The 230,686-nt window shown below is 35.1% G+C and carries 220 protein-coding genes, 9 tRNA genes, 3 rRNA genes, 2 riboswitches and 5 other annotated features (1 of these 239 running past the window's edge); of the genes, 208 read left to right on the forward strand and 24 right to left on the reverse strand.

Annotated elements, in window-relative coordinates; genetic code table 11:
- The 34 genes from P3F81_RS05005 to nusB all read left to right on the forward strand — a co-directional run.
- Positions 1 to 134, forward strand: partial view of a polysaccharide deacetylase family protein gene (locus P3F81_RS05005; protein ID WP_147670784.1) — the final stretch only. 679 nt of this gene lie to the left of the window's left edge; the window shows 134 of its 813 coding nt (coding positions 680–813); the start codon falls outside the window, past its left edge; it ends in the stop codon at positions 132 to 134.
- A 168-nt stretch (positions 135 to 302) separates the two neighbouring features.
- Complete coding sequence (mraZ, locus tag P3F81_RS05010; RefSeq protein WP_147670781.1) at positions 303 to 734, forward strand: division/cell wall cluster transcriptional repressor MraZ; 432 nt, start codon at positions 303 to 305, stop codon at positions 732 to 734.
- A 13-nt stretch (positions 735 to 747) separates the two neighbouring features.
- On the forward strand, positions 748 to 1,680 hold the full coding sequence (rsmH, locus tag P3F81_RS05015) for a 16S rRNA (cytosine(1402)-N(4))-methyltransferase RsmH (protein ID WP_147670780.1): 933 nt from the start codon (positions 748 to 750) through the stop codon (positions 1,678 to 1,680).
- 33 nt (positions 1,681 to 1,713) lie between these two features.
- Complete coding sequence (locus tag P3F81_RS05020; protein WP_147670778.1) at positions 1,714 to 2,073, forward strand: cell division protein FtsL; 360 nt, start codon at positions 1,714 to 1,716, stop codon at positions 2,071 to 2,073.
- A 46-nt stretch (positions 2,074 to 2,119) separates the two neighbouring features.
- Entirely contained in the window at positions 2,120 to 3,829 is a 1,710-nt protein-coding gene (locus P3F81_RS05025; protein WP_147670776.1) for a peptidoglycan D,D-transpeptidase FtsI family protein, read from the forward strand.
- Positions 3,830 to 3,903: 74 nt separating this feature from the next.
- A complete protein-coding gene (locus P3F81_RS05030; protein ID WP_147670774.1) occupies positions 3,904 to 5,391 on the forward strand; it encodes a UDP-N-acetylmuramoyl-L-alanyl-D-glutamate--2,6-diaminopimelate ligase in 1,488 nt (495 codons plus the stop codon).
- Complete coding sequence (locus tag P3F81_RS05035; protein ID WP_147670772.1) at positions 5,391 to 6,752, forward strand: UDP-N-acetylmuramoyl-tripeptide--D-alanyl-D-alanine ligase; 1,362 nt, start codon at positions 5,391 to 5,393, stop codon at positions 6,750 to 6,752. Before P3F81_RS05030 ends, P3F81_RS05035 begins: the two co-directional genes overlap by 1 nt.
- Positions 6,753 to 6,766: 14 nt before the next feature.
- Positions 6,767 to 7,768, forward strand: coding sequence for a phospho-N-acetylmuramoyl-pentapeptide-transferase (mraY, locus tag P3F81_RS05040; protein WP_147670770.1), 1,002 nt, complete (start codon positions 6,767 to 6,769; stop codon positions 7,766 to 7,768).
- A gap of 91 nt (positions 7,769 to 7,859) precedes the next feature.
- Positions 7,860 to 9,221, forward strand: a complete 1,362-nt coding sequence (murD, locus tag P3F81_RS05045; protein ID WP_147670768.1) for a UDP-N-acetylmuramoyl-L-alanine--D-glutamate ligase — start codon at positions 7,860 to 7,862, stop codon at positions 9,219 to 9,221.
- A gap of 12 nt (positions 9,222 to 9,233) precedes the next feature.
- Complete coding sequence (gene spoVE, locus P3F81_RS05050; RefSeq protein WP_147670766.1) at positions 9,234 to 10,337, forward strand: stage V sporulation protein E; 1,104 nt, start codon at positions 9,234 to 9,236, stop codon at positions 10,335 to 10,337.
- A 36-nt stretch (positions 10,338 to 10,373) separates the two neighbouring features.
- On the forward strand, positions 10,374 to 11,486 hold the full coding sequence (gene murG, locus P3F81_RS05055; protein WP_147670764.1) for an undecaprenyldiphospho-muramoylpentapeptide beta-N-acetylglucosaminyltransferase: 1,113 nt from the start codon (positions 10,374 to 10,376) through the stop codon (positions 11,484 to 11,486).
- A 78-nt stretch (positions 11,487 to 11,564) separates the two neighbouring features.
- Positions 11,565 to 12,944, forward strand: coding sequence for a UDP-N-acetylmuramate--L-alanine ligase (gene murC / locus P3F81_RS05060; RefSeq protein ID WP_147670762.1), 1,380 nt, complete (start codon positions 11,565 to 11,567; stop codon positions 12,942 to 12,944).
- 168 nt (positions 12,945 to 13,112) lie between these two features.
- Positions 13,113 to 14,366 (forward strand): UDP-N-acetylglucosamine 1-carboxyvinyltransferase, encoded by a 1,254-nt coding sequence (murA, locus tag P3F81_RS05065; RefSeq protein ID WP_147670760.1) that lies wholly within the window; start codon positions 13,113 to 13,115, stop codon positions 14,364 to 14,366.
- A 16-nt stretch (positions 14,367 to 14,382) separates the two neighbouring features.
- A complete protein-coding gene (locus tag P3F81_RS05070) occupies positions 14,383 to 15,312 on the forward strand; it encodes a D-alanine--D-alanine ligase family protein (RefSeq protein WP_147670758.1) in 930 nt (309 codons plus the stop codon).
- 309 nt (positions 15,313 to 15,621) lie between these two features.
- Positions 15,622 to 16,359 (forward strand): cell division protein FtsQ/DivIB, encoded by a 738-nt coding sequence (locus tag P3F81_RS05075; protein ID WP_309320718.1) that lies wholly within the window; start codon positions 15,622 to 15,624, stop codon positions 16,357 to 16,359.
- Positions 16,360 to 16,374: 15 nt separating this feature from the next.
- Positions 16,375 to 17,064 carry a DUF881 domain-containing protein gene (locus P3F81_RS05080; protein WP_147670754.1) on the forward strand — a complete coding sequence of 230 codons (690 nt, stop codon included), beginning with the start codon at positions 16,375 to 16,377 and terminating at the stop codon, positions 17,062 to 17,064.
- Position 17,065: 1 nt separating this feature from the next.
- Positions 17,066 to 17,395, forward strand: coding sequence for a small basic family protein (locus P3F81_RS05085; RefSeq protein WP_147670752.1), 330 nt, complete (start codon positions 17,066 to 17,068; stop codon positions 17,393 to 17,395).
- Between the two features lie 271 nt (positions 17,396 to 17,666).
- Positions 17,667 to 18,728 (forward strand): cell division protein FtsZ, encoded by a 1,062-nt coding sequence (ftsZ, locus tag P3F81_RS05090; RefSeq protein ID WP_147670750.1) that lies wholly within the window; start codon positions 17,667 to 17,669, stop codon positions 18,726 to 18,728.
- A gap of 254 nt (positions 18,729 to 18,982) precedes the next feature.
- Entirely contained in the window at positions 18,983 to 19,432 is a 450-nt protein-coding gene (gene aroQ / locus P3F81_RS05095) for a type II 3-dehydroquinate dehydratase (protein WP_418626656.1), read from the forward strand.
- Positions 19,429 to 20,505: a M24 family metallopeptidase gene (locus P3F81_RS05100; RefSeq protein ID WP_147670746.1), complete on the forward strand. Its 1,077-nt coding sequence runs from the start codon at positions 19,429 to 19,431 to the stop codon at positions 20,503 to 20,505. The genes aroQ and P3F81_RS05100 overlap by 4 nt, the downstream gene beginning before the upstream one ends.
- Positions 20,506 to 20,540: 35 nt before the next feature.
- A complete protein-coding gene (efp, locus tag P3F81_RS05105) occupies positions 20,541 to 21,098 on the forward strand; it encodes an elongation factor P (RefSeq protein ID WP_147670744.1) in 558 nt (185 codons plus the stop codon).
- A gap of 133 nt (positions 21,099 to 21,231) precedes the next feature.
- Positions 21,232 to 21,678, forward strand: coding sequence for a CD1247 N-terminal domain-containing protein (locus tag P3F81_RS05110; RefSeq protein WP_147670742.1), 447 nt, complete (start codon positions 21,232 to 21,234; stop codon positions 21,676 to 21,678).
- 143 nt (positions 21,679 to 21,821) lie between these two features.
- On the forward strand, positions 21,822 to 22,757 hold the full coding sequence (gene spoIIIAA / locus P3F81_RS05115) for a stage III sporulation protein AA (RefSeq protein ID WP_147670740.1): 936 nt from the start codon (positions 21,822 to 21,824) through the stop codon (positions 22,755 to 22,757).
- Positions 22,758 to 22,771: 14 nt separating this feature from the next.
- Complete coding sequence (locus tag P3F81_RS05120) at positions 22,772 to 23,293, forward strand: stage III sporulation protein AB (RefSeq protein ID WP_147670738.1); 522 nt, start codon at positions 22,772 to 22,774, stop codon at positions 23,291 to 23,293.
- 19 nt (positions 23,294 to 23,312) lie between these two features.
- The gene (gene spoIIIAC / locus P3F81_RS05125) at positions 23,313 to 23,510 is read left to right on the forward strand and encodes a stage III sporulation protein AC (protein WP_147670735.1); all 198 of its coding nucleotides are present in this window, start codon (positions 23,313 to 23,315) and stop codon (positions 23,508 to 23,510) included.
- Between the two features lie 11 nt (positions 23,511 to 23,521).
- Positions 23,522 to 23,908: a stage III sporulation protein AD gene (gene spoIIIAD / locus P3F81_RS05130; protein WP_147670733.1), complete on the forward strand. Its 387-nt coding sequence runs from the start codon at positions 23,522 to 23,524 to the stop codon at positions 23,906 to 23,908.
- A gap of 9 nt (positions 23,909 to 23,917) precedes the next feature.
- On the forward strand, positions 23,918 to 25,081 hold the full coding sequence (spoIIIAE, locus tag P3F81_RS05135) for a stage III sporulation protein AE (protein ID WP_147670730.1): 1,164 nt from the start codon (positions 23,918 to 23,920) through the stop codon (positions 25,079 to 25,081).
- Positions 25,082 to 25,181: 100 nt separating this feature from the next.
- On the forward strand, positions 25,182 to 25,739 hold the full coding sequence (gene spoIIIAF / locus P3F81_RS05140) for a stage III sporulation protein AF (protein ID WP_147670728.1): 558 nt from the start codon (positions 25,182 to 25,184) through the stop codon (positions 25,737 to 25,739).
- A gap of 11 nt (positions 25,740 to 25,750) precedes the next feature.
- Positions 25,751 to 26,359 (forward strand): SpoIIIAG-related protein, encoded by a 609-nt coding sequence (locus P3F81_RS05145; RefSeq protein WP_147670726.1) that lies wholly within the window; start codon positions 25,751 to 25,753, stop codon positions 26,357 to 26,359.
- Between the two features lie 11 nt (positions 26,360 to 26,370).
- Positions 26,371 to 26,886 (forward strand): SpoIIIAH-like family protein, encoded by a 516-nt coding sequence (locus tag P3F81_RS05150; protein ID WP_147670724.1) that lies wholly within the window; start codon positions 26,371 to 26,373, stop codon positions 26,884 to 26,886.
- 94 nt (positions 26,887 to 26,980) lie between these two features.
- Positions 26,981 to 27,373, forward strand: coding sequence for an Asp23/Gls24 family envelope stress response protein (locus tag P3F81_RS05155; RefSeq protein ID WP_147670721.1), 393 nt, complete (start codon positions 26,981 to 26,983; stop codon positions 27,371 to 27,373).
- A gap of 18 nt (positions 27,374 to 27,391) precedes the next feature.
- Positions 27,392 to 27,964 carry an alkaline shock response membrane anchor protein AmaP gene (gene amaP / locus P3F81_RS05160; protein ID WP_147670719.1) on the forward strand — a complete coding sequence of 191 codons (573 nt, stop codon included), beginning with the start codon at positions 27,392 to 27,394 and terminating at the stop codon, positions 27,962 to 27,964.
- Between the two features lie 19 nt (positions 27,965 to 27,983).
- Complete coding sequence (locus P3F81_RS05165) at positions 27,984 to 28,229, forward strand: DUF2273 domain-containing protein (protein WP_147670717.1); 246 nt, start codon at positions 27,984 to 27,986, stop codon at positions 28,227 to 28,229.
- A gap of 242 nt (positions 28,230 to 28,471) precedes the next feature.
- Positions 28,472 to 28,879 carry a transcription antitermination factor NusB gene (nusB, locus tag P3F81_RS05170; RefSeq protein WP_147670714.1) on the forward strand — a complete coding sequence of 136 codons (408 nt, stop codon included), beginning with the start codon at positions 28,472 to 28,474 and terminating at the stop codon, positions 28,877 to 28,879.
- Between the two features lie 43 nt (positions 28,880 to 28,922).
- On the opposite strand, the gene P3F81_RS05175 is transcribed toward nusB, so the two are convergent.
- Entirely contained in the window at positions 28,923 to 29,102 is a 180-nt protein-coding gene (locus P3F81_RS05175; protein ID WP_147670712.1) for a Rho termination factor N-terminal domain-containing protein, read from the reverse strand.
- A gap of 164 nt (positions 29,103 to 29,266) precedes the next feature.
- Between P3F81_RS05175 and P3F81_RS05180 the strand changes: the two genes are divergently transcribed.
- The 10 genes from P3F81_RS05180 to P3F81_RS05225 all read left to right on the forward strand — a co-directional run bounded on the left by P3F81_RS05180 (position 29,267) and on the right by P3F81_RS05225 (position 33,692).
- A complete protein-coding gene (locus P3F81_RS05180; protein ID WP_147670709.1) occupies positions 29,267 to 29,416 on the forward strand; it encodes a DUF1540 domain-containing protein in 150 nt (49 codons plus the stop codon).
- A 186-nt stretch (positions 29,417 to 29,602) separates the two neighbouring features.
- Positions 29,603 to 30,262 (forward strand): hypothetical protein, encoded by a 660-nt coding sequence (locus tag P3F81_RS05185; RefSeq protein ID WP_309320722.1) that lies wholly within the window; start codon positions 29,603 to 29,605, stop codon positions 30,260 to 30,262.
- Between the two features lie 16 nt (positions 30,263 to 30,278).
- On the forward strand, positions 30,279 to 31,079 hold the full coding sequence (gene thiD, locus P3F81_RS05190) for a bifunctional hydroxymethylpyrimidine kinase/phosphomethylpyrimidine kinase (RefSeq protein ID WP_147670705.1): 801 nt from the start codon (positions 30,279 to 30,281) through the stop codon (positions 31,077 to 31,079).
- Between the two features lie 128 nt (positions 31,080 to 31,207).
- Positions 31,208 to 31,284, forward strand: a tRNA-Asp gene (locus P3F81_RS05195).
- A gap of 3 nt (positions 31,285 to 31,287) precedes the next feature.
- Positions 31,288 to 31,363, forward strand: a tRNA-Phe gene (locus P3F81_RS05200).
- Positions 31,364 to 31,388: 25 nt separating this feature from the next.
- Positions 31,389 to 31,463 (forward strand) — tRNA-Gly (locus P3F81_RS05205).
- Between the two features lie 6 nt (positions 31,464 to 31,469).
- A tRNA-Cys gene (locus tag P3F81_RS05210) sits at positions 31,470 to 31,544 on the forward strand.
- A 14-nt stretch (positions 31,545 to 31,558) separates the two neighbouring features.
- A tRNA-Leu gene (locus tag P3F81_RS05215) sits at positions 31,559 to 31,647 on the forward strand.
- 134 nt (positions 31,648 to 31,781) lie between these two features.
- Positions 31,782 to 33,305 carry a hypothetical protein gene (locus tag P3F81_RS05220; protein WP_147670703.1) on the forward strand — a complete coding sequence of 508 codons (1,524 nt, stop codon included), beginning with the start codon at positions 31,782 to 31,784 and terminating at the stop codon, positions 33,303 to 33,305.
- A gap of 12 nt (positions 33,306 to 33,317) precedes the next feature.
- Positions 33,318 to 33,692: a TFIIB-type zinc ribbon-containing protein gene (locus P3F81_RS05225; RefSeq protein ID WP_147670701.1), complete on the forward strand. Its 375-nt coding sequence runs from the start codon at positions 33,318 to 33,320 to the stop codon at positions 33,690 to 33,692.
- Here P3F81_RS05225 and P3F81_RS05230 read toward each other — a convergent pair.
- From P3F81_RS05230 to P3F81_RS05250, 5 genes are all read right to left on the reverse strand, one after another.
- Positions 33,672 to 34,013: a hypothetical protein gene (locus P3F81_RS05230; protein WP_147670699.1), complete on the reverse strand. Its 342-nt coding sequence runs from the start codon at positions 34,011 to 34,013 to the stop codon at positions 33,672 to 33,674. The genes P3F81_RS05225 and P3F81_RS05230 overlap by 21 nt on opposite strands.
- Positions 34,014 to 34,111: 98 nt before the next feature.
- On the reverse strand, positions 34,112 to 36,007 hold the full coding sequence (gene nadE, locus P3F81_RS05235; RefSeq protein WP_147670697.1) for an NAD(+) synthase: 1,896 nt from the start codon (positions 36,005 to 36,007) through the stop codon (positions 34,112 to 34,114).
- Positions 36,008 to 36,135: 128 nt separating this feature from the next.
- Positions 36,136 to 37,428: an aspartate aminotransferase family protein gene (locus tag P3F81_RS05240; protein WP_147670694.1), complete on the reverse strand. Its 1,293-nt coding sequence runs from the start codon at positions 37,426 to 37,428 to the stop codon at positions 36,136 to 36,138.
- Between the two features lie 17 nt (positions 37,429 to 37,445).
- On the reverse strand, positions 37,446 to 39,395 hold the full coding sequence (locus tag P3F81_RS05245) for a peptidase U32 family protein (protein WP_147670692.1): 1,950 nt from the start codon (positions 39,393 to 39,395) through the stop codon (positions 37,446 to 37,448).
- Between the two features lie 27 nt (positions 39,396 to 39,422).
- The gene (locus P3F81_RS05250) at positions 39,423 to 40,295 is read right to left on the reverse strand and encodes an ABC transporter substrate-binding protein (RefSeq protein ID WP_147670690.1); all 873 of its coding nucleotides are present in this window, start codon (positions 40,293 to 40,295) and stop codon (positions 39,423 to 39,425) included.
- 190 nt (positions 40,296 to 40,485) lie between these two features.
- On the opposite strand from P3F81_RS05250, the gene P3F81_RS05255 reads away from it, so the two are divergent.
- The 38 genes from P3F81_RS05255 (at position 40,486) to P3F81_RS05440 (ending at position 83,923) form a co-directional block, all read left to right on the forward strand.
- The gene (locus P3F81_RS05255) at positions 40,486 to 43,896 is read left to right on the forward strand and encodes a DNA polymerase III subunit alpha (RefSeq protein WP_147670688.1); all 3,411 of its coding nucleotides are present in this window, start codon (positions 40,486 to 40,488) and stop codon (positions 43,894 to 43,896) included.
- A gap of 217 nt (positions 43,897 to 44,113) precedes the next feature.
- On the forward strand, positions 44,114 to 44,311 hold the full coding sequence (locus tag P3F81_RS05260; protein ID WP_147670686.1) for a hypothetical protein: 198 nt from the start codon (positions 44,114 to 44,116) through the stop codon (positions 44,309 to 44,311).
- A 282-nt stretch (positions 44,312 to 44,593) separates the two neighbouring features.
- The gene (pyk, locus tag P3F81_RS05265; RefSeq protein ID WP_147670684.1) at positions 44,594 to 46,009 is read left to right on the forward strand and encodes a pyruvate kinase; all 1,416 of its coding nucleotides are present in this window, start codon (positions 44,594 to 44,596) and stop codon (positions 46,007 to 46,009) included.
- A 14-nt stretch (positions 46,010 to 46,023) separates the two neighbouring features.
- Positions 46,024 to 47,385 (forward strand): hypothetical protein, encoded by a 1,362-nt coding sequence (locus P3F81_RS05270; protein WP_147670682.1) that lies wholly within the window; start codon positions 46,024 to 46,026, stop codon positions 47,383 to 47,385.
- Positions 47,386 to 47,472: 87 nt separating this feature from the next.
- Entirely contained in the window at positions 47,473 to 48,015 is a 543-nt protein-coding gene (locus P3F81_RS05275; protein WP_147670680.1) for an NADH peroxidase, read from the forward strand.
- 14 nt (positions 48,016 to 48,029) lie between these two features.
- Positions 48,030 to 48,350 (forward strand): DUF1540 domain-containing protein, encoded by a 321-nt coding sequence (locus P3F81_RS05280; protein ID WP_147670678.1) that lies wholly within the window; start codon positions 48,030 to 48,032, stop codon positions 48,348 to 48,350.
- 239 nt (positions 48,351 to 48,589) lie between these two features.
- A complete protein-coding gene (locus P3F81_RS05285) occupies positions 48,590 to 50,734 on the forward strand; it encodes a peptidase domain-containing ABC transporter (protein WP_147670676.1) in 2,145 nt (714 codons plus the stop codon).
- Between the two features lies 1 nt (position 50,735).
- Positions 50,736 to 52,103, forward strand: a complete 1,368-nt coding sequence (locus tag P3F81_RS05290; protein WP_147670674.1) for an HlyD family type I secretion periplasmic adaptor subunit — start codon at positions 50,736 to 50,738, stop codon at positions 52,101 to 52,103.
- A 3-nt stretch (positions 52,104 to 52,106) separates the two neighbouring features.
- Positions 52,107 to 54,266: a peptidase domain-containing ABC transporter gene (locus P3F81_RS05295; protein WP_309320726.1), complete on the forward strand. Its 2,160-nt coding sequence runs from the start codon at positions 52,107 to 52,109 to the stop codon at positions 54,264 to 54,266.
- A 155-nt stretch (positions 54,267 to 54,421) separates the two neighbouring features.
- Positions 54,422 to 56,902: an alpha/beta hydrolase family protein gene (locus P3F81_RS05300; protein WP_147670672.1), complete on the forward strand. Its 2,481-nt coding sequence runs from the start codon at positions 54,422 to 54,424 to the stop codon at positions 56,900 to 56,902.
- Between the two features lie 83 nt (positions 56,903 to 56,985).
- On the forward strand, positions 56,986 to 58,764 hold the full coding sequence (locus P3F81_RS05305) for a calcium-binding protein (RefSeq protein WP_309320728.1): 1,779 nt from the start codon (positions 56,986 to 56,988) through the stop codon (positions 58,762 to 58,764).
- Between the two features lie 184 nt (positions 58,765 to 58,948).
- The gene (locus P3F81_RS05310; RefSeq protein ID WP_147670670.1) at positions 58,949 to 60,004 is read left to right on the forward strand and encodes an HD-GYP domain-containing protein; all 1,056 of its coding nucleotides are present in this window, start codon (positions 58,949 to 58,951) and stop codon (positions 60,002 to 60,004) included.
- Between the two features lie 404 nt (positions 60,005 to 60,408).
- Complete coding sequence (locus tag P3F81_RS05315) at positions 60,409 to 61,368, forward strand: aspartate carbamoyltransferase catalytic subunit (RefSeq protein ID WP_147670668.1); 960 nt, start codon at positions 60,409 to 60,411, stop codon at positions 61,366 to 61,368.
- The gene (locus tag P3F81_RS05320) at positions 61,352 to 62,641 is read left to right on the forward strand and encodes a dihydroorotase (RefSeq protein ID WP_147670665.1); all 1,290 of its coding nucleotides are present in this window, start codon (positions 61,352 to 61,354) and stop codon (positions 62,639 to 62,641) included. The genes P3F81_RS05315 and P3F81_RS05320 overlap by 17 nt, the downstream gene beginning before the upstream one ends.
- Before the next feature lie 20 nt (positions 62,642 to 62,661).
- Positions 62,662 to 63,726 (forward strand): glutamine-hydrolyzing carbamoyl-phosphate synthase small subunit, encoded by a 1,065-nt coding sequence (gene carA, locus P3F81_RS05325; RefSeq protein WP_147670663.1) that lies wholly within the window; start codon positions 62,662 to 62,664, stop codon positions 63,724 to 63,726.
- 3 nt (positions 63,727 to 63,729) lie between these two features.
- Positions 63,730 to 66,954, forward strand: a complete 3,225-nt coding sequence (gene carB, locus P3F81_RS05330; protein WP_147670661.1) for a carbamoyl-phosphate synthase large subunit — start codon at positions 63,730 to 63,732, stop codon at positions 66,952 to 66,954.
- Entirely contained in the window at positions 66,947 to 67,708 is a 762-nt protein-coding gene (locus P3F81_RS05335) for a dihydroorotate dehydrogenase electron transfer subunit (protein WP_309320731.1), read from the forward strand. The genes carB and P3F81_RS05335 overlap by 8 nt, the downstream gene beginning before the upstream one ends.
- The gene (locus tag P3F81_RS05340; RefSeq protein ID WP_147670657.1) at positions 67,708 to 68,631 is read left to right on the forward strand and encodes a dihydroorotate dehydrogenase; all 924 of its coding nucleotides are present in this window, start codon (positions 67,708 to 67,710) and stop codon (positions 68,629 to 68,631) included. Before P3F81_RS05335 ends, P3F81_RS05340 begins: the two co-directional genes overlap by 1 nt.
- A gap of 16 nt (positions 68,632 to 68,647) precedes the next feature.
- Entirely contained in the window at positions 68,648 to 69,364 is a 717-nt protein-coding gene (pyrF, locus tag P3F81_RS05345) for an orotidine-5'-phosphate decarboxylase (protein ID WP_147670655.1), read from the forward strand.
- Positions 69,361 to 69,942, forward strand: coding sequence for an orotate phosphoribosyltransferase (gene pyrE, locus P3F81_RS05350; RefSeq protein WP_147670653.1), 582 nt, complete (start codon positions 69,361 to 69,363; stop codon positions 69,940 to 69,942). Before pyrF ends, pyrE begins: the two co-directional genes overlap by 4 nt.
- A 202-nt stretch (positions 69,943 to 70,144) precedes the next feature.
- Positions 70,145 to 70,221: transfer RNA gene (locus tag P3F81_RS05355), tRNA-Asp, on the forward strand.
- A gap of 5 nt (positions 70,222 to 70,226) precedes the next feature.
- Positions 70,227 to 70,301: transfer RNA gene (locus tag P3F81_RS05360), tRNA-Gly, on the forward strand.
- Between the two features lie 11 nt (positions 70,302 to 70,312).
- Positions 70,313 to 70,388 (forward strand) — tRNA-Trp (locus tag P3F81_RS05365).
- A gap of 163 nt (positions 70,389 to 70,551) precedes the next feature.
- Positions 70,552 to 70,974: an RrF2 family transcriptional regulator gene (locus P3F81_RS05370; RefSeq protein ID WP_147670651.1), complete on the forward strand. Its 423-nt coding sequence runs from the start codon at positions 70,552 to 70,554 to the stop codon at positions 70,972 to 70,974.
- 13 nt (positions 70,975 to 70,987) lie between these two features.
- Entirely contained in the window at positions 70,988 to 72,175 is a 1,188-nt protein-coding gene (gene nifS, locus P3F81_RS05375) for a cysteine desulfurase NifS (RefSeq protein WP_147670649.1), read from the forward strand.
- Positions 72,176 to 72,200: 25 nt separating this feature from the next.
- Positions 72,201 to 72,590: a Fe-S cluster assembly scaffold protein NifU gene (nifU, locus tag P3F81_RS05380; protein WP_147670647.1), complete on the forward strand. Its 390-nt coding sequence runs from the start codon at positions 72,201 to 72,203 to the stop codon at positions 72,588 to 72,590.
- Between the two features lie 18 nt (positions 72,591 to 72,608).
- Positions 72,609 to 73,712 carry a tRNA 2-thiouridine(34) synthase MnmA gene (gene mnmA, locus P3F81_RS05385; protein WP_147670645.1) on the forward strand — a complete coding sequence of 368 codons (1,104 nt, stop codon included), beginning with the start codon at positions 72,609 to 72,611 and terminating at the stop codon, positions 73,710 to 73,712.
- A gap of 186 nt (positions 73,713 to 73,898) precedes the next feature.
- Entirely contained in the window at positions 73,899 to 74,096 is a 198-nt protein-coding gene (locus P3F81_RS05390) for a YrzR-like zinc ribbon domain (protein ID WP_147670643.1), read from the forward strand.
- Positions 74,097 to 74,214: 118 nt separating this feature from the next.
- Entirely contained in the window at positions 74,215 to 74,448 is a 234-nt protein-coding gene (locus P3F81_RS05395; RefSeq protein ID WP_147670641.1) for a hypothetical protein, read from the forward strand.
- Positions 74,449 to 74,666: 218 nt separating this feature from the next.
- Entirely contained in the window at positions 74,667 to 77,285 is a 2,619-nt protein-coding gene (gene alaS, locus P3F81_RS05400; protein WP_147670639.1) for an alanine--tRNA ligase, read from the forward strand.
- A gap of 118 nt (positions 77,286 to 77,403) precedes the next feature.
- Positions 77,404 to 77,655: an IreB family regulatory phosphoprotein gene (locus P3F81_RS05405; RefSeq protein ID WP_147670637.1), complete on the forward strand. Its 252-nt coding sequence runs from the start codon at positions 77,404 to 77,406 to the stop codon at positions 77,653 to 77,655.
- 18 nt (positions 77,656 to 77,673) lie between these two features.
- Positions 77,674 to 78,087 (forward strand): Holliday junction resolvase RuvX, encoded by a 414-nt coding sequence (gene ruvX / locus P3F81_RS05410; protein ID WP_147670635.1) that lies wholly within the window; start codon positions 77,674 to 77,676, stop codon positions 78,085 to 78,087.
- Positions 78,088 to 78,177: 90 nt separating this feature from the next.
- A complete protein-coding gene (locus P3F81_RS05415; protein WP_147670633.1) occupies positions 78,178 to 78,498 on the forward strand; it encodes a DUF1292 domain-containing protein in 321 nt (106 codons plus the stop codon).
- 548 nt (positions 78,499 to 79,046) lie between these two features.
- Complete coding sequence (mltG, locus tag P3F81_RS05420; RefSeq protein WP_147670631.1) at positions 79,047 to 80,066, forward strand: endolytic transglycosylase MltG; 1,020 nt, start codon at positions 79,047 to 79,049, stop codon at positions 80,064 to 80,066.
- A 2-nt stretch (positions 80,067 to 80,068) separates the two neighbouring features.
- Complete coding sequence (locus tag P3F81_RS05425) at positions 80,069 to 80,677, forward strand: O-methyltransferase (protein WP_147670629.1); 609 nt, start codon at positions 80,069 to 80,071, stop codon at positions 80,675 to 80,677.
- Positions 80,664 to 81,917, forward strand: coding sequence for a peptidase U32 family protein (locus P3F81_RS05430; protein ID WP_309320735.1), 1,254 nt, complete (start codon positions 80,664 to 80,666; stop codon positions 81,915 to 81,917). Before P3F81_RS05425 ends, P3F81_RS05430 begins: the two co-directional genes overlap by 14 nt.
- Positions 81,883 to 82,089, forward strand: a complete 207-nt coding sequence (locus P3F81_RS05435; protein ID WP_147670626.1) for a DUF4911 domain-containing protein — start codon at positions 81,883 to 81,885, stop codon at positions 82,087 to 82,089. The genes P3F81_RS05430 and P3F81_RS05435 overlap by 35 nt, the downstream gene beginning before the upstream one ends.
- A gap of 169 nt (positions 82,090 to 82,258) precedes the next feature.
- On the forward strand, positions 82,259 to 83,923 hold the full coding sequence (locus tag P3F81_RS05440; RefSeq protein WP_147670624.1) for a peptidoglycan D,D-transpeptidase FtsI family protein: 1,665 nt from the start codon (positions 82,259 to 82,261) through the stop codon (positions 83,921 to 83,923).
- A gap of 24 nt (positions 83,924 to 83,947) precedes the next feature.
- On the opposite strand, the gene P3F81_RS05445 is transcribed toward P3F81_RS05440, so the two are convergent.
- Both P3F81_RS05445 and P3F81_RS05450 read right to left on the reverse strand, forming a co-directional pair.
- Positions 83,948 to 84,271 (reverse strand): hypothetical protein, encoded by a 324-nt coding sequence (locus P3F81_RS05445; RefSeq protein ID WP_147670622.1) that lies wholly within the window; start codon positions 84,269 to 84,271, stop codon positions 83,948 to 83,950.
- 172 nt (positions 84,272 to 84,443) lie between these two features.
- Complete coding sequence (locus P3F81_RS05450) at positions 84,444 to 85,121, reverse strand: hypothetical protein (protein ID WP_147670620.1); 678 nt, start codon at positions 85,119 to 85,121, stop codon at positions 84,444 to 84,446.
- A gap of 192 nt (positions 85,122 to 85,313) precedes the next feature.
- Between P3F81_RS05450 and P3F81_RS05455 the strand changes: the two genes are divergently transcribed.
- From P3F81_RS05455 to P3F81_RS05520, 14 genes are all read left to right on the forward strand, one after another.
- Positions 85,314 to 86,078, forward strand: a complete 765-nt coding sequence (locus tag P3F81_RS05455) for a hypothetical protein (RefSeq protein ID WP_147670618.1) — start codon at positions 85,314 to 85,316, stop codon at positions 86,076 to 86,078.
- Positions 86,079 to 86,130: 52 nt separating this feature from the next.
- Positions 86,131 to 86,356, forward strand: a binding site (T-box leader).
- Positions 86,357 to 86,394: 38 nt separating this feature from the next.
- Positions 86,395 to 88,299, forward strand: a complete 1,905-nt coding sequence (gene thrS, locus P3F81_RS05460; RefSeq protein ID WP_147670616.1) for a threonine--tRNA ligase — start codon at positions 86,395 to 86,397, stop codon at positions 88,297 to 88,299.
- A gap of 53 nt (positions 88,300 to 88,352) precedes the next feature.
- Positions 88,353 to 88,475: a sequence feature (ribosomal protein L20 leader region), on the forward strand.
- Positions 88,476 to 88,500: 25 nt separating this feature from the next.
- Positions 88,501 to 89,025 (forward strand): translation initiation factor IF-3, encoded by a 525-nt coding sequence (gene infC / locus P3F81_RS05465; protein WP_147670614.1) that lies wholly within the window; start codon positions 88,501 to 88,503, stop codon positions 89,023 to 89,025.
- Between the two features lie 13 nt (positions 89,026 to 89,038).
- Positions 89,039 to 89,236 (forward strand): 50S ribosomal protein L35, encoded by a 198-nt coding sequence (rpmI, locus tag P3F81_RS05470; protein ID WP_147670612.1) that lies wholly within the window; start codon positions 89,039 to 89,041, stop codon positions 89,234 to 89,236.
- A gap of 27 nt (positions 89,237 to 89,263) precedes the next feature.
- The gene (rplT, locus tag P3F81_RS05475; RefSeq protein ID WP_147670610.1) at positions 89,264 to 89,620 is read left to right on the forward strand and encodes a 50S ribosomal protein L20; all 357 of its coding nucleotides are present in this window, start codon (positions 89,264 to 89,266) and stop codon (positions 89,618 to 89,620) included.
- Between the two features lie 202 nt (positions 89,621 to 89,822).
- Entirely contained in the window at positions 89,823 to 91,184 is a 1,362-nt protein-coding gene (locus tag P3F81_RS05480; RefSeq protein WP_309320737.1) for a TrkH family potassium uptake protein, read from the forward strand.
- Positions 91,185 to 91,197: 13 nt separating this feature from the next.
- Positions 91,198 to 91,872 (forward strand): potassium channel family protein, encoded by a 675-nt coding sequence (locus P3F81_RS05485; RefSeq protein WP_147670608.1) that lies wholly within the window; start codon positions 91,198 to 91,200, stop codon positions 91,870 to 91,872.
- Positions 91,869 to 92,684: a TrmH family RNA methyltransferase gene (locus P3F81_RS05490; RefSeq protein ID WP_147670606.1), complete on the forward strand. Its 816-nt coding sequence runs from the start codon at positions 91,869 to 91,871 to the stop codon at positions 92,682 to 92,684. The genes P3F81_RS05485 and P3F81_RS05490 overlap by 4 nt, the downstream gene beginning before the upstream one ends.
- Positions 92,685 to 92,725: 41 nt before the next feature.
- Positions 92,726 to 92,940, forward strand: a binding site (T-box leader).
- Positions 92,941 to 93,167: 227 nt separating this feature from the next.
- Positions 93,168 to 94,190 carry a phenylalanine--tRNA ligase subunit alpha gene (pheS, locus tag P3F81_RS05495; protein ID WP_147670604.1) on the forward strand — a complete coding sequence of 341 codons (1,023 nt, stop codon included), beginning with the start codon at positions 93,168 to 93,170 and terminating at the stop codon, positions 94,188 to 94,190.
- 28 nt (positions 94,191 to 94,218) lie between these two features.
- Complete coding sequence (gene pheT / locus P3F81_RS05500; RefSeq protein ID WP_147670602.1) at positions 94,219 to 96,654, forward strand: phenylalanine--tRNA ligase subunit beta; 2,436 nt, start codon at positions 94,219 to 94,221, stop codon at positions 96,652 to 96,654.
- Between the two features lie 135 nt (positions 96,655 to 96,789).
- Positions 96,790 to 97,035 carry a cell division protein ZapA gene (locus P3F81_RS05505; protein ID WP_147670601.1) on the forward strand — a complete coding sequence of 82 codons (246 nt, stop codon included), beginning with the start codon at positions 96,790 to 96,792 and terminating at the stop codon, positions 97,033 to 97,035.
- Positions 97,036 to 97,091: 56 nt separating this feature from the next.
- Positions 97,092 to 97,712 carry a DUF421 domain-containing protein gene (locus P3F81_RS05510; protein ID WP_309320739.1) on the forward strand — a complete coding sequence of 207 codons (621 nt, stop codon included), beginning with the start codon at positions 97,092 to 97,094 and terminating at the stop codon, positions 97,710 to 97,712.
- A 121-nt stretch (positions 97,713 to 97,833) separates the two neighbouring features.
- A complete protein-coding gene (locus tag P3F81_RS05515) occupies positions 97,834 to 100,332 on the forward strand; it encodes a U32 family peptidase (protein ID WP_147670599.1) in 2,499 nt (832 codons plus the stop codon).
- A gap of 122 nt (positions 100,333 to 100,454) precedes the next feature.
- Positions 100,455 to 102,809, forward strand: a complete 2,355-nt coding sequence (locus P3F81_RS05520) for an endonuclease MutS2 (RefSeq protein ID WP_147670597.1) — start codon at positions 100,455 to 100,457, stop codon at positions 102,807 to 102,809.
- A 66-nt stretch (positions 102,810 to 102,875) separates the two neighbouring features.
- Here the strand turns inward: P3F81_RS05520 and P3F81_RS05525 are convergent, their stop codons facing one another.
- Positions 102,876 to 103,526: a hypothetical protein gene (locus P3F81_RS05525; protein ID WP_147670595.1), complete on the reverse strand. Its 651-nt coding sequence runs from the start codon at positions 103,524 to 103,526 to the stop codon at positions 102,876 to 102,878.
- Between the two features lie 11 nt (positions 103,527 to 103,537).
- A complete protein-coding gene (locus tag P3F81_RS05530; protein ID WP_147670593.1) occupies positions 103,538 to 103,846 on the reverse strand; it encodes a YbaB/EbfC family nucleoid-associated protein in 309 nt (102 codons plus the stop codon).
- Positions 103,847 to 103,980: 134 nt separating this feature from the next.
- On the opposite strand from P3F81_RS05530, the gene P3F81_RS05535 reads away from it, so the two are divergent.
- The gene (locus P3F81_RS05535; RefSeq protein WP_147670590.1) at positions 103,981 to 104,343 is read left to right on the forward strand and encodes a hypothetical protein; all 363 of its coding nucleotides are present in this window, start codon (positions 103,981 to 103,983) and stop codon (positions 104,341 to 104,343) included.
- Positions 104,344 to 104,432: 89 nt separating this feature from the next.
- The gene (locus P3F81_RS05540) at positions 104,433 to 104,567 is read left to right on the forward strand and encodes a hypothetical protein (protein ID WP_309320740.1); all 135 of its coding nucleotides are present in this window, start codon (positions 104,433 to 104,435) and stop codon (positions 104,565 to 104,567) included.
- Positions 104,568 to 104,631: 64 nt separating this feature from the next.
- Here the strand turns inward: P3F81_RS05540 and P3F81_RS05545 are convergent, their stop codons facing one another.
- The gene (locus P3F81_RS05545; RefSeq protein ID WP_147670588.1) at positions 104,632 to 106,770 is read right to left on the reverse strand and encodes a transglycosylase domain-containing protein; all 2,139 of its coding nucleotides are present in this window, start codon (positions 106,768 to 106,770) and stop codon (positions 104,632 to 104,634) included.
- 159 nt (positions 106,771 to 106,929) lie between these two features.
- Between P3F81_RS05545 and yunB the strand changes: the two genes are divergently transcribed.
- The 97 genes from yunB (at position 106,930) to hslO (ending at position 202,729) form a co-directional block, all read left to right on the forward strand.
- Positions 106,930 to 107,565, forward strand: a complete 636-nt coding sequence (yunB, locus tag P3F81_RS05550; RefSeq protein ID WP_147670586.1) for a sporulation protein YunB — start codon at positions 106,930 to 106,932, stop codon at positions 107,563 to 107,565.
- A 346-nt stretch (positions 107,566 to 107,911) separates the two neighbouring features.
- Positions 107,912 to 109,468, forward strand: a 16S ribosomal RNA gene (locus tag P3F81_RS05555).
- Between the two features lie 245 nt (positions 109,469 to 109,713).
- Positions 109,714 to 112,638: ribosomal RNA gene (locus tag P3F81_RS05560) — 23S ribosomal RNA — on the forward strand.
- 332 nt (positions 112,639 to 112,970) lie between these two features.
- Positions 112,971 to 113,087: ribosomal RNA gene (gene rrf / locus P3F81_RS05565) — 5S ribosomal RNA — on the forward strand.
- Together the 16S, 23S and 5S rRNA genes with 1 tRNA gene alongside form the textbook arrangement of a ribosomal RNA operon.
- Before the next feature lie 4 nt (positions 113,088 to 113,091).
- Positions 113,092 to 113,167 (forward strand) — tRNA-Asn (locus tag P3F81_RS05570).
- Between the two features lie 85 nt (positions 113,168 to 113,252).
- Positions 113,253 to 113,483: a binding site (T-box leader), on the forward strand.
- Between the two features lie 101 nt (positions 113,484 to 113,584).
- Complete coding sequence (tyrS, locus tag P3F81_RS05575; RefSeq protein ID WP_434064762.1) at positions 113,585 to 114,817, forward strand: tyrosine--tRNA ligase; 1,233 nt, start codon at positions 113,585 to 113,587, stop codon at positions 114,815 to 114,817.
- 73 nt (positions 114,818 to 114,890) lie between these two features.
- Positions 114,891 to 115,631 carry a YebC/PmpR family DNA-binding transcriptional regulator gene (locus P3F81_RS05580; RefSeq protein WP_147668257.1) on the forward strand — a complete coding sequence of 247 codons (741 nt, stop codon included), beginning with the start codon at positions 114,891 to 114,893 and terminating at the stop codon, positions 115,629 to 115,631.
- A 254-nt stretch (positions 115,632 to 115,885) separates the two neighbouring features.
- Positions 115,886 to 116,449 (forward strand): BofC C-terminal domain-containing protein, encoded by a 564-nt coding sequence (locus P3F81_RS05585; protein ID WP_147668259.1) that lies wholly within the window; start codon positions 115,886 to 115,888, stop codon positions 116,447 to 116,449.
- A 243-nt stretch (positions 116,450 to 116,692) separates the two neighbouring features.
- Complete coding sequence (ruvC, locus tag P3F81_RS05590; protein WP_147668261.1) at positions 116,693 to 117,187, forward strand: crossover junction endodeoxyribonuclease RuvC; 495 nt, start codon at positions 116,693 to 116,695, stop codon at positions 117,185 to 117,187.
- The gene (gene ruvA, locus P3F81_RS05595; RefSeq protein WP_147668263.1) at positions 117,184 to 117,786 is read left to right on the forward strand and encodes a Holliday junction branch migration protein RuvA; all 603 of its coding nucleotides are present in this window, start codon (positions 117,184 to 117,186) and stop codon (positions 117,784 to 117,786) included. Before ruvC ends, ruvA begins: the two co-directional genes overlap by 4 nt.
- 2 nt (positions 117,787 to 117,788) lie before the next feature.
- Positions 117,789 to 118,802: a Holliday junction branch migration DNA helicase RuvB gene (ruvB, locus tag P3F81_RS05600; RefSeq protein ID WP_147669207.1), complete on the forward strand. Its 1,014-nt coding sequence runs from the start codon at positions 117,789 to 117,791 to the stop codon at positions 118,800 to 118,802.
- Positions 118,803 to 118,817: 15 nt separating this feature from the next.
- Complete coding sequence (locus tag P3F81_RS05605; RefSeq protein ID WP_147668265.1) at positions 118,818 to 119,360, forward strand: epoxyqueuosine reductase QueH; 543 nt, start codon at positions 118,818 to 118,820, stop codon at positions 119,358 to 119,360.
- 32 nt (positions 119,361 to 119,392) lie between these two features.
- Positions 119,393 to 120,430: a tRNA preQ1(34) S-adenosylmethionine ribosyltransferase-isomerase QueA gene (gene queA / locus P3F81_RS05610; protein WP_147668267.1), complete on the forward strand. Its 1,038-nt coding sequence runs from the start codon at positions 119,393 to 119,395 to the stop codon at positions 120,428 to 120,430.
- Positions 120,431 to 121,153: 723 nt separating this feature from the next.
- Complete coding sequence (tgt, locus tag P3F81_RS05615; RefSeq protein WP_147668269.1) at positions 121,154 to 122,263, forward strand: tRNA guanosine(34) transglycosylase Tgt; 1,110 nt, start codon at positions 121,154 to 121,156, stop codon at positions 122,261 to 122,263.
- A gap of 67 nt (positions 122,264 to 122,330) precedes the next feature.
- Positions 122,331 to 122,633 (forward strand): preprotein translocase subunit YajC, encoded by a 303-nt coding sequence (gene yajC, locus P3F81_RS05620; protein ID WP_147668271.1) that lies wholly within the window; start codon positions 122,331 to 122,333, stop codon positions 122,631 to 122,633.
- Position 122,634: 1 nt separating this feature from the next.
- Positions 122,635 to 123,231 (forward strand): 5-formyltetrahydrofolate cyclo-ligase, encoded by a 597-nt coding sequence (locus tag P3F81_RS05625; protein WP_309320742.1) that lies wholly within the window; start codon positions 122,635 to 122,637, stop codon positions 123,229 to 123,231.
- A gap of 43 nt (positions 123,232 to 123,274) precedes the next feature.
- Complete coding sequence (locus P3F81_RS05630) at positions 123,275 to 123,979, forward strand: PP2C family protein-serine/threonine phosphatase (RefSeq protein WP_147668275.1); 705 nt, start codon at positions 123,275 to 123,277, stop codon at positions 123,977 to 123,979.
- 12 nt (positions 123,980 to 123,991) lie between these two features.
- Complete coding sequence (locus tag P3F81_RS05635; protein WP_147668277.1) at positions 123,992 to 124,357, forward strand: hypothetical protein; 366 nt, start codon at positions 123,992 to 123,994, stop codon at positions 124,355 to 124,357.
- A complete protein-coding gene (locus P3F81_RS05640; protein WP_147668279.1) occupies positions 124,329 to 124,994 on the forward strand; it encodes an HD domain-containing protein in 666 nt (221 codons plus the stop codon). The genes P3F81_RS05635 and P3F81_RS05640 overlap by 29 nt, the downstream gene beginning before the upstream one ends.
- A gap of 86 nt (positions 124,995 to 125,080) precedes the next feature.
- Positions 125,081 to 126,313: a protein translocase subunit SecD gene (gene secD / locus P3F81_RS05645; protein ID WP_177503192.1), complete on the forward strand. Its 1,233-nt coding sequence runs from the start codon at positions 125,081 to 125,083 to the stop codon at positions 126,311 to 126,313.
- Complete coding sequence (secF, locus tag P3F81_RS05650) at positions 126,300 to 127,199, forward strand: protein translocase subunit SecF (RefSeq protein WP_147668283.1); 900 nt, start codon at positions 126,300 to 126,302, stop codon at positions 127,197 to 127,199. The genes secD and secF overlap by 14 nt, the downstream gene beginning before the upstream one ends.
- 178 nt (positions 127,200 to 127,377) lie before the next feature.
- Positions 127,378 to 130,938 carry a single-stranded-DNA-specific exonuclease RecJ gene (gene recJ / locus P3F81_RS05655; protein ID WP_309320743.1) on the forward strand — a complete coding sequence of 1,187 codons (3,561 nt, stop codon included), beginning with the start codon at positions 127,378 to 127,380 and terminating at the stop codon, positions 130,936 to 130,938.
- A 166-nt stretch (positions 130,939 to 131,104) separates the two neighbouring features.
- Positions 131,105 to 133,309 (forward strand): RelA/SpoT family protein, encoded by a 2,205-nt coding sequence (locus P3F81_RS05660; RefSeq protein ID WP_147668287.1) that lies wholly within the window; start codon positions 131,105 to 131,107, stop codon positions 133,307 to 133,309.
- Between the two features lie 124 nt (positions 133,310 to 133,433).
- On the forward strand, positions 133,434 to 134,048 hold the full coding sequence (locus P3F81_RS05665) for an MBL fold metallo-hydrolase (protein ID WP_147668289.1): 615 nt from the start codon (positions 133,434 to 133,436) through the stop codon (positions 134,046 to 134,048).
- 40 nt (positions 134,049 to 134,088) lie between these two features.
- A complete protein-coding gene (locus P3F81_RS05670) occupies positions 134,089 to 135,150 on the forward strand; it encodes an AI-2E family transporter (RefSeq protein ID WP_147668291.1) in 1,062 nt (353 codons plus the stop codon).
- Positions 135,150 to 135,608 carry a Fur family transcriptional regulator gene (locus P3F81_RS05675; RefSeq protein ID WP_147668293.1) on the forward strand — a complete coding sequence of 153 codons (459 nt, stop codon included), beginning with the start codon at positions 135,150 to 135,152 and terminating at the stop codon, positions 135,606 to 135,608. The genes P3F81_RS05670 and P3F81_RS05675 overlap by 1 nt, the downstream gene beginning before the upstream one ends.
- On the forward strand, positions 135,598 to 137,085 hold the full coding sequence (gene hemZ / locus P3F81_RS05680; protein ID WP_147668295.1) for a coproporphyrinogen dehydrogenase HemZ: 1,488 nt from the start codon (positions 135,598 to 135,600) through the stop codon (positions 137,083 to 137,085). Before P3F81_RS05675 ends, hemZ begins: the two co-directional genes overlap by 11 nt.
- A 19-nt stretch (positions 137,086 to 137,104) precedes the next feature.
- The gene (gene hisS / locus P3F81_RS05685; RefSeq protein ID WP_147668297.1) at positions 137,105 to 138,370 is read left to right on the forward strand and encodes a histidine--tRNA ligase; all 1,266 of its coding nucleotides are present in this window, start codon (positions 137,105 to 137,107) and stop codon (positions 138,368 to 138,370) included.
- A gap of 1 nt (position 138,371) precedes the next feature.
- A complete protein-coding gene (aspS, locus tag P3F81_RS05690; RefSeq protein WP_147668299.1) occupies positions 138,372 to 140,162 on the forward strand; it encodes an aspartate--tRNA ligase in 1,791 nt (596 codons plus the stop codon).
- 109 nt (positions 140,163 to 140,271) lie between these two features.
- A complete protein-coding gene (locus P3F81_RS05695; protein WP_147668302.1) occupies positions 140,272 to 142,224 on the forward strand; it encodes a transglycosylase domain-containing protein in 1,953 nt (650 codons plus the stop codon).
- A 58-nt stretch (positions 142,225 to 142,282) separates the two neighbouring features.
- Positions 142,283 to 143,017, forward strand: coding sequence for a WecB/TagA/CpsF family glycosyltransferase (locus tag P3F81_RS05700; protein ID WP_147668304.1), 735 nt, complete (start codon positions 142,283 to 142,285; stop codon positions 143,015 to 143,017).
- Positions 143,018 to 143,171: 154 nt separating this feature from the next.
- Entirely contained in the window at positions 143,172 to 143,810 is a 639-nt protein-coding gene (locus P3F81_RS05705; RefSeq protein ID WP_147668306.1) for a phosphatidylserine decarboxylase family protein, read from the forward strand.
- Positions 143,807 to 144,475 carry a CDP-diacylglycerol--serine O-phosphatidyltransferase gene (pssA, locus tag P3F81_RS05710; protein ID WP_147668308.1) on the forward strand — a complete coding sequence of 223 codons (669 nt, stop codon included), beginning with the start codon at positions 143,807 to 143,809 and terminating at the stop codon, positions 144,473 to 144,475. The genes P3F81_RS05705 and pssA overlap by 4 nt, the downstream gene beginning before the upstream one ends.
- 85 nt (positions 144,476 to 144,560) lie before the next feature.
- Complete coding sequence (locus P3F81_RS05715) at positions 144,561 to 145,838, forward strand: glycosyltransferase family 2 protein (RefSeq protein WP_147668310.1); 1,278 nt, start codon at positions 144,561 to 144,563, stop codon at positions 145,836 to 145,838.
- Between the two features lie 65 nt (positions 145,839 to 145,903).
- The gene (queD, locus tag P3F81_RS05720) at positions 145,904 to 146,290 is read left to right on the forward strand and encodes a 6-carboxytetrahydropterin synthase QueD (RefSeq protein WP_147668312.1); all 387 of its coding nucleotides are present in this window, start codon (positions 145,904 to 145,906) and stop codon (positions 146,288 to 146,290) included.
- Entirely contained in the window at positions 146,283 to 147,017 is a 735-nt protein-coding gene (locus P3F81_RS05725; protein ID WP_147668314.1) for a 7-carboxy-7-deazaguanine synthase QueE, read from the forward strand. The genes queD and P3F81_RS05725 overlap by 8 nt, the downstream gene beginning before the upstream one ends.
- A 106-nt stretch (positions 147,018 to 147,123) precedes the next feature.
- Positions 147,124 to 147,516, forward strand: a complete 393-nt coding sequence (locus P3F81_RS05730; RefSeq protein WP_147668317.1) for a TIGR04086 family membrane protein — start codon at positions 147,124 to 147,126, stop codon at positions 147,514 to 147,516.
- 16 nt (positions 147,517 to 147,532) lie between these two features.
- Positions 147,533 to 148,168, forward strand: a complete 636-nt coding sequence (ppaX, locus tag P3F81_RS05735; protein WP_147668319.1) for a pyrophosphatase PpaX — start codon at positions 147,533 to 147,535, stop codon at positions 148,166 to 148,168.
- Positions 148,169 to 148,244: 76 nt separating this feature from the next.
- Positions 148,245 to 149,042 carry an S-methyl-5'-thioadenosine phosphorylase gene (gene mtnP / locus P3F81_RS05740; protein WP_147668321.1) on the forward strand — a complete coding sequence of 266 codons (798 nt, stop codon included), beginning with the start codon at positions 148,245 to 148,247 and terminating at the stop codon, positions 149,040 to 149,042.
- 20 nt (positions 149,043 to 149,062) lie between these two features.
- Positions 149,063 to 150,103, forward strand: a complete 1,041-nt coding sequence (mtnA, locus tag P3F81_RS05745; protein ID WP_147669210.1) for an S-methyl-5-thioribose-1-phosphate isomerase — start codon at positions 149,063 to 149,065, stop codon at positions 150,101 to 150,103.
- Positions 150,104 to 150,122: 19 nt separating this feature from the next.
- Entirely contained in the window at positions 150,123 to 151,364 is a 1,242-nt protein-coding gene (locus P3F81_RS05750; RefSeq protein ID WP_147668323.1) for an adenosylhomocysteinase, read from the forward strand.
- 66 nt (positions 151,365 to 151,430) lie between these two features.
- Positions 151,431 to 152,711, forward strand: coding sequence for an amidohydrolase (locus P3F81_RS05755; RefSeq protein WP_147668325.1), 1,281 nt, complete (start codon positions 151,431 to 151,433; stop codon positions 152,709 to 152,711).
- A gap of 143 nt (positions 152,712 to 152,854) precedes the next feature.
- Complete coding sequence (locus tag P3F81_RS05760; protein WP_147668327.1) at positions 152,855 to 153,775, forward strand: patatin-like phospholipase family protein; 921 nt, start codon at positions 152,855 to 152,857, stop codon at positions 153,773 to 153,775.
- Positions 153,776 to 153,778: 3 nt separating this feature from the next.
- Entirely contained in the window at positions 153,779 to 154,372 is a 594-nt protein-coding gene (locus tag P3F81_RS05765) for a ribonuclease H1 domain-containing protein (protein ID WP_147668329.1), read from the forward strand.
- Positions 154,373 to 154,433: 61 nt separating this feature from the next.
- Positions 154,434 to 156,698 carry an FtsK/SpoIIIE family DNA translocase gene (locus P3F81_RS05770; RefSeq protein WP_147668332.1) on the forward strand — a complete coding sequence of 755 codons (2,265 nt, stop codon included), beginning with the start codon at positions 154,434 to 154,436 and terminating at the stop codon, positions 156,696 to 156,698.
- 89 nt (positions 156,699 to 156,787) lie between these two features.
- Complete coding sequence (locus tag P3F81_RS05775) at positions 156,788 to 157,522, forward strand: helix-turn-helix domain-containing protein (RefSeq protein ID WP_147668333.1); 735 nt, start codon at positions 156,788 to 156,790, stop codon at positions 157,520 to 157,522.
- A 13-nt stretch (positions 157,523 to 157,535) separates the two neighbouring features.
- Positions 157,536 to 159,407 carry a YgiQ family radical SAM protein gene (locus tag P3F81_RS05780; RefSeq protein ID WP_309320747.1) on the forward strand — a complete coding sequence of 624 codons (1,872 nt, stop codon included), beginning with the start codon at positions 157,536 to 157,538 and terminating at the stop codon, positions 159,405 to 159,407.
- Between the two features lie 132 nt (positions 159,408 to 159,539).
- Positions 159,540 to 160,421: a sigma-E processing peptidase SpoIIGA gene (locus P3F81_RS05785; protein ID WP_147668337.1), complete on the forward strand. Its 882-nt coding sequence runs from the start codon at positions 159,540 to 159,542 to the stop codon at positions 160,419 to 160,421.
- A gap of 180 nt (positions 160,422 to 160,601) precedes the next feature.
- On the forward strand, positions 160,602 to 161,333 hold the full coding sequence (gene sigE, locus P3F81_RS05790; RefSeq protein ID WP_177503149.1) for an RNA polymerase sporulation sigma factor SigE: 732 nt from the start codon (positions 160,602 to 160,604) through the stop codon (positions 161,331 to 161,333).
- 179 nt (positions 161,334 to 161,512) lie between these two features.
- Positions 161,513 to 162,286 (forward strand): RNA polymerase sporulation sigma factor SigG, encoded by a 774-nt coding sequence (gene sigG, locus P3F81_RS05795; RefSeq protein ID WP_147668339.1) that lies wholly within the window; start codon positions 161,513 to 161,515, stop codon positions 162,284 to 162,286.
- A gap of 10 nt (positions 162,287 to 162,296) precedes the next feature.
- Complete coding sequence (gene spoIIR, locus P3F81_RS05800) at positions 162,297 to 162,884, forward strand: stage II sporulation protein R (protein ID WP_309320748.1); 588 nt, start codon at positions 162,297 to 162,299, stop codon at positions 162,882 to 162,884.
- Positions 162,885 to 162,955: 71 nt separating this feature from the next.
- Entirely contained in the window at positions 162,956 to 163,210 is a 255-nt protein-coding gene (locus P3F81_RS05805; RefSeq protein ID WP_147668343.1) for a YlmC/YmxH family sporulation protein, read from the forward strand.
- A gap of 164 nt (positions 163,211 to 163,374) precedes the next feature.
- Positions 163,375 to 163,845, forward strand: a complete 471-nt coding sequence (gene nrdR, locus P3F81_RS05810; protein ID WP_147668345.1) for a transcriptional regulator NrdR — start codon at positions 163,375 to 163,377, stop codon at positions 163,843 to 163,845.
- A 1-nt stretch (position 163,846) separates the two neighbouring features.
- Positions 163,847 to 165,859, forward strand: a complete 2,013-nt coding sequence (nrdD, locus tag P3F81_RS05815) for an anaerobic ribonucleoside-triphosphate reductase (RefSeq protein ID WP_147668347.1) — start codon at positions 163,847 to 163,849, stop codon at positions 165,857 to 165,859.
- A gap of 73 nt (positions 165,860 to 165,932) precedes the next feature.
- Positions 165,933 to 167,669: a TIGR03960 family B12-binding radical SAM protein gene (locus P3F81_RS05820; RefSeq protein WP_147668349.1), complete on the forward strand. Its 1,737-nt coding sequence runs from the start codon at positions 165,933 to 165,935 to the stop codon at positions 167,667 to 167,669.
- A 12-nt stretch (positions 167,670 to 167,681) separates the two neighbouring features.
- Positions 167,682 to 168,494: a peptidoglycan editing factor PgeF gene (pgeF, locus tag P3F81_RS05825; RefSeq protein ID WP_147668351.1), complete on the forward strand. Its 813-nt coding sequence runs from the start codon at positions 167,682 to 167,684 to the stop codon at positions 168,492 to 168,494.
- Positions 168,495 to 168,574: 80 nt separating this feature from the next.
- Positions 168,575 to 169,264: a YggS family pyridoxal phosphate-dependent enzyme gene (locus P3F81_RS05830; RefSeq protein WP_147668353.1), complete on the forward strand. Its 690-nt coding sequence runs from the start codon at positions 168,575 to 168,577 to the stop codon at positions 169,262 to 169,264.
- A 13-nt stretch (positions 169,265 to 169,277) separates the two neighbouring features.
- Positions 169,278 to 169,763: a cell division protein SepF gene (locus P3F81_RS05835; protein WP_147668355.1), complete on the forward strand. Its 486-nt coding sequence runs from the start codon at positions 169,278 to 169,280 to the stop codon at positions 169,761 to 169,763.
- A gap of 11 nt (positions 169,764 to 169,774) precedes the next feature.
- Entirely contained in the window at positions 169,775 to 170,590 is an 816-nt protein-coding gene (proC, locus tag P3F81_RS05840) for a pyrroline-5-carboxylate reductase (protein WP_147668357.1), read from the forward strand.
- Positions 170,583 to 171,368 carry a YlmH family RNA-binding protein gene (locus tag P3F81_RS05845; protein WP_147668359.1) on the forward strand — a complete coding sequence of 262 codons (786 nt, stop codon included), beginning with the start codon at positions 170,583 to 170,585 and terminating at the stop codon, positions 171,366 to 171,368. Before proC ends, P3F81_RS05845 begins: the two co-directional genes overlap by 8 nt.
- 24 nt (positions 171,369 to 171,392) lie before the next feature.
- Positions 171,393 to 171,848, forward strand: coding sequence for a DivIVA domain-containing protein (locus P3F81_RS05850; RefSeq protein WP_147668361.1), 456 nt, complete (start codon positions 171,393 to 171,395; stop codon positions 171,846 to 171,848).
- Positions 171,849 to 171,917: 69 nt separating this feature from the next.
- Positions 171,918 to 172,134, forward strand: a binding site (T-box leader).
- Between the two features lie 49 nt (positions 172,135 to 172,183).
- Positions 172,184 to 174,979, forward strand: coding sequence for an isoleucine--tRNA ligase (gene ileS, locus P3F81_RS05855; protein ID WP_147668363.1), 2,796 nt, complete (start codon positions 172,184 to 172,186; stop codon positions 174,977 to 174,979).
- A 70-nt stretch (positions 174,980 to 175,049) separates the two neighbouring features.
- A complete protein-coding gene (locus P3F81_RS05860) occupies positions 175,050 to 175,343 on the forward strand; it encodes a DUF5665 domain-containing protein (protein WP_147668365.1) in 294 nt (97 codons plus the stop codon).
- Positions 175,344 to 175,373: 30 nt separating this feature from the next.
- Complete coding sequence (locus P3F81_RS05865) at positions 175,374 to 176,087, forward strand: TVP38/TMEM64 family protein (protein WP_147668367.1); 714 nt, start codon at positions 175,374 to 175,376, stop codon at positions 176,085 to 176,087.
- A 114-nt stretch (positions 176,088 to 176,201) separates the two neighbouring features.
- On the forward strand, positions 176,202 to 176,660 hold the full coding sequence (gene lspA, locus P3F81_RS05870) for a signal peptidase II (protein ID WP_147668369.1): 459 nt from the start codon (positions 176,202 to 176,204) through the stop codon (positions 176,658 to 176,660).
- Positions 176,653 to 177,579, forward strand: coding sequence for an RluA family pseudouridine synthase (locus P3F81_RS05875; protein WP_147668371.1), 927 nt, complete (start codon positions 176,653 to 176,655; stop codon positions 177,577 to 177,579). Before lspA ends, P3F81_RS05875 begins: the two co-directional genes overlap by 8 nt.
- A gap of 11 nt (positions 177,580 to 177,590) precedes the next feature.
- A complete protein-coding gene (pyrR, locus tag P3F81_RS05880; RefSeq protein WP_147668373.1) occupies positions 177,591 to 178,145 on the forward strand; it encodes a bifunctional pyr operon transcriptional regulator/uracil phosphoribosyltransferase PyrR in 555 nt (184 codons plus the stop codon).
- Between the two features lie 111 nt (positions 178,146 to 178,256).
- Positions 178,257 to 179,030: a ribonuclease HII gene (gene rnhB / locus P3F81_RS05885; RefSeq protein WP_147668375.1), complete on the forward strand. Its 774-nt coding sequence runs from the start codon at positions 178,257 to 178,259 to the stop codon at positions 179,028 to 179,030.
- Positions 179,021 to 180,766 (forward strand): flagellar hook-length control protein FliK, encoded by a 1,746-nt coding sequence (locus tag P3F81_RS05890; RefSeq protein WP_147668377.1) that lies wholly within the window; start codon positions 179,021 to 179,023, stop codon positions 180,764 to 180,766. Before rnhB ends, P3F81_RS05890 begins: the two co-directional genes overlap by 10 nt.
- Positions 180,759 to 181,046, forward strand: a complete 288-nt coding sequence (locus P3F81_RS05895; protein ID WP_147668379.1) for an EscU/YscU/HrcU family type III secretion system export apparatus switch protein — start codon at positions 180,759 to 180,761, stop codon at positions 181,044 to 181,046. The genes P3F81_RS05890 and P3F81_RS05895 overlap by 8 nt, the downstream gene beginning before the upstream one ends.
- Before the next feature lie 17 nt (positions 181,047 to 181,063).
- A complete protein-coding gene (locus P3F81_RS05900; RefSeq protein ID WP_147668381.1) occupies positions 181,064 to 181,423 on the forward strand; it encodes a YraN family protein in 360 nt (119 codons plus the stop codon).
- Between the two features lie 12 nt (positions 181,424 to 181,435).
- On the forward strand, positions 181,436 to 181,999 hold the full coding sequence (locus P3F81_RS05905; protein WP_147668383.1) for a UbiX family flavin prenyltransferase: 564 nt from the start codon (positions 181,436 to 181,438) through the stop codon (positions 181,997 to 181,999).
- A gap of 12 nt (positions 182,000 to 182,011) precedes the next feature.
- Positions 182,012 to 183,532 carry a YifB family Mg chelatase-like AAA ATPase gene (locus P3F81_RS05910; protein ID WP_309320749.1) on the forward strand — a complete coding sequence of 507 codons (1,521 nt, stop codon included), beginning with the start codon at positions 182,012 to 182,014 and terminating at the stop codon, positions 183,530 to 183,532.
- Between the two features lie 6 nt (positions 183,533 to 183,538).
- Positions 183,539 to 184,042 (forward strand): YqeG family HAD IIIA-type phosphatase, encoded by a 504-nt coding sequence (locus P3F81_RS05915; RefSeq protein ID WP_309320750.1) that lies wholly within the window; start codon positions 183,539 to 183,541, stop codon positions 184,040 to 184,042.
- A gap of 15 nt (positions 184,043 to 184,057) precedes the next feature.
- The gene (locus tag P3F81_RS05920) at positions 184,058 to 184,891 is read left to right on the forward strand and encodes a shikimate dehydrogenase (RefSeq protein ID WP_147668575.1); all 834 of its coding nucleotides are present in this window, start codon (positions 184,058 to 184,060) and stop codon (positions 184,889 to 184,891) included.
- 125 nt (positions 184,892 to 185,016) lie between these two features.
- A complete protein-coding gene (locus P3F81_RS05925; RefSeq protein ID WP_147668577.1) occupies positions 185,017 to 186,693 on the forward strand; it encodes a GspE/PulE family protein in 1,677 nt (558 codons plus the stop codon).
- Positions 186,674 to 187,774: a type IV pilus twitching motility protein PilT gene (locus P3F81_RS05930; RefSeq protein WP_309320751.1), complete on the forward strand. Its 1,101-nt coding sequence runs from the start codon at positions 186,674 to 186,676 to the stop codon at positions 187,772 to 187,774. The genes P3F81_RS05925 and P3F81_RS05930 overlap by 20 nt, the downstream gene beginning before the upstream one ends.
- Positions 187,775 to 187,800: 26 nt before the next feature.
- The gene (locus tag P3F81_RS05935) at positions 187,801 to 189,018 is read left to right on the forward strand and encodes a type II secretion system F family protein (RefSeq protein WP_147668579.1); all 1,218 of its coding nucleotides are present in this window, start codon (positions 187,801 to 187,803) and stop codon (positions 189,016 to 189,018) included.
- Between the two features lie 49 nt (positions 189,019 to 189,067).
- Positions 189,068 to 189,496, forward strand: coding sequence for a competence type IV pilus major pilin ComGC (locus P3F81_RS05940; RefSeq protein WP_147668581.1), 429 nt, complete (start codon positions 189,068 to 189,070; stop codon positions 189,494 to 189,496).
- Positions 189,497 to 189,582: 86 nt separating this feature from the next.
- Positions 189,583 to 190,380, forward strand: coding sequence for a prepilin peptidase (locus P3F81_RS05945; RefSeq protein WP_147668583.1), 798 nt, complete (start codon positions 189,583 to 189,585; stop codon positions 190,378 to 190,380).
- Between the two features lie 7 nt (positions 190,381 to 190,387).
- Positions 190,388 to 190,840, forward strand: coding sequence for a pilus assembly FimT family protein (locus tag P3F81_RS05950; RefSeq protein ID WP_147668585.1), 453 nt, complete (start codon positions 190,388 to 190,390; stop codon positions 190,838 to 190,840).
- 16 nt (positions 190,841 to 190,856) lie between these two features.
- A complete protein-coding gene (locus P3F81_RS05955) occupies positions 190,857 to 191,231 on the forward strand; it encodes a type IV pilus modification PilV family protein (protein ID WP_147668587.1) in 375 nt (124 codons plus the stop codon).
- Complete coding sequence (locus P3F81_RS05960) at positions 191,188 to 191,742, forward strand: hypothetical protein (RefSeq protein ID WP_147668589.1); 555 nt, start codon at positions 191,188 to 191,190, stop codon at positions 191,740 to 191,742. The genes P3F81_RS05955 and P3F81_RS05960 overlap by 44 nt, the downstream gene beginning before the upstream one ends.
- 8 nt (positions 191,743 to 191,750) lie before the next feature.
- The gene (locus P3F81_RS05965; protein WP_147668591.1) at positions 191,751 to 192,146 is read left to right on the forward strand and encodes a hypothetical protein; all 396 of its coding nucleotides are present in this window, start codon (positions 191,751 to 191,753) and stop codon (positions 192,144 to 192,146) included.
- A gap of 27 nt (positions 192,147 to 192,173) precedes the next feature.
- The gene (locus tag P3F81_RS05970; RefSeq protein ID WP_147668593.1) at positions 192,174 to 192,446 is read left to right on the forward strand and encodes a late competence development ComFB family protein; all 273 of its coding nucleotides are present in this window, start codon (positions 192,174 to 192,176) and stop codon (positions 192,444 to 192,446) included.
- On the forward strand, positions 192,433 to 193,530 hold the full coding sequence (pilM, locus tag P3F81_RS05975) for a type IV pilus assembly protein PilM (RefSeq protein ID WP_147668595.1): 1,098 nt from the start codon (positions 192,433 to 192,435) through the stop codon (positions 193,528 to 193,530). The genes P3F81_RS05970 and pilM overlap by 14 nt, the downstream gene beginning before the upstream one ends.
- Positions 193,527 to 194,063 (forward strand): PilN domain-containing protein, encoded by a 537-nt coding sequence (locus P3F81_RS05980; RefSeq protein ID WP_147668597.1) that lies wholly within the window; start codon positions 193,527 to 193,529, stop codon positions 194,061 to 194,063. The genes pilM and P3F81_RS05980 overlap by 4 nt, the downstream gene beginning before the upstream one ends.
- A gap of 2 nt (positions 194,064 to 194,065) precedes the next feature.
- The gene (locus tag P3F81_RS05985; protein WP_147668599.1) at positions 194,066 to 194,668 is read left to right on the forward strand and encodes a type IV pilus inner membrane component PilO; all 603 of its coding nucleotides are present in this window, start codon (positions 194,066 to 194,068) and stop codon (positions 194,666 to 194,668) included.
- A 48-nt stretch (positions 194,669 to 194,716) separates the two neighbouring features.
- The gene (gene aroC, locus P3F81_RS05990) at positions 194,717 to 195,868 is read left to right on the forward strand and encodes a chorismate synthase (RefSeq protein ID WP_147668601.1); all 1,152 of its coding nucleotides are present in this window, start codon (positions 194,717 to 194,719) and stop codon (positions 195,866 to 195,868) included.
- Between the two features lie 4 nt (positions 195,869 to 195,872).
- Positions 195,873 to 196,400, forward strand: a complete 528-nt coding sequence (locus P3F81_RS05995; protein WP_147668603.1) for a shikimate kinase — start codon at positions 195,873 to 195,875, stop codon at positions 196,398 to 196,400.
- Complete coding sequence (gene aroB / locus P3F81_RS06000) at positions 196,387 to 197,493, forward strand: 3-dehydroquinate synthase (RefSeq protein WP_147668605.1); 1,107 nt, start codon at positions 196,387 to 196,389, stop codon at positions 197,491 to 197,493. Before P3F81_RS05995 ends, aroB begins: the two co-directional genes overlap by 14 nt.
- A gap of 63 nt (positions 197,494 to 197,556) precedes the next feature.
- A riboswitch (FMN riboswitch) is annotated at positions 197,557 to 197,669 on the forward strand.
- A 100-nt stretch (positions 197,670 to 197,769) separates the two neighbouring features.
- A complete protein-coding gene (ribD, locus tag P3F81_RS06005; RefSeq protein WP_147668607.1) occupies positions 197,770 to 198,855 on the forward strand; it encodes a bifunctional diaminohydroxyphosphoribosylaminopyrimidine deaminase/5-amino-6-(5-phosphoribosylamino)uracil reductase RibD in 1,086 nt (361 codons plus the stop codon).
- 14 nt (positions 198,856 to 198,869) lie between these two features.
- Positions 198,870 to 199,517: a riboflavin synthase gene (locus tag P3F81_RS06010; protein WP_147668609.1), complete on the forward strand. Its 648-nt coding sequence runs from the start codon at positions 198,870 to 198,872 to the stop codon at positions 199,515 to 199,517.
- Between the two features lie 13 nt (positions 199,518 to 199,530).
- Complete coding sequence (locus tag P3F81_RS06015; RefSeq protein WP_147668611.1) at positions 199,531 to 200,751, forward strand: bifunctional 3,4-dihydroxy-2-butanone-4-phosphate synthase/GTP cyclohydrolase II; 1,221 nt, start codon at positions 199,531 to 199,533, stop codon at positions 200,749 to 200,751.
- Positions 200,744 to 201,208, forward strand: coding sequence for a 6,7-dimethyl-8-ribityllumazine synthase (ribH, locus tag P3F81_RS06020; RefSeq protein ID WP_147668613.1), 465 nt, complete (start codon positions 200,744 to 200,746; stop codon positions 201,206 to 201,208). The genes P3F81_RS06015 and ribH overlap by 8 nt, the downstream gene beginning before the upstream one ends.
- 34 nt (positions 201,209 to 201,242) lie before the next feature.
- Positions 201,243 to 201,797, forward strand: a complete 555-nt coding sequence (yfcE, locus tag P3F81_RS06025) for a phosphodiesterase (protein ID WP_147668615.1) — start codon at positions 201,243 to 201,245, stop codon at positions 201,795 to 201,797.
- 62 nt (positions 201,798 to 201,859) lie between these two features.
- Complete coding sequence (gene hslO, locus P3F81_RS06030; protein WP_147668617.1) at positions 201,860 to 202,729, forward strand: Hsp33 family molecular chaperone HslO; 870 nt, start codon at positions 201,860 to 201,862, stop codon at positions 202,727 to 202,729.
- Positions 202,730 to 202,777: 48 nt separating this feature from the next.
- Here hslO and rpmB read toward each other — a convergent pair whose 3' ends face one another.
- Positions 202,778 to 202,969, reverse strand: a complete 192-nt coding sequence (rpmB, locus tag P3F81_RS06035; protein ID WP_147668619.1) for a 50S ribosomal protein L28 — start codon at positions 202,967 to 202,969, stop codon at positions 202,778 to 202,780.
- A gap of 176 nt (positions 202,970 to 203,145) precedes the next feature.
- On the opposite strand from rpmB, the gene recG reads away from it, so the two are divergent.
- Positions 203,146 to 205,194 (forward strand): ATP-dependent DNA helicase RecG, encoded by a 2,049-nt coding sequence (recG, locus tag P3F81_RS06040; protein ID WP_147668621.1) that lies wholly within the window; start codon positions 203,146 to 203,148, stop codon positions 205,192 to 205,194.
- 114 nt (positions 205,195 to 205,308) lie between these two features.
- Here recG and P3F81_RS12905 read toward each other — a convergent pair whose 3' ends face one another.
- Complete coding sequence (locus P3F81_RS12905) at positions 205,309 to 205,533, reverse strand: tyrosine-type recombinase/integrase (RefSeq protein WP_147669222.1); 225 nt, start codon at positions 205,531 to 205,533, stop codon at positions 205,309 to 205,311.
- 300 nt (positions 205,534 to 205,833) lie between these two features.
- Here P3F81_RS12905 and P3F81_RS06045 point away from each other — a divergent pair, with 300 nt between their 5' ends.
- On the forward strand, positions 205,834 to 206,349 hold the full coding sequence (locus P3F81_RS06045) for an ImmA/IrrE family metallo-endopeptidase (RefSeq protein WP_309320753.1): 516 nt from the start codon (positions 205,834 to 205,836) through the stop codon (positions 206,347 to 206,349).
- A gap of 73 nt (positions 206,350 to 206,422) precedes the next feature.
- Here P3F81_RS06045 and P3F81_RS06050 read toward each other — a convergent pair whose 3' ends face one another.
- Positions 206,423 to 206,629: a hypothetical protein gene (locus P3F81_RS06050; protein WP_147668625.1), complete on the reverse strand. Its 207-nt coding sequence runs from the start codon at positions 206,627 to 206,629 to the stop codon at positions 206,423 to 206,425.
- Between the two features lie 135 nt (positions 206,630 to 206,764).
- Here P3F81_RS06050 and P3F81_RS06055 point away from each other — a divergent pair, with 135 nt between their 5' ends.
- Positions 206,765 to 206,941 carry a hypothetical protein gene (locus tag P3F81_RS06055; protein ID WP_309320754.1) on the forward strand — a complete coding sequence of 59 codons (177 nt, stop codon included), beginning with the start codon at positions 206,765 to 206,767 and terminating at the stop codon, positions 206,939 to 206,941.
- Between the two features lie 43 nt (positions 206,942 to 206,984).
- Complete coding sequence (locus P3F81_RS12910; protein WP_350339382.1) at positions 206,985 to 207,185, forward strand: hypothetical protein; 201 nt, start codon at positions 206,985 to 206,987, stop codon at positions 207,183 to 207,185.
- A gap of 488 nt (positions 207,186 to 207,673) precedes the next feature.
- Here the strand turns inward: P3F81_RS12910 and P3F81_RS06060 are convergent, their stop codons facing one another.
- A complete protein-coding gene (locus P3F81_RS06060) occupies positions 207,674 to 208,423 on the reverse strand; it encodes a HipA family kinase (RefSeq protein ID WP_147668627.1) in 750 nt (249 codons plus the stop codon).
- A gap of 6 nt (positions 208,424 to 208,429) precedes the next feature.
- Complete coding sequence (locus tag P3F81_RS06065; protein ID WP_147668629.1) at positions 208,430 to 209,026, reverse strand: hypothetical protein; 597 nt, start codon at positions 209,024 to 209,026, stop codon at positions 208,430 to 208,432.
- 195 nt (positions 209,027 to 209,221) lie between these two features.
- A riboswitch (Lysine riboswitch) is annotated at positions 209,222 to 209,394 on the forward strand.
- Positions 209,395 to 209,508: 114 nt separating this feature from the next.
- Between P3F81_RS06065 and dapB the strand changes: the two genes are divergently transcribed.
- The 5 genes from dapB to P3F81_RS06090 all read left to right on the forward strand — a co-directional run bounded on the left by dapB (position 209,509) and on the right by P3F81_RS06090 (position 213,646).
- A complete protein-coding gene (gene dapB, locus P3F81_RS06070; protein WP_147668631.1) occupies positions 209,509 to 210,303 on the forward strand; it encodes a 4-hydroxy-tetrahydrodipicolinate reductase in 795 nt (264 codons plus the stop codon).
- Between the two features lie 24 nt (positions 210,304 to 210,327).
- The gene (locus P3F81_RS06075; protein WP_147668634.1) at positions 210,328 to 211,359 is read left to right on the forward strand and encodes an aspartate-semialdehyde dehydrogenase; all 1,032 of its coding nucleotides are present in this window, start codon (positions 210,328 to 210,330) and stop codon (positions 211,357 to 211,359) included.
- Positions 211,360 to 211,370: 11 nt separating this feature from the next.
- Positions 211,371 to 212,567: an aspartate kinase gene (gene dapG / locus P3F81_RS06080; protein ID WP_147668636.1), complete on the forward strand. Its 1,197-nt coding sequence runs from the start codon at positions 211,371 to 211,373 to the stop codon at positions 212,565 to 212,567.
- A 114-nt stretch (positions 212,568 to 212,681) separates the two neighbouring features.
- Complete coding sequence (locus tag P3F81_RS06085; protein ID WP_309320755.1) at positions 212,682 to 213,422, forward strand: ClpP family protease; 741 nt, start codon at positions 212,682 to 212,684, stop codon at positions 213,420 to 213,422.
- A gap of 5 nt (positions 213,423 to 213,427) precedes the next feature.
- On the forward strand, positions 213,428 to 213,646 hold the full coding sequence (locus P3F81_RS06090) for a YlzJ-like family protein (protein WP_309320756.1): 219 nt from the start codon (positions 213,428 to 213,430) through the stop codon (positions 213,644 to 213,646).
- Here the strand turns inward: P3F81_RS06090 and P3F81_RS06095 are convergent.
- Complete coding sequence (locus P3F81_RS06095; protein WP_147668640.1) at positions 213,643 to 214,614, reverse strand: site-specific integrase; 972 nt, start codon at positions 214,612 to 214,614, stop codon at positions 213,643 to 213,645. The two genes, P3F81_RS06090 and P3F81_RS06095, sit on opposite strands and share 4 nt — an antisense overlap.
- A 216-nt stretch (positions 214,615 to 214,830) precedes the next feature.
- On the opposite strand from P3F81_RS06095, the gene P3F81_RS06100 reads away from it, so the two are divergent.
- Positions 214,831 to 215,532 carry a polysaccharide deacetylase family protein gene (locus P3F81_RS06100; RefSeq protein WP_309320758.1) on the forward strand — a complete coding sequence of 234 codons (702 nt, stop codon included), beginning with the start codon at positions 214,831 to 214,833 and terminating at the stop codon, positions 215,530 to 215,532.
- Between the two features lie 104 nt (positions 215,533 to 215,636).
- On the forward strand, positions 215,637 to 216,410 hold the full coding sequence (locus P3F81_RS06105) for an N-acetylmuramoyl-L-alanine amidase family protein (RefSeq protein ID WP_147668642.1): 774 nt from the start codon (positions 215,637 to 215,639) through the stop codon (positions 216,408 to 216,410).
- Between the two features lie 53 nt (positions 216,411 to 216,463).
- On the opposite strand, the gene P3F81_RS06110 is transcribed toward P3F81_RS06105, so the two are convergent.
- On the reverse strand, positions 216,464 to 217,135 hold the full coding sequence (locus P3F81_RS06110) for a hypothetical protein (RefSeq protein ID WP_147668644.1): 672 nt from the start codon (positions 217,133 to 217,135) through the stop codon (positions 216,464 to 216,466).
- A 180-nt stretch (positions 217,136 to 217,315) separates the two neighbouring features.
- Here P3F81_RS06110 and hflX point away from each other — a divergent pair, with 180 nt between their 5' ends.
- Positions 217,316 to 219,103, forward strand: coding sequence for a GTPase HflX (gene hflX, locus P3F81_RS06115; RefSeq protein WP_147668646.1), 1,788 nt, complete (start codon positions 217,316 to 217,318; stop codon positions 219,101 to 219,103).
- 26 nt (positions 219,104 to 219,129) lie between these two features.
- Complete coding sequence (locus P3F81_RS06120; protein WP_147668648.1) at positions 219,130 to 220,380, forward strand: methionine gamma-lyase family protein; 1,251 nt, start codon at positions 219,130 to 219,132, stop codon at positions 220,378 to 220,380.
- Positions 220,381 to 220,703: 323 nt separating this feature from the next.
- On the opposite strand, the gene P3F81_RS06125 is transcribed toward P3F81_RS06120, so the two are convergent.
- From P3F81_RS06125 to P3F81_RS06150, 6 genes are all read right to left on the reverse strand, one after another.
- A complete protein-coding gene (locus tag P3F81_RS06125; protein ID WP_147668650.1) occupies positions 220,704 to 220,895 on the reverse strand; it encodes a DUF378 domain-containing protein in 192 nt (63 codons plus the stop codon).
- A 948-nt stretch (positions 220,896 to 221,843) separates the two neighbouring features.
- A complete protein-coding gene (locus P3F81_RS06130) occupies positions 221,844 to 222,389 on the reverse strand; it encodes a hypothetical protein (RefSeq protein ID WP_147668652.1) in 546 nt (181 codons plus the stop codon).
- A gap of 310 nt (positions 222,390 to 222,699) precedes the next feature.
- On the reverse strand, positions 222,700 to 223,386 hold the full coding sequence (locus P3F81_RS06135) for a M48 family metallopeptidase (RefSeq protein ID WP_147668654.1): 687 nt from the start codon (positions 223,384 to 223,386) through the stop codon (positions 222,700 to 222,702).
- Complete coding sequence (locus tag P3F81_RS06140; protein ID WP_147668656.1) at positions 223,383 to 226,640, reverse strand: type I restriction endonuclease subunit R; 3,258 nt, start codon at positions 226,638 to 226,640, stop codon at positions 223,383 to 223,385. The genes P3F81_RS06135 and P3F81_RS06140 overlap by 4 nt, the downstream gene beginning before the upstream one ends.
- Complete coding sequence (locus P3F81_RS06145) at positions 226,637 to 227,932, reverse strand: restriction endonuclease subunit S (RefSeq protein ID WP_309320759.1); 1,296 nt, start codon at positions 227,930 to 227,932, stop codon at positions 226,637 to 226,639. Before P3F81_RS06145 ends, P3F81_RS06140 begins: the two co-directional genes overlap by 4 nt.
- Complete coding sequence (locus P3F81_RS06150; protein ID WP_147668660.1) at positions 227,929 to 230,577, reverse strand: type I restriction-modification system subunit M; 2,649 nt, start codon at positions 230,575 to 230,577, stop codon at positions 227,929 to 227,931. The genes P3F81_RS06145 and P3F81_RS06150 overlap by 4 nt, the downstream gene beginning before the upstream one ends.
- Positions 230,578 to 230,686 lie beyond the last annotated feature (109 nt).

Below are 230,686 nucleotides of genomic sequence, written 5' to 3' on the forward strand. Positions count from 1 at the left end.
ATGTCAATAAAGCAAGCAATCCTTATGCGCTAGAAAGAATACCGATTTTTAAAAGTGATAAAACCTTTCGCAGTTTTTGTTTAAGAGTGAATTTGACTAGCTTTTTTCAACGCATGGGATTGATTAGAAGTTGATTTTGTATAGATATTATCATTTATATAGGCGAATGGACCTATTTTAAAAAAATTTTTATGAAAAATATTAAAAATGGCAGGAGTTTTTCACTGAATAACGAATTGGACATAAAAAGTGGTGGAAAGTGGTACGTTGTGGAGTGAATTTATTGCTGGTGGTGATTCAATGTGTTGATGGGGGAATATTCACATATAGTCGACACAAAAGGTCGAATGATTTTACCTGCAAAATTTCGCGAAGAGTTAGGTACTAGCTTTATTCTAACTAAGGGTCTTGATAATTGTTTGTTTATTTATGAAGCTTCTGAATGGAGTGTATTGGAAGGGAAACTTAAGCAATTGCCATTATCGAAGCCCGAAGCTAGAGCTTTTATGAGATTTTTCTTTTCTGGTGCAACACAAACTGAGTGTGATAAACAAGGTAGAATCCTTATTCCGTCTAATTTGCGCGAATATGCAAAATTAGATAAAGATGTTGTTGTTATTGGAGTTTTAAATAGAGTAGAAGTTTGGGATAAGAATTCATGGAATTCATATAATGATCAGTTATCTCCTGCTGTGACAGAAATTGCTGAACATTTAGCTGATTTGGGTATATGAGAGGAAGGTTACTTTGGAATTTCATCATATTAGTGTGTTAATGGAAGAGACGATAAATGGTTTAGTGAAGAATCCAAGTGGAATTTATGTAGATTGTACACTTGGTGGAAGTGGACATGCTAAGCGCATTGCAGATCAATTAAATGCTGATGGCCGTTTAATCGGCATTGACCAAGATTCAACAGCAATTGCTGTTGGCAAAGAGCGGTTGTCAGATGTGAAATGTAAAGTAGATATTGTCCAAAGCAATTTCAAAAGCTTAAAAGATGTTTTGCTTGGACTAGGTATTCAGGCAGTGGATGGTTTTTTATTTGATTTGGGTGTTTCATCACATCAATTGGATGTAGCGCAGCGCGGATTTTCTTATATGCAAGATGCGTTGCTAGATATGAGAATGGATACAAATAGTAATTTCTCTGCATATGATGTGCTTAATTTTTATACAGAGGAAGAATTAGCGAGGATTATTTTTCAATATGGAGAAGAGCGTTGGGCGAAAAGAATTGCTAAGTTTATCGTTGAAGCAAGAAGTGAAAAATTACTCGAAACGACAGGTGAGCTAGTAGATATTATAAAACGAGCAATTCCAGCAGCGGCACGCAAAGATGGTGGACATCCTGCGAAGCGGACTTTTCAGGCGATTCGAATAGAGGTAAATAATGAACTGGGGATTTTAGAAAATGCATTTAAGGATGCAGTATCTTTATTAAAGCCAGGTGGACGTATATGTATTATTACTTTTCATTCATTAGAAGATAGGATTACAAAGCAAACGCTGCAAGCTTTGGCAAAAGGCTGTGTTTGCCCGCCTAGATTGCCAATTTGTGTTTGTAATCATAAGGCTGAAATTAAAATTATTGGTAAGCCTTTAGTAGCTACTATGGAAGAGTTAAATGAAAATTCTAGGGCGCGTAGTGCAAAGTTAAGAATAGCGGAGAAACGTTAGTTTTGTTCTAATTTTATTGAGGAGGAAATACAAATGTTAGTGAAGAGAAAAGAAGAGTATGAACTATATCAAGAACAAAGTATTTCAGAATCTGCTGCACGAATAGAAGTACCAAAATTAAACGTTGCTTTACGTAGTAAATGTTTAATTTTAGTTGCGCTATTTGCAGTAATGGCGATGATTACTACAGTTAGAAGTGAAGCTATTGTTAGTAATGGCTATGCGTTAGTGCAAACGAAATCGCAGATTAATAAATTAGAAAAAAATAATGAACAGTTAAAATTAGAAATTGCTAGATTAAAATCACCACAACGGATAAAATCGTTAGCTGCAGAGAAATTGCAAATGGTTGTGCCAGAAGAAGTTTACTTTGCATCTAAAAATGCTAATTAACAAATTTTCTTGATATAGTCGATTCTTGGTATTGGAGGAGAGACTATTGGCGTCAACAACAGGAATTACTGTTCGGCGAAGATTAGCGGTGTTTTTTTTGTTTATTGCGATAGTTATGATTGGACTTGGTTGCCGTCTTGTTTTTATTCAATTCTATCAGAGTGAATGGTTAACAGAAAATGCAATCAATCAGCGTATTCGCAATATTCCTGTGGAGGCAAGAAGAGGAAAAATATTTGATCGGAACGGAAATGAATTAGCGATAAGTAATAGTATAGAATCTGTTTATGCAATACCTGCAGAAATAGAAAATGTTGATAAAACAGCAGCCGAATTGGCTGCTATTTTGAATTTAGATACAAGCAAAACATTAAATAAATTAAAAAAGCGTCAGGCGTTTACATGGATTGCGAGAAAAGTTACAGATGAGCAAGCTACTTTAGTCAGAAAAATTAATTTAGCAGGGATTGGTTTGACCGAAGAAGGGGAACGCTATTATTTGCATGACAATTTAGCAAGTCATATTATTGGATTTTCCGGATTAGATAGCCAAGGACTAGATGGTGTAGAGCTTACCTATGATGAATATCTTAAAGGTAGTAGAGGTAATATTGTTATTGAATACGATGCTAAAGGATGCGAGATACCACATGCAATTCATAAATATATTCCGCCAGTAGATGGAAATGATGTTTACTTAACAATTGATATGGTAATTCAACAAATAGTGGAAAGAGAACTTGACAAGGCAATGCACGAAACGCAGGCAAAAGCTGTAACAATGATAGCAATGAAGCCGGATACGGGAGAAATTTTAGCTATGGCAAGCAGGCCCGATTATAATCCAAATAATTTTACGGCTTATCCGTCATCACTTTGGCGGAATATTGCAATATCAAATGCCTATGAACCGGGCTCGACATTTAAAATATTAACAACGTCAGCAGCGTTAGATAGTAATGTAGTTGAGTTAAATGATTATTTTTTTGATTCTGGCGGAATTGATGTGCAAGGTAGAACCATTCATTGTTGGAAACATGGAGGACATGGAAGTCAAAGCTTTAAAGAGGTTGTAGAAAATTCCTGTAATACTGGTTTTGTTACTGTTGGACTTAGGTTAGGTGTTGATAGATTCTATGACTATTTAGAGGATTTTGGATTAGGTAAAGAAACAGAAGTAAATTTACCTGGTGAAGCAAAAGGGATTATGATAAAACGGAGCAAAGCTGTGCCAATAAACTTAGCGACTATGGCTATGGGGCAAAGTATCGCAGTTACTCCTTTACAATTAGCAAATGCAGTATCTTCATGTATTAATGGAGGACTTTATTATAAACCGCAAATTGTGCGAGGAATAAAAGATAACAATGGTAATATAATAGAGGATTTTTCACCAATTTCAACAAAACGAGTGATTGAAGAAAAGACATCAGCAAAAGTTCGTTCAGTACTAGAGAGTGTAGTTGCTAATGGAACTGGGAAGAATGCATATATAGAGGGATATTCTATTGGTGGAAAGACCGGTACAGCGCAAAAGGTTGGCGATGGTGGATATATGCAGGGAAAATATATTGCATCTTTTGTTGGATTTGCACCGGCGAATAAACCACAAATTGTTTTGCTGGTTGTTATTGATGAGCCTGTGGGACCTTATTATGGTGGTCAGATTGCGGCACCTGTTTTTCGTAATGCAATGGGAGATATATTAACTTATTTAAAGATCAAAAAAACAGCAACGTCAAATAAAAAGCAATAGACTTTTTATAATGATTCATATAGAATTGTTTTTGGCGGTAAGTTTTAACAGACAATCGTAGGAGGAAACCGAAAATGGGGAAAAAGATAAAATCACTAATTGATTTATTACCAGAAGCTAAAATTATTGGTGATGAAAATAAGTGTATTGATACAATAGAACATGACTCAAGAAAAGTCGGAAAAAATAGTTTATTTGTATGTATTCCAGGAGCAAAAGTGGATGGACATAATTATATTTCGCAAGCTGTACAAAATGGTGCTGTTGCTGTACTAGTTGAAAAAGACATTGTAGAAATTGATGGGGTAACAATAATCAAGGTTGATGATGTCAAAGCTGCAATACAGGCAATCGTACCTTATTTTTATGATTATCCAGCAAGAAAATTAAGAATGATTGGAATAACAGGGACAAATGGAAAAACAACGACAAGCTATTTAATTAGAGCAATATTGCGTAATGCTGGCTTTAAGGTTGGCGTTATTGGGACGATTCAAATTATGATAGAAGATGAAGTATTTCCAATCCATAATACAACGCCTGATATTATCGATTTGCAGGCTATCTTAGCAAATATGCAAGCAAAGGGAATGGACTATGTCGTGATGGAAGTGTCCTCACATGCGCTTGCTTTAAACCGTGTTGCAGGGTGTGAATTTGATACTGCTGTGTTTACAAATGTTACGCAAGATCATCTTGATTTTCATAAGACTTTTGAAAATTATATTGAGGCAAAATCAAAATTATTTGCATCTTTAACTTTATTAACAAATTGTAAAGAAAATAAAACTGCGGTGATTAATATTGATGATAGTGCGGCAAAAGCAATGCTTGCAAAATCGGAATGCAGAACTATTTCCTATGCAATTCACAAAAATGCAGATTTAAAAGCTGAAAATATTAATGTACTGGCGAATGGGGCTAAGTTTAGTATCCATAGTAATTTTGCAAATTTGGATTTGAATCTGAAGATTACGGGGATTTTCAATGTATATAATGTTATGGGGGCGGTAGGAGCTGCGTTTGCAGAAGGAATTAAAGCAGATGTTATAAAACAGACATTAGAATCATTTGAGAGCGTCCCAGGAAGGTTTGAGCTGGTGGATGAAGGTCAAACTTTTAGCGTTATTGTTGATTATGCACATACACCCGATGGACTTGAGAATATTTTGAAAACGGCAAGACAAATTGCAAAGCAGCATATTATTACTGTATTTGGTTGTGGTGGTGACCGCGATCGCACAAAACGTCCAATTATGGGAAGAATTGCGGCGCAGTTATCGGATGTTGTCATTGCTACGTCTGATAATCCGCGCACAGAAGATCCAGAGTTTATTTTATCGCAAGTTGAAGAAGGAGTTCTGGAGACTATTGGCGATAAAAAACATAAAAAGATTACGGATAGAAAATCAGCAATTGAAGAAGCAATTTCTATGGCAAGTGAGGGGGATATTGTCATTATTGCTGGTAAAGGGCATGAAAATTATCAAATCCTTAAAGACAAAACCATTCATTTTGATGACAAGGAAGTTGCAAGAGATGTGCTTAGGAGGCTTAGATAATGCCAGGGTTTACAATTGAGGAAGTAGTGGCCGCTACACAAGGCATAATACGAAGGGTTAAAGACAATCAGTTCAAAGGTGTTATTACTGATACGAGGAAGATTCAAAAGGATGCATTATTTATTGCGCTGCAAGGTGAAAAATTTGATGGGCATGATTTTTTAGGAAGTGCGATTGTAAATGGCGCGAGTGGAGTCATTATTAGTAAAAACTATAGTAAAAGTGAATTGGAAAACTTAGATGCAACCATTATAGAAGTAGAAGATACTCTTGTCGCATATCAATCTTTGGCAAAAGCACATCGCAAGCGATTTTCGATTCCTGTGATTGCGATTACTGGCTCGAATGGAAAAACGACGACCAAGGATTTGACAGCGGCGATTCTAAGTAGTAAATTTAATGTGCTAAAGACACAGGCGAACTTTAATAATGAAATTGGGTTACCGTTAACTTTACTTCAAATGGATAGGGTACATGATGTTGCCGTTGTTGAAATGGGAATGAGAGGCTTTAATCAAATTCGTCAATTGGCAAATGTTGCGCTGCCTACAATCGGAATTGTTACGAATGTAGGTGAAACGCATATGGAACTTTTAGGCTCTATGGAAAATATCGCTTTGGCAAAGGCTGAATTGGTAGAGGAAATGGACACAGGTGGATTTGTTATTTTAAATGGGGATAATTCCTATGTGAAGCAGATGAAAAATAAAGTAAAAGGAGATTTTATTTTATTTGGCTGTGGCGATGATTGCAAACTTAATGCAACTAAGATTGAAACGAATAATGCATGTACGAAGTTTAGCTGCGACTATAGGGGAAAGGTAGAAGAATTTACTCTTCCTATGGTAGGAAGACATAATGTCTATAATGCCTTAGCAGCGATTGCGGTTGCAGAATATTTGAATCTAACAGCAGATGAAGTTAGATGTGGCTTGTTTAATTTCACTGCTAGTGGAATGCGTTTAGCAGTAATGCAAGTGAAAAATTATACGGTAATTAACGATGCTTATAATGCAAGTCCAATGTCTATGATGGCGGCAATTGATACATTAAAAGAAGTGGCGAAAGATCGCTCAGTTGCAGTATTGGGTGATATGCTTGAACTTGGTGACATATCAGAACAATCACATAAAAAAGTTGGGCAAAAGCTAGTGCAGGCAGGGGTAAATATTGTTGTGGCGGTTGGCGAAATGTCCAAATGGATTGTGGAAGAAGCTCAAAAAGGTGCAATTGTAGCAATCCATTGTAAAAGTCATAATGAAGCTGGAGTTGCATTGAGAAAATTATTAAAAGCCAAAGATACAATTTTATTTAAAGGTTCGCGTGGAATGCAAATGGAAAAAGTGATAGATCTGCTTTAAAATGGGGGAAAAGAATGGAATTATTAACTTATATATCATCTACTACGGTACTTATTAGTATAGTAACTCTTGCTGCTATGATTGTTCTTTGTTTAGGTCCATTTTTTTTACCGATTTTACGCCGTTTAAAATTTGGGCAGAGTATTCGTGAAGAAGGGCCTAAAAGTCATTATGCGAAATCAGGAACGCCTACTATGGGTGGAATTATGATTTTGACTTCAGTGACAATTTGTACACTGTTTTGTAATTGGTACTTCTTCTATTGGTCATCGATGGAACTATGGATGGCGTTATTTGTTACATTAGGCCATGGAATTATTGGCTTTATTGATGATTTTATTAAAGTTGTTTTAAAAAGAAATTTAGGATTAAAAGCAAAGCAAAAACTGCTTGGGCAAATTATTATGGCAGCAGCGCTGGCTTATATTGCGGAAAACTATATGGGGCGGGGAACGGATTTATGGATTCCGTTTCTTAACCAAGAGATTCATTTAGGGGCATTATATTATATTTTGATTTTTTTAGTGCTAGTTGGTACGACAAATGCTGTGAATTTAACGGATGGACTTGATGGATTAGCTGCTGGGACAGCAACGATTGCAGCTTCCGCATATGCTTTGGTTTGCATTTATTTTGAACAAGAAGCCTTAGCTGTATTTTGTAGTGCTGTTGCTGGGGCCTCATTAGGTTTTTTAAAGTTTAATATTCATCCAGCGAAAGTTTTTATGGGGGATACCGGATCTTTAGCATTAGGTGGAGCTTTAGCTGCAGTAGCAGTAATGACTAAAACAGAAATTCTACTGATCCTTATCGGTGGCGTTTTTGTTTTAGAGGCATTATCGGTCATCATTCAAGTAACTTCTTTTAAAACACGTGGAAAAAGAGTGTTTTTAATGAGTCCGATTCATCATCATTTCGAATTATCTGGATGGTCGGAAGTTAAAGTTGTTTCTGTTTTTTGGTTTGTAGGTCTTTTGTTTAGTATTTTGGCAATTTTATTATTAATACAAGGTTAGATATCAATAGGCTGTTTTATTCATATGAATAAAACAGCCTATTGAAGAATAGTGGATTAGATTAGCGATTTAGCAGGAGGCGTTTTCTTTAATGAATTTTTTAAATAAAAATATAATTGTATTAGGAGCTGGAATTAGTGGGATTGGCGTGGCAAAACTATGTAAGAAGTTAGGAGCTAATGTTGCGCTAAGTGATACAAAGCCAGAAGAAAAAATAAAATTTGACTTACAGGAACTAAAGAATTGTGGTGTTACTTTATTGCTTGGGAAACCTCAAGAGGAAAGTATGTTAGATAATTTAGATTATTTAATTGTTTCACCTGGAGTACCGATTGGAATTGAGATTATACAAAAAGCAAAGATGAGAAATATTGAAGTGATGAGTGAGATAGAAGTTGCGTATCGTTTGAGTAAAGCACCAATCTATGCGATTACGGGAACGAATGGCAAGACAACAACCACTGCACTTTTAGGGGAGCTTATGGGATTGTTAGGTCATAAAGTCGCAGTTGGTGGCAATATCGGAATGGCTTTATCTGCGCAAGCTGCTAGTGTAGGGAAAGAAGATGTTGTAGTTGCGGAAATTTCTAGTTATCAGTTAGAAGGTATTTCCAAATTTAAACCTAAAGTTGCGGCAATTCTAAATTTGACACCGGACCATTTAGCACGACATGGATCCATTGAAAATTATCAAAACGTGAAAGAATCTATTTTTTCGAATCAAGATATAAATGATTATTTAGTGTTAAATTTTGATGATGAAAAAGTTCAATCTATGGCAAAACGTGCAAAAGGGAAGGTAATGTTTTTTAGTCGTTTAACCCAATTAGCTGAGGGTGCATTTGTTGAGAATCAGCAATTGGTTGTTGTTTGGAATGGCGTAAAGTATGAAATTTGTTCTATTGATGCATTGAAAATTAAAGGCGGGCATAATGTCGAAAATGCATTGGCCGCAGTTGCGATTGCATTTTTGGCAGGTGTTAAACCAGTAGATATGATAAGAGTTCTTAGTAGTTTTCCAGGAGTAGAACATCGAATTGAACCAATTTGTACAATTGATGGAGTACAATACTACAATGACTCTAAAGCGACTAATCCGGAATCAGCGATAAAAGCGTTAGAATCTTTTGCTGGACACATTATTTTAATTGCTGGCGGGCATGATAAGAATACAGATTTGACTGAATTTATGCAGTTGATAAAGCAAAAAGTAGATGCATTAATTCTAGTTGGAGCTGCAGCCGCTCGTTTTAAGAAAGTTGCGATTGAAAACGGAATTGATAATATCCATGAAAGTGGATATTCCATGGAAGATGCTGTTATGGCAGCATATCGTTTGGCTAAACCACCACAAGTAGTTTTGTTATCTCCAGCTTGTGCCAGTTTTGATATGTATGATGGATTTGAAGAACGCGGTAGAGTATTTAAACGTCTCGTATGTAATTTAAAATAGGAGGTCGTTCATTTGATTGCTAAAAGAGGTTCTCCAGATTATATAATCTTTTACACTGTATTGTGTTTGCTTGGATTAGGTATTATTATGGTATACAGTGCGAGTGCAGTTTCAGCAAATGTTAATTTTGATGATAGTTGTTATTTTCTGAAAAGACAGTTGATTTGGGCAGGCCTTGGAATTTTAGCAATGTTTTTTACAATGAACGTGGACTATCATGTTTGGCAGAAGTTTTCTAAACCAATTTTGATTGCAACAATTATTTTATTGATCATGGTACTCATTCCTGGCATGGGCAAAGTGGTAAATGGTGCTAGGCGATGGCTTGGGTTTGGATCAATTTATATTCAACCATCAGAGATTGCAAAATTAAGTATGGTGCTATTTAGTGCATACTATTTAGCGAAAATGCGGCCAATGATAACCAATTTTAAAAAAACGGTTGTGCCTCAATTGGCAGTTTTAATGGTTATTTTTGGCTTGATACTTAAGGAACCGGATTTAGGTACCGCGTTATCAATTGCTGGAACAGTTTTTGTCCTGCTTTTTGTTACTGGGGCTAAGCTTAAGCATTTATTTTCTTTAGGTGCTGTAGGCTTAATTGGGATTGCTGCTGCGGTTTTACTAGAGCCGTATCGTCTAAAACGGTTATTTGCTTTTAGTAATCCTTGGGCAGATCCTCTAGATACGGGGTATCATATTATTCAATCTTTATATGCGATAGGGTCAGGCGGATTGTTTGGTGTAGGATTGGGACGCAGTCGTGAAAAATTTTTATATTTACCAGAGCCACATACTGATTTTATTTTCTCTATACTAGGAGAAGAACTAGGCTTAATTGGGACTGTTTTAGTATTAATTTTATTTTTTTTGTTTGCTTGGCGAGGATTAAAAACGGCAATGCTGGCACCTGATATTTATGGAAGTATATTAAGTGCAGGCTTAACAACAATGATTTTGGTGCAGGCATTAATGAATATAGCAGTTGTGACGGCTTCAATGCCAGTTACGGGTATTCCATTACCCTTTTTAAGCTTTGGCGGATCTGCTTTGATTTTTACTTTAGCTGGTGTTGGGATATTGCTTAACATCTCACGACACGTGAATTTGAAATGAGTGTGATTTACATTCTGTAAGGAGTGTTTATAAGAAATGAGAATGATAGTTTCGGGTGGCGGGACAGGTGGACACATCTACCCCGCTATTACTTTGATTAGAATGATAAAGGAAAAAGTGAAAGATTGTGAAGTTTTATATGTAGGAACGGAATTTGGCTTAGAAGCAGATATTGTGCCGAAAGAAAAGATTGCTTTTAAAACAATTCATGTAAAGGGGTTTGCAAGAAAGATTACTACGGAGAATATTAAGGTTTTATGTAAATCAATACATAGTATTTGGGAATCAAAAAAAATTATTAAGGAGTTTAATCCTGATATTGTGATTGGAACGGGTGGATATGTCTGCGGACCAATATTATTGGCAGCAAGCTTAATGGGAATTCCAACGATGATTCAAGAACAAAATGTCATTCCCGGGATTACAAATAAAATTTTAGCAAAATTCGTTCGACATATTGCGGTTGGATATGCAGATTCACAGAAGTATTTTCATTCCGATAAAGTAGTTTTTACTGGAAATCCAGTAAGAAAAGAAGTTTTAACGGCAAGTAGAGAAAATGGAATTGAAAATTTTGCGTTAGATGTAAATAAAAAGACTATTTTAATTTCTGGAGGGAGCCGTGGTGCAAGGAGCATAAATAATGCAATGATTGATGTTCATGCTCATTTTGCAGGAAATAAAGAGATTCAGTTATTACACGTTACAGGAAAAGATGAGTATAATGGAATTATCGCAAAGCTTAGACGAAAAAGTATAGATATTGAAAAAGTCGGCAATATTATCATAAAACCTTATTTGTATAATATGCCAGATGCAATAGCTGCTACTGATTTAGCAATTTTTAGAGCTGGGGCAATTGGACTTGCGGAATTAACTGCCAGAGGAATTCCAGCTATCTTGATTCCATACCCATATGCGGCTGAAAACCATCAAGAACATAATGCACTAGCGATGCAGAAGGCTGGTGCGGGAATAATGATCCTTGACAAAGAGCTTACAGGAAAAAAATTGATTGATATCATTAATAATTTGTTACAAGAAGAAGGGAAACTTTCTTTTATGGCGAAAGCTAGTAAGGCATTAGGTAAACCCAATGCAGCAAGTGATATTGCTGATATTGCCATTCAGATGCTTCCTAAAGCGTAACAGATTTCGTTATGTTCGCATAAAATAGAGCACGAATAGATAAAAGAAGTTGACGCACAAGAAAGGGGAGAACGGTTGTTGTTAAAGACAATGAAAAAAATTCATTTTGTCGGTATTGGTGGTGCCGGCATGAGTGCAATTGCAAAAATTTTATTAGAAAAAGGTTATGAAGTTTCCGGTTCGGACTTAAATGAGTCTGAAATCGTTGAAAAATTAAGAGTATTAGGTGCATTTATTTATAAGGGGCATCGAAAAGAAAATATTAAAGGAAAAGATGCGATTGTTGTTTCTACTGCGATTTCTGCAGAAAATTCAGAAGTCGTTGCGGCAAAAGAGGCAGGAATTAAAGTTTTTCATCGTTCTGATATTGTAGCTTTTTTAATGAATCATGCAAAAGGAATTGCTGTTGCTGGTGCGCATGGAAAAACGACAACGACATCTATGGCATCAGTTATGTTGGATCATACGGGAAAAAGCCCGACGATTATTATTGGTGGAGAAGTTGATTATTTTGGCAGTAATGCAAAACTTGGTGAAAGTGAATATTTAGTAGCTGAAGCTGATGAAAGTGATGGTTCATTTTTGAAATTATCGCCCCAGATAGCGATTGTAACAAATATTGAAAATGACCACATGGACTTTTATGGAAGTATGGAGAATATATTAAAAACATTTAAGCAATTTTTAAATAATCTTCCTAAGGAAAGTGGTTTAGCTATTCTTTGTTTCGATAATGCGCATATTCGTGATATTGCACAGAATCTTGAACGGAAATTTGTGTCTTACGGCATAAATTATCCTGCGGATTATATTGCAAAAAATATTCGTACAAATGGTGCGGGTACATCTTTTGATGTTTATTATCATGAAGAAAAGATGGGAACGATTATGCTCAACATCCCAGGAAAGCATAATATCGCAAATGCTTTAGCTGTGATTGCATTAGGGGATCAAATTGGCTTGTCCGTTGAAGAAATTGCAGCAGGACTTCGTTGCTTTAATGGAGCTAAACGACGCTTCCAAACGAAAGGCAGAGTAAAAGATGTATGGATTGTTGATGATTATGCCCATCATCCAACAGAAATAAGCACGACATTAAATGCTGCAAGGCAAACAAATCCCAATCGATTAATCTGTGCATTTCAACCTCATCGTTACACAAGGACTAAATTTTTACGTAAGGAATATGGTTCTTGTTTTGAAGCAGCAGATTTATTAGTTTTAACTGATATTTATTCAGCTGGTGAAGAACCTATTCCGGGGATTAATGGTGAAGTAATAAAGGAAGAGGTTGAAAAGCAAACTGGTAAAGAAGCAGTATATATTGCAAATCGTGAAGATATTGCAGGATATTTAGAGGCTGTAGTAAAGCCTGGCGATTTAGTTATGAGCATGGGCGCCGGGGACATTTACCGTACGGGTGAGGAACTAGTAGACTTATTAAGTTCAGAAAAGTAATGAAAATTACATAAACAAGTCTGATTCAAAGGCAGTTCTAACTCCCTTGAAGGTAGACGAATAATCCAAGGTCTTATAGGGTTTCTTTACTTCTGCCTAAAGAGGTGGGGTTAGACCTTGTTAGCCAGCGGATATAGGGTGGTTGTACTTTTCTAGGAGGTAGCGGCGATGGAGAAGTTTATCGTCAACGAAGGTAAAGTACAATTAAATGGTCATATTAGAATTGGTGGAGCAAAAAATGCAGCCTTACCAATTATGGCGGCTAGTATATTATGTGCGGGTACTAGTGTTATTCATGATGTTCCTAATTTAAGTGATATAATGTTAATGAAGAGGATTTTGGAATATTTAGGAGCTGAAATTATTTATCAAAATAATACGCTGTTTATAGATGCAAAAGGGATAAATAAAACAGATATACCTGAAAATTTGATGCGAGAAATGCGTGCTTCTATTTTTTTAATGGGAGCGCTTATGGGGCGTTTCCGAACGGCATCAATATTTTATCCAGGTGGATGTGCAATAGGACATCGGCCAATTGATTTGCATATAAAAGCATTAGAAAGACTTGGCGCTTTTGTAGATGAGAACCATGGAGTGATTACATTAAGTGCATCTCACTTGGTTGGTGAGAAAATTGTCTTTGATTTCCCCAGTGTTGGGGCCACGGAGAATGCTATTCTTGCTGCAGTTTTGGCAGAAGGAAGAACGATTATTCACAATGCAGCTCGAGAACCTGAAATTGTTGATTTAACAAATTTTTTAATTAAAATGGGTGCTGAAATTCATGGAGCCGGTAATGATACCATTTACATTGATGGTGTCAAAAGATTAAATCCAGTTGAGTATACAATTATGCCCGATAGAATTCAGGCTGGGACTTTTTTGCTGGCTGGTGCAATAACAAATGGTAATGTAGTGATTGAAAATATCACAGTTGAACATTTATTTGCTTTGATTGACAAATTGGCGGAGCTAGGTGCTAGAATTTCATTAGGAAATGACTTTATTAGAATTAAAGCAGAAAAAATATGTGGTATAGATATAAAAACATTACCATTCCCTGGGTTTCCAACTGATTTGCAAGCGCCGATGATGGCTTTACTATGCAAAGCAGAGGGTACGAGTGTTATTACCGAAACTATTTTCGAAAATAGATTTCGACACGTAGATCAGCTAGCTCGTATGGGCGCAAAAATTTTAGTTGAAGGACGTAGTGCTGTGGTTCGGGGTGTAAATACCTTAAAAGGCGCAACGGTTGAAGCTATGGATTTAAGAGCAGGTGGGGCTTTAGTTTTAGCCGCCTTAGGTGCAGAAGGAACTTCTACAATAGAAAATATTAAGCATATTGATCGAGGATATGAAAATTTTGAAATAAATTTGCAAAGTCTAGGTGCTTTAATTATTAGGGCAAAAGACTAAAGGGAGATTTGGATGAATGAAGGAGAAAAAAATTGTTGTACTGATGGGTGGACCTTCGGCTGAACGCGAAGTTTCATTAAATACAGGAAAGGCTATTCTTCAAGCATTAAAAAATAAAAAATATAATGCTGTAGGATTAGAAATTGAACCGACTCGTTTATTTGATCAGTTAAAAGAGTGCAAGTGTGATATTGTATTTAATGCAATTCATGGTAAATATGGTGAAGACGGATATTTACAAGGGGCTTTAGAGCTCTTGGGAATTCCTTATACAGGATCAGGGGTTTTGGCAAATGCATTAGCAATGGATAAAGTGGTTTCTAAACGCTTATTTGTAGCAGGGAATGTATCCACTCCACGTTTTACCGTGTATGAAAGATCTGATTTATCAGAGAATATTACAAAAGAAATTATTCAAGAATATTCTTTGCCTGTAGTAATTAAGGCATCTACACAAGGTTCTAGTATTGGTGTGAGCATTGTAGAAAATGTAGATGAGTTAAAGAGAGCAATAGAAGACTCCTTTAAATATAGTGAACATATTCTTGTTGAAGAGTTTATTCAAGGCAGAGAATTAACTGTTGCTGTATGGGGTGATAAGGAGAAGAGTGCGCTGCCAATTATTGAAATTGTACCTCATTCGGGAAAATATGATTATCGGTCTAAGTATACAAAAGGGGCAACAGATTATATTGTTCCAGCTAAGATTGATGATAACTTAACAAAAAAAATTCAGGCAATGTCATTAAAAACCTTTAAGCTATTGGGATGTAAAGGAATTGCCAGAATAGATGTTATGTTAGGGGCTGATAATGTTCCATATGTGTTGGAAGTCAATACAGTTCCTGGAATGACTGAAACAAGTCTTGTCCCAAAAGCGGCGAAAGCTATTGGTATTTCTTTTGAAGAATTATGTGAAAAATTATTATTGATGGCAACAAAATAATTTTTGGGCTCAACTTTTAGAGTTGAGCCCAATCTTAAAATTAAGATGGTTTTATAAGTTGCTTTATCTATAGTTTTAAGTTATTGTATAATTTAAGTTATTAAATTTATTTGCTCATTTTACGAAACAAAGATTTAATAAAATTACTTGTTTCGGTGTTAGGCTTATAGAATTCTATTTGTTATAAGTGAAACTTAAAGAGCGGTAATTTGTGGATGAATGTGACTGAATTTTAGGTAGAGTTTTAACTCCATCTGAATCAAGTTTTATTTTATTAAGAATCGAGGTGATAAAATGGAGACATCTCGTTTGAATACTGATTCCGTGGCAAAGCAAGGAAAAACGAAACAATTATTTTTAACGTTATTATTTATTTTTATTTTTAGTGTTACATGCTTTTCCTTTATTACATCGGAGATGTTTACGGTTGGAAGTGTTATTGTTGAAGGAAATAAGTATATTGAACAAGATGAAATTTATAAGATTGCAGGTATACCAGAAAACTTAAATATTTTTCGATTGAATACAACAGAAATTCAATTGAAACTAAAAAAAGATTTAAGAATTGCAGATGTTGATGTTACAAGAAAGTTTCCGAGTACGATTCAAATTAATGTTACAGAGAGAATGCCAATTGCTTGTATTGCATGTGAGTATGGTTTTGTAGAAGTGGACAAACATGGAATTGTGTTAACTGCATATAAAAATTTAAAAACGATTCACATCCCAATGCTTACAGGGATTAGTTTAAGTGGATTATACGTTGGAGACTCAGTAGAGCAACCTGATATAAAACAGACTTTGGTATATTTGGCAATGTTAAATGAGGCAACGTTAAATCAAATTTCGGAAATCAATTTAGCAAATAATCAACAAATTGTAGCTTATACGAATAATGCAGTTCAAGTGCGTATTGGGAGTATGGATAGGGTAGAAGAAAAAGCAAAAGTTACTGAAGAATTTCTGCAAGAATTAAAGCAAACGAATTTAGCAATAGAATATATTGATTTAACTTTTGCTTCGCCATTTATAAAATTCAAACAATAGTTAAGGAGGAGTAAAATGTTGCCAATAAGACAGGGGCAGGCGGCAATTGCGTTGGTTTGTGTGGTTTTAGGACTGATGCTGGCTGTTCAATTTAGAACAACGCAAGATATCCGCTCAACGGTTCCTTTTCAAAGAATAGAAGATTTATCGCAGAGACTTTTGCAAGCAGAAAAGGAAAGAGATTTACTTTTAGAAGAAGTTGAAAGCTTAAAAAGAAGTTCGAGTAAAGAAGTTCAATCGGGTGAAATAGAGAGCTTAAAAATGGGAGCTGGATTACTTGCAGTTGATGGACCAGGGGTTGTAGTTACAATTGATGATAGTAAGAGACAAACGAAAACAGGTGAAAATCCGAACTTATATTTAATTCATGATGATGATATTTTAAAGGTTATTAATGAATTATGGGCTGCTGGTGCAGAGGTAATTTCGATTAATGAGCAGCGTTTAATTTCTAGTTCTGAGATACGTTGTGCCGGGCCTACTTTATCAGTGAATAATACAAGATACTCACCTCCTTATGAAATTCGTGCGATTGGAGATAAGAAAAATTTAGAAAATTCCTTAAAAATGCGCGGAGGTGTAGTGGAAACTTTACAATTTTGGGGAATTCAAGTAAATATTAAACCAGAGGAAAATATTCATGTTCCTGCATATAAAGGCACATATCATTTTTCTTATGCGCAACCGGTAAAGGAGGAAAAGTAAAATGACGTTACCTATTGTTGGACTTATTATTGGGATTATTATTGGGACGTTATCTCAAATTACAATTCCTCAGGAATATGCGAAATTATTTTCAGTTGCATTGTTGGCATCGTTGGATTCAGTGTTTGGTGGGCTTAGAGCAGCTGCGGAAGAAAAATTTGATAATACGGTGTTTATTACAGGATTTTTTACTAATGCATTAATGGCTGCAGTTTTAGTTTATATCGGAGATAGATTAGGGATAGATCTTTATTATGTGGCAATGCTGGCATTTGGATTACGCATATTTCAAAACTTGGCAATTATTAGACGTTATTTTTTAAAGAAATGATCGGTTTTCTAAGACTTTTATCCTAATAATAAAATTTTTAAAAAATTTTTATAACAGATAAAGGGAATCAGGAAATTGTGTTGAATTTTAAGTATTGTAGTGTAGTTTTGTTCTATTTTAAATGTACGAAAGTTTTATTTTAAGGTATATTTATGATGGTTTATACTAGGTGATTTAGTACAAACTGTTTAATAAAAGACCTTGTTTTCGGAGAAGGAATAGAAAATTATGTTGTATTTATAATGTCTACTTGGATGAGGAGGAACGTGCAGTGATTGAGTTAGATAACGATCTAAATCAGTTTGCCAAAATTAAAGTAATCGGTGTTGGTGGTGGTGGAAATAATGCTGTAAATCGCATGATTTCTTCAGGCCTACAGGGTGTTGAATTTATAGCAGTAAATACAGATGCACAAGCATTGCTTCATGCAATGGCGCCACAAAGAATTCAAATCGGTGAAAAACTAACAAAAGGGTTAGGAGCAGGGGCAAATCCAGAAATTGGTGAAAAGGCGGCGCAAGAAAGTCGCGAAGAGATTATGCAGGCTTTAAAGGGTGCAGATATGGTATTTGTCACAGCTGGTATGGGAGGCGGAACAGGAACGGGAGCGGCTCCTGTTGTCGCTGAATGTGCTAGAGAATTAGGCGCTTTAACTGTTGGTGTAGTAACAAAACCATTTTCGTTTGAAGGTCGGAGACGTCTTAAACAAGCTGAAATGGGGACTGCAAATTTAAAAGAAAAAGTAGATACGATTATTACAATTCCGAATGATCGTTTATTGCAAGTTATTGATAAAAAAACATCAATGATGGATGCCTTTTCAATTGCAGATGACGTTTTGCGTCAAGGTGTTCAAGGTATTTCTGATTTAATTGCTGTGCCAGGTTTAATTAACCTTGATTTTGCTGATATAAATTCTGTTATGAATAATGCTGGTTCTGCGCTTATGGGAATCGGTGTTGGTAAAGGCGAAAATGCTGCTGTTTCTGCTGCACAAGCGGCAATTAATAGCCCATTACTCGAAACCTCAATCCAAGGTGCAAGAGGTGTATTATATAATATTTGTGGTGGCCCAAATTTAACTTTATTTGAAGTAAATGAAGCATCGCAAATTATTCAAGATGCTGCACATGAAGAAGCGAATATTATCTTTGGTTCATCTATTGATGAATCTCTAGAAGATGAGGTTCGTGTTACTGTTATTGCTACTGGATTTGATGAAATCGTTCCACAAAAGGCAACGGTAAGTACTAGTCCAGCCGCTGAAGGAAAGAAAATTCAACAACCTAAATTAGAGATGCCAGAATTACCAAGCTGGTTACAAAGAAGATAAATCTATCTATATTTTGCTTCTTAAATTTAAGGTGTTAAGAGATGCTAAGGTTGTCGTATTAACTCAGACAGCTATAGCATCTCTTATTGTTTGCTTTTATAAGGTATGATTCTTGGGATATAGAGAAAATAATTTTGTTAAAAAAAGAAAATACTAATAAGTGAAAATATTTGATTAACCAAATATTTTCTAGTCAATATATCTATTTTATGATAAAATAATAAAGCTATATTTCGTATAAGGCAGTGATGCAATTGAAGAAAATTTTAGTTTTGCATGGACCTAATCTAAATTTATTAGGCAAACGTGAACCACATATTTATGGTTCTACAACTTTAGATGATATTAATGAAGGGTTAAGAAAAAAATGTAGTGAGTTGGGAATCTTGTTTGAATCTGTACAAAGCAATTATGAAGGTGTTTTAGTAGATAAAATTCAAGCCGCAGATGGTGATTATAATTGCATTATTATTAATGCTGCGGCATTTACCCATTATAGTATCGCTTTGCGTGATGCTTTAGCTGCAATTCGTGTCCCAGCGATTGAGGTTCACTTATCTAATATTCATAAGCGAGAAGAGTTTCGACATCATTCCGTTATAGCTCCTGTTGTTGTTGGACAAATTTGTGGATTTGGCAGTGACAGCTATTTTGTTGCATTAGAAGCTGCTTGCCGAATTATGTATAGGGAGGCGGGCGAATGAATGCTCGTTTAAGTAATTTAAGAGATTTTCTGTTTAAAGAAAATTTAGATGCAATCGTTATTAATAAACCAGAGAATAGAAGATATTTTAGTGGATTTACAGGAACTTCTGGAATATTGCTAATTAGTGCCAAAACGTCAGATTTAATTACTGACTTTCGTTATGTTGAACAAGCAACTAAACAAGCAACTAAACAAGCAACTTGTTTTAAAATTATTGAACATAAGCAGAGTATTATAGAAATACTAGCTGAAGTTATACAAAGAAATGGTTTTGCTAAGATTGGTTTCGAAGGTGATTTTTTTACTTATAATGAATTTGCCCAATTAGCTAAAGTAACACATGATATTCAATTAAAACCGGTTGAGCTTGATGCCTTGCGATCAGTAAAGGATAAATTAGAAATAGATGACTTAAAAAAGGCTGTAGAAATTAGTGATAAAGCTTTTGAATATATTTTATCTTTTATTAAACCGGGCATATCAGAACTGGAAGTTGCTGTTGAATTAGAAAATTATATGCGCAAATTAGGGTCGCAAAAGCCAGCTTTTGACACAATTGTTGCTTCTGGAATACGAAGTAGTTTACCTCATGGTGTTGCATCAGAAAAGAAAATTGAAGATGGTGATTTTGTAACAATGGATTTTGGCGCTGTTTTCAATGGATATCATTCTGATATAACAAGAACTGTTTGTGTAGGTAAGGCAACGGCAAAGCAAAAAGATATTTATCAACTTGTTTTAGATGCACATTTAGCTGGTGAAGCGGCGATTAGTATCCATAAAACAGGTAAAGAAATAGATAATGAGGTAAGACAAATTATCATTAATGCTGGTTATGGTAAATTCTTTGGACATGGATTAGGACATGGCGTTGGGCTTGCAATTCATGAATTTCCACGGTTATCACCATTAAGCAAGTGTGGTAAGTTACGTGAAAATATGGTAGTTACCGTTGAACCGGGAGTGTACTTACCTAATTGGGGTGGAGTGCGAATTGAAGATACTGTTGTGGTTACTGCAAATGGTTGTGAAGTTTTAACCAAAAGTAGTAAACACTTAATAGAATTATAATAAACCCATAATATGGGATGTGGAGGGCTTAAGTAATGATATCTAGTAGTGATTTTAGAACAGGTTTAACTCTTGAAATTGATAATGCTGTATGGCAAATTGTTGATTTCCAACATGTAAAACCTGGTAAAGGTGCTGCGTTTGTAAGAACTAAAATTAAAAATGTTAAAACTGGTGCAGTCGTTGAACGTACGTTTAACCCAAATGAAAAATTGCCTAAAGCGCATCTTGAAAATCGTGCAATGCAATTTTTGTATGAAAATGATGGTATGTATACATTTATGGATAATGAAACTTACGATCAAACAGAACTTACAAAAGAGCAACTTGGCGATGCTTTAAAATTTTTAAAAGAAAATATGGACATTAGTTTACAAACTTTTAAAGGTAGTATTATTGGCGTCGATTTACCAAATTCTGTTGAGTTGGAAGTAGTAGAATGTGATCCTGGTGTACGTGGTGATACAGCAACAGGTGCAACAAAAATGGCAAAACTTGAAACTGGTTATTCTGTTCGTGTTCCTTTATTTATCAATCAAGGTGATGTATTACGTATTGATACTCGTACAGGAAATTATATCGAAAGAGCATAAGCGATGCTTTTCAGAATTAAAAAGCTGTCATAAAATAATTTTTATGACAGCTTTTTTGTTTTTAGCATAGAACCTGTTTTTTTAAGCATAATACAATTAGAATCCGTTATATGTGCTAAAAGGAGGTTTTGATATGGCTGGAATTAAAGAACGTGTTGCTTATTTACATGGATTAACAAAAGGTTTAAATGTAGATGAACATACACCAGAAGGAAAAGTATTATTAAATATTATTGATGTTCTTAATGATATGGCAGAAGATGTTGAGGATATTTATTTACAACAACAAGATTTAGAAAGCTATGTAGAAACATTAGATGAAGATTTGAACGATTTAGAAGATGAAGTGTATGATTCAAACTGTATTTGTGAAGATGATCTTATAGAAATGCAATGTCCGGTATGTCATGAAGATGTGTCTTTTGAGGCTGATATACTTGATGCAAAAGAAGATATTGAAGTTACCTGCCCGCATTGTGGCGGTGTTGTTTATGACACAATGATTGATTGCGACTATTCAGAAGTTCATGACGAAGATGATTATGATCATCATTACGGTTCTCATCATCCTGGATTATAATAAAGTAGTTGTTTTATAAAATAAAATATTGTTTTAAAAGAGGGCATGAAATATTTTTCATGCCCTCTTTTAATAGTTGTACTATTTTTTTTAGTATTTGCATATTTATAGTAGAAAGATGATATAAGACTAGAGGAGACTTTATGTTTTTTACAGAGATTATACATCGTTATTTGCCTAAGAATTTAATAGAACTATTAATGTTAGTAGATAAATGCATATTAGAAGATGTAATTGAGATTAGATTTAGGGTTAATCAACCGGTTTTGTTGATTGTACCGGCAATGGAGTTGGTGTTAAAGACAAATGGTAACAGCTATATTTGTAAATGTTCGGACTTACAAAAAATTATGCAAATGATAAGTAAAAATTCCATTTATGCGTTAGAAGAGGAATTGAAATTGGGATTTATTACAATTGAGGGTGGTCATAGAGTTGGATTTGTAGGAAAAGCAATTATGGATCATGGACATATTAAAGCTTTAAAAAATATTAGTTCATTAAATTTTAGAATTGCCAAAAGTGTGATTCATTGTGCACGGCCAATAATCCCATATTTAATAAAAGAAAGCCATGTTTTAAATACTTTAATCGTTGCACCGCCACGGGCGGGGAAAACTACTTTATTGCGAGACTTAATAAGAAATTTTAGTAATGGATGTTCTTTTTTTAAAGGTGTACAAGTTGGGGTAGTTGATGAAAGGAGCGAATTAGCAGCTGTAAGAGATGGAGTACCGTGTATGGATATAGGGATGCGAACTGATATTTTAGATGGATGCCCAAAGGCAGAGGGTATCTTAATGTTAATTAGAACCATGGCACCTGCTGTAATTGTTACAGATGAATTGGGAAGAAAAGAGGATGTCGTTGCATTAGAAGAAGCACTACATGCAGGGGTAAGTGTAATATCTACAGTGCATGGAAGTTCTATATCTGATATAGCGAATAGGCCTTATATTTCAGATTTAATTCGGCAACGTTATTTTGAACGTTATATAATTTTGACGAATAAACCATCCATTGGAACGGTAAAGGAAATTATTGATGCAAAAACTGAAGCGGCGATATTTTCAATATAAAGGTTGGTGATTTTATGTGGTTTAAAATTGCTGGCAGTATTTTTATTTTATTTTCGTGTACATATTTTGGGTTATATTTAGCAAAACAATGTCAAAATAGAGCAAGGCACATACGGCAAATTTTAAGTTGTATTGTATCGTTGAAAGGATATATGACTTACGGAGCAGTTCCTTTATCTGAGGGGATTGCGGATTGTAGTAAAGGGATAGAAGGAATAACGGCAGATTTTTTTTCGGATTTTTCTAAAAGATTGCAAGAGGATTACACGCTTACACCTAAGGGTGCAATTATACAAACACTTTCTATTTATGAAAAAAAATTGGCATTGAATCAAGAGGATAAAGAAGTTCTGATTCTTTTTGCTAGTCAGTTGGGAATTATGGATAGAATTGAACAAGAAAAGTATTTGACAATGATTGAAAAAAGACTTGATTTCTTAGCCGGTGAAGCTGCTAGAAATTGTGATGCAAATTGTAAAATGTATCGATATCTAGGGTTATGCAGCGGCTTATTAATTATTCTAATGTTGATTTAGGAGCCTTGGAGGGGTGAGGATGGGATTAGATTTATTATTTAAGATTGCAGGCGTTGGGATTTTAGTATCTGTATTCCATACTGCATTAAAACAAGCAGGGAAAGAAGATATGGCACACTTATGCACATTGGCTGGATTTACTTTAGTTTTACTTTGGGTTGTTGAACTCTTGGGGCGTTTATTTCACACAGTGCAAGATGTTTTTAAGCTCTTATAAGAGGTGTAGCTATGGGAATAGTGCAAATTATTGGTTTAGGATTTATTGTTACATTATTAATTCTCGTTATTCGCAGGGATAGACCGGAAATGGCTGTTCAATTAAGTTTGGCACTAGCTGCAATAATTTTTCTATTAGTATTAAGCAAAATCGATGTAGTTTTAACATTGTTTCGCGACCTAGCGGAAAAGGCACAAATTAGCTCGCTATACTTAAATACTCTTTTAAAGATTATTGGAATTGCTTACATCACTGAGTTTGGTGCACAAGTTTGTCGTGATGCAGGAGAAGGAGCGGTTGCAAGTAAAATTGAGTTTGCAGGAAAAGTATTTGTAATGGTCATGGCAGTTCCAATTATTGCTTTAGTTTTAGATACTATTGTAAAACTAATACCATAGGGTGATAAAATGAAAAAATTTTTTACCATAATTCTTTATTTTTTTCTTTTTACAACGAACGTATATGCTGAAGAAGTAGTAAATCGCGATGAAATAGAGGCTGAAGTTTTTTCAACATTATCTACGGATGCAGTAAATCATTTTATAGATGATATAAATAAAGATTTAACAGTGACGGTGCCCTCATTGGATATAGCGACAATTAAGAAAATTGCAGAAAAAGGGCTTGATCTTGATTTTACAGGTATCGGCAATGATATCATGCGAAAAATTTTTCATGAAATAGTAACGAATGCAGAAATTATGGGAAAATTACTTTTTCTAGCTGTACTTTGTACATTGCTTAGAAATTTGCAAAATTCTTTTGAAAATTCATCTATTGCAATGTTGGCGTATAGTGTGTGTTTTGTATTTTTATCCGTTATTGCGTTAACGGCATTTTATCATGCATTGCAAATTGCCGCGAAAACAATAGACAGTATGGTTACTTTTATGGAAGCTATATTACCTTTGATGATCACGTTACTTGCGGGAGTAGGAGCGTTAACTTCTGCTTCGCTATTTTCTCCATTGATGGTTATTGTAGTAGGTATGATTAGTAATCTAGTAAAAACGGTAGTTTTTCCGCTTCTTATGATTAGTGCAGGTTTAGAATGTACAAATTATATTGCTGATAAATATAAATTAAGTAATCTTACATCGCTGCTAAAACAAAGTAGTATGGTTTGTTTAGGGTTTATGATGGTTGTGTTTATTGGAATTATAACTATTCAAGGCGTGACAGGGGGTGTCGCAGATGGATTGACTTTACGTACTGCAAAATTTGCAACAGCATCGTTTATCCCTGTGGTTGGTAAGGTTTTTGCTGATACAGTTGAATTAGCTATGGGGGCGGCATTGCTCATCAAAAACTCTATAGGAATTTTTGGGGTAATTGTAATTATAATGATTTGTTTATTGCCAATGATAAAAATGTTTTCTTTGGTGTTGATTATAAAAGTTACAGGAGCTTTAATTCAGCCAATGGGGGACGAGCGAATGGCAAAATGCTTAATGTCGATAGGCAACCATTTATTATTGGCAGCGGGAGCTTTGTTAACAGTAGTTCTTATGTTTTTTTTAGCGATTACAATGATTGTTGGAATAGGAAGCATGGCTGTAATGCTTAGATAAGTAGAGTGATTTTACAAAACTTTATTTTGAAACAATACAAATTGCTTCAAAGATATTTTACTCTAATTTCAGCATTATCGGATAAAGGTAGGTGGTAGTAATGATACAAGCAATTTCTGAATGGGCAAAAAATTTAATTTTTCTTGTTGTATTTGCTACTTTTTTAGAGATGCTTTTACCGAGCAGTCAAATGCAAAAATTTTTGCGTGTAATTGTTGGTTTGTTAATCATGATGGCTATTTTGAATCCTATTGTTAATTTATTTGAAGATATTGAGTCAGGACAGGATATTCCTGTGTTTAAACAGGATAATTTCTCAGCTAAATATGAAATAAGGCAAGATGAGCACATGTATATTAAAATTTATGAAAAGGAATTAGCTCGTCAGATAAAGTCTACAATAAAATCTTTAGAAGGCATTCAAAATGTAGATGTAATTGTACATGCAGATAAAAATGTTAAGCAGGGAAAAGTCGAAAGTGTTGAAATTATGATTCAGCAGCAAGGAAAAGGGTTGAATATAAAACCAATTCATATTCGAATGCAAGAAAATAATGAAATAGGAAAACTAGATGAAAAAACTGAAAAAAAAGTTTTGCATACGGTATCTGAACTTTATCAGATTCCTTTAGAAATTATTAAAATACAGGTTATGTAAGGAGAAATTAGATGAGCGGGATTTTAAGTAAATGGAGAAATATAAATGAGCAGTATTTTATGCCTATATTAAAAGGAAATATATTCAATATGCGCGTTGTTTGGGTTGGGGTTATTGGTATTTTGTTATTAATTTTAGGTAATGTTTTAAATGGACAAACAAATCTGGAGGAAAAAGAAAATACAAATCTAAAGACCTCTGTAATTAATCAATCCACACCAATAAATGAAGAGCAAATAATAGAAAATAAAATTGTACAGTTGTTGTCAAAGGTTAAAGGGGCTGGAAATGTTGCTGTTAGTGTTACTTTAGAAGGGGGATCATCTAAAGAAACTGCACAAAATATAACGAAAGAAACAAAAACAACTGAAGAAAAGGATACTTCGGGCGGAATTAGAACGACAACAGAATCTAAAGAGAGTAACCAAATTTTAATGAGTAAAGAAAATGGAATGGATAAAGCGATTGTAATAAGAGAAGTTAAGCCGGAAATAAAAGGCGTAATGGTAGTAGCTGATGGAGCGGTAAATTCTAATATAAAAGCTGATTTAACAAAAGCCGTTGCTACGGGACTTGGGATTGCAAGCTATAAAATTACTGTATTACCAAAGCAAAAGTGAGGTTTTAGTGGATGATTATTGAGTTAAAAAAACATAAAAATTATATAATAATTGTATGCTTCTTTATTTTATTGGGAATTCTCTATATAATTAGAAATATTGAGTATATGAAAAATGCAAAAGCCGATTCATCAAATGCAGTTCAAGTGGTTAGCAAAATAGAGGAAGAACCTTTAAATAATGTGGATTTTTTTATGGAATACCGACTAGAGCGGGATAAAATGCGTAGTGAACAGTCAGATGTTCTTAGGGAATCAATTAAAAACGGTCAAACTGAAGAAATTCGGAAAAATGCGCAGGCAAATATCTTGAAAATTCTACAGGAAAAAGAGCGGGAAAATGAAATGGAAAGTTTAATTAGGGCAAAAGGTTTTTCTGATGCATTAGTTTTTTGTCGGGATAGTTCAGCTAGCATTTTAGTTAGGGGGAGCAATTTATCACAAAACGAAGTAATGCAAGTGGCTGATATAGTGAGTAGAATCGGCAATATAAAAAAAGAAAATATAACAATCAGTGTAAAAGAATAAGAAAAAGCTAAGCCCTAATTGTAACTATAATATTTTTTTGTTATAATTTAGTTAGGTAGTATAGATTTAGATATGGATGGCGGGAGGTTTTGTTATGGATAAAGTAGTTGAAACGAATGTAAATACAGGTGGTACAATTCGTATTGCGGATGAAGTAGTTAGTATTATTGCTGGGCTAGCGGCAACGGAAGTGGATGGAATATCTGCGATGAGCGGTGGGCTTGCAGGCGGAATTGCTGAGATTTTAGGTAAAAAAAATTTTGCTAAAGGTGTCAAGGTAGAAGTTGGAGAACGTGAGGCTGCCGTTGATTTATATATTATTGTTGAATATGGTGTACGTATTCCAGATGTTGCGTTGACTGTTCAAGAAAATGTAAAAAAAGCAATTGAAAATATGACTGGGCTTAATGTAGTCGAAGTAAATGTTCATGTACAAGGGGTCGGATTTCCAGAAGATAATAAGGTTGAAGACACAAGAGTTCGTTAAGGAAGAGATGGGATTTTCATGAAGATACTAGATCGATTTTTTCTTCTAATTTTTAGTTTAACGATATTTACTCTAAGTACGGGTGTAGCGATTGTATCTCTACACCTGTTTTCTGATGATTTTTTACAGAATAATTTAATTTATTTATATTCACAATGGGAAACTGGAGTAGTAGCGCTTTTGATAGCAATAATTGCTTTAAGATTGTTATTGGTGAGCTGTAAGTCAGCACATTCAAATAAAAATTTCAATGCTATTGTTGTTGTTACTGAGTTAGGTCAAGTGAATGTTACTGTTGCAGCGATAAAAAACTTATTAACAAAAAGTATTCAAGCGATAAATGGCGTGCGAGATATTCAAGTTTTAGTATATGCGGACAAGCCTTCTAAAAATACGAATGAATCAAGTCGATTAAATCTTAAGTTAAAAATTGTTGTGGGGCCGGATCAAATTATTCCGGAGCTAACAAATAAAATTACGCAACTTGTCAAGGAACGAATGCAGCAAATTGTGGGAATTGATGTTATGGATGTAGAGGTTTGTATTGAGGATATATCTAATACAGTGGCTTCGAAACCTAGAGTTGTTTAATTTAATAGAGGTGGTAGTCATGGAGTTTAAAGGCTATATAAATTCGCTGATAGAAAAACTAAAAGAGAAAAATTCAGGAAAGACGATAGGGTCAATTGTTGGATTCTTTATGGGAGCGCTTATTTTATATGTAGGTTTTTTAAAAACTTTGTTTATTATTTTATGTGTATTAATAGGTTTTTTTATTGGAAAACGCGTAGATGATAAAGATGATTTAATGGAGATTGTTAATAAGATTATTCCTTCGGGATTTAAGAGATACTAATGAGGCATATACTAAATTTAATTCTTAATGAAAATAAAGTAAGGCTAAATTCAATATAGTTTTTCTGAATTTTAGTTGTACTTATCTAGGAATTTAGTTAGTACTAACTCTCGCTTGTAGAAGATGAGAATCTTAAAGAAGATTAGTTATTAGATAAATGAATTTTATTTAATGATTTATAGAGAAGTTTTTTGTTAAAATAGGTTTAATTTCGTAATATATGATTAAAGGATGGAATTTTTATGAGTCGTAGAAATGCAAGAGAAGTAGCATTACAAGCGCTATTTCAATTAGATTTTAATGAAATGGAAAGCGTAGAAGCATTAGAATCTGCACTGAATGAGAAAAAAAATATGAGCGATAGCGCGAGAGAATATGCAAAAATCCTTGTCTGTGGAACAAAAGATCATTTGGGTAAAATTGATGAATTGATTTCTAAACATTCTACAGAATGGAAAGTAAATCGTATGCCAAGTGTGGATCGGAATATTGTTCGTATTGCTTTATATGAACTTGGCTTTAGCGAAGAAAAATTAGCGGCTAATATTGTTATTAATGAAGCTGTTGAGCTTGCAAAGAGATTTGGTACAGATTCATCACCTAAATTTGTAAATGGAATATTGGGTGCGTTTATAAAAGAGGCACAATAAAAAAGAAAACCGCTTAATGCGGTTTTTGTTATTTTAAAATAAATTATTTTAGGCAATCACTACGCCAAAGGCATTTATCCTGATCACAATTTCCATTTGCAGTTCCAAAACAAGGAATATTATTTTCAGCTTTTTGAATTGCTTGAATAAGTTCAGCTTTTTTCATTGATCGAGGTGCTATACCAAATTTTTTTGCAATTCCTTTAATTTCTTTTAAATTCATTATATATCACTCCTATAATAAAGTTTATTATTATCTGTTTATCAAGATATAATATTCTATTCGTCTAAAAAACAGAAAATCCTTCCATTTTTGGGTTGTGATTTTTGTCGTCGAATAAAATAAAAATTTTTAATCATACTAATCTTGTTAGGAGGTGATTAGATATGGCTAAAGATGTTAAATGTATAGTTAGCAATTGTCAATATTATGGATCAGGTGATTCCTGCCAAGCAAGCTCTATTGAAGTATGTACGGATAAAAAAAGCTGTGGTTGCTCAGCAGAAACAAACTGTAAAACATTTCGCGCAAGATAATAAAAGCAAAAAAAGAGACTGCATATGCAGTCTCTTTTTTTTGTGATATAGTATAAAATAGATGAAAACAAAACTTTGTTTTTTAATGATTGAATTTAATGACTTATCCATGGATAAGGGCGACCGAGTTCAGGTAGAGTAACCCTCTACCATCAAGGATTACTTTAAAAGATTTGAGGAATTTTTGTGGAGCAAATTATTGAACAAGTAAAAGAATGGGAATATATAAAGCAGCTTCCAAAGGAGTTATTTGGGTTTCAATTAAAATATGATATGGACACCATAGGGGATGCGTATTATATTTTTACTTATGAAGACGCTAAAAGGCGTAGAAAAATGAGTGTTTATTATCATGAAGAGACAAAAGAATATAAGGTTAAAACTAAAATTGGTTTAACTGAGTTTTGTAATATTGATTTTATTACTTCTAAATTAGAAGATTTTGAAGAATTGTTGAAAACTCGTTTTGAAAATTCATTAAAGAGTATTGCAATTTTTGATGTAAATAATTTAGATAGTATTGTGATTGATAAAAAAATATTAACATGGAAATATATAGAAAAATTACCTAGAATAATAGAAGGGTTTACTTTATTTATTAATCCATCAGAACCTGTTCGATGTATTAATGGCTCTTATATTATTTTTGACTATTGCGATTTCGAAAAAGAAAGTAATTTTATTATTTATTACAATATTTTTCGAGATGAATTTTTTGGAGATGCAAGAATTAATCAAATTCCAGAAATGACATATACTTTTGATGCGCGAGAATTAGTTGATTTAGAAGAAAAATTAGATGCACATTTAATTGAAAGATTAAAAGAAATTCGGTCACGAATATAAAAGGCAGGAGATAATGATGAAAACAGCGTTAACAATAGCGGGATCTGATTCAAGTGGTGGTGCTGGAATTCAAGCAGATTTAAAAACATTTTCGGCTTTAGGCGTATTTGGAATGAGTGCAATTACTGCAATTACAGCGCAAAATACTTGTGGTGTAACTGAGATTCGAGAGATGGATTCGATGATTATTAGTGCTCAAATTGATGCAGTATATACAGATATTGCAGTTAATGCAGTTAAAATAGGGATGTTATCTAGCAGTATGATTATTGAAACTGTTGCAGAGAGTTTAGAGAGAAATCATGCGAAGAATATTGTATTAGACACAGTAATGATTTCAAAGAGTGGCAGCTATTTATTAAAACCAGAGGCGGTAGATACATTAAAAAGATGTCTTATTCCAAAAGCATTAATTGTTACGCCAAATTTACATGAGGCAAGTGCGCTAGTAGGGTTTGATGTAATAGATATGAAATCAATGAAAAAAGCTGCGCTTGTATTAAATGAGATGGGAGCAGCATATGTTGTAGTGAAAGGTGGGCACTTAGAAGGTGATGCATGTGATTTATTATATGATGGGAAAGAGATGATGGTTTTTCCGAATAAAAGAATTCGAACGATTCACACACATGGTACGGGATGTACCTTTTCATCTGCAATTGCAGCTGGATTAGCAAAAGGGCTAGAGATAAAGGATGCTGTTCGTGTGGCAAAGGAATATGTTACGATTGCAATAAAACATGGATTTTCATTAGGAAAGGGCGTAGGACCGACGCATCATTTTTATGATTTATATAAAAAGGCTGGATTAATTTAAAAAAAAGTATTGACAATATGATGTAAAATACATATAATATTAATTGTCGCTGAGGTATATGCGATGGATTGAAAAATAAGTTGACATTAATGTTGTTAAATGATATAATAAATGATGTCACTGATAACGGCCCGGTAGTTTAGTTGGTTAGAATGCCGCCCTGTCACGGCGGAGGTCAGGGGTTCAAGTCCCCTTCGGGTCGCCATTTGCCTTGGTAGCTCAGTCGGTAGAGCAGAGGACTGAAAATCCTCGTGTCGGCGGTTCGATTCCGTCCTAAGGCACCATGATTTTCAGAAGTAAGTTTTATATGCGGAAATAGCTCAGTGGTAGAGCATCGCCTTGCCAAGGCGAGGGTCGCGAGTTCGAATCTCGTTTTCCGCTCCATAGTAAGGCGACATAGCCAAGTGGTAAGGCAGAGGTCTGCAAAACCTTTATTCCCCAGTTCAAATCTGGGTGTCGCCTCCAAAATTATATATTATGCCGGGGTGGCGGAACTGGCAGACGCACGGGACTTAAAATCCCGCGGATAGAAATATCCGTACCGGTTCGATTCCGGTCCTCGGCACCATTATGGTGTTTTTTTATTTTGATTTTAAGCGGGAGATGATCTCCCGCTTTTTTGCATATTTAGATAGTGGTCGATTCTTTATTTAAATGATATAATGAATAATGCAGGAAAGAAAGAGGAGATTATTAATTTTAATGAAGAACGTATATGAGAAGATTCAAGATTTTTATCGGGAATTGTCTGATTACTATCCGATTATTACCCGTTCTCTTGTTGATGGATATCTTCGCCAAAGAGCATGGCAGGGCTTAGGCCATGGTGAATTAGAAGAAGTATGGATAGTTTTGCAGGCTTTTCTTCGTTATGTTACATATGAAGAGTTTGTAGACTTAGATAAAATAGTAGAAGATGATTATCAAAATTTATTATTGTGGATTATTGATGATGTAAAAAAGGATAATGATGAGGAGCAAGCTTTAAAAGATATTTTTATTGTCTTAAAAGATTTTTATGCATATTTAATTAAAAAGAATGTACTTTTAAGTTTAGATGGATTGCATAATGCTGAACAGAAATTTTCATCTGTTGAATCTTTATCTTTACCAAATGAGATGACTATGGGAACAACAATTTTTGATGAAAATTTTCAGGAGTCAGATTTATTGTTAGAGGATATCGCTGATAAGCTAAATTTATTATTAGAACGCTTGCTATCTGATATTGGACGTTATTTTAAAGGGGAGAAGTTCATTGCAGATTTCAATCGAGCATTAAGTTTATATTCAGGTCCATTCAATGCTATCCCTGAGGATGATGGTGAAGAGTTTTGGTTAGGGTTTTGGGATTATTTTTTATTTGACTATCACTTGATAGAAACGGATAGTAAACCATTAGCGCATTTTTATAAAATGAAACAAACTGAACTGACACATGATGAAAAGCATGTCATTTCTGATTTGTTACAAGCAAAATTTACTGTTTTTTATATTAAGCGTATTTTGAATAATTCGATGGTAGAATGTGTAGATCTATTTACAGATGAAATTATAAAATTACCAATGCCAGATTACGGAATTGGAGATTATAAAAAGATGCTATTTTATGGTCATATCTATGTGAATGGTATCGTAATGTTAAATTATATTAGTAGTATTCCGGTTAGTAAGATTTTGCGTAAACGAATTAAGGAAGAAATCTTACATCAATGTGAATTATATAAAGCTCAAGATCCGCTTGCAGGTATAGCAGATTTTTTTAAGCGTCATGCTATTTTAGTAAGACATACAATTGATATTTTAGTTAATTTAGCAAAGCTAAACGTCGTGCAGCCGGAAAGATTAAATGTGCATTTTGAGCAGAATACAATTATTGATGATCCAGATTTTAATGTTACAGTTTTATTGCAGATTATGGCGAAAAAATATCAATTATCTATATATGATATGAAGTTGCTTTTAAAGATGTGGTGTGATTACTCCAGTCTGAGAAAGAAAGTCCAGGATAAATCGGAGTTAATTGCAAGTGCAATATTTCTTATTTTTATAGAAATGAATGGAATTCATCATATCAATAGTGATTTTTTTAAACGTGAACTAAATTTGCTAGATAGCGAATTAAATCAACAAATGCATGATATAATTGAAACATTAGAATTACAAGAATTCGATTCGCGTTACTTAACGGAGGAAGGATTTATCCTTTCGCTTTATGTTTTTTAAGGAGGAGCGCATATGAAATGTATAAATTGTAATCAAGAAATCGATGAAGCAGTTGATAAATGTCCATATTGCGGTAATGAAATTCAAAATAGTGTACGTGTTTTAACGAATGAAGAAAAAATAAAATATGATGGAGTTACTATTGAGAGTGAATCAAATGAAGAAGGCAACCAATCTTATTCATTTAATGATGCTATGGATGGACAACATCATATTTTTGTAAAAAATGTTAATTTTAGAACGTCTAGTTGGACTTCGCGGTTATTGATTTTTCTTATTATCGCAGGAATATTATCATTTTTGCTGTTTATAGCACTTCCGGTAGCTTTAGTAGGGATTGGGATTGGTGTTATTGTTTGGTCGATTTTAAGTTTTTTTAAAGGTTGACTCAAGTGTAGTCATTTTTTCTGTTAATGTATTAATTTTTGACTCTAATTCAGAAAGCTGCGTAGCGGTATCTACTGAATTAGAGTTATTTTCATTTGTTGTACTTGTTTGATCTGAAGAACAAATCGTATAGATTGCATTTGGATTAGGGTTAGCGCCGATGACTGCTTGGATAACTAAAATATTTTGGCCTAGACTACAAAGAAAATTACCGAGGATGTTTAATTGATTCGCATTTAATTGATTAGAAAACACTACTGTAAGCAATATGCTTAGACTTAGTAGTTCATTGCTATTTAAAGAGAAAAAATCATCTTCCATATAGATTTTTATCCTCCTAAGGATTTAGTATTATACTTTATTCTTTATATAAATTAAAAAATACCGCATCTTTAAAAAAAGAGCGGTATTTTTTATTATTATTTCAATAATTCCTTTTTTAAGGCTCTATATTGTGCGGTATAATAGGCTCCATTTTGTGCTTCTCGATGATCGAATCCATAAGCACGACGGCTGATTGCTAAAATTGGTGGCGCTTGAATACGTTTAGCAACTGCGATGCCAGAGTACAAATTCCACCAGCGTTCTAAATCATCAATAAATTCTTTGTTGGTAGAAAAATATTTTTGGATTAATCCTTTTTCGCAGCTGAGTTTTTCTTCTAAGAGATCTTCTTTATACCATGTAAGAATATCTTCAGGCGTTGCTCGATTCCAATGTTCACAGAAAGCTCGAAATAAATAATCATGGTATGGATATTTAATTGGATCGCCCTTTCCTTCATCCACACATTGATTGCTGGATAACTCTGCGCTTGGAACAATGTCGATTGTTTCCTGTGGAATAACTTCGCGCTTATAAATAACTTGATTTAAATAATATGCAAGGTCGTAAATTTGAAATTTCCATAAGTCTGCTAATGCAGCAAGAAAGCCTGATTGGTCACCATAAAGTGTTGAGTACCCAACGGTAGTCTCACTTTTATTTGCATTGCAGGTAAAACCGCCGCCAAAGCTTGCCGCAATACCTGCAAGTACACGTGCAGAACGATCACGGGCTTGAATATTCTCCGTTACGAAAGAGGAAACGTCTAAATAAAAGGTAGTATTGTTACTTAAGTTTTGAATTGGTGTTGTTTTTATTTGATTGACTGTTGTATCAACGGAATCTTGAATCGGCATAATCGTATAAAGACATTTTAGATTTTTGGCTAAGTCTTGCGCTAAATCTTTGGTTGTATTGGAATTATAGATGCTTGGCATATTAACGAGTAAAACATTTTCAGGCGGAAGTATGGAAGCGTAAAGTGCTGCTGCAACGGCTGAGTCTATACCGCCAGAGATGCCGATAACGACCTTTTCCATGTGGATGTCCTGCAAAAAATTTTTAATGCCATAACGTAGAGCGGTATAGATATTTGCAATATCAGTATCTTCATTTACTTTTATCGCTGGGAGTGAAGGTTCACCTTCTAAGGGGATTCCTACGATGTTCAGTTGATTTGTGTAGGGCTCGTTCATGGCGATGATTTTTCCGTTCGCATCATAAACGGTGCTAGAACCATCAAAAGTATAAATTGTTTTTCCGTTATTTTGAATGCCGATATTGTTTACATAAATAAAGGGAGCGTTGTTTGATTTAGCATGTGAGGAAAAAACTCGATTGCGTTTATTATTTTTTCCGAGCGTATAAGGGGAATTTGAGATATTGATAAATAAATCTACGTCGTGGTTTTTATTAATCAATGCAAGTGGTGTGAAGGTATAGTCGTCGCTCCAAGCATCTTCACAAAGCAGGCAGCCAATTCTAAGCGTTTGCTCATTTAAGCATAGATCGATCGGGCTAGTTAAATCAGCGATATCCGTTTTTAGTTCATCAGCTAGTTTTGGCAAACTAAAAAAATGACGTTCTTCATCGAAAGCACGATAATTTGGTTGGAGAGTTTTTATGATAAATGGGTAAGGGGAAGCTGGAGATTGTATTAAATTCTTTTTATATGCAGTGAAGAATGCATTATATTTTCTTACTCTGCCATCAGTATTTTTTTTTGTCCAATCCACGGCGATATTACCGAACATAATTGCAATCGTATCAGATGCTGCAATTATCTTTTTACCGTAATATTCACAATCGCGTAAAAAAGCATTTTGTTCCCAAGTATCACCAATAAGATAGCCTGGAATTGCCATTTCAGGAAAAACGATTAAATCTGCTTTAGACTCCTTGGCTGATTGAATCATTTCAAGCATTCGGTTTGTGTTTAAATCGGGATGTCCGGGCTTAATTTCGAATTGTCCTAATGCGATTTTTATCAAAGAAGACACCTCTATTCAATTTATAAAATGTTTAATTATTATATCCTAGTTATAAAAGTTATTATGTTGTTTTACAATTAAATAAAGATAGCCCCATATTATTTTAAATATGGGGACTAGCTTTGTTTTTATTTTTTTAGCGTGTTTAATACATCATCTAATTGATTTAGCATATTGTTAATGTTTTCTTCAGTAATAATTAAAGGTGGTTGGAAGGCGAGTACATTACGGTCAACACCATTTTTACCAATAATGAAGCCTCTATCTTTCATTGTTTCTAAAATGATATCAACCGCTTGGCTGTTCGGTGATTTGTCCGAATGGATGAATTCCGCACCTACCATTAAACCGATACCGCGGATATCTCCAATCATAGCGTGCTTCTCTTGTAATTTCTTTAATCCATTCTTTAATTGTTTACCACGTAGTTTAGCTTTTGTTAATAAATCATGCTTTTGAATATACTCTAAAGTTGCTAATGCTGCTGTAGAAGATACAGGATTACCACCTAAAGTAGAAGCGCCAGGACGTGTATAAGTATTAGCGATTTTAGCCGAAGCGATAAAAGCACTAATCGGTGTTCCGTTTCCAAGTGCTTTAGCAACGGTCATAATATCTGGAACCACATCGAAATTTTCAATGGCAAACATTTTACCTGTACGAGCAAAACCTGTTTGTACTTCGTCGATAATCATTAAGATGTTATATTGATCTAAGATTTCTTTTACGCGTTTAAAGTATCCTTGAGGTGGTGTAATAATTCCGGCATTGCCTTGAATTGGTTCTGCGATAAATGCGGCAACATTGCCAGAGGTATTCGTTCTGATTACGTCTTCAATTGCGTTTGCACAAGCAAAATCGCAGTCAGGATATTTTTTTCCTAATGGACAGCGGTAGCAATATGGGTTAGGTGCAAAATGAATTCCACCAACTGGATTTGGATCGGTACGCCACATGCTAATTCCCGTCATGCTCATCGTTAATTTTGTCCGTCCGTGTAATCCATTGCGTAAACTGATAAATTCACTATTTTTTGTATAAATAGAAGCAAGCAGGGCAGCGCCCTCATTTGCTTCTGTGCCGGTGGAACAGAAAAAAGCTTTTTGTAAATCACCTGGTGTAATTTTTGCTAACGCTTCGGCGAGATTTGCAAAATTTTCAGTAAGATAGATATTACAAACATGCTGTAGTGTTTTTACTTGTTCACAAATTTTATCGGTAATTTCGCTATTGCAATGGCCGCAGTTAATCACGGAAACGCCGGCAAAACAGTCGAGATATTGTTTTCCGGTACTGTCATAGAGATATTGCATAGATCCACGTACAATTTGCATTGGCTTTTCGTAAAAATGATTTAAACAAGGCATAATATAAGCTTGTTTTTTTTCAATAATAGCTTCAGGGCCAATATATTTTGTCAAAAGATAGCCTCCTTTTATTAACGTGATACGCGATAGCGGAAAGCACCGATACCGAGTTCGCGCGGACTGATTGTAGAAAGTTGAGTTAATAAATTAGGATCGAATTCATATTGCATAGGACTATTTAACATTTTATCTAATTCTTGACGATAAATTTTAGTTAGTTGACCTACCAATTTAGCATCATAATGTTGTCCTTCAATACGATAAGAAGCTGCACCTAATAATTTTGCTAAGAATTTAATTAAGCATAAATCTTTGGCAAATAAAACATGATTGCGTTCGTGTTGATCAATGCGGATAGGATGTACTTCGTTAGCACTATCCAGCAGAGCATAATGTTTATTAAATAGCTCTGGTCGTGTATTCATGTCATAGCCGAGAATCATATGCGGTAAATTATGGTCGAGAATCATTGCTTCTGTAGGGCCGTGAACAATCAATTCTAACGGTAATTTGCTAGAGAAGAGTAGTTCTTTAATTTGTGCATACGTTGCTTCCAATGAGATCGTTCCCATCGTGGAACCGTTATCTTTCAATAATTTTGCACTTAAATGATTAAATGTATTAAACGAAAAATCTGTTTGTACAGGTAAAGTCGTAAGCTGTGTCGCCATGTTGAGAGTGCCCATGTTGCTTACCATAATTCCATCTGGACGAATTTCATTTAATTGTGTGAAGAGCTGTTCTAATTCACCGCATTCGCGTTCCATTGTAGCTCTTGGTGTAGTAACAATAATTTTTACCTTGTACTTTCCTCCGATATCCATTGCTGCTTTAATATCTTTAAGGCTCCACGGTTTATGGGGAAGAAAGGCTTCTCCACCGATATAAATTCGATTTGCTCCATTTTCCGCGGCTTCCTGTACAGATGCTAAATCTGCCACACGGACGGATAATTCTGGAGCATAGTTTTGCGGTAATTTTATTTCAAAATCCGTCGGCTTTATTGTAACCGGTGAATGAATGTCGGCTTCTTTTACTGCTTGGCTAAAGAAGCGCGGTTCACGTTTGCCACTAAATCCAATGGCTGAAGCATCCGGTTTACCAAGGGCAAAACAGGTGGAAAAATCACGAGACCGATTTTCGTATAAATCATTCCAATCGTTTTCGTCGATAGCATATCCAGCGGGATCTGCTAAATAGCGATCGATTGCTTTACGATATGTTTTCACAATTCTTTCGACAAAAGCTGCTGTTCTCATTCGACCTTCGATTTTAAAGGAATGCACTCCAGCTTGAATTAATTCTGGAAGGTGACGGTACATACACATATCTTTTAAAGCTAGTTTATATGCGCCCGGTCCATTTTCATCAAGAATTTCACCGGTTTCTTCATCAATTAATTTATAGCCCCAACGGCATGGTTTTAAGCAACGGCCGCGATTCGAACTTTGTCCAAATAAAATTCCAGAGTGAAAGCATTGACCACTTTGTGAAATGCACATGTCGCCGTGCATAAAATATTCTACTTCAATTCCGGTGCGTTCCTTAAATAGGCTTAATTGTGAAAGGGTCATTTCTCGACCAACTACGATACGAGTGATTCCATATTCTTTTAATTTGTTTATTGCATGTTCGTTGTGCGTATTCATCATAACTGAAGTATGGAGTGGAATGGTGATTTTTAATTCTCTGACAAGTTCCATAACTGCTAAATCTTGTACAAGCAATGCGTCAGGTTGAATTGTTTGTAAAAATTTCAAATAGTCACGCATTGGCTCGATTTCACGATCGCTGATTAAATTATTCACTGTAATATATAAACGAACATTATGCGCATGTGCGTATTCAATCGCTTTTTTTAACATTTCATCATCAAAATTAGTGTCTGTGCGGTGCATGCGCATATTGAATCGTTTACCGCCTAAATATACAGCATCTGCACCAGCTGCGATTGCAGCTTCTAATACTTCCCAAGTACCAGCAGGTGCTAGTAATTCAACGGACTTCTTTGATAGTAACATAGATTTCTCTCCTTGAATGTGTAAAAGTTATTGGAAAATTTCTTTTGCTTTTTCTGTTAATGTAGAGGGTAGTGAAATCTCTAAATTATCTGCAACAAAAGCATTGAGTAAAATTTCTGGTGCTGTTGTTATGCCAACAGGAATTTCTGCTGGTGATTTTTTTTCAATAAGAATCTTGTAGGCCTGCTTTGCACAGTCTTCACCTAATGAAGCATGATTTGCAACTAATGCACCCAAAGCACCAGCAGATACATTTGGTGCATGAGAGGCAATGATCGGAATGTTTCTACTGTCCGTATAATAAACAATGCTGGCAAAGTTTTCTTCAACAATCTTTCCAATGGGTAAAAATAGCGCATCAATATCATGCGGCAAATTTTCTTCGAGTAAGGATAAATCTTCTTGACATTGAATGATGATATTGCTAAGCTTTATTTTATTTTCGACAGCTTTTCTAAAGTTGGATGCTTCGATACAGGAGTTTTCGTCTTTTTCGTGATATAGCATAGCTATATGTTGTATATTGGGTAAGAGTAATTGAATAAAGTCTACCTTGGCTACTGCATTTACCATCCCAGACATACCTGTAACTTTACCCCCAGGTTTTTCTATGTTGGAAACTAACTTTACGCTCATTGGATCAAAAACGGGTGTAAAAATAACAGGAATATTTTCAGAGAGTTCTTTTGCTGCTTTCGCTGCAGGAGTAGAACAAGCAAAAATTAAATCTACTTTTAAATCTGCTAAAGCACGGGCTAATTTGGATAATTCTTCGACATTTCCATCGGCATTCATATAATGAAATGCAGCTTCGATTTTTGCATTATGCAAGCCTTGCTTAAATCCCTTGACGGCATCATCGAGATTTTGGGTTAATTGTAAAATACCTATATGAAACAAATATAAACACCTCTTCAGATAAATCTAACCTTCTAACCTTCAACATAAAGTGAGAAAAAACCTGCAATTTTGCTGAAAAATTTAATTAAATATAAAATTTTGTAAGCTGTTTATATAATTAGAAGAGGGAAACAGGGTTAATTGTCGAATTTTTATACTTATTATCAATTTTTTGAAAGGCTTTTAAGTTATGAATCAGGAAAATAATCAATTTGTTCATTTGCACGTACATACGGAGTATAGTCTGCTAGATGGTGCAAGTCGTATTCACCAATTGATTGATCGAGCAAAAGAATTAAATATGCCGGCAATTGCAATTACAGATCATGGTTCAATGTACGGAGTTATTGATTTTTATAAAGCTGCTAAGGCCAAAGGTGTAAAACCGATTATCGGGTGTGAAGTTTATGTTGCGCCTAAGTCGCGATTTGATAAAATGGCAGTTGATGGCGAAAGCTATTATCATTTGATTTTATTGGCGGAAAACCAACAAGGTTATAAAAATTTAATTGAGTTAGTATCGTTGGCGTACAGTGAAGGGTTTTACTATAAACCTCGTGTTGATAAAGAGTTACTAAGAAAATATCATGAAGGAATTATTTGTTTAAGTGCTTGTATTGCTGGTGAAATTCCGGCAGCAATTATTCGTGATAATCCGGAGCGTGCGGATGTTTTAGTTCAGGAATACATTGATATTTTTGGTAAAGATAATTTTTTTATTGAAATTCAAAATCATGGAATGCCGGAAGAAAAGAAAGCTAATGTAGAGTTAGTAAAGTTAGCAGAAAAATATGATTTGGGATTAGTGGCAACGAATGACTCGCATTATACAAATCGCAATGATAGTGAATTTCATGATGTTTTGTTATGCATCCAAATGGGAAAAACGGTAGATGAGGAAAACCGCATGCGGTTTCCTAATGATAATTTCTATCTTAAATCCCCAGAAGAAATGGAAAAACTATTTGGTGCATATCGCGGGGCAATTGAAAACACGGTGAAAATTGCTGAGCGTTGTCAAGTTGATTTTGTTTTTGGGCAATTACATTTGCCGGTATTTCCTGTGCCCGATGGAATGACTGATGAATCATATTTAAGAAAACTATGTAAAGAGCGATTAAACGATCGTTATGTAACAGTGACGAAACTTGAAACTGAAAGATTAGATTATGAATTATCTGTGATTCAAAAAATGGGATACGATAGCTATTTTCTTATTGTATGGGATTTTATTAATTATGCGAAAAATCATGATATAGCAGTTGGTCCAGGTCGAGGTTCGGCAGCAGGCAGTATTGTTGCTTATTTATTAGGTATTACAAATATTGATCCACTTAAATATGATTTGCTTTTTGAAAGATTTTTAAATCCGGATCGTGTTACTATGCCGGATATTGATATTGATTTTTGTTATGTAAAAAGGGAAAAAGTTATAGAATATGTTGTTGAGCGTTATGGTTCTGAGCGTGTTGCGCAGATTATTACTTTTGGTACAATGGCTGCAAAAGGAGCAATTCGTGATGTAGGCAGGGCGCTTAACATGACTTATAGTGAAGTAGATCGGATTGCAAAAATGATTCCTGCGGAATTGAATATGACGATTGACAAAGCTTTAAAAAGCAATCCTGAGTTGCAAAATGCTTATCAGGAGGAAATAGCAGTAACGAAATTAGTAGATTTTGCTCGTGATGTAGAGGGATTGCCAAGACATGCATCTACGCATGCTGCAGGTGTTGTAATTGCAAGAGATCCATTGACGGATTATGTTCCTATTCAAGTTTCTGCTGATGGGTTTGCTGTTACGCAATACGATAAGGACAGAGTTGAAGAACTAGGCTTGCTTAAAATGGACTTTCTGGGGCTTAGGACTTTAACCGTGATTAGTGATGCTCTCGTATTAATTAAGGAAAATCGAGGCATTAAAGTTGACATAGATGCAATTGATTTAGAAGATGAAAAAACTGCACAAATGTTATCAAATGGAGATACTGTTGGTGTGTTTCAAATGGAATCATCAGGGATGACTACCTTAGTTAAAGAATTGAAACCAAATGGTTTTGCCGATATCATTCCGTTAGTTGCATTATATCGTCCGGGGCCATTAGGAAGTGGGATGGTTACGGATTTTATCAACGGGCGGCATGGACGAAAAGAAGTGAAATATTTACATCCATTACTAGAACCGATATTAAAAGAAACTTTCGGTGTGATTTTATATCAGGAACAAGTTATGCAGATTGTGCAAGTATTAGCAGGTTTTACACTAGGGCAGGCAGATTTGTTGAGACGTGCAATGGGAAAGAAGAAACATTCAATTTTGGCGGCTCAACGCGAGAATTTTTTAAATGGTGCGCGCAGCAACGGAATTGACGAAGCTTTAGCAATTGAGATTTTTGATTTAATGGCACATTTTGCGGATTATGGATTTAATAAGTCTCATAGTGCTGCATATGCGATGGTTGCTTATCAGACAGCATATCTGAAAGCGCATTATCCTAATGAATTTATGGCAGCAATGTTATCGAGTGTCATGGGGACGAGTGATAAAGTTGGATATTATATTGAATATTGTCGTCATCAAGGAATTCAGGTTTTACCGCCGGATATTAACGCTAGCAAAGCTTCTTTTAGCGTTGATAGAGAAGCGATTCGATTTGGGATGGCAGCTGTAAAAAATGTTGGGGAAAATGCAATCGAAAGTATAATTAAAGCGCGAGAAAAAGAGGATAGATTTACGTCGCTGGTTGATTTTTGTACGCGTGTAGATATGCGAGTTGTAAATAAACGAGTAATTGAAAGTTTAATCAAATGTGGTGCGTTTGATTCGCAAGGAGCAAAGAGGTCGCAATTACTTGCGGTTCTTGATAAAGCGGTAGAAGCAGCTGGAAGCAGGCAACGGGATGCAGCGAGCGGGCAAATTGGGTTATTTGGTGAAGAAGAAATGAGTGAAGTCGAAGATGTTGCTTTACCGAATATTGAAGAAATGCCAAAAGAGCAAATTTTAGCGTTGGAAAAAGAAATTACAGGTTTCTATATTACAGGGCATCCGCTTGATAAATATAGGGAGAGAATGCAACAATTCATGACTATAGAATCTTTGACTGAAACGGAGAAAATGGATGGGAGAATAGTTAAGATTGCAGGCTTAATTGTAAATTCAAAACGTATTAGTACTAAAAAGGGAGAGACGATGTGCTTCATTGAAGTTGAAGACTTCACAAATAAAATAGAAGTGGTTGTCTTTCCAAAAGTCTTTTATCAATCAATGAATGTTTTAATTCCAGATACGCCGGTTATTGTTAGTGGACGTTTAAATGTAAATGAAGAATCTGCAAAAATTTTGGCAGATTCTATTATGAATTTTGATGAATATGAACCAGTAATAAGAATCCGAATTCGAAAATCGCAAGAGACGGAAGATATCTTTTCAAAATTAAAAGAAATTTTTGAATCTTATGGCGGTAAAAATATGGTCTATCTACATTTGGTCGATAGTCGAAAGGTAATAAAGGCGGAAGAAAAATTTTGGTTTGCACCTACTGAAGAAGCGATTAACAAAATTGAAATGATTCTAGGCAAAGGGGCTGTACAAATTAAATAGTTCATTTATAATAAGTGATGCAATATAGATATTTACAATAGGTTTTTGTATTTTTATGAGAGAAAACCAATATCTTTGTATGGTAAAAAAATTATTGCTTTTTCTATGAAAGGATTAGCAGGAATAGGCATTCATATGGAGAATGCAATAAGTATCGCATTCTGCTATTTTCATTATTTTATTAATTATACTAATTTTCTTGTAGGGGGATACTGTTATGTGGACATCCATATATATTGCGCGAAATAAGAAACAAGCTGATGCGCTAAAGGCTTTATTGGGTGGAGAAGGCATTTTAGTTAATGCTAAATCTACAAGCGCTTCGTCAGATGGTGATGGAATGTATGAAATTCAGGTACTGGAATCAGAAGTCGATGAAGCTCAAATGATTCTTTGCCAGCAAGCTATTAAGTAAAGTTTAAAATTGATGTTGTTCATATGGATTTAATGAAAATAACAGTATGAAGAGGTTTGTTCATTAATTTCAACTTTATAAACAAGGCTGATTTAGATAAAGCTTTAGGCAGATGAGTAATCCAGGGGCTTATGGGAACTTTATTCCCATCTGAAAGGATAGGGGGATTATAAGCGGAGAACCAAAATCTTCGATTTTGTGTGAATCGCTTATTTCGTTGGATGACCTCGTTAGCCAGCGGATAAAGTTGAAATTGAATAAATATTAAAGGGGGTTGTTTTAATGATGAAAAAAACGAAAATTGTTTGTACTATGGGGCCAGGAACTGATGGTGATAGCATTTTAGAACAGTTATTAAATGCTGGAATGAATGTTGGTCGTTGTAATTTCTCACATGGAGATCATGAGGAACAGCTATGTCGTATTACTAAATTAAGAGCAGCTTCCCAAAAAGTAGGCAAACCAGTTGCATTATTGCTGGATACAAAAGGACCAGAAATGAGACTTGGCAAGTTCAAAGGTGGTAAAACTTTTTTAACAAAAAATAGTACATTTATCATTACAGCGGATGAAGTTGAAGGTACGAATGAGAGAGCTTCTGTGAATCATAAATTCTTACCTCAAGAAGTTCAAACTGGAAATATGATTCTTTTATCTGATGGATTAATTAGTCTTCGTGTAGAGGCAATAAAAGGTAATGACATTATTACTACAGTTATGAATAGTGGTGCAATTAGCTCAGGAAAAAGAGTGGCTGTTCCAGGGGTATCTGTAAATTTACCGTTTTTATCTGAAAAAGATAAGGCTGATATTTTATTTGGTATTAAGAATGAAATGGATTTTATTGCAGCGTCCTTTGTGCAGCGTGCGGAAGATGTCCTTGCGATTCGTAATTTATTAATTGAGAATAATTATGAAATGGGGATTATCGCTAAAATTGAAAATGCTGAAGGCGTAAAGAATATGGATGAGATATTAAAAGTATCTGATGGTATTATGGTTGCAAGAGGCGATTTAGGGGTAGAAATACCCGCAGAGGATGTACCTTTAGTACAAAAGACGATTATAAAAAAATGTAATGCGGCTGGCAAGATTGCGATTACTGCTACGCAAATGTTAGAGTCTATGGTGGAAAATCCACGTCCAACAAGGGCTGAAACAAGTGATGTTGCCAATGCCATTATGGATGGTACAGATGCGATTATGCTAAGTGGGGAAACTGCATCTGGAAAATATCCAGTTGAGGCAGTTAAGATGATGGCTAGAATAGCCGAGAAGACAGAAAAGTCTTTAAAATATAATCAGCTTTTTTTACAAAAGGGATTGGTTGAGCACAGTAATCTTACAAATGCGATGGGACATGCAAGCGTTCGATTAGCACAAAGCTTAGGTGCGAAAGCTATTGTAACTGCTAGTAATAGTGGATCTACAGGCAGATTGATTTCTAAATATCGTCCAAGTATGCCAATTATTTTAGTTACTCCATCAGAAAAAACGCTTCGTAAAATGCAGCTTTATTGGGGTGTTCATCCAATTCTTAGAGAGTCTTACAATGACAGTGATACCCTGATTAATAATGTAATTGATAAAGCAATGAAATATGGGGATTTTATAAGTGGTGATGTTTTGGTGGTGGCGTCAGGCTTAAATGATACAATTGGTTCAACAAATATGCTAAAAGTGCATGTGATTAAATAATAGGGGGATTATAGATGCTCTGGAGAATGTTGGTGAAGAGATTATTATCTATAGCGCTTTTTCAGCGATGTTTTTCAGTGCGTTTTTTTAATTTATATTATAATATATTATGTTTTGAAGTAAGCAGATTAAGTTCTAAAAAACGCATAAATGAGAAAGTTATCGATGGGTTGATGAGAAAAGAATATTTTCTCATCAACCTTGCTATTCTTACTGGAAATCAAGTGTTTGCTTATAAGGTATCAGAGTTAATGAAACTATCTTTTGGTGAAAAATTAATGCGAAATAGTGAACCTAAAAAGCTTATGGCATTAATTATTAAGGCGGTAAAGCTTGAGCAATATGATGTTGCGGAATATCTTCTTGCAGCGTATAAAACATTGTTAATGCATATTAATGAGAAAAATGCAAATCAATGCTTGCGTCAATTATTAATTTTGGTCGTTATCATGCAAAAAAGAAATTTAACGTATTTGATGTCTAAAGTTATGGAATGTATTTTCTATAGTATATCAAAATTTAATTTACATGAGCAGCGGACGAGGATAATATCAATTTTGGCGTTAAAAAGAATTGGGATTATTGCAATAAGAAAACGAGATGATGCATTATTTATAGAATGCAAAAAGTATTGTTTAGATATTGAAACAACTTTTGAGCACTATAATATTAGCAAACAAATAGAAGAATTATTAATTGATTGGTTTTACTATATATTAAAAACGAATAATGAGTGTTTATTAAATGTATATCAAGAATTTTATGAGGATTTATATAGAAAAGGATTAATTACAAGTTTAATAAGTTCTAGAATGACTCAGGAAATACCTAATATCGCTGGGATGGCGATTATGAATTTATCATCAAAATGTGGTGATAGGGTGTTATGTTTTTTGCTAAAATTATCCGAGTATGATAGTTGTGATATGAAGTCAGCAGTAAAATCATATTTATGTTTATTGAAAATGGCAGTAGGAAATTATGGTTTAGATAAATCATTTTCATTATTTATACCGCTTTTGGAATCTGGTAGACAGATCTATATGCATGAACAAAGGTTTACCCATTCCAGTGATGTTATGCGAAAAAAAAATTTGAAACTTGTTTTAAATGAGTTAATATTCTTTTTTGAAGTGGAAGCTCGGCAAAGTGGAAGTACAGTGGAAAATATTATTTTAAATATACGGCAATATTGGATTGTGTTTTCAAAATTGAAAAAGAGTGTTCCGAGGATAGAAGCTTTTTGTGATTTGTTATTGGCGCATTGGGGAGCGAAAAAAAATATTAAAAAAAATCAATTAGGGATAAATCATGGAATTTCTAACATATCCTTAATGACATCGGAAGATAAAGAACGACTTGATCTTGTTTTATAAAGGTCAAGTCGTTTTTATGTATGTTTTTTTACTAACGATGAATACTAAGTATTGAGATTAAATCTTTAATTTTATAAGGAGGAAATAATGAAAAAATATGTTTGTACGATATGCGGATATGTTCATGAAGGTGATTCAGCGCCAGCAGAATGTCCGCTTTGCAAAGCGGGAAGAGATAAGTTTATTGAAAAAACTGGAGGAATGAGTTGGGCGGATGAACATCGGATTGGTATTGCTAGAGATGCAGAGCCAGAAATTGTAGAAGGGCTACGCTCTAATTTTTTAGCAGAGTGTACGGAAGTTGGGATGTATTTGGCAATGTCAAGACAAGCTGATAGAGAAGGCTACCCTGAAGCTGGAGAAGCTTACAAACGTATTGCCTGGGAAGAGGCAGAACATGCAGCGAAATTTGCAGAACTTTTAGGTGAGGTTGTTTCAGCTAGCACAAAACGAAATTTAGCTATGCGAGTTGAAGCTGAGTATGGTGCAGCCGAAGGGAAAAAGCAATTGGCTACGTTAGCGAAACAGCATAATCTTGATGCAATTCATGATACTGTTCATGAAATGTGTAAAGATGAAGCGCGCCATGGCTGTGCATTTAAGGGTTTATTAGATAGATATTTTAAATAAGGAGCGATATTAATATGGGAAAAATAGCATGTTCAGTAGATAAGTGTTCACATAATAAATGTGGATCTTGTTATGCTAATTTTGTTGAAATAGACGGAAGTAAAGCTCAAACTGATGCAGATACTTGTTGTACATCATATTTAAATCAAGATACCTACTCATCTTTGACAAACAGTTGTGGCAATGATTCTTCGGAATGTACTTGTTTAAATTGTCGAGTTGAAAGTTGTGAGTACAATGAGAATTGTTGTTGTCATCGAGATGGAATAACGGTTGGTGGAAAAAATGCAATAACACATAGTGAAACCAATTGCTTAAGTTTTGAAGCAAAATAAAAAGTAATAAAAAACGATACGTTTAAATTTTAAGCGTATCGTTTTTTATTACTTTTTATTCTTTTTTCATATATTGTGATAAAACACAATAAAATATAATTTTTTTTTATAAAAATACAAAAAAGAGCATTTTCAGGAAGGATTTTCTTACAAAGGAACGAATTTAAAAAATAAAAATGTAAGAGAAAATTGTAATAAAAGATAAAGATAAAAAGTATAATTTTATTGAGGTATTATAAATGAATGGACTTTTGTTGAAATCTAACCATGAGGAAGAAAGACAAGAAAATAGTTTAATTCAATGCTTTTTGACAGTATTGCAAATTGAAGGTGTTAAATATGAAAAGAAAATATTTGATGAAATAAAAGAAAATGATAAAGGAAAAATAGATATTTACTCGCTGAAAAATAAATTGAAAAGGTCAAAATTGAAAATAAAAATAATTAAACCGACAATAGACGAAATTGCAGAATTGGATATTCCCTTAATAGCGAAGATGAAAAACTCTTCTTATTTGATAATTGGTAAAAGTAATACTCGGGTGATGTTGATTTATAAACCGGAGGAAGAGAAGACTAAAACTTGCAAAATAGAAGATTTCATAGAGGAATGGACAGGCGAATGTATTTTAATTAAAAAAACTTTTAGTCTAAAAGAAGCAAGTAAAAAATTTAATTTGCTTTGGTTTATTCCTGTAATCGTTAAATATAAAAAATACTTTATTGAAGTGCTAATAGCGTCTTTTTTCTTACAGTTATTTGGGTTGGTTACTCCTTTATTTACACAAGTGATTATTGATAAAGTAATTCTGCACAAAGGAATTGCAACTTTAGATGTTTTAGCTTTAGCTCTTGTATTTTCTGCAATATTTCAATGCATGATGACAATCGCGAGAAAATACATTGAAACGCATACTTCAAATAAAGTGGATATGATTTTAGGCGCGCGCTTATTCCGGCATTTAACATCATTGCCGTTAAGATATTTTGAAGTGCGGCGAGTAGGGGATACACTTACGAGAGTATCCGCGTTAAACAGCATTCGCAACTTTTTGACTAATTCGTCAATGACTGTGTTTTTAGATGCTTTCTTTTCAGTTGTGTTTATTGGAGTGATGTTTTATTATAGCGTTACTTTAACAGTTATTGCTTTAATTCCGCTACCTTTATATATTATTCAAAATATAATCGCAACACCTATTTATAAAGAACGCTTAAATACTATGTGGGAAAGTGGCGCAAGAAGTAATGCTTTTTTAGTAGAATCAATTACAGGTGTGCAGACGATGAAGGCATTGGCTGTAGAACCACAGTTCAACTATCAGTGGGAAAAAATATTGGCTAAATACATTAAAAGTACTTTTGATAGTGCGAAATTCAATATTTGTTTAAGTGCATCAAGCGGAACCATTCAAAGTATCATGACCTTCGGGATTCTTTTGGTTGGAGGACATAAAGTTATGAATGGAGAGATGACGATTGGGCAGCTGATTGCATTTCAGATGTTAGCCAGACAGGCAAGTGATCCGATGCATCGCTTAACAGGAATGTGGCAGAGTTGTCAACAAACAATGCTAGCGGTAGAGCGTTTAGGAGATATTTTAAATACTGCGCCCGAAATTAATGGGCTTCATAGTCATGAGCCGATAAACGTAACAGGAGCTATTCGATTTGAAAATGTTTCATTTACTTATGATGCTGAGAGTGAGGCGGTTCTAAAAGAGATGAATTTCGAAATTATGCCAGGGATGCGTGTTGGGATTGTAGGAAGATCAGGTTCGGGAAAAAGTACGATTACTAAACTTGTACAGAAACTATATATACCAGGGAATGGAAAGGTATATATAGATGGAGTTGATGTAATGGAGATAGATCCTGTTTGGTTGAGAAGGCAAATTGGAGTTGTTTTGCAGGAAAATTTCTTATTTAATGGCAGTGTTAGAGATAATATTGCTTTTGCAAATCCTGGGGCTTCAATAGATGAGGTTATTTTTGCGGCAAAGCTAGCTGGTGCCCATGAATTTATTCTTGAACTTTCAGAAGGATATGATACGAAAGTTGGGGAAAGAGGGGCGGATTTATCCGGAGGGCAACAGCAAAGAATTGCAATTGCCAGAGCGCTTATCATGGATCCTAAAATTTTAATTTTCGATGAAGCCACAAGTGCATTAGATTATGAATCAGAAAATATTATCATGAGAAATATTGATCATATTGCGTCTGGAAGAACGATGCTGATGATTGCCCACCGACTCTCTACCGTGCGTAATTGCGATATGATTCTCGTAGTAGATAAGGGTAGTATTGTTGAATATGGAACACATGATGAATTAATGACAAAAATGAGTTTGTACTATAACTTGTACATGCAGCAAGAGGTTTAATATGTTGAATAAAATAAAAGAATTTATAAAAGAATTTTATAGTAAAGATGAAAAAGAGTTAAAAGAAGAAGAAATTGAATTTTTACCTGCCGCATTAGAAGTAATAGAAATGCCGCCATCACCAGTGGGGAGAACAGTTTTGTGGACTTTGTTTGCATTAATTATTGTAACGTTTGTTTGGGTTATGGTTGGATCAGTAGACGAGGTAGCTGTTGCGAATGGAAAAATTATTCCTAATGGACAGGTGAAAACGATTCAGGCTGAAGATAAAGGAGTCGTAAAAGAAATTCATGTTGTTGAAGGGCAAGTTGTGAAAAAAGGTGATTTGCTTATTGAACTCGATACGACAATTACAGAAGCAGATGTAAATAATTTGCGGCATCAAGTTGCTTACTATAGCTTGGATATTGAAAGGCTGTTAGCAGAACAAGCAAATGCTCCGTTTATAGTGAAAGAGCATCTAGGGCTAGAGCCGAGAGATATTTTGTTCCAACAAAATTTATATAATAGTCGTTTAGCGGAGTATAACGCCAAGATGGCAGTGGCACAAAGTAATATGAGGCAAGCAGAAGCAAGTCTGGCTTCCGCTCGGTCAGGATATGTAAAGTTAATTGACATGTATAATATTGCAAAGGAAAAAGAAGACCGTGTGGAAAAATTAGCAACGGAAAACGCAATATCTACATTTATTTTACTTGATCATCAATCGAAGCGTGTTGAATTAGGTGAAGATATCAATGCACAACAATCAGAAATTGCAAAATTAGAATGGGGGCTTGTTCAGGCTCAACAACAGCTGGACAGTATCAATGCAGAACGTAATCGCGATATAACTTCAGCGTTGGTTGAAGACAAAAAGCAGTTAGCGTCTTATCAGGAAGAATTAAAAAAAGCAGAAGAAAAAGATCGATTATCTCGTATTGTGGCTCCAATAGACGGAAGGGTCAGTCAATTATCTGTACATACGATTGGTGGTGTTGTTACAGCGGCGCAAGGACTAATGGAGATTGTTCCAGAGGATGCGGTTTTACAAGTTGAAGCTTGGGTACAAAACAAAGATATTGGCTTTGTTCAAGTAGGTCAGCCCGCGGAGGTAAAAGTAGAAACGTTTAGTTTCCAAAAATTTGGTACAATTGATGCGAAAATTACAGAGATTAGTCCAAATGCGGTAGAAGATAAAGAAAAAGGTAGGGTATATAGAGTTATGCTTGAGCTTGACAAAAATAGTTTTGTTGTTAATGGACAGGAAGTTCCTTTAGGTTCGGGGATGACTTCTACTGCGGAAATTAAAATTAGACAAAAACGTATCATAGAATTTTTCCTTGATCCGTTTAGACAATATAAAAGTGAAGCGTTAAGGGAGAGATAGCGCGTGGAAGCTAGACGAGAACAGAATTCAGATCTATATATACATAAAATCGATACAGCACTTCGATGTCTAGTGATTATAGCTAAAATGTACGGCATTTCAGCTCAAGAAGAGCAATTGCAGCGTGCATATGTAGTGGATAGATCCGGGATGGACACGTTAACTTTGCTTAGAGCTAGCAAAGAGATTGGGCTTAAAGCAAGAAAAATAAATGTTGACAAATCTAGACTGGAATTAATGCCGCTACCTTTAATCGCTACATTAATCAATAATAATCGGGTAATTGTTGTTCGGCATGAACAAGGGAAAGTCGCATTAATTGATCCCTATCAAACTCATCCAGTTGTAATATCTTTAGAAAAGTTTTTAGAGATCTGGAATGGTGAGACCGTTTTATTTACTAAAAGGTATGAGAAAAAAGAGAAGGACAAAAGTTTTAATTTGTCTTGGTTTATTCCGGTTATTTTAAAATATAAAAAATTTCTTTGGCAAGTTTTAGGGATGTCATTTTTATTACAGCTTTTTGGACTTATAAGCCCGATGTTTACACAAGTGATTATTGATAAAGTGCTTGTTCATCGAAGTTTATCTACTTTGGATATATTAATTATTGGGATGATTCTTGTATCTTTATTTCAAACATGGATTACGAGTTTAAGAGGGTACCTATTTACCCATACGACAAATAAAGTTGATGTTATATTGAGTACAAAGTTATTTAAACATATAACATCACTGCCGATAAAATATTTTTCCTCTTGGCAAGTCGGGGATGTTGTTACTAGGGTTCGCGAGCTTGAAACTGTTCGGCAGTTTATTACTGGGTCAGCGCTGACGATCGTTTTAGATTCTATTTTTACGATTGTCTATGTGGTAGCAATGTTTATGTATAGTAAAGTTTTAAGTATCATCGTACTTTTGATATTGCCGATATATATTATTTTAAATTTAGCTGTCACACCAGTTTATCGTAAAAGGATAAATGCAAATTTTGAAGCGAATGCAGAAAATCAGGCTTTTCTTATTGAATCGGTAACAGGAATACAAGCTGTAAAATCTCTTGCGGTAGAACAGCAATTAAGTCAAAAGTGGGAACAAATGTTGTCGAAGTTTATTAAAACTTCTTTTGCTACAACGAATTTAGCGAACTTTGCCGGGAATATTGGTGCGTTTATTCAACAAATTTTCACGATAATAATCCTTTGGTATGGTGCATATTTGGTTATGGATGATCACATTTCAATTGGAGAATTAATTGCATTCCAAATGATGTCTGGGCAAGTAATTGCGCCAGTTTTGAGAATTGTTAATATGTGGCAAAGTTTTCAACAGACAAAAGTTTCAGTTGATAAATTGGGTGATATTTTGAATGCGGAGATAGAGCCTGCTTTTAATCCAACACGTACAACTTTACCGCAAATAAAAGGAGATGTTTTATTTGACCGTGTGAGTTTTCGGTATCGCGTGGATATGGCAGAAGTTTTGTATCAATTATCTTTTAAGATAAAGGCAGGTACTAGTGTTGGGATCGTTGGAAGGTCAGGTTCAGGAAAAAGTACGGTAACTAAATTAATTCAAAGACTTTATGTTCCTGAATCTGGAAGAGTTCTAATTGATGGCATTGATATGGCACAAATAGAACCAGCTTGGCTAAGGCGACAAATTGGTGTTGTATTACAAGATAATTTTTTGTTTAATGGTACGATTGCTGAAAACATCGCTATAGCAGCTCCAAATGCCAGTATGGAGGATATTATAAGAGTCGCTGAAATAAGTGGCGCAAATGAGTTTATTGAAGATTTTCCCAAACAATATCAGACTATGGTTGGGGAAAGAGGCGGGGCATTATCAGGAGGGCAACGACAGAGAGTTGCAATTGCCCGGGCGTTAATTACAGATCCTCGTATATTGATTTTTGATGAAGCAACCAGTGCTTTAGATTTTGAGTCTGAAAATATTATTATGAGAAATCTTTCAAAAATTTCAGACGGAAGAACGATGATTATGATCGCGCATAGGCTTTCTACAGTTCGACATTGTGATCAAATTATCGTTTTAGACCATGGAAGAATTGCTGAAGTAGGATCGCACGAACAATTGTTTGCAGGCAGGGGGATTTATCATTCTTTATTAATGCAGCAACAAGGTAAAGCTATATCATAATACTGTTTAGTATCATGGTATGTTTACATATATAAAGTTTTGATTATCACCTTTTGGGATTGTTTAAATACAATTCTGAAAAATAAAAATGGGGGTAAGGGAAATGTCAAAGCTTTGTCAAAGTAAAAAAAATATAAAGGGGGAAAATTTTTAAAATGTCTCTAATTGGAAAAATTACAAAAACGTTGATTAGTGAGATTAAAGAGGATACTAGTACAACAGCAAGCAAAAAAAGTTTGGCAGCAAGCAATATTGCAGTTGCCACGGAGCAGGTATTAAACACAGTTAGTGCAGTTGCTAATAGAGTTATTACTGATCCGAAAGCCGCTATAGAAGATGTCGTAGAAGACACTAAGGTTGCTATCTTTGGGCATGATGGTCCACATGTACTTCGTGATGCAGTTAGTTTTGTTAAAGGGGTTGCAACGATAAGTGCAGATGTTGCAACAAATATCTTCAACGCATTGCCATCAACTACGCAAGCTCCAACTTATGAACGTAAGGAAGGTGCTGTTAGTGCCGGAGCTGGTGTAGTTGTAGAAAGTAAATTTACAACAGGTGCATCCTTAGGTGATTTATCTTGGCTTATCTATAAAGGCAGAATGGTTTCAAATTCAGAAATCACAGATAAATGGAGACTTTATAAAGAAGTTGAAACATCGCATGGTTTCAACAGCAGAGTATACGTTGACGAAGCAAATAAACAAGTAGCAATTACCCTCGAGGGAACACAGGCAAATAGTGATTTAAGCCCATTATGGCTTAGTAAAGACGGCTTAGCCGATCTTGAAATTGGGCTTGGAGTTATTCCGCCACAAATGAGAGAAGGCTATGAACAATTTAAAAGCATAGTTGCCGATGTCGTTAATAAATATGGCGCTGACTATGGAATTAATGTTGCTGGTCACTCTTTAGGTGGTGGTTTGGCACAAATGATGGCGGGTATGTATTTTATCGATACTGGAGTAGCATTACCTACATTGGCAGAAGCTGGTCCTGGTATGTTGAAGCAGCTTAAAGTTTATGCTGAACAACAATTGTTAGCTGGAAATGATATTCATCTTCCAAATGGAAATGTAGTAAGATTGAAATCGGGTACGGCATTAGAACGTGCAAACGAAGCTAAAGCTATTGTAAATACTTTTAAAGCACAAGATTTTAGTTTTGTTACAAATCTGATTACTGTATTAGACCCGGTTGGGGCAGTTAACTATGACATTGATCCAAATAAAGATGGTCATGTTGGTGTTAACTTAATCGTTCCATATTTATTAACAACTCGTGAAGATATGCAAAACCTTGAGTCCGTCGCTATGGATCCAGTCAATCATCTAAATCTAGTTACTCCTGAATTAACAGATAAGTTAGGACTTGGTAATATTGCCGCAACTAGATTTGATCGTCATGAACCGGATCAATCTATTGCATTATGGTCAGGTACTGCAGTTGGATTTAAAGATCCAAGCCGTGTTGGTGTAGGTAGTGCTGTATATCGTGACTATCTTGATCCACGTGAAGTATGGTCAGGTTCTCGATTAGGGTTATCGGAAGTAACCATGTTTGGTTCGGATGGCAATGACATTATTACAACGACAAATAAAGCTACGCTTGTACTTGCAGGTGATGGTGATGATGTTATTCGCGGAGGTAATGGCGGTAACATGTTATCTGGTGGTAATGGGAATGACTTCATTTATGGCGGAGATGGTGATGACTATTTAGCTGGCGATGCTGGCGATGACTATTTATTTGGTGGTAAAGGTAACGATATTCTTTACGGCGGCGAAGGCAATGATTATCTAGATGGCGGCGAGGGTGATGATTTATTATTCGGCGGTGCTGGTGATGATACTTTGGTTTGGTCAGCTGGCAATGACATTTTATGTGGTAATGAAGGCAACGATACTTTGATTGTGAAAAATGGTGTTGTTGGCCAAGGCCAAATAAAATGGGAACGTAACTTTACTAACTTTGGTCACGATACAGTGGTATTTGAAGGTGCTATGGCAAAAGACAGCAGCATTTTATTAAATTTTGCTGATGAAATTCGTTTCCAAGATATGAAATGGGCTGTAAAAGGTAATGACATTATTATGACCGACAATCTAGGAAATGAATCTGCTACAGTAACATTTAAAGATGCATTTGAATCATTTGGTCAAAATAGCGGAAAAGTTGATTTTCAGTTTACAAATGGTAAGCTATATGTAGACGATGTACGCTATGCTGTTAGTGCCGGTAAGGGCGAAATTAAAGCAAGTACAGATTCACAATACTCAGGAACACTTTTAGTTGGTTCTGCTGGAAATGACACATTATACTCCGGAAAAGGCAATGATTTAATGTTCGGTGGTGCTGGCAAAAATACATTTGTATTTGATAATTCATTTGGAAATGATCGTATTGTTGGCAGCAATAAGGAAGACGTTATTAAATTTAATAATGTTTTCAATGCGCAAGAATATACGATTGGCCAGGAAGGAAAAGATTTAGTTATTTCTTATCAACAGAGTGGTCTAAATACTACAAATACGGTAGTTGTTTCCGACTGGTATGCAACAGGGGATCGCGTGAATACATTTGAGTTTAATAATGCTTCCTACAAAATTGAAGGAACATCTTTTGTGAAAAAATAATTTGATTTAGTTTCGTACAAGAAGGCAGGAAGATTTTTCAAAATTTTCCTGCCTTCTTTACAACAAAATATAGGAGGACGGAAATGGGAATTATAGAAATAGAGAAAAATTTGATTTCCGATATCGTAGAAGGAAGAAGTTTTTTATCTAAGTCAAAGCAGAGTAATGGTATTTTATCTAAATTAGGAAACTTAATCCCAGGTATAACTTCTAAAGCTGAAGAAAAGAACACACCAATAAGTTCAAGTCAAAAATCGTCATCAACCTACACAACATCTTCATCCTCATTATCTGATCTAATGAAAATGAGTTATAAAGAAATCTATGCATTTTATAAAGTGGCTGGTAAAGGTGAGAGTGCTTTAAGCGATTGGCATGTAGAAAAACGTATTGATGAGCTGAAAACAGGGTTAAGTGCTAGAATGTTTGTCAATGATAAAACTCATGAGATTAATATTTCTTTTGAAGGTTCACATGGTTTTACGAAATTGTTGGCTGAAAATGCTTTGGATGCTCGATTGCTAAAGGACTTGTATACTTACTCGGATGGTTTTACAAGGTTTCTCACGCCGAATGAATATGATATGCTTTATAAAAAATGGTTCTTAGTTTTAGGTAATGATGGAGTTGCGGATTTGCAAATGATGGCGAATAAAGTTCCCGACCAATTTTATACAGCATACAAATGGTTCAATGATACAATGGATGTGATAAAAAAATCTGCTGATTTATCCTCTTATCATATTGTTATTACAGGCCATTCCTTGGGTGGTTCAATAGCACAATTGGTTTCAGCTAAATATTATTTGGATACAAATACAGCAATACCGACAATGGCAATTGAGGGTACTGGAGTATTAACATTGCTAGAACAAATTCAAGGTTATTCTTTAAATACAAAAGATTTTTCACATATCATAAATTTTTGTACGGAAGGAGACCCTGTAGGTGAGTTTGCATCAGAGGGTCATTTAGGATTTACGGTGCCAATGCCATATGATTTGGCTAGGGGTGATAGGTCTGGTGAATTGCCAAATTATCGTATTTTTTTAGAGGCATTTCAAAAAGCGACAGGAATTGAAAATATTCGATTAGACCGACATGAGATGGGGCAACAAATTGATTTATTTGATGGAACCAGCTTTTCCTATCCAGAGAATAGAGTCATGCTAGGCGCTGCGGAGACGGTTTTTCGTTCAACATCAACTACAAACGAAATAATTATGGGCAACAATTTAGGCAATGAAATTTATGGAAGTAATTATGGTGCCTATATTGTAGGTGGATCAGGAAATGATTTGCTTGTAGGTGGATTAGGTGATGATTTTATCTCTGGTGGAGCAGGTAATGATAAAATTTTTGGCGGCGCAGGAAACAATATCCTCTATGGTGGTGATGGAGATGATTATCTTGAAGGTGGCCGTGGCAATGATGAATTGTATGGTGGAAAAGGAAATGATACTTTAGTCTGGACTGGTGGGAATGATTCGCTTTACGGGCAAGGTGGAAATAACCAATACATTCTTGGAAAAACAACGGATAATCAACTATCATCAGGAACGGTAACGTTGAAATTTGATCGTGAAAATGCAGAAAACGCCAATGTCTTGGTTAATACATCGGCAATAGATTTAAAGAATAGTGCAATTGTATTTTTAATGTCAGATCAAATTTTACCATCGCATACGTTGGTGTCGCAAAAGGATAATAGCTTATATATTAAATATGATCAATATTCTTCAATAACAATTGAGAATTGGTCAGACGTGCAAAACGCTATAGGGTCTAATATAACGTTCCAATTTTTAGGCAGTGATAAAATGCAATATTCCATACAAAACAATCAACTTGTGAGACGGTAAATGAATTAAAGGGAAAAACATAATTTGTTTTTCCCTTTTTTGTGTCGAATTTAGTTTTATGAGTAGAATAATTAAGCTTTCTTTAATAAAATGGGTCTTTTGTAATAGGAAAATCGAAAAGGATTTTTTATTATATATCTAGAATTTATTCTAATATTATCAAAGAATGAAAGCGGTGAATTGGATGCGGAATATAAAAATAGATGACGTGAAGCCAGGAATGATTTTAGCAAGAACAATCATTAATGATAATATGATGGTTGTTTTATCTAAAGGAAAGCTTTTGACAGAGGCACATATTACTAGAATGCACTTTTTGGGAATTAAGAATATTTATGTTCAAGATGAATTTGAACAAAGACAGCAAGCAGTGCAAAAATTCCTAAGTCGTAGTCATGCTTTTGTTGCTGAATATCAAGAGGTTCTCACAGAAGTTGAAGATGTATTTGAACAAATTGCTGAAAGCAAAGAAGTTCCAGTAGATAAGGTGAAAGGAATTATTGATCATACAGTGACCAATATGGCAATGAGAAGCGGAGTTATTGATTATCTTTATGAAGTGAAATCTATGGATAATTTTACATATAATCATTCTTTCCGTGTATCTATTTTAGCAGGAGTTTTAGCAAAATGGATGAGATATAATAAACAGCAAATAAAAGATGTAATCTTGGCAGGTTTTTTACATGATATTGGCAAGACTCAAATTGACAAAAACATTGTAATGAAAAACAGCGATCGTCTAAGTGGTGAGGAACGTAAAATATATGAACGTCATACAACAGAAGGTTATAAGCTTATTGCAGAAAAAGAAGATATTCCTGAAGGGGTTAAATACGCAGTTTTGCAACATCATGAATGCAATGATGGAACGGGGTTTCCGTTGCAGAAAAAGGGCAATGAGATTCATGAATATGCAAAGATTATTGCTGTTGCTGATTTTTATGATTTATATACAAGCGAGCGGGAATCTTATAAAAAACAAACACCTTTTTCTACATTGAAAATCATAGGGGCAAATATGTATACAACAATGGATCCTAAAGTTTGCATTCCATTTTTACTTAATGTACGTCAAGCTTTTATTGGTTCGGAAGTTTTACTGTCAAATGGGAAAAAAGGGCTTATTGTGCAATTTGCTGATGCTTATGATAGTTTGCCGCTGATTAAGATATCTGATGAGGAAATGATTGATTTAAATAGGGAACATACTATTAGTATTGTTGAGTATAATCCTTAAATATTGACAAAGTGTACTTAAAATGATATTCTATGAAAAACGATATAGCACCTTTAATTTTAGTCCTGTGAGGCTAGGAAGGAAGCTGGTTTATTTGTCTGGAATAGTTAGCTTTCTTATGCCTGCGCATAGGAAAGCTTTTTTTGTTGCAATTTTGTTATAAATTCTAAATACTTGTTGACTTGATTAGTAATATGTCAATAAATCATGTATAATTATAAACAAGATATTAATACAAATATTGAAGCACGGGTGTTATTGCTTTATATTTTGCAAATACTATCCTTTAAATGTGATCCAGAGAGGTCGGCAAGGAAGGTGATTTTGGTGGTTTATTCTGCCAGCAAAGCCTATGTAACTCCTTGCCGTTGGCAGGGAGTTTATTATTAGGAGGAGTGATTAGTTTGGGAAAAAACAATATTTCTTTACGAGGCAAAAGTATTCTAGGTCTAGAATATTTATCTGAGGATGAAATGAATCTGGTTTTAGACACTGCAAAAGAAATGAAAAATATTATTAACCGAGATATAAAAAAGGTGCCAGCTCTACGAGGCAAATCTATTATAAATTTATTTTATGAACCAAGCACAAGAACGCGTACCTCCTTTGAATTAGCAGGAAAATATCTTGGTGCTGATGTTGTAAATATTACAGCGAGTACAAGTAGTATCGTAAAGGGTGAAAGTTTACGTGATACACTCCTTACTGTAGAGGCAATGGGGGTAGATGCAATTGTTATGCGTCATAAAGCCGAAGGAGCAGCCGAATATGCTGATAAAGTAGTAAGCCCAGCAATTATTAATGCTGGTGATGGCGCACATGCACATCCATCACAAGGGTTGTTAAATATGTTTACAATTAAAGAACATAAAAATAAAATAAAAGGATTAAAGGTGGCTATACTCGGAGATATTTTACATAGTCGAGTAGCACGTTCTGATATTTGGGGATTAAGGAAAATGGGTGCAGAAGTTCATATTGCTGGTCCGAAAACTTTGTTGCCTAGATTTATTGAGAATGAAAAAGGAATATTTGTTCATGACAGGATTGAAGATGCAGTAGAAAATGCTGATGTAATCAATGTGTTAAGAATTCAATTAGAACGGCAGAAAACAGGTTTATTCCCATCACCGCGCGAATATGCACGGATTTTCGGACTAAATAAAGAAAGATTATCAAGAGCTAAGGACGATGTACTTGTTTTACATCCGGGGCCAATGAATCGTGGTCTTGAAATTTCACCTGATGTCGCTTACTGTAATCATTCGGCAATTCAAGAACAAGTGCAAAATGGTGTAGCAATCCGTATGGCTTTATTAACTTTAGTACTGATGGGAGGGAAAAGCCTTGAAATTAATGATTAGAAATGGACGGGTAATTGATCCTGTACAACAAATAGATAAAATTACTGATGTGTTGATTGAAGACGGGAAAATTGCGAAAATAGGAAGTCGTATTGCAGCGAAAGATGCGGAGGTTTTTGATGCTACGGGGCTCGTAATTGCACCGGGATTAATAGATATGCATATTCATTTACGTGAACCAGGGCAAGAGGCAAAAGAGGACGTAGGTTCAGGTACAAGGGCAGCGGCAGCAGGCGGCTTTACAACGGTTGCTTGCATGCCGAATACGAGACCGGTTGTTGATGCTGCAATTTTAGTAAATGGATTAAAAGAGCGGGTAAGACAAGAAGGTGTTGTAAAAGTTGAAGTGATTGGGGCATTAAGCAAAGGGCAAGAAGGTAAAGAGTTAGCTGAAATTGGTGATATGGCTGAATGTGGTGCAGTGGCATTTTCTGATGATGGACATTATGTTGCGAATGCAAAACTGTTGTTAAATGGGTTAGATTACTTACGAACCTTTGACAAAATTATCATTTCTCATGCGGAGGAGGATTCCTTGGTAGAGGATGGAATCATGAATGAGAGCCTTCACTCGGCAATGTTGGGAATGAAAGGTCGTCCAACCGTGGCAGAAGATATCGCAGTAGCAAGGGATATTTTATTGGCAGAGTATGCAGATGCAAAGATTCATATTGCACATATCAGCACAAAAGGGGCAGTTGAATTAGTACGTCAAGCAAAAAAACGTGGGGTGAAAGTTACGGCAGAGGTTACACCACATCATCTAACATTAACTGATGATGTAGTAAATAACTTTGATACTTCGACAAAAGTAAATCCTCCATTACGGACGGCTGAACATGTCCAAGCGATGGTGGAAGGATTAAAGGATGGAACAATTGATGCGATTGTAACAGATCATTCTCCACATGCTTTTGAAGAAAAAGACCGTGAATATCGCTTTGCACCAAGCGGGTTCCCTGGTCTAGAGACGGCTTTAGGCGTAATCCTCACATCGCTCTATCATAGCGGAAAATTCTCTCTTCCAGAAATCATCGAAAAAATGTCAAGTAATCCCGCAAAAGTCTTTAACTTAAACCGAGGCAGTCTCGAAGTTGGCAAAGTGGCAGATGTTGTTATCTTTGATCCAGAACTAGAATGGGCTGTTGATGATAAAAAATTCTATACACGGGGAACGCACTGTCCATTCGTTGGTAAGACGTTAAAAGGAAAAGCGGTAGCAACAATCGTAAATGGTAAAATTGTGATGAAAAATGGACAAATTACTTGTTAATATATCACGGAGGTGTTAGTTTGAAAGGGAAATTAATCTTAGAAGATGGTTCAGTATTTCCAGGAACATTATTAAATGATGTGCAATCGACTGGTGAAGTTGTTTTTAATACAGGAATGAGTGGGTATCAAGAGATTCTTACAGATCCATCTTATTGTAGTCAGATTGTTACGTTAACTTATCCGATGATTGGAAACTATGGAGTTGCCGATGTTTTTAATCAAGCGCGTAAACCGTTTGTCAATGGATTTGTTATTGGCGAACTTTGTATAAATCCAAGCAACTGGCAAATCCAAAGTCAATTAAGCGACTTTTTAACAGAAAATAAAATTCCTTGTATTTACGGTGTAGATACAAGAGCAATTACACGAAAAATTCGTTCTGCTGGTACGATGAAAGGTGTTATCGTGAAGGAAACTGCAACGCAGCCAGAAATCGATACCTTGTTTAAGGTACCAATTAAACGTGATGTCGTAGCTGAAGTTACGACGCCCAATGTATATAAAATGGAGAATAATGGGCCGGATGTTGTGGTGATGGACTTTGGGATAAAACAAAATATCCTTAAAGGGCTTCATAAAATTGGTTGCAATTTGACGATTGTACCAGCCGATACGACCGCTGAAGAGATTTTAACAATGAATCCAGACGGGATTTTCCTTTCTAATGGTCCCGGAGATCCAAAGGACTTGAAAGAAATTATTGGCGAAGTGAAAAAACTGCTTGGCAGAAAGCCTATGTTTGGAATCTGTTTAGGACATCAATTGCTTGCATTAGCACTTGGGGCAGATACTTATAAATTGAAATTTGGTCATCGTGGATCAAATCAACCAGTAAAAAATCTTCTCACAGGGCGTGTGCATATTTCCTCACAAAACCATGGGTATGCAGTTGATGAAAAATCTTTGGCAAATTTACCTGTGCAAGTGACGCACCGTGCTGTAAATGATGGAACGGTCGAGGGGATTCGTCATAATGACTTACCTATTTTCTCGGTACAATATCACCCAGAAGCATCACCTGGGCCAGATGATAATACCTACTTATTTGATGAATTTTGGACGATGCTAACAAAGGGGGAATAATCCGTGCCAAAAAAAGAATATTTGCGTAAAGTACTTGTTATCGGTTCAGGGCCTATTATTATTGGGCAGGCAGCAGAATTTGACTATGCGGGAACACAAGCTTGTCGTGCATTAAAAGAAGAAGGTTTAGAAGTTGTATTGGTAAACAGTAATCCGGCAACGATTATGACAGATGCCAATATTGCAGATAGAGTTTATATAGAACCGCTTACACCGGAATTTTTAGAGGAAGTAATCAGCAAAGAAAGACCGGATGGCTTATTGGCTACGTTAGGTGGTCAAGCGGGGTTAAACCTTGCGGTAACATTAGCAGAACAAGGTGTGCTGGAAAAATATGAAGTAGAATTATTGGGTACTTCACTTGAGGCAATCAAGAAAGCAGAAGATCGCGAATTATTTAAAGAAACGATGGAAAAATTGGGTGAGCCAATTCCTGAAAGTACAATTGTTGAGGATGTAGCTTCGGCGGTTGCCTTTGCGAAAAAAATTGGCTATCCGATTATCGTGCGTCCTGCTTATACAATGGGCGGTACTGGCGGCGGCATTGCCGATAATGAAGAAGATTTAATTGCCATTGTTATTCGTGGATTAAAATATAGTATGATTGGGCAAGTATTGATTGAACGCAGTGTTGCAGGCTGGAAAGAAATTGAATACGAGGTAATGCGTGATTCAAATGACAACTGTATCACTGTATGTAATATGGAAAACTTTGACCCTGTTGGTGTGCATACTGGTGATAGTATCGTTGTTGCGCCAACCCAGACATTAAGTGATCACGAATTCCAAATGCTTAGAAGCGCTTCACTTAGAATCATTCGTGAATTAGGAATTGAAGGTGGTTGTAATGCACAATATGCCTTAGACCCAAATAGTGATCGGTACTATGTAATCGAAGTAAATCCACGTGTAAGTCGTTCTAGTGCACTGGCGTCTAAAGCTACTGGTTACCCAATTGCGAAAGTCGCAAGTAAAATTGCGATCGGGTATCATTTGGATGAAATCGTAAATGCAGTTACACAAAAAACGATGGCGTGCTTTGAACCGTCGCTTGATTATTGTGTAGTGAAATTTCCACGTTGGCCATTTGACAAGTTTGTATTTGCTGACAGAGAACTAGGTACGCAAATGAAAGCAACAGGCGAAGTTATGTCGATTGACCGTTCCTTTGAAGGCGCGATTCTAAAAGCTGTCCGCTCATTGGAAATCGGTGTGAATCGTTTGCATATGGATGATATGGACAGTTGGTCTGATGCGAAAATCATGGATGCTTTGAAAAATAAAGATGATGAACGTATTTTTGTTATTGCTGAAGCACTTCGTCGTGAGATTGCAACAGTAGATGAAATTCATACGATTACAAAAATTGATATATGGTTCTTATGGAAAATCTATAATATTGTAACGGTAGAAAATCGTATTGCCAAAGAAGAGTTAACGGAAGAATTGATGCTTGCGGCAAAGAAAATTGGTTTAGCTGATCGTTCTATTGCAGAAATCTGCGGTAAAGATATGATGGAAATCAGAAAGATTCGTAAATCTTTTGACATTCATCCTTGTTATAAAATGGTAGATACGTGCGCGGCTGAATTTGAAGCAGCAACGCCATATTATTATTCTACGTATGCACAAGAAGACGAAGTGATTACATCAGATAAGCGAAAAGTGATGGTACTTGGATCAGGGCCAATTCGAATTGGACAAGGGGTTGAGTTTGATTATTGTTCTGTTCACTCGGTATGGGCGTTGCGTGAAATGGGAATAGAATCTATCATCGTAAATAACAATCCAGAAACGGTAAGTACAGATTTTGATACTTCTGATAGACTTTATTTCGAGCCATTAACAGCAGAAGATGTATTAAATATTATTGATAAAGAAAAACCAGAAGGGGTAATCGTTCAGTTTGGTGGACAGACAGCGATTAACTTAGCGGGTGCTTTAGCAAAAGCTGGTGTAAAAGTATTTGGTACCTCAGTAGATGATATCGATAGGGCGGAAGATCGTGAACGTTTTGATGAACTATTAGAAAACAGCGGTATTCCACGGCCGAAAGGTGTAAGTGTAACTACTCCGGATGATGCGATTGTTGCAGCGAATGAGATTGGATATCCAGTAGTAGTACGTCCATCTTATGTACTTGGTGGAAGAGCAATGGAGATTGTTTATAACGAAGAAGAATTGCGGGATTATATGGGACGTGCAGTAAAAGTAACACCCGAGCATCCTGTATTAGTTGACCGTTATATGCAAGGTACGGAAGTTGAGGTCGATGCGATCTCCGATGGAACTGATGTAATGATTCCAGGCATTATGGAACATATTGAACGTGCTGGTGTACATTCTGGTGATAGTATTGCGGTATATCCACCACAAACATTATCGGCAAAAATAATTTTCACTATTATTGACTACACAAAACGCTTAGCTACGGGGTTGAATGTAAAAGGATTACTTAACATTCAATATGTAGTAATGGATGACAAAGTGTATGTAATCGAAGTAAATCCCCGTTCTAGCCGTACGATTCCATTCCTAAGTAAAGTCACTGATGTAAAAATGGTGAATGTAGCAACGCGTGTTGCTATGGGGCAAACATTAAAATCTATGGGGTACAAAACGGGTTTATTGCCAGAGAAACCACATATTGCAGTAAAAGCCCCTGTATTCTCTTTTGCTAAAATGCAAGATGTAGATATTTCACTTGGACCTGAAATGAAGTCTACTGGGGAAGTTATGGGGATTGATTACCATTATGCGAGAGCCTTATATAAAGCGATTACTGGCGCTGGTATGAACATCCCAACACAAGGTACGATTTTGTTCACGGTTGCTAATAAGGACAAAGAGGAAGTAAAACAATTAGCAAAAGCGTTTGCTGACTTAGGTTTCCAACTTGTTGCAACGGCAGGTACTGCGAAAACAATTAATGAATTAGGCATTAATGTAGAAGTTGTAAATAAAGTACATGAAAATAAACCGGATATTATCAAAATGATTAAAACTGGTAAAATTAATATGGTTATCAATACCTTAACGCAAGGTCGTGGCTCTGAACGTGATGGATTTAAAATTCGTCGTGCAACGGTAGAACATGCGATTCCATGCTTAACCTCTATGGATACAGCTTGGGAAGTATTAAGAGTTTTAGACTTTATGCGTGAACGTCGCCTTGTATATACACTAGCATTACAAGATTATGTTGGTGGAGGGGATTCTCTTGCCTAAATATGCAATTGATGGTGAGATTTTAACTAATGCATTTATTTCTGATGGTGTAAAAGAAGTTGTGATTTCTGTCCCTGAGATTGCACGGCAGTCGAAAGCTGGACAATTTGTTCATCTTAAAATTGCCCAGACGGAATTACTGCGCCGACCAATTAGTATTTCAGATGTAGATGATAAAGCTGGTACTTTGCATTTGATTTATCGAATTGTTGGCAAAGGGACAAAGATGCTGTCAACTTTGCGAAAAGGTGATATTGTTAATTGCCTTGGACCTTTAGGTAATGGCTTTGATTTGAATTGTCAGCGCCCACTTTTAGTGGGCGGTGGCATGGGAATCGCGCCTCTTATTTATTTGGCAAAACAATTTAATCCTCAAAGTACATCTATTTTACTTGGTGGGAAAAATACGGTAGAAATGTTTTGGAAAGATTGCTTTAAGAAGTTAGCTCAGCAAATTTATGTTACGACGGATGATGGCTCTATTGGTTTTAAAGGGTTTACGGTAGATTTACTTCCGGAATTGCTTAGGGAAAATGAATATGATCGTATTTATGTTTGTGGTCCGCATATCATGATGGAAGGCGTAGCAAAAATTGCAAAACAGAGTAATATTCCTTGTCAGGTTTCTTTAGAAAAATATATGGCATGTGGAATTGGCGCATGTCTTTCATGTACGTGTGAAAGTAAAAATGGTGGAAAGCGTAAAAAGGTATGTACAGATGGACCTGTATTTTGGGCTGAGGAGGTATTGTGATGAAGCAGAAAGATATGCTCACAGTTGAAATTGCAGGAATAAAGATGAAAACGCCTGTGATGACAGGTTCAGGAACCTTTGGTTTTGGTGAAGAATATGCGGATTTTCTTGACTTAAATGAAATCGGGGCAATTGTAGTAAAAGGAACGACTTTGTTGCCACGAAGTGGAAATCCAGGTGTACGCATTGCGGAAACACCTAGTGGAATGCTAAATTGCATCGGTTTAGAAAACCCGGGTGTAGACTATTTTTTAAGTGATATTTTACCTCGAATAAAACAATATCGTGCGCCAATTATTGTGAATATGTCTGGAAGTAGCGTTGAAGAATATGGTGTACTTGCGAAACGTCTTGATGTAGATGGTGTAGCTGCTGTTGAGCTTAATATATCTTGTCCTAATGTAAGAGAAGGCGGAATCGCTTTTGGAACAAATAGGGATAGTGCGACTGCGGTCGTTCGTGAAGTAAAAGCAAATACCAAAAAGCCTGTAATCGTGAAATTATCGCCGAATGTTACTGATATTGTTGATATGGCGTTAGCCGTTGAAGCGGCTGGTGCAGATGCAATTTCCATGATTAATACGTTGATTGGAATGGCGATTGATATTAAAATGCAAAGACCTATTTTAGGCAATGTAATTGGTGGTTTATCTGGACCAGCTGTTAAACCTGTAGCTTTGCGGATGGTATGGCAAGTTTCACAAGCAGTAAAAATACCGATTATCGGTATGGGCGGGATTGCAAGTAGTGAAGATGCAATTGAGTTTTTGTTAGCTGGTGCAAGTGCAGTGGCGGTAGGAACTGCAAATTTTGTGAATCCAGCGATTGCAAAAGAAGTTGCAGATGGTATTCAAGAATACTTAAAAGATCATCAATTGTCCAATGTAAAGGAACTTGTTGGACAGTTAAAGGTAAATAAATAAAATATGGAGGTTTGCGATGGCAGATCATAGATTAATTGTAGCCTTAGACTTTCATAATATGGATAAAGTTAAAGCGCTTGTCACGGAACTAGGGGACAGTGTGATCTATTATAAGGTTGGTATGGAGCTGTTTTATAGTGTGGGAACGGAAGTGATTGCGTATTTACGCGAGCAAAAAAAAGAAATTTTTCTTGATTTAAAGCTACATGATATTCCCAATACGACGGCTCAAGGCTTGGCTTCATTGATGAAACTTGGCGTTACTATGCTGAATGTACATGCAACAGGCGGGTATACAATGATGAAAACCGCTGTAGAAAATTTAGAAAAACAAGCGTCTACCTTAAATACACCAAGACCAAAGCTGATCGCTGTAACTATTTTAACGAGTATGAATGAAACTGATTGGCAAGGTTTAGGTCAGACAATGAAAATTCAGGAACAAGTGGTGCGATTGGCTAAGCTTACCAAAGAGGCTGGGTTAGATGGTGTAGTGGCATCGCCCCGTGAAGCTGCATTGATTCGTCAGGCTTGTGGAGATGATTTTCTTATTGTTACTCCAGGTGTTCGTCCTGTTGGTGCAGCGGTCAATGATCAAAGTCGTATTGCTACGCCAGCAAGTGCATTAGAAAATGGTGCGAGTCATCTCGTTGTGGGGCGCCCAATTACAGCGGCTGATGATCCGAAAGCAGCGGCGCAAAAAATAATTGCAGAAATGGAGACGATACAATGACGGAAGCAGAAGTAAAAGAACTTTTTATCCAAACTGGGGCGATTATGGAAGGCCATTTTCTTTTAACGTCAGGATTACATAGTCCGATGTACGTTGAAAAGTTTCAAGTATTACAACATCCAAAGCATACGGAAAGTTTATGTAAGGCGTTAGCTGATAAATTTGCCGATCAAAACATAGAGGTAGTAGTTGGGCCTGTAACAGGAGGTATTTTACTTGCACATGAGGTAGGAAAAGCTTTAGGAACAAGAGCGATTTTTACTGAACGTGAAGATGGGAAAATGACGTTTCGCCGTGGATTTAAATTGGCAAAGGGTGAAAGAGTCTTAATTGTTGAAGATATCGTAACAACAGGTGGTTCGGTAAAAGAGGTTGTTGATGCGGTAAAAGCGCAAGGTGGTATTCCTGTCGGAATCGGTATGCTTGTAAATCGCAGTGGTGGTAAAGTTGATTTTGGTGGGGTGCCATACCAAGCGCTATTAAACTTAACAGTAACTACTTACAAACCAGAAGCATGTCCATTATGCCAGGCTGGAGAGCCAATGACAAAACGTGGTAGCCGTAATTTAAATAAATAATTTATTTTTGTGCATAGGAATATTATGATTGTTTCTATGCACAAATTTATTTAATATATAATTTTAGTATTTATAATAGAGCAGGTAGAGTAAATTCTCGTTTGTGTATTTTTCTTTAGGTAAATTTGTTTTATATAAAAGTAATTGACAATTAGATATATTTAGTTTAAAATATTTAATTGTCAGGCTGATTATATAGTGTGGCCCGGTAGTTTAGTTGGTTAGAATGCCGCCCTGTCACGGCGGAGGTCAGGGGTTCAAGTCCCCTTCGGGTCGCCATTTATGCGGAAATAGCTCAGTGGTAGAGCATCGCCTTGCCAAGGCGAGGGTCGCGAGTTCGAATCTCGTTTTCCGCTCCAAAAGTACATATAGGGGTATAGCTCAATTGGTAGAGTAGTGGTCTCCAAAACCATTGGTTGAGGGTTCAAGTCCTTCTGCCCCTGCCAGACTAAATCTTAAGAATTCCGTAAGGAATTCTTTTTTTATATTCAAATGAAAGATTTCGATGAATAAAATCTCTTTACAAGATAAAAAATATTTGATATATTAATACTCATAAAACCGATTGTTTTAGTCGGAAATAAAAAGTGATAACAGGAGAGATGGTTTGTGAAGTTATCAACGAAAGGGCGCTATGGTGTAGCTGCAATGTATGAGCTTGCTCTGCATTATGGTGAAGGTCCAATTTCATTGAAAAGTATTGCGCAAAAACAAGGAATTTCTGAGCATTATTTAGAACAATTGATTTGTACTTTGCGCAACTCTGGTTATGTAACGAGTATTCGTGGTGCTCAGGGTGGATATATTTTAGCAAAAGATCCTAAAGGTATTACCGTTGGTGATATTATCACTGCAATGGAGGGTCCGATTGCTCTTGTTGATTGTTTGCTTACAGATGCAGAAGATAATCGTTATTGTAAAAAGGCTGGAGCTTGTGTTACACGTGGTGTATGGGCAAAGGTTTGCGATAGCATTAATGAAGTTTTGAATTCCATCACATTAGCGGATTTATGCCGTGAAGAAAAGAAATAAGGAGATGGCTCTAATGAGAAAAATTTATTTTGACCATGCAGCAACGACTCCAACGGATGAAAGTGTTGCTAAGGCAATGATTGAATATATGACAACGAAGTTTGGAAACCCTTCTAGTGTTCATGCCTTTGGGCGTGAAGTACGCAAAGAGGTAACTGAAGCGCGTGAAGCAGTTGCTGATTTAATTGGTGCAGCAAATAGTAATGAAATATTTTTTACAAGTGGTGGAAGTGAAAGTGATAACTTTGCTTTAAAAGGAATTGCATTTGCAAACCAAAGACGCGGGAATCATATTATTACTTCGCAAATTGAACATCATGCGGTTTTGCATACTTGCCAATGGCTGGAAAAACATGGATTTGAAGTTACCTATTTACCAGTGGATGAATACGGCATGGTTCGTTTAGAAGATGTAAAAGCAGCAATTACCGAAAAGACGATTTTAATTAGCATAATGTTTGCCAATAATGAGGTTGGTACGATTGAACCAATCAAAGAAATTGGTGCGATTGCAAAAGAAAAAGGGATTTATTTTCATACGGATGCGGTACAAGCTGTGGCAAATGTACCAATTCATGTACAGGAGATGAATATTGATTTATTATCTTTGTCTGGACATAAATTTTATGGGCCGAAAGGAATCGGTGCACTTTATATTAGACGTGGCGTGAAAATCGAAGCGGTTCAAATGGGTGGGGCGCAAGAGCGAAACTTACGTGCCGGAACAGAAAATGTGCCAGCGATTGTTGGCTTAGGAATTGCGGCGCGTAATGCAAAACGCGATTTAGAAGAAAAAGCGGCGCGGTTAGCAAGCTTGCGTGATAAATTGATTCAGGGAATTCAAGAAAAAATTACAAATGTAAAATTAAATGGACATCCAACAAAACGCTTACCGGGTAACGTGAACTTAAGTTTTCGTTTTATCGAGGGTGAAGCATTGCTATTGAATTTGGATATGAAAGGGATAGCAGCTTCAAGTGGGTCTGCTTGCACATCGGGGTCGTTAGATCCATCCCATGTTTTATTAGCACTAGGGCTGACTCATGAAACAGCGCATGGCTCACTTCGTATAACTTTAGGGAAAATGAATACGGAAGAAGATATTGATTACACTTTGGAGGTTTTACCTGAAATTGTGAATAGACTTCGTAGTATGTCGATGCTTTGTGAAGAAAACTCTGAAGGTTTAATGAAAAAATAAAAAAAGATTAGAAGAGGTGTTAGTTATGGCAGAAGGTGTATACACAGAAAAAGTGATGGATCATTTTGCAAATCCTCGTAATGTAGGGGAAATTAAAGATGCTGATGGTGTAGGCGAGGTTGGCAATGCAAAATGTGGCGATATTATGCGTATTTATTTAAAGGTAGAAGATAATATTATTAAGGATGTTAAATTTAAAACTTTTGGATGTGGAGCAGCGATTGCAACAAGTAGTATGGTTACTGAGATGGTAATGGGGAAAACTTTAGAAGATGCTTTAACCGTGACAAATCAAGCAGTAGCAGAAGCTTTGGGAGGACTTCCTCCAGTAAAAATGCATTGTTCAAACTTAGCTGCAGATGCAATGCATAAAGCGATACAGGATTATATGAAGAAACACGCGAAAGCGGAGTAAGAAAGGTGATTCATCAATATGTGTGCTAAACCCAAAGTGGTTGTAGCCATGAGCGGAGGGGTAGATAGTTCTTTAACTGCTGCCCTTCTTGCACATGAGGGCTACGAGGTAATCGGTGTTACGATGCGTCTCAGTGATGATAGTCGTGATTTTGATATAGATGCTGATCGAGGCTGTTGTTCTTTATCAGCGGTTGATGATGCAAGAAGAGTTGCAGATACAATTGGAATTCCTCATTATGTAATGAACTTTCGTGATATGTTTCAAGAAAAAGTGGTAGATTATTTTATTTCTGAATATGCAAAAGGAAAAACACCAAATCCATGTATTGCTTGTAACCGCTATGTTAAATTTGAAGGGCTGCTTAAGCGATCGCTTGAATTAGGGGCAGAATTTGTAGCTACTGGGCATTATGCGAGGATTGAACGAGATGAAAATACAGGGCGATATGTGTTACGTAAAGGGATTGATGTGACGAAAGACCAATCTTACGCACTTTATCACTTAAATCAAAAAACATTGCATCATTTTATGATGCCGCTTGGTAAGTATACAAAAATAGAGACACGGAAAATGGCGGCCGAGTTTAATTTACCGGTAGCCAATAAACCTGATAGTCAAGAAATTTGTTTTGTACCGAATGATGATTATAAAGCTTATTTGGAGGATAAAGCGCCGAAAGTATTAAAGGCTGGCGATATTGTTGATATTGAGGGCAACGTATTAGGGCGACATAAAGGTGTTCCATTATATACGATTGGGCAAAGAAAAGGATTGGGAATTGCGGCGTCTAATCCATTGTATGTCATCGGCTTAGATATGCAAAAAAATCGGGTGATTGTTGGTAGTAACACAGAGGTATTTGCTGATGAATTAATTGCAACCGATTTAAATTTGATTACGGTAGATGAGATTACAGAGCCTCTTAGCGTTGCGGCAAAAGTAAGATATGGAGCTAAGGAAGGCGCGGCTGTGATTACGCCGATAAATAAAGATATTATTCGTGTGAAGTTTGCTGAAAAACAGCGTGCGATAACTCCAGGCCAATCTGTTGTTTTTTATGATGGGGAAAATGTGGTTGGCGGTGCGACAATTATTAAATCCGTAGTGCGTAAAAGCTAGTTATTGGTTCTTGTAAGGATCTTTTTAGATAGGACAGCAATGGTTTAACGCTTTATCTTTGTTTAAACGAGATAAAAAATTTTATTTACTTATCAATAAAATTCGTTTATATTGGTAATAATATTAGTACGGTTGTATTGACAAGCGAAAATTCTTTACATATTTTTGTAAAGGCGTGAGGTGAGAATGGTGCTTGTTTGTCCTGTTTGTGGCGAACGTGGCATAGGTAAGGTTGGTATTGGTCAATATTATTGTAAGGACTGTTGTATAGAGTTTGAATGTAAAAATGATACAATAAAGATATACAATGTTCAAGATGACGGTACGTTAATTGCTATACCAGAGGATTCCACACTAAAAGATAATGTAGAGGTTGCTCAATAAAACATAAAGAATATATCTTTTAGATATATTCTTTATGTTTTATTGTATATTTATTGCGCTTTATAGAAAAACTACAGGAAGAAGGATTGCAAAACTCATAAGGGAGGCAATAAATATTATGCAGGGGAAATTTTTGCAAGGTGTATTTTGGGGCGGTATTATGGGGGCTGTAGTTGCAATGAATTGGGATAAACTAGCGCAGAAATGTCCAATAATGAATGAATTGAAAAAATTTGTAGGAGATGAACAATCAGATTGTCATTGTTCTTCACATAATCATGAGCATAAGTCGAGAAATAAATCACGCAAGTATATTCAAGCACGTAGCCATCGAATTTTAAAAGATTTGTAAGAAAAAATATCAGCTGACAAATGTTGGCTGATATTTTTCTTGTTATTTTATAAATATTTTAGCTTTGTGCTACCTTTTTTATGTTTTTTTATGGTATTATATAAAAATACGGTTTATTATGTCTAGGTTATGCTAAGTAGGTTAAGCGTTGACTTTATTGAATAAATTTCGTATAATATTTTGGATAATTCCCTAAACAGTAGTGGAGGTAGATTGTTTTGAAATTTATGAGTGGAAGGGAACTGCGCGAGAAATATTTGCAGTTTTTTGCTAGTAAGGAACATTTAAGATTACCAAGTGCATCGTTAATACCAGAAAACGATCCCACTTTATTAATGATAGGTGCAGGAATGGCACCATTTAAACCTTTTTTTACTGGAAAAATGAAGCCCCCTCATACGCGAATTACGACAAGTCAAAAATGCGTAAGAACGGGTGATATAGAAAACGTTGGGCGTACAGCTAGACATCAAACTTTCTTCGAAATGTTAGGAAACTTTTCTTTTGGCGACTATTTTAAACGTGAAGCAATTCATTGGGCGTGGGAGTTTTTAACTGAGCATTTAGAAATGCCGAAAGATAAATTATGGGTAACGATTTATCCAGATGATGAAGAAGCGTATAAAATTTGGGCCGAAGAAATTGGCGTAAACCCTGAACATATTGTAAAGCTAGAAGATAATTTTTGGGAGATTGGGCCAGGCCCATGTGGTCCATGTTCAGAAATCTATATAGATTTAGGTGAAGAACGTGGTTGCGGAAGTCCAGATTGTGCAGTAGGATGCGATTGTGACCGTTTCTTAGAGATTTGGAATCTTGTCTTTACTCAATTTGATAGGGATGAAGAAGGAAATTACTCTCCACTTGAAAAGAAAAATATTGATACAGGTGCGGGATTAGAGCGTCTTGCATCAGTATTACAAAATAAACGATCTAATTTTGAAACGGACTTACTTTTCCCAATTATTGAGTATGCAAGTAATGTATCTAATGTTGCATATGGGACAAATGAAAAAAATGATATTTCACTTAAAGTTATTGCCGACCATGCAAGAAGCATGACAATTATGATTTTAGATGGTATTTTGCCTTCTAATGAAGGTCGTGGCTATGTACTTAGAAGAATTATTCGCAGAGCGATTCGCCATGGTCGTTTATTGGGAATTGAAAGTGCATTTCTAACTGGTGCTGTAGATGCAGTTGTTGAAATTTTTGATGAAGTTTTTCCAGAATTATTAGAAAAACAAGATTATATTAAAAAGGTAATTAGTTTAGAAGAAGAACGTTTCCATACAACTTTAGTACAAGGTATGGAATTGTTAAATCATCATATCGATGAATTAAAACAAGCAGATAAAGTAGTACTTAGTGGGGAAGCTGCATTTAAGTTATATGATACGTTTGGTTTTCCTTGGGAGCTAACTGCTGAAATTCTTGAAGAGAATGGTCTTTCTTTAGATAAAGAAGCTTTTGATAAAGCCATGACGCAGCAAAGAGAACGTGCACGTGCAGCACGCCAAGAAAATCAACGTATTTCTATTCCGGATTTAAGTGGGCTTGATACAGAAAAACTTACTTTTGATATGAGAGCTCAATCGGCACAGGTTATTTGCATTTGGAAAGATGGAGAAATGGTTGATAATGCAAATGATGGGGAAGAGGCTGGAATTATCCTTGATGTTACACCTTTCTATGCAGAGGGTGGCGGACAGGTTGGAGACAGCGGTGTATTTGAGACGGAATTAGGCAAGGTTGAAGTTGCAGCAGCGAAAAAATTACCGAATGGTACGATTTATCATATTGGATATGTTGTAGAGGGGACCATTAAGGTTGGTGATATAGTAACAATTGCTATTGATATGTCAGCGAAAAAAGCTACGGCGCGCAATCATACGGCAACACATTTATTGCAAGCTGCATTAAAGCGTGTGCTTGGTGCGCATGTAAATCAAGCGGGGTCATCTGTTAGTCCAGAACGTTTACGTTTCGACTTTTCACATTTTGAGCCAGTTACAGCAGAGCAGATGCAAGAAGTTGAGAAAATTGTAAATAATGTGATTTTTTCAGCTACCGATGTTGAAATCTTTGAAACTTCACAAGATGAAGCAAAAGCTATGGGGGCTATGGCTTTATTTGGGGAGAAATATGGAGACAGAGTTCGCGTTGTATCTGTTGGTGATTATAGTAAAGAGTTGTGCGGTGGAACTCATGTTGATAATGTAGCAATGATTGGTACATTTAAAATTATTAGCGAAGCTGGAGTAGCATCAGGAGTGCGGCGTATTGAAGCGATTACTGGTGCGGCAGCATTAGAATACTTTAATGGAAAATTGGCTACATTAAATACAGTTTCTGATATGTTAAGAACTCGTCCAGAAGAAATTGTTGCGCGCTTGGATGCAGTTTTAGCTAATGTAAAAGAGCTAGAGCATAGCTTAAACGAATTGAGTGCGATGAAAGCGAAAGCAGAAGCACAAAAACTACTGTTAGCGGTACAAGACTTTGGCGGAGTTCCAGCAATTATCGGTAAAGCTCAAGTTGCTGATATGGATGAATTAAGAAATTTAGCTGATCTTACTTGTGATAAATTAAATGGTGGTTTAGTTGTTCTTGCAGCTGTCGGCGACGAAAAAGTAAACTTTGTCGTCAAAGTTAGCAAAGAAGCAGTTAAAAAAGGAATCCATGCAGGGAATATTGTGAAAGCGACAGCCAAAGTTGCTGGTGGTGGCGGTGGTGGTCGTCCGGATATGGCGCAAGCCGGTGGTAAAATGCCAGAAAAAACGGGCGAAGCTTTCGATATGGCAGTTGCAACTATTAAGGAGCAACTTGGTATTTAATGAAAATAAATAGGGCAGATAAATATCTGTCCTATTTTTATATTTTGAAGGGAAATAGTAGGTCAAGCACGAATATATATGTAATATAAGTCGATACTATTGGAGAGGGTGATGCTAGATGGCAAATATGGAAGAAACAATGATGTTTAGAGTAGGAACAGAAGATGCTCCGAAGGCGTCTGTTGTGATTGAAGAAGCATGCCAAGCTATGCGGGAAAAGGGATATAATCCAATTAATCAATTAGTTGGATATTTACTCTCTGGAGATCCTACCTACATTACGAGTTATAATAATGCCAGAAGTAAGATCAGAAAGATAGAACGTGATGAACTTTTAGAAGAGTTTATACGATCTTATATTGAGAAATAGGATTTGTAAGGAGAAAAAATGCGAATATTAGGACTCGATGTAGGGGATAAAACGATCGGCATAGCCGTAAGTGATGCCTTGATGATTACTGCACAAGGAGTGGAGACTATACGTCGAACTTCTTTAGAGCGAGATTTGAAAAGATTACAAGAATTAATGGCAGAATATGAAACAAATCAATTACTTATTGGAATGCCAAAAAATATGAATGGAACAATTGGTCCGCGAGCTGAATTTGTAAAGGCATTTGCTGAATTAATTGTTGACAAAATTGAAGGAACAAAAATTATTTTTTGGGATGAAAGACTTTCGACAGTAGCAGCAACGAAGTCTTTGATTGCTGCAGATGTCAGCAGAGCAAAAAGACGCAAGGTGATAGACAAAATGGCAGCTGTCTTTATATTACAGGGATATTTAGATAGTAGAGGCTGAATCTTTCTTGACAGCTAAACTTTTCTAGTATACTATGAAGGGGCAAAGTTTGTTAAGAATATAAGAAAATAATTTAATGAGGTGAATTAAATGGTTGATAAAGAAAAAGAAGTTATTGATGAACAAGATGAATTAGTTGTTGTCATGACAGATGAAGAGGGAAATGAATTTTACTATCGTGAAGAACTTATCATTCCTGTTGGCGATAAAAAATTTGCACTTTTAGTTGGTATTAATGAAGATGAAGAGCATGACTGTGGATGTGATTGTGGTTGTGACGATGAAGATGTTTTCATTGCTAGAATTGATTTGGACGAAAATGGTGAAGAAGTTTATGTAGATCCTACAGATGAAGAATTTGAAGAAGTACAAAAAGCCTATGACGAATTAATGGCTGAGGAAGAAGAATAACAATAACATAAGAGTGAGATGTTCTAATCAGTTAGATTCTTTTTAAGTATTGTAGTTTGAGACGATTATGATACTGAATTTAAATTAAATAAGGTTTAATTACATTTTAAATCGGGGATTTTTCCCCGATTTTTTTATGTGATTATCTTTAAAATAATGTTTTTTTTTGTTATAATCAATAAGATATAATGTTGGATTTTGTATCATTTTTATAATGTAAGACTTAACTCAAGGGAAGATTTAGATTGTGCGCATTTATTTAAAGATTAGTTGCCCTTAACTCTAATTATAGAAAAAGCAATTTGTGAAGTAACGCAGTGAAATCTTTGATTTTGTATGAGTCGCTTACTTTTGTTAGATGAATAGTAATCATCGAATAAATTAAAGATTTTCTGTAAGATAGTGAATTCATAAAATGAAAGTAGAGATGATTTACATAGAGTCAATATCAATTATTTTATTAAGCATATAGGATTGAATATTAATGTTACTAAAGAAGATTTATAAAATGTAATTAATTTAATTGGAATTCATTTGGGGGTGAAGGGATGCTAGAGATAAGGAAAAATGAACAACAAATATCCACATGGATTATTTTAAGTGTTTTTTTAGCATTTTCTTTTTTTATGTTTACCTACGGTGTTATGCATCAGACGCATGTAAAGCATCATGGAGATGTTTATATTACAGTAAAATCTGGGATGTCTGCAGAAGATGTAGCAAATTTACTTTATGAACGAAATGTGATTGATAGTGTGATTGGATTTAAAATCATTGCAAAAATGAATGGTTTAGATAGTCAATTAAAAGCTGGTGAATATGCTTTTTCAAAAGATATGTCATACAGTACAATCGTTGATATACTTGTAAAAGGAGAAATCGCTGCTAATGAAATTAGAGTTACGGTTCCAGAAGGATATAATATCAACCAAATTGGTAAGATATTAGAAGAAAAAGGGATAACAACACAAAAAGATTTTGAAAAAGCCGCAAAAGATTTTGCTCCATATGAATATATTTCTTTAGATTCTCAAGCGCAGTATCGTGTAGAAGGGTTTTTGTTCCCTGAAACCTATCAGTTTTCACGTAAACAGTCATCAAAAGAAATTCTTGGCATTATGACAAAGGAATTTAATGATAAATTGACGGAAGAGATGAGAGAGCGCGCAAATCAAATGGGACTTTCTATTCGAGAGCTTGTTATTTTGGCTTCTTTAGTCGAAAAAGAGGCGCAAGTGGATGAAGATAGACCAATTATTGCGCAAGTATTCATGAATCGTTTAAAAGAGCATATGCCTTTGCAATCATGTGCGACAATTCAGTATATTCTAGGTTTTCCTAAGCCGGAATTATCATTACAAGATACAAAAATAGAATCTCCATACAACACGTATCAAAATATGGGGTTGCCGCCGGGCCCGATTGCAAACCCAGGAGTAGAATCAATCAAGGCAGTTTTATATTCAACACCAACAGATTATTTATATTTTGTTGCTGATAAGAATGGAAAGCACCATTTTAGCAAAACATATGAAGAACATCTTCTAGCGATAGATAGGATAGGATAAAAATGGATTTGTTATTAAAAAAAATGGAAGAGTATGCGAAGGAATATAGAGTTCCGATTATTAATGAAAATGGTAAAAGAGTATTAGTCTCAGTTATTGGTGAAAAAAAACCTAAAAAAGTATTAGAAATAGGAACTGCTATTGGGTATTCTGCATTATTAATTGCGCAGCATAGTGATCCAGAGATAAAAATTCTTTCTTTAGAATTAGATGAACAACGTGCTGAAGTTGCGAGTAGCTTTCTCTCGGAGTCGTCATATGAGGATAAAATTGAAATTCGGCAAGGGGATGCAGCGCAAATACTTAATACGTTAACTGATTTTTATGATGTTATTTTTATTGATGCAGCGAAAGGTCAGTATCCATACTATTTTAAACAAGCTTTATCATTACTTGCTAAAGATGGCGTTATTATAGCAGATAATGTTTTATTTAGAGGCTATGTCGAAAGCAGTGAGAAGCCACCAAGACGTTATAAAACAATTGTGAATCGATTACGAGAATATATAAAAATGGCTACAGAACATCCTGAGTTTGAGACAAAAATTCATCATGATGGAGATGGGTTAGCTGTTTCTTATCATAGGGGGAAAAATAGTGAAGAAACCTGAGTTATTAGCTCCGGCAGGAAATTTAGAAAAATTGAAAATGGCATTAATTTATGGTGCAGATGCGGTTTTTTTAGGCGGAAAGGCTTTTGGACTACGTGCATTTGGTGGAAACTTTACAGAAGAGGAATTAAAGGAAGGCGTGGAGTTTGCTCATGAAATGGGCAAAAAAGTATATGTGACAGTAAATATATATGCGCATAATAGTGATTTGGGAAAATTACCAGAATACTTAAAATACCTTGAGTCTATTCGGGTAGATGCTATTTTAGTTGCAGATTTGGGAGTGTTTCAAATCGCGAAGCAAGTTGCGCCTAATCTGCATATTCATATTAGCACTCAAGCGAATAATACGAATTGGGCTTCTGTTCAAGCTTGGAAAGATATGGGCGCTTCTCGAGTGGTATTAGCACGAGAGTTATCGATAAATGAGATTGCTGAAATTCGAGAAAAATGTAATGTTGAATTAGAAATGTTTGTACATGGTGCAATGTGTATTTCTTATTCAGGGCGTTGCCTAATGAGTAATTATTTTACAGGAAGAGATGCAAATCGTGGGAGTTGTGCGCAATCTTGCCGCTGGAAGTATAGTTTAGTGGAAGAAAAGCGCCCGGGTGAATTTATCCCTGTATTTGAGGATGAACGTGGTACGTATATTTTTAATTCAAAAGATATGTGTTTGTTACCATATATTGATCAGGTGATAAAAAGTGGTGTTGATAGTTTAAAAATTGAAGGTCGGATGAAAAGTGTTCATTATGCATCTAGTGTTGTGAAAGCTTATCGCCTGGCGATTGATAGTTATTTTGCAGATCCAGATGCGTTTGAGATTAAAGATGAATGGTTAGATGAATTGCAAAAGGTTTCTCACCGTGAATATACAACTGGATTTTATTTTCATAGGCCGACAGAAAAAGATCAGATTTATGGTTCGTCCTCTTATATACAGACAAGCGATTTTATTGGACTTGTTCTTAGCTATGATGAACCTACAGGGTTTGCAATTGTTGAGCAACGTAACAACATGAAAATCGGTCAGGAGATTGAAGTTATTCAACCTAAGGGGAAGACTTTTAAACAAAATATTGATATAATGTTAAATGATGAAGATGTGGCAATCGAAGTAGCGCCACATGCACAACAGATAATAAAAATAAAAATGAATGAACCGGTAGAGCCATATGCAATGTTAAGGCGTAAGGAGAATTATGAAAGAGCTAGTCAAAATAAAGATAGATCCTAAAGATATTAACTTTTTCAATAGAATAATGGAAGGCTATGAATATTTAGGAACAGTTAGTACGATTAATAATAAAGAGGGAATTGTAATCGTTAGAACAACACCTGATACTTTTAAGGAAGTAGAAGAGGTAATCACGAATTTACCATTTCATTATTCTTTAATAGAAGAATAATGAAGGGGGAAAACCTTTTTCAATGTAGATTCCGCAATCCAATCTCTAAGAATTCATTTCTTTTGTTTGAGAAGCAAGAAGAGACATTGTGAATTATTGTATAATTTTTATAAGAACTTTATTATAGCTTTAGTAAAATCAAGGCATACTATTTATGGAGGTGAATGGTATGCCTTTTCCTTTTGCACGCATTTATCATTTATTCCTTTTGCTTTCAGCTATAGGAATTATTTTATTAGCTCGATTATTTTACTTGCAAATTTTCATTAGTGATGATTTAGCAGCTTTGGGGTTATTGGGACGGGTGCAAGAAGTAAAAATGGTATCATTACGAGGTGATATTTTAGCTCGTAATGGAGAGAAACTAACGAATTCTATAGAGCAATATAATCTTACGATATTTCCTGGAAAATATTATCAAAAGGAAGGGCAAGTTGAAGAACTATCTAAAATATTAAGCAGAGACAGTGAAGAATTAAAAAGAGAAATTAAATCCATTGTAAAACCAAAGGTAATTGCAGAAAACTTATCTGAAGATATAATAAAAAAAATTAATCAATTAGGTTTAGATGGATTTATAATTAGTAAAGCTAAAGTTCGATATGGAGAAAACATTGCAAATCATATAGTTGGATATATTAACAAAAGTGATAATAAAGGCGTAAGTGGAATTGAATATTTATATGATGACATTTTAAAAGTTGCAGATGAAGAGTACGTAGCGGCCTTAATAGATGCAAGAAGTGAACTTATCCCTGGATTAAGCTATAAAAAATTGCATTTGCCGGAGCCATATGGGAATAATGATGTCAGATTGACGATTGATTATGGGATACAAAAAAAGGTAGAAGAGATATTAGATGAAAATAAAGTGCATAAAGCCGCAGTTGTAGTTATGAATCCTAAAACAGGTGAAATTTTATCCATGGTATCTAGACCCAATTTTATGCCTGGAAAAATTGAAGATTACTTCTCTGCGGAAGATTCCCCATTATTAAATCGTGCAGTTAGTAGTTATCAGCCGGGGTCTGTATTTAAATTAGTTGTAGCTGCAGCCGCATTGGAAAAAGATATTGTAAAACCTAAGGAAGTTTTTAATGATGATGGTTTTATTGACGTAGATGGAATTATTTTTCGTGGTTGGGATGAAAAAAGTGGAAAAAGAAAGCTTACATTTGAAGAAGCTATTGCATACTCGAGTAATCCAGTACTTATTCAAGTTGGGCTGAAGCTAGGATTTGAAAATTTAAAATTATTTGCACAGAAGTTTGGTTTCGGAAATCGGACGGATTTAAATTTCCCTAATGAGACTTTAGGAAATCTACCTACAAATGATCAATATCATCGAGGTGAACTTGCTAATTTTTCAATAGGACAAGGAAAGTGTGAAGTCACACCGTTACAGATGGCGTGTTTTACATCAGCAATAGCAAATGATGGAAGTATACCTTCGCCTAAATTGGTGATCGAGATAAATAATCGTCATGGTGATTCTATAAAGATGATTAAAACAAAAGAAAGTAAAAAAATATTTTCGTCTAAAACTGCAAAAATATTAAAAGATATGATGCTTGGTGTTACGAGTTATGGTACTGGGCAAGCTGCATATGTTAAAGAAGGTGGATCGGCGGGAAAAACAGGATCTGCTGAAACTGGCAAGGTAAATGAAAAAGGGCAAAGTATCAATCATGCTTGGTTCGTTGGGTTTGCACCATTTGATGAACCTGAGTATACAGTCGTTGTTTTTGTCGAAGATGGAATGTCTGGTGGAAACATAGCAGCGCCACTTTTTCGTCAAATTATAGAGTCTATAGAAAAGGCTGAGGTTACATAAAATAATGTAATCTCAGCCTTTGATTTATTTCCGTAATGTAGTTATAATAGATTGGAATTCTTGGTCATTTATTGGATGAAAAGCAGTTATTTCATCGACCATAATAAAGAGTTCCGGAAGGGTTAATATGTCATTTGTGTTTGTTTTAAATATTACGTCATGAGCAATTAAAATATTTGATAAACCTTGTTGATCTTGCGTTAATTTTTGTTTGCAAAGGATTATTCCTGCAGCTGTAAAAATTAGGTGTTTTTTTTCACCGGAGCTGGCGGCAGAAATTAATCCTTTGATTGCTTCTTCCTTACAAGTTAGTTTTTCAAATACATTTAATAAAGATGATTCCGCCATACTATATTCCTCCTTAGGTTATATTTAATATTTATTGTAGTCATTTTATAATAAAAATCAAGGTTTGAAAGTGGCAGAGCATGAGAAATAAGCACCCTTTATACAAATAACAATGTATAAAATGGTGCTTATTTCTTAATAGAAAGCTTAAAGTTTTATACTGAATGACTGGTTATTTTGCATTATGAGTTTCAACATTCATAGCACCATTTTGATTCATAATCTGAATGGCTTGTTGAACTTTGTTTGCATCTGTTTTAATAACTGCTAATGTTTTGCCATAAGCAACTTCATTATTGTACTCTTCACTCTTATCACTAGGAATGCCCCAATCAATCAATCCACCTGTGATTCCGCCACCAACAGCACCTGCGATTGTTGCAGCGATTGGACCTGCGGCTATGATTGGCCCAATGCCTGGAATTGTTAAGGCACCAGCGCTCAATAATAATCCGCCAATACCTCCAATAGCACCGCCTGCCATAGTTCCATCAGCAATAGAGTCATCACTGCCCATATTGTTTACAACATTATCATTGGTTTTTTCCTTAGAAATGATGTTGATTTCTTCAATGGTAAAGCCGCTTTGACGTAATTGGGCAGCGGATTCTCTAGCGGCATTTAAGCTAGAGAAAAGCCCAACAACGGCTTGAGGGATTCCGGATTGTTGATTCATCGTGTCTGTAATATTTGCTTGTTGATTATTGCTTGATGCCTGCGTAGTATTTTGTGCTTGATTTTGATTTGCGGTCGAGTTCACCTGATTTGTGTTACTTTGTGCACTATTATATGATGTAGTAAGAGGAGAAGTTGTCCCTTGATTTTGAGAATTTGTTGAATTATTTTCCACTTTTTTGCCTCCTTTGATAAAAAAACATATGAAACACTTTTTATAGTTTATACAATGTTTGTCCATATATACATCAAATATATTTTGTAATGAATTGCATATACTAAGTATAATATAAATAATAAAAAGGTTTTTTTCGGTAAGTGTCAAATAAATAATGGTTATATGATTATAAATAGGGATGGTGCTGAAATGAAGAAAGCCGAAACAATGATGGATGAAGTTATAGAATTAATTCGAAATGAAGAAAAAGTTAAAACGTTAAAAATTGAAAAAGATTATGAGGTTGAAGGTAGAACGGCATCATATCCCATTGATTTATACTGGGAGTTTGAGGGTGGAAATGGGATTGTATATAAAGTGATTATACAAACTAGACAGATGGATAAATCCGTAGATAGAAATCGATTATTTCATTTTGCTAATATTTTGCAAGATATTTCTGGTCAAGTTATGGGAGTCATTTTCACGCAGCCTGTTTATGAAAAAATTGTAAAAGATGTTGCTAGAGATGTAGGGATTGTTCTTTATGAGATGACAGGAGTGAATGATAAACCAACATGGCAGCCGTTGATTGGCGAAGTTAAGATTGAATTTGATAAAGAGTGGGCAAAGGCGGAAAAAGAAAAACATGGATTAGGGGATCAAATGATTTCTTATCATGGTGAACCCAAGGAATCCTTTTTATATAATGAATCCGGACTATGCGTTGACTCTATAGAAGGAATTTTTAATGATTATATAAAAAAGCAAGAGGCGAAAAATGATTTTTCCGAGGTGGCAGTCGAGCATAAATTTACAGAAAATATATATTTACAAACGGGACATCCGTTAATTCCAAAAGTTAAGGTCAATGCCGTTTCATTTAAACTGACTTTTGAAAATATTGCAAAAGTTGAAACTGGAGAGATTATCCAGAATATTTTCCATGCAGCATTAAAAGCGAGATTGAATTAAAGATTGACATTATTTATCTGATTGAGCTATAATATTAAAATAAAATTATATTGTAAAAGTAATGATGAGGACATGGTATCAATGTAATTGTTTTCAGAGAGAGATGTGAAAGCTGTGAGCATTTTATTCAATTGTTGATATTACTACCTTTGAACTGTAGGCTGAAATAGTAGTAAGCTAAGCCGGGGAATACCCCGTTATCTAAATGAAGGTGGATAGGTACTTTATTATCTATCAATCAGGGTGGAATCGCGAAGTATAATAACCTCGTCCCTTTATGGGGATGAGGTTTTTTTATTTTTAGGAGGTAGTTATTTTGATAAAATTAATGTTAAAAGATGGCGCTGTACGTGAAGTGAAAGAAGGCACAACTTTATTAGAATTTGCGCAAACTTTAAGCCGCAGTTTAGCGAAAAGCGTATTAGTGGCAAAAGTAGATGATGTCGTAGTTGGTTTAGATACAGAGTTAACGAAAGATGCAAAGGTCGAATTGTTAACTTTTGCTGATAGTGAAGGAAAACATGCGCTTAGACATAGTGCTTCACATATTTTGGCTCAAGCTGTACAACGTTTATATAAAAATGTGCAGCTTGCAATTGGTCCAGCAATTGAAAATGGATTTTATTACGATTTTGATGTTGAAAAACCATTTTCGCCAGAAGATTTAGAGAAGATTCAAAAAGAAATGGAAAAAATCATACAAGAAAATTTATCAATCGAGCGCAAGGAATTAAGTCGTAAAGATGCAATTAAAATGTTTGCAGATAAAGGTGAAACATATAAAGTAGAGCTTATTAATGATTTGCCAGAAGATGCTGTAATTTCTACGTATCAACAAGGTGAATTTGTTGATTTATGCGCTGGCCCGCATGTGCTTTCAACAGGAAAAGTGAAAGCTTTTAAATTGCAAAGTATTGCAGGTGCTTATTGGCGTGGCGATGAAAAACGTAAAATGTTACAACGTATTTACGGAACGGCTTTTGAAAAGAAAGCAGAGCTTGATGCATATTTGACCATGCTTGAAGAAGCTGCTAAACGTGATCATCGTAAATTAGGGCGTGAATTAGATCTATTTAGTTTACAAGAAGAAGGACCGGGCTTTCCGTTTTTTCATCCAAATGGAATGATTATTCGCAATGAATTAGAAAATTTCTGGCGCCAATTACATCGTGAGTATGGCTATAAAGAAATTAAAACTCCAATTATTTTAAATCGTAAATTATGGGAACAGTCAGGACATTGGGATCATTATAAAGAAAACATGTATTTTACGCAAATTGATGGTGAAGATTATGCGGTAAAACCAATGAATTGCCCAGGTGGAATCTTGGTATATCGTACACAACATCATAGTTATCGTGATTTGCCGCTTCGTACGGCAGAGCTTGGGCTCGTACATCGTCATGAATTGTCTGGGGCATTACATGGATTAATGAGAGTGCGTAATTTTACGCAAGACGATGCACATATATTTATGTTGCCATCGCAAATTAAAGATGAAATTCAAAAAGTAATTGATTTATTTGATAAAGTATATAGTACGTTTGGATTATCTTATCATGCGGAATTAAGTACCCGTCCAGAAAATTCAATGGGTAGTGATGAAGTATGGGAAACTGCTACAAATGCTTTACGTGATGCATTAAATGAACGTGGTATGGAGTATATTGTTAACGAAGGTGATGGTGCATTTTATGGACCTAAAATTGACTTTCATTTAAAAGATTCCATTGGTCGTACATGGCAATGTGGGACGATTCAACTAGACATGCTATTGCCTGAAAAATTTGATTTAACTTACGTAGGTGAGGATGGACAAAAGCATCGTCCAGTTATGATTCACCGTGTTGTATACGGCAGCATTGAACGCTTTATTGGAATTTTAATTGAGCATTATGCTGGTGTGTTCCCAGTATGGATTGCACCTGTGCAAGTAAAAATTCTAACGATTGCTGATAAACATGCAGAGTATGCAGTTGCTTTAGAAAGAGAAATGTTTGCAAAAGGAATTCGAGCTGAGGTTGATGACCGCAATGAGAAAATTGGCTATAAAATTCGTGAAGCACAAATGTCTAAAGCACCTTATATTATTGTTGTTGGTGATAAAGAAATGGAAGAGGGACAAGTTGCGGTTCGCAAACATGGGGAGAAAAATAGCATAGTTCAATCTAAAACAGAATTTATTAATGAAGTAATAGAAAAAATTCAGAAAAAAGCATAAAAGGTATTGACAGTATATCATTTAACTGATAATATAGTTAAGTGAGTTAAATACGTGTGAAGTAGAAGCCATCCGCTTCTCACCTTATGGCGCTTAGTCAATAAGGTAAGATGAATTATTAATATTTATTATTGTAATTTACGGGTGGCGTGTGCTGCCCGTTTTTATTTTGTATGTATACACAATTTTTTTAGGAGGTGAATCTCAATTAGTAAAGAGAATCCAAAAATTAATGAAGAGATTCGGGCAAGAGAAGTTCGCGTAACGAGTCCGACTGGTGAACAGCTTGGTATTATGTCTCTTAGAGATGCATTAAGGATTGCAGGTGAACAACAATTAGATTTAGTTGAAGTTGCACCTACAGCAAAACCACCAGTTTGTCGTATTATGGATTTTGGTAAATACAGATACGAACAACAAAAACGTGACAAAGAGGCGAAGAAGAAACAAAAAGTTGTTACTGTAAAAGAAGTAAAACTTCGTCCGAATATTGAACAGCATGATTTTAGCGTCAAGCTAAAAAATGCACTTCGTTTTATCGAAGATGGTGATAAAGTAAAAGTTACCATTATGTTCCGTGGTAGAGAGCTATCGCATCCGGAACTTGGCAGAGAGATATTACTTAAGATGGCTGCTGAAATGAAAGAATTAGTAACCGTTGAACGTGATCCAAAGCTTGAAGGTAAAAATATGATTATGATTTTAGCACCAAAGGCACATAACTAAAGGAGGAATAGCAATGCCAAAAATTAAAACACGCAGAGCTGCAGCAAAACGTTTCAAAGTAACTGGTTCCGGTGAATTTAAACGTGCAAAGGCTTTTAAAAGTCATATCTTAGAAAAGAAATCCCCGGCTCGTAAACGTAATTTACGGAAAGCAACACTTGTAAGCAAAGCTGATTACGAACGCGTAACTAAAATGCTTCCTTACGCTTAAAATATAGATATTTAGGAGGAACGAAACATGCCAAGAGTTAAAAAAGGCGTGACTGCACATAGACGTCATAAAAAGATTTTAAAACTAGCTAAAGGTTATAGAGGCGCAAAAAGCAAACAGTTTAAAAAAGCAAATGAAACTGTAATGAAAGCGCTTTACTATGCGCGTCGTGACCGTCGTGCGAAAAAAGGTGAATTCCGTCAATTATGGATCGCTCGTATTAATGCGGCAGCTCGTATTAATGGAATTTCCTACAGCAAATTAATCAATGGTTTAACAAAAGCTGGTGTAGCTGTTAACCGTAAGATGCTTGCTGATTTGGCTGTAAATGACAGTGCTGCATTTACTAAATTAGTAGAAGTAGCAAAAGAACAATTACAATAAATAAGTTAAAGGTTCTGATTTTTATCAGAACCTTTTTTAACAGCGTTGTTTATCTGTATTTTTTAGTTAAATAATGATAATATATTTTATAAACCTAAAATGTATTATCATTATTTAACTAGGAGTAAGTTTTTAAATTAAATAGAACATATTATTTGGTAGTAATAAACTGGTAATATTGATTGTAGACGGAGTGAAAAAATTGAATGCTAAAAAGTTTGCGAATTTTTTAGATATATCTAGTTGGCAGTTAACGCCATATCAAATTCTTATTATTGGTTTTACTTTATTGATATTCATAGGAACATTTTTATTGATGTTACCAATATCGCACGCACAAGGAGGGGGGATGTCGTTTATTAATGCATTATTTACGGCTACTTCTGCTGTTTGTGTAACTGGTTTAGTTGTCGTAGATACGGGGACATTCTTTTCTTTATTTGGACAATTAGTTATTGTTGCATTAATTCAAATTGGTGCATTTGGGATTATGACGACAGCAACATTAGCGGCTGTTATTATGCGACGCAAAATACAGCTAAAAGACCGTTTGATTATGCAGGAAGCATTAAATCAATTAACTTTATCAGGAATTGTTCGCCTGACGATTTATATTTGTCAAGCATCATTATTGATTGAGCTTATTGGTGGAACAATTTTAGCTGCTAGATTTTATCAGGATTTTGGAATTGAAGGAATTTATTTTGGATATTGGCATGCTGCTTCTGCATTTTGTAATGCTGGATTTGATGTTTTTGGTGGCAGTGGAAGTAATATTACTCGTTATGTTGATGATGCTGTAGTTACGATGACGCTGAGTTCTTTAATTATTGCTGGTGGGGTAGGTTTTGGAGTTTTAGCTGATATCTGGCAGAATAAGAAATTTAGATTGTTTTCATTGCAGACAAAGGTTGTTTTATATACTACTGCTTTTTTAATTGCATTTGGTACATTTTGGGTTTTGATTTTGGAATATGATAATGATGCCACTTTAGGTGGACTTACTTTTTATGGTAAATTATTAGCTAGTTACTTCCAAGCTGTAACGGCAAGAACGGCTGGATATGCTACAATTGATACGAGTTTATTGATGGATGGAACATTATTTTCCATTATTATTTTAATGTTTATTGGTGCATCACCAGGCTCGACAGGAAGTGGAATAAAGACAACGACGTTTGCAGTGATTGTATCAGCTGTTTGGGCGCAAATTCGTGGAAAAACGGAAGCTGAATTATTTTATCGGCGTATACCAACAATAACTGTCTATAAATCTTTTACGATTTTTATTATAGCTGCTATTTTAATTGTATTTGTTACATTGATGCTTAGTATTAGTGAATCTTTTCCATTTATTAATATTTTATTTGAAGTTGTATCTGCATTTTCAACAACGGGATTATCTACAGGGATTACATCCGAATTAACATGGCATGGTAAACTATGGATTATTTTTACAATGTTTATTGGAAGGATTGGTCCAATGACAGTAGCATTTGCGTTGGCTTTAAAATATAAGAAGAGTAAAATACAATATCCTGAAGGAAAAATTACAATTGGATAGGAGTGAATGATAAATGAAAATTAAGAATAATCGAAATAATCGACAATTTGCTATTATTGGTTTAGGACGGTTTGGAAGTAACATGGCAAAGGCATTACATAAAATGGGATATGAGGTTTTGGCTATTGATAAGAACCCACAAAAAGTGCAAGATTTTAGTGATGAAGTAACTCATGTTATCCAAGCCGATTCTACAGATGAAGCTGCTTTAAGAGCGATTGGAATACTTAATTTTGATGTAGTTGTAGTGGCTATTGGTGAAGATGTTCAATCAAATATCATGACAACTTTGCAGCTCAAAGAAATTGGCGCATCCTATATTGTAGCTACTGCTCGTAATAGCTTACATGGGAAATTGCTTGAAAAAATTGGAGCGGATAGGGTTGTTGCTCCCGAACGAGATATGGCACGGCGTGTAGCGTATAACTTAGCATCAACAAGTGTGATGGATTATATTGAGCTTTCACCAAAGTTTAGTATTGTGGAGATTACAGCACCGAAAGCTTTTCAGAATCAAACATTAGCAGAGTCTAATATTCGTGCAAAGTATGGAATAAATGTTGTAGCAATTAAACGGGGTGATGATTTGATTATTTCACCTTTGCCTAATGAAGTGATTATCAATAATGATATAGTTGTTGTTGTCGGTAGCAATGAAAGCATTAACGGCTTGGAGGAACTAGAGTGAGCGAAGTAATTACCAGTTTGCAAAATGCACATATTAAATTAGCTGCTAGTTTAAAACAGAAAAAGTATAGAGACATGCATCAAGTTTTTATTGCGGAAGGGACTAGATTAGTTGAAGAGGTACTGAAATCTGATTGGGAAATTAAATTTGCCATTTACTTAGACTCTGTGAAAAACGAGAGAATTTTGCACTTGGTAGATGAATTGAAAACGAGAAATTGTGCCCTATATCGGGTGAATCAAAGTATTTATGATAAAGTTTGTGAAACAAAAGGCTCACAGGGGATTTTATTGGTGGTAAAGAAGCACCAGTATAATTTATCAGATATATTAAAAAGAGCTGAAAACCCGGTTGTCGTAATTATGGATAGCGTGCAAGACCCTGGAAATGTTGGGACTATTATTCGTACTGCGGATGCTGCAGGATGTAGCGGAGTAATTTTAACGAAGGGGTCTGCTGATATTTTTAATGGAAAAACAGTGCGGTCGGCAATGGGGGCACTGTTTCATGTACCTATTATTGAAGATGTAGAGACAGAGGATCTATTGCAGTTTGTGAAAAAGAATTCTATTAGAACTTATGCAGCTGCACTTGATAAAACTGCTAAAACTTATTTTTCATGTGATTTTGCTAAACCAACGGCAATGATTTTTGGTAATGAAGGAAATGGCGTAAGTGATACATTGTTAATAGGTGCAAGTGAAAAAGTATTTATCCCAATGCAAGGCGATGCTGAATCGTTAAATGTAGCAACTTCGGCTGCAATTATTATTTATGAAAGTTTAAGGCAAAGAATTTCTAGGAATTGTTGAGATTTTTTGTTGAATGTGTTATAATCCGAAAGATAATATGGTTTTAGACGATGAAGGAGAAAGTAAGCTGATTTTGATTTTTCAGGGAGATTATTGCCGTGACTGGAAGCATAATCATATCAATTCGTTGAAAGTTCGCTCTGGAGTTTTTCTGGTGAAATAAACATGTGTTGTTTAAGTAGTTGGAACGTTTGCCGCGTTAAGGTTTTGAGTATCAATTAGGGTGGTACCGCGAAAGTAAACTTTCGCCCCTTTACAGGGGTGGGAGTTTTTTATTTTATAAGCATAAACAAGGCTGTTTCAGTAGGAGTTTTAACTCCCACTGAAATCAGACAAGTAATCCAGGGGGTTACGAGGTCTTTACTTCCGCTTAAAGGAGCGGGAGTATTATAAGCAAAGAACCAAAATCTTTGATTTTGTGTGAATCGCTTATTTCGATAGATGACCCCGTTAGCCATCGGATAAAATATTCAGGAGGTTTTTATGGAACAGCAGTTGAAAAGTTTAAAAGCAGAAGCTATACAAGCATTTTCTGCAGCGGAAAATCTTAATGCTCTAAATGAATTAAGAGTAGAGTACCTTGGGAAAAAAGGAAGTTTAACGACGATCTTACGTGGATTGGGTGCATTAAGCCCTGAAGATCGTCCCAAAGTAGGGCAAATGGTCAATGAAGTTCGTGCTGAGCTAGAAAGTATGTTAAACAATAAAAACAATGAATTAAAAGCGATAGAATTAGCAGCGCGTTTAAAAGCAGAAAAAATTGATGTTACTTTACCGGGGAGAATAAATCAAGTGGGTCATTTACATCCACTTACGTTAACGTTAAATCGTATCAAAAGCATTTTTATGCAAATGGGATTTAGTGTTGCTGAAGGACCAGAAGTAGAACAAGATCATTTTAACTTTGAAGCGTTGAATTTACCGAAAGATCATCCTGCACGTGATATGCAAGATTCGTTTTATATTACAGAGGAAATTTTACTTAGAACCCATACTTCACCTGTTCAAGCGCGAACAATGCAAGCGAATGAACCGAATAGTCCTATTCGTATTATTGCTCCAGGAAAAGTATATCGTCGCGATTATGATGCAACACATTCACCTATGTTTACCCAGGTGGAAGGTTTAGTTGTTGACAAAAATATTAGTTTCTCTGATTTAAAAGGAATGTTAGAAACTTTTATTCATCAGATTTTCAATGAAAATGTCGGTGTTAGATTTAGACCAAGCTTTTTTCCGTTTACGGAACCAAGTGCAGAAGTTGATATTTCTTGCGTAATGTGTCAGGGGAAGGGCTGTCGTGTATGTAAGGGGACAGGATGGTTAGAAATATTAGGGTCTGGAATGGTGCATCCCCGTGTTTTAGAAATGAGTGGATATGATCCTAATGAAGTAAGTGGTTTTGCATTTGGAATGGGTGTTGAACGAATTGCAATGCTTTTATATGGTATTGATGATTTGAGATTATTCTATGATAATGATTTGAGATTTTTACGTCAGTTTTAATTTTTGAGGTAGAGAAAGGGGTTCGCGTATGCAAGTTTCAATAAAGTGGTTAAAAGATTATATAGATTTTAAAGAAACTCCAGAGCAAATTGCTGATAAATTGACAATGGCTGGTGTACCTGTAGAGAATATTAAAGATATGGGTGCTGGATTAGAAAAGGTTATTACAGGTAAAATTGTACAAATTGAAAAACATCCTAATGCGGATAAGTTATCGATTTGTACTTTAGATGTTGGTCAGGCAGAAACGATTATTATTGTAACAGGAGCGACTAATGTTCGTGAAGGACAAATTGTACCAGTTGCAATGATAGGCGCTAAATTACCAAATGGATTGAAAATTTCTAAGGGTAAACTACGTGGGGTTGCATCTTTTGGGATGCTTTGCTCGGCAGCAGAGTTAAATTTGGATTTAGATTCTTTATCTGATGACGCTAAATCTGGAATTTATATTTTACCAAAAGATACATCGGTTGGCATTCAAGTAAAGGATGTTTTGGGATTAAATGATGTTATTTTAGAGTTTGAGCTTACAGCCAATCGTGCAGATTGCTTTAGTGTTCTTGGAATAGTAAGAGAAATTGCAGTGTTAACTGGAAATTCTGTAAAAAAACCAATGTTGCGATTACAAGAAGATGGAGATAAAAAAGCAAATGAATTAATTTCTGTAAAAATTGAAGCAAATAATCTTTGTTCAAGATTTTCAGCGAGGGTATTACAAAATGTAAAAGTTGGGAAATCTCCAGCTTGGATAAAAGAAAGAATTGAAGCTGCAGGAGTACGTTCGATCAATAATGTTGTTGATGTTACAAACTTTGTAATGCTTGAATTTGGGCAACCGATGCATGCATATGATTATGATATGTTAGCTGGACATGTTCTAATTGCTCGTCAGGCAAATCAAGGAGAAAAATTGACAACGTTAGATAATGTGAAACGTGAATTAAATCCATCTATGCTAGTTATTGCTGATAGTGTACAGCCAGCAGGTCTAGGCGGTGTTATGGGTGGACTTGCTTCTGAAGTAACGGAGTCAACTAAAACTGTAGTTTTAGAGGCAGCCGTATTTAATGGGGCAAATATTCGCAGAACTGCACGTGCTTGCGGACTTCATTCTGAAGCTTCCGGAAGATTTGAACGCGGTGTTGATGTAATCAATACAGTAAAGGCATTAGATAGAGCTGCTCAATTATTAGAAGAAATGGGAGCTTGTACTGTTTGTCCGGAAATTGTGGATGCATATCCAGGTTTTGAATTACCAAGTCAAGTAAAGTTTACCTCAACGCAGGTGAATAAACATTTAGGAACAACTATCTCTAGTCAAGTGATGGTTGATATATTAAAACGGTTAGAGTTTGAAATCAGTAGTGTAAAAGGTGAAGAAATTACGGTTACTGTTCCTTCTTGGCGCAATGATGTAAGATGTATGTCAGATATTGCAGAAGAGATTTCGCGTATTTATGGATTTAATCGTATTGCTTCTACATTGCCAGATGGATCAATGATGCAAGGTGGACAAAGTGAAGAACAAAGCTTTGTCGATAGAGTAAAGGATATTTTAGTTGCCGCTGGAATGAATGAAATTATTTCTTTTAGCTTTACTCACCCACAGACCTTTGATAAATTGAATATTCCAGTGGATAGTCAACTTCGTCAGGCCGTAGAAATAATGAATCCAATTACTGATGAATTTCCATTGCTTAGAACTACAGCGGTAAGCAGTGTTTTGGAGACCATTGCACGCAATCTTTCAAGGAAAAATGAAGATTTAAAAATATTTGAAATTGGCTCGGTTTTTACGCCAAAAGCTTTGCCTTTAACAGAACTACCGATAGAAAAATTAATGCTTTGTGGTGCATTAACAGGCAAGCGTACTGATATTGCTTGGAATCAAGGCAAAGATACTGTAGATTTTTATGATGCAAAAGGTGTGATTGAAGTTTTATTCGAACGGTTAGGAATTCAAAAATACACCGTTCAAGCTGGTGAACATTATGCAATGCATCCAGGGAAGACAGCACTGTTTATGAAGGGGAAAGAAATTATTGCATATGTTGGCGAAGTTCATCCGCAAGTACAAGCACAAATGAACATTACAAAGAAAACTTATTTGTTTGAAATGGATATCGAAAAATTAATGAAATACTCTGCTTTAACATGTCGTTATCAGTCATTACCCAAATATCCAGCGATGTCGCGTGACTTAGCTTTAGTTGTTGCCGATGATATAACGGCTAGTGAAGTTGAAAAAATGATTGTTAAAAATGCTGGAAAATTATTAAATAATATTTGTTTATTTGATGTGTATATGGGTGAGCAAGTTGGTAAAGGACAAAAGAGTTTAGCCTTTTCGTTACAATTCCAATCTGCCGAGAAAACTCTAACTGATGCAGAAATTGATCCATACTTTGAGTCTATTATCAAAGCATTAGAAGAAGCTTTTAACGCTAAACTAAGAAGTTAAGGTATAAGTAAGAGAATGTGGGAGAAATTTTTATTTCCGTATTGCATTCTCTTATTTTTTGCTGGCAGGAATTAAGTTAATACAAGGAGAATTTATTACCTGAATGTAATAAGTAGCGAATTTTAGGTGAAATAGATGAATGAACATAAAGTAAAGGTTAAAATTTTTGGGGAATCCTATGCATTAAAGGGTGATTTAGAGGCTAAGCGAGTACAAAAGTTAGCTGATTTTTTGGATGCGCAGATGCGTTTAATTGCGAAAGCCAATCCACTATTGGCACCAACAAAGATAGCGGTTTTGGCAGCACTCAACATTACGGATGAATATATGAAATTACAAGAAGATTATAAAGATATGCTTGAAATACTAAAAAATGAATAAATGAAAGTATAAAACCCCTTTATTTTTACATAATAGAAATAAAGGGGGAGATTTGTGTGAGCGCGTTTATGGAAATGGTCAATATCTTTTGGCTCATTCTGCTTTTATGTTCAATTGCCTTGATTGTTATACGATTAATGGGGAATCGTACTGTAGGGCAATTGTCGCCATTCGATTTTGTTATAATGGTAGGAATAGGTGATATCATTGTTACGACGGCGATGGATAAAAACCAAGATTTTTTTGCGGGCATTGGTGGATTGCTAGCATTGTTAGCTTTGCAACAAGCATTATCTTATTTATCATTAAGAAGTACTTTTTTTCGGCGTTTGGTCGAAGGGACTCCTGTTTTATTAATTAGGAATGGTAAGATTATTCAAGAAAACTTTAATAAGACGCGTTTTAATTATGATGATTTACGGCAGGAACTACATAAATTAGGAATGGATATGACTGAAGTAAAAGATATTAAATTAGCACGTCTGGAAAGCTGTGGAGTTTTCACAATAATAAAAAATCATGATTTAGAACCAGTATCGAAAAGAGATGTATCCCTTTACATGAAAGATTTGGAGGATAATCCACTAAGTCCCATGGGACAAATGTGGAGACAGTTGCATAGAATGATAGAGGAAATACATGAAATAAAAGAGTTGCTAAAAAAGAGTAAAAAATAAATGTAAGAAAAAGCTGCTGCATATTTGCAGGCAGCTTTAATTTTTCTGATTTAATAGATAATAATTTTATTTGATATGATATAATAATTAAATACAATGGATAAACGAGAGGGATAAATAAATGGTGGAATTGTTGGCTCCTGTTGGGAGTAAAGATGCATTAATTGCTGCTGTGGAAAGTGGTGCAAATGCAGTATATTTAGCAGGAAAAATGTTTGGTGCTAGAGCATATGCTGCTAATTTTACACAAGATGAATTGGTAGAAGCAATTCAATTCGCACATAGACGTGATGTTTTAGTAGATGTTGCAGTAAATACAGTCGTTGATAATAGTGAATTTGAGGAATTGGCGGAGTACTTGAGATTTTTATATCATGCAGGAGCCGATGCAATTATTGTACAAGATTTAGGGGTCGCTAAGCTGGCACGTGAAATTGTTCCTGACTTACCTTTACATGCGAGCACGCAAATGACTGTACATAATATCGAGGGTGTACGCTTTTTGAAAGAATTGGGATTTACCCGTGTTGTGTTATCGCGTGAATTATCTATCGAAGATATTCAATACATTTGCCAAAATATAGACATTGAAATAGAAGTATTTATTCATGGTGCACTGTGTATTTGTTATTCAGGACAGTGCTTAATGAGTGGAATGATTGGGGGAAGAAGTGGCAATCGTGGTCGGTGTGCACAGCCATGTCGATTGCCCTATACTTTAGTTGATGGAGATGGAAATAATGTATTGGCTGGAGGAGAAGCTGGCGAATATTTATTAAGTCCAAAAGATTTAAATACGATCGACCTTTTACCAGAGCTGATCGAGGCTGGTGTAGATTCGTTAAAAATTGAAGGCCGGATGAAGCGCCCAGAATATGTTGCAGTTGTTGTTGATACGTATCGTCGGGCGGTTGATTCTTATCTTGCGAATAAAAATGATTTTGTTGTTGATTTGGTTGAGAAAAAAGAATTAGCACAAATTTTCAATCGTGATTTTACTGAGGCATATATGAAAAAACGTCCAGGTAAGTTCATGATGAGTGACCGCAGACCGAATAATCGAGGCGTTCTAGCTGGAAGAGTAGAGAAATATGATGCAAAAACCAAGCTGGTTACGATAAAATTAGCAGAGACTTTAAATCAAAATGATATTGTTGAGTTTTGGGTAAAAGTCGGCGGGCGAGTAAGCGCAACTGTAACGACGATGTATGTAGAAGGAAAAGAAGTAACGTCAGCTTTACCAAATCAAAAAGTTTCATTTGCGATTTCATCACCAGTTCGTGATCATGATCGGGCATTTAAAGTATTTGATGCACAGTTAATGGAACGTGCGCGTAGTTTTTTTAATCAAGGTGCGCCATTAAGGCGTTATGCAATTGACGTAAAGGTAACAGTAAGTATAGGCTCTCCCTTAAAAATTGAAATCGTAGATGAAGAAGGATTTTTTGGCAATGGTGAGACTGATTTTGTTGCGGAAAAGGCCCTGAAAAGGCCGTTGACTGAAGAAACGATAAAAAAGCAAATTGATCGAATGGGAACTACAGTATTTGCTTTAAGGAAATTGACCTGTAATATTATTGGTGAAGTTATGGTGCCGATGAGCGAAATTAATGAGGCAAGACGCAAGGCTGTAGAAGAACTTGAAAAAGCCCGTATGATAAAGTTTGTTCGCCCGGAATCAGTTGTTGAAAATAATAACTTGATAAAAAATATATTACGAAATAAAAAACGAAATCATGCAATAAAACCACAATTGGTTGTCAATGTAGACACCATTGAAAAAGTAAGAGTTGCAATTGAAAATGGAGCCGATATTATTTTATTTGGTGGCGATAATTTTCAACATTCTGCCTTAAAAGATAGTGATTATCACAAGGCTTATCTTTTGGCAAAGGAGTATAATAAAAAAATTGTTTTCAATACACCGCAATTGTTAAAGCAATGGCAGATGAAAGGTTTTATTTCTTTAATTGAAAGTTTTAAAGAAAATCTTCCCGATGCGATAGCCGTAAATAATATTGGAACTTTGCATATGATAAAGAACCATTTCAATGTTCCATTGCAGGCAGATTATCATATGAATGTATATAATAATTTAGCTATAGAGCTTCTAGCTTCTAGGGGAGTGGAAACCGTTACTTTATCCCCGGAACTAAATTTTTCTCAAATTGAGCAAATTGCTGATTTGGCAAAATGTGAATTAGAATGTTTAGTCCATGGAAATTTATCATTAATGGTTTCTGAGTACTGCGCTATGGGCAGCTTTTTAGGAAACTTAGATAAAGGTGCCTGCAGCAAACCTTGTTTAAAAGAAAGCTATTTTTTAAGTGATCGAAAAGATGAAAAATTTCCGTTAGTTACAGATCAATATTGTAGAATGCATGTATTAAATGGTAAAGAGTTGAGTATGTTCCCTCATGTTCCGCGTCTTTCCGCTATTGGAATTCATCGGCTTCGAATTGAAGGAAAATATATGACTCCAGCTAAGTTGGCTAAAATTACGCGTTTATATCGTGAATTTATTGAATTGGGCGAAGAGCATCCTTTATTTAAAGAGGATAAAATGGACGCTATTGAGAAAAACATTACACGTGGTCATTATTTTAGAGGAGTACTATAAAAGTAAAGGGCTGGGGCTACATAATCCCAGTCCTTTACTTATTTATATGTATTTTGTTATAATGATGCGTGGGTATTAAGAGTTTATTTTTACAATAAATGTGGATGATAGCAGGTGACATGATGGATAGAAATGTTTTAAAGACATTAGAATATAATAAAATTATTGCAATGCTTGCAGAACGAGCAAGTTCATCATTAGGAAAGGAAAAAGTTGCCGCTTTGCTGCCGAGCAATGAATTTAGTGAAGTAAAAGAATGGATAGCTGAAACTCAAGAGGGGATGCAAGTTTTACAAACGGGTGTAGCATTACCTTTAGGTGGAATTCGTGATATTAGAGCATTGTTGAAAAAGGCTAAGCTGGGAGTTATTCTTGACGCTTGTGATTTATTATCGGTTAGTAGTACTTTGTATGCCATGCGAAAAATGAAACGTTTTTTTAAAGAGTTAGAGCTTGAACTGTTTATATTATCAAATCTTGCAGGCAATATTGAGATAGTAGGGCACTTGGAAAATGATATTAATGCTGCCATTGATGAAAATGGAAGGATTCGTGATGATGCAAGTGTAGAACTGTTGCGGATCCGTCGTGAAATTAAACAATTTCAAAGTAGGATAAAAGAGCGTTTAGATGCGGTACTTAGAAATCTTGATTATCAAAAGTACTTTCAAGATAGTATTATTACAATGCGGGGGGATCGCTATGTGGTACCTGTAAAACAAGAATATCGTCAGTTTTTCCCTGGGATTATTCATGATCAGTCTTCGAGTGGAGCGACTTTATTTATTGAACCAATGGAGATCGTTCACTTAAACAATGATCTTAAACAACTGGAAGTTGCAGAAACGCGTGAACTTGAAAGAATTCTTAGAGCAATTACAATGAAAATTGCGAAGAATGTTGAAGCTTTGCAAAAAAATTGTAAAATATTGGGTCAGGTAGATTTTATTTTTGCTAAAGCAAAATTAGCGCAAGCTTTAGATGCTGTGATGCCGATCTTGAATCAAGAGGGCTATGTAGAATTATTAAAAGCACGTCATCCCTTAATTGCAGCTGATAAAGTAGTAGCTATTGATATTCAACTGGGTAAAGAATTTAAGACATTGTTAATTACCGGACCAAATACAGGTGGCAAAACAGTAAGTATAAAGACGATGGGATTATTTTCTTTAATGGCGCAATCGGGGTTATTTATTCCAGCTTTAAGTGGATCGACGTTACCGGTATTTCATAATGTGTTTGCTGATATTGGCGATGAACAAAGTATTGAGCAAAGTTTGAGTACTTTTTCCGCGCATATGACGCATTTAGTAAAAATTTTAAATCAAATTGAAGCCGACGATTTGTTGCTTATTGATGAAATTGGAGCTGGTACAGACCCCGAAGAAGGTGCAGCCTTAGCGATGGCAATATTGGAACATTTAATGAAGATTGGAACAAAAGTCATTGCCACTACGCATTATAGTGAATTAAAAACATTTGCGTATTCAAAAGACAACATTGAAAATGCCAGCGTAGAATTTGATATCGCAACATTACGTCCGACGTATCGTTTGCTTATTGGGATTCCGGGAACAAGTAATGCTTTTGCAATTAGTAAGCGACTTGGCTTGGCAGATAGTTTAGTATTAAGAGCAAGACAATTGATTGATGCAGATCATGCACAATTTGAAAAGATATTAAATACATTAGAAACAGAAAAATTATTATATGAACAACGCAATGCCGAAATTGTCGAACGTGAAGCACATATTGTACAATTAGAAACTAAATTAGAAAAAATGCGGGCGGATTTATCAGCGAAAAAGGAGCGAATCCTTACTAAAGCGCAGGAAGATAGTGCGAATTTAATACGTAAAACGAGACGTGAAGCTGAAGAAATTATTCGAGATCTAAAAGAACAGTTCAACGATCAAGGTGCGAAAAAACGTCAAGAAGTATTTGATAAAAGTAGGCAACGGCTGAAGAATAATACTCAAAATTCTTCAGTGAACCTATCAAATGAATATCCGATACCGGTAAAAATCGAACAATTAAAGGTTGGAGATATGGTATACGTAACAACCCTGGGGCAAAAGGGAATGATTATTTCGCTAGGCAGCCGTGATGTAGGGATCCAATTAGGGATGATGAAGACGATGGTGCCCATTACTTCTTGTCGCGCAGTGCAGCAAGAAAAGCAAAGCAAAAAGAAAAATGAGCAAAATTCTATTAGATTTTTAAAAGTTAATGATGTTGAAAGACAAATTGATATTCGTGGGATGATGGTAGATGAGGGGGAAGCGGTTCTTAGTAAATATTTGGATGATGCAATTTTAGCCGGTTTAGCTCAAGTGATTGTTATTCATGGTAAGGGAACGGGTGCATTAAGAAAAGGAGTCCGTGCTTATCTAAAAGCGCATAGGAATGTGCGTGATATCAGTATTGCAGATAGCAATGAAGGTGGAGATGGTGCTACTGTTGTACAATTGATGTAACTATACAATAAAAGCTGTATTTGAGAGTATGAAACAACGTTCATATTCTATCAAATACAGCTTTTTTTAAAAATTGGTCTTCCAATTTAAAAAACGGCTTGGAGGCTTTTTTTCATTTCCTTGGAGGACTATATTTTTCGCGGAAGTTTCTGCTTCTGATGGTGGAGTTGCTTGTAGTTCTTCTTCGTTGAGGGGAGGTGTTTCTGTGACTTCTACAGTTTTGGCAGGTGCTTCTTGCTTATTTTTTATAGGGTCAGTTTTTTCGGTCTGGTTATTGCTTAGATTGTTAATCATACTCATCACAGAAGCGATGCTTGATGGATTGATTTTTGATTTTAATTGTGAATTATTAAGTAACGGTAATAATGACATTAACAAATCAGGGGAACTAAGTAATCCGCTTAAATTTCCTAAGCCGCCTAAGCCGCCTCCCAATCCTCCTAAAGCGCTTAGCGCACCGCCTAGACCTGAATTGCTATCGGTTTTATTTCCCCCAAGTAGGTCACCTAGAAGTTTTTGTAATGGATTTACTGTGGATTGTTGATTCATTGATGGCATAGATAGATTCGACTGTTGTGGCGTAGTATGATTTAAAATAGAAAATAAACATAATAAGGACAATATACTGATGATCGTATCATAATTTGAAGTGGAAGACAGGTTTTCAACTAATCTAATGATACTTTGCAATGTTGTTTTATCGGTTGTAGTAGTCATAATATCCTCCCTTAAAATAAACCAGGGATATGAGGAAGATTTAAGTCATTGGTTAGTTTGTTGATAGCAGATTGATTTAAATCACGTGATTTTGTGATTGCCTGATTTAATGTGGCACATAATAAGTCTTGTAATAACAATTTATTTTCAGGGGACAAATAATTTGGATTGATTTCAATACTTACGATATCTTGTTGACCATTAACGACTACGGTCATTACATCTCCACTAGATGAAGAAATTTCTTCGTTCTGCAAATTTTGCTGTGCTTCTTGGACTTTTTTGACTAGATCCATTACATTACCTAAATTATCTAGCATTAAATTCACCTCCTAAATTTATTGTTTACTAAGACACTCTATGCAAATAAATTTTAAATGTGTGTCCCTAGAATAGCAATTTTAAAAATTTTTCATATATTAAATTGAGTAAAGAATGATAAGGAGGTATAAGGATGCGGATAAGACAAAAAAAGAAAAACTTAAAAACAGAAAATAATGAAGTTATAAGGCCAGAAGTAATAGAAGTAGAAGAATTAAAAAACGATAGCAATAGTGAATTTAAAAAAAGTAATGGAGCATTTAGATTCGTAAAAAAAATGATTGCAAACCCGAATTTAGGATTTCAAATTATGGTTATCATTCTTACCTTAACATCTGATGATGAAAGACTGGAGAGGCGTATTGACGGAATGAATACTACTGTAGGCAAAATTCGTAGTATAACAGAGATGTTAAATAAAACAATGGGATCGGTAAAAATTGCAGCAGAGACGCCAAAAAAAATTAGACAATTATTTGATGAAGATTTAAAGTAACCTTTTTAGGGTGCTTTCCATATATTAAATTAGAAGGGCTGGCAATGAGAAAGTTGCCCTCAGTTAAAATGTTTAAGGAGGTTGTTATTATGGCAAGATATGGCGGATTTGGTTGTGGTGGAGCAGGCGGCGGTTTTATCTGGATCATCATTATCATTATTTTACTTTTATGCTTCTGTGGTTGTGGAAATGATGAATGCTGTAGCAGTTCTTGCTCCTGCTAATTAATGTATATGCAATAAAATCAAAAAACACGCATAAATTATGCGTGTTTTTTGATTTTATTTTTTATGAACGATTTGGAACTGGTGGTGGAACAGATGGTTTAGCTGGGGCGGGAATAGCGGGAATATCCTGAGGTGTTGTTGGGTTTGAAGGCTCATTTTCTTTATTAGTTGTTTTTTTATCGGATTTTTGGTCATCATCTTTTTTAGTAGTTTTATCTTTATCTTTTAATTTATCTTTATCTAACTTATCTTTTTCTTCTTCTTCTTTTTTCAGTTTTTCTTTATCTGTATCAAGAACAGAAGGTGTATCGTCAATAACTAAACCGTCAGGTTTTATAAATGATTTAGCTGGTGTACCTGCTAAGGCTTGCTTCATAAAAACTCGCCAAATTGTAGCTGGTGTATCTGCACCAGTAATCCCATCTAAAGTTCCATTACTATCGTTACCCATCCATACTGAGGTTACTAGGTCGGGAGTGTAGCCAACAAACCAAGCGTCGACATAATCGCTTGTTGTTCCTGTTTTACCGGCAGCGTCTCTGCCGATATTTGCCCCAGTACCGGTGCCTCTAGTGATTACGCCACGTAACATATCTGTTAGAATATAGGCACTTTTTTCACTAATTACAGTTTTTTCTTGAACTGTATTTTGTTCAAGAATTTTACCGTTTCTATCAACAACTTTAATAATAGCAGTTGGTGTAGCATATACGCCATTGTTTGCGAAAACTCCATAAGCAGCAGCAAGTTCTAGAGGAGTCACTCCGCGTGTTAGACCACCTAATGCCATAGATAAGTTGCGATCGTTTTGCGGACCGTCAAGAACAAGAGTAGAAATACCCATCTCTTGCGCATAGTAAAGAGGTTTATCTGTACCAATTTGTTGAGCTATTTTTACGGTAGGAACGTTTAATGAACGTTCGGCAGTCGCTCTTAATGTAACTTTCCCGTTGAACTTACCATTGTAATTTACTGGAGACCAAGTTCCGAATGTAATTGGAGAATCATCGATAACTGTAGAAGGAGATAAATTACTTTCAATAGCAGCTAAAAATACGAAAGGTTTAAATGCAGATCCAGGCTGGCGTATTGCCATTGTAGCACGATTGAATTGATCATCACCTCTGCCGCCAACCATAGCTTTTATGTAGCCAGTGTGTGGTTCAATAGCAACTAATGCACCTTGTGGTTGAACGATTCCGTTTTCATCAGTTTGATATTTTGGCAATTGTTCAGCAATTGTTCTTTCAGCAATATGTTGCATATCTAAATCAAGTGTAGTATAAATTTTCAAACCATTCTTATAAACGGCATCTGCACCATATTTTTCTATTAAAGCTTGAGTAACATAATCAACAAAATATGAAGCAGAAGTAGATTTTTTTTCAGCAGTATGTTTAGCTAACTTTATTTCAGTTGCTCTTGCTTTATGAGCTGTAGCTTCATCAATATATTTATATTTTACCATTTGATCAAGTACTGTTGATTGTCTTTCAGTAGAAGCTTTAAAATTATTCAGTGGAGAATAATAGTTTGGACTTTTTGGAATACCAGCGAGCATTGCGCATTCAGATAAGCTTAAATCTTCAACATTTTTCCCAAAATATAATTGGGATGCAGCTTGAACTCCATAGGCACCTTGTCCAAAATAAATTTGATTTAAATATAATTCTAAAATTTCTTGTTTTGTATATTGTTTTTCTAATTGCAGGGCCAAGAATGCTTCTTGGATTTTTCTTTTTAATGTTTGTTCTTGAGAAAGGTAAGCATTTTTAGCTAATTGTTGTGTAATTGTGCTACCTCCTTCAGATACTCCGCGATTTGTTATATTTGACCAAACTGCGCGTAAGATACCACGAGGGTCAATACCAGAGTGCTGATAAAAACGGGCATCTTCTACAGCAATAAAAGCATCTTTTAAGTTTTTTGGAATTTTATCCAATTTCACAGGAACTCTATTTTCTACTGCGTGTATATTGGTAATTAGATTACCGTTAATATCATAAATTTGTGAAGACGCTGGAGGCGTTATATCAGCTGCCAAACCAGGCTTAGTATTTAATGTAGCAGTAAGAAATCCAAGTCCAACTCCCGTTATCATTACAGCTAATATAATCACTATAATTAATGCAATTTTTCGATAGGAGCTTTTATTTGACTGTTTAGTTTTTCTTGATTGCTTATTTGTATCTTTATCCATTAGTAACCTCCTTGGAAAATCCATGTATATGATATTGTAACATAAATTTGTATTTGGTAGGTATATTATTTTTTATAAATACATAGCATTAGTAAATATTAAATGATTTTTTATGTATAAAATACTAAAATAGTTTTTTGCTAATAGTGAGGTGATTTAATGAGATTTATGGTGCAAGAACGAAAGAAAAAAACAAAAAAAATTATTTGGATATGTATAGGAAGTATTTTTATTTTATTTTATTTATTTTGGGTTATGGAAACGCATTTAAAGCCTAGTATTTTGGCAATTGCAGAAGCTAGGGCAATAGGAATTGCGACACAATCAATAAATAAGGTTATTGAAGATAAAGTGAAAAATAAGGTAGAGTCAAAAGATTTGCTAGATGTAAAACTTGATAATCAAGGTAAAATCGTATTTATTCAACCCAATACTATGGAATTTAATAGGTTGTCCGCTGAAATTACAATAGATGTTCAAAAAACTTTACAGGACTTATCTAGAGAAAATATAGAAATTCCATTAGGACAAATTACAGGCAGTCAAATTTTAGCTAGTATAGGACCAAATATTAATGTAGCTGTTATTCCGGTAGGGGTAGTTAAGATTAAAACTATTAACAATTTTGAGCAAGCAGGAATTAATCAAACCAAACATATGATAAGTTTAGCGGCAGAAACAGAAGTCAAAATAGTTGTTCCAATGATTAGTAAAAGCTCAGTAGTAAATACACAAGTCCCTATTGCTGAATATGTTATTGTAGGAGATGTTCCAAATACATATGTACATCTTTAAAATAAAAAATTCATAAAAGATATTGACAAAAAAGAATGAAGCGTGTAATATAATACAAGTCGCTAACGAGCGGCACGGGAAGTGAGCTTTATCAATCATCTTAAAAAAAGATGTTGACAAAACAAATCGCTTCTGATAATATAAATGAGCTGGTTACGCCGGCAATCAAGTGTTCCTTGAAAACTAAACAATGTAGATATTAAGTAATGTATTACTTGATTCAATTATGCCAGATGTGCGGGTTTCGTTTTAAACGAAACACAAAACAAATGTTACAAAAAAGTAACAACAATTTCTTTTAAAGAAAAGATAATTATTGAGCCATTTAGGCTTTCTAATAATAAATTTATTGGAGAGTTTGATCCTGGCTCAGGACGAACGCTGGCGGCGTGCTTAACACATGCAAGTCGAACGGAGAATTATTTCGGTAATTCTTAGTGGCGAACGGGTGAGTAACGCGTAGACAACCTACCTTTTAGATGGGGACAACATCGCGAAAGCGGTGCTAATACCGAATGTTGATAATGAAATGCATGTTTCGTTATTTAAAGATGGCCTCTATATATAAGCTATCGCTAAAAGATGGGTCTGCGTCTGATTAGCTAGTTGGTGAGATAACAGCCCACCAAGGCAACGATCAGTAGCCGGTCTGAGAGGATGAACGGCCACATTGGGACTGAGACACGGCCCAAACTCCTACGGGAGGCAGCAGTGGGGAATCTTCCGCAATGGACGAAAGTCTGACGGAGCAACGCCGCGTGAGTGAAGAAGGTTTTAGGATCGTAAAGCTCTGTTGTTTAGGACGAATGTGCCTTATGCGAATAGTATGAGGTAATGACGGTACTAAACGAGAAAGCCACGGCTAACTACGTGCCAGCAGCCGCGGTAATACGTAGGTGGCAAGCGTTGTCCGGAATTATTGGGCGTAAAGGGAGCGCAGGTGGGAAAATAAGTCTGTTTTAAAAGTGCGGGGCTCAACCCCGTGATGGAATGGAAACTGTTTTTCTTGAGTGCAGGAGAGGAAAGTGGAATTCCTAGTGTAGCGGTGAAATGCGTAGATATTAGGAGGAACACCAGTGGCGAAGGCGACTTTCTGGACTGTAACTGACACTGAGGCTCGAAAGCCAGGGTAGCGAACGGGATTAGATACCCCGGTAGTCCTGGCCGTAAACGATGGGTACTAGGTGTAGGAGGTATCGACCCCTTCTGTGCCGGAGTTAACGCAATAAGTACCCCGCCTGGGGAGTACGGCCGCAAGGTTGAAACTCAAAGGAATTGACGGGGGCCCGCACAAGCGGTGGAGTATGTGGTTTAATTCGACGCAACGCGAAGAACCTTACCAGGGCTTGACATTGATTGAAAGACGTAGAGATACGTACCTCTTCTTCGGAAGACAAGAAAACAGGTGGTGCATGGCTGTCGTCAGCTCGTGTCGTGAGATGTTGGGTTAAGTCCCGCAACGAGCGCAACCCCTATCATTTGTTGCCAGCACGTAAAGGTGGGAACTCAAATGAGACTGCCGCGGATAACGCGGAGGAAGGCGGGGATGACGTCAAGTCATCATGCCCCTTATGTCCTGGGCTACACACGTACTACAATGGGATTGACAGAGGGAAGCGAAATCGCGAGATGGAGCAAACCCCAGAAACAATCTCTCAGTTCGGATTGTAGGCTGCAACTCGCCTACATGAAGTCGGAATCGCTAGTAATCGCAGGTCAGCATACTGCGGTGAATACGTTCCCGGGCCTTGTACACACCGCCCGTCACACCACGAAAGTCAGTCACACCCAAAGCCGGTGGGGTAACTCTAACGAGAGCTAGCCGTCTAAGGTGGGGCCGATGATTGGGGTGAAGTCGTAACAAGGTAGCCGTATCGGAAGGTGCGGCTGGATCACCTCCTTTCTAAGGAGACATGAGAATTTGAAATAGAATTCTTGTCATCCAGGTCGACACATTTGGCATCTACATTGATTAGTTTTGAGGGAATACAAGTATGTATTGACTCAAAAATGTTCTTTGAAAACTACACAGAAGAAACAAATGAAATTAATCAACCTCTCAAAAGAGAGAGTAAATTAACGACATTTTAGGATTCAAAAAAACAAACTAAGCATCAAAAATGATGAACTTAGAGCTTAAATGACGTAAGTCAAGCTACTAAGGGCATACGGCGGATGCCTAGGCGCCAAGAGCCGAAGAAGGACGCGATAAGCTGCGAAAAGCCATGGGGAACTGCAAGTAAGTCTTGATCCATGGATGTCCGAATGGGGGAACCCAGCAGTAGTAATGTACTGTTATCCATGCCAAAGAGCATGAGAAGGTAGACCCGGGGAACTGAAACATCTAAGTACCCGGAGGAAAAGTAATCAAATGAGATTCCCTAAGTAGCGGCGAGCGAACGGGGAAGAGCCCAAACCAGCTGACTTCGGTCAACTGGGGTTGAGGACTGACAAAAAGCGAAATTTATCTAATCGAATGACTTGGGAAAGTCAAGCGTAGAAGGTGAAACTCCTGTAGATGAAAGATAAATAAGTGGGTCAGAATCCAGAGTACCACGAGACACGAGGAACCTTGTGGGAAGCAGGGGGGACCACCCTCCAAGGCAAAATACTCCTTGGCGACCGATAGCGTATAGTACCGTGAGGGAAAGGTGAAAAGAACCCCGGGAGGGGAGTGAAAAGAACCTGAAACCGTATGTCTACAAGCAGTTGAAGCACTATAAATGTGCGACAGCGTGCCTATTGAAGAATGAACCGGCGAGTTACAGTATCTAGCGAGGTTAAGTGGAAAACACGGAGCCGAAGCGAAAGCGAGTCTTAATAGGGCGAAAGTTAGATATTGTAGACCCGAAACCGCAGTGATCTATCCATGACCAGGTTGAAGCTCAGGTAAAATTGAGTGGAGGACCGAACCCGTGAACGTTGAAAAGTTTTGGGATGAGTTGTGGATAGGGGTGAAATGCCAATCGAACGCGGAGATAGCTGGTTCTCCCCGAAATAGCTTTAGGGCTAGCCTCAAGGTAAAAAGTATAGACGGTAGAGCTCTGATCGGGCTAGGGGGCGTAAAGCTTACCGAACCCAGTCAAACTGCGAATGGCTATACTTGTACTTGGGAGTCAGACTGCGAGTGATAAGACCCGTAGTCAAAAGGGAAACAGCCCAGAACGCCGACTAAGGTCCCCAATGCTGTGCTAAGTGGCAAAGGATGTAAAGCTTCACAAACAACCAGGATGTTGGCTCAGAAGCAGCCACCATTTAAAGAGTGCGTAATAGCTCACTGGTCGAGAGGCTTTGCGCCGAAAATGTCCGGGGCTAAAGCACAGAACCGAAGTCGCGTCAGCATACTAAGTATGTTGGGTAGGGGAGCGTTCTATACACGACGAAGGTATACCGAAAGGAGTGCTGGAGAGTATAGAAGTGAGAATGCCGGTATGAGTAGCGAAAAGGAAGGTAAGAATCCTTCCCACCGAAAGCCTAAGGTTTCCTGAGCAACGATCGTCGACTCAGGGTAAGTCGGGACCTAAGCCGAGGCAAAGAGCGTAGGCGATGGACAACAGGTAAAGATTCCTGTACCACCGATAATTGTTTGAGCAATGGAGTGACGCAGAAGGAAGGTTAAGCGGGCAGATGGAAACGCCTGTCTAAGCTGGTAGGGTGAGATGTAGGCAAATCCGCATCTTAAAAACCTGAGAAGTGACGGAAAGATGTAAGCAATTACATTGAATTTAACTGGACCACGCTGCCAAGAAAAGCTTCTAGTGAGATTAAAGGTGCCCGTACCGCAAACCGACACAGGTAGGCGGGGAGAGAATCCTAAGGTGCGCGGGAAAACCCTCGTTAAGGAACTCGGCAAAATGTATCCGTAACTTCGGGAAAAGGATAGCCATTTTTGGTGAAGCTACAAGCTAGCAGAGCTGAAGAAGGCGACAGAAGAGAGGCCCAAGCGACTGTTTACCACAAACACAGGTGCATGCGAAAGAGAAATCTGAAGTATATGTGCTGACACCTGCCCGGTGCTGGAAGGTTAAGAGGAGGGTTTAGAAGTAATTCGAAGATCTGAATTGAAGCCCCAGTAAACGGCGGCCGTAACTATAACGGTCCTAAGGTAGCGAAATTCCTTGTCGGGTAAGTTCCGACCCGCACGAAAGGTGTAACGACTTGGGCACTGTCTCAACGAGGGACCCGGTGAAATTGAAATACCTGTGAAGATGCAGGTTACCCGCGACTGGACAGAAAGACCCCATGGAGCTTTACTGCAACCTGACATTGGTTTTTGGTAAATAATGTACAGGATAGGTGGGAGACTGAGAATATGGTACGCTAGTATCATAGGAGTCAATGTTGGGATACCACCCTTTATTTACTGAAAATCTAACTGAATGAATAACAAACATCAAGACAGTGTCAGGCGGGCAGTTTGACTGGGGCGGTCGCCTCCGAAAGAGTAACGGAGGCGCCCAAAGGTTCCCTCAGCGCGGCAAGAAATCGCGCGAAGAGTGTAAAGGCAGAAGGGAGCTTGACTGCGAGACGGACAGGTCGAGCAGGTACGAAAGTAGGGCTTAGTGATCCGGTGGTACCGAGTGGAAGGGCCATCGCTCAACGGATAAAAGCTACCCTGGGGATAACAGGCTAATCTCTCCCAAGAGTCCATATCGACGGGGAGGTTTGGCACCTCGATGTCGGCTCATCACATCCTGGGGCTGAAGTAGGTCCCAAGGGTTGGGCTGTTCGCCCATTAAAGTGGTACGTGAGCTGGGTTCAGAACGTCGTGAGACAGTTCGGTCCCTATCCATCGCGGGCGTAAGAAACTTGAAGGGAGCTGCTCCTAGTACGAGAGGACCGGAGTGGACGAACCAATGGTGTACCAATTATGCCGCCAGGCGTACAGTTGGGTAGCTACGTTCGGAAAGGATAAACGCTGAAAGCATCTAAGCGTGAAACCAGCCTTAAGATGAGGTTTCTCATAGAGTAATCTAGTAAGACCCCTTGAAGAAGACAAGGTAGATAGGCCAGATGTGTAAGTACAGTAATGTATTTAGCTGACTGGTACTAATAGGTCGAGGGCTTGACTTAAAGCAGAGAGCCAATATACCATGAGCGAAAGCGAATGAAGTAGATTGAGCGAATCGCTTTACTCCGAGCGTAAAGAAATGGAGCGAGTGAGTTTCATATCTAAGCGAAGCGGAGTAAAGCAAGAATAAAATGTAGTTAAGATTAATTTCAATTCTTCTGTATAGTTTTGAAGGAACATATCTAAAAAGAAAGTTCACTTCAAAAAGCACGGATGACTAGAAATGTGCAGATACAAGGCGCAGCGGAAAGAAGAGAGGAAGGCGTAATGAGAATTACGTTGACTGAACGGATTGAGCAGTAACGAAGTAGATGTGCGTTTATAGACAGACGGATCTGGTGTCGATAGCTATAGGGTACCACCTGTTCCCATACCGAACACAGTAGTTAAGCCTATACACGCCGAAAGTACTTGGATGGAAACGTCCTGGGAGGTTAGGTAGATGCCAGTTATATTCCTTGATAGCTCAGTTGGTAGAGCAATCGGCTGTTAACCGATCGGTCGTAGGTTCGAGTCCTACTCAAGGAGCCAAAATTTTGCCTAGCTTTTGCTAGGCTTTTTATTTTATTAATTTGACTTATTTATAAATTTTTGCTATGATATGAAGCAATATAGTTTTAATGCAATGATTAAGAGAAGTAAAATGAATTTGTTTTTCAGAGAGCTACGGGAAGGTGAAACGTAGTAAACGATTTATTTGAAGTACACTTATGAGCAAGAAATCGAAAGTTATTTTTATTGAGTAATGAGTAGATGGATTCGGTTGGCTCCGTTACAGGCTGCAAAGTCGTATTTGTAAAAATACTATTTGGGTGGTACCGCGGGTGTTATTTATCTCGTCCCTTTTTAGGGGCGAGTTTTTTATTTTATTAAGGGACTAGGGGTTGAATGAAGAAAATCTTAATTCCTAAATAAAATCTTATTTATAAAACTTTGGAGGGTTTATTGATGAATGTAATTAATGTAATTAATGTATTAAAAGAACGTGGCTTTATTGCACAAATGACGCATGAAGACGAGATCATTGAGCTATTTGATAAGGAAAAAGTTACGTTTTATATAGGTTTTGATCCAACAGCGGATAGTTTACATGTTGGTCATTTTCTTGGTATGATGGTTATGGCACATATGCAACGTGCGGGGCATAGACCTATTTGCTTAGTTGGTGGAGGGACAGGGACTATCGGAGATCCATCAGGAAAGTCTGATATGCGTAGAATGTTAACGGATGAAGTTATTCAACATAATTGTGATTGCTTTAAAAAACAAATGCAACGTTTTATTGATTTCTCTGACGATAAAGCATTCATTGTAAATAACGGAGACTGGTTAAGAAATTTGAATTATATTGAATTATTACGCAGTGTAGGAACGCATTTTACTGTCAATCGTATGTTGGCAGCAGAATGTTATAAACAGAGAATGGAAAAAGGTTTAACATTTTTAGAATTTAATTATATGATTATGCAAGCTTATGATTTTTGGGAATTAAATAATCGTTATAACTGTAAATTAGAAATGGGTGGAGATGATCAGTGGTCAAATATCATTGCCGGAGTTGAACTGATTAGACGTAAAGAAAGCAAACCTGCATTTGGTTTAACATTTACTTTACTTACGACAAGTGAAGGTAAAAAAATGGGAAAAACAGAAAGTGGAGCATTATGGTTAGATGCGGAAAAAACTTCTCCATATGAATTTTACCAATATTGGAGAAATGTGAATGACGCAGATGTAGAAAAATGTCTATCCTTATTGACATTTTTACCAATGGATGAAGTTAGACGACTGGGTGCATTAAAAGATCAAGAAATCAATGAAGCTAAAAAAGTTTTAGCTTTTGAGGTAACAAAATTAATTCATGGGGAAGAGGAAGCGCTTAAAGCCGAAGAAGCGGCAAAAGCTTTATTTTCTGGACAAGGAAATTTAGAGAATGCACCAACAATTGAGATCACTAAAGCAGATATAGGTGCAAAATTATTAGATGTTTTAACAAGAGCGTCAGTTTTTGCATCAAAAGGGGAAGGTCGTCGCTTGATTACGCAAGGGGGGCTATCCATAAATAATGAACGAGTAAATAGTATTGAATTAGAAATTGCGGAGAATATGTTTACCGATAATACGGCATTGATTAGAAAAGGAAAGAAAAATTACTTTAGATTAGTTATTGTTGAAAAATAAGAAATTTTGCGATTGATTCTATAGTATGGTAAAATATATCTTGCAATTTTATTAAAGGAGTGCGTATTTATTTATGTCAGGACATTCTAAATGGGCAAATATTAAACATAAAAAAGGTAAAATGGATGCTGTACGTGGGAAAATAACAACGAAAATAGCTCGCGAAATCACTGTTGCTGTTCGCATGGGAGGCAGCGATCCAACAGGGAATATGAAATTAAAACTTGCTTTAACAAAAGCAAAAGCGAACAATATCCCAAAAGAAAACATTCAAAGGGCAATCCAGAAGGGGTTAGGAGCTTTAGAAGGCAGCAACTATGAAGAAATGCTTTATGAAGGGTACGGCCCTGGTGGTAGCGCGGTTATGATCGAAGTCATGACAGATAATCGCAATCGTACAGCGGCTGATGTACGTCATATCTTTTCAAAAAATGGCGGTAATTTAGGCGAAACCGGATGCGTAGGGTGGATGTTTAAAAAGAAAAGTGTATTTGTTGTCGAGAAAGAAAACTTTGCAAATGAAGAAGAGTTGATGATGCTGGCTTTAGAGGCTGGTGCTGATGATTTTCAAGTCGAAGAAGATTCCTTTGAAATTACAAGTGAACCAGAAGTATTTGATGAGATTGAAAAAATGCTAGAAGAAAACAATATTGAATCTTCCGTAGCCGAAATTAGCATGGTCCCTGATACCACAGTAAAATTAGAAGGCACGGATGCGACTAAAATGTTAAAATTAATTGAAGCCCTTGAGGATCATGATGATGTACAAGAGGTTTATGCAAATTATGATATTGATGAAGATTTAATGGATTAATTTTATTCAACAATTAAAAGATCATCTAGCGAAAGTACGTAACTGACATACAATCAAAACCTTTGTTTTTATGTGAATAAGCCTACAGTTTTTATAAGTGGAACTTAAGAGGGCTTGAGTCTCTAAAGTAGTTGGACTAGAATGAAGATAGAGTTAAGTTTCTATTTGAATTCTAGTCTTATTTTATCAATGATTTGTATAAAATTAATATTTTTGGTAATAATTATTGCAATATACTTTATAATGAGGTGTTTATGTTGGATGATATTACCTTAAATAAGAAAAAATATATGATGATGGCGGGTATAAGCATTTGTTTTCTCTTATTGCTTGGGATCGGTTACCTTTTTATGACAAGAACAGCTGAGCATAACGATCAAGTTGTAAGTAAATTTGATAATGATATTCGCGTAAAGCAATCGACACAAATAGAGCAAGTATATTTTTATACAAAGTGTAAGGATGAACTTGTTCAAGAAATAATTCCTAACAGTGAATGTATTGGGATAGATTATAAAAGTTTTCAACAAGTTTATCCGCAATGGAATATTGAATTATTTACAGAGGATAAAATAAGAATGAGTTTGCAGGTAAATGATTATTGTGAATGGCATAAGAATAATAATTTCATTGGTATTCATGAGGGGCGTATCGCTATTTTTTCTGGAATGCCAGATAATAAGCCTTTGCTACGTGAACAAACAATGATTTCTGTCGATCAACTGCACCCACAGGCGCTGGAGGAAATTAAAAATGGTTTAGTATTTTCATCGAAAGAAGAAATGCTTCAATTTTTAGAAGGTATACAGTCTAAATAATAAAAACAGTTAACAGCATCACGTTTATTAGCTATCTGATAGATATTGGCATTAACTGAAGAATGCAATAGTTTACACAAAAATTAAAGATTTTGTAAATTTCTAGATTATGCGTCTGATTTTCGGAAAAGTTAAAAATTTTTCGGAAATCAGGCTCGTTTTTTTGTTGTGCTAGTTTGTGATGATAAAAAGGAATAGAACATATATTTGTCGAAGTAATATCTTTTGGTAGGGGGATAAGAAATGTTAGTATTAGGAATTGATCCTGGAACTGCAATTTGTGGTTACGGGTTGGTAGAAATGCGGGGAAATCATTTAAAAGCGATTCATTATGGTGCAGTTATTACAAGCCCTAAGAGTAAACCACAGGATAGGCTGTTAAAAATACATACAGAAATAGATACTTTAATAAAAGAATATCAACCTGATATTATGGGAGTAGAACAACTATTTTTTAATCGAAATATTACTACGGCAATTCCCGTAGGACAAGCAAGAGGGGTTGTGCTTTTGACTGCGGCAGCAAATAATCTTGAAGTCGTAGAGCGAACGCCTCTACAAGTAAAGCAAGCTGTTGTTGGCTATGGTAAAGCAACAAAAGAACAAGTAATTTATATGGTAGAAAAATTGTTGAATTTACCGAAAAAACCTCATCCTGATGATGTAGCTGATGCTTTGGCAGTTGCTATTTGTACAACCCATTGTGTAAATAATATAGTTTGGAGAAATAAATTATGATTGGATATTTAAGAGGCACGGTAAATCAGTTGTTTATTGATTGCTGTTTTATAGATGTTCAAGGGGTAGGATATAGGGTTTTTATTGCTACAACTACCCGTAACCAATTGATCATAAATAATGAGGTTACTTTATTTACATATTTAAATGTACGTGAAGATGCTATGCAGTTGTATGGATTTTACACACAGATGGAGTATGATATATTTATCAAGTTGATTTCAGTATCTGGTATTGGCCCTAAGGTTGCATTGGGAATTTTATCTGCGATAACGGTTGAAAAGCTTTGTCAGGCACTTGGACAAAAACAGGTAAGCATTTTAACTAAGTTGCCTGGTATTGGTAAAAAAACGGCGGAACGTCTTATTTTAGAACTGGAAGATAAAATTGGAGCAATTGCTGAGCAAAAAGATGCGTTGGAAAATGTAGATTCTTTAGAATTTGAAGGAAAAGAAGACGTTGTAACAGAGACAACACAGGCATTGATTTCTTTGGGGTATACACAAGCTGAATTTATGCCAATTTTAAAAAATCTAAAATCGATAGATTCTGTAGAATCTGCGATAAAATTTGTACTTAAGGAGTTTGCTAAAAGGTAATGATGGATTTACAAGAAGAACGAATAGTCATTGGCGAAGAGCAAAGTGCTGATCAATGGCAGTATAGTCTAAGACCACGATATTTACATGAATATATTGGGCAGGATAAAGTAAAAGACAATTTATCCATATTTGTACAAGCTGCATTATCGCGGAAGGAAGCTCTAGATCATGTCTTGTTATATGGACCACCAGGATTGGGAAAGACTACGTTGGCAGGGATTATTGCAAATGAAATGGGCGTTAATTTTCGAGTTACTTCTGGCCCGGCAATTGAACGGGCTGGGGACTTGGCTGCTTTATTAACCAATCTAGGAGAAAAAGATGTACTTTTTATTGATGAAATTCATCGATTATCGCGAAATGTAGAAGAAGTACTTTATTCGGCGATGGAGGATTTCGCACTCGATATCATTATTGGTAAAGGGCCAAGCGCTCGTTCGATTCGATTAGATATTGCTCCCTTTACCTTGATTGGGGCAACGACAAAAGCTGGTGCGTTGGCAGCGCCGCTTCGTGATCGATTCGGTGTAATTTCGCGATTAGAGTATTATCAGCCAGGAGCCTTAATTCATATTATCAAACGGGCTGCAGAAATTTTAAATATTGCTATTGAAGAGCGAGGGGCTTTAGAGATTGCCAGGCGCTCGCGAGGAACACCGAGAATTGCAAATCGCCTGTTAAAACGTGTAAGGGATTATGCGCAAATTACTGGGGATGGAATTATTACGGATGCTATTGCAGATCAAGCATTAGCTATGCTTGAAGTAGATAAATTAGGTCTTGATGAAATAGATCGTACAATGTTACTTACAATTATAGAGAAATTTGGTGGTGGGCCTGTTGGCGTTGATACTTTAGCAGCAGCGATAAGTGAAGAAACAGATACTATTGAAGATGTATATGAACCATATCTCTTGCAGTTAGGTTTTATCAATAGAACGCCACGAGGAAGGGTTGCGACTTTGGCAGCTTATAAACATCTAGGAATCCCAATGAAAACAGAAGAAAAATAGAAATCAGGTGATAAAATGAAGTTGCTTTTACATATGTGTTGTGGTCCGTGCTCTGCTTATCCTATAAAAAGATTGCGTGATATGGGTTATGAACCAACAGGGTATTTTTTTAATCCTAATATTCATCCATATAAAGAATTCAAACATCGTTTGGAAACCGCAATAGAATTTGCAGAAAAAGTGCAGTTGCCGATTACAGTTGATCGCGAATATACACTAGAAGCATTTCTAATGAGTGCATTAAATGCACCAAATGGCAGATGTATAGTGTGTTATGAACTTCGTCTTAGACAGGCTGCAAAATTTGCTAAAGAGAATGGATATGAGGTCTTTACGACAAGTCTTTTAGTAAGCCCGTATCAAAATCATGAAGTCATTACAGCAACAGCCAAAAGAATTGCGGAAGAAGAAAATATTAAATTCCTTTATGAAGATTTTCGTACTGGTTGGTATGAAGGGGTAGATATAAGTAAGAATTTAGAATTATATCGCCAACCATATTGTGGGTGTATTTTTAGCGAACGGGATCGTTATTATAAAAAGAAAAATAAGAAATAATTTATGCGGAAATAGTTAAGGAGTATAAAAACATGTTGTTATCGGAATTTGATTATGATTTACCTGAATCTTTTATTGCGCAAACACCTTGTGAACCAAGAGATCATTCAAAACTATTAATATTGGATAGTCAAACAGGAAGAATAGAGCACAAAATTTTTTATCAACTGAAAGAATATTTAAAACCAGGCGATACGATAATTTTTAATGATACGAAAGTAATTCCAGCGAGACTTATTGGGACGAAGGATGAAACCGGTGCAAAAATAGAGGTTTTTTTATTGTCACGGAAAACTGGTGATGAGTGGGAAGCACTAGTAAAGCCTGGGAAAAAAGCAAGAGTTGGTGCAAAAATTAATTTTGGTGAAGAGTTATCTTGCGAAATTATAGAGAATACCGATTTTGGCGGCAGAATTGTAAAATTTCATTATGAAGGAATTTTTGAGGAGATTCTTGATCGATTAGGGGAAACTCCATTGCCTCCATATATTCATGAAAAATTACAAGATAAGGAACGCTATCAGACAGTTTATGCAAAAGAAAGAGGTTCAGCAGCTGCACCAACTGCAGGGCTCCATTTTACAAAAGCGATGCTAACTGATTTAAAAGAAAAAGGGATAAATCTTGGATTTGTTACATTACATGTTGGGTTAGGAACATTCCGACCAGTAAATGTAGAAAAGATTGAAGAGCATCAGATGCATCGTGAGTATTATTCCCTGCCAAAGGAAACAGCAGATTTAATTAATTTAACGAAACAAAGGGGAAACCGTGTCATTGCGATTGGAACAACCGCAATTCGTACATTAGAATCCGCAAGTGAAAAGAAAGATTTTATAGAAGCGAAGAGTGGTTGGACAGATATTTTTATTTATCCCGGATATGAGTTTAAAATTGTAGATGCGCTAGTAACGAATTTTCATCTGCCAAAGTCAACGTTACTTATGTTAATTAGTGCATTTTCGGGAAAGGAAAATATTTTTCATGCTTATGAAGAAGCAAAAAAGTGTAAGTATCGCTTTTTTAGTTTCGGTGATGCAATGTTCTTGTTGAACCAGAAATCTAAATAATAGAAAAAGTCCTGTATCTGATAAGATACGGGACTTTTTATTAGATGAAAAAAGTCAGACGAATCAAAAGTATTGCATTTTGTAAAGAATTAGTATTTGGCTAAAATAGGAAAAAGAATGTTGCTGCAAGCAGAAAACAACACTCTTTTCCTAAATAGCTTTTATGAACTTATCTTCTTCTGGTCACAAAGAAGATAGGAGGCAAGAAGGTGTTAAATCCCTCTACAGACACAACATAACATAGTTCGACAAAATTCTCAATAGAAAAAGTAAGTTTATTTTAAAAATAAACTAAAACTTCACAAAAGTAGAAGATAAAAGAGAATTGAAGATTGATTTCTTCTTGTTTACATCTATGAAGGACCGGTAATGGTAGCAATAGATAAAAATAAATTGAATTTAAATTTAAATTTTGAAGATAGTCTTTTATTCTTTATTGTGGGATTTTTTAGAGCTGCATATTTTTTTATGAATGGTGAGGTTTAGATGGTTAATGAAATTTTTAATTTGTATTTAATTTCAAAAATTGGGGGAAAATATATTAATTAATTTTTAAAATTTGGATACATACTGAATATAAGAAATCTTATTAGTCAGTTTATTAATCTAAAAGGATGTCTTGAAAATATCTTTAGATACTGATATACTTTCCTAATATATGCGTATAGGCGCGAAAAGTGGTATTTTATAAATTGGATATGAGTTGTAATAGGAGGATATATTTTGGCTGTAAAATATGAGTTAATTAAACAATGTTCGAAGACTGGAGCGAGGGCGGGGAAATTACATACTCCGCATGGAACATTTGATACTCCAATCTTTATGCCAGTTGGAACGCAAGCAACTGTAAAGTCAATGTCCCCGGATGAATTGAAAGATATGGGAGCAGGTATTATATTGAGTAATACATATCATTTGTTTTTGCGTCCAGGACACAGCTTGGTAAAAGAAGCTGGAGGCTTGCATAAATTTATGAACTGGGATCGTGGGATACTTACAGATAGTGGGGGATTTCAAGTTTTTAGTTTGGGCGATCTAAGAAAGATTACAGAAGAAGGCGTAACATTTCGTTCGCATATAGATGGATCAAAGCAATTTTTATCGCCAGAGCGTGCTACAGAGGTACAAATGGCATTAGGTGCAGATATTATTATGGCTTTTGATGAATGTGTACCTTATCCTGCGGATTATGATTATGCAAAGAAATCTACAGAGCGTACAACGAGATGGGCACAAAGATGTAAAAATACATTAACACGTGAGGACCAAGCCTTATTTGGTATTGTACAAGGTGGAATGTACAAAGATTTACGTTCTATGAGTGTTCATGACTTAGTTAAGATGGATTTTCCTGGGTATGCTGTTGGTGGTCTTAGCGTAGGAGAACCAAAAGACTTAATGTATGAAATTCTTGAACATACTGTTTGTCAGCTTCCAGCTAATAAACCGCGCTATTTAATGGGCGTTGGAACTCCCGATTGTCTAGTTGAAGGTGTATTGCATGGAATTGATATGTTTGATTGTGTTTTTCCAACCCGTGTGGCTAGAAATGGTACCGCAATGACTGCTAAAGGGCGGTTAGTGATAAAAAATGCAGAGTATGCGCATGATTTTAGACCGATTGATGAAGAGTGTGATTGTTATGCATGTCGAAACTTTTCACGTGCATATATCAGGCATTTAATGAGAACGGATGAGATTTTTGGGTTGCGTTTAATGACTACTCATAATTTATATTTCTTGATTAATTTTATGAAAAAAATGCGTGAGGCCATTTTAGAGGATTCTTTTGTAGAATTTAGAAGCGCTTTTATAGCGAATTACAAGAAATAAAGGAATTTTAGTAGTATTGTCGAATAGATAAATGTTCGTGTTTATAAATTTTTTTGGAGGTTTTTTTATGGAATTAAGTCCGGAGATGTCAAGCTTGATCATGTCATATGGTCCAATATTGTTAATGGTGGTTTTGTTTTACTTTTTATTGTATAAACCACAAAAAAAGGAACAAAGTCGTATAAAAGATATGTTAGGGAATCTGAAAAAAGGCGATAAAATTATCACTATTGGTGGTTTGTATGGAGAGATTAGTACAATAAAAAATAATACTGTCTTGATGAAAGTCGCAGAAAAAGTTGAGATTGAAGTTGCAAAGGCATCTATCAGTAAAAATATTAGTCATGAAAAGAGAATACCTGAAGAATAAAATGGAAGATGAAATTATTCAGTGCAAAAAATCTTTACGTAAAAAGATGTTAGAGATAAGGCGTTCTTTATCAGAAGATATCAAAGCATCTGAAAGTAAAACTATTTATCAAAATATTATTAATTCAGATTATTATAGAAACTCTAATCTGATTATGGCTTATGTCTCTCTAAAAGATGAAGTCCAAACTTTGTCTTTGATGAAAACAGTGATAAATGATGGAAAAAAATTATGCATTCCTTTTGTTTGTGATAGATCTGGAATTATGATTGCTGCTTATATAGAAGATTTATCTGATCTAGTTATTGGGGAGTTTGGAATTCTTGCGCCAGATTCAAATAAACTTCGTATAGTGGATCCTAAGAAGATTGAGCTTATTTTGCTACCTGGAGTCGCTTTTGATTATGCAGGTCATCGCTTAGGAATGGGGTTAGGATTTTACGATCGTTTTCTATCAAAAGCTATTTCTGCTAAGTTAGTAGCTTTAGCTTTTTCATGTCAAGTTGTATCTGATGTTCCTTCTGAAGCACATGACTATGTAATGGATTATATTGTAACAAAAGATTGTATTACAGATTGCAGAGCAGGCAAAATATAGCGATTTAGCTATATTTTGCCTGCTTTTCGATAGGAGATAGGTTATGGAAATAAAAGTCGGAATGGCAAAAACAACGAAGTATGCTGTTTCTCATTCTGGTGATAGTGCTGAGGTGGCGGAAAGAGCACAAGGTGGAATATCTGCTATACTTGCTGATGGGCAAGGGAGTGGTAAGTCTGCTAAAAATACGAGTACGTTAGTTGTAAATAAAGCTGTAACACTTATAACAGATGGTGCACGTGATGGTGCTGTTGCCAGAGCTGTACATGATTTTTTATATGCAGTTAAAAGCGGACAAGTATCTTCAACTCTAACAATATTAAGTGCTGATTTGGATACAGAGACAATTGTAATTAGCAGGAATTCAAATTGTCCGGTTATTGTAAAAGCCAATGAATATTTAACAGTATATGATGAATGGGTTAATCCCATTGGTGTACATAAGCATACAAAGCCTTTAATTTATCAGATACCATTAGAAATTGGAACGATTTTAGTTTCATATACAGATGGAATTCATTCAGCAGGAAAAAAACGTGGAAAACAAATTGATTTTAAACATATTATTAAAATAATTGAAGAAAATAATGTTGATGATGTTGATTTTATTGCAAATGCAATTTTAGAATATGCACTAGAACTAGATGATAATAGGCCAGGAGATGATATGACAGTTGTGGTTATGGGAATAAGCGGGAAAGAATATAATAACAAAATAAGGCGTGTTCAGGTTTCTTTCCCATATTGAAGGTGATTAAGGATGTTGGTCGCGATTGTTGGTGTCTGTGCATCAGGGAAAACTACTTTAGTTGAGAGTCTACGCTCCAATGGTATTGAGGCATACAATGTAGCACAAGAACACTCTTGTATTAAAAAATTTTGGCAAAAAAGAAATCCAGATTTTTTAATTATGATTGATGCTACTTTAGAGACTATTAAAAAAAGGCGAAAAGTAACATGGGATCAAGGGCGGCTTGTTGTTCAACATGAACGATTAAAAGATGCTAGAGAAAATGCTGATTTATATATCCAAACAGACTCATTAAGCAAAGAGATGGTTGTTCAAAAAGTATTAGACTTTATTAGGAGGACAAACAATGTCGAGAATAACGATAGAAACGCTTAGAAAAGATGAGGAAATTGGTGTGTATTTAAAATGCAGTACTGAATATTTAGGAACATTAGGTTTTACTGAGCACGGGAAACGTCATGTATCAATCGTTGCTAGACGTGCTAGAAATGTTTTAAAGGATTTAGATTTTTCTGAACGTGATTGTGAACTTGCAGAGATTGCAGGATATCTGCATGATATTGCAAATATGATTAATCGATTTAATCATGGTGGTATGGGAGCAGTTATGGCGTATAATATTTTATCTAGATTAAAAATGCCACCTGAAGAAATTGCGTTGGTTATTTCAGCGATTGGAAATCACGAAGAAGAAAGAGGAAATGCTGTAAATCATGTTGCATCAGCTTTAATTTTGGCAGATAAATCGGATGTACATCGTACGCGTGTAACAAACACTGATTTCGCAACCTTTGAAATTCATGATCGAGTAAATTTTGCGGCTGAGAGTGCAGATCTTGAAGTAAATAAAAAGGATAAAACGATTAAATTACTATTATCAATTGATACTAAGATTTGCCCGGTTATGGAATATTTTGAGATATTTTTAGCAAGGATGATGATGTGTAGACGCGCGGCTAATTTTTTAGATTGTCGCTTTGGACTTGTGATAAATGGAAATGAATTATTATAATTATTTATCTTTTCATTTGACATCGCTATTCAAACATCGCTATAATGAACAGGTACAAATTGGAGAGTATTTGGAGGGAGACGCAGTTGAGAAAGAATAGTTTCGCTAAACTTGTAGCAATAATTGCTGTGATTGTTGGTGTGTTTTTTTATTATGTTTCACCACTAGCACACTCAATTAAGCAAGGGTTAGATTTACAAGGAGGGACACATGTTGTTCTTGAAGCAGTTGACACACCAGAAGCACAGGTAAATGAAGATGCGGTGCAAAGAGTTGTCAAAATTATTGAAAAACGTGTTAATGAGCTGGGATTAACAGAACCGATTATTCAAAGACAAGGCGAACGAAGAATTATTGTTGAATTGCCGGGAATTAAAGATCCTGAAGAAGCAATTGCTGTTTTAGGGAAAACAGCAATGTTAGAATTTCAAGATGAACAAGGTAATACTGTATTAACAGGTACTGATCTAAAAGATGCGAAAGCGCAAATTGATCATGCGAATCAAAATATGGTTGCGTTAGAGTTCTCTGATGAAGGCGGTAAAAAGTTTGCTGAATTAACAGCAAAAAATGTCGGTAAGACAATTGCTATTTTATTAGATAAGCAAATGTTGACGAATCCTCGCGTAAACGAACCGATTACAGGTGGAAAAGCTGTTATTACTGGTTCTAGAACAATTGAGGAAGCGCAGCACTTAGCAATTTTATTACGTTCTGGTTCTCTTCCTGTAAAAGTAGATATAGTTGAGACTAGAACTGTAGGTCCAACATTGGGACAAGACTCAAAAGATAAAAGTGAGTTTGCATTTACTGTAGGTATCGCAGCAATTATCATTTTTATGCTGGCGTTTTATCGTTTGTCTGGCTTTATTGCCAATATAACTTTAATGGCATATGTTCTCATGCTATTATTTTCTTTAAAAATGCTAGATGCGACATTAACTTTACCTGGTATAGCAGGTATTATACTATCTGTTGGTATGGCGGTCGATGCAAATGTACTTATTTTTGAAAGATTTAAAGAGGAGCATAGAGCTGGAAAAACTTTAATGGCAGCAATGGATGCTGGTTTTTCTAGAGCATTTGCTACGATTCTTGACTCTAATGTAACAACTTTTTTAGCGGCAGTTGTATTGTTTTTTATGGGAACTGGTACAATAAAAGGATTTGCAGTTACTTTAGGATTAGGAATTGTTCTTAGTATGTTTTCAGCGGTTACATTTACTCAATATTTATTGAAATTATTGATTGCTTCTAGAGTTGTTACGAATGATAGATTTTTTGGTGCACCGGGGGTGAAGAAAAATGATGAAGTTTGACATCATCGGTAGACGTAAGATTTGGTACATACTTTCGATTCTAATTATTCTGCCGGGAATTTTTTCTATATTTACACAAGGTTTTAATTTAGGAATTGATTTTACTGGTGGAGTTCTTGTTGATTTAGAATTTAATAAGCCAGTCACTGTTCAGGAAGTTAGAGATGTTTTAAAAGATTATGGGCTTGACAATAGTATGATTCAATTAGCTGGTGCAGAAAATGGAAATTCGGCTAAAAATGTTATGATAAGAACTTCAGATTTAGAAGAAATGCAAAAGCGTGAAGTTTTGGATGCTTTGAAAGAAAAAATTGGTGACTATAATGTATTGCGAACAGAACGTGTTGGCGCTGTTATGGGCTCTGAATTAACATGGCAAGCAATATGGGCAACTTTATTATCTTGGGTGCTGATTGTGGCATATATTTCCTATCGATTTGAATTAAAATTTGCAATTGCAGCAATTGTAGGATTAATTCATGATATTTTTATTGTATTAAGTGTTTTTTCTATATTCCAAAAAGAGATTGATGCATCTTTTGTTGCTGCATTAATGACAATTGTCGGATATTCTACGAATGATACTATTGTTATTTTTGATAGAATTAGAGAAAATCTTAAGCTGCATTACAGAAAGGGCGGAGACTTAGTTGAACTAGCAGATAATAGTATTTGGCAGACGATGACAAGATCTATTTACACAGTTCTTACTGTATTGTTTACTACGGCAGCTCTATACTTTTTTGGTGGAGAAACAACGAAGAATTTTTCCTTTGCATTATTAATTGGTTTTACTTCTGGTGCGTATTCTTCTATTTTTACGTCTACACCACTATGGGTTACATTTAGACATTATGCAGATAAAAATCGTACGTTAAAGGCTTAATTGAACGCTAAGATACGATAATACAAAAATAAAAGCATCTACTAAAATGTGGATGCTTTTATTTTTGTAGAGGATTTTGTCATGATTGCGCGAATATTATAAAATTAAGTTTTTTTAAGATAATAGTTTTATTTCTCGGTTTTGTAATAAAGGTTTGGTGATGAGAATGATAAAGCAAATGAAAAAATGGATTTTGCCTAAAGAAAAAATTGATTTAAAGAATGAGTTGGCTTCGATTTTAAATATATCTGAAATTTTAGCGGAATTATTAATTCAACGGGGCTATACAGATATAAAAAAAGTAACGGAATTTTTATATCCCAAAAAGCAGAAGTTTCATGATCCTTTCTTGATGAAAGGGATGGATAAAGCTGTTGAGAGAATTATTAAAGCGATTTCAAAACAAGAAAAAATCATAGTTTATGGAGATTATGATGTAGATGGAATATCTGCAACGTCTTTACTCGTTAAAGTATTAAGGAGTTTGGAAGCAAATGTGGACTTTTATATACCAGAACGGCAAAGCGAAGGATATGGAATAAATCTAGAAGCGTTAAATAATTTTATTGCGGAAGAAAGTAAGTTAATTGTTACTGTCGACTGTGGAATTAGTTCAACTTATGAAATTGGCGAAACAAGTAAAAAAATAGATATTATCGTTACAGATCATCATCAGCCGCCAGAAAATTTACCTGCTGCATTTGCAATTTTAAACCCGCATCAGATGGGGTGTGAGTACCCAGAAAAACATTTAGCTGGTGTAGGTGTTGCTTATAAACTTTGTCAGGCGCTATGGTTACGTTTGAAAAATGAAGAGCTTAAAAATTTTTTAGATATCGCAGTGTTAGGAACTGTTGCAGACTTGATGCCATTAATTGGAGAGAATCGTTTGATTGTTGCATTGGGAATAGAGCAATTGCGGCAGACATCAAATTTAGGATTAAAAGCATTATTGCAAAATTGTAATTCTAATCATCGTGAGATAAATACAGCTACAATAGGATTTGGTATTGCGCCGCGATTAAATGCAGTGGGGCGTTTAAGTAGTGCGTTTAGTGCAGTACAGTTACTTTTGACTGATGATTTAAATGAGGCCGAAATGCTAGCAGAGCAATTAGAAAATGAAAATAAAATGCGTAGAGCCATTCAAGAAGAGTTATTAAAAGAGGCTGAAAATTATGTTACTAGATTTCATTTGTGTAATGAAAATGTACTTGTAATCGTTGGCGAAGATTGGAATTCAGGCGTAATTGGTCTTGTAGCGTCTAATTTATTGGAAAAATATTATAAGCCGACAGTTGTTATATCTATGATAGATGGGATAGGTAAAGCTTCTTGTCGTAGTATTGAAGGGTTTAATATTCATAGAGCTTTAGCAGAATGTGAAGATATATTGATTAAGTATGGTGGGCATGAAGCTGCTGCAGGTTTTAGTATTTTGTCCGAACATATTGAATTGCTTCGACAAAGATTGAACGATATTGCCAAACGCGATTTAAATGATGATGATTATATTCCTAATTTATTTATAGATAAAAAAGTAAATTTATCTGAGGTAGACGAAGAATTATTAAATGAGTTAAATTTACTTGAACCTTATGGAATAGGAAATAAGAAACCTGTTTTTATTTCCTATGAGAATACGATAGATTCAACTTTCCTGTTAGGAACAAATAGGAATCATTTAAAATTTAAAATTCGTAATGGAATCATAAACAGAGATTGCGTATTTTGGCAACGCGGCGATTTAATTGATTCCTTATTGCCAGACACTAAAATAGATATCGTTTTTAAACCGATTATTAATGAGTGGCAAGGACGAAAAAATCTTCAATTTATTATTGAAGATATAAGGGATAGTCAAATAAAAAAATCTAAATTGGATGAATTATATTTAACCGCAAATCAAATTGAAAAATATGCAGATATTGGTTCAGCAAAACAGTTTTTCACGAAATTGGTTGGAGTTACGTTTGATAATCGTCAAGATACAATACGTAACTTAAAGCCGGGGGAAGAACTTTTCTTAGAAAGGCAGCCAAATAATTCATTTGATGCAAATGCAATTTTAATTAAAGATGTAAAGGGTAAAGACGTAGGATTTTTAAAAGCTGATTTAGCAAAATTTTTAGCGAAGGAAATTGATCAAGATTTTGCGGAATATGAAATTATTGTTACCGCGATTACGGGACGAGAAAATCAATCTTACGGAGTTAATGTATTAATTAGTAAGATTGAAAATAACTTTGATAAACTTAAGAAGAATTTTTTTAAGGAAAAAGAGTTTAGGTTTAGACAGATAAAAGAGGCTTTGATCGGAGGCTTTGAATATCATGGAAAGCAAATAGATACATTAAAATCTTTATCTGATGGAAATAATACACTAACTATTATGGGAACTGGACGAGGAAAATCGGCGATTTTTCAAAGTTATGCGGCTGAAATGGCCTTAATGCGAGATCAAATGACGATTATTGTATATCCTCTAAGGGCCCTAGTTAATGACCAATATATCGGTATTACAAAAAAATTAATGGTGTTTGATCTTAACATATACAAAGGAAATGGAACGTTACTAACTAAGGAACGTGCGGAGTTATTTACAGCTTTACAATTTGGGAAAGTCGATATATTATTGACTACACCAGAGTTTTTATTAGCCCATTTAGATTTTATTTCAAATACAAAGAGAAAAATTGGATTTTTAGTAATAGATGAATGTCATCATATTGCAGATGGTGCAAAAAGATCTGCTTATAAATTACTAAATACTGTTATAAATAGACTAAATCATCCGAAAGTTTTGGCTGTTACGGCAACAGCGGATAGCAAAACTGTAGAATGCATAAAGCACACTTTATCAATAAAGAAAATAATTATTGATAAAACAGTTAGAGAAAATTTAATGATGTCTGATTTACGTAATATGAGTGATAAAATAGAAGAAGTTAATCGAATTATCAATAAAGAAGAAAAAGTTTTAGTTTTTGTAAATAGTAGAATGAAAGCCGTAGAAATAGCAAGTCAGTTACGAGAAAAAAATATTTTGATGCGAGAAAAAATCGCTTTTTATCATGCGGGACTTAGTAATGAGTGGAGAGTTCAAATTGAAGATTGGTTCCGCAATGGTGAAATAAATGTTGTTGTTGCAACAAGTGCATTTGGAGAAGGGATAGATTTACCTGATATTCGTCATATTGTTTTATTTCATTTACCATTTGATATGGTTTCTTTTAATCAGCAATGTGGACGTGCAGGAAGAGATGGTATTCGTGGTATGATTCATTTGTTATATGGTAAAAATGATATTAGTTTTAATCAGTTAATTTTAAAAGAGAAAGCACCGATTAGAGATTTAATTGCTAGAGTTTACATGAATTTGAAAGCGAACTTAAATAACGACCAGGCTATTACATCTACAAATGAAGAATTAGCAAAGCAAATAGAAAATCGATATCATGAGGCTGTTAGTAGCGCTAGTATTAGCATTTGTTTGCGCATATTAGAAGAATTAGGTTTAATTTGGCGTGAAACTTTTGGGAATAAAAGAAAAATAGTTTTTAATCCACAACCGGATCAAAAACTGGATTTGGAAAGCTCCAGTACTTTTTGTGAGGGAATTCATATTAGGGCTGAATTCGAATCTTTTGCAAATTTCGCGATGACGGCTACAAGCAATAGATTATTAAATTGTGTTAATCGACCAATCTATCCATTAGATGAAGAGACTATTATGTAATGGAAGAGATTGAATGACAATAAAATAATATTTGATTCAGGTAGAGTTTTGTAAGTAGAAATCAAAATCTTTGATTTTGGGTGAGTGGCTTATTTTATTAGATGAACGGATTAGTCATTGGAAAATCTAATGTATAATAATGTAACTTTAAATGAGGTTGAACAAAATGAAAAATCATATAAATACTATAGAAGAACTAGTCAAGAAAATTGAAATTTATCAAACAGAAGAATCTGTTGCACTTGTCAAAAGAGCTTATGATTTTGCTAACAATGCACATAAAGGACAATTTAGGATGTCTGGAGAAGATTATATACATCATCCAGTTGGTGTTGCGCAAATTTTAGCTGGACTCCAAATTGATGCATTAACGATTAGTGCTGCATTATTACATGATGTTGTTGAAGATACATCTTATACATTAGATGAAATGCAAGAAAATTTTGGCGAAGAAATTGCCATGCTGATTGACGGTGTTACTAAATTAAATCGAATGGAATATAAATCAAAAGAAGAGCAACAGTTGGAAAATTACAGGAAAATGTTCTTAGCAATGGCAAAAGATATTCGAGTAATTTTGATAAAGCTAGCGGATCGATTACATAATATGCGTACATTAAAGTCTATGCCTGTAGCCAAGCAACAGCGAATTGCACGTGAAACTTTAGAAATTTTTGCTCCTTTAGCAAATCGCTTGGGGATTTCAAGCATTAAATGGGAACTTGAAGACTTGTGTTTACGATATCTTGAACCAGAAATGTATTATGACCTGGTGGAGAAGGTAAAACAAAAACGTCAGGAAAGGCAAGCCTTTATTGATGATGCTATTCAAGTGCTAAAGGAAAAACTTGATAGTGTTTTGATAAAAGCTGAAATTCAAGGGCGGGCAAAACATTTTTATAGTATTTATAAAAAAATGAAAAAAGGCAATAAAGATATAAGTGAAATTTATGATTTATCGGCAGTTCGAGTTCTAGTGGATAATGTAAAAGATTGTTATGGGGTTTTAGGAATGGTACATACATTATGGAAACCTATCCCTGGCAGATTTAAAGATTATATAGCAATGCCGAAATCTAACATGTATCAATCTTTACATACAACGGTAATTGGCTCACGTGGTTGTCCTTTAGAAATTCAAATTAGGACCTTTGCTATGCATAAAGTTTCTGAATATGGGGTTGCGGCACATTGGAAATATAAAGAGAGTGGAAAAAGTGCCGGTGCAGCAAAAGATTATGACCAAAAAATGTCATGGTTGCGTCAAATTGTAGACTTACAGCAGGAGGTAAGTGATCCTAAAGAATATGTTGAAGCATTAAAAGTTGATGTATTTTCCGATGAGGTCTTTGTGTTTACTCCTAAAGGGGATGTAGTCGATTTACCAGCAGGTTCTATTCCTATCGATTTTGCTTATCGTATACATACAGATGTAGGTCATCGTTGTATTGGGGCGAAAGTAAATGGCAAGATTGTTCCTTTGGAATATAAATTAGTAAATGGAGATATTGTATCTATTATTACAAATAAACAAAATAATGGACCGAGTATGGATTGGTTGAATATAGTTGCATCTTCTGAAACTAAAAATAAAATTAGACAATGGTTTAAGAAAGCAAAACGTGAAGAAAATATTGAACGTGGACGAGATTTGATTGAAAAGGAAAGCAAGCGACTTGGCTATGAAAGCAAAGAGCTGTTAAAGGACGATCGACTAAAAGAAGTTGCAAAAAAATTAAATATCTTGAGTGAAGATGATTTATTGGCATCTATTGGCTTTGGTGGTGTGACAGTCAATGGAATTATGACAAAATTAATTGAGTTGTATAAAAAGGCCGTTAGGAGTGCAACTCCTCCAGATATTTCGCAAATGCTAGAGGGGCTAAAGCCTCGAAATGTAAAGAATAAAGCAAACCATGGAATATTAGTGGAAGGTGAAGGTGGCTTATTAGTTCGCTTGGCAAGATGCTGTAATCCTATTCCTGGGGATTCAATAACTGGATATATTACTAGGGGGAGAGGTGTTTCTGTTCATAGAGCGGATTGTCCGAATGTTTTAAATTCGCATGATGAAGTTGATAGAATGATTGAAGTTTCATGGGATATTAATGTTGATAAACTTTATACGGTGACAATTGAAATTATTTGTAATGACGAAGCTGGTGTTTTAACTTCATTGATGATGGTTCCTGCTGAATCGAAAATTAACATAAGCTCAATCAATGCGAGAACACACAAAAATAAGACGGCAACAGTAATCATGGGCCTCAATGTAAGTAATGCTGAGCAAATTGAACATATTATGACGAAATTTAGGCGGCTAAAAGATGTTTATAGCGTTTATCGATCGATTGGTAATGCTGATAAATAAATTGAATTCAAATGATTAATCCAGAGCTTACGGTGTCTAATTTTTTCTAAAGAGGTGCTCGTAGCGAAGCACAATGATTCCGTTAGTTATTGCTATTGGGTTAAATGAATATAAGGAGAATTTTATGAAAATAGAACAACTTGTAGTGGGTGATTTAGGCGTGAATTGCTATATTGTTTCATGTGAAAGAACTAAAGAAGCGGCAGTAATCGACCCTGGTGCTAATGCAAAAGCGATACTAGATAAAATAGGGGATCTAAAGGTTATTGCAATTATTAATACACATGGGCATGCAGATCATATCAGTGCAAATAAAAAAATAAAGGATGCAACACATGCCGATATATTAATTCATCGTGATGATGCACAGATGTTATTAGAGTCGCGCTTAAATCTATCTGTTTTCTTAGGAGAAAGTATAGAATCTTATCCAGCTGATAGAATCTTAAATTCTGGAGATACTGTAAATATTGGTGATATTATTTTAAAAGTGATTCATACGCCAGGCCATACAAAGGGTGGAATTTGCTTATATACAGATGGTATACTATTTAGTGGAGATACATTATTTGCAGAATCCATCGGTAGAACGGATTTTCCAGGTGGCTCTATGCAAGGATTAATACATAGTGTTACGGAAAAACTTTTAAATTTGCCTGATGATACACGTGTCTTACCGGGACATGGTCCTTCTACGACGATAGGCTGGGAGCGTATGCATAATCAATTTTTGTCATAAATAATGATTGCCAATAGATTTACTTGGAGGTTCATCTAAGATGAAAGTATCTTCAACATTAGTCTTTAAGGCAATTGTTATTGTAAGTTTTTTTTATGTTCTTATGGAAGCTAAATCCATATATCTGCCTATTTTAGCTTCTGTTGGTTTATCATTCATTCTTTATCCTATCGTGAATAGGCTGACAAATATAAAGGTTTATAAATTAAAAATAGGAAAGATTCCGGCTATCCTTATTGCGTTTTTATTTGCAGTAACCATTGCAAGTGGGCTTTTAAGTATTTTAGTTATACCTTTAGTTGAGGAAATAGAAAAGTTATACAAAAATGTTCCGCAAATGTTAGTTACGATAGATCAATTGCTTGATCTTATCAAAGATAATGTGATTATTCCAATTGTAAACAGCGGGATATATCGTGAGCAATCGGAGCAAATTTTTATCATGCTACAACAAGCAATTTCTAAAAGTGCAGTAATTTCTTTTAATCTATTAAAAAACATAGCTAGCCTTTCATTTTCCTTTTTATCACGGAGTGTGGAATTAATTGTTATTCCTGTTTTAACTTTTTATTTATTAAAAGACTGGAATGTGATTGTAGATTGGGTAATAAGCTTATTTTCCCTGCGAAGCCAATCACAAGCAAAAAAAATTATTTATGAAATGGGAACAGTTATTAGCGATTTTTTAACAGGTCAATTCTTGTTATGTATAATTATTGGTACGATTTCATTTATAGGATTTTATCAAATGAACATAGGATATCCCTTTGTTTTAGCTACTTTAGCAGCTATGGCGGAAGCTATCCCGATTATTGGACCGATTCTTAGTGCTGTTCCTGCAATTATATTAGGACTGGCCGTATCTACTAAGTTAGGACTAAAAGTAGCGATTTTTTGTTTTTTTCTACAGCAATTAGAGAATCATGTAATTTTACCACGCGTTATGGGGAAAAGTGTAAATTTACATCCGGTGACAATTATCATCAGTTTACTAATTGGTGGACAATTTTTGGGGGTTTTAGGAATGCTTTTGGCGTTGCCTGTGACAGCGCTACTTAATATTTTTATGCAACATTTTTGGATTGAAGAGGAGAAATCGTAATGACTGTTATGATTACAATGGAAGAGTTGAAGAAAAGATTACAAGAACGGCAATGTAAATTAACTCCGCAACGGCAAATTGTATTGCAAGTTTTTATTGAAAATCATGATGAACATTTAAGTGCTGAAGAGGTTCATCAGATTTTGCGGGAACAAGGATCGGAAATTGGATTAGCAACCGTTTATCGGAGTCTTGAATTATTGAGCGATATGGATATCTTGCAAAAAATTGATTTTGGTGATGGAAGAAGTCGATATGAAATTAATAAAAGAGATGAAAAACAACATCATCATCATCATATTATTTGTTTAGAATGCGGAAACGTTAAAGAATTTGAGGAAGATTTATTGGAAAATTTAGAAGAGTTAATTTCAAAAAAAAGCAATTTTAATATCGTAGATCATCAAGTTAAGTTTTACGGTTACTGTCAGGAGTGCCAAAAAAAACGTGAAAATTAAAAATTTTAATTTGAATAGTAAAGATCAAGTTATTGTTAAAATAGTAAATGAAATATTAAATCTTTTTAATATTAAAATTACAAATGAAGAGTCGATAGATTATGCTTCTTTTTCTGTTAAAAATATAGTAACTGAGAATGAGTTAAATACGAAGGTTAAAACAGAATTTATCGCTGTGAGTTTAAATGGAAAATCAAAGTATTTTATTGAAGAAAATCAAGTTCACTCTGATGAAAATCTAAAAGCAGGTGTAAGAAGATTAATCAAGTTAAATTTATATAAAGTATTTAGTTCTTTTTTATCAATACCTTCAGCCCCGTGGGGAATTTTACATGGAGTTCGTCCGACAAAAATTGTTCATAAATTCATTGATAGAGATTTTTCAAAAGAAGAAATTATTGAAAGGCTGAAAAATGATTATGCAGTAAGTGATAGAAAAGCCAATTTAATTACTAATTTGGCTTTTAAACAACGGAGTTTTTTAAAGACTTCATCATTTCGCAAAGTAAGTGTTTACATAGGAATTCCATTTTGCTTATCTAAATGTTTGTATTGCTCGTTTCCTTCTTATGTTTTGCCAAAAAAAGATATATTAGAAGGCTTTTTGCAAACTTTAAAAAAAGATATAATGAATGCTTATGAATCAATAAAAAAACATAATCTTATTGTGCAAAGCATTTATATTGGAGGGGGAACACCAACTAGCCTGCCAAATGAAGAATTTGAAAATTTATTAGAACTTGTTCATAAAAAATTTTTTGTGTCAGAAACTATAGAATTTACTGTCGAAGCAGGTAGACCAGATAGTGTAAATAGTGATAAAATTGCAAGTATGGTTCGTTATGGTGTAAATAGAGTTAGTGTGAATCCGCAAACTATGCAAGAAAAAACTTTACAATATATTGGACGAAAGCATACTACACAGGATATAATAGAACTATTCGATAATTTTCGTCAGGCAGGCATGCAAAATATTAATATGGATGTTATCATAGGTTTACCTGGTGAAACGGTGAATGATGTTGAGGATACGATGCAAAAGATAAAAGGATTAAATCCGGACAATTTAACAGTACATACATTAGCCTTAAAAAAGGGATCTAAGCTTAAGTTAAATGTAGATTCTTATCAGTTGCCAGATGATGATACTGCTTTGAAAATGTTTGATGTTACAGAGCAATATGCAAAATTAATGGATATGGAGCCTTATTATTTATATCGACAAGGGTATATGCGAGGAAATCTTGAAAATATAGGATATAGCAAGGCTGGTGCGGAAGGACTTTATAATATTCAAATTATGGAAGAACGTCAAACAATTATAGGAATTGGTCCATCAGCAACGACAAAAGTTGTTGACACAGAGAATCTGACAATGGAAACAGCATTTGAGCCAAAAGATTTAATTACCTATATGCAAAATATAGATAAATATATGCAAAGACGACAAGAATTGTTGCAATTTTTGTTTGGTTAATAAGGAGGAGATTTTACTTATGCTAACTACAGGACCGCGTGGAACGCAAGATATTTTACCAAGCGTTAGCGGACAGTGGCAATATGTAGAAAAAACGATTCGCAATGTATGTGATTTATTTGGGTATAAAGAAATTCGTACCCCTATTTTTGAACATACAGAATTGTTTTTAAGAGGTATTGGAGAAACTACGGATGTAGTTTCTAAGGAGATGTATACGTTTAAGGATCGTGGCGAAAGAAGCATTACACTACGTCCAGAAAATACAGCTGCGACAGTTCGCGCTTATTTAGAACATAAACTATACGCAGATATAACATTAAACAAGTTGTTTTATATCGGGCCGATGTTTAGATATGATCGACCACAGGCTGGCAGATATCGTCAGTTTCATCAATTTGGAGTTGAAGCAATTGGTACTGCAAATCCAGCGATTGATGCGGAAATTATTATTTTGGCTACGCAATTTTTAAAATCTCTTGGACTAAATGAGTTGAAATTACAGCTAAATTCAGTAGGATGCCCAAAATGTCGTCCAGTATATAGAGAAAAATTGCAAGATTTCTTGCGTGATAAAGTAAAGGATTTGTGCCCGGATTGTCAATCGCGTTTTGAGAGAAATCCGATGAGAATTTTGGATTGTAAAAATGAGAAATGTACGACTTTGTCTCAAGGCGCTCCAGAAATGGCGGATTGCCTATGCGAGGATTGTCATGATCATTTTGATCAACTTAAAGAGTTATTAAGAGCTGTTGATATAGAATTTATCTTAAATCCTCGATTAGTTCGAGGACTTGATTATTACACAAAAACGGCTTTTGAGATACAATATTCGCCGCTTGGCGCACAGAGTGCAGTTTGCGGGGGTGGGCGTTATGATGGTTTAATTGAAGAGTGTGGTGGATCATCTACACCGGGCATTGGTTTTGCAATTGGAATTGAACGCGTAATGCTTGCACTGGAAAAGCAGGGGTTAATGCCGAATGAGGATGCGTCTTTAGATGCGTTGGTAGTACCTCTTGGGCTAAAGGCACAGGCAGCTGCATTTAAAGTATTATATAACTTACGCTTGGCTGGATATAGAGCAGACATGGATTTTGCGGGTAGAAGCTTGAAGGCACAGATGAAGCAAGCGAATAAGTTGGGCGCAAAATATGCAATTATTATTGGTGAAGATGAAGTTCGTGAAAACAGTGTTATGCTTAAAAACATGTTTACAAGTGAACAAACAAAAATTCAAGCAGCAGAAGTAGTGAAGAACTTAAATTTTGAGGTGAAAGATTAGAATGGAAACATTAGCAGGATTGGAAAGAACACATCATTGTGGAGATTTAAGAGCAGTAAATACCGACAATGAAGTTGTTTTATGTGGTTGGGTTGCAAGACGACGTGACCATGGTGGATTAATTTTCGTAGATTTACGTGATCGATCTGGTTTTGTACAAGTTGTATTTTCTTCTGAAATGGGAGAAAATGAGTTTAAGAAGGCTGAGACTTTACGCTCAGAATTCGTTGTTGCAGTTAGGGGTATTGTTAATAAAAGAGATCAAGCAACAGTAAATCCGAATATGGAAACTGGAGAAATTGAAGTTAATTGTTTAGAGCTTAGAATTTTAAATAAAGCCAAAACTCCACCGTTTTATATTCAAGACGATATTGATGTGGATGAAACATTGCGTTTAAAATATCGTTACTTAGATTTACGTAGACCAGAGATGCAAAGAAATCTTATGCTTAGACACCGCGTGACAAAAGTGATGCGTGATTTCTTAGACAAACAAGGATTTGTTGAAATTGAAACACCAATGTTAACGAAAAGCACACCAGAAGGTGCTAGAGATTATTTAGTGCCTAGTCGTGTAAATCCAGGTAAATTTTTTGCCTTACCACAATCTCCGCAAATTTTCAAACAGATTTTAATGGTTGCTGGCTATGAAAAGTATTTCCAAATCGTACGTTGCTTCCGTGATGAAGATCTGCGTGCTGATCGTCAACCGGAATTTACACAATTGGATATTGAAATGTCCTTTATTGATAGTGAACATATTCTTACGATGATGGAAGATATGACAAAAGAAATGTTTAAACAAGCAATTGATGCAGAGATTGAATTGCCATTTAAACGTCTTACTTGGGATGAAGCTATGGACAAATATGGCTCGGATAAACCAGATCTTCGTTTTGGTATGGAATTAATGAATTTATCTGAAGCTGTAAAGGGGTCTGATTTCAAAGTATTTGAATCTGTACTTGAAGCTGGCGGACAGGTAAAAGCAATAAATGTTAAAGGCTATGCAGGAATTCCACGTCGTGAGCTAGATGGACTAGTTGAGTATGTTGGGATTTATGGCGCGAAAGGCTTAGCTTGGATTTGTTATACTGAAGATGGGGTTAAATCTCCAATTGCTAAATTTTTCTCTGATGATATATTAGCGAAAATTAAAGAAACAACACAAGCTGAAGCCGGAGATTTATTGTTAATTATTGCAGATAAACCTTCAGTAGTTGCACATGCTTTAGGCGAATTGAGATTAGAGATGGGACGCCGTCGTAATCTTATTGATCCAGATAAATTATCTTTCCTATGGGTTGTTGATTTCCCAATGTTTGAATATAATGAAGATGCAAAACGCTGGGTAGCAATGCACCATCCGTTTACTGCGCCTAGAGAGGAAGACATTCAATATTTAGAAACAGATCCTGGTAGAATAAAAGCAAAAGCATATGATATGGTTCTTAATGGAACTGAAATTGGTGGCGGTAGTTTACGTATTTATAATCGTGATATCCAAGAACGTGTATTTAAAGCAATTGGTATGCAAGAAGAAGATGCAAGATTGAAATTTGGGTTTATGCTTGATGCATTTGAATATGGAACGCCTCCACATGGCGGAATTGCTTTTGGATTAGATCGTTTGATTATGTTAATGGCAAAACGTTCATCTATTCGCGATGTTATCGCATTCCCTAAAACGCAAAGTGCAACTTGTGTAATGACACAAGCTCCTTCAGAAGTGGCGCCAGAACAATTAAAAGAGTTATCTATTAGAACATCTGTACTTACCAAGAAAAATTAATTAAATTTAATAGTAATAAATGTAAACGCAAGGTATACTAGAGTAAAGATAGTATACTTTGCGTTTTTTTATTGTAATATATTTATGATATCAAAAAAGGAGGATTTCGATGCTAAAAATATTTATTACTATGATTTTTTTAGCGCTCGGGAGTTTTGCCTATGTTTTTAATGGGCTTCCGGATGCACAGGATATGAATCAGTTAAAGCTAATGTCAGCATCACAAGTATATGATATTCGTGGAGAGTTAATTGCTAAGCTATTTGAAGAAAATCGTGTTGTTGTACCTTTAAATAAAATGTCCCCTTATTTAATAGATGCAATTATAGCAAATGAGGACACAAGGTTTTATCAGCATCGTGGAATTGACCCTATAGGGATTGCTCGTGCTTTAGTTGTAAATATAACAAGTGGAGATATCGCAGAGGGTGGAAGTACAATAACGCAACAGTTAGCTAGAGGAATGTTTCTCAATCAAGACCGTACGCTACTTAGAAAAATTAGAGAGGCAATTTTAGCTATAAAATTAGATGTAAGGTTTTCTAAAGAGGAAATTTTACATGCATATTTAAATCAAATTTATTTAGGTGAGGGAGCATATGGTGTTGAAGCGGCATCACAAGCTTATTTTGGAAAAAGTGCAGGTGATTTAGACTTAAGTGAAAGTGCAATGATTGCTGGTTTAGCAAAAGGGCCAATCTATTATTCTCCATATAATAATATAGAACGAGCGAAAGAAAGAAGAGATACCGTTATAAATGGGATGTACTTACAAGGATATATCACAGAAGCGATGAAAGAGGATGCGACTCAAGAAGTTTTAAAAATAAAATCAAAGCGAGAAAGAAGTGTAAAGGCATCTTATTTTCTTGATTATGTTGCAAAGGAGCTAGTTGATTTATATGGGGAAGAAAAGGTTTATACTGGCGGATTGAAGATTTATACTACGTTAGATATGCATTTGCAAAAAATTGCAGAACAAACATTAAAAGAGTATCAAGGCGCTGTTGTAGCAATTAATCCAAGTGATGGATATATTTATGCAATGGTTGGAGGTAATAATTATAGTGAAAGTCAGCTAAACAGAGTTACTGATGAATATCGACAACCAGGATCGGCTTTTAAACCAATTGTTTATGCGACTGCGATAAACAAAGGAATGAAGACAAATACAGTAATGGTTGATGAACCTATTGATATTGCTGGTTATAAGCCATTAAACTACGATAATAAATATCGTGGTGCAATGACATTGAAAAAGGCTTTAAGATGGTCAGTTAATACTGTTGCAGTAAAGATCGGGCAGCAGGTAGGTATGCATGATGTTATTCAGCTAGCTAATAACTTAGGTCTTAGTACGATTACAAAAGCAGATGAACATTTAGCAACTGTGTTGGGGGGAGTAAGTGTTGGAGTAAATTTATTAGATTTATCAACTGCGTATACAGCCTTTGCGAATGGAGGAATCTTATCAAAACCAATTGCTGTGTTAGAGGTTCGTAATGAGCATGATCAAGTTTTAGATACTTTTACAACGCAGCAAAGTGCGGTATTAAGTCCAGAAACAGCATATATTATGACGGATATGCTAATGGGAACGATTTATAATGGAACTGCAAGTGGGGCAAATATAGGCAGAGAGGCAGCCGGAAAAACTGGTACAACGGATAATTATGAAACTGCGTGGTTTATTGGTTATATTCCTGATTTATTAGTTGGAATTTATGTGGGAAATGATAATCGAGTACCTACAGATTTATCGGGTACACAAGTAGCTGAAATGTGGGGACAATTCATGAAACAGGCGATTTCGAATAAGCAAAAAAGAGATTTTTCTGTTCCAGATACAATTATAAAAGGTATTGATATTTGTGCGAATACGGGAGAGTTGGCAGAGTCGAATTGTAAAGATCATGAATATAGTGCATTTATAAAAGGAACCGAACCAAAACGATTCGCGGATAAAATAATAGAGAAAATTTTACCGAAAGAAGAAAAAGGAAGCGGAAAAGAGAAAAAGAATAAATGGTGGTTTAATTTTCCTGGATTGCCGAAGCTATAATCTTATGATACAATGAAAATAATGTTTAAAATTTGGATAATAAATGAGGAGTATAATTGTGTCAAGAAAAAAAGTATCTGTTTTAGATGTAGCAATTAATATTATTACGATGAACGATGCTATAGATGTTATTATCGATGATTTTTTAAAATCTGATAAAATACATTTAATTGCTACGGCAAATGCGGAAATGGTTATGATGGCAAACCAGGATAAAGAATTGCAGGCAATTCTTAATTCGGCCGATTTAGTTGTCCCTGATGGAGCTGGCGTTGTTTGGGCTTCTAACAAATTAGGTTACCCGATGAAAGAGCGTGTGGCAGGATATGATTTAGTTCAACACCTTTTAAACAAACTGAAAAATGGAAAGGAAAGCTTTTACTTTCTAGGATCATCTCCAGGTGTTGCGGAAAAAGCGAAGGTTTATGCTGAAACCAAATATCCGGGTGTAAAAATTGTAGGAACGCACGATGGTTATTTTTCTGTAGAGGAAGAAAAAATGGTAGTGCAGGAAATTCAAAAATTACGTCCGGATATTCTTTTAGTTGCATTAGGTGTTCCTCGACAAGAAAAATGGATAAAAAAACATTTTTCTGAATTAAATGTGCCAGTTACCATTGGCGTTGGCGGCACTTTAGATGTAATGGCTGGTGTAGTAAAAAGAGCTCCATTATGGATGCAAAAGGCAAAATTAGAATGGCTATATCGAGGTATGCTGCAACCGAAAAGAATTTGTAGATTAATAGCTTTGCCCAAATTTGTAATCAAAGTCTTGCAAAATAAAAAATATTAGACAAGTATGGTATACTGTATTATAATAACTTGGGAAATGAGCGCGAACTTTATTAAACTTAGAAAGATGTAGAAGCTAACGCTTAAAGATATAATAATTTAAACATGGCTCATCATAATAGTATAAAATTGTTGTTAAGTGGAGGTGGATTCCTATGGTTAAAGCTCCTGTGATAAAAGAAGGATATATATTTATTGCAATTGCTTTACTTCTTGCTGTTTTAGTCGGGTATTTTATAGATCCATTATGGACTATTTTTCCGATTGTTTTAGCAGCATTTTTTACATTTTTCTTTCGTAATCCGCAAAGACAAATACCGACTGATAAGAATTTAATTGTTTCGCCAGCTGATGGTAAGGTTATGGGAATTGTGGAAGTAGATGAAAATGACTTCGTAAATGAACGATGTAATAAAGTAATTATTTTTTTATCCGTTTTTGATGTTCATATCAATCGAAGTCCAATGAACGGTGAGATTAAGTTTCAGCAATATACCTGTGGTCGATTTATTCCAGCATATAAAGATTCAGTAGGTTTTGAAAATGAACGTCATACAATAGGCATTGAAAATGGCAATATGCGTATTATTGTTACACAGATTGCTGGTATTTTAGCGCGTAGAATTGTTTCATGGGTTACATTAGGAAATGTATTAGAAAAAGGAGAGCGCTATGGTCTGATTAAATTTGGATCATGTACGGAATTAGTAATGCCTAAGAATGTTGAAATTTGTGTAAAAAAAGGCGATAAAGTCGTTGGTGGCGAGACAGTCATTGGGAGGATTAAGGCATGAAAAGTTTAATTCCTAATATGTTAACATCATTGAATTTGGTGCTTGGCATGGGATCAATAATTTCTACGTTTCAAGGAAATTTTTATCAGGCTGCAATTTTAATTGTTTTAGCAATGGTTGCAGATGGTCTTGATGGTCGTGTAGCGAGATTTTTTAATTCGAGTAGCGATTTTGGCAAGGAACTTGATTCATTATGTGATTTAGTTTCTTTTGGTGTTGCCCCAGCTATTTTAGCATATGCTTTTTATTTGAAAGAGTTTGCAGAGTTTGGCTATGTAGCGGCCATTGCTTTTGCAACATGTGGTGCATTGCGGTTAGCTAGATTTAATGTGAATACTAGTGTCGTAAAAGGGTATTTTATGGGGTTGCCTATTCCTGCTGGCGGATGTGTACTTGCAACTTTTATTATGTTAAATATTAAACCGCAAGGGATTATTTTTCCTTTGATGGTTTTGATTTTTGGGTACTTAATGGTAAGTAAAGTGAAGTATCCTGATTTTAAAGGTAAGGGAGAGCAAATTAGAATTTTCCCTGCTCTTTTAGCCGTTTTTTTAGGGGCATATATTTTATTTGTTCGGTTAGATGCGGTTCTATTTGTACCATTTATTGTTTATTCTGTTTTTGGTATATTAAATACTCTTTTTGGATTAGTTGAATCTAAATAATGAAAATAAGCATATATTGTTTATTCATATTTTAGTATGTAAAATTTATCTTCTATAACAAAAGGATTTTAAAGGAGAAAAATCCATGAACTATATTTTTGATTATATCATGATACCAATGCAGGCTATCATAGTATTCTTCACAATTTATTATTTTATAATTGCTTTTTTTGGAGTTTGGAAAAGAAACGAGAAAAAAATATTAACTCCGAAAAATACTTTTGCAGTTATTGTTGCAGCTCATAATGAAGAACAGGTAATTGGACAGTTAGTTGAAAATTTACAAGTCTTAGATTATCCTCGTGATATGTATGATATTTATGTTGTTGCTGATAATTGTACAGATAATACAGCAAACGTGGCTCGTGAATGTGGTGCAATTGTTTGTGAACGCACCAACAATGAAGAACGCGGTAAAGGTTTTGCAATGGAATGGATGTTTAGAAAGTTATTTACTTTTGAACGCAAATATGATGCTGTAGCTGTATTTGATGCTGATAATCTTGTGCATCCTAAATTTTTATTAGAAATGAATAATCGCCTTTGCAAAGGCGATAAGTTAATACAAGGTTATTTAGATGCTAAAAACCCACATGATACATGGGTTTCGGGTACTTTTGCTATTGCGTTTTGGGTTACAAACCACATTTGGCATTTAGCAAAATCTAATATTGGTTTATCTAGTGTTTTAGGTGGTACAGGAATGTGTATCTCGACTGACATCTTAAAAGAATTTGGTTGGGGTGCTACTTGTTTAACGGAAGATATGGAATTTACGATGAAGGTATTAGCGCGAGGGATTCGAACAACTTGGGCGCATGATGCGATTGTTTATGATGAAAAGCCTTTAACTTTTATGCAATCATGGAATCAGAGAAAACGTTGGGCGCAAGGTCATTTTGATATTGCTGGGCGCTATATTCCTAAGATGATAAAGGAAGGAATAAAACAGCGTGACATTCGGATTGTTGATGGCTGTATTCATTTATTACAACCACATTTTTTATTAATTTCTACGGCATTTGTTATTGCAAGCTATATTCAGCTTCTTGTTCCGCCTTTTTATACAAATATTTACAGCTTAATGCCTTCGGAAATATTGACAATTATTATGATAGGGCAATATTTACTGCCTGTTATTATTTTGTTAAGAATAAGAGCTTCATGGAAGACTTGGTGTTATTTAATTCTGTACCCAATATTTATTTATAGTTGGATTCCAATTACTTTTCTTGGATTTTTAGATAGACATCAGCATGAATGGAGTCATACAAAACATACTAGGGCAATAAGTTATCAGGATATTTTACTCGATAAAACAGATACTAATCATAATAATGTACGCCGTGAGACGGTAAAGTAGATGAAAGGTGAGTGTATACTCACCTTTTCTTATAATTGAAAAAATAATGGTTGAGGTGATTGATTGTGTATGAATTAACTGTAATTGTAGAATTTGAGGCAGCGCATCGAATTGTTGATTATCCAGGAAAGTGCAATCGCTTGCATGGTCATAACTGGAGTGTCGAGGTTAATGTTATAGGGACTAAACTAAATGAATTAGGGATGTTAATTGACTTTAAAGAATTAAAAAAAGAGGTAAATAAAATTATTGAAGGTTTAGATCATTACTATCTTAATGAGCTTGATGCCTTTAAAGTGACGAATCCAACTGCTGAAAATTTAGCAAAATACCTTTATGATGAGTTAGCGAAAAGTTTGTTGTTGTCTGGCGATACTTGTGTGAAATCAATAAAGATATGGGAATCTCCAAAGTCAGCAGTATGCTATAGCCGAGGCAAAGAAAATGTCTAAAGAAACAAATGTTATTGAGATTTTTTCGTCAATTCAAGGCGAAGGGAAATATGTTGGCTGTAGGCAAATCTTTGTTCGTTTTTCAGGATGCAATCTTCGTTGTCAATATTGTGATACTATTGATTCGTATAATAAAGCATTCTATTGTAAAGTTGAAAATACGGCAGGAAACCGTGATTTTATAGAAATAGAGAATCCTCTTTCTGTTGTTGAGATTTCATCTAGGATAAATAATTTATTAAAATTGCCACATCATTCAGTTAGCTTTACCGGGGGAGAGCCGCTTTGCCAAAGTGACTTTCTTAAAGATGTGGCTAAAGAAATAAAAAGCGTGAAATATCTTGAGACAAATGGTACTTTATCTAAAGAATTAGCTTCCATTATTGATGATATAGATATTATTAGTATGGATATAAAATTACCTAGTTTTATGAAACAGATATTATGGCGGGAACATGAAGAATTTTTAAAGATAGCAAATAAAAAAGAAGTATTTGTTAAAGTTGTCGTTTCAGCGGAAACAAATGAAAGTGAATTCAAAACAGCAATATCTTTGGTAGAAAGAATAAATAAGAAAATTACATTTATTATTCAACCTATAACACCCTTAAATGGATGTTGTGCAATAAGTCCAGAAGCTGTTATTCAATTTCAAAATTTAGCATTGCGAAGTTTAGACGATGTGAGGGTTATCCCGCAAACCCATAAATTTATAAATCAGATGTGATAAATGTTGTTTTATAAAAGTTTATCTGAGGCATTTAATAGGCTTTTTCCGCATATTGTTTAATGGGAAAATTGTATTTTACAATTAAACAATTGGGGGAAGTAGAATGAAGTCATATAGAAAACCAGGAAATTTAAAATTTTGGCGTAATGTTTCTAATGGGATGATCATTACTTTTCTTAGTACGCTTATGTCTTTAGTTGGGCTAAGTTGCATTGTATTTTTCTCTGATTTTTCGATTTCAGAATCTATAATGTATTACTTAGTCATGGCAATTCATTTTTTTAGTATTTTTATTGGTAGTTTAATAGTTTCTTATTTCGTTGGGGAAAAAGGTTTTTGGCTAGGGGCTGCTATAGGATTTATCTATAGCATAATCATTTTGTTATTGGGATTTGGTTATGTACAAGAAATATTTTTTTACCAGGCTGTTTTATATAAAATAATTTTAGGCATAGTTGCTGGAGCTTTTGGTGGAATAGTTGGTGTAAATTTATGAGGTTAGGTGTGGTAAGGTGAAATTTAAAGCGATTTTATTTGATTTAGATGGTACACTATTGGATACTTCTGGACTCATTGTTGATTCTTTTAAACATGCATTTCAAATCCATTATCGCAAGGAAGTTGATGTTTCAAAAGTGCATGAGTTTTTTGGAAAGTCCTTACGGTCAGCAATGGAATATTTGGGACCTGATAAAGTGGATGAATTAATTGATACATACCGTGAGCATAATTTAAAATATCATGATGAATTAATTGATATATTTCCCAATGTGGTGACGACAATTGAATTTTTACATAAAAATAATATCAAATTAGGAATTGTAACATCGAAAACACAAAAAACAGCAATCCGTGGATTAAAAATCTTTGGATTAGATCAGTACTTTCCTGTTGTTATTGGAATTGAAGAGTGTATGAATCCTAAGCCACATCCGGAACCAGTGCAAACCGCGATGCGGCTTTTGTCTGTTAATTCAGAAGAATGCTTAATGATTGGGGATAGTACCGCAGATATAAGCAGTGGGAAAAGTGCAGGAGTGAAAACAGCAGCAGTAAAATGGACACATGTAAACTGGAATAATATTCTTGGGGAAAAACCTGATTATGTTTTAGAAAATATGGAAGACTTATTATATATTATGGAATAGAATATATATATTTATGATGTGATATAGTATAATCATTTTATATGGAAACCGAAAAATAGAAAGAAAAGGTGATACAATGGTTCATATAGCGATTATTGGTGGGACTGGTGTTTATGATCCAAGTATATTAAAAAATGTCTATGATGATAAAATGAATACACCATATGGTGAAGTTGCATATAAAATTGGTGAATTTGGTGATAAAAAAATTGCTTTTATTCCTCGTCACGGCAGTCATCATTCCATTCCCCCGCATTTAATTAATTATCGCGCAAATATTTGGGCAATAAAAAAGTTAGGGGTAGGTCATATTATCGCAACGACAGCGGTTGGCTCATTAAATGAGCGGATGAAACCAGGCGATTTTGTTTTAGTAGATCAATTTTTGGATTTTACTAAAAATAGAGTAAGTACATTTTATGAAGGTGGAGACAGAGGAGTTGTACATTTGGATGTAACAGAACCTTATTGTCCTAAATTGCGTTCATTCATTGAGCAAGCAGCCCAGCAATTAAATTTACCAATTCATAATGGTGGTGTATATGTTTGTACAGATGGACCTCGCTTTGAAACTCCAGCTGAAATTAAGATGTTTAAACAGCTAGGCGGAGATTTGGTTGGAATGACAAATGTTCCAGAGGTTGTATTGGCAAATGAAGCTGAGATGTGTTATTCTACCATCTCTATGGTTACTAATTTTGCTGCCGGTATTTCACCACAGGTGCTTACCCATGCAGAAGTTTTAGAAATTATGGCGGAAAATGGAGAAAAAATTAAGAAGCTTATTATGAGAAGTATAGAAAATATTAATATAAAAGATGATTCATGCAAATGCCGAAAAATGTTAGCTGAGTATGGTGGCTTTAAATTATAGGGGGAATAAGAGTGCAATCAATGAGATGGAATCATGGTAGTTTAGAATTATTGGATCAAACGAAACTGCCAACAACGATTGAATACATTCAATGCGATAATTATCAGATTGTTGCTGAAGCTATCAAAAAATTAGAAGTTCGGGGGGCTCCTGCCATTGGCGCAGCAGCAGCTTTTGGTTATGTTTTAGGAGCAAAACAGTTTCAATCATTAGAGTTGAAGAATTTTATTTCGAGGCTTGAACATGTTAGTGAAGAATTAAGAGCAACTCGACCAACAGCAGTAAATTTATTTTGGGCATTAGATCGTATGGATAATCTACTTCGGCAACACCTACAAAAGAAAAGTAGCATGAAAGAGATTATTTTTTCGTTAGAAGAAGAAGCGATTCGAATTGCTGATGAAGATAAGAAAGTAAATTGTGCATTATCAAAATATGGAGCAGAGTTATTTAAATCACCAATGAATTTCTTAACCCATTGCAATGCGGGCGCTTTAGCTACTGTAGATATGGGAACTGCCCTAGGCGTAATAAGACAGACTTACGCTGATGGACATGTTAAGCGTGTATTTGCTGATGAGACAAGACCATTATTACAAGGGGCGAGATTAACAGCGTTTGAGTTAACGCAAGATAATATCCCCGTTACCTTAATTAGTGACAATATGGCCGGGTGGGTAATGAAAAATAAAATGGTAGATGCTGTGATTGTAGGCGCAGATCGTATAGCGGCAAATGGTGATGTGGCAAATAAAATTGGTACCTATAGTGTAGCTGTTTTAGCAAAAGAACATCATATTCCATTTTATGTTGCGGCACCATCGTCTACTTTTGATTTTTCATTAGACAATGGCGAGCAAATACCAATTGAGGAACGTAATAAAAATGAAGTTACTCACGTTTTAGGAACGCAGATTGCTCCACTAGAGGTTGATGTATTTAATCCTGCGTTTGATGTTACACCTCATGCGTTGATTGCAGGAATTATTACGGAATATGGTGTATTAAAAGAAGATTATAAAAAATCAATACAAGAATTAAAACAAAAATTAGAAAAGTAAGGATGGGAGTTTTAAATTTATGGAATCAATGATTAAAGATATTAAACTAGCACCATCGGGTCATGATAAAATTAATTGGGTAAAAAACTTTATGCCGGTATTAAATTCTTTGAATGATGAACTTAGTAAAAGCAAACCTTTTTTAGGGAAAAAGATGGTAGTGACGATGCATTTAGAAGCAAAAACAGCATATCTTGGCTTAGTACTAAAAAATGCTGGTGCTGAAGTTGTAGTTACGGGGAGTAACCCATTATCTACGCAAGATGATGTAGCGGCAGCTTTAGTTGAAAGTGGCGTTACGGTTTATGCTTGGCATGCTTGCTCTGATGAGGAATATGAAACATTTTTACATAAAGCACTAGATTCTCGCCCTGATATCATTATTGATGATGGTGGGGATTTAGTTTCATTATTGCATGGTTCAAGAAGTGACTTGGCAGAAAATATTTTAGGCGGCTCAGAAGAAACGACTACAGGTGTCATTCGTTTAAAAGCATTGGCAGCAGAAGGCAAATTGAAGTTTCCAATGATTGCTGCGAATGATGCATATTGCAAGTATTTATTTGATAATCGCTACGGTACTGGGCAATCCACTTGGGATGGAATCATGAGAACGACAAACTTAGTAGTTGCAGGGAAAAATGTAGTGGTTGCAGGTTATGGCTGGTGTGGCAAAGGCGTTGCGATGCGGGCTAAAGGATTAGGGGCAAATGTTATTGTAACGGAAGTGGATCCAATTAAGGCAATTGAAGCTGTATTTGATGGTTTCAGAGTTATGCCGATGACAGAAGCAGCTAAGATTGGGGATGTATTTGTCACATTGACTGGATGTCGCGACATTATTACAAAAGAATCTTTTGCAGTAATGAAATCAGGGGCAATTATGGCGAATGCGGGGCATTTTGATGTTGAGATAAACAAAGACCATTTAAAATCTATGTCGGTATCGCAACGGACAGTGAGACAAAATATTGAAGAATTTGTTTTGCAAGATGGGCGTAAAGTTTATTTGTTAGCGGAAGGCCGCTTAGTAAATTTAGCAGCGGGAGACGGACATCCAACTGAAATTATGGATTTATCTTTTGCTGTACAAGCTTTATCAGCTTTACATATTATAAATAATCATGAAAAGATGAAAAAAGAAGTTTATATTATGCCGGATGAAGTGAATCAAAGAATTGCTGAGCTTAAGTTAGAAGCGTTAAATATTAGCATAGATCACTTAACAGAAGTTCAAAAAACATATTTAAGTCAGGCTTAATTCTTATTTGATAGCAAGGGCATACGATCCTTGCTATTTCATTATTTGGAGTGGAGGTCGTTCTTTATGGCAAAAATTCTATTGAAAAATGTACAAGCTTTATTGGAAGATGGCAGTGTTGCAGAAAAAAATATTGCGATTGAAAATGATAAAATAGTAAAAATTGGTGAGGTAGATACAAGTTGGGTACCTGATCAAGTTTTAGACGGTAAAGATAAATTGGCGATACCAGGATTTATTAACACGCATACCCATGCATCTATGACGTTGTTAAGAAGTTATGCGGATGATATGCAGTTAATGGATTGGCTGCAAAATAAAATTTGGCCGATTGAAGCTAAAATGAGCAGCAATGATATTTATTGGGGGGCAATGTTAGCTGTTGCTGAAATGATAAAAACGGGGACAACGACATTTGTTGATATGTATTCTGAGATGCATCGTGTAGCAGAGGCTGTAGAGGAAAGCGGTATGCGGGCGGTTTTATCCCGAGGCATGATAGGCGTTGCGCCGAATGGGCAAGAAGCATTAGCTGAATCAAAAAAATTATTTAGAGATTATCATCAGACAGCAAATAACAGAATTAGAGTTATGCTTGCACCTCATGCGCCATATACTTGTCCACCAGCATATTTAAGACAAGTTGTTGATTCGGCAAAAGAACTTGGAGCTGAGATTCATATTCACTTATCTGAAACATTAGGTGAAGTTGAAGATTGCAAAAAACAATATGGAAAGTCGCCGATTGCCTTAATGGAAGAAGTTGGAGTTTTAGATTGTGGAGTTTTGGCGGCGCATTGTGTACATGTTTCATCAGAAGATATTGCTTTGATGAAAAAATATAATGTTAGAGTTGCACATAATCCGGGAAGTAATATGAAATTGGCGAGTGGTATTTCGCCTGTAGCTAAAATGTTGTCAGCTGGAATTTCCATTGGGTTAGGAACTGATGGAGCTTCAAGTAATAATAATTTAGATATGCTGGAAGAAGTGCATTTAGTATCCTTATTACACAAAGTTCATCACTTAGATCCATTAGCAATCCCTGCCTTGACAAGTATAAAAATGGCAACAGAATATGGAGCAAAAGTTGCAGGATTTGATGATATTGGAGTATTAAAAGAAGGGTATAAAGCCGATATCACCTTATTTAATATGAATTCTACGCAATGGTTTCCGCGCCATGATCTTTTATCATTATTAGTGTATTCAGCCAATTCTAGTCATGTGGACACAGTTATCATTGACGGAAAAATTGTTTTAGAAAAAGGAATTTTAACTATAATTGATGAAGAAAGAATTTTATACGAAGCAAATAAAAGAGCACAGGATTTAATTCGCAAATAATCTAATTTACATGTTAATTATTATTTTGTTTTTAGTTAGAAAAGCTTTTGTATTTCAATCGTAAAATGTAAAAGGAGTTATTAAAATTTAATAACTCCTTTGTTACGCTACTTCATAGAATAAGATATGTGAGGTGTGTAAAAATGACGATGAAAAATAAAAGTTTGAAAATAGGGGTTGCTTTAAGTGGCGGAGGTATAAGAGGTCTAGCGCATATAGGCGTACTTAAAGCTTTAATTAATAATGGAATTCACGTAGATTATATATCAGGAACAAGTGCAGGAGCTATAGTTGCAGGTTTATTTGCTTGCGGATACACGCCGCATCAGATGGAAGAATTGGCAAGAAATATTAAAAGTGCAGATTTAATTGATTTAAAAATTACTGTTTCTGATTTATTTAAATATGGAATCCAATCTTTATTAGGAACACAGACCAGATTTTGGTCTGCAATTCCTAATGGAATTGTCAAAGGCGATAAAATAGAAAAATATTTTAGATCATTATGGAGCGATAGATCATTTCAAGAAACAATTATACCACTAGCTGTTACAGCGGTAGATATTCATACTGCTGATACTATATTTTTTTTGACGAAACAAAAGAAAAAACGTGCAATATTAAATGCAAAATATATACATAATGCATCTTTAACAGAGGGAATAAGAGCTAGTATATCTATTCCCGGAGTATTTCATCCCAAAAAATATCAGGAAATGGCTTTGGTAGATGGTGCTGTAAAAAATAATTTGCCAACGGATATTTTAGCATATATGGGAGCTGATGTTATTATTGGGGTAGATTTAGGTTATGCTGGGCAATCAGTTTATGATTTGCATTCTGTAGGAGAAATATTAATGCAATGTATTGATATTATGGGGCGTGAAGTGACTCTTTTAAAGGGGGAGCAATATGCGGATGTTATTATTCGCCCTAATTTAGTTGATATAAATTTCCGTGATACGAAACAAGCGATGCTGGCGATTAAACGCGGCAGTGAGTGTACAGTGAATCAAATTTCCAATATATTTGAGATATGTAACGATAGGCTAAGGAGCATGTGATTTATGGGAAAAAAATATTATGCAGTTAAAGAAGGAAAAAATATTGGTATTTTTTCTACTTGGGATGAGTGCAAAAAACAAGTTCATGGGTATAAGGGTGCACTATACAAAAGTTTTTCTTCTTTACAAGAGGCTGAAGAATATTTAAAGGGTGATATGAAACGGACAACAAAAATTGAAGAATTTTTGAATGGATATCATATTTATGTAGATGGAAGTTACTTAAATAAACAATATAGCTGGGGCTTCGCAGTTTATTTAGATGATAAACTGATTTATACGGGCAAAGGAATTGGAGAAAATTCAGCTGCGGCAGCACTTCATAATGTTGCAGGGGAGTTAGAGGCAGTAATAAAAGCGATTATCTGGGCAAAAGAAAATAAAATTAGCCCAATAATTATTCATCATGATTATATTGGAATATCAGAATGGGCTGAAGGCAGATGGAAAACGAATAATGAAATAACAAAACAGTATTCTCTTTTTATGTCAGGTGAATTAGAGTGGGTTAGTTTTCAAAAGGTAGCCGGCCATACAGGGGTAGAGGGAAATGAATTAGCAGATCAATTAGCTAAATCCGCATTGGGTATAGATTAACTAATTTTACAAGCAATTTTTACTATGCTTTTTTTGCAGGATTTTATGATGAGATGTAGAAATGCACGTTAAGGAGTGGTATGAGTTGCGTAAAAAATGGTCGAAACTTAATAATAATTTAAAATATGAGCTTTTAGGAATCGTGTTAATCACTACAGGGATTATTGGATTCATTAGTTTATTAGGATTAAATGCAGGAATTATAGGGTCTTTTTTAGTTAAGGCACAAAAATATCTCTTTGGGATAGGGGCTATTATATTACCTTCATTAATGGTTTTAATAGGGTTTCGTTATATATGGAAAAGACAAAAAATCGTATACTCGGTGAAATTTTTTGCTATTTTAATCTTATATATTTCGCTATTAAGTATTTACCATCATTTTAAGATAGATGTTGGATCAGAAATTTTACCGAGTAGCCTAATCAATGGTGGGGGATTATTTGCTGGTGGATTTTTATTTTTATTGCGTAAACTTTTTGGCTATGATGGGGCAATCATCGTTATTTTTTCTGTAACCCTGATTTCGTTACTGCTTGCTTCTACCTGGTCATTAGGGAATGGATTAATGAAGACTAAGAAAAGTGCTGAAAAGGGAATCCATGCAGCAAAGGAAACGATTGCAGCAACCTATGAGAAAGTAAAAGATAAATCTACAGCCAATGAAATGAATGAAGATGCTTTTGAGCCAGCAGAAGAAGCGAGAAATCTTCTGATATACGATCAAGAAAAAGACTTAGAGGTTAATAGTTATCAAAAAAATAATATAGAGCAAGTCGATTTTTCAATTGACAATAATTTTGAGGAAGAAATTAAATCCAAAAGGATGGAGAAGAATATCGAGCTTGAAGAAAGAACTTTAACGGAACCGGAAGTAAATAGCAATTATCATTACGATTATATTGTCCCTTCAATAGCGGCTTTGCTCAAAGATTTACCAAAAGTGAAAAATTCAAAAATGAATAAAGAAATTGCTGAAAATGCAAAAATTTTAGAACAAACATTAGCAAGTTTTAATGTAAAAGTGAAGTTGCTTAATGCATGTAGTGGACCAGCCGTTACGAGATATGAATTAGAGCCAGCAGCAGGAGTAAAAGTAAGTAAAATTGTAAATTTAGCCGATGATATTGCCTTAAAGCTTGCTGCATCTGGCGTGCGTATTGAAGCACCAATTCCAGGAAAGGCTGCAATTGGGATTGAAGTTCCCAATAGAGAATTGTCAGGAGTTCATTTACGTGAAGTTTTAGAGTCAAAACCATTCTTAGAAGCTAAATCAAAATTATCGGTAGGCTTAGGGAAAGATATCGCAGGACAAGCTATTGTAGCAGATTTGGCAAAAATGCCGCATTTATTGGTCGCTGGTGCAACGGGATCGGGGAAAAGTGTGTGTATCAATACATTGATCACAAGTATTTTATTTAAAGCGAGACCTGATGAGGTGAAATTTATCTTAATTGATCCTAAAATGGTTGAGCTATCCAATTATAATGGAATCCCGCATTTGATGGTTCCGGTAGTTACAGATTCGAAAAAAGCTGCTGCTGTGTTAAATTGGGCAGTGCAAGAAATGGAACGGCGATATGCAATGTTTGCAGCGAATGGTGTGCGTGATATGGAACGTTACAACAGATTTGTTGAAGCTGACGAAAAAATGGCCGCTATCGTTATTATTATTGATGAATTAGCTGATTTAATGATGGTTGCTCCGGGGGAGGTCGAGGATGCAATTTGTAGATTAGCGCAAAAAGCACGTGCAGCGGGACTTCATTTAGTTTTAGCAACACAACGTCCATCGGTTGATGTAATTACAGGAATTATTAAAGCGAATGTTCCTTCTAGAATATCCTTTTCAGTTTCTTCGCAGATTGATTCACGGACGATTCTTGATGTAGCAGGGGCAGAGAAGTTATTAGGAAAAGGAGATATGCTATATTATCCCGTAGGTGCGCCAAAGCCATTACGGGTACAAGGTGCATTTATTTCTGATAGTGAAGTTGAAGCCTTGATTGAGTTTATAAAGGCGCAAGGGGAAGCATCAATTAATGAAGAAATTATTAATTTTGCGGAAAATGCAACAGCACCTGTAGAAAAAGCGGAACATGATAATTCAGATGAATTGTTAGAAAAAGCTATTCGACTAGTTTTAGAAACGGGACAAGCTTCTGCATCAATGTTACAACGTCGTTTTAGAATTGGTTATACTAGAGCAGGAAGATTGATTGATACAATGGAGGAAATGCATATAGTTGGCCCTAATATTGGTAGTAAAGCTAGAGAAATTGTGATGACGGTGGAAGAGGTTAATCAAACTTATTTTAATAAATAGGCTACAAGTTTTTACTATATTAGGATATAATAGTGCCTAAGATAATGATTTTGCAATAAGTGATTGTGAATATAAGGGGGCTTTTATAAATGGTTGGGGATATATTGCGTGCTGAGCGTGAAAGAAGAGGATTAACAATTAGAGACGTTGAAGAGGCAACGAGTATACGTGCCTTGTATATACAATCCATTGAGGAAAATAAATATGATATTATTCCCGGCGAGGTTTACTTAAAAGGATTTATTAAGACCTATGCAAACTTCTTAAATTTAGATGGCAATGCAGTAGTGAATCAATATAGACAAGAAAAAACTCCACCAAATGTTATATTGGATGATGTTGAAAGTAATGTAGTAGAAAATAAAGGTTTAAAACCTCAAAATAATAATAAAATAGAGTTTGGAAATATTATTAAACAAAAAATTGTAATTGGGGGATTGGCTTTTGCTTTGGTATGTGGATACTGGATGTTAAACTTAGATTCATCAGAAACCCCTATGGAACAACCGAAACAAGAAGTAAAGACTGTAGTTGCAGTACCTAAAGAAGTTTCAGTGCCAGTTACAGCTCCACAATCAAAACCAATAGAAATATCGCTTAAATTCGAGGGAGCATGTTGGACTGAGGTAAAAGTTGATAATCATAATATTTATGAAGGAATTCCTAATCCAGGTGAAGTACTTACATGGGATGCAAATAATGATATCATTATAAAATTGGGCAATGCTGGTGTTGTTGATGTTACACATAATGGAAATGTAATTGGTAAACTTGGAGCTGTAGGAGATGTAATAGAAAAGAAATTTATTAAGGGACAAAGTTAATTAGGAGAATATAATGAAGGAATTTTTACCCATAAGCAAACAAGACATGGAAGCTAGAGGCTGGGATCAATTAGATTTTTTATTTATTACTGGTGATGCATACGTTGATCATCCTAGTTTTGGGCCAGCAATTATTTGTAGAGTATTAGAGAAAGCGGGATTTAAAGTAGGGATTATTTCTCAACCAGATTGGCGTTCTACTACTGACTTTAAAAAACTTGGAAGGCCTAGATTAGGTGTTTTAATTTCAAGTGGCAATTTAGATTCTATGTTAAATAAATTTACTGCTGCAAAAAAATATCGTAGTAAAGATAACTATTCACCAGGAGGAAAAGCCGGACTTAGACCGGATCGAGCAACCATTGTATATTCTAATAGAGTACGCGAGTTGTGGAAAAAAACACCTATTATAATAGGTGGAATTGAGGCTAGCTTACGTAGATTTGCACATTATGATTATTGGTCGGATAGTGTAAGACGGTCAATTTTAATTGATAGTCGGGCAGATATGTTAGTTTATGGAATGGGCGAAAAACAAATAAAAGAGATTGCATTACAGTTGAGTTCAGGAATTGATATTTCTTTAATTACGGCGGTAAATGGAACTTGTTACTTAACTGATAGCTTAGATATCCTGTGGGATTATACTAAAATTCATAGTTTTGAAGAAGTAAGGGACAATAAAAAGAAATTTGCTGAGGCTTTTAAGGTACAATATCTAGAGCAAGATCCGATTAGAGGCAAGACTATTGTCCAGCCTAGCGGAGATATTTATCTTGTCCAGAATGCGCCGGCGATGCCACTTACTATGGAAGAAATGGATGAAATTTACGCACTTCCATATATGAGAACTTATCATCCCAGTTATGAGGAAGTGGGAGGGGTTCCGGCAATTGAAGAAGTTAAATTTAGTTTGGTCAGCCAAAGAGGTTGCTTCGGAGGCTGTTCTTTTTGCGCGATCGTTTCACACCAAGGAAGAATTATCCAAAATAGAAGTCATGATTCTATTTTACAAGAGGCACAAATATTAACTCAGTTACCGGATTTCAAAGGCTATATTCACGATGTTGGTGGACCAACAGCTAATTTTAGAATTCCATCTTGCCAAATGCAATTTGAACGAGGAACTTGTAAGGGAAAGCCTTGTTTAGCACCTAAACCATGTAAAAATCTTACGGCAAATCATGGAGATTATATAACATTATTGAGGGCATTACGTAAGTTGCCGAAAGTAAAAAAAGTATTTATTCGATCAGGTATTAGATATGATTATCTAATAGAAGCAAAAGATGAATTTTTACAAGAATTGTGTGAGCATCATGTTAGTGGACAACTGAAAGTTGCACCTGAACATATAGCGAAAAAGGTTACGGATTTAATGGGCAAATCAGGAAAAGAATCCTATGTTAAGTTTGCTGATGCTTTTAGAAAAATGAATGAAAAAATCGGCAAGGAACAATATTTAGTTCCTTATTTTATGTCCAGTCATCCGGGTGCAACCTTAAAGGAAGCTGTTGAGCTGGCTGAATTTATTCGAGATTTAAATTATCGACCTGAACAAGTTCAAGATTTTATTCCAACACCAGGGAGTTTATCAACCTGTATGTATTACACTGGAATAAATCCCTTAACGGGAGAGAATGTTTATGTTGCCAAAGATGCCCAAGAAAAAAAGATGCAAAGGGCATTATTGCAATATCGTGATGAAAAAAATTATATGTTAGTGTATCAAGCATTACAAAAAGCGAATCGTACTGATTTAATTGGTTTTGGACCAAAGTGCCTAATTCGTCCGATGCGGCATCAAAAACAATTAAATGAAAAGAGAACAGCAAAGAGCTCAGCACGATTTCAAAGGAAGAAAAAAACTGAGAAAAAGAAATAAAAGGGAAAAAACTCCATTATCTAAGAAGATAATGGAGTTTTTTTGTAGGAATAGAAACCTAAAAATTTACATATTTTGAAAAGTTTTTTTGCTATACTTAGGAAAGTGAATCAATAGAAAGATGATGAAAAAATGTATATTTATCTTGATATTTTTATTGTTATTAACTTTATCTTAAATGGAATTATATTGTATTTAACTGCCTATTTAAATAATATACCCTGTAATTTTTATCGGTTAATTATAGCAAATATTTTTTCTGTTTTATATTTAATCATAGGACTAGTATTCAATAATCAGCTTTTTTTTCATCCTTTAATAAAGTTTATCATTTCTTTAGGTTTAATCTTCATTTTATTTGGCAAGAAAAAAGTGCGAAACTTTCTCATGTTAGTAGGTACTTTTTATTTTATTTCCTTTCTCTTAGGAGGTGCTATATTTGGATATTTATTTATGTTGGATTACCAGCCGATTGGATGGTTAGCGTCGAAAAATCAATTTTATTTATCTTTTACTCAATTGGTTTGTGGAGTAAGCATTGGTATTATTATCATTTTATTTATTTTTAGATCAATTGCTGTGGCAAGGAAAGAAAAAAATAATTTTCAAAAAATTACGGTGGTCTATCAAAACAAATCTATTTCTGTGATGACTTTAATTGATACGGGAAATCGTTTGTATACGATGCAGGGACATTATCCAGTAATATTAATTGAAAAAAACGCGTTATTACCTTTGTTCCCAAAGTCTGTTATAGATTTTTTAAATAACAATTCGTCTTTAGAATGGATTAGTAGATTGGAACAAAATCTTGACGATGTATGGTGTAAGCGCTTATTCTTTGTTCCTTATAAAAGCTTAGGAGGAAAGCATATTTTATTAGCGTTTCACCCAGATGCAATTATGATTGGCGATAATTTAACGGCAATAAGTAAAGTTGCTATTGGAATACATGAAGAAGCATTCTCTGAGTTTGGACAATATCAAGGGTTATTGCATCCTGATATAAAGTAAGACTAAGATTCAGGCACTTAGCCGCTTGCCTGTGCCCTGTAGGTATCACTCCTATTTATAGAAGTTAGGAGTCTTATAAGCAAAGAACCAAGATCTTTTATTTTGTGTGAATCGCTTATTTCGTTAGATGATTGGGTTAGTTATCGGATAAAAATACATTAGTTGAAAAGGGGTTAATGCATGAATATCAACCTTAATATGTTAAATATTAAATTACGATTTATCGCTTTATGTAAAATATTTGGATTTATAAAAGAATGTGAGATTTATTACATTGGAAGCAGCGAGGTATTGCCACCTCCTTTAAGCCCAGAGGAAGAAATAACTTTATTAAATTATTTAGAAACCGACCGTGAGGATGTTAAAAATATTTTTATTGAAAGAAATTTACGGCTGGTTGTTTATATTGCTCGAAAATTTGAAAATACAGGGATTGGAATAGAAGATTTAGTTAGTATTGGAACTATTGGATTAATTAAAGCAGTGAATACATTTAATCCTGTAAAGAAAATTAAGTTAGCTACATATGCATCAAGGTGTATTGAAAACGAAATTCTAATGTATCTTAGACGGAATAATAAGACTAGGTCTGAAGTGTCTTTTGATGAGCCCTTAAATATAGATTGGGATGGAAATGAGTTACTATTGTCTGATGTATTAGGAACAGAGAATGATGTTATTTATAAATCGATAGAGGAAGAAGTCGATCATAATCTTTTATATTCGGCAATGGGTAAATTAACTCAAAGGGAAAAAAAGATCATGGAATTAAGATTTGGATTAAACGATAATTATAAAGAAAAAACACAAAAAGAGGTTGCTGATTTATTAGGGATTTCTCAATCGTATATATCAAGACTGGAAAAGAGAATTATCAGAAGACTTAGAAGAGAATTTAATAAAATGGAATGAGAACAATAAAGCTTATCGGACATTTAATCCGATAAGCTTTATTTTTTACATTGAATGAAATGGAATTTATATGGTAATAATAACAAAAGCGATGAAGATCTAGATGTTTATAAAAAGCATATAGACTTTATTTGAAATTCCTAAACTTTGTTTGAATGATAAGAGGGAGGAAAGACAAAATGATGATAAATAAAGTTGAAATTTGCGGTGTAAATACAGCTAAACTTCCTGTAATTTCTGCTAGTAAAATGCGGGAGCTTTTTGTCATTTTACAAAGTGGTGAACTATCTGCAAGAGAGAAATTGATTCATGGAAACTTGCGATTAGTTTTAAGTGTGATTCAAAGATTTAATAACAGGGGAGAATATGTAGATGATTTATTTCAAGTTGGGTGTATTGGTTTAATGAAAGCGATTGATAATTTTGACTTATCGCAAAATGTTAAATTTTCGACCTATGCTGTTCCTATGATTATTGGAGAAATTAGACGTTATTTAAGAGATAATAATCCAATTAGAGTCAGCAGATCGATGCGAGATGTTGCATATAAAGCTTTGCAGGTAAGAGACTCATTAATCAATCGCTATTCTAGGGAACCTTCAATTAATGAAATCGCTTCTGAATTAAAGATTCAACGCGAGGAAGTTGTTTTTGCCTTAGATGCAATTCAAGAACCGATCTCGTTATTTGAGCCGATTTATCATGATGGCGGAGATCCTATTTTTGTTATGGATCAAATTGGGGATGATAAAAATCTTGATATGAATTGGTTAGAAAGTGTGGCAATAAAAGATGCTTTGCATAAGCTAAGTCAAAGAGAAAAACATATATTGACATTAAGATTTTTTGAGGGAAAAACACAGATGGAAGTAGCTGAAGAAATTGGAATATCACAAGCACAAGTATCACGTTTGGAAAAGGCCGCTTTAGGACATATGCGTAAACACATTTAGGAGGAGTATAGTGAAGGTTTCCAGGAAAAAGATATTTATAGTTTTATTATTGTATATTTTTTGTGCAGTTGGATGGAGTTTTTTTTCTGAAGCAATTGCACGTAATGCACCCGATGAAAAGGAACTAGGCTTAATTCGCTTACATGTTCTAGCTAATAGTGATAGTAATGAAGACCAAATACTAAAACAAAAGGTTAGAGATGGTATTTTAGCGTATTTAGAACCTAAAATGAAGTTGGCAGAAAAAAATTCAGATGCGAGACAGATTATTATTGATAATAAGAATGCATTGATTGAATTAGCTTATAAAGTAATTCATGAAAATGGTTATCATTATTCTGTGGATTTAGAACTAGGTGTTTTTGAATTTCCTATCAAATCATATGGCGACTTAGTTTTACCAGCAGGTCAGTATGAAGCTGTTCGCATACTAATTGGAGAGGCAAAAGGGAGTAATTGGTGGTGTGTGTTGTATCCGCCTCTATGTTTCGTAGAAGAGAGTAAAGTAAATTCAGTTATGTTATCGGATTCTGAAGCAAAAGATGAAGACATTCATTTCAAATTTAAGATTGTAGAATTATTGAAAGAATATATGTAATTTTACTAGCACATTTTTTTTACTTGTTCATATACTATAGTAACCAAGCAGTAGTCAGGAGGATATGAACAATGCTAAGAACATATGATTTACGAATGAAAGATGTGATTAGTATACATGACGGAAGAAAACTAGGAAGTGTTTCAGATATAGAGTTTGATTTAGAGTCGGGAAAAATGACAGCGTTAGTTGTTCCGGGAACGGGAAAATTTTTTGGGTTGTTTACTAGAGGGGAAGATATCGTAATTCCTTGGCATAAAATTAATAAAATAGGTGCAGATGTTATTTTAGTTGAAACAAATGAAATATATACAGTAAAATCATGAAATGCCAGATCGCTAAACCTTTTATAGGAATTTAGCGATTTTTTTGTTTTTAAAAGCAGGATTTGCACTATATATGACGTATTTAAAATAGGTCTAGTACAAGATATAGAGAGTAATATACTTTTATTTTAAATAAAGGTTTTGATAAATCTAGGAGGTCTATAATGAATTGTCCATATTGTAGTATTGGAGATAGTAAAGTAGTAGATTCACGGGCTGCGGAGGAAGGAACAACGATAAGAAGAAGACGTGAATGTTCAAATTGTGGAAAACGCTTTACTACATATGAAGTTGTTGAAAAAATTCCGTTTATGGTGATTAAAAGGGATGAGAGGAGAGTTCCTTTTGATAGAGATAAATTATTTAATGGAATATTGAGATCATGTGAAAAAAGATCAATTCCAATAGACTCTATTAACGTATTGACAAATCAAATTGAAAAAGAGATTCGTAATACGATGGAAAGAGAAGTTTCAAGTCAAGTTATTGGCGAAGTTGTAATGAAATATCTTAAAGAGTTTGATCAAGTGGCGTATGTTCGATTTGCTTCTGTATATCGCAAGTTTGCTGATGTGCATGAATTCTTTCAAGAATTAGAAAATTTGATTGCGAACAGTGTTGGAAAGAAGGAATAGAATGTTTAACAAGATAAAAAAGCGTGATGGGCGGGAAGTTGATTTTGATGAACATAATATAACTGAAGCAATTTTTAAAGCTGCAAAGTCAGTTGGTGGAGCAGATCGGCAATTAGCAATGGAATTAACGTTAGAAGTATTAAAAATTTTAAAGGAAAAATATAGAGAAAAAATTTTTAGCGTTGAAGAAGTACAAGATACTGTAGAAAAAGTACTGATTGAAACTGGTCATGCTAAAACGGCAAAGGCATATATTTTATACAGGGATAGAAGAACGAAAATTAGAGATGCTAAATCTGATTTAATGGATACGGTTGCAGAAATTTTAATAGAAACAAGTAGAGAAAATGCGAATATATCAAATTCTCCATCTGCTAAAATGTTACAAATTGCTAGTGCTGCAAGTAAAGTTTACTATTTAAATCGATTGATTCCGGAAAAAATTGCTAATGCACATATGTGTGGCGATATTCATATTCATGACTTGGATTATTATGGTAAGACATTGAATTGTGTACAAATTCCTTTAGGAAAGTTATTAAAAAATGGCTTTAATAATGGAAATGGTTACATTAGACCTCCTAAACGCCCTAATGCGGCTACTGCATTGGCTGCAATTATTTTGCAGAGTTCGCAAAATGATATGCACGGAGGACAATCCTTTGCTTTCTTTGATCGTGATATGGCAGCATTTGTGGAAAAAGCATCAAATGATGAAGTTTACCAGGCGATGGAAGCCTTCATCTATAATTTAAATAGTTTGCATAGTAGAGCGGGAGCGCAGGTTCCTTTTTCAAGCATTAACTTAGGGACGGATATATCAGAAAGCGGTCGGAGGGTTACAAAAAATCTTTTACTTGCCTATGAAAAGGGGCTGGGACGTGGTGAAAACCCAATTTTCCCTAATATTATTTTCAAAGTAAAAGAGGGAATTAATTTTAATCCCGGGGATCCTAATTACGACTTGTTTAAATTGGCGATTCGAGTAGCAGCGCAAAGATTAAATCCTACCTTTAGTTTTCTTGATGCTTCATTTAATAAAATTTATGGAAATCAGATTGCCTATATGGGCTGTAGAACTCGCCTTATGGCAAATGTTTGCGGACCAGAGGTTACAGATGGAAGAGGAAATTTAAGCTTTACGACGATTAATTTGCCGCGAGTGGCAATACAGGCGAGAGGGGATTTAATTGCTTTTTATCAACGACTTACAGAATTGATAGACCTAGTGGTTGAACAATTATTACATCGATTTAAAGTACAAGGAAATTTAAAAGTGAAAGATATGCCCTTTTTAATGGGACAAGGCGTATATTTAGATTCGGAAAAATTAAATTTTAATGATAGAATAGAAGATGTGATAAAGAATGGATCTTTATCGGTAGGGTTTATAGGTTTAGCAGAAGCCTTATATGCGTTAATGCGAAAGCATCATGGAGAAAGCAAGGAAGCGCAACTTTTAGGCGAAGAGATTATTGCTTTTATGCATAATAAGATGAATAAAGCAACGGAGCGCTATGGTCTTAATTTTTCTTTAATTGCTACTCCTGCTGAGAGTTTAGCAGGGCGTTTTGTCAAACTTGACCGAGCTCAATATGGCATAATAAATGGTGTGAATGATAAGGATTATTATACCAATTCGTTTCATATCCCAGTAAACTATAAAATTAATGCATATGAAAAAATTCAGTTGGAAGGAATTTATCATAAATATACTTTAGCAGGGCATATTAGTTATGTTGAATTTGATGCACCGCCAATTAATAATCTTAGTGCGGTGGAAGATATCATTCGTCATATGAAGGCTTCTGATATAGGTTATGCAGGAATCAATTTCCCGGTGGATTTTTGCGAAAATTGTGGGTATATTGGTGTAGTTCATTCAGATAGCTGTCCATTATGCAAGCAAAATAATATTAAGCGTATTCGCAGAATTACAGGATATTTAAGCACAATTAATCGTTTTAATGATGCAAAATATGATGAGTTAAATGATAGAATTGTTCATTTGTAGTAATTTGCTATAAATAATTAAACGCCCACATATTTGTGGGCAGTTTTTTATTTAAGATTTGGAGGAGTTTTATATGTCGTGGGTAATAAAAGAAGCCCTAAATAAAATATTAGACCAGGAAGAAGGATATATTACTTTTCCGGCAGGTCAAAGAACACCATTTGCATTAGTATATCCCAATTCATATCATGTAGGTATGTCGAATTTGGGGATTCATATTTTATATAAGTTATTAAATGCGCGCAAAGATATTGCATGTGAACGCTTCTTTTTGCCGGAGAAAAAATTTGAAGCAGAGTTTATCAAAACGAATACTCCTTTGCTAAGCTTAGAGACGCAGATGCCATTGTACAAATTTCCGCTCATCGGGATTAGTATATCCTTTGAAATGGATTATTTTAATATCATCAAGATATTAGATATGGGAAAAGTGAAAATATTTGCAAAAGATAGAAGCGACATGGATCCGATTGTTATCGCAGGGGGACCTTGCGCAACTTTTAATCCAGAACCATTAAGTGATTTTATTGATGTTTTTGTTATTGGTGAGGGAGAAAATACCGTTCAAGAGCTTATGGATGTATATTTTTCAGCAATTGATCAAGGGTTATCAAGAGATGAAGTCTTGCTTTCCTTTACGAAGATTCCAGGTGTTTATATTCCTAAATTTTATCGGCACCAGCTTAATGAAAATAATCAATTAACTGTTATACATCTTACAAGTGTACCAGAGAAAGTAACTCGTCAATGGGTAGAAAATTTAGATGATTTTGATGCTCAGAGTGTCATTTTTACGGATAAAACTGAATTTGGTGGGTTATGTTTACTAGAAATAGCTCGTGGTTGTGGCAGACATTGTCGATTTTGTATGGCGGGATATTGTTTTAGAAAGCCTAGGACGCGTTCATTAGAAAAGCTAAAAGTAAATTTAGAAGAAATAAAAAAAGTTGGGAAAAAAGTCGGATTGATGGGAGCTGCCATTTCAGATTATCCTGAAGTTGATGCATTATGTAAAGATATATTGGGACTTGATATGAGTATGTCGGTTGCGTCATTAAGGGCTGATTCTTTTACGAATGATTTAGCCGATTCTTTAGCTAAAAGTGGATTGAAGACAATTACTTTAGCGCCTGAGGCTGGAAGTGAAAAATTACGTAATGTAATAAATAAAGGGATTAATGAAGAGGATTTATTTCGGGCAATAAATATCGCAGTCAACGCGGGAATAAAAAATTTAAAGCTCTACATTATGATTGGTTTGCCATTTGAAACAGATGACGATATTGAAGAAATTATTAAAATGGCAAAGAAGATAAAAGACTATAGAGAAAAGTTAAACTGCCGAGGAACGATTACTTTGAGTATAAATCCTTTTATTCCTAAACCTTTTACCCCATTTCAATGGTTGCCAATGGACGATTTAAAAAATATCGATTATAAGTTAAAGCAGATAAAACAATCGTTAAAGGGAATTAAAGGAATCGAAATTATTATGGAATCTCCTAAAGAAGCTTATGTGCAAGGAATACTCGCGCGCGGAGACCGAAGGGTTGGAAAGGCTATTTATGACGCTTATCAACTAGGTGGAAGTAAAAAGCTAAAAGTTTCCCTGGAACAAAATGGCTTAGAGGATTCTTTTTACTTATATCGAACCAGAGATAAAGATGAAGTATTTCCATGGGAAACTTTAGATATGGGGTTTACGAAGCAATATCTTTATGATGAATTGCTAAAAGCTGCCGAACAGAAAAAAACAATAAAATGTTTTGATGGCTGTAATCGATGTGGAGTTTGTAAACACAGTGAATAAGGATGTGACAAGATGTGTCGTTTTTATATAAAATGCAAAAATAATCTATGGTATGGATTTTTTAATCACTTTAATTCTAACTTAGTTACCCAAGCAATATCTACACGATTTCATGGTGTTAGTAAGGCTGAATTTTCCTCTTTGAATTTAGCTTTGCATAATGGTGACAATTCGAAAGATGTATGGCAAAATCGCGAGGCTTTTTGCTTAGGATTAGGAATCGATGCAAAAAAAATAGTAACTGCGCAACAGGTTCACGGAACGAATGTTCTTTGTGTCGATGAATCTTACTTGGGGCGGGGGGCCTTCGATTATGAGGAGGCAATTGAAAACACAGATGGACTGATTACCAATGTACCCGATTTACCATTGATGATGTTTTTTGCAGACTGCGTTCCCATCTTAATTTTTGATCCAATAAAAAAAGCAATTGGAATTTGTCATGCTGGTTGGAAAGGAACTGTACACGGAATTGCTCAAAAAACTGTACAAGCTATGGGAAGTTCATTTAATTCAAGGCCAGAAGATTGTTTAATTGGAATTGGACCATCTATAGGCCCATGCTGTTTTGAAGTAGATGAACCTGTGTATACACAATTTAAGCAGGCGTTTCCTTCGCTTACTTACAAGCAAACTTCAAAAGAAAAATGGAAAATTAATCTATGGGAAGCAAATAGGCTTCAGCTAAAGAATATTGGTGTTCTTGATAAAAATATAATTTGTAGCAATGTTTGTACAAAATGCAATTCAGATGTATTTTTTTCCTATCGTGCTGATGAAGGAAAAACAGGACGAATTGCAGCGATAATTCAATTAAAAAGTTAACAAATATTTGTTTTGATGATATTTTAGTAGAGGATATTTATATTTCTTCTCGAATTATCCATATGATGGAGGGGTTATCGTTGATTGCAGAAAAATTAACCCAGGTTATGCGAAATATAGAAATAGCGAAAGGAAATAGAAATCGCTATTTTGATGAAAATGTAAAATTAATTGCAGTAACAAAAAATCATGACGTAAATGCAATGCGCGAAGCGATAGACCATGGAGTAAAATTTGTGGGAGAAAATCGCATTCAAGAAGCAATGCAAAAGGTTGAAACATTAGATCGTTCAGTAGAATGGCACTTAATTGGACATCTACAGACAAACAAAGCAAAGTATGCAGTAGATTTATTTGATTTAATTCATTCGATTGATAGTGAAAGGTTAATGGCTGAAGTTAACCGTGTCGCTAACAAAATAAATAAGATACAAAAGGTATTACTTCAGGTAAATGTCTCAGAGGAAAAAAGTAAATTTGGTATTTCTACAAAAGAAATAGAACCATTTTTAGATTCTGTTGGACAATATGATCATATTCATTTATGCGGTTTAATGACAATTGCGCCACACTATAACAACGTTGAAGATGCCAGACCAATATTTAGAGAATTGTTCCAGATTTTTTGTAATTTGAAGCTGAAGAGTTTTAAAAATGTTTCTATGGACTGGTTATCTATGGGAATGACCAATGATTATATGGTAGCTATAGAAGAAGGTGCAAATTTAATTAGAGTTGGCACAGGGATTTTTGGCCAACGGCAATATTGATGGAGGGGAAAAAATGAGTTTTTTAGATAAAGTGTGTGGAAAATTAGGTCTTATGGATACGGTGGATACTGATGAGGAATTTAAGGAATCTCCATTACCTACTGAAAATGTCAATGAGACGAAATCCAAAAAGGCAGCAGGAACTAGTTCAACCGCAACTTCCTTTAGCAATGTAATCAATATGCCAAAAGCTAATATCACTGCGGTGAAACCATCGGTAAAAGTAATTGTAGTAGAGCCGTTTTCCTTTGATGATGCACAACATATTGCAGATCATTTAAAAAACCATAAACCGGTTGTGGTTAATTTTGAGAATACAGATCAAGAAGTAGCTAGGCGTATGATTGACTTTATTAGTGGAACAGTTTATGCGTTAGCAGGAACGATTAAAAAGGTTGGAAACAATATCTTTTTATGTACTCCAAGTAATGTTGATGTAGCTTATACCCCTAAGAATGAAGAAGAATCTGAGTTAGTTATGCCTTGGTTAAATAAATAGGAGGAAGCAATTTGGATAATTTAAAGATTGGATTTATTGGTGGCGGGGCAATTGCTGAAGCTATTTTAAGTGGGATAATCAAAGCAGGATTAGTTCCTGCAAGAAATATTAATGTAGCTGAGATTATTGAATCACGTCGAGCATATTTACAAACTACATATAATATTGAAGCTCAAGGTGAAGGAAATATTGTTGGAAGTAGTGTAGATGTTTTATTTTTAACAGTGAAGCCACAAGTTGTTCATGGTATTTTAAAGTCTATTTATAAAAGTGTAAAAAAGGACACCTTAATTATCTCTGTTGTTGCTGGATTGACTTTAGAATCCTTACAAAGATATTTTTCAGAACAACCCGTAATTCGCGTCATGCCTAATACGCCAGTAGCAGTAGGAGAAGGAATGGCGGCAATTGCAATGGGACAATATGCGACAGAAGACGATAAAAAAATTGCATTAGAAATCTTTGATTCAGTTGGTAAGGCAGTTGTTTTAAGTGAGAGCGCCATGGACGCAGTAACGGGATTGTCAGGTAGTGGTCCGGGATATGCTTTTGTTATTATTGATGCTTTAGCTGATGCTGGAGTAAAGATGGGATTAACTCGAGATGTATCAATTACACTTGCTGCTCAAACGATGTTGGGGGCAGCGAAAATGGTTTTGGAGACAGGCAAACATCCGGCTGAGCTTCGTGATATGGTCACTTCTCCAGGAGGAACAACTATTGCAGGAATTTACGAATTAGAAAAAAGTGCTGTAAGAAGTGCTTTAATTGATGCGGTTGAATCTGCAACGAATAAATCTAAATCAATGGGGAAAAAGAATGGCTGATCGTGAAAAAATATTGAGATATTATCGTGGAACTGAAGGGGCGGAAATTGCGGCTAGATTACTTGACATTGCAGAGCTTGTGTCTAAAAATCGCAAGTATAAGGTGAGTGAATTTTTAGACCCGTATGGCTATACAATTGCTGAGACGATTGCCGCGTCTTACGATAATATAGAAATTAATAGTTCTGGGGGGTACTATGGAGCTGAGCGGCAGCGGGTTTCCTTTAAACATAAAGATTTTCTTGGCAATGAGGATTTTGCGATAAAGGTAATCAAAGCGACTTGGAATGATAAGTATTATCATATTTCGCATAGGGATATCCTCGGCTCTTTAATTGGCCTTGGTATCGAAAGAAATGTCCTTGGTGATCTATTAGTGAAAAGTGATCATTGCAAAATATTAGTAGATAGCACCATTTATGAATATGTTATGCAGAATTTTATTCAAATTGGAGCGGCAAGTATTAGTGTAGAAGAATGTGATTTAAGTGAAATTGAACCTAAAGAAGAGCGGTGTAAAGAGATTAGGGCAACTGTAGCATCGCTTCGACTTGATTCAGTTGCTGCAGCAGGTTTTAGTTCATCACGTAGTAAAATTGTTGCGGATATTGCAACAGAAAAAGTAAAACTAAATTGGCAATCAATCAAAGGTGCTTCACAGACAATAAAAGTTGGGGATATTATCTCAATGCGTGGGCGAGGCAGAGTTGAAGTAGAGGAAATCCGTGGACAAACTAAAAAAGGTAGAATTAGTATTGTATTAAAAAGATACATATAAAGTGATATTTGAGGAGGAGTATGCATGCTTACACCATTAGATATTCATAATAAAGAATTCAAAAGAAGTTTTCGCGGTTATAATGAAGATGAGATTGATGAGTTTTTAGATAGGGTTGTTAAAGATTATGAGCAACTATATCGTGAAAATGTTGACTTAAAGGATTCTATTGATAAACTTAAAACTAAAGTTGAACATTTTCAGCATTTGGAAAATACTTTACATAATACTTTAGTTGTAGCTCAGGAAACTGCAGAAGAAGTGAAATTAAATGCGAAAAAAGAAGCAGAGCTCATTATAAAAGAAGCAAAGGTTACAGGACAGCGTTTGCTTGATGAAGCAAATCTAAAAGTAAAAGAAAAAATGACTGAATATGAAGAAATAAACCAGAGATCACAGCTTTATCGAACAAGAATGCGTACATTGGTTTTGACTCAATTAGAGTTATTAAAAGATTCTGATGAGGCAGAGGAAGAATAAATTATAAAGAATTTGACTACGAGATATTAATTTTGTATAATATCTCGTAGTTAGCTGTTCATTATATGTTAAATAGTTATGATAGAGAGAGTAATTAGCAATCATTTTTTCAGCGAGTCGGGAAATGGTGGGAGCTCGATAGAAGTTGTTAATGAAGATCACTCTTGAACTGCGGATTGAACGTAAAGTAGATTGCGCCGAATGACGAACGTTATAACGTCAAAAGTGGCTTTTTATGAGATAAGTCATTAGGGTGGTACCACGGGAATAACCTCTCGTCCCTTTTTGGGGATGGAGAGGTTTTTTTATTTTACTTACTTTTGGAGGGAAATATTTTGGATTATAGTAAAACTTTAAATTTACCAGATACTGAATTTCCGATGCGCGGTAATTTGCCACAAAGAGAACCGGAAATGTTAAAACATTGGGAAGAAATAAATATTTATCAAAAACGACGTGAGCAAGCATCAGGCAAGCCACAATTTATTTTACATGATGGGCCTCCATATGCGAATGGAAATATTCATATGGGACATGCTTTAAATAAAGTATTAAAAGATATTATTATGAAGTATAAATCATTGCGGGGCTTTGATACCCCGTATGTTCCAGGCTGGGATACACATGGATTGCCAATTGAACACGCAGCAATAAAAATCTTAGGGTTAAATCGACATGAATTAGATGCACTAGCTTTACGCAAAGAGTGTAAAGATTATGCGTTAAAATATGTTGATATTCAAAGAGAGGATTTTAAACGCTTAGGAGTTCAGGCCGATTGGGACCATCCTTATGTGACTTTGCAACCAGAATACGAAGCAAAGCAAATTGAAGTATTTGGTGAAATGGCGAAAAAAGGTCATATTTATAAAGGGCTTAAAACTGTTTATTGGTGTACCTCTTGTGAAACGGCTTTAGCAGAGGCTGAAATTGAATATGCAGAGAAAAAATCTCATGCAATTTTTGTAAAATTCCCTTTAATTGATGCGAAGAATAATTTACCGAGTGGCGTGGATGCAAGTAAGGTTTATGCTGTTATTTGGACAACGACACCTTGGACGTTACCTGCCAATGTTGCAATTGCAGTTAGTCCAGAATTTGAATATTCTTGGGTGCAAGTAAACGAAGAAGTTTATTTAATGGCTTCTGGCCTAATTGAAAGTGTAATGAAACAGTGCAAAATTGAAGATGAATATAAGGTTTTAGCGAAGATAAAAGGTGCAGATTTAGCCGGAATGGTGTTTGCTCATCCATTCATTGACAGACAATCACCGGTTGTAACTGCCGACTATGTAACATTAGAACAAGGTAGCGGATGTGTTCATACAGCACCGGGACATGGGCAAGATGACTTTGAAACGGGAATGAGATGTAAATTACCGATTATCAGCCCTGTAGATGCTAGTGGTAAATTTACAAGTGAGGCTGGGAAATATGAAGGTATGCTTGTTCATGATGCAAATGTACCAATTATTAAGGATTTAGCTGCATCGGGAAAATTACTTGGCAATGGTTCCATTCGTCACCAATATGCACATTGTTGGCGTTGTAAAAATCCAATCATTTATCGTGCTACTGAACAATGGTTTGCCTCTGTTGATGGGTTTAGGGACGCGGCTTTAAAAGCAATTGAAGATGTAAAATGGATTCCTGCCTGGGGTGAAAATCGAATTCATAATATGGTGGCAGATCGTCATGATTGGTGCATTTCACGTCAACGTGTTTGGGGGATGCCGATTCCAATTATGTATTGCAAAAAATGTAATGAACATATTATTAATGATGATACAATTCATGCAATAAAAGACTTATTTAAAGAAGAAGGATCTAATGCATGGTGGGCGAAAACTGCAGAAGAAATTTTACCAGAGGGATTTGTTTGTCCGAAATGTGGTCATAACCATTTCCGTAAAGAAAGCGATATTATGGATGTGTGGTTTGATAGTGGTTCAAGTCATGCTTCTGTATTAGAACAGCGCGAAGGTTTGGCTTGGCCGGCCGATTTATATCTCGAAGGCAGTGACCAACATCGTGGTTGGTTCCAATCTTCCCTATTAACATCAGTTGCAACGCGTGGTAAAGCACCATATAAAGCTGTACTGACCCATGGCTTTGTCGTTGATGGTGATGGTCGTAAAATGTCTAAATCTATTGGAAATGTCGTGGCTCCAAAAGACATTATTAGTAAATTTGGTGCGGATATTCTACGTTTATGGGTTGCATCAGCTGATTATCAAGCAGATATTCGCTTGTCGCAAGATATTTTAAAACAAATGTCAGAAGTTTATCGGAAAATTCGTAATACGTTCCGTTATATTCTTGGCAATACAAATGGGTTTGACCCTAACAAAGATAAAGTAGCTTATGCTGAATTAAAAGATCTGGATAAATGGGCGTTATTACGTTTGGAACAAGTTCGCGAGACGGTTACTGAGGCATATGAAAATTATGAATTCCATGTGGTTTATCATACGATTCATAATTTCTGTACAGTTGATTTAAGTTCGATTTATTTGGATATTTTAAAGGATCGATTATATACATCTTTGCCAAATTCTCTGGAAAGACGTGCAGCTCAAACGACGATGTATGAAATTTTAAAAACATTAGTCAAAATGATTTCGCCGATTCTTACCTTTACCTCTGAAGAGGTGTGGAAGTATATGCAAAAAGAAACCGGGATGCCTGACAGCGTACAGCTTGCAGCATGGCCAAAAGCGCAGCCTGAATATTTGAATGCCGAGTTAGAACAAAAATGGAGTAATGTTTTAGCTATGCGTGGTGAATTAACAAAAGCATTAGAGATTGCTCGCCGCAATAAAGTGATTGGACATCCGTTAGATGCTAAATTAAACATTTATGCAGATGGAGTAACATATAGTGAATTAATGAATATCAAGGAAGCTTTACCTTCAATTTTGATTGTTTCTCAAGTAAATGTTATTGAAGGTACTGATAAAGCTTTAGGAGAAAGCGTATATAAAAATCCAGAAAAAGAAATTGCCGTTGAGGTAACATTAGCCGAAGGTGATAAATGTGAACGATGCTGGATTTATGATGATTCAGTAGGCGCTGATACTGAACATCCAACTTTATGCAAACGTTGTGCTGAAGTTGTAAAACAACTTTAATATAAGAAAAAACGGGCTTAGCCCGTTTTTTCTTATATTAAATGGCAATGCTATAAATGGAGGTTTTGTCATGGAAAATGAGCGTATAAATAAGTTGGATAAACAAATAGATAAGTTAGCTGATCGATTAGAATCTATGAGAATTGCTGAGTATATTGATTTATTACAGAAACCATCTAAAATTATTTATTTGAATTTTTTGGCTGGGATCTCTAAAGGATTAGGAATAGCTGTAGGTGCTACAATTGTTTTTGCAATTCTTATTGATTTGTTAAGTCGATTGATTGTATTGAATTTACCTGTTATTGGAGATTTTATTGTCCAAATCCTTCATATCATTGAAGCAAAACAAGGTAACTTGTAATAGGTTTAATTAACTTAAAGAGGAGATACTGTGAAGAATAAAGAAGGCTTAACAATACGATTTTTATCCATCATTGGGATATTCTCTTTGTATTATTTAGTTCCGGAATTACAGAAATTTTGCAAAGATGTATTAGAAATATTGCGAAGTGCGAATATTGAAGAAATGAAGAACTTTTTAATTTCATATGGAATATGGATGCCTATCATGAGCATTCTTATTATGATTTTTCAGTCATTGTTTCCTTTTATTCCAGGAATGATTATTACTTTGGCAAATTCTTGGTTATTTGGTTGGCAATTAGGGGCTTTATACTCCTGGATTGGAGCATTATTAGGTGCGATTATAGATTTTCTATTGTCAAGATTTTATGGGAAAGTTATCATAGAAAGGATTGTTCCCGAACATTACTTGACAATATTTAATAATTATATCCGGGAAAATGGTTTATTTGGTGTTTTAGCAGCACGTATTATTCCCATTGTACCTTTTAAAGTGGTTAGTTATAGTTGCGGGCTATCCAAAATGCAAATTTTTTACTTTATTATTGTGACTGGAATTGGACAAATTCCAGGAATTTTAATTTATTCAATCATAGGTGAGAATGTTTTCTGCTCCCCCCAATTCAGCATATTTGTTACTTTACTTCTTATTGTTTGTGGGCTTATTTTATATTTTCAAAGAAAAAGGATTACTGAATTTTCTTTTTGTAGATGGCTAAAATCTTTTTCGATAATTAAATAAAGGGTTGTTTTTAGAAGATGCAGAATTGATTTAAGTAGTAAGTTTTAATAAATTAAGTAAGATGATATAATAAAGCAATGTAAGAATGAAAAAATTTGTGTTAGGAGAACGCGTGTGCCGATATATTTTTTAGCTATTGGGATAATTTTGTTAGATCAAATTAGTAAATTTCTTATTGAAAATAGTATGGAATTAGGAGATTCCCTTCCTGTGATAGAAGGGATATTCCATATTACCTATATATTAAATCCAGGAGCGGCTTTTGGAATATTAGAAAATCAGCGACTGTTTTTTATTTTAATTGCTACAATTATGATTCTAATGACGGGATATATATATCCACTCATCCCTCAAAAATCTAAAATGCTTAGACTTGGTGTGGGGATGCTTTTTGGCGGAGCTGTAGGGAATTTGATAGATAGGATAAGGACTGGATTAGTTGTAGATTTTTTTGACTTTAAAATTTGGCCTATTTTTAATATTGCAGATATTTTTATTGTTGTTGGCGTAGGTATGATTATTATTACAATGTTTTATGCAGATTGTAAGATGAAGGGAGAAAAAAATGAGTAATCAATTTACCTTTATGATTACAGAAAATGATGTAAATCAAAGATTGGATCTTTACTTAGTAGATCATATAGAAAATTTATCGCGTTCGCATATTCAGAAAAAAATTGAACAAAACCAAATTTTTGTGAATGACAGAGTTGTGAAATCAAATTATAAGCTTAAATTATCAGATAAAATAGATGTTACAATAGAGGAGCCTAAACCAGTAGAAATTGTACCAGAAGATATCCCATTAGACATTTTATATGAGGATGAGCATTTGATTGTGATAAATAAAAAAAGAGGTATGGTTGTACATCCGGCAGTTGGAAATTATACTGGTACTTTAGTTAATGCGCTTTTATTTCATTGTGATGATTTATCTGGAATTAATGGTGAAATTAGACCGGGAATCGTTCATCGACTCGATAAAGATACATCAGGTGTTATGGTTGCTGCAAAAAGCGACATTGCACACTTGAATTTAGCCGCCCAAATAAAAGCTAAGACAGCACAAAGAAAATATTTGACGATTGTATACGGAAATATTAAAGAAGATGAGGGTGTTATTGAAGGGGCAATTGGCCGTCACGCCACGGATCGGAAAAAGATGGCGATTGTTTTTGAAGGTGGCAAAGATGCGATAACTAAATTTAGAGTGCTTGAACGTTTTGGCGAATATACATTAGTGGAATGTAGCCTTTTAACAGGAAGGACACATCAGATTAGAGTACATATGACTTATATCGGGCATCCGGTTTTAGGAGATCCTAAATACGGCACGCTAAAGTCACCGTTTAAAATTGAAGGACAGGCACTTCATTCTGCTACTTTAGAATTTGTCCATCCAATTACAGAGAAAAAAATGTTTTTTTCTGCTTCATTGCCGGAGGATATGGAAAAAATTCTAAAAGTTTTAAGGTTAAAAATGAAGCGATAGGAGGAATTTACATGAAAAATATTATTGAAAAAACTATTCTTATGGATAGTCAGGCAATCAAACGTGCGCTAACGCGTATTTCGCATGAAATCAATGAAAAAAATAAAGGGATACAAGATATTATTCTTGTTGGAATTAGAACGCGTGGTGTCCCTATTGCGGAGAAGATTGCTAAAGAAATAGAAAAGATAGAAGGGGTAAAAGTTCCGGTGGGAACGCTCGATATTACATTATATCGTGATGATTTATCTACTTTAGCTTATCAACCGGTCGTTCACCAAACAGAAATTCCTGTTGATATCACAGGAAAAATCATTATTTTAGTTGATGATGTCTTATATACAGGGAGAACTGTTCGATCAGCATTAGATGCATTGATCGATATGGGAAGACCGCGTATTATTCAATTGGCGGTATTAGTTGATCGCGGACATAGAGAGCTGCCGATCAGAGCTGATTATGTAGGGAAAAATGTTCCTACGGCAAGCAAGGAAATTATTAGTGTACAGATCGCGGATGTAGATGAAATAGATCAAGTGGTACTTAGTGAATTAAAAGAAGAATAGAAAAGAACTGTCGATGAATGTCGACAGTTCTTTTCTATTGATTGATAAAGGGATTTATTATTATTAACCGAATATTAAATGTTAAAAATATTTTTGGAGATTAGTAGGAAAATGGAGAAAATAACGTCAGCTCAATTAGCTGAATTAATAAACTTAGATAAACTTACAAGTGATCAAATAGATGAACTGCGTAATGATCCTCGTAGTACAATAAGTAAACTGATTAAAAAGTGGGATAAATTACAGTTGGAAAAGGCTCGTGTACAAACGTTATATCATTATGAGTTTCAATTAAAGAAAAAAGGAATAAATTTTATCGCTGGTGTTGATGAAGCTGGGCGAGGGCCATTGGCTGGTCCCGTCGTCGTTGCTTCGGTGATATTGCCGCTAGGAATACATATTCCCTATATTAATGATTCTAAAAAACTTTCACAAAATAGACGGGAAACTATTTATCAGTTTATTTTAGATCATGCAATCAAGATAAAAAGAGCGGTTATTTCTGAAAAGGTTATTGATGAAATCAATATTTATCAGGCGACAATTCAGGGGATGTATCAGGTCATAGATGAATTACAGCCACAGGTGGAGGCTGTATTAATTGATGCAGTTAAGTTGGATAAATTAGCTGTTCCATCCATCTCAATTATTAAAGGAGATGCATTAAGTGCATCAATTGCAGCAGCTTCTATTGTAGCAAAAGTTGAACGAGATAGGCTAATGGATGAAATTGACAAAAAATATCCGATGTATGGTTTTGCTAAAAATAAAGGGTATGGTACAGCAGAGCATATCCAAGCGATTCAAACTTATGGAGCGTGCGAATTTCATCGCAGAACCTTTGAACCAATTAAATCTTTGGAGGTGAGCAATCAATGTCGATGAATAATGTAAATACAAATGTGAGCAGCGTTGACCGTCCAAGTCAAGTGTCTAGTACGCAGAGTAAGCCTAATGTTAGCAGTGCTTCGTCATTTCAACCGAAAACTGAAGTCAATATCGAAAACTCCGTACAAAGCACATTAAATGTATTAACGAAGACTATTTTAGATAAGATGGACGTAAAGCAAGAACTTCCTCCAGAGTTACAAAAAATGATGAATGAAATATTGCAAAGCTCTTTTTCCTTAGAATCCTCTGTAAGCCAAGGCTTATCAGATACAATTCAAAGTCAGAAAGCTTGTTTGGAGCAGTTAACTATTTTAGCGAAATTTCTTGAACAATTAGGGGTTGAGTTTACACAAAGTTCAATAGAGAAACTTCCTGAAATCTTTAAAACATTGTTCGCAAATTTAAATTTGAATGGAAAAGAAAATGGGATAGAGATTAATGCAACGAATTTAAATAAAATTGCTTTGCAATTGTTAGAAGGAAAAGAGTTTAATCAGCTTCCCCAAGAAATACAGTTATTATTGCTGAATAATTTTTCGCTTGTTCAAGCGCCAATACAAAAATCACCAGAGACAGATATTTTACAACAGCTGATTAAGTTTTTTATCCCTTCAGCTAAAAGTGAGAATTCTGGAGCAGAAGTTGCAGAAAAACCTATTGCGAATGAGCAGGACCCGACTAAGCAAGGACAGGCGCAGGATAAAGCTTTATCTAAAAATGAAGTGAAAGAAAAAAATAATAGTGAAGTTCTTGATGCAAAGAAAAATGCAAATGAAACTGTACCGAATTCTTCCAAAGATACACCGATTGTAAAACAAGAGAATTTAGCAAATTCAGCTAAAGGACAAGTTCTAACTGAAAAGAATCTGGGCGAAGGATTGGAAAAAGGGACGAAGAATACAGAGCAACTTGGAAAGCAAAATATAAATGAAAACTTAGAAACTGGACAGAAAAATTCTCAAAATGCGAATGCTGTAAATGCTAATTTGGCAAATCAGATAAATAGCAAGGATATACAGACGCTATTGAAAAATTTATCAATGCAATTGTTGAATAGTAACAAAGAGCTGTCGGAAGAAGATGTAACTTTACTAAAGAATTTTATCAATGATAAACAAAGTGTGTTATCAGAAAAAGATGTTGCCACTCTTAAAACATTATTAACTATGGCCGAAGAAAACATTCCGTTTTCAATCCGGCAAGCGGCGGTGAAAGAAAATTTGCCGGAGTTGCCAAAGCTTTGGGCGTTTGTCCAACTTACGAATTTGACAAAACTCTTAGATTTAAATCAAAATAAATTGCAAAATGCAGGTAAAAATATCTTGGACTTTTGTAATGGGTTAAAAAAGGCTTTAGAATCTGAGGTAGAGGTAAGTGGCAATCAAAAATCTATGTCATTTATGTCACCTATCTATCTTGGCGATAATGAACATCAATATCCTGCCTATATTCACATTTATCATCAGGAGGCTGAAGAAAAGAACAATAAAAAACAAGAAGCTGAAACATGGTTAAGAATATGTTTAATTACAGAAAATATTGGTGCAGTAGAAGTAATCTTTCGTTTATATGAAGGTGATAAGCTAAATCTCCGTTTAGCGTTTTCAAATGAAGAAAGTGTAAATTCTTTTAGTGAATTTATCCCTGAGCTGGAGACTGCCTTTGAAAAATTACCATTTACCTTAACAGATGTAAAAGTAAATGAAATAGGTGAAAAACAATATGGATAAAGAAAATATTAGTGGGAAGCAAGCGATTGCGTTAAGCTATGATGAAGAAAAATTTACTGCACCAAAAGTTGTAGCAAAGGGGAAAGGGTATGTCGCGGAAAATATTATTCAAGCGGCAAAGCAAAATGCAGTTCCGATTTATCAAAATAAAACGTTGTCAGCTATGCTGATGGCAGTTGATTTAGATAGGGAAATTCCCCCTGAATTATATAAAGCGATTGCTGAAGTGTTAGCTTATGTATATCGAATGGATCAGAAAGCGAAGCCTAAACTTTTTTAGCTAAAGAAGGTTTAAAAATGAATAATCGTGAGTTTGGAATCCAAGGGGAAAAAATTGCAGCAGATTATTTATTAGCGAAAAATTATAAGATATTAAAATGTAATTATAAAATAAAGCTTGGGGAAATTGATCTTATCGCGAAAAAGGGATCGCTTATCACATTTGTTGAAGTAAAAACAAGAAAAAGTTTAAATTATGGCGTACCATCACAAGCTGTGAATTGGAAAAAGCAACGTAAAATTATCCAAGTGGCACAAGTATATATCTCTACGATAGAAGAGGAAAATTATCATTTTAGCTTTGATATTATTGAGGTGGTATGGAAAAATAATCATTCATGGGATGTAAATCATATTATCAATGGGTTTGAAATTTAGATAGGAGTAAATATGCGTATAATAATAGGAATTACAGGTGCAAGTGGATCTGTATATGCATTAAAATTAATAGATGTATTAAGAAAGCAGCGTTGTGAAGTTCATGCAGTTGTTAGTAACAGTGGTTGGGAGGTGCTTGACTATGAAATGAATATTACAAGAGAAGTACTGCGTCAAAAAGTAGATGTGTTACATGAAGTAAATAATATAGGGGCGAGTATCGCAAGTGGTTCATTTAAAAATGATGCAATGATTGTTGTTCCTTGCTCTATGAAAACGTTGGCCTGTATAGCAAATGGTATTTCCGATAATTTGTTAACTCGTGCTGCTGATGTTACCTTAAAAGAAGGGCGATCTTTAATTATCGTACCTAGAGAAACACCGATAAATGCGATTCATTTAGAAAATATGTTAAAACTAGCAAAGCTAGGCGTTAAAATTCTCCCAGCGTGTCCAGCTTTTTATCATAAACCAGATACAATAGAAGATTTAGTTGATATGCTTGTCGGAAAAATATGCGATTTAATATCTGTTGAACACGATTTATTTAAGCGTTGGGAGGGGAATGGTCGATAGGGAGGCACATAGATGTTTGCACAAACTTTAGGTTCTACAACACTTGGAGTAAATGGCATATTAATTAATGTTGAAGTTGATATGGGAAATGGTTTGCCGAGTTTTGATATTGTTGGCTTAGCGGATGCTGCGGTAAGAGAATCAAGAGAACGGGTTCGGGCTGCAATTAAAAATTCTGGATTTAGACTGCCAGCAAGAAAAACTACGATTAATTTAGCTCCAGCAGATATTCGAAAAGATAGTTCTGGCCTTGACCTACCGATTGCTATAGGTTTATTAGTCGCGGCTGGATTTATCTCTCAAGATTCGATTGCAGATACAATGTTTGCCGGTGAGTTATCACTTGATGGAAAATTACGAGGGATTGCAGGTCTTTTGCCAATGGCAATTCATTGTCAAAAGCAAGGACTTCAAAAGCTTGTTGTATCTCCAGAAAATTTGAATGAAGCTCTGTTGGTAGAAGGATTAACGGTATATGCACCACAGTACTTATCAGAGCTTATTCGTTATATTAATGGTGATGAAAATTTAAAGCCTTGCAATAAGAACAGTACTACGGCGATTGTTGATTCATTATCAGATGACTTTTCTGATGTTCAGGGACAATTTGCCGCAAAAAGAGCATTAGAAATCGCAGCTGCTGGCGGGCATAATGTACTTATGGTCGGACCGCCAGGTAGTGGTAAATCGATGTTAGCGAAACGAGTAAGTACAATTTTGCCGACAATGTCAGGTCAAGAGGCGCTAGAAGTTACAAAAATATATAGTGTTGCGGGTTTATTAAAAGATAACGCTGGTTTAATAAGAAGCCGCCCATTTCGTAGCCCCCATCATACCATATCAGATGCAGGTATGATTGGAGGTGGACGTATACCAAAGCCAGGAGAAGTAACATTAAGTCATAATGGTGTACTTTTCTTAGATGAGCTACCGGAGTTTAGCAAAGTTGCTTTAGAGGTGTTGCGGCAGCCTTTAGAAGATGGACAAGTAACAATTGCAAGAGCCAATGCATCTATTACGTACCCATCAAAGATCATGCTTATTGCAGCGATGAATCCCTGTCCGTGCGGATTTCTAAGTGATACAAAGCAAGTATGTATTTGTACACCAGCGGAAATTAAACGCTATACTAGAAAGATTTCAGGCCCATTATTAGATAGAATAGATATTCATATTCATGTTCCTAGATTAGAGTATTCGGAGTTCACAGATTTAAAAGTAGCAGAGTCTTCGTCAGTTATTAGAGCAAGAGTGGATAAAGCCCGTACGATTCAAAAGAAACGTTTAGAAAACTATCATCTTTTTTGTAATGCGCAGATGGGTCATAGACACTTAAAGAAAACTTGCTTAATAAACTCGAAAGGAAAGATTTTACTAGAACAGGCATTTACGCGGATGAATTTATCTGCACGAAGTTATGATCGCATTATAAAAGTTGCAAGGACTATTGCGGATTTAGCGGACTGTGAAGAAATTGTGGAGCAGCATATTGCAGAAGCAATTCAACTGCGTGGAAATTACTCTACAATTTAATTTTATTTGGAGGTAATTCATATCAAAAAATTCTTAATGCCTGATTTAGTACGAAAGTCTGTTTTTGAAATTGATTTAGAGGAATTGAGAAGACAAGGAATTCGTGGGCTGATTTTAGATTTAGATAATACGGTTATTCATTGGAATCGTGATGTGTTAGAAAGTAAAATGTACGATTGGTTTTATCTAGTCCATGTTCATCAGTTCGAAATATGTTTTTTATCTAATAATTTTTCTACGCGTGTATCGCGAATAGCAAAAGAAGTAAATGCTTATTATGTTGCCAGGGCTTGGAAGCCTTTTGGAAAAGGATTTAAAAGTTGTATAAAAAAAATGAATTTGCCATCAAATTCTGTTGCAGTTATCGGGGATCAATTATTTACTGATATACTAGGTGGAAATTGTGCAGGTTTATTTACGATTTTAGTGAATCCGCTAAGTAAGGATGAATTTGTGACAACGAAAATCATGCGCATTTTTGAAAAAAAGATTTTACAAAAGTATAAATAATGATTGGGGATTTTTATGTTAACAGGAAAAACAAAAAATATTGGAGTAATTGGATGTCCAATTGAACATTCTTTGTCACCTTTAATGCAAAATATCGCAATAACAGATTCTGGACTTGACTATGCATATACGGCAATGCTGGTTCATCCGCATAAGTTAAAAGAGGCAATTAAAGGATTGCAGGCATTAAATTATCGAGGGGTTAATGTGACGATTCCTCATAAAATTGAGGTTATTCCATTACTAGATGAAATAGATGAGAATGCAAAGATGATCGGTGCAGTCAATACAATTCTTTTTGAAGATAACTTGATAAAAGGTTTTAATACAGATGCCAGCGGTTTTATTAATTCACTCTATAATCATAAGGTGAAAATAAAAGATGAACAGGCTGTTTTGCTTGGTGCTGGTGGTGCTGCTAGGGCTGTAATTTGGGGCTTAATTAAAGCTGGAATAAAATCTATTGTGATTGGCGTTAGAAATCCATTGAAAGCGCAACCGTTAGTAGATGCTTTCAAAGATTATTTAGCTATTGAGGCTCAGGATTGGACAACGGACGCGTTTCAAAGTAAATTAACTGATATGTCGCTGTTAATTAATGCAACACCATTAGGAATGCATCCCAATTTGGAAGAAAAGCCACCTATTCAATGGAATAAAATTAAAAATAGGATTGTTGTTTATGATTTGATTTATAATCCCTCAATTACAAAATTTTTAAGCGAAGCTCAGCAAAACGGACATAAAATTATGAATGGGGCGGAAATGTTAGTTGAGCAAGGTGCTGAATCATTTAAAATCTGGACGGGTATTATGCCAAATACTAAAAAAATGCTACAAGTTTTGTGAAAAAGTATAATTTTTCTTACTTTTTTTTCTTTTTTGGCAGGATTTATATATTAAAAGAAGAATATTGAAAATATGTTCTAGAGCTAAAGTACTAGGAACTGTAGTGAGAACATGAGGAGTTTATTATGGCAATTGTGAAAAAAAGACTAGGAGACCTTTTAATTGACGCAGATGTAATTTCGCAAGAGCAATTGGATAAGGCGTTAACTGTACAAAAAACAACAAAGGAGCGATTAGGAAAAGCTTTAATTAGTTTGGGATATGTGACTGAAAAATCCTTAATTAAAGCATTGGAAATACAGTTAGGTGTTCCTCATGTAGTATTAACCGGTTTAAATATAAACCCGGAAGTTATTGCATTGGTACCACAAGCGATTGCTGAAAGGTATAGTATTCTTCCAATTGATAAAAATGGCAAAAAATTAACCATTGCAATGGTGGATCCGACAAACTTTTATGCAATTGATGATGTTCGGACGATTAGTGGCCTGGATATCGTTCCTGTGATTGCTACTGAAAAGGATATCTTGCGTGCAATTAATGAGTTTTATGGTGTTCAAGCACTTGTAAACAAAGCATCTAGTATTATTAAGCCTGAGGATGTAGCAAGTATATCGGAGGTTCAGACGGCGAATGATGCTCCTGTAATTAGTATAGTAAATACGATTATTAGCCAAGCCATAAAAGAACGTGCGAGTGATATCCACATTGAGCCGACGGATACAGAGCTTAGAGTTCGTTATCGAATAGATGGTGCGCTAAGAGAATTTTTTTCTTTTCCCTATAAAACGCATGCTTTATTAGTGTCAAGAATAAAGATAATGAGTGATTTAGATATAGCGGAACGACGAATCCCTCAAGATGGACGAATTAAATATGTTGAAAACAACAAAGATTACGATTTGCGTGTATCGACATTACCGACAGTTATAGGTGAGAAAATTGTAATGCGAATCTTAGATAGAAGTTCTGTAATTGTTGATATTAAGAGTTTAGGTTTTTCTGAATACAATCTTAATCGATATAGTAAATTATATAATCAGGCATATGGAATGATTTTAGTTACTGGTCCTACGGGATCGGGAAAAACAACTACATTATATTCTACTTTAACGGGATTAAATAAGTCGACGGAGAATATTATTACAGTAGAAGATCCTGTTGAATATCGTTTAGACGGGATTAATCAAGTACAGATTAATCCTAAAGCTGGATTAACTTTTGCAGCTGGTTTGCGTTCTATTTTACGGCAAGATCCTAATATTGTTATGTTAGGAGAAATTCGTGACGGAGAGACTGCTGACATTGCAATTCGAGCAGCACTAACAGGACATTTAGTTTTAAGTACTTTACATACCAATGACTCGGCTGGGGCTATTTCTCGTTTAGTTGATATGGGAGTTGCACCATTTCTTGTTTCATCCTCTGTACTAGGGATTATTGCCCAACGGTTAGTTCGTGTAATTTGTTCTGAATGTAAAGAATCTTATCAACTAGAAAAAGATTCTTTGGAATATGAGTTTATGGAAGATATGTGTGACGGTGATACTGTTTTATATCGTGGTAGAGGGTGCCCAAGCTGTGGTGGAACTGGTTATAAAGGGCGTTTAGCAATTCATGAGGTATTGCCGATTTCAAAGAATATTCGAGAATTAATTACGAATCATGCATCAGTAGACTTAATAAAGAATGCAGCTTTTTCTGAAGGAATGATTAGTATGAGACAAGATGGCATACAAAAAGTTTTAGAAGGAAAAACAACGGTGAAAGAGGTAATGAAAGTTGCTTACGCAGACTTATAAAAATGAACAATTTAGCAAAATTGATGAACTATTAAAAGAGGCCGCAAGAAAAAAAGCCTCTGACTTGCATTTGACAGTTGGAATTCAACCGGCATTTAGAATTAATGGAAAACTTGTTTTTTCAGAGCACAATCGATTATTACCGAATGACACAAGAGAGATGTTTGAATCCATTACAAATGATAACCAAAAGGCGCATTTTTTGGAGTATGGAGAAGTTGACTTTTCCTATTCTTTATCTGGATATGGAAGATTTCGTGTGAATGCATTTAGACAACGAGGAACTATTGCGATTGTCCTTCGCTTAGTTGCTGATAGAATACCGACGCTTGAAGATTTAGGACATCCTGATATTTTAAAAACGTTAGCACTAAAGCCGCGTGGTCTAGTTCTCGTTACAGGGCCTACAGGCTCGGGGAAATCGACAACGCTTGCTGCAATGATTAATTTGATTAATCAAACACAGTATTCTCATATTATTACAATGGAAGATCCAGTGGAGTATTTGCATAGACATAATAAGAGTATTGTAAATCAAAGAGAAGTAAACACAGATTCATTATCGTTTGGTAATGCATTACGTGCTGCGTTGCGTGAAGACCCAGATGTTATTTTAGTAGGAGAAATGCGCGATGCAGAAACCGTCTCTACCGCGATTACCGCAGCGGAAACTGGACATTTAGTTTTTGCTACTTTACATACTTGTGATGCTGCACAAACCGTGGATAGAATTATTGATACATTCCCGCCATATCAACAACAACAAGTAAAAGTTCAGCTATCTATGACCTTGCAAGGAATTATTGCACAACAGCTCCTACCTAGAAAAGATGGCGATGGACGGATTGCAGCGTTAGAAATTATGATTGCTACACCAGCAATCCGTAATCTAATTCGCGAGGGGAAAACGCATCACATCATTTCAAGTATTCAAACTGGTGCAAAGATGGGGATGCAAACGATGGACATGGCGCTGAAAAATCTTGTACAACAAAACTTAATTAAAATGGAAGATGCTTTGGCATGTGCAAATGATCCAGATATCTTACTTAGAAACTCTCCCGTCAATCGATTAGTTTAATCCATTGATTTAATAGGAGTATAAATATGGCGAAAACTTTTACATATAAAGCGAGAGATCGCGGAGGTGCTTTAATTTCCGGGAAAATTGTTGCAGATTCTCAAAATGCAGTTGCTTCATTTATTCGAGAAAAAGGTTACTTTGTAACACAAATAAAAGAGGCAAAAGATGCGAATAATCTCAATGAGTTTTTTAGTAAGTTACGTGGCGTAAAACCAAAAGAGATTGCAATATTCTGTAGGCAGATGTCCATTATGATTAATGCAGGGTTACCTTTAGTAACCGCAGTAAGTATCCTCATTGAACAGACGCACAATCCGATATTAAAGAATGCCTTAAAAGATGTTTATCAACAAATTCAAGGTGGGGATACCTTTAGTTCAGCAATAAAAAAATATGACCACATTTTCCCACCAATTATGATACATATGATTACTGCCGGTGAAGTCGGTGGTGTAATGGACGATGTAATGGATCGTCTAGCTGTGCATTTAGAAAAAGACTACAAAATGCGCGAAAAAATTAAATCGGCAATGACATATCCAGTCGTAGTAATTTGTTTAGCCGTTTTAGTTGTGATTTTTATTTTGACGTTTGTTATGCCGACCTTTAAGAGTATGTTTGATAACATGCACTCTGAATTACCGTTACCAACACAGTTTTTATTAGGTGTAAGCGGATTTTTTCAAGAGTATTGGTGGCTGGTTATTATCGGACTTGTTGCAATGGCATTTGGTGCAACTCAGATTTATAAGATTCCACGCTATCAACTGTATGTTGATGCAATGATTCTGCGCATGCCTGTATTTGGGATGCTGGTTAGAAAAATTTCGATTGCTCGATTTAGTCGTACCTTGGGAACTTTGTTGCATGGTGGTGTGCCAATTATCACAGCACTTGATGTCGTGAAAAATGTGACGGGTAATATGCAATTAGTCAATGCATTGACCGATGCACAAACTGATGTTAGAGATGGATTTACGCTCTCTGATACGCTAAGCTCCAGCAAAGTTTTTACACCGATGGTAGTACAAATGATTGCTGTTGGAGAAGAAACAGGGCAAATGGATACAATGCTTGGAAAAATTGCCGATTTCTACGAAGATGATGTTGACGATGTTGTGTCAAGACTAAGTAGTCTATTAGAGCCTATGATGATTGTCATCCTTGGCTTAATTATTGGATCTATTGTTATTTCTATTGCATTACCAATGTTTGATGTAGTAAACAACGTTGGTGGCTAATTTGCAATAGAGGAATGCTATAGAAAATTAATGAGAGGAGGTGAAACAAATGATACAAGCAATTCGTAAACGAATGAACCAAAAAGGTTTCACTTTAGTTGAATTAATGGTAGTTATTGCGATTTTAGGTGTATTGGCAGCTATTGCGATTCCTAGATTTAATGAATCTACAGCAAAGGCGAATACAGCTAGAGTTCAAGCAGATTTGCGAACGATTGATTCTGCATCCGTTCAATATCAAGCAGACAATGGTAAAATGCCTGCTACTATAACAGATTTACAAAATTATTTAACTACTGAAGTTTCTAAATTAAAATCACCTAAAGGTGGTTTGTATTTAAAGGCAAATTCAACTACAACATTGGATGCGGAAACTGCATATGGAGTTAATACTACAACTGGTCGTGGTACATTAACTGTTGGAGGTACTGCAAAAGTAGCGGAAGACTTTGGTTATGTTGCATCATCAGGAACGTGATGAGGTTTTAATCTCTACAAATAAGCAACTAAGCTTTTGCTTAGTTGCTTATTTACTATCCGAATCTATCTAAAGGAGGTACAACATTGGATTTTGCATTTATTTTTATTTTAGGCTTATTAATCGGTAGTTTTCTCAATGTATGTATCTACCGATTGCCGCAGAATGAATCGATTGTTTTTCCGCCGTCACATTGCATGTCGTGTGGAAATGAACTAAAAGTATTAGATTTAGTGCCGGTACTTAGCTATTTTGTATTACAGGGAAAATGTCGTTTTTGCAAAACATCTATATCGCCTCGTTATGCAGGGATGGAGCTATTAACTGGTTTTTTATTTTTGTTTACTTATTCCCAGATTGGCTTAGGTCTACAATTATTAAAAGCACTTATTTTTATTTCATTTTTAGTTGTGATTACGTTTATTGACTATGACCATCAATTGATTTTGGACAAGGTTTTATTACCGATGGGAATCGTTGGTGTTTTGATAAATTTATTATTTGAATATAGTGATTTCATCGTTACATTAGGTTCGTTATCTTTTTCTCTGCTGGTGAATCCTTTAGATTGGCTGAGTATGGGGATTGGGTTCTTTGTCGGTGGGGGATTGTTATTTATTATTGCTATGGTAAGTGGAGGGGGAATGGGAGGAGGAGATATCAAATTTGCCGCTGTGTTAGGCTTGTGGCTGGGCTGGCAAATGAATTTGCTCGTATTAATGTTAGCGTTTATCTTAGGTGGGATTGTTGGTGTCTTATTAATAGCAACACGAATCAAAAGCCGTAAGGATTATATACCGTTTGGCCCATTTATTGCGATTTCTGCTTGGATCGTCTATATCTATGGAATTGAAATTTTGCAATGGTATTTTTCTTTAACGTGAATCGCTGATGCGTGGAGTGACTTTAATTGAGCTTTTGATTTGTGTTGCTATTTTAGGGATTATTTGCTTAATTGGACTGCCAAAACAAAATATTGCGGAGAAGCATCAATTAAATTTTGCAACGGATGAGCTTGTGATGAATTTGCGTTGGATGCAGCAAATGTCGTTAAATTCATTGCGAGGAAATACAAGTCAGCCCCAAATAATGCCAGATTTAGTACTTACGTTGAATCTTTTGCAGGGAAATAATTCAGGGTATATGATTTGTTGTGGCACAAAAATTTTAAAAAAGGTAGATTTTCCAGGTGGAATAAAAATTGTTTCAAACAATCAACAGAATTTTATCAGTTTTAATTACAAGGGGCAAATCAATCAGCCATGTACGATTTCTTTGCAAGATAAAGATGGGAAAAATCGATTGATTATTATTGACCGCGTAGGGCGAATCCGAACGCAATAGATAGTGGAGATTGTTTATGATGAATGAAAAAGGGTTTTCATTAATTGGAGTTCTGATTTCATGTATTCTTTTGACAGCAATTACTTCTCTTTTATTTACTCAGCAAATGATAATAAAACAAAACATGAATGCGCAAAATCGTATGAATGCAGCGAATATTGCACAAGTAGCAATTGAGAGTTTAACCAGGGCCGATTTAATGGCAATAGATTATACGAGTTCAGTAAAGCAGGTAATCGAAAATCATACGACTTTTGAAGTAACAACAACAATTACACATGAAGAGTTTTTTCACATGGACAAAGTTAAAGTAATTGTAGCTTGGCAAGAATGGGGCGTTTTATATAATGTCACGTTTGAAACATTATTGTCTAAAGATATTTTATTTTAAAATTGTTTTTAGAGAAAACGGCTATTCTTTAGTTGCTTTATTAATTTCATTGACTTTGCATGTTATGATAGCTTCATGTGTTGTTCCTATAGCAGATATAGCGATAAAACAAAATACGCTCTTAGTTACACGAATTGCTTTGCAATCAGAAATGCGTTATGCACTAGAGCGTATAGTGCAAGATTTTACTTTTGCAAAAAAATTTGATATAACAGATGATACTTTAACTATTATTACTGATCTATATATAGATAAAGATAGGAAAGAAGAGAAAAAAACGATTTATAGGATAGATAATACGAAAGGTATTTGTAGATTGACTTGTGATTTTCAACCGATGACTGGTGAAAGTAAAATGTGTAATAGTACAATTACTGGGTTAACTTTTAAAAGAATTTCAGCAAAATCAATTTTTATTGAGATTTGCGCAAGTGATAAGGACAAAAAAGTTTTTTTAAAATTACATACCGTTGCTACTGCCTTAAATATTTTTAATGAAAATTCTTTGTAGGTGAGAAATTGAAAAATCAATATGGGTTTAGTACAATTATAAATTTAATTCTTCTCACATTATTAACGACAATCATTATGTCTTGTATGAATTTGGTAAATGTAAATTTTGCTACTGAGGAGCTGTATTTATCTAATATTCAAGCGCAATATTTAGCAAAAGCGGGAGCAAATTATGCAATTGTAAAATTAATACATAATAAGGAATATGCAAAAGAAAATAATTCTGGTATTATAGAAACGATAGAGTTTTCAACTGGTAAATGTGAAATTCGAGTTTATAATACTGGAGGTAAAGCAAGCATTTTAGCTGTTGGAATTAGTCAAAAAGCAAGAAGTCAGTATATTGTGGAAATGCAAGTAGGCGCTGAAGAAAAAATGCATGTTGTTAATTGGAGACCTTAGATAAATAAAAATGCTAGAGGTGCTTTTATGAAGATTAAAAATTGTATGGAGGATTTTGTTTTTCAACATTTGGACGGTTTTTTAGAGCAAAATCAGAATATTTGTAAATGCGAGCAATGTAAAACTGATATCGCAGTATTAGCACTTAATCGTTTAAAACCATGCTATGTAACGACTGAAAAAGGAGATTTATATACACGGCTTGATTTGTATGAAACAGAAAATGAAGTTGATATTTTCATTGCGTTAGGTAAAGCAATTGATATTGTGGAGGCAAATCCTAGACATGTTAAAAGATAAAAAGAAAATTCTAAATTGGATAGAAAATAAACTTTTTTCAAAGCCTAATTCTATTTTGGGGATTAATATAGGAAATTCTTATGTGAAAATGATTGAATTAAAAATGGAATCTGATGAGTTTATTCTGAAAAATATTGCTTATGCACCTTTATTTGGTGAGAAATATAATGATGATATGAGTAGATATGAACGTATTTTTTCGGCGATAACACATTTAATAGAACTTCATGGGATTCAATCTAAGGATGTTATTTTGTCTATAGGAGGTCGCGATATATTTGAACGTCGAGTAGAATTTCCTAAAATGACAGATACAGAATTGACAGAGGCTGTAAAATGGGATATTGAAAAATATGTGCCTTATGAAGCTGATACTTACTATTATGATTTTGCCATTCTAGAAAGTAATATGGATAATGAAACAGAAATATTGCCAGTTATGCTTGTAGCAGCACCAATGAGCGTGGTTGATGAGAATGTTAAAATGATGCAAGAATTGAATTTACATATTGTTGCAATTGAGGGAGAATCGTTTGCCTTAACAAGAACAATACGAACGGCAGAAAATTATATTGTAGTTGATATTGGTAAGGAAAATGGACAAGTTTTAATTTTTCAAAATAATATTCCAATTGCGGCAAGAAATATTCCCATTTTCGGGGATAGCTTTACGGAAATTATTCAATCGAGTTTATCTGTAGATAGTGCAGAGGCGGAAATGTTAAAGCAAAGTCAGCAAAATTTAATTCAAGCAGATGATACTGCAAATGAATTATTGATAACTTTAGCAAAAGAATTACAGGGTATTGTCCAAGAACTGTCAGATGAAATTTTGCGTACGATTGAATATTATCGTGTACAAAACAAAGATGCTGTTGTCGATAATATTTTTCTTACTGGTGGGGGTACGAGAATTAATGGTCTAGAACAGCAGCTGGAGCAATTAATTTCTATTCCGGTTGTTCGGCATAATCCTTTTGCTTGCTTAACGATTAATGATTCCTTTGATTCTAATTATATTAAAAAAGTTTCACCACAATTTTCAATTGCAGTTGGATTGGCAATGAGAGGTAATGTTGTATGATTAAAATTAATTTATTACCACCTGAAAAACGGCGAAAACAAATTCCATTGAAACGATTCATTACGATAGTTATGAGTTCTTTTGTTATTGTTTGGGTTGGAATTTATTTTTTCATGCTTTTTCAAGCTGCTATATTGCAAGATACTATTCTTTCAGCCAAAGAAAGTTATCAGCTTATGACCAAAAGTATTGAAAAAAAAGAAATTACTGAAAAAAAACAACAGGTTATTAATAAAAAAAATGCAGTAGTGACAGGAATCTCTAAGAACATAAATGCAGAATATGCAGTTTTATCAAATATAAGTGAGCTGGTCACAGCTAGTGTTTGGTTGACTGAATTTCATATGGATGAAAAAAAAGTTGTTAGAATTAAAGGCAATGCCTCTAGTTATCCTCAATTAGCAACTTTTTTAAATCGTTTTGAAAATAATAAGGCATTTACTGAGGTATCTTTGACCAGTGCAAATGTTACCAAAGTATCGAATCAGGAGATTACTCAATTTGAAGTTACTGCAAAATTCAAGGAGTTATAGAAATGAATTTATCATTGACAAAACTTGAGTTAAAATATAAACTGACATTATTCTCACTTATTTTAATCATTTTAAATATAATTTTCTACTTTTTCATCTATAGTCCGCAGAGCGAGGAAATTTGTACATTAAATAATCAATTGGAATTAGAACAGCAACAAATTAAAGTAATAGAAGATTTTATTAATAACCATCCTGATATTAACGCTTATGATAATGAACTAAATAGTAAATTAGATAAAATAAATAAGATGATTCCTGAAAATCCTGATGTCAGCCTTTTTATTGATGAGATTTCAAAAATTGCTATACAGTCATCTATTCAAATTAACAATATTACTCCTGGTGAACTAGTTGATAAAAATAATTATCGTGAGTTTAGGATAGCCTTAAAAATAAGCGGTGATTATTTCGATTTCTTGAAATTTTTGCAAGCTTTAAATAGACTAGATCGATTGACAAGTATTTCTACGATTCAAACATCGGCAAAAGGAAATATTGTGGAAAGTGATTTAGCATTAGTTGTTTACTGTTATGGAAGTTCAAAGGATTCATCTGGAGAAAATGCAAAAGCAACAAAATCATCTGCGTCTAAAACCAATTAGGTTAGACGCAGTTTTTTAATAGAAATAAAATGAAAAAGGAGATATAATATGTTTCGTTTTTTAACTGCAGGAGAATCTCATGGGCAATGCTTAGCTACGATTATAGAAGGATTACCTTCGGGTATTAAAATTGATATTAATAAAATTAATACCGATTTAGCGAGGCGCCAACAGGGCTATGGTCGTGGAGGTAGAATGAAAATAGAAACGGATAAAGCTGATATTTTATCAGGTGTTCGTTTTGGTGAAACTATTGGAGATCCAATTACAATTAGAATTAATAATAAAGATTGGTCTAATTGGGAAGAAAGAATGTCCGTATTTGGTAACGTTGCAGGAGCAAAAGTGACAGCAGCCCGTCCAGGTCACGCTGATTTAATTGGCAGCCAAAAATATAATCGTGAAGATATTCGTGATATTTTAGAACGAGCAAGTGCTAGGGAAACAGCGACAAGAGTTGCTGTAGGAGCTATAGCCAAATGTTTGCTATCAGCTTGTGGAATCGAAATTAGATCTCATGTTACTAATATTGGTGGTGTTAAAGTTAATCCTAAGAATATAGATTATACAATATTGAAAGGATCTAGAGTAGAATCAGAATTAAATTGTTGTGATAAAATTGCTGAAGCGAAAATGAAAGATGCAATTGATCAAGCGAAGAAAAATGGCGATACTTTAGGTGGAGTCTTTGAAATAGTTGTATTTAATACGATTCCTGGTTTGGGGAGTCACATTCAGTGGGATAGAAGACTTGATGCAAAATTGGCGAGTGCGCTAATGTCTATACAAGCAATTAAAGGGGTAGAAGTGGGTGAAGGTTTTGAATTTGCCAATTTACCAGGAAGTCAATCCCATGATGAAATGTTTTATAATGCGAATAGAAACGTCTATCGAAAAACAAATCATGCAGGTGGAATTGAGGGTGGCATGAGCAATGGAGAACCTATTGTAATTAAAGCTGTAATGAAACCAATCCCTACCTTGATGCGTCCATTAGCTTCGGTTGATATAAACTCTAAGGAAGAAGTAAAAGCGAATACAGAGCGAAGCGATGTTTGTGCAGTCTCTGCAGCCTCAGTAGTAGGCGAAGCAATGACGGCAATTGTGCTTGCGGAACTGTTAATTGAAAAGTTTGGTGGAGACAATATTTGTGACTTAAAGGCAGCAATAGATCATTACATAGCAAGAATAAATAGGTGATATGATGAAAAATGTTATATTAATTGGCTTTATGGGCACAGGAAAAACGAGTACTGGACGATTATTGGCTAATAGAGTAGGGTATTCTTTTATCGACACTGATAATAAGATTGAAGCTGTAAATAAGATGAGTATTCCGGAAATGTTTCAAAAATATGGAGAAAAATATTTTCGCGAAAGAGAAACAGAAGTTATCGAAACTATTGCCAAATATCATCATGCAGTTATCTCAACTGGCGGAGGTGTGGTTCTTAATCCACATAATATGAATTTGCTAAGCCAAAATGGAGTTGTTGTCTCACTAACTGCTTCAATTGATTCTATTTTAGAGAGAACTAGCAGAAGAAATTCACGTCCTTTATTAGAAACGGTTGATCGACGTAAGGTAATTGAAGAGTTGCTAAAAGCTCGTATAGAATTTTATCATAAAGCGGATTGTGTGATTGATACAAGCAATATTTCGCCGTTACAAGTAACAGATAAAATCATTGATTTTATGAGAAAAGGGGGGATTTTACGTGCAAGAGGTTAGCGTTGTGCTTGGTAGTCAGAGTTACGATATTCATATTGGTGAAGGCTTTTTGGACCAATTAGAAGTACTGATGCAATCCTTTTCTTTTTCAAAGCGAGGCTTGTTAATTTCAGATAGTAATGTAGCGCTTTTATATGGGGATAAACTATTAAATATCCTGAATCAAAATGGGTTTGCATTCGATTTGTTTGTTGTTCATGCAGGTGAGCAGGCAAAATCATTTAATATCGCACAAAAAATTTATACGAAAGTAATTGAATTGGGGTTAGATAGAAAATCTCCGATAATCGCATTAGGCGGGGGCGTGGTTGGAGATTTAACAGGCTTTATTGCTGCTACTTATTTGCGTGGTGTACCATTTATACAGATTCCAACCAGCCTATTAGCGCAAGTAGATTCAAGTGTAGGTGGAAAGGTTGCAATTAATCACGGGTTAGGTAAAAATTTGATTGGTGCTTTTTATCAACCTAAATTTGTTCTGATTGATTTAGAGATATTAGAAACACTTCCGCAACGTGAAATTTATTCAGGATTAGCGGAAATTATTAAATATGGGATTATTGCTGACGATAAGTTTTTTGATTATTTAGATACAAATAGTCAAAAAATATTGGAACTTGATAAAAATACATTATCTCATATAATTCGGCGTTCATGTGAGATAAAGGCAGATGTGGTGAGTAAAGATGAAAAGGAAGCTGGACTGCGGATTATTTTGAATTTTGGGCATACAATTGCGCATGCGGTTGAAAGTGATACTGGTTATAAAAAATATAATCATGGTGAAGCAGTTGGGATAGGAATGCATGGAGCCGCCTTATTAAGTCTCTATTTAGGGCTTATTGATGAAACGGTTTTAAATAGAGTCATTCAGATTATACAAAAATTTCAGTTGCCTTTATATGCTTTTGATTGTACGGTTGAAAACTTATTTGAATTTATTGGTCGGGATAAAAAAGTGACGAGTGGTAAAGTAAAGTGGGTATTGATGAACTCGATTGGGCAGGTAATTATTCGTAATGATATTTCAGATGACTTAGTAAAAAGAGTTTTATCTGAAATTGTAAAATCTTCCGATAGTAAGAATCTATGATAAATTTACTTGATTATTTTGGTGCACGATGTTAGAATCTAATTATTATTTATATATAATTTAAGCAGTCTTTGGGGAAGGTGAAACTCCTTACCGGCGGTAAAGCCCGCGAGCCTTTTGGCAGATTCGGTGAAATTCCGAGGCCGACAGTATAGTCTGGATGAAAAAAGACTTAGCTTATAGGAATTTTTATTTACTATAGGTATGTCTGTCTGAGGCTGTTAAAAGGGATGAATCTCTTTTTAATAGTCTCTTTATTTTTAGGGAGATGATTTAATGGATGAAATTTATATGCGTGAAGCATTAAGAATCGCTGCCTATGCATCAGGGCGAACAACGCCAAATCCATTAGTTGGTGCCGTTATTGTAAAAGATAATCGAATTGTGGGACAAGGCTGGCATAGAAAAGCTGGAACAGAGCATGCTGAAATTCATGCGCTACACCAAGCAGGAGAGTTAGCAAAAGGTGCAGATATTTATGTTACGTTAGAACCGTGTTCGCATTATGGAAAAACACCACCTTGCTGCCAAGCGATAATAAAAGCAGGGATAAAAAGAGTCATTGTAGCGATGACTGATCCGAACCCACTGGTTGCAGGAAATGGATTAAAAGAATTAAAAGCAGCAGGAATTGAAGTGGTTGAGGGTGTATGTCGCGATGAGGCAGAGAAACTAAATGAAGTTTTTCTAAAGTGGATTGTACATAAAATGCCCTTTATTGTCGTAAAAACGGCGATGACTTTAGATGGAAAAATTGCAACTGTTTCTGGGGATTCAAAATGGATAACAAATGAAAAATCACGTAAATTCGTACATCAATTACGTGATTTATATGATGGAATTTTAGTTGGAATTGGGACTGTTTTAGCTGATAATCCTACGTTAACAACAAGACTAGACCACTTGGGAAAAAATCCAGTTCGCATCATTGTCGATAGCAAGGCACGAATTCCCTTAGATTCTATTGTTATAACGAATAAAAGTGCACATACTATTCTTGCGGTTACAGAAAGAGCATCTCAAGAAAAAATCGCGGCTTTACTTCAAGTAGGAATTGAAGTGATTGTGACGAAGGAAAAAGCTGATCAAGTTGATTTAAGTGATCTACTTAAAATTTTAGCTGAAAAAAATATTTGTAGTATCTTGGTTGAGGGTGGTTCAAGAATAAATTATTCATTTTTTGTTGAACATTTAGTGGATAAGGTGCATTGCTTTATTGCACCTAAAATTATTGGCGGAACAGATGCAGCTTCTCCGATAGGCGGAAAAGGAACTTTTTATATGAAAGATGCCTATCAGTTAAATGATATTACTACGGAGCGCTTTGATGAAGATATTTTAATTACCGGCTATGTAAGATAAGGAGGCATAGGTTATTGTTTACAGGGCTTATTGAAGAATTAGGAATCGTAAAGGCAATTCAATCTGGTGCTAAATCAATTCAACTTACAATTACGGCAAAAAAAGTGCTTGAAGATGTAAAAATAGGAGACAGTATTGCAGTCAATGGAACTTGCCTTACGGTTGTTCGTTATAATCAACATGACTTTACAGCGGATGTTATGCCAGAGACAGTAAAAAGAACTGTTTTATCACAGCTCAAGATTGGTGATGTTGTAAATTTAGAAAGAACTTTAGCATTAGGTGATCGATTTGGGGGGCATATCGTTAGTGGTCATATTGACGGAATTGGAACAATTCTAAGTATGACAAAGGATGATAATGCAATTGTTGTAAAAATAAAAGTTGCAGACCATTTATTACGTTATATCATTGAAAAAGGGTCTGTAGCGATTGATGGCATCAGTTTAACGGTTGTTGAGGTGGCAGATTCGTATTTTTCAGTATCTCTGATTCCACATAGTGCGCAAATGACGACTTTAGGAAAGAAAGCTGTTGGAGATATTGTTAATATTGAAAATGATATTATCGGAAAATACGTAGAACGTTTGCTGAATTTATCGGTAAAAGAAGAGAAAAAAACAAGTATATCTATGGATTTCTTGCGAGAAAATGGATTTTAATGGAGGGAATATAATGAGTTTTAGTTCGATTGAATCGGCAATAGAAGATATAAAATTAGGTAAAATGATTATTGTTGTTGATGATGAAGAACGCGAAAATGAGGGCGACCTTCTTATGGCTGCGGAAATGGTTACTCCAGAAGCGATTAATTTTATGGCTACATATGGTAGAGGGCTAATTTGTATGCCTGTGCATGGAAAAAGATTAGATGAATTAGAATTAGATGCAATGGTAATGCACAATACAGATGCGAATGGAACTGCTTTTACTGTTTCAGTAGATGCATATGATACAACAACTGGGATATCCGCATATGAACGTGCTTATACAGTAAAGGCAATTTTAGATCCGAAGACTACTTCCGATAAATTACGTCGTCCTGGGCATGTTTTCCCTTTGAGGGCAGTAGATGGCGGGGTTTTGAGGCGTGCAGGACATACTGAAGCTGCTGTAGATCTTGCTAAATTAGCAGGATTTACTCCCGCAGGAGTCATTTGTGAAATTATGAATGATGATGGAAAAATGGCACGTGTACCTGATTTATTGAAGTTTGCTCAAAAGCATGACTTGAAAATTATTACGATAGCCGATTTAATTAAATATCGTAAATCAACAGAAAATTTTATCAAATGCGTTGCTACAACTTCTCTCCCGTCCAAATTTGGTCAATTTAAATTGGCTGCATATGAAGATAGACTAACAGGCAAATGTCATGTAGCGATGATAAAGGGAGATGTAGAAAATAAAGAAAATGTATTGGTTCGTGTACATTCTGAATGTTTAACAGGAGATGTATTTGGATCTTTACGTTGTGATTGTGGAGACCAGTTAGCAAGGGCTATGGAACGAATAGAAGAAGAAGGTCAAGGCGTTTTATTATATATGCGTCAAGAGGGGCGTGGCATTGGCTTAGCAAATAAAATTCGGGCTTACGAATTACAAGATCAAGGAAAAGATACAGTTGAAGCAAACTTATTATTAGGGTTTGCACCAGATTTACGAGATTATGGAATTGGGGCGCAAATTCTTTCTGATTTAGGGTTAACGAGCATTCGACTGCTAACAAATAATCCTGAAAAACGTGCTGGGCTTGAAGGTTATGGATTGAAAATTGTAGAGAGAGTACCATTAGAAATCAAAGCGAATAAGTTTAATAAAAAATATTTATCTATAAAAAAAGTAAAAATGGGACATATGTTGAAAGGTTATGAGGGGGATGTAAAGAATGGCTAATATTATTGAAGGTAAATTAACAGCAGAAGGATTAAAAGTAGGAATTGTAGTAGCAAGGTTTAATGAATTTATTACAAGCAAACTATTGGGAGGTGCATTAGATGGATTAAAGCGTCATGGGGCAGATGATGCAGATATTGATGTTGTATGGGTTCCAGGTGCTTATGAAATTCCAATGCTTGCTCAAAAAATGGCGACAAGTAAAAAATATGATGCAGTTATTTGCTTAGGCGCAGTGATTCGTGGATCAACTACACATTATGATTATGTTTGTAATGAAGTTGCTAAAGGCGTTGCTCAAGTTGGTTTAGCTAGCGGAGTTCCAACAATTTTTGGTGTAGTGACAACAGAAAATATTGAACAAGCAATTGAGCGTGCTGGCACAAAGGCTGGAAATAAAGGCTATGACGGCGCTATGGCAGCGATTGAAATGGCTAATTTATTAAAATCCATGTAATATATTTCCAGGAAAATGGAAGGTGGTATCTATCATGAAAATTGGTGTTATTAGTGATACACATGGTTCAGTGGAAATATGGAAAAAAGTTTATCAAAGTTTTTTTTCTGATGCGGATTTCATCATTCATGCAGGCGATGTTTTATACCATGGCCCGCGAAATCCGATTTTAGATGACTATAATCCAGCATCATTGGTTGAAGCTTTAAATGAATGTCCGATTCCACTTCATATCGCAAAGGGCAATTGTGATTCCGAGGTAGATGCAATGGTGCTTAACATGCCTTTACAAGCACCTTATGCTTATCTTGTGATTGAAGGAAAAAGGATTTTAGTTACGCATGGTCACTTGTTTAGTGAGAAAGAAAAAATTGCGTTAGCAAAACACCTGAAAGTAGATCTTTTTATTACTGGACATATTCATACAAATGTCTTGGAAAAAATAAATGAGACAATCTTTTTAAATCCAGGTTCACCCTCTATGTCAAAGCGAGCTGATAAGAAATCTACCATTGCGATAATTGAGGCTGATAGGATAAGCATTAAAGATATCGATACAAAAGATACCTTGATGGAGCTTACTTTTTAAATTTTTTTGCTGGGTCGGTATAAAAGTCGGCTCAGCATTTACTTTATAAATGAGGTGGATGAATGAAAAATCATTTAGTGAAAGCTACTGCAAATGGAATTCGTATATTTGCTGCAGTTACGACACAACTAGTTGATGAAGCTAGCAAAAGGCACGAGTGTTATCCTTTAGCAGCAGCAGCTTTAGGAAGAACGATGACGGGGGCTTTGCTCTTAGCAGCAAATTTAAAAACAGAAGAATGTATAACGTTAAAAATACAAGGCGATGGACCACTTGGTAAAATTGTTGCTGATGCAAATGCCGATGGTTTTGTCCGTGGCTACGTGGATTATCCTCAGGTTAACTTACCACTGAAAAATGGCAAGCTTGATGTAGGAGCGGGTGTAGGGCAAGGAACTATCTCTGTGACAAGATTTACGGGATTAAAGCAGCCGTTTACGGGGAGTGCGGAATTAATTACAGGTGAAATTGCTGAAGATATTACACAATATTTAATGGTATCAGAGCAAACTCCTTCTAGTGTTGGATTAGGGGTTTTAGTTAGCCCAGAATTAGACGTACTAGCTGCCGGTGGATTTTTTATTCAGGCTTTGCCTAATATTGAGCCAGAATCTATTGATAAGCTAGAAATGAATTTAAAGAACCTTGACCCCGTATCAAAAATGATAAAAGATGGAATGAACGCAAAAGATATCATTCGTGCTGTTTTTAAAGGAATGGAAGTTACGTTCCACACGGAAAGTGAATTACAATTTGTCTGTCAATGTTCGGGAGAGAAAATTGAAGAGGTTTTAATCAGTTTAGGCGAAAGTGAATTAAAAAGTCTCATTGAAGAAGAAAAAGCAGAAATTATATGCCACTTTTGTGGAGAAAAATATGAGTTCTCCAAAGATGATTTAGAAAAAATTCTTTTAAAAATGAAAAAAGTATAAAAATAAGAGGGCTGATTATATCAGTCCTCTTATTTTTATACTAGCTAATTAGATAGCACGTTGAACTTTACCGGAACGTAGGCAACGAGTACAAACATTCACTCTTTTTACCTCACCATTCATTACAGCGCGTACACGTTGAATGTTTGGTTTCCATGTACGTTTAGTTTTTAAATGGGAATGGCTGACGTTAAAACCGCTAGCTTCACCTTTTGCACAAATTTCACAAACACTTGCCATGTATTCCACCTCCTTTTACGAAGGACAAGATCATCCTTATACAATAATATAACTATTCTATCATATCTTTAAAAGGTTTTGCAATCATTTTTTAGAGAAAAAGAGGATTTTCTCTTATTCTGATGAATTCATTGGGATAATGAAGAAACGGTATTTTAAAATAGGTGGGATTTGTTTTGCGATATAATGATTCAATACAAACAATAAAAGGGATAGGGGCCGTTAAAGCTAAATATTTTAAAGCACTTGGAATAAATAATATCGAAGATATTTTAACTTATTATCCTAAGCGATATGAAGATCGAACGGTAATAAAACCAATTAGTCAACTTACTATAGAAAATTTAGAGACAATTATCGGTACGATTACAAATGTGCAAGAAACGATGCCAAGACGTGGACTCAGCATATTGAAGGTTTTAGTGAAAGACTCTTCTGGTGTTATTGAATTGGATTGGTTTAACCAAAAGTTTTTAAAAAGTAAAATGAGTATTGGTTCTAAAATAATTGCAACAGGTAAAATAAGGGCTAGTTACTATCGATTATCGATGAATAATCCAGAGTTTGAAATCTTAGATCAAGTAGCTAAGGATTTTGTACCAAATGCAATTTTACCAGTTTATTCCGCAAATGAACGTATTACGCAAAAAATTTTACGCAATACAATGCAGGAAATTTTAAAAGGGATAAAGGAAGTCCCTGAAAATTTGCCAGTTGAAGTAATAAAAAAATTTTCTTTAGTAGATAAAATAACATCATTGCAAGAAATTCATTTTCCTAAAAATAAAGAGTCTTTATTAATTGCACGTCATCGACTTGTTTTTGAAGAGTTATTTCTTATTCAATGTTTTTTAGTTTATGTAAAAAAAATCAATAGTACCCGTCATAAGGGGATAAAACATTTATTAGATAGCAAATTAAGCCAAGCTGTATACAAGATGTTACCATTTTCTTTAACAAAAGATCAGAAAAAAGCTTGGTGTGAAATAAAAGCCGATATGGAAAGAGACATTCCTATGCAACGTTTATTGCAAGGGGATGTTGGATCAGGAAAAACCATTATTGCTATTTTATCATTGGTAAAGACAGTTGAAAATGGGTATCAGGGGGCTTTTATGGTACCAACGGAAATTTTAGCAATGCAGCATTATCAAGTATTAATAGGATTATTATCTCAACATAAGATTAAGGTTGGAATGTTAGTAGGAAGTTTAAAAAAAAATGAAAAGGAAGCTATAGTGTTGGCTTTAGCAAATGGGAACATTGATATTATCGTTGGTACCCATGCCTTAATTCAAGAGAATATTCAATTTAATAATCTTGGCTTGGTAGTGACGGATGAACAGCATAGGTTTGGTGTAAGACAAAGAGCTTTATTACAGGAAAAGGGAATATCTCCTGATATCTTAGTGATGACTGCAACGCCAATTCCTAGGACGATGACATTAACGGTGTATGGGGATTTGGATGTATCCTTAATAAAGGAATTACCTCCAGGCCGAAAACCTATAAAAAGTTTTTTGCGAACTCCCGATAAAAGAAGTTTAATTTATCAATTTGTTTTGCGTGAAATAGAAAAAGGGCGTCAAGCTTATATTGTTTGTCCATTAATTGAATCATCTGAAAAGATAGATACCGTCTCAGTGACAGATATTTTTGATGAATTGTCATCTAATATATTTAAAGAAGTTAAGTGTGCGCTTTTACATGGTAAATTATCTAAAGATGAGAAAGATACGGTCATGAAAGAGTTTTATTGTGGAAATATTAAAGTTTTAGTATCTACTACCGTCATTGAAGTAGGAGTTAATGTACCGAATGCAAGTGTTATGGTGATTGAAGGTGCAGAAAGATTTGGGTTGTCTCAACTTCATCAGCTGCGTGGCAGAATTGGTAGAGGGGAATATCAATCGTATTGTATCTTAATTTCACATAGCAATTCAAAAGATACTTTTGAAAGATTATCTGTTATGGAATCCGTAAGTGATGGTTTTATCTTAGCTGAGGAGGATTTAAAACTTAGAGGTCCTGGGCAATTTTTTGGCATGAGGCAACATGGATTAAATGATTTAAAAATTGCAGACATTTTTTTGGATACGGATACATTATTACAGGCTCGATTAGCGGCTGCTGAGGTCATTAATGATACGCTTTTATTTAATAAATTTGAACCTATATTGAAATCCCATTATAAAGAATATTGGGAGAATATAAATTTTTGCTAAAAAAAGAGGCGGCATGAAAGCCGCCCAATATGGGAGAGGAGAAAATTTACACTACTATTATAACCATTCCGGTACATATAATACCTCACAAGTAATTATTTTTTTTATTTGTAATTATTTTGAACCATTCATTAAATTTGCAAATTTTTTAGCCGCATCATTTTGCAATTTCTTGGCTATATGTAAACAAATTTCTTTCGTTAAGGAATCATCTGAATAACCAAGTCTATCTTGAATAACTTCAAGTGGAACACCTGCTTCAGCAAGTAGGGAAGTATGGGTATAGAGAAATGAATGTGGATGAATATTTTTGGACTTTAATTTTTTAGCTAAATTTATCGGATACTATAATTGTTCTTATGGATTTTTTAGTTTTTGGTTCTGTAATTTCATATGACTTATCTTTTTGTTGATATAAATTTTTAGTTGCTGATTTGCTTTTTTGAAAGGAAAATATTCGGACACTTGACGGACCTTTGTTTTATAGCGTATGGCTGTTGACTCGTAGATAAAAGGGGTATGTTCTGTCAACCACATATCAGCTAGTTTAGAAAATGGAATATTTCAGTCAATATAATTTTCTCCATCATTTAATGCTACTTCTAATTTATGCGCAGCGTCCTATCTGGGATTAGAGAAATGACTACAAAATCTCCAGATGCTTTTTACCCGAGGTTAAAGCAAATATTTAGTGAGTGCGGAGTGGCATTTGTGGCATTACCTTATTTGAAAAGCTCAGGAATAAATGGAGCTGTTAAATGGCTCAATCCTGATAAAGCGTTGTTGTTAATCAATGATAGAAATAAACATGCGGATGTTTTTGGGTTTGCTTTATTTCATGAAATTAAGCATATATTACAGCAAAAAATTAAAACTATATATTTATCTTTTGATAAGAAAAATTCAGCCGCATCATTAGGAAGTAATAATGAATTAAATGAAAAGGAAGCGGATGAATTTGCAAGGCAGCGACTTATTCCTGATGAAGAATACCAAGCATTTATATATGAAGAGAATTACAGTAAAAAATCTATACAACATTTTGCGGAAAAAATAGATATCCATCCATGCATAGTTTTAGGACGATTAAAATATGATAAAAAATTAGAGTGGAATGTGTATTCTGATTTACGTATACAATATCAAATTATATAATCTAAAGCATCCTTTGGGGTACTTTTTTCATGCGTAAACAAAACAAACGAAGCCGTCAGCATTAGCTGGCGGCTTATTCTTGAATTGATTTTAAATTCTTGATTTCATTTTTTAATTCTTCGATAGCGTCTTTCATCTCTTGGATTTCAGTATTGCTTTCTTTTTCAGCAATTTTATCACAACGTTGTCTTCTAATTTCTGCGTAAAGAACTAGACCATCAGCGATGACTAATAAGGCTAGGGTCCATATGATAAAGCCATTTAGGCGATCACAATCCATAATTAGTACCTTCTTGCTTTTTGATAGTATATACAAAAATAGTAGAGGTTGTGATGGTCTAATAATTAAAAAACAAGTGGTACTGTATAGCCTGTTCACGTGCTGGACGGCTTTTTCTTATGGAAGATCAGGAATATGTTTTCTTTTGTTGAAGATAGTATTATTTTGGTAAAGGGAGTTGTGGGATTAGTGAGTTATACAAGAAAAATTAGGAGGGAATACTTTGAAGTGGCTTGTCGATGTATCAATGACAAAGCTAATACGCCTAATGTAGCATTTGATTTAAATTTATGGATAGCGAAACACAAATAAAATAGTAAGCCTTGTAGATGAGGCAATTCACAGGGCAAGGCAGATTGCTGCCCCAATAGACGCATTGCGACTGCAAAAAGACACCCCCTGCACAAAACTGGGTAAATGTATTGACTGCCAGCATAAAAACAAAATTTGCAATGATTTTGTTCTTATCACAGTACAATTTACAGCAGGAAGAATAAAGGTCATCATCGTACAGGGGTTGACTGTCATCAAGGTACTTATCACCTTGACGATATAAAAACAATTAAGCAAGGAGGTGCCCTATGGGATTTTGGAATAAACTCTTGTATCAAAAAATAAAGGAAAACCCACATGAAATTGTGCTAATCGGAATTAGCAATATGACAATATTACCATGCTGTTCTGTAATTATCTGGACCCTGCCGGACTGCTGAAAGGTCTGTATGTGATGACGGGGACTTTGGGAATGAACCACTGCCGGAGCCTTACTATAACTGGAACTCATGGGCAATCAAGGCGGGAAAGCTCTAAAACGGCTTTCCCACCCATTTCGATTTTGAGAGAAGAAACACCCCAAAATAGAGTGAACAGAGGCCAAGCACTTTGACGGTTGCTCGCTGTCCTGCTATTTTTCTGGGGGTATAGTCACAAGTTCGGGACATTTTGTCCCAAAGTCCGGCGGAGGACGATGGACGGGAGTTTTCATAATGATGGAAAGCTCTAGACAGTAGTACAAATGAGTATTACTGTCTAGAGCTTTTTATTTTATATAAGTTGTTCCTCTTTAGTTTTTGGCAAAATAGCTTCTGCTATTTTTTCGATATTATCAAATCTTGTTATAATAAAATCTATTAAATAGTTTAAATCAAAGTCCCCTTTTTCCCATTCATCTGGAATTTGTGAGATAATAGATAAAATTTCATTTTTGCTAATCGTTTTTATACGGTTTATATATGGATAAAAATCTTCTTTTGTTAAGAAGTTTCTTAATAGTACCCCGTATAAATGATTTTGATATACAGATACTTGCTTAGTAAGTTTTTTTAAAACTTCGTTATTCCAATGGCTACATTTAAATAGATGAGAATTATCGATTGCATAAATGCGATGACCTAAATGCGAAAATAAAAGATTTTTTCTATTCATTATTCTGTCTGGATTGTGAAAGATATGATCAAATAGTATTACTCCAGCCATTTCCTTAATATTTATAGCCTTTTTAAAATGATCATGATTAAGATATTCTACATAAGGAATATATTGGGAAGCAAATTGTAAAGAAAAAAAAGATTCATTCATTTTTAATTGGCTTATATCAATTAAATCGCTATGGGGAAAAATTAATTCTAATCTTTCTCCAATAAATTTTCCTAGAAATTCACTAATTAGTATTTGTGCTGGTATGTTTTTCTTATTGGTTTTTACAATATATATATTCCCATCATTGGCCTCACAAAAGAATGGGCAGGTAACGCCAACTCCTACATTACCAAGAACCTTTTTCCCTCTTAACATAGTCGTTTATCTACAACAGCAATGACATTTTGTATCTCCACCAGAAACAGACGTAATTGCTTCTAAATTTACCACTACGGAGCGAATATTTCTATCAGATATAAATTTATTACAGCCAGGAATGAAAATTTCATCAACAGTAAGAATTGCTAGATCTCTACAAACTTCACTAGGTACGCCTTCAAATAAAAATCCACCTGTGGTAGTAATAGCCACATTGTTTCCGATTAAGCGTTTTAAACTTCTAACTAAACAATCATATTCACGGTCTTGACCTTCTCTTATAATTGGTGTGTCATCATCACAAGATAAAGTACTATAAACAGGATCGCATACAATACCACTACCTTTAGCAATAATACTCCATAAGTCTATTCTAGCAAAATTGACAGTAACTAAACACCCGCCTGGAGTAATAATTTCTACATCAGAAGTTACGGCTGTAATTGCTGGAGTTAAAACAGCCATACGACAATCTTCTATTGCTTGTAAACGACCGAAATAAGTAAAGCCATCAGCACCTAATAACAATATATCACTGTTTACTTCCCGTTTTAGGTCGCAAATTAATTCTTCATTTTTTATTCTACAGTAAAAACTCATAATAAAACCCTCCCAAATAGATTTAGCATGATTTTACTGTACAATATGCAATAACAAGAAATGATGTGCATGATATAAAAATGTTTTTTCAACGTGAATATTTGTATAATTAATTTAATCGTTTTATAACTTTAGGTTGACACTATTGGAACAATTAGTATAAAATGTACATAAATTAAATAGAAGTCCTGCATAGGATGTAGTAGAGGTGCGATTAAATAAGAGTATTTCCATGGAGAAGGGGTTTGATGATGTGGATTGAAAGGATTTGTCGCCGAAGTTTCAATATTTCCCAAAATGTTGATTCTGGTTTAACATTGAAAAAATGTTAGATTGTCACCAGATATTGGTGGAGAGCTATCTCATCTAGAATAGGGTCTTGAACCCTAGGAGCTGCCTTATATAGAAAGCTGGTGAGAATGGTCTTATCAGTTTTTTTTGTATATAGTTGACTTTTATTATTAGTTTTAGGAGGGATAAGGTTGATAAAAGTAGTAGTTTGTGGTGCATATGGGAAAATGGGTCGTGCTGTTTTAAATGCAGTACATAATGATAGTGATCTTATGCTTGTAGGTGCAGTAGATGTCATGTCCAAAGGTGATGATATTGGTTCATTGATTGGAATTGATAAAATTGGAATTAATGTAAGAAAAGACTTGCAAGAGGTGCTGACTGAAACCAGCGCAGATGTCGTTGTTGATTTTACGAATCCTAATGTAGTAATGAATAATATTAGAATTATACTTAAAAATAGAGTTTATCCGGTTGTTGGGACTACTGGATTGACAGATGAAAATAAAAAAGAAATAGAGCAACTGTGTAAAGAAAATAATGTGGGGGCATTCATAGCGCCAAACTTTGCAATTGGTGCTGTTTTGATGATGAAGTTATCACAGGAAGTCGCAAAATACATGCCTGATATTGAAATTATAGAGTTGCATCATGATCAAAAATTAGATGCACCATCAGGCACGGCGCTACGTACTGCTGAACTTATTAGTGAAGTTCGCGGCGTGAGAGCACAAGGGCATCCGGATGAAGTAGAAAAAATAAAAGGTGCACGTGGATCTGATTTTAATGGAATACATATTCACAGTGTTCGTTTACCTGGATATGTAGCGCATCAAGAAGTGATTTTCGGGGGATTAGGTCAAACTCTAACGATTAGACATGACTCTATTAATCGAGATTCATTTATGCCAGGTGTTGTCATTGCCTGCAAAAAAGTTGTCAGTTTAGATACACTAGTATGTGGACTAGAAAATATATTAAATTAATTGATTATTAGGAGTGCAGAATAAATGAAAAAATATAATGTTGCTATTTTAGGTGCTACTGGTGCAGTTGGGCAAGAATTTTTAAGTTTAATTGAAGAACGTAATTTCCCTTTTGCTAATTTAAAATTGTTAGCCTCAAAGCGTTCAGCAGGAAAAGTAATAAAGTTTATGGGCAAAGATTATGTAGTAGAAGAAGCAACAAATGAATCATTTAAGGATGTACAAATTGCTTTATTTGCAGGTGGCTCAGCAAGCACGGTCTTTGCTCCAGCTGCTGTAAAAAGTGGTGCTGTAGTTATTGATAATTCAAGCGCATTTCGAATGGATCCTGAAGTACCATTAGTAGTGCCAGAAGTAAATCCAGAAGCGATAAAGAATCATAAAGGAATTATCGCGAATCCAAATTGTTCGACGATTATTATGACAATGGCATTAAAACCAATTTATGATAAAGTAAAGATTAAAAGAGTTGTTGTATCGACTTATCAGGCTGTGTCTGGTGGTGGCAAAGAAGCAATTGATGAATTAGAACAACAAGTAAAGGCTATTGCTGAAAATCGTCCTGTTGAGGCAAAAATTCTACCTGGAGCAAGTTTAGCGAAACATTATCAGATCGCATTTAATTTAATTCCTCAAATTGATGTCTTTAAAGATAACGGATATACTAAAGAAGAAATGAAAATGATTGATGAAACACACAAGATTTTAGATGATTATGGAATGGGAATTACTGCTACTACAATTAGGGTTCCAGTATACCGTAGTCACGCAGAATCTATTAATTTAGAATTGGAAGATGATCTTAGTATAGATGAAGTTAAGTCAGCTTTATCAAATTTTGAAGGTGTGATTGTGAAAGACAATCCAGATGAAATGGAGTATCCTATGCCTCTTTATACATCAAATCAAGACGAAGTTTTCATCGGACGTATAAGAAAAGATTATTCAATAAAAAATGGTTTAAACTTATGGGTAGTTGGTGATCAAATTCGTAAAGGTGCGGCATTAAATGCTTTGCAAATTGCGGAATATATGATCAAACATAACATGTTTTGAGGTGTGTAGGTATGCGTATTGTTGTGCAAAAATTTGGAGGAACTTCAGTTGCAACTGAAGAAAGCCGAAGTTTTGTATTGGCAAAAGTACTAAAATTGAAGCTAGAGGGCTTCTTTCCCGTAGTTGTTGTTTCGGCGATGGGACGTAGTGGAGAAAGTTATGCAACAGATACGCTGATTCATTTATTAAAAGAAGTAAATGATTGTGTAAATGCACGTGAACTGGATCAAATTATGTGCTGTGGTGAAATGATTTCAGCAGCTGTTATGACAGCGACACTACAAAAGGCTGGTTTAAACACAGTAATGCTAAATGGAAGTCAAGCAGGAATAATAACAGATTCACAGTTTTCTAAAGCTAGAATTCAGAGAATTGATACAACACGTATTTTCCAACTGATTAACAAAGGTAAAATACCTGTGGTGTGTGGATTTCAAGGAGTAAATGAATTTAATGATTTTACAACTTTAGGTCGTGGTGGCAGTGATACAACTGCTGCGGCATTAGGGGTAGCATTACAAGCGGAGCGAATTGAAATTTATACAGATGTAGAGGGGATTATGACTGCAGATCCAAGATTGGTTGATAATACTAAGATTTTAGATAAGGTGAGTTATGATGAAGTTTGTCAGTTAGCATATCAGGGTGCCAAAGTGATTCATCCTCGTGCTGTCGAAATTGCAATGCAAAAGCATATTCCACTTTTAATTAAATCTACTTTTTCTGATGTAGAGGGAACTCTGATTGGTGATTTTATTGATGATGATATTCATGATCGGATTGTAACAGGTATTGCTTATTTAGATGGTTTATCTCAGGTAAAAGTAAGTAATATTATTCAAAGTGAGCAAATGAATTTATTTAGGTTATTAGGTAATGGTGGAATCAGTATTGATTTAATTAATATTTATCCTGATTATATTGTGTTTACGATAAATTCAGGGGCAACCTCACAACTTTTAGAAATTTTAGAGATGTATTCGACAAATATTGAAATAATAAGTTATTGTGCAAAGGTTTCTATCGTTGGTGGTGGGATGCGCGAGGCTTCAGGTGTTATTGCTAGCTTTGTAGAATCTTTGTCTAAGAATAACATTAAAATTCTTCAAACGGTTGATTCACATACGTCTATTTCAGCGCTAATTGCAACATCTGACCTAAAAAATGCAATAACTTTCTTGCATGATAGGTTTATTTTAGAAAAATAATAAAAAGCGAACTATTACAATTTAAATAGTTCGCTTTTTTATATCTAATTGTATTTTATAGATAAAATTGAACATACTACCACCATAGATTTTAGTTAGGAGGTAGTTGACTGAGTGGAAAATCATGATAAAAATAATCAAAAAAACGCTTCAGATAAAAATATAGCAAAAGGTATTGCAAAAAATCCAGCATTAGATAATATAAAAGAATTAGGAACACCTGAGATTGCAATTGCAAAATCTAATATTCATGTTATGACAATCATTGGTCAGATTGAAGGGCATATGATCTTATCACCAAATAACAAAACGACTAAATATGAACATATTATGCCTCAGTTAGTGGCGATTGAACAAAATAAAGATATTGAAGGCTTAATGATTTTATTAAATACAGTTGGTGGAGATGTAGAAGCGGGGTTAGCTATTGCTGAAATGATTGCAAGTTTATCCAAGCCCTCTGTTTCAGTTGTTTTAGGAGGAGGCCATAGTATAGGCGTGCCAGTTGCTGTATCGGCTAATTATTCTTATATTGTAGAAAGTGCGACTATGACAATTCATCCTATTCGGTTAAACGGAATGGTGATTGGGGCGCAAAGCTCATTTGACTACCTTGAAAAAATGCAAGAACGTGTTAATAATTTTGTTGTAGCTCATTCAAAGATTAAAAGTAATTGTTGGAAGGATTTGCTTTATAAAACAGGCGAATTATCAAGAGATATTGGAACTTCAGTAGGAGGAAAAGATGCAGTTAAATATGGATTAATTAATGAAATTGGCGGAGTATCACAAGCAATGAATAAGTTGCAAGAAATGATTCAATTAAATAAAAGCAGCAAGGTGATGAAGCAGTAATGGTTATGTGGACAATAGTTCCAGACATGTTTTTATTCTCTAAGGATGATCCGAAATTTCTAGAAAATCAATATGACGAAATTGAATTTTCAAATAAAATTCTAGTAACAAGAAAATTAAATGAAAAGCAATATGAAATTGTTAGAATAATTACAACTGATCCTAGGGATTATCTAAATGAAAAAATACAACCAGGATCAATTATCAATAGCAATCTATTTTAAAACATTTTGCGCAAAGCATTATTTTTGAATAGATTTCCTTGCTCAATGTACCGGCGTACCATTTTTTCAGATTTATGTCTAGTTTGTTGCATAATAGTCCGTTCATCTACATTATGTTGGGCGGCACTACTCGCAAAACCCCGTCGTAAGCTATGCCCCGCAAAATCCCTGGAGTCAAATCCGAGTAATTCCATATATTTTTTTACTAATAATGCTACAGATTTATCTGAAAGATGAGTGTTTTTTAGCTGGTGTTTTTTTGTGAAAGGGCGAAAAATAGGCCCTGTATGGATATGGCTTTTCTCTATCCATTTTTGCAAAGCTGTGACAGCACAGATATTTCTATCAGAAGCATACGGAATTGCTAAATATTCGCCTTCGCCAAGCTGATCAGCTTTGGAATTTTTTAATAAAATAATTAAACCTTCTCTGGTGAAAGTCAAATCTTCATATTGAATGTTTACTAGTTCTGAGCGACGAAAAGCACCGGAAAACCCTAATAAAATTAATGCTTTATCTCTACATTGAATAATATCTTCGGTGTTAAATAACATGGATAATTCAATAATATCTTCAACTAAAATAGGAGCTTTGCCTTGCTGCATAGTTCCTTTTTCTCTTTTTATTGCTTGTAGTGCATTTTTAACTAAATTAGATTTTACAGGATTATTTTCAATGAAGCCGGCAGCTTTATGGTTTTCAGAAATGGCAGTTAATCGACGAGATATAGTATTGGATTTTGCATGATCGGCTAAATCATTAATATAATTTACAATAGTCTCTTCTGTAGCACCTAATGCATCTACATTATGATATTTACACCATTGATAAAAGTCCCGCCAATCACTTTCATATGCTGATAAAGTGTTTTTTGCTAAAACACTTTGCATACGTTTTTTACTTTTTTGAGATAAGTTTTTATTGTTTAAAATGCTAGAATTATCTTTTAGAAAAAAATTGTCATTCATTAAATAGCCTCATTTATATAAAATAATATAAAAAAATATATATTTCTATTTGATTTTTATATAATCCATATTGTGGATAAATGTATAATTGATTGAACAAAGAGATTATTTATATTCAATAAAAAATCTTTTTGTTATAAAATAGTATAGCATAATTTAATATATTTTTTAATATTATAATTTAATAAACTTTCTAGAGATAAAGGGGGGCGAGTTTTGATAATAAGTTTGCGTATTTCTAAAATCAAAAAGATTGTATTAGCTTTAAGTGTGCTATTTTTCTTATCTGCATTACCTTTTTCTCATAAATTCTTAGTTGAAAATAGTAGTAATAAGGAGCCAATTTTCCACGGTGATACAACAAAACAAAGGGTGGCCTTTGGGTGTAATGTTTTTTGGGGAGAAGAATATATACCAAAAATGTTAGAAGTCTTAGAATCTCATAATGTACATATTACTTTTTTTATTGGCGGAACTTGGGCGAAGAAAAATCCGGATATGCTTAAATTGATTGCATCTAAAGGACATGAAATTGCGAATCATTCGTATAGTCATCCGCATCCTAATAATTTAAATAAAGAAAAAAATAAAGAAGAAATTCAAAAGGCTGAAGATATTATCAATGAAATAACACAAGTAAAAACCAAATTATATGCACCACCATATGGAGAATATAACAATACAGTAATTAATGCAGCGGAAGAACTTGGTTATCCGCTAATGATGTGGACAGTAGATACCGTAGATTGGAAGAGACCTCCTCCTTCGGTTATAAAGAATCGTGTAATGAAAAAACTCTCAAATGGCGCATTAATTTTAATGCATCCTACAGAACCAACTGTCCAGGCGTTGCCGGAGCTTATTGAAGAAATACTAGCCCAAGGATACAATATAGAGCCAATATCAGATATCTTATAAGAAATAAAAGTGCTTAATTTACATAATATTCTTATTGAAAAAAAACACTAATTAAGATATACTTTCTAATGTCTTTAAAAATAAAAAATTAGAAAGTTAGAGAAATGAAAAAAATATATTATATCTTAATTGTTTGTTTTATTGCATCGAATTTTGGATTAAATGATGCATATGCTTCTTCTCTAAATAATGAAAATATAAATCAAGCTAAAGTACAAATATCAAGTTTTTTAGAGAAAGTAGCAAAAACGTTTTTGGAAAATTTAAAGAAAGAATATTTAAATAGTGATGTTAAATTAAATGAAAAAAATGAGAGCTTAGCTGGTAAGAAAATACTAATTGATCCTGGACATGGAGGAACAAATCCCGGTGCTGTATCTTATGGCTTTCGAGAAGTTGATAATAACTTAGCAGTCTCATTAAAGTTGAAAACTTTATTAGAAAAACAAGGAGCAAATGTTCTCTTAACTAGGTATGAAGATGAGAATATAGCAGAGCGAGGAAGCTCTTTGCGTGAAGAATTACAAGCTAGAGTAGATATTAGTCGTGAGTACCAACCAGATATTTTTGTAAGTATTCATACGAATTCAAATGAAAATCCAAATATTCAAGGGGCAATGACTTTTTACTATGATGAAGAGTCAAAAAAATTAGCTAATTCTATTCAAACTGGCTTGATTAATTCTATCAAAGCTACAGACAAAGGAATTGCTAAAGAGAATTTTTATGTTTTACGAAACTCAGAAATTCCTGCTGTTTTAGTAGAAATGGGCTTTATTACAAATAAAAATGAGGCAGAAAAGCTAAACTCAGATAATTATCGTGACTTAATCGCGCAAGGTATTAGTAAAGGCATCTCGGAGTATTTCTCAAAATAAAATGTGCTTGTAAAGGACGTCGATCCTTTACAAGCACATTTTTTTTTATATGTTTATATCATATCATTTTTATTTGAAACAGAAAAAATAAATCCAAGATTTTCTTTATATTTAAATCCATACTTTATATTTCCACGAATAGTTTCTGCATTTATGCTTTTTAAATCTTTTACAGTTTCATTAAAGCCTAAATCACGTAAAATTTCCTTTCGGTCATTGATAGATAAATCGGAACTAAATGTATCAATAATAATTCCCATTGCCCCTATCAGTTTTACGTTATCTTCTTGTATTGAGCTTGGCTGCCCTATTAATGTTATTTGGCGTAAATGATTGCTTTGTGAATTTACTTTTTCAATCAATAAAAGCTTATCTGAAAGTGCATAATGATAGGTATCTTCACTGCCAGTCTTTTTTTCAACAGTTCCAATAGACAAATTAATTTTTTCTGCATAATCGTTATCATTAAACTGATTTTTAAACTGTATGTATGATATACCAAGATCGTTTGAAGGGTGAGTGGAATGATTGCCATTCATAGAGCTTTGAAAATTCATTGCTAGCATCCCGCAGATAAAGATTACAGCAACAGCAATTATGATAAAAATAATATAACTACGTTTTTTTACGGGCTTTTTTTCTTTCTTTTCTGCTAGTATTCGACCACAATTTGCACACAGGTGCGCATTTTCTGGTACTTGGTAATCGCAATATTTACATTTCATTTTTAACATCATCCTTATTTATAATATTTTAATCATTATTATAACAAATTCTTTATTATTTTGCTTTAGTTATATAGTATATATTCTTTATAACTTTGTGATATAATAATAGATAACTTTGGTGAGGGAACAGAGGCTATTAGCAGCCTCTGTTATTTCTTCATAATGGAGGCGATACTTATGGACGATATATATGGAGATACTGATGGAATAAAAAAGAGTATTTTAGATAATTTAAAAACTCTTTATCAAATGACAATTCCTTCTTATCAAATTATTACTGCTGATTTGGCAAGAAGTTTATTAGATTTTACAAGGCAATTAAATAAAGAAATTGCCATTTATGTGAACAGACGTGGCAACATTATTAAAATTGCAATTGGTGGCATAAAAAATGTAAGTTTACCTGAAATCCGTGTTTCGAATCGCAAATTAAGTGGAGTTAGATGTATCCACACGCACCCTAATGGTGAATCTGATTTAAGTAGTCATGATATATCTGCTTTAAAACATTTGAAATTTGATGTTATGGCAGCTATAGCGGATGATTCACAGAATAATATTATAGTTTCTATTGCATTTTTGACGGGAGAATGTGAAGAAAGAGATTCTTTTATAGTAGAAGAAATAAAAAGTTTGTCGATTTCAGCTATTGAACGATTAGACTTAAAGTATTTAACTACAATTATTGATAATCGCCTTCTAAATCAATCTAATTTAATCGACTTAAATTTTTCGGAACGAGCAATTTTAGTTGGATTAGAGACAAAAAATAAAAAGATGCATTGGAGTATTAATGATTCCTTACATGAACTAAGTCAGTTAGCTGAGACTGCTGGTGCAGACGTTATATCTCAAATTCAGCAGAAGAGAGATTTGCCGGATAGCGCATTGTTTTTAGGAAAAGGGAAAATAGAGGAGTTGCTATTATTAATTCAAGATATACGAGCAACTCTTGTTATTTTTGACGATGAGTTATCACCATCACAACAAAGAAATATTGAAAATATATTAAATATAAAGGTTTTAGATCGGACAGCGTTAATTTTGGACATATTTGCACAAAGAGCACGTTCCTTTGAAGGAAAGTTGCAAGTTGAGTTAGCACAAATGCAATACCGCTTACCTAGAATAGGGGGGCAGGGACTCATTTTGTCCAGACTTGGCGGGGGAATAGGAACTAGAGGCCCCGGGGAGACGAAACTTGAAGTTGATAAAAGAAAAATTCGCAGTCGGATTACAGAGATTGAGCGGCAAATTAGCTTAATAAAAAAACAGCGTTCGTTACAAAGAGAAAATCGTTCCAAGAGCAATACGCCTACAGTTGCCTTAGTGGGGTATACAAACGCAGGAAAATCAACTCTTTTAAATTTGTTAACGAATGCTAATGTATTTGCAGAAAATAAACTTTTTGCGACGTTAGATCCTACTACTAGAAAATTGAATTTAGCGAATGCGAAAACAGTACTTTTAACAGATACGGTAGGATTTATTCAAAAGCTACCACATCAATTGATTTCTGCTTTTAGGGCCACATTAGAAGAGGTTCAAGAGGCTGATTTATTGTTACATGTTGTTGATTGTAGTCATCCTAATTATTTAGAGCAAATAAATTCGGTTATGTCCGTTTTAAGTGAATTAAATGTTGATGATAAGCCCATGATTTTGGTATACAATAAATGTGATAAATTGTCGAGTATACCAACTTATCCAAAAGAAAATGAATTATATATTTCGGCTAAAAATCGTATTGGAATAGATTCTTTATTAAAGCAAATTGAAGAGTTTTTTCTACAACAACATCTTGAACTTGAGTTGTTAATTCCATATAATGAAAGCGCATTAATTTCACAATTACATGAAATAGCAGTTGTACAAAAAATTGAATATGTTGAATTAGGAAACTTAGTACAAGTTTCTATTCCTAGTGAGTATTTAGCAAAGTATGAGAAGTATAAAAACATATAGTATAGTAAGTGAGGTCTAAATAATTTATGTATCCATTTTCAGAAAAAATTTTATTAACGAAACAACAATCCCTAATAGCATGTCGATCTTATTTTGAACGCGTTGAAGAAATTGCAGAAAAAAATACATTGAAAGTTCTAAATACATTACGTAAGCACAAAATTGCTGAGCATCATTTTCACACTACATCAGGCTATGCTTATAGTGATGCTGGAAGAGAAAAATTAGAACTTGTATGGGCTGATATATGCGGCGCAGAAAAGGCATTAGTTAGAACTCAATTTGTATCCGGAACTCATGCATTAGCATCTGTTTTATTTGGAATATTGCGTCCAGGAGATGAGTTGCTATCCATAACGGGAACTCCATATGATACTATGCAAACGGTTATTGGATATCATGAGGAATCGGCAGGATCATTAAAAGAATTTGGAATTTCATATAATGAAGTTCCAATGAAAAATGATAAAGTGGATTTAGAGGCTGTAAAAAAAGCAATTCATTCGAATACAAAGATGGTATTAATTCAAAGATCAAGAGGATATAGTTTACGAGCACCACTAACAATTGATGATATTGAAAAAATATGTACGTTTGTAAAATCAATTAAACATGATTGCATATGTTTTGTTGATAATTGTTATGGCGAGTTTGTTGATATAAGTGAACCAACCGCAGTTGGAGCAGATATTATGGCAGGGTCACTAATTAAAAATCCTGGTGGTGGTATTGCACCAACAGGAGGATATGTTGCGGGAAAAGCTGAATTAGTAGATTTAGTGTCTTATCGTTTAACTGCACCAGGAATCGGTAGTGAGTTAGGTGCATCATTAGTAGATAATAGATTACTTTTCCAAGGTCTATTTTTGGCTCCGCATGTTGTTGCCCAGGCAATAAAAGGCGCAATTTTTGCTGCTGAATTTTTTACTAAGTTAGGATATTATACATTGCCAGAAACAAGTGCGATTCGTAGCGATATTATTCAAGCAATTCAATTAAATAATAAAGAAAAAATGATAGCGTTCTGTCAAGGTTTGCAGAGATTTTCACCAGTAGATGCACATGTGAGTCCGGAACCTTGGGATATGCCAGGCTATTCTGATCAAGTAATTATGGCTGCTGGGACTTTTGTGCAAGGTGCGTCTATCGAATTAAGTGCTGATGGACCGATGCGAGCTCCGTATATTGTATATTTGCAAGGTGGTCTTACATTTGAGCACAGTATTATTGGAATAATGGGTGCTGCTCAAGCAATAGAAGATATACATAATAGTTGAAAAATTACATAGATTTAGATAAATTTTTACATTAGTTCCGATAATGATAAATTATCGGAACTAATGTTTTGTGGATTTTTAAAGCCATATATAACCATATAAGATCTGCTTAAAATCTATATTTATAAGGAACTTCTTTCTTTTTAAGCTTTTATTTGGTTTCGCGGGCAAAATGAGGGCAAATAAAAAAGCCGACACTGCATATTTTTACTTGTAGTGTCGGCTTTTTACATTTACGCCGTGATCAGAGCGATTAAAATCGCTACTTATCCCTATATCTCTTTAAGATATAGTTAAAAAATGCGAAAACGATATGATTTTTATTAAGTAACGTTTTCTCTGCCAAATAATTTTAGACACCAAATACCTGAGATCCCAACTAAAACATAAATTATTCTGCTTAATAATGAACTTTGCCCACCAAACAAAGTAGCAACTACATCAAACTGAAATATACCAATTAAAAACCAGTTTATAGCACCTATTATAACTAAAACTAAGGCTAATCTATCCATGAGAATTCAACTCCTTAAATTTATACTAAAAATAATATGTTCAAAAAAATAAATATAAATTCAAAAACATTTTATTTAAGTAACATTTCATTGATAAATCATATTAAAATATTCTTATACTACTCTTTTTAATTTTAATTATTAAAAAAAATATTCCTACCTTATTTAAGCTTTCTCCAGCGTATATCTCAACTGTATGGAAGCAAAAAAGCCTGTATTGCGTAAAGTTTGTTCACTCCATATCTGCGACTCTATATAAATCTAGGCATTGATACTAATTTGTTAATGTAACAATAACAAAAAAGGCTCTAGCAAAATGCTAGAACCTCAATATTCAGTTGTACGCCTTGTACGATTTAGATATACACACACGACTAAAGAATTCAAATTAAACTATATTTACAGTAAAATCAATTTCGTATTATTATTGACGATTGCCTTTTTATTGTTTATGTAGAATAGAAAAAGATACCAAACATAAATTAATTTGTGTTTGGTATCCTTTTTTTAATTCCAAGTATTAAATTTTATTTTTTCTTTTAGGCCTAAATCAAGTACAGTCACGAAACGTCTTCGTGGAACTTCTATTACAATACTACGTTCTACCCTAACTGATAATATATACTGATTTGAATTAACCTCACCTATAACGAATTGTATTAATGGGTTATAACTCAAAATTAAAACAATAAACATCATACTCTCTGAAAAAAAGGAATAAAATTTCGACTTGTTTTCATATTTTATATTTTTAACAAAACCCTCCAATGAGCTTATATACTATAACATTAAACAATCATTATAGCAAGTAAATAAATTCCATTCATATTTTCGATATTAATAAAATAACAGATAAATAAAAATCCACCAGCTTAGCTGGTGATATTCAGGCTACTTTACCAGCAACGCCAGCAATGACGTCCTACAGCCGCATAAGTTTATTACTTGCTACCCGGTGGCTATCGAACTTAATTGGTCATATATTTTATCTTCATGAGCGCTTTGAATCTCTTCGTCAAGATTGCTAAACCCTTTACTTTTACCTATGGATGTTGCTGGCATATTCTCAGCGTAACCTTTTTCCCTTTTACACGCCGCTAAAATAGTATCGCGATCTTTTTTCATCCATGCAGGAGCATTTTCTTTAGCACCTTCAATAAGTAATTCTTCCATAAAAAAATGCCCTACTAATTCATGCACAATAGTAGAAGCATCTGGTTTTTCAAATAATGTAATTACTGCGCGTCCTTCCTCATTCCATTGAATTGCGCCACGTGGATTATTTTCATTTTGATAATATTTTGTATCATCAACTAGCTTAAAAATATCCTTACTATGATTTTCAATGAGTTTTACTTGTTCTTCCGTAAGTCCTGTATTAGCTTTATTTACTTCGTATTTGATTTCAGTAAACATCCGCTTAATAGCTGCAATAAAACGTTCAAAAACATTACCCTCTATTTGTTGCAAGGGTTTCAAATAAATCTTGAGCATTTGTCACTTTTATCGCCTCTTTTAATTTATATTTCGCGTGTTCTTCCAACGCTTTTGGGATTATACCAATATAAAAAGACAAATCAATAGAGTTGATACAAATTTCTTTTATTTTTTTGACCACACTTTTCTTCTTTTGAATTAAATGCGATGGATTAACATAGATGGAAATAAAAAAACAAGAGCCGCCCCGTTGGAATCCTCTTCACTCCAACAGGGCGGCTCTTGTTTGCACCCAAAATAGCTCATCTCATTTTAATTTTGTACTGATTTCCCCTGGAAATATTTGCGCACCTGCTCTACCCACAATTCATATATCCAAACTTACACCATTCTCCTTAAGCCATTCTTTCCGCTCTGTATAATCTGGCAATATCTTGTCGACTTCATTCCAAAAAGCATCTGTATGATTGGGATAGATAAGATGCACCAATTCATGCACCACCACATAGTCGATGATTTTCATTGGTGCCATCATGGTTTTCCAATGAAAATTCAACATTTTGTCTTCAGAACAAGACGCCCAGCGTGTCTTTAAATCTAACACTCTTACCCCTGCAGGTCGTACGCCAAGCATCTCCTGATAATAACGCATTCTCGCGGCAAACTTCTTCATCCCTTTTTGCCGATAAAAATCAATAAACGATTTTTCAGCTGTCTCAACATCATTCTGCCGCAAACAGAAATAGCCATTCAGCAGTTTCAGTGGCACGTCTTGTGTATCGACAATTGACAAGCGATACGATTTACCAAGATATAAAAAACCCTGACCATTCACAAAATCCCGTTTTATCCTGGCAGCGTTTAGCATTTCCTTCTCTGCCAATTCTTTATAAACCCAATACCGCTTGTTCTCGATGACCTTTTCGATATCACTGATAGTTTTACTTTCTGGAGCCAGCACAGATACGCTGCTATCTGCTTCAATATATATACTTAGTGTCTTACGCTTGCTTTGTTTCAGCGTATAAGTGATATCCTTATATGTCCTTTTCATTTTCTCACCAATTCATCATGCCTTTGTTTTGCCAGAGCTAAAAAGTCAGCGGCAATCTCCTCTTTTCGGTCAACAACTTCGTCCATGCCCGAAAACAGCAGCAAATCCTCCACTTTACTTTGCAACTGCTGGCGCTCAAACCCTTTCGCTACAGTCCAAAAGCCCACAATTTTAATATCTGCTGCGATTGTTCGTACAATAGTGTGAACCAACGTTTGTAAGCTTGCACTTTGTTCTTCTGTTAAATCAGGAGTTTTTCCGTATACTTTCAGCACCAACAAATCATAAAAAGCTTCTTCGTGCGGCGGTAAATTCGTCCTGCTTCTCGACCTGCCCGCTTTCACCTCGTCAAACAAGGACAATAGCTGCTCATAGCGTTGATTGGTGTCATCTTTATATTCCTGAATTATCTTTTCTAGTTTTTCACTTAACCGCGCATACAACGCAGGGTCGCTTTCAAAGCTGACTTTGCAATGTTTACGAATGGCATGCTCCATTTCACTCGCCTTTGCCTTCTTAGAGCCCTCTTTGTCCAGCGACTTCTTAAAATCAGGCGATAACAATTCAACAGGAGGAACACGGGGGTCAATCCCCAGACTGATAAGATGTTCATTGATTAGGCGTTTCACTTTATTCCCCACGCCTGCAAAGTCAATGCTTTCATCCTTATACCGCTGTTTTACCAGATTATGAATATGCCCGAAAGCTTTCATCATCGGAATGTATGACGTAGCTGAAGCATGCGGCAATATAATATCCATACTCTGCAGAAAACCCTTATACTTTACATCAAAATCCGCTCTCAGCTTGATATCTTCCAGCAATTCCACACATGCTTCCACTATCGGATATTGTTCTTTTGCTTCGGCAATCTGGTATTCTACCAATTCACGAATACGACTGATTCCATTACTATAAAACAACTGCAACAACCGTTGGTATCGCTCTTCTAAGATGGGAACTTCAGAACTGATATCCTTCATCGCCCCTATAACATCTTCTTTGCCTTCGTCTCCATAAATTTGTAAAGCGTCATACAGATGATTGCCAATACCAATATAATCGACCACATAGCCGCATTTTTTGCCGCTTGCCGTTCGATTTACCCTGGCGATGGCCTGTAACAGATTATGCTCCACCATCTTTTTATCAATATACATGACCTGTTCAATCGGCGCATCAAAACCAGTAAGCAGCATATCGCACACCACAATGAACGCAATGCCTGTACGAGAATCACCTTCATCAAATTTCTTCTTAAAATTGTCTATCGCTTTTATTTCGCGCGAAGCCTTGCGGGCCCTTGTGATTTCTGGGTCTTCATTCGTACCATCACCAGATACCACCACCGCTGTTTTCAAAAAAGCAACTTTGGGGACAAGTTCTTCATCACTAGCTGCTTTAGCTCGCTCTTTTTCCAACCACTCCGCAAGCGCCAAATCGATATATTTCTGATAACGCGTAGCCGCCAACTGAGAGCTGGTAACTACCTGAGCCTTAAAACCATTGGGCAAAATGTGCTGAATATAGTGGTTCACCAAATCTCGCGCAATGCCTTCAATCCGTTTTTCCGCTTCCAGCACATCACCCATCGTACCGTATTTCTTTTTAATCGCCAGCATTTCTTCTTCGGTTCGTTCCTTGAACATATCTTCGAACTTTGCGTCAAATTCTGCTTTTTCATTAATAGCATTATCGCTGGTCTTGCCCTCATAAAGGATTTTCACAGTCGCCCCATCGGTCACAGCATCCTGCAAACGGTACGTATCAATATACGCGCCGAATGTCTCATAGGTCTTTTTAGTATGGCGGTCCGTAATAAGAGGCGTACCCGTAAATGCGATTTTTGTCGCATTGGGAAATGCACCGAACAGATTGCCGCTCAAAATCCCCTTTTGCGTGCGATGTGCCTCATCAATAAGAATCAGTATTTTCTCAGACTCGTTAACTATGCCTAATTCGAGATGTTCAGGCAACGCCTTTTCTTCACCATATTGGGCAAAGGCTTCCTTAACCACATCAGGCTGCTGCTTTTTTCGCTCTTGGAATTTATGTATCATGACCATCGTCAAATTAGAAGACGAAGTGGACAGTTTTTCCTTTAGTTCATCCGCACATTCCACATAATCTACACTTTCACCTGTCAGCACAGCCGTGTCTCCAAGCTGTTCTTCCAAGTCGATACGGTCATTAACCATGAGAATCTTATAATCGGAAAGCCCTTTGGTCGAACGCATTTTACGAATAAGGAAAACCATCGTCAGCGATTTTCCTGACCCCTGAGTATGCCAAATAACGCCTGAGCGTTCTTGCCACTTCTTCCCCTCCAGCATGCGAGCAACAGCCTTCCCCACTGCTCGCTGTTGTTGGTAACGGCAGACCACCTTGACTATACTGCTTGCTTCCGTTTCCTTATAAATGACAAAATGACGAATCACATCCAAAAGCGTAGCAGGCGGCAAAACACCCTGTATCAGCGTTTCCTGCGAACGCACTACGCCAAGCGGCGGTTCAAAGCTTTTATATTGCTCTGGATAGATGTCTTTCCATTCCAAATAGTGCTCATAAAAAGAGCTTATGCTACCCAGCTTCGCCTGCTCGCCACAGGTAGCAATACAAAGCTGGTTGAAATGGAATAAACGCTCTTCCCCTTCCTTTTCCGAAATGCCTTCGGAAAAATAGCGGCGATTGCTGTAACGTAAAATCTGCCGCACAGCTTCTTCCATCGGATTGGCTGTATAGCTATTCGGGTATTTGCATTCCACCACAACCACTGGCAAACCATTAATAAACAAGACGATATCAGGAATAATGAACGCCTTCGCCAAGCCAACAGTATCCACGCGAAATTGATTGATAGCTAGAAAATGGTTATCCTCGGGATGCTCAAAGTCTATCAACCGCACAACAGGTGATTCTTCCCCCGTCAACTCATTGACTGCAACGCGCGTATTTTTAGTAATCAACCGCAAAACTTCCCGATTAGCTTCCAGCAGGTTTTGATGCGGGTGGTCAATTATCTCCGCATATACTTCTTCTAGTTGCGCGTCAGTAAGCCATCCGCGCCCGTCCTCGGTCTTGTTTATCTGCTTTATCGCCTGTTTAAAAACATCCTTTAGCACTACTTCCCGAAAATTATCTCGCAAACTTACAGAAGGGTCAGTAGGAACACCAGGCGGATGTTCGATGACATTCCAATCCAAGCTTTTCAACTGTTCTAAAAAGGGTTTTTCCACAAAACTATATTCGCTCATCCTGTCGCCTCCTCAAGAGGTACCCGAACCTTACCTATTAACAGGTCTTGCATTAATCCTTGCTTTAACAAAGTAAGCTTATTAAGATGTATTATCTCAGTTTCAATTTTCGCATTAGCACTATCTAATGCTTCCACTATTTTTGCTTGCTCTTCTACCGAAATTAGAGGGACTTTGGTTTTTGCAAAATCCTGTTTAGTAAATGATGCTTGGTTTATCGCAGGTTTTGTAATAACTCTTATTTCATTTTGAACATAGTGACTTAAGAGTAAATAATAAAGAAACTTTGGAGTTGTATTTGTACTTGCTTTTATCCTAAACAAGTTTGTTGTATAAATACAAGGTCTTCCGATATCGTCGAAAATACATAATTTCCCCATCTGTTCAATACTATTTATAAAACAAAGCAAAATGTCGCCTTTTTCCAAAACATAATCTGCGATATTAGCGCCTTGCGGGTCACTTTCATACCAATATTTAAGTTCCTTAACATCTAATTTAGAATTATTGTCAATATTGCTTGATGTTAAAACAGGTACTCCTATATCTTCATGAGATATTTTTCTGGACAAGCCACTCTTTTGAAATGATATGTAATCACTTATTAAACAATCGTCCCAAGTTGTCGGTATCCGCCCAATTGGCGAATCTTTGAATTCATGGGTTTCCTCCGAACGAATATTGCCATGTTCATCAATACCTTTTGTCAGTAAATCCTGCATCATCCCTTGCTTGATGTTCTTGTACTTTTCAATCAACACTTCCGTTTTTCCGATGTTATTATCAACTGTTGTAAGGATTTCGGCGATTTTTTGTTGCTCTTTTTTAGATTTTGGAATGTGAATCGTAATATTTGTAACATCCTTATTGTTGATTGCTGGATAATTTGACCCAACCATCAGTGGTAAAACTTGTCCCATAAACTGTTCACTTAATACATATTGGTACAAATAATTAGCACTATATTCTTCATAAGTCCTTAAGACTACAAAACCTGTTGAACATATACAATTATCATATTCATTTGTTACATAAGCAAAAGCACGAAGATACGGTCTCACCGTAGAAACTATTATATCTCCTGCTTTGACAATTCTCCGAGCCCTACTCGGTGCATTTTTAAATTCAAAATCTGTATAGGCAAGAATTTTTCCTGGTTTGACACTCTCAATATCAATATATTTTATAACCAAATTAGAAGGAGTCGACATTGAAAGACTATCGGGATTAATCGAACTAATATCACCAATCTTTTTTATTCTCCAGCCATTTTCTCCTATCATTTCATTCATAGCATATACCCCAAATTCACTAGAGAGCATTTTAGTTTTTCCGCTTCAATATCTCGTTCTTGTTCTATTTCTTGCGCGGTCACTTTGTATTTATCCCACAAATTTTCAATCGCGGCAATAATATTCCGTCGATGTTGGTCAGTATATCCTTTTAAGGTATTGCACAACAACTGACAAAATCGCTCCATAATAAGCGTCCGCGCTTCATCGCTGCTGATTTTCCCCTTGGCAGCATCAACCAGCGCATCGGAATTATCTTTAATCCCTTTGATTTCCGCCTTCAACGTTTTTCGTTCCTCTTCCAATGCGACATGACGCTCTAACCGTTCATCAATCTGCTCTATTTCCAGCTGGTAGTCCTGTATTTCCGCCTGCGCCTGTGTAAGTTGTTCCTCCAGTGTGACACGTTCTATACCAACGCTGTCCAGTTTACTTTTATCGGCTTTTCCTTGGGCAATTTCTTTTTCGATTTTTTCAATCAGCTTGATAGTCGCTTTAGCTGTCTTTACCCTCTCTTTTTCAATGCTTTTTATCAGACCATTCAGCTGCTTCTTCTTTTCCTTCAACTCTTTAGCTTCATCTTTGCCCAAAACACCGTTATCTTCGTCCTGCGCATCGGACTCTCCATCCTCGTCTTCCGTAACTTCCACCGCTGCAAATAGGGCATCCAGTTCCGCCAATCTTGCGTCGATTTCTTCTGCACGTGCGACAATCTCAGGATGCTGTGATGCCAAGATATCTTCATCTGGAATCAGCTCAGCACTCCATCCTGAAGCAGCCACGGACTTCAAATCAGGCAGGATATCTCCCCAGAAGCTGACAAAGGCCCCCTCTATCTGATGCATGTTGAGCATAGGATATTGATTTATCGCCTGATAAAACGAAGCCAGAAACTCTTGGCGCATAGCATATATATCCTGCGTTTCATCCAGTTTAGAAAAACGCGCCTCGCTTTGCTCCCACCACGCCTTTAATGCAGTCATAATTTGCTGTTCCGCAGCTTGCACATCTGCATCGTTTTCGATTATCCGTTTGATATCCTCTTTTTCCTCAATTTCTTGTTTAAAGTCCAAATAGTTAGCATCCCTGTCATTAAACAGTTTTGCTGGAGTAAAGCCATGACTTGCCATCAGTTCCCGCATCGCTTCCACTTCGCCTTTAGGAATCCCGCCTAGCAAATGTGCCCGAACATCATGAGGCTCTGGCGCGGGTGAATTGTCCACATAGCGGCGAATATTGAAGTTGTATTCTTCCTGCGCAAGTTCGTCGTCAATGCTAACCAATCGTGAATACCCATCCACTTCCAGCTTATGACGATAAACATGCACGATTTTTTGAATATCTTCAGGGCGCAATGAATTCTGGTTCTTTCCTTCTTTATATTCACGGTCGGCATTGATAAACAGAATCTCCTTCCGCTCTTTTGCCCCCTGCCTGTTGATGACCAATACACAAGCAGCAATGCCTGTCCCATAAAACAAATTCGGAGGCAATCCAATGACGGCTTCTATTAAACCATCTTTTACAATGCCTTTACGTATTTTTTGTTCGTCTCCGCCCCGAAACAGAATACCGTGAGGCATAACAACAGCCAGCTTGCCCTCATCCTTCAAGCTGGCAATCATATGCTGTACAAACATCAAGTCGGCTTTCTTGCCCTTTTCTGGGCAAAAGCCATACCGAAAGCGTTCTTTAAATTCCATATCCTTTTTGCTGTAATTCTGCGAAAAGGGCGGATTGGCAATCACCCTGTCAAAGTGCATCCGTTCCCCATTCACAACATGACGGGGATTTTTCAAGGTATCATCATTGCGAATATCGGCAGATAAGACGCCATGCAGTATCATGTTCATCTTGCAAATAGCCCAGGTACTACCGTTATCTTCCTGGCCCGCCAACAACAGATTACGAGGGTTGCCCCCAGTTTCCTCAACATATTGTTTCGATTGAATGAGCATGCCGCCTGACCCCGCTGTAGGGTCATACACCGTCATACCTTCTTGAGGCGCAATAAGGTTGACCAGCAGACGAACGACTTCTGCTGGCGTATAGAATTCTCCGCCTTTTTTTCCTGCGCTGTCGGCAAAGTACTTAATCAAGTATTCATAAGCAGCACCCAACAGGTCAGGAAACTCAAAATCTTCGTTTCGCAGCGGCATCTTGTTGAAATGAGTAATGAACTCAATCAACAGGCTATCATCCAACGTCCGACTGCCGATTTTACGATTGAAGTTAATAGATGACTTCAATACATCCTGCAAGGTGTTTGGATTGTTATCCTCTATCGCTGCCAATGCTTTATTGAGAGCATTACCCACATCTTTCTTTACATGCAATAATCCACGGAAACCGTCTTCTAACGCCTGCTCTTCCGCCAATTCCCACCGCGCCGTTCTCGGCACAAAAAAAGTATACTTACCAGGCTTTTCAAGCTCCTTTTCCAACAAGTCTTGCCGTAAGCCTTTGCTCTCATACTCTGCTCGCAACAGCTCTTGTTCCACGACAAACTGGTCTGATAACCGCTTCAAAAACAACATGCCAAATATGTATTCTTTAAACTCCGAAGCATCCATCTTTCCACGAAGAATATCGCAAGCCTCCAGCAACAATCGCTCCAATTTATTCAGCGTCAATTTTTCTTTCATTAATTGCACCCTTTCAAAAATCCACATTATATATTTATATTTTAAATATTTAATTCGATAAAAAAGCCTTGTCTTCCTTGTATATATATCAAAAAATCCTACTTTTGCT

This window comes from Selenobaculum gibii, from assembly GCF_030273445.1.
GTDB classification, from domain to species: domain Bacteria; phylum Bacillota; class Negativicutes; order ICN-92133; family ICN-92133; genus Selenobaculum; species Selenobaculum gibii.

What these genes read in the sequence shown, in the direction of transcription:
- hflX (WP_147668646.1), top strand. Translation starts at nt 217,316, where the DNA reads ATGGACGATATATATGGAGATACTGATGGAATAAAAAAGAGTATTTTA.
- P3F81_RS05770 (WP_147668332.1), top strand. Translation starts at nt 154,434, where the DNA reads ATGCACGTTAAGGAGTGGTATGAGTTGCGTAAAAAATGGTCGAAACTT.
- P3F81_RS05985 (WP_147668599.1), top strand. Translation starts at nt 194,066, where the DNA reads ATGAATTTATCATTGACAAAACTTGAGTTAAAATATAAACTGACATTA.
- P3F81_RS06075 (WP_147668634.1), top strand. Translation starts at nt 210,328, where the DNA reads ATGAAAAAATATAATGTTGCTATTTTAGGTGCTACTGGTGCAGTTGGG.
- P3F81_RS05805 (WP_147668343.1), top strand. Translation starts at nt 162,956, where the DNA reads ATGCTAAGAACATATGATTTACGAATGAAAGATGTGATTAGTATACAT.
- P3F81_RS05890 (WP_147668377.1), top strand. Translation starts at nt 179,021, where the DNA reads ATGTCGATGAATAATGTAAATACAAATGTGAGCAGCGTTGACCGTCCA.
- yfcE (WP_147668615.1), top strand. Translation starts at nt 201,243, where the DNA reads ATGAAAATTGGTGTTATTAGTGATACACATGGTTCAGTGGAAATATGG.
- murA (WP_147670760.1), top strand. Translation starts at nt 13,113, where the DNA reads ATGGAGAAGTTTATCGTCAACGAAGGTAAAGTACAATTAAATGGTCAT.
- secF (WP_147668283.1), top strand. Translation starts at nt 126,300, where the DNA reads ATGATGAAGTTTGACATCATCGGTAGACGTAAGATTTGGTACATACTT.
- efp (WP_147670744.1), top strand. Translation starts at nt 20,541, where the DNA reads ATGATATCTAGTAGTGATTTTAGAACAGGTTTAACTCTTGAAATTGAT.
- yajC (WP_147668271.1), top strand. Translation starts at nt 122,331, where the DNA reads ATGGAATTAAGTCCGGAGATGTCAAGCTTGATCATGTCATATGGTCCA.
- P3F81_RS05440 (WP_147670624.1), top strand. Translation starts at nt 82,259, where the DNA reads ATGCCTTTTCCTTTTGCACGCATTTATCATTTATTCCTTTTGCTTTCA.
- P3F81_RS05300 (WP_147670672.1), top strand. Translation starts at nt 54,422, where the DNA reads ATGTCTCTAATTGGAAAAATTACAAAAACGTTGATTAGTGAGATTAAA.
- P3F81_RS05545 (WP_147670588.1), bottom strand. Translation starts at nt 106,770, where the DNA reads ATGGATAAAGATACAAATAAGCAATCAAGAAAAACTAAACAGTCAAAT.
- P3F81_RS05585 (WP_147668259.1), top strand. Translation starts at nt 115,886, where the DNA reads ATGTTGGATGATATTACCTTAAATAAGAAAAAATATATGATGATGGCG.
- P3F81_RS05940 (WP_147668581.1), top strand. Translation starts at nt 189,068, where the DNA reads ATGATACAAGCAATTCGTAAACGAATGAACCAAAAAGGTTTCACTTTA.
- P3F81_RS05120 (WP_147670738.1), top strand. Translation starts at nt 22,772, where the DNA reads ATGTGGTTTAAAATTGCTGGCAGTATTTTTATTTTATTTTCGTGTACA.
- murD (WP_147670768.1), top strand. Translation starts at nt 7,860, where the DNA reads ATGAATTTTTTAAATAAAAATATAATTGTATTAGGAGCTGGAATTAGT.
- P3F81_RS05845 (WP_147668359.1), top strand. Translation starts at nt 170,583, where the DNA reads ATGGCTGATCGTGAAAAAATATTGAGATATTATCGTGGAACTGAAGGG.
- P3F81_RS05230 (WP_147670699.1), bottom strand. Translation starts at nt 34,013, where the DNA reads ATGGAAGATGATTTTTTCTCTTTAAATAGCAATGAACTACTAAGTCTA.
- P3F81_RS05775 (WP_147668333.1), top strand. Translation starts at nt 156,788, where the DNA reads ATGGTTGGGGATATATTGCGTGCTGAGCGTGAAAGAAGAGGATTAACA.
- P3F81_RS05910 (WP_309320749.1), top strand. Translation starts at nt 182,012, where the DNA reads ATGTTTGCACAAACTTTAGGTTCTACAACACTTGGAGTAAATGGCATA.
- P3F81_RS05245 (WP_147670692.1), bottom strand. Translation starts at nt 39,395, where the DNA reads ATGTTACTATCAAAGAAGTCCGTTGAATTACTAGCACCTGCTGGTACT.
- P3F81_RS05715 (WP_147668310.1), top strand. Translation starts at nt 144,561, where the DNA reads ATGAACTATATTTTTGATTATATCATGATACCAATGCAGGCTATCATA.
- nrdR (WP_147668345.1), top strand. Translation starts at nt 163,375, where the DNA reads ATGAATTGTCCATATTGTAGTATTGGAGATAGTAAAGTAGTAGATTCA.
- P3F81_RS05835 (WP_147668355.1), top strand. Translation starts at nt 169,278, where the DNA reads ATGAGTTTTTTAGATAAAGTGTGTGGAAAATTAGGTCTTATGGATACG.
- spoIIIAC (WP_147670735.1), top strand. Translation starts at nt 23,313, where the DNA reads ATGGGATTAGATTTATTATTTAAGATTGCAGGCGTTGGGATTTTAGTA.
- pyk (WP_147670684.1), top strand. Translation starts at nt 44,594, where the DNA reads ATGATGAAAAAAACGAAAATTGTTTGTACTATGGGGCCAGGAACTGAT.
- P3F81_RS06145 (WP_309320759.1), bottom strand. Translation starts at nt 227,932, where the DNA reads ATGAATGAAATGATAGGAGAAAATGGCTGGAGAATAAAAAAGATTGGT.
- P3F81_RS06150 (WP_147668660.1), bottom strand. Translation starts at nt 230,577, where the DNA reads ATGAAAGAAAAATTGACGCTGAATAAATTGGAGCGATTGTTGCTGGAG.
- P3F81_RS05675 (WP_147668293.1), top strand. Translation starts at nt 135,150, where the DNA reads ATGACTGTTATGATTACAATGGAAGAGTTGAAGAAAAGATTACAAGAA.
- P3F81_RS05390 (WP_147670643.1), top strand. Translation starts at nt 73,899, where the DNA reads ATGGTGCTTGTTTGTCCTGTTTGTGGCGAACGTGGCATAGGTAAGGTT.
- P3F81_RS05455 (WP_147670618.1), top strand. Translation starts at nt 85,314, where the DNA reads ATGAAGAAAGCCGAAACAATGATGGATGAAGTTATAGAATTAATTCGA.
- rnhB (WP_147668375.1), top strand. Translation starts at nt 178,257, where the DNA reads ATGGAGAAAATAACGTCAGCTCAATTAGCTGAATTAATAAACTTAGAT.
- tyrS (WP_434064762.1), top strand. Translation starts at nt 113,585, where the DNA reads ATGAATGTAATTAATGTAATTAATGTATTAAAAGAACGTGGCTTTATT.
- P3F81_RS05175 (WP_147670712.1), bottom strand. Translation starts at nt 29,102, where the DNA reads ATGAATTTAAAAGAAATTAAAGGAATTGCAAAAAAATTTGGTATAGCA.
- P3F81_RS05285 (WP_147670676.1), top strand. Translation starts at nt 48,590, where the DNA reads ATGAATGGACTTTTGTTGAAATCTAACCATGAGGAAGAAAGACAAGAA.
- mraY (WP_147670770.1), top strand. Translation starts at nt 6,767, where the DNA reads ATGGAATTATTAACTTATATATCATCTACTACGGTACTTATTAGTATA.
- pssA (WP_147668308.1), top strand. Translation starts at nt 143,807, where the DNA reads ATGAAAAGTTTAATTCCTAATATGTTAACATCATTGAATTTGGTGCTT.
- P3F81_RS05625 (WP_309320742.1), top strand. Translation starts at nt 122,635, where the DNA reads ATGGAAGATGAAATTATTCAGTGCAAAAAATCTTTACGTAAAAAGATG.
- P3F81_RS05920 (WP_147668575.1), top strand. Translation starts at nt 184,058, where the DNA reads ATGTTAACAGGAAAAACAAAAAATATTGGAGTAATTGGATGTCCAATT.
- aroC (WP_147668601.1), top strand. Translation starts at nt 194,717, where the DNA reads ATGTTTCGTTTTTTAACTGCAGGAGAATCTCATGGGCAATGCTTAGCT.
- P3F81_RS05155 (WP_147670721.1), top strand. Translation starts at nt 26,981, where the DNA reads ATGGATAAAGTAGTTGAAACGAATGTAAATACAGGTGGTACAATTCGT.
- P3F81_RS05505 (WP_147670601.1), top strand. Translation starts at nt 96,790, where the DNA reads ATGAATGAACATAAAGTAAAGGTTAAAATTTTTGGGGAATCCTATGCA.
- ribD (WP_147668607.1), top strand. Translation starts at nt 197,770, where the DNA reads ATGGATGAAATTTATATGCGTGAAGCATTAAGAATCGCTGCCTATGCA.
- P3F81_RS05165 (WP_147670717.1), top strand. Translation starts at nt 27,984, where the DNA reads ATGGAGTTTAAAGGCTATATAAATTCGCTGATAGAAAAACTAAAAGAG.
- P3F81_RS05950 (WP_147668585.1), top strand. Translation starts at nt 190,388, where the DNA reads ATGCGTGGAGTGACTTTAATTGAGCTTTTGATTTGTGTTGCTATTTTA.
- yunB (WP_147670586.1), top strand. Translation starts at nt 106,930, where the DNA reads ATGAGATTTATGGTGCAAGAACGAAAGAAAAAAACAAAAAAAATTATT.
- P3F81_RS05960 (WP_147668589.1), top strand. Translation starts at nt 191,188, where the DNA reads ATGTCACGTTTGAAACATTATTGTCTAAAGATATTTTATTTTAAAATT.
- P3F81_RS05725 (WP_147668314.1), top strand. Translation starts at nt 146,283, where the DNA reads ATGTCTAAAGAAACAAATGTTATTGAGATTTTTTCGTCAATTCAAGGC.
- spoIIIAD (WP_147670733.1), top strand. Translation starts at nt 23,522, where the DNA reads ATGGGAATAGTGCAAATTATTGGTTTAGGATTTATTGTTACATTATTA.
- P3F81_RS05660 (WP_147668287.1), top strand. Translation starts at nt 131,105, where the DNA reads ATGAAAAATCATATAAATACTATAGAAGAACTAGTCAAGAAAATTGAA.
- P3F81_RS05520 (WP_147670597.1), top strand. Translation starts at nt 100,455, where the DNA reads ATGGATAGAAATGTTTTAAAGACATTAGAATATAATAAAATTATTGCA.
- P3F81_RS05955 (WP_147668587.1), top strand. Translation starts at nt 190,857, where the DNA reads ATGATGAATGAAAAAGGGTTTTCATTAATTGGAGTTCTGATTTCATGT.
- dapG (WP_147668636.1), top strand. Translation starts at nt 211,371, where the DNA reads ATGCGTATTGTTGTGCAAAAATTTGGAGGAACTTCAGTTGCAACTGAA.
- P3F81_RS05665 (WP_147668289.1), top strand. Translation starts at nt 133,434, where the DNA reads ATGAAAATAGAACAACTTGTAGTGGGTGATTTAGGCGTGAATTGCTAT.
- P3F81_RS05280 (WP_147670678.1), top strand. Translation starts at nt 48,030, where the DNA reads ATGGGAAAAATAGCATGTTCAGTAGATAAGTGTTCACATAATAAATGT.
- P3F81_RS05535 (WP_147670590.1), top strand. Translation starts at nt 103,981, where the DNA reads ATGCGGATAAGACAAAAAAAGAAAAACTTAAAAACAGAAAATAATGAA.
- P3F81_RS05275 (WP_147670680.1), top strand. Translation starts at nt 47,473, where the DNA reads ATGAAAAAATATGTTTGTACGATATGCGGATATGTTCATGAAGGTGAT.
- P3F81_RS05875 (WP_147668371.1), top strand. Translation starts at nt 176,653, where the DNA reads ATGAGTAATCAATTTACCTTTATGATTACAGAAAATGATGTAAATCAA.
- P3F81_RS05750 (WP_147668323.1), top strand. Translation starts at nt 150,123, where the DNA reads ATGGAATCAATGATTAAAGATATTAAACTAGCACCATCGGGTCATGAT.
- spoIIIAF (WP_147670728.1), top strand. Translation starts at nt 25,182, where the DNA reads ATGATACAAGCAATTTCTGAATGGGCAAAAAATTTAATTTTTCTTGTT.
- P3F81_RS05630 (WP_147668275.1), top strand. Translation starts at nt 123,275, where the DNA reads ATGGAAATAAAAGTCGGAATGGCAAAAACAACGAAGTATGCTGTTTCT.
- P3F81_RS05145 (WP_147670726.1), top strand. Translation starts at nt 25,751, where the DNA reads ATGAGCGGGATTTTAAGTAAATGGAGAAATATAAATGAGCAGTATTTT.
- P3F81_RS05605 (WP_147668265.1), top strand. Translation starts at nt 118,818, where the DNA reads ATGAAGTTGCTTTTACATATGTGTTGTGGTCCGTGCTCTGCTTATCCT.
- P3F81_RS05695 (WP_147668302.1), top strand. Translation starts at nt 140,272, where the DNA reads ATGCTAAAAATATTTATTACTATGATTTTTTTAGCGCTCGGGAGTTTT.
- nifU (WP_147670647.1), top strand. Translation starts at nt 72,201, where the DNA reads ATGGCAGAAGGTGTATACACAGAAAAAGTGATGGATCATTTTGCAAAT.
- P3F81_RS05525 (WP_147670595.1), bottom strand. Translation starts at nt 103,526, where the DNA reads ATGACTACTACAACCGATAAAACAACATTGCAAAGTATCATTAGATTA.
- P3F81_RS06120 (WP_147668648.1), top strand. Translation starts at nt 219,130, where the DNA reads ATGTATCCATTTTCAGAAAAAATTTTATTAACGAAACAACAATCCCTA.
- P3F81_RS06140 (WP_147668656.1), bottom strand. Translation starts at nt 226,640, where the DNA reads ATGAGCGAATATAGTTTTGTGGAAAAACCCTTTTTAGAACAGTTGAAA.
- P3F81_RS06105 (WP_147668642.1), top strand. Translation starts at nt 215,637, where the DNA reads ATGAAAAAAATATATTATATCTTAATTGTTTGTTTTATTGCATCGAAT.
- P3F81_RS06060 (WP_147668627.1), bottom strand. Translation starts at nt 208,423, where the DNA reads ATGTTAAGAGGGAAAAAGGTTCTTGGTAATGTAGGAGTTGGCGTTACC.
- P3F81_RS05425 (WP_147670629.1), top strand. Translation starts at nt 80,069, where the DNA reads ATGGATTTGTTATTAAAAAAAATGGAAGAGTATGCGAAGGAATATAGA.
- ruvX (WP_147670635.1), top strand. Translation starts at nt 77,674, where the DNA reads ATGCGAATATTAGGACTCGATGTAGGGGATAAAACGATCGGCATAGCC.
- P3F81_RS05070 (WP_147670758.1), top strand. Translation starts at nt 14,383, where the DNA reads ATGAAGGAGAAAAAAATTGTTGTACTGATGGGTGGACCTTCGGCTGAA.
- P3F81_RS05925 (WP_147668577.1), top strand. Translation starts at nt 185,017, where the DNA reads ATGGCAATTGTGAAAAAAAGACTAGGAGACCTTTTAATTGACGCAGAT.
- recJ (WP_309320743.1), top strand. Translation starts at nt 127,378, where the DNA reads ATGAAAAAATGGATTTTGCCTAAAGAAAAAATTGATTTAAAGAATGAG.
- spoIIIAE (WP_147670730.1), top strand. Translation starts at nt 23,918, where the DNA reads ATGAAAAAATTTTTTACCATAATTCTTTATTTTTTTCTTTTTACAACG.
- P3F81_RS06135 (WP_147668654.1), bottom strand. Translation starts at nt 223,386, where the DNA reads ATGAAAAGGACATATAAGGATATCACTTATACGCTGAAACAAAGCAAG.
- P3F81_RS05395 (WP_147670641.1), top strand. Translation starts at nt 74,215, where the DNA reads ATGCAGGGGAAATTTTTGCAAGGTGTATTTTGGGGCGGTATTATGGGG.
- P3F81_RS05635 (WP_147668277.1), top strand. Translation starts at nt 123,992, where the DNA reads ATGTTGGTCGCGATTGTTGGTGTCTGTGCATCAGGGAAAACTACTTTA.
- P3F81_RS06045 (WP_309320753.1), top strand. Translation starts at nt 205,834, where the DNA reads ATGACTACAAAATCTCCAGATGCTTTTTACCCGAGGTTAAAGCAAATA.
- P3F81_RS05850 (WP_147668361.1), top strand. Translation starts at nt 171,393, where the DNA reads ATGCTTACACCATTAGATATTCATAATAAAGAATTCAAAAGAAGTTTT.
- P3F81_RS05270 (WP_147670682.1), top strand. Translation starts at nt 46,024, where the DNA reads ATGCTCTGGAGAATGTTGGTGAAGAGATTATTATCTATAGCGCTTTTT.
- pgeF (WP_147668351.1), top strand. Translation starts at nt 167,682, where the DNA reads ATGTGTCGTTTTTATATAAAATGCAAAAATAATCTATGGTATGGATTT.
- pyrR (WP_147668373.1), top strand. Translation starts at nt 177,591, where the DNA reads ATGAAAAATATTATTGAAAAAACTATTCTTATGGATAGTCAGGCAATC.
- P3F81_RS05220 (WP_147670703.1), top strand. Translation starts at nt 31,782, where the DNA reads ATGAAGAACGTATATGAGAAGATTCAAGATTTTTATCGGGAATTGTCT.
- P3F81_RS05530 (WP_147670593.1), bottom strand. Translation starts at nt 103,846, where the DNA reads ATGCTAGATAATTTAGGTAATGTAATGGATCTAGTCAAAAAAGTCCAA.
- rpmB (WP_147668619.1), bottom strand. Translation starts at nt 202,969, where the DNA reads ATGGCAAGTGTTTGTGAAATTTGTGCAAAAGGTGAAGCTAGCGGTTTT.
- P3F81_RS05970 (WP_147668593.1), top strand. Translation starts at nt 192,174, where the DNA reads ATGAAGATTAAAAATTGTATGGAGGATTTTGTTTTTCAACATTTGGAC.
- P3F81_RS05020 (WP_147670778.1), top strand. Translation starts at nt 1,714, where the DNA reads ATGTTAGTGAAGAGAAAAGAAGAGTATGAACTATATCAAGAACAAAGT.
- hslO (WP_147668617.1), top strand. Translation starts at nt 201,860, where the DNA reads ATGAAAAATCATTTAGTGAAAGCTACTGCAAATGGAATTCGTATATTT.
- P3F81_RS05150 (WP_147670724.1), top strand. Translation starts at nt 26,371, where the DNA reads ATGATTATTGAGTTAAAAAAACATAAAAATTATATAATAATTGTATGC.
- P3F81_RS05515 (WP_147670599.1), top strand. Translation starts at nt 97,834, where the DNA reads ATGGTGGAATTGTTGGCTCCTGTTGGGAGTAAAGATGCATTAATTGCT.
- mnmA (WP_147670645.1), top strand. Translation starts at nt 72,609, where the DNA reads ATGTGTGCTAAACCCAAAGTGGTTGTAGCCATGAGCGGAGGGGTAGAT.
- P3F81_RS06015 (WP_147668611.1), top strand. Translation starts at nt 199,531, where the DNA reads ATGAGTTTTAGTTCGATTGAATCGGCAATAGAAGATATAAAATTAGGT.
- P3F81_RS05255 (WP_147670688.1), top strand. Translation starts at nt 40,486, where the DNA reads ATGAATCAGGAAAATAATCAATTTGTTCATTTGCACGTACATACGGAG.
- P3F81_RS05415 (WP_147670633.1), top strand. Translation starts at nt 78,178, where the DNA reads ATGGTTGATAAAGAAAAAGAAGTTATTGATGAACAAGATGAATTAGTT.
- P3F81_RS05180 (WP_147670709.1), top strand. Translation starts at nt 29,267, where the DNA reads ATGGCTAAAGATGTTAAATGTATAGTTAGCAATTGTCAATATTATGGA.
- P3F81_RS05445 (WP_147670622.1), bottom strand. Translation starts at nt 84,271, where the DNA reads ATGGCGGAATCATCTTTATTAAATGTATTTGAAAAACTAACTTGTAAG.
- pheS (WP_147670604.1), top strand. Translation starts at nt 93,168, where the DNA reads ATGGAACAGCAGTTGAAAAGTTTAAAAGCAGAAGCTATACAAGCATTT.
- P3F81_RS05755 (WP_147668325.1), top strand. Translation starts at nt 151,431, where the DNA reads ATGGCAAAAATTCTATTGAAAAATGTACAAGCTTTATTGGAAGATGGC.
- P3F81_RS05340 (WP_147670657.1), top strand. Translation starts at nt 67,708, where the DNA reads ATGAAGCAGAAAGATATGCTCACAGTTGAAATTGCAGGAATAAAGATG.
- P3F81_RS05935 (WP_147668579.1), top strand. Translation starts at nt 187,801, where the DNA reads ATGGCGAAAACTTTTACATATAAAGCGAGAGATCGCGGAGGTGCTTTA.
- P3F81_RS05290 (WP_147670674.1), top strand. Translation starts at nt 50,736, where the DNA reads ATGTTGAATAAAATAAAAGAATTTATAAAAGAATTTTATAGTAAAGAT.
- queA (WP_147668267.1), top strand. Translation starts at nt 119,393, where the DNA reads ATGTTGTTATCGGAATTTGATTATGATTTACCTGAATCTTTTATTGCG.
- P3F81_RS06125 (WP_147668650.1), bottom strand. Translation starts at nt 220,895, where the DNA reads ATGGATAGATTAGCCTTAGTTTTAGTTATAATAGGTGCTATAAACTGG.
- P3F81_RS05785 (WP_147668337.1), top strand. Translation starts at nt 159,540, where the DNA reads ATGTATATTTATCTTGATATTTTTATTGTTATTAACTTTATCTTAAAT.
- P3F81_RS05310 (WP_147670670.1), top strand. Translation starts at nt 58,949, where the DNA reads ATGCGGAATATAAAAATAGATGACGTGAAGCCAGGAATGATTTTAGCA.
- P3F81_RS05085 (WP_147670752.1), top strand. Translation starts at nt 17,066, where the DNA reads ATGACGTTACCTATTGTTGGACTTATTATTGGGATTATTATTGGGACG.
- P3F81_RS05540 (WP_309320740.1), top strand. Translation starts at nt 104,433, where the DNA reads ATGGCAAGATATGGCGGATTTGGTTGTGGTGGAGCAGGCGGCGGTTTT.
- mtnP (WP_147668321.1), top strand. Translation starts at nt 148,245, where the DNA reads ATGGTTCATATAGCGATTATTGGTGGGACTGGTGTTTATGATCCAAGT.
- P3F81_RS06130 (WP_147668652.1), bottom strand. Translation starts at nt 222,389, where the DNA reads ATGCTCAAGATTTATTTGAAACCCTTGCAACAAATAGAGGGTAATGTT.
- P3F81_RS05640 (WP_147668279.1), top strand. Translation starts at nt 124,329, where the DNA reads ATGTCGAGAATAACGATAGAAACGCTTAGAAAAGATGAGGAAATTGGT.
- P3F81_RS05485 (WP_147670608.1), top strand. Translation starts at nt 91,198, where the DNA reads ATGAAAATTAAGAATAATCGAAATAATCGACAATTTGCTATTATTGGT.
- P3F81_RS05110 (WP_147670742.1), top strand. Translation starts at nt 21,232, where the DNA reads ATGGCTGGAATTAAAGAACGTGTTGCTTATTTACATGGATTAACAAAA.
- ruvA (WP_147668263.1), top strand. Translation starts at nt 117,184, where the DNA reads ATGATTGGATATTTAAGAGGCACGGTAAATCAGTTGTTTATTGATTGC.
- ruvC (WP_147668261.1), top strand. Translation starts at nt 116,693, where the DNA reads ATGTTAGTATTAGGAATTGATCCTGGAACTGCAATTTGTGGTTACGGG.
- P3F81_RS06110 (WP_147668644.1), bottom strand. Translation starts at nt 217,135, where the DNA reads ATGAAATGTAAATATTGCGATTACCAAGTACCAGAAAATGCGCACCTG.
- P3F81_RS05305 (WP_309320728.1), top strand. Translation starts at nt 56,986, where the DNA reads ATGGGAATTATAGAAATAGAGAAAAATTTGATTTCCGATATCGTAGAA.
- nifS (WP_147670649.1), top strand. Translation starts at nt 70,988, where the DNA reads ATGAGAAAAATTTATTTTGACCATGCAGCAACGACTCCAACGGATGAA.
- P3F81_RS05760 (WP_147668327.1), top strand. Translation starts at nt 152,855, where the DNA reads ATGACGATGAAAAATAAAAGTTTGAAAATAGGGGTTGCTTTAAGTGGC.
- P3F81_RS05670 (WP_147668291.1), top strand. Translation starts at nt 134,089, where the DNA reads ATGAAAGTATCTTCAACATTAGTCTTTAAGGCAATTGTTATTGTAAGT.
- P3F81_RS05905 (WP_147668383.1), top strand. Translation starts at nt 181,436, where the DNA reads ATGCGTATAATAATAGGAATTACAGGTGCAAGTGGATCTGTATATGCA.
- pheT (WP_147670602.1), top strand. Translation starts at nt 94,219, where the DNA reads ATGCAAGTTTCAATAAAGTGGTTAAAAGATTATATAGATTTTAAAGAA.
- mltG (WP_147670631.1), top strand. Translation starts at nt 79,047, where the DNA reads ATGCTAGAGATAAGGAAAAATGAACAACAAATATCCACATGGATTATT.
- P3F81_RS05225 (WP_147670701.1), top strand. Translation starts at nt 33,318, where the DNA reads ATGAAATGTATAAATTGTAATCAAGAAATCGATGAAGCAGTTGATAAA.
- hisS (WP_147668297.1), top strand. Translation starts at nt 137,105, where the DNA reads ATGCTAACTACAGGACCGCGTGGAACGCAAGATATTTTACCAAGCGTT.
- P3F81_RS05765 (WP_147668329.1), top strand. Translation starts at nt 153,779, where the DNA reads ATGGGAAAAAAATATTATGCAGTTAAAGAAGGAAAAAATATTGGTATT.
- P3F81_RS05730 (WP_147668317.1), top strand. Translation starts at nt 147,124, where the DNA reads ATGAAGTCATATAGAAAACCAGGAAATTTAAAATTTTGGCGTAATGTT.
- P3F81_RS06050 (WP_147668625.1), bottom strand. Translation starts at nt 206,629, where the DNA reads ATGGATTGTGATCGCCTAAATGGCTTTATCATATGGACCCTAGCCTTA.
- P3F81_RS05900 (WP_147668381.1), top strand. Translation starts at nt 181,064, where the DNA reads ATGAATAATCGTGAGTTTGGAATCCAAGGGGAAAAAATTGCAGCAGAT.
- P3F81_RS05035 (WP_147670772.1), top strand. Translation starts at nt 5,391, where the DNA reads ATGCCAGGGTTTACAATTGAGGAAGTAGTGGCCGCTACACAAGGCATA.
- mtnA (WP_147669210.1), top strand. Translation starts at nt 149,063, where the DNA reads ATGAGATGGAATCATGGTAGTTTAGAATTATTGGATCAAACGAAACTG.
- P3F81_RS05860 (WP_147668365.1), top strand. Translation starts at nt 175,050, where the DNA reads ATGGAAAATGAGCGTATAAATAAGTTGGATAAACAAATAGATAAGTTA.
- nrdD (WP_147668347.1), top strand. Translation starts at nt 163,847, where the DNA reads ATGTTTAACAAGATAAAAAAGCGTGATGGGCGGGAAGTTGATTTTGAT.
- spoIIIAA (WP_147670740.1), top strand. Translation starts at nt 21,822, where the DNA reads ATGTTTTTTACAGAGATTATACATCGTTATTTGCCTAAGAATTTAATA.
- P3F81_RS06090 (WP_309320756.1), top strand. Translation starts at nt 213,428, where the DNA reads ATGTGGACAATAGTTCCAGACATGTTTTTATTCTCTAAGGATGATCCG.
- P3F81_RS05820 (WP_147668349.1), top strand. Translation starts at nt 165,933, where the DNA reads ATGTCGTGGGTAATAAAAGAAGCCCTAAATAAAATATTAGACCAGGAA.
- P3F81_RS05405 (WP_147670637.1), top strand. Translation starts at nt 77,404, where the DNA reads ATGGCAAATATGGAAGAAACAATGATGTTTAGAGTAGGAACAGAAGAT.
- P3F81_RS05260 (WP_147670686.1), top strand. Translation starts at nt 44,114, where the DNA reads ATGTGGACATCCATATATATTGCGCGAAATAAGAAACAAGCTGATGCG.
- P3F81_RS05995 (WP_147668603.1), top strand. Translation starts at nt 195,873, where the DNA reads ATGAAAAATGTTATATTAATTGGCTTTATGGGCACAGGAAAAACGAGT.
- P3F81_RS05705 (WP_147668306.1), top strand. Translation starts at nt 143,172, where the DNA reads ATGGTTAAAGCTCCTGTGATAAAAGAAGGATATATATTTATTGCAATT.
- P3F81_RS05030 (WP_147670774.1), top strand. Translation starts at nt 3,904, where the DNA reads ATGGGGAAAAAGATAAAATCACTAATTGATTTATTACCAGAAGCTAAA.
- aspS (WP_147668299.1), top strand. Translation starts at nt 138,372, where the DNA reads ATGGAAACATTAGCAGGATTGGAAAGAACACATCATTGTGGAGATTTA.
- P3F81_RS05780 (WP_309320747.1), top strand. Translation starts at nt 157,536, where the DNA reads ATGAAGGAATTTTTACCCATAAGCAAACAAGACATGGAAGCTAGAGGC.
- pilM (WP_147668595.1), top strand. Translation starts at nt 192,433, where the DNA reads ATGTTAAAAGATAAAAAGAAAATTCTAAATTGGATAGAAAATAAACTT.
- murG (WP_147670764.1), top strand. Translation starts at nt 10,374, where the DNA reads ATGAGAATGATAGTTTCGGGTGGCGGGACAGGTGGACACATCTACCCC.
- P3F81_RS06095 (WP_147668640.1), bottom strand. Translation starts at nt 214,614, where the DNA reads ATGAATGACAATTTTTTTCTAAAAGATAATTCTAGCATTTTAAACAAT.
- rplT (WP_147670610.1), top strand. Translation starts at nt 89,264, where the DNA reads ATGCCAAGAGTTAAAAAAGGCGTGACTGCACATAGACGTCATAAAAAG.
- P3F81_RS05080 (WP_147670754.1), top strand. Translation starts at nt 16,375, where the DNA reads ATGTTGCCAATAAGACAGGGGCAGGCGGCAATTGCGTTGGTTTGTGTG.
- P3F81_RS05580 (WP_147668257.1), top strand. Translation starts at nt 114,891, where the DNA reads ATGTCAGGACATTCTAAATGGGCAAATATTAAACATAAAAAAGGTAAA.
- pyrF (WP_147670655.1), top strand. Translation starts at nt 68,648, where the DNA reads ATGGCAGATCATAGATTAATTGTAGCCTTAGACTTTCATAATATGGAT.
- sigG (WP_147668339.1), top strand. Translation starts at nt 161,513, where the DNA reads ATGATGATAAATAAAGTTGAAATTTGCGGTGTAAATACAGCTAAACTT.
- amaP (WP_147670719.1), top strand. Translation starts at nt 27,392, where the DNA reads ATGAAGATACTAGATCGATTTTTTCTTCTAATTTTTAGTTTAACGATA.
- P3F81_RS06055 (WP_309320754.1), top strand. Translation starts at nt 206,765, where the DNA reads ATGTTTTCTTTTGTTGAAGATAGTATTATTTTGGTAAAGGGAGTTGTG.
- P3F81_RS05435 (WP_147670626.1), top strand. Translation starts at nt 81,883, where the DNA reads ATGAAAGAGCTAGTCAAAATAAAGATAGATCCTAAAGATATTAACTTT.
- sigE (WP_177503149.1), top strand. Translation starts at nt 160,602, where the DNA reads ATGAATATCAACCTTAATATGTTAAATATTAAATTACGATTTATCGCT.
- P3F81_RS05100 (WP_147670746.1), top strand. Translation starts at nt 19,429, where the DNA reads ATGAATGCTCGTTTAAGTAATTTAAGAGATTTTCTGTTTAAAGAAAAT.
- ruvB (WP_147669207.1), top strand. Translation starts at nt 117,789, where the DNA reads ATGGATTTACAAGAAGAACGAATAGTCATTGGCGAAGAGCAAAGTGCT.
- P3F81_RS05980 (WP_147668597.1), top strand. Translation starts at nt 193,527, where the DNA reads ATGATTAAAATTAATTTATTACCACCTGAAAAACGGCGAAAACAAATT.
- nusB (WP_147670714.1), top strand. Translation starts at nt 28,472, where the DNA reads ATGAGTCGTAGAAATGCAAGAGAAGTAGCATTACAAGCGCTATTTCAA.
- pyrE (WP_147670653.1), top strand. Translation starts at nt 69,361, where the DNA reads ATGACGGAAGCAGAAGTAAAAGAACTTTTTATCCAAACTGGGGCGATT.
- P3F81_RS05895 (WP_147668379.1), top strand. Translation starts at nt 180,759, where the DNA reads ATGGATAAAGAAAATATTAGTGGGAAGCAAGCGATTGCGTTAAGCTAT.
- thiD (WP_147670705.1), top strand. Translation starts at nt 30,279, where the DNA reads ATGAAAACAGCGTTAACAATAGCGGGATCTGATTCAAGTGGTGGTGCT.
- ribH (WP_147668613.1), top strand. Translation starts at nt 200,744, where the DNA reads ATGGCTAATATTATTGAAGGTAAATTAACAGCAGAAGGATTAAAAGTA.
- rpmI (WP_147670612.1), top strand. Translation starts at nt 89,039, where the DNA reads ATGCCAAAAATTAAAACACGCAGAGCTGCAGCAAAACGTTTCAAAGTA.
- P3F81_RS06065 (WP_147668629.1), bottom strand. Translation starts at nt 209,026, where the DNA reads ATGAGTTTTTACTGTAGAATAAAAAATGAAGAATTAATTTGCGACCTA.